The sequence below is a fragment of the Pseudactinotalea sp. Z1739 genome, assembly GCF_049725055.1.
GTDB lineage: Bacteria > Actinomycetota > Actinomycetes > Actinomycetales > Beutenbergiaceae > CALKWS01.
Genome location: NZ_JBMPQA010000005.1, coordinates 57247 through 284551 on the forward strand (window position 1 = coordinate 57247; position 227305 = coordinate 284551).

The window sequence follows — 227305 nt, forward strand, 5'->3', positions numbered from 1 at the left end:
GAGCGCGATCGGGATCACCGCGATGGCGGCGTGGTTCCAGGTGCGTAGTTCCAGGTCGCCGGCCAGCCAGAACACGGCGCCGCGGGCCAGGGCGTCGTCGTGGGCGTTGGCCACCAGGATCGAGATCAGCGCCCCGGCGAAGGCGTTGATGGAGACCCCCACCAGGATCAGGGTGTAGGTGGAGGCGCCGCGGTTGGTGTGCAGCACCGCCTGCAGCAGCAGGGCCACCACCAGGGCCCCGGTGAACGCCGCGATCGGCACACCCCACTGCAGCGACCCGGCCAGCCCGGCTGTGATCCCGGCCACGGCGCCCACGGCGGCGCCGGAGGAGACTCCGGTGACGCCCGGGTCGGCCAACGGGTTCCGGAACACCGCCTGCATCACCACGCCCACCCCGGCCAGGGCCGCACCCACCAGCATCGCCACCACGATCCGGGGCAGCCGGATCGCCCACACCACGGTGGCCACCTGGGAGTCATCGGGGCTGAACACCGCGCGAACAGCGGCCACCGGGTCCAGGCGCAGGGTGCCCAGGCTCACGCTGATCCCGGCGGCAAGGACCAGGGCCAGGGTGGCGCCCACGGCCAACCACAACGCCCGGCGGGCGACCCTGGGCGCAGGTGCGGCGACGTGCTCGGGGGGCTGCGTCGTCGGCCGTGGCGGGCTGGCGAGATCGGTCATCGAGGGTTCAACCTGACACATCCACTTCATCAGATCAAGTAGTTCATCTGATGTTACGGTGGGCCTCGCCACACCGGCTTCGGAGCCGGCGCGCGGCCGGTGTGTTGCGCCGGTTGGCGCGGCCGGATCGGATGCCAGGTCCACACCGGCACCCGCCCCGATTGCCGACACCGCCCCGCCACCGACCACCACCCCAACACCGACACCGCTCCGCCACCGACCACCGCCCCGCCACCGACGGACTACCCGATCACCGGCTACCGCCCCGCCACCGACGACCACCTCGACAAGGACCGCGACACCCATGACCCACGCCGCCGCTCCCTATGACGCCCTGCTGCTGTGCTCCTTCGGGGGGCCCAACGCCGAGCAGGATGTGCTGCCGTTCCTGCGCAACGTGGTGCGCGGCAAGGGGGTGCCGGAGGAGCGGTTGGCCGAGGTGGGCGAGCACTACTTCGCCTTCGGGGGCAAGAGCCCGATCAACGAGCAGAACCTGGCCCTGCGGGCGGAGCTGGCGGCCGAGTTGCGGGCCCGCGGCGTGGACCTGCCGGTGCTGTGGGGCAACCGGAACTGGCACCCCTACACCACCGACACCCTGCGCGATGCGGTGGCCTTCGGTGCCAGGCGGATCCTGGTGCTGGTGACCAGCGCGTATGCCTCCTACTCCGGGTCGCGCCAGTACCGCGAGCACCTGGCCGCGGCGGTGGCGGACCTGGGCGTCGAGGGGGAGGGGTTGGTCATCGACGTGCTGCGGCCCTTCTTCAACGACCCCGGCTTCATCGCCGCCAACGTCCACGCGATCACCGACGCCGTGGGCCAGGTGCCCGAGGCCGATGCCGGCGTGCACATCGCCTACGTCACCCACTCGATCCCCACCACCATGCAGCAGGCCTCGGAGGTCACCGGCCCGGGTTACCGCCAGCAGCATGAGGACGTGCGGGCGGTGATCGATGCGGACCTGCGCGCAGCGGGGATGGAGGTGTCGTCGTCGCTGTCGTACTGCTCGCGGTCTGGCAGCCCGCACACGCCGTGGTTGGAACCGGACATCAACGACCACCTGGCCGAGTTGGCCGGCGCGGGCACGCAGCGGGTGGTGATCGCCCCGATCGGGTTCATCTCAGACCACATGGAGGTGGCCTGGGACCTGCAGACCGAGGCGCTGGAGACCGCTGCCGAACTGGACCTGCAGGCTGCCTGCGCCACCACCGCGGGTATCCACCCGGCGTTCGTGTCCGGGCTCGTGGACCTGGTCCTGGAGCGCGCCGGGCGCGAGCGCGGGGAGGACACCGATGTGGTGGTGCGCGGCGAACTGGCCGCCTTCCCCGACGAGGCCCCACCCGGCAGTTGCCGGATGCGCCACGGCGAGGTCACCGGTATCCCGGTAGTGGCGGGCACCGCCGACTGAGTGGCACCGTCGTGGCAGCAGCCCGGCACCACCAAGGCCGAGTTGTACCGCCGCCGCGGCACCCCGACCGAGCGCCCCCGGAAGAGCCCCGGCTGAGCGCCACCGTCCCGGCAGCACTATCCGATCTCGTACTGAAGGAGCATCATGAGCACCACCCCAGAGGCGATCAACGCCGCCACCTCCTACGCGATGTACTCGGTCTTCCGCGTCACCGAAGCGGTCCCGGCCGACGACGAGGCCCGCGCCCTGGTGGTGCGCAACGCCCTGGCCGCGCTGGACCTCATCGACGGGCTGCAGGTGCGGGGCTGGTACGACGTGGCCGGGTACCGGGCCGATGCCGACCTAATGGTGTGGTGGTGGGCCGAGGACGTCGAGGTCGTCCAGGAGGCCTACCAACGGCTCCGTGCGAGCGCGCTCGGAGCCATGCTGGAGCCGGTGTGGTCCCAGATCGGCACGCACCGGCCGGCAGAGTTCAACCGCGCCCACGTGCCGGCGTTCCTCTCCGGGGAGGCGCCGCGCGGGTACCTGTGCGTGTACCCGTTCGTGCGCAGTTACGACTGGTACCTGCTGCCCGAGGCCGAGCGCAGCACCATGCTGCGTGACCACGGCATGGCCGCCCGCGATTACGGCGACGTACGGGCCAACACCATCTCCGCCTTCGCCCTGGGGGACTACGAGTGGTTGCTCGGGTTCGAGGCCGACGACCTGGGCCGGATCGTGGACCTGATGCGTGAGTTGCGGGCCACCGAGGCCCGCCGGCACGTGCGCGAGGAAGTGCCCTTCTTCACCGGCCCGCGCCGGGAACTGGCCGAGATCGTCGACCGGTTGCCGCGCGCCTGACCAGTCGGGCGGAGCCCCGCTCCAGGGGCGCCGTGCGGTCTCTGCCGGAGCGGGCTGCGCGGTCGGTGACCGCCCGTGGGCGCTGCGTGCGCCGGGATGGGCTGCGCCTTCGGCGATCGCCTGCACCCTGGGCGGGCTGCGTCGTCGGGGATGGCTTGCGCCGGGCCGGGCTGCGTCGTCGTCCATGCTCTCCGGCCGTCGGCCGGATGAGTCCCGCAGGCGTCCGGGCACCACCGGAAACCCAGTCGCTCTTCATGGTTTCCGTACTGGCACCTAAAGGGCGTGTTTACTTCGCAAAACTAAGGTCAAGGCCTTTACTTAGCGTAACTAACGATGTAGTATCTCCGCAGTGAGCATCTCTCCCGCCCCCAAGCACCCCGGCCCGAGGGTCGCCGACGTCGGGTTCCCGACACGGCTGCGCATGACGCTGCTGAAACTCACCCGCAGTCTGCGGGCCCAGCGGTCCATGTCGATCCCCGAGGGTCAGCACGCCGTGCTGGCCACGGTGGTGGCGCTGGGAGCGATGACCCCGGGAGAGCTCGCTGAACGTGAGCACGTGCGACCACCCTCGATGACGCGCACCGTGCAGTGTCTGGTCGATGCCGGCCTGGTGGAGCGCACCACGCATCCCGAGGACCGCCGCCAAGTGCTCATCACGCCCACCGACGCCGGTACCGAACTGGTCAAAGAGACCAGGCGCCGCCGCGATCAGTGGCTGTCCAAACGACTCGCAACCTTGACCCCCGCCGAGCGCGCAACGCTCACCGAGGCAGAGAAGATCCTCAGGAGGCTCTACAACCAGTGAGCTCGATATTCGCCTCACTCCGCCTGTACAACTACCGAATCTGGTTCATCGGCGCCCTGGTCGCCAACGTGGGCACCTGGATGCAGCGGGTGGCCCAGGACTGGCTGGTCCTTGCCGTGCTGCCCGAAGGCTCGGCGATCCACGTCGGAATCGTCACCGGCCTGCAGTTCCTCCCGATTGTGTTCATCAGCCCCTTCGCCGGGCTGATCGCCGACCGGGTGGACCGGCGCAAGATGCTGATGATGACCCAGGCCGCGATGGGCGTGCTCGCCCTGGCCCTGGGCGCCCTGGTGCTGCTGGGTACCGCCCAGGTGTGGCACGTGTACTTCTTCGCACTGGCCCTGGGTGTGCTCAGCGCCTTCGACGCCCCTGCCCGGCAGGTGTTCGTCTCCGACATCGTGCCCACGTCCTCCCTGGCCAACGCGGTGGCGCTGAACTCCGCCTCCTTCAACGCCGCCCGCCTGGTGGGCCCCGGCGTCGCCGGCCTGCTGATCGCGGTGGTGGGCACCGGCTGGGTGTTCATGCTCAACGCGCTCACCTTCGCCGCCACCATCGGGGCGATGCTGGCGATGAAGTCCGAGCTGCTGCAGCGCCGCGACCGCCCCGTGCGAGCCAAGGGGCAACTGCGCGAGGGCCTGCGCTACGTGCGCGGGCGCAGCGACATCATCACGATCATGATCGTGGTGTTCGTGATCGGTGGTCTGGGCCTGAAGTTCCAGATGACCTCGGCGGTGATGGCCCACGACGAGTTCGGCATGGGGGCGGGGGAGTACGGGGTGCTCGGGTCGATCCTGGCGATCGGATCCCTGGCCGGTGCGTTGATGGCCGCCCGACGCCAGCGCCCGCGGCTGCGCCTGGTGCTGGGCGCGGCCTTCGGGTTCGGGATCAGTTCCGGGGCCATGGCCCTGATGCCCACCTACGAACTCTTCGCCCTCAGCGCGATCCCGGTGGGCTACTTCTCCCTGACCATGCTCACCTCGGCCAACGCCGCCATCCAGATCACCACCGACCCCAACGTGCGCGGCCGGGTGATGAGCCTGTACCTGGTGGTCTTCTTCGCCGGGAACCCGATCGGCGGGCCGGTGGTGGGTTGGATCGCGGAGAACTGGGGCGCCCGCTGGGCGATCGGCATCGGTGCGATCGCCGCAATCCTGGTGGCGGGGATCGCCGCTCTGTGGACCGTGAAGCGGGAGGACGTGCGGGTGCGTTACCGCCTCCGGCAGCGTCCGCACCTGTTGGTGCAGAACCGTCACGAGCAACTCGACGCTGCGCGTGCCCGCGAGGAACTCAGGACCCAAGAGGGCGTGAACGCCGGCAGCGCCGCCTGACCGGCCGGCTGCCCGGCGCCGCCTGCCCGGCCGGCTGACCAGCACCGCCCCCAGCCTCCCGGCGCTCCCGCGGGAGCGCCGGGTCAGCGGACCTGGGCCACTTTGCCGAGCGCGCGGCCGGCGCCCACGTACGTCAGCGAAGGTGCGGACTGGAGCGGAGCGACTAGAGACGCTCGACGACGTAATCCAGGCAGGCGGTCAGCGCTGCGGCATCGTCGGGGGTCACCGAAGGGTAGGTGCCGATCCGCAACTGGTTGCGCCCGAGTTTGCGGTAGGGCTCGGTGTCGACGATGCCGTTGTTGCGGAGCACCCTCGCCAGCACCGCGGCATCGACGCTCTCCTCGAAGTCGATCGTGACCACCACCGGCGACCGGTGTGCCGGCTCGGCCACGAAGGGGGTGGCGAAGTCACGCTCGGCCGCCCACCGGTACAGCAACTGGGAGGACTGCGCGGTGCGCGCCGCGGCGAAGTCCAGGCCGCCCTGGTCGTTCAACCAGTCGACCTGCTCGGCCAACAGCACCAGGGTGGCGATCCCCGGGGTGTTCACGGTCTGGTCCTGCCGGGAGTTGGCCAGCGCCGCGGGAAGGGACAACGACACCGGCGCCCAGCGCTGACCAAGTTCCTCGATCCGCTCGATCGCGGCCGGGGACAACAGGGCCAGCCACAGGCCGCCGTCGGAGCCCAGGGCCTTCTGCGGGGCGAAGTAGTAGGCGTCGGTCTGGCTCACGTCCACCTCCACCCCACCCGCGGCCGAGGTGCCGTCGACGAGCATCAGGGCACCGTCGTCGTCGACCCTTCTGACCGGGGTGAGTGTGCCGGTGGAGGTCTCGTTGTGGACCCAGCAGTAGGCATCGATCCCCGCGACGGCCTCGGGGGAGCGGGTGCTGCCGGGTTCGGCGGTGAGGATCTGCGGGTCGGCCAGGAACGGTGCGCCGCTCGCGGCGGCGGCGAACTTGGCGCCGAACTCCCCGGCCCGGACGTGCTGGGAGCGGGTGCGGATCAGCCCGAAGGTGGCCGCGTCCCAGAACATCGAGGCACCCCCGTTGCCCAGGGCCACCTCGTACCCCTCGGGCAGGGCGAACAGGGCCGCGAGACCCTCCCGGACGCGGCCGACCAGGGAGCGCACCGGGGGCTGACGGTGGGAGGTGCCCAGCAGCGTGGTGCCCAGGGCGGCCAGCGCCTGGCTCTGCTCCGGCCTGATGCGCGCGGGACCGGAGCCGAACCGGCCGTCCGCGGGACGGATCGAGGCCGGGATGGCGATCGCGGGATCGTTCATGGGCACGATCATCGCAGGTCCGCCGGCCTCGCCAGGAGCGCTGCGGCGCGCGGCCGGCCGGTCCGGGGCCGGGAGAGTCGTGGCAGGGCGCGCAGGACGTGCGGCGCACCCGGTCCGGAGCCGGACGCCGGGCACTAGGCTGACAGGAGGAATGCGGCGACCACCAAGGGGCAGGCACGTGAGCGACCTGATCGACACCACGGAGATGTATCTCAAGACCGTGTTCGAACTGATCGAGGACGGCGTGGTGCCCCTGCGCGCCCGGATCGCGGAGCGTCTGGGTCACTCCGGGCCCACCGTGTCCCAGACGGTGGCGCGCATGGAACGGGACGGCCTGATGGTGGTCTCCGGTGACCGGCACCTGGAACTGACCGATGAGGGCCTGCGGCGGGCCACCCAGGTGATGCGCAAGCACCGCCTGGCCGAACGGCTGCTGACCGACGTGATCAAACTCGACTGGCCCTACGTGCACGAAGAGGCCTGCCGGTGGGAGCACGTGATGAGCGAGCGGGTGGAGCAGCAGTTGCTCGAACTGCTCGAGCGCCCGCGGGAGGATCCCTACGGCAACACCATCCCCGGCCCCGCCGAGATCGGGCAGCCCGTCGCCGGTGTCGCCGAACTGCCCGGTACGTCCCTGAGCACCGCTGTCACCGCCGATCCGGCCCACTACACGCTGGTGCGGATCGGGGAGCCGCTGCAGGTGGATGTGGAGCTGCTGACCGAGTTCGAGCGCGTCGGGTTGGTGCCCGGGGTGGGCTTCCGCGCCCAGACCGACGGCGCAGCGGTAGACCTGACCGTGAACGGGCAGAGCCTGGAACTCACCGAGGACACCGTGGGGCACCTGTTCGTCAGCGCCGCCGAGCCGGGGTGATCCGGTGCCCGTAGCGGGTGTCCGTGTGACGCCCGCGTGCGTTCGGGACGGGCGCCGGAGGGCCCGCCGGCAGGTGCTCGGTGCCGTGGATCTAGCACAGCCGCAGCCCGCGCGCTCGCCGGGCGGGTCACGAGAGCGGAGCCCAGCATGTGGCGCAGTCCACATTGTGGCGATGACACAGCGTCTCGTCGATCGCGCCGTTGCCGCGGAATTCCGCCATTTTCTGGGGACGTAGGCGCCAGGGATAGATCCTGTGAACCATTTCACAGAACCAATTGTGACCGGAATGTGACTTTTGCCGGGTGCGTCGGGTAACGTCAGCCGTGCTCGTCGTCCCCTCCATCGATGAGTACCCGCAGGCGGCGCCGAACCCTGTCACCGCCAGCAGGTCCCGACAGACGCAATTGACAGGGACGGGGGACCCAACCTTTGGTGCGCGAGCACCTCGGGGTGAAGTCCCACCTGGTTCGCCAGGTAAGACCGGGTGAATCTCCAACCCGAACCCGACAGCTCACCCCGTAGGCGCGTGGAGAAGATTTTGACTCAACGCACAACCGGAGCCCGCCACCGCGCAGCGTGCCGGCCCTCCACCCCCCTGACCGCTTTTGGCACCACAGTGGCCGGCACCACCGGTCGTCGTGCACTGGCCGTAGTTGCTTCCTCCGGACTGGCGCTGACCATGGGCGCATCCACCGCGGCCGCTGCCCCCCAGGTGTCCAACTCCGCTTCCGGCCTCGGTTCGCTGGCCAACGTGGTGCTCGATGGTGACCGCGACTCCGTCAGCACCTCGCCGACCATCTCGGTCGACGCCGACACCGACTGGTCCTTCACCGCGGCCGTGGTGAGTTCCGAGGCCCCGCCACCACCCCCGCCCCCACCGCCCCCGCCGGCGGCGACCACTCAGCGGCCCACCGCGGCCACCGCCCCGGCGGCCCGCACCGGCAACCGCACCGCCGCTCCTGCTCAGGAGGAGACGCAGCAGGCGGAGGAGCCGCAGACGCAGCAGGCCGAGGAGCCGGCGAGCGAATCCACTCAGAGCGCCGCCCCCGCGTCCGGTTCCGGCTCTGCCGTGGTGAACCTGGCCCGCCGGTACACGGGCACCCCGTACGTGTACGGCGGTAGCACTCCGGCCGGGTTCGACTGCTCCGGCTTCACCGCCTACGTGTACGCCCAGTTCGGTGTCTCCCTGCCCCGGTCGTCCTCGGCCCAGCGCAACGCCGGCCGTGTGGTCTCGGCTTCTGAGGCGCGGCCCGGTGACCTGGTCTGGTGGCCCGGACACATAGGCATCTACACCGGCAACGGCCAGCACATCGCGGCCCGCAACCCCAGTTCACCGCTGCACGAGGGCCCGATCTGGAACTCGAGCCCCACGTTCATCCGTGTGATGGGCTGACCGGCACACGCACCACTCACAACGGCTCGTCCCGCATCGGGGCGGGCCGTTGTGCTGTGCGCACCGGTGCGTCGTGTACCTGCGTGCCCGTGCGGAGAGGTGCTGGCACAGGCACCGATGAACAACTCCGATGAGACAGGTATAAGATTTTCCGGCGACATGCCCCGCAACCGTCAGGCTTGTAGCACAATGGTCAAGATCAGCCCAAAAAAGGGGGGTAGACCGGTATGGAACGCGAACCCACGATCCTCGTCGGAGTCGACGGATCGGCCGCCAGCCTGAACGCACTGGACTGGGCGTTGGCCCACGCCGGAAAGTCGGGTTGGAACCTTCACCTGGTGTGTGCCTACGCGCTGCCCACCTTCGCCGCCGGAACCATCGACGGCGGGTATGCCACCCTGGACGACACCGCCATCCGCGACGGCGCGCAAGCGGTCCTGGACGAGGCCCTCACCCGCTGTGAGGGCGTGGGTGTGCAGGTGACCAGCGCCCTGGAGACCGGCGACGCGGCCGGAGTGTTGGTGGACCTGTCCGCCCAGGTGCGCCTCGCCGTCGTCGGCACCCGGGGCCGGTCCGGATTCGCCGAACGGATCCTGGGCACCGTCTCCTCGGCGCTACCGGCCCACTCCCACTGCCCCACCGTGGTGGTGCCGCACCGGGAGGGCGAGGACGACGACGACGCCGGTCTGCCGTTGCCGGTGCGCCGGATCGTGGTGGGCGTGGACGGGTCGGACTCGGCCAAACTCGCCCTGAACGTGGCCATCGACGAGGCCGAACGGTGGGAGGCGGAACTGACCGCCGTGGTCGGTGTGCCGATGGGCGCCGGCGCCGGGCTGCTGGGCTGGCTGCCCTCCGGGGTGGACCGGGAGACCCTGCTGGCCGACGTCAAGACCGGCCTGGACGTGACGGTGGACCGGGCCAGTCAGGGTCGTTCGGTGCAGGTGCGTCGGCACGCCCTGGATGGCACCGGGGCGGCGCTGCTGTCGGAGTTCTCCACCGCGGTGGACCTGGTGGTGGTCGGCTCGCGCGGCCGCGGCGGCTTCACCGGGATGCTGCTGGGCTCCACGTCCCAGACGGTGCTGCATCACTCCCGTTGCCCGGTCATGGTGGTGCCCACCAGCAGCACCGACGATCCCGAGGACCACGCCTTCAACTGGAAGCGGCGCCGGCACTAAGCCACCAACCCGCCATCCCCACGGCGCCCACCCGGCCCCCCAGCGGCCCCCCACGGTGCCCAGGTGGCCACCGTTGCGCCCCCACCCCCACCCCACCCCCAACCCGCCCCGCGGCGGCGAGGGCGAGCGTGAGCGGCGAGGGCGAGCCTTGGGAGACTCGCCTTCGGCTGGGAGGCTCGCCCTCGGTGGCGGCGGCGCCCAGGTGGCCACCGTTGCGCCCCCGCCCCACCCCCCGCGGCGTCCCCAGGTGGCCCCCGCAGCGCCCCCAGGTGGTCCCCGCGGCGGCGAGGGCGAGCGCCCATACGTCCATCCCACCCCAACCCGCCCCGCGGCGGCGAGGGCGAGCGTGAGCGGCGAGGGCGAGCCTTGGGAGACTCGCCTTCGGCTGGGAGGCTCGCCCTCGGCGGTGGGGGTGGCGGCGGGGCGGCTACCGGGCGCTGCGCAGCACCCGGCCCAGGGTGTCCATGAGGCGGTCCAGGTCCGACTCGGTCACCGTCAGCGGCGGGGCGAAGCGGATGGTGTTGTCGTGGGTCTCCTTGGCCAGGATGCCCTCGGCGGCCAGCCGCTCACTGACCTCACGCCCGGACAGAGACACCACGTCCAGGCCCATCCACAAGCCGATCACCCGGGCGTCGGTGGCCAGCCCGTCGGCAACCAGATCCTTGGCCGGGCCCTCCAGCCTCGGACCGAGGTCGCGTGCCCGGGCCTCGAACTCACCCGTGGCCAGCAGTTCCGTCACCGCGATCCCCACCGCACACGCCAACGGGTTGCCGCCGAAGGTGGACCCGTGCGTACCGGCGGTCATCACACCGAGCACATCGGCCCGGCCCACCACCGCAGAGACCGGCACGATTCCACCACCGAGGGCCTTGCCCAGCGTGGTCAGGTCCGCGCGCACGCCGAACAGCTCCTGGGTGAGGGTGGCCCCGGTGCGGCCGAGGCCGGACTGGATCTCATCGAGCACCAGCAGTGTGTTCGTCTCATCGCACGCCGCGCGCACCTGCTCCAGGTAGCCCTCCGGTGGGATGATCACCCCGTTCTCGCCTTGGACCGGCTCCAGCAGCACGGCCACGGTGTCCGGCGTGATCGCCGCGCGCACCGAGGCGGCGTCACCGTAGGGCACGACGACGAAGCCCGGGGTGTAGGGACCGAATCCTTCCCGGGCAGCCGGGTCGGTGGAGGCGGAGATGATCGTGGTGGTGCGGCCGTGGAAGGCGCCGTCGGCCACGATGATCTCGGCCCGGTCGGCCGGCACGCCCTTGGCCTCATACCCCCACTTGCGGGCGGTCTTGATCGCGGTCTCCACCGCCTCGGCGCCGGTGTTCATCGGGAGCAGCATCTCGGTGCCGGTCAACTCCGTGACCGCGCCGGCGAACCGCTCCAGATGCTCATGGCTCACCGCCCTGGAGGTCAGGGTGAGCCGGTCCAACTGGTCCTTGGCGGCCCGGACCAGGTGCGGGTGGCGGTGACCGAAGTTCAGCGCCGAGTACCCGGCCAGGCAGTCCAGGTACTCCCGGCCGCTGGTGTCGGTGACCATCGCGCCCTCGGCGGTGGCCAGCTCCACCTCCAGCGGGTGATAGTTCGGCGCCAGCGGTCCGGGTGCGTTCGTGGTGCGGGGGTTGTTCGTCATCGTGCGACCTCCTCGTCGGTGACTCGCGGGAATCACTGGGCTGCGCCGTCGTCGGCCTCACCCGGGCGCAGGGCGCCCAGGGCGGGTAGTGCGCTCGCGGCTGCGTCGTCGTCGGCCTTGGTTGAACTCCGCAGGATCAGGGTGCAGCACTTGGCGCCGCCACCGCCCTTGAGTAGTTCGGAGGTGTCCACCGCGATCGGTTCCAATCCGCGCTCGCGGGCCTGCGCGGCCAGGTTGGTCGCTCCCGGTGCGTGCACCACGTGGGTACCGTCGCTGACGGCGTTCAGGCCCAGGGCCTGGGCGTCGGCGTCGCCGGCCACGATCGCCTCGGGGAACATGCGCTGCAGCACCCGCTGGGAGCCGGGGGAGAACGCGGGCGGGTAGTAGGCGATCAGGTCATCGCGCAGGATGGTCAGTGCGGTGTCGAGGTGATAGAAGCGCGGGTCCACCAGTTGCAGCGAGATCACCGGGCGGCCGAAGACCTCCTGGGCCTCGGAGTGCGCGGCGGCGGAGGTGCGAAAACCGGTCCCGGCCAGGATGTACCCGTTGGTGCACAGCAGGTCCCCCTCGCCCTCGTTGGTCTCGGCCGCCTCGACGGGGGTGAAACCGGCACGGGCCAACCAGTCCAGGTACGCCGGGGCCTCGCCGGCGCGCTCGTTGTGCCGGAACCTGGCGGAGTAGGCGATGCCGCCGATCACGGTGGCACCGTTGGCGGCGTAGACCATGTCCGGGTACTGCGGCAGCGGGTCGATCACGTCGACGGTGTGCCCCAGGTCCGCATAGGTGCGGCGCAGCGTGTCCCACTGGCTCATCGCGCGGTCGACGTCGGTGGAGACCTTGGCGTTCATCCAGGGGTTGATCTCGTAGGAGACCGTGAAGTGCGTGGGTGGGCACATCAGATAGTGAGCGGGCATCGATGCTCCTTCGGTTCGTGGTCCAAGCCCTGGCCTGGTGGGCCGGTGCCGGATCGCGGGTGCGGCCCCTGGGTGGTGGGCCACACATGTGATTGTCACAGAAACGCATGCGTTCTGTGGGGGCTCCCGGATTACCGGCGGGGCCGGGGTGTGCCCTACGATCGGTGCGCGAGATGCGTCGGCCGGGTTCGCTCCGGCCCGGTGCCGCTCGCCCCCGCCCCCGTAGCTCAGGGGATAGAGCAACCGCCTCCTAAGCGGTAGGTCGCGCGTTCGAATCGCGCCGGGGGCGCCGGTGCCGTTGCCCGTAGGGCGATCGGCTTACGGTGTGGTGACTGTGCAGCGCAGGCCGGGTGCGCGGCCGATCCGGCGGTCGAGGGTGACGATCGTGGTGCCAAGAAGTTCGGCGAGGGCGACGTAACTGGCATCGTAGGTCGTCAGGTTCTTGCGAAGCTGCCAGGCCCTGGGCGTCAGGAGGTCATACGGCCACTGCTCGATGGCCAGGTCGAGAAGGTCGGAATGTGCCTGAGCAGCCTGGTCAGCGGTGATGAGCGCGGCGAGTTCGTGACGGCGGATGATGTTGGCCGCCTCGAACGGGAGCAGGCTGGGAGCGGCGAGGTCTGCTCCGGTGAGAGTGTCGGTGGCCCAGCGCCCATCAGGACCTGCATCCAACAGAACCGCGACCACCGCGGAGGCGTCGCAAACGACGCGGGGACTCATCGCCGGTCGGCGTCGCGAGCGGCGAGGATCGATTCCGCGTCGACTCGGACGCCGGTGGCCTCAACGCGGGAGCGAGCACGAGCGAGAACGTCGTCGACCGCGGGCCGAGTGGCACTCTGGACGAGCATGCCGCGCAGGTACTCCTGCAGGGACATCCCGGCCCGGGCTGCACGCGCCGCCAACTCATCCCGAACCTTGTCCGGCACGTCACGTACCGTAATAGCAACACCCATGCAGCCATTTTAGCATCATCAGCAGCATTCTACAGGCTCCCGTATTCCCGGTTGGGGCCGGGCAGACCGCGTCCGCAGTGCGGACCGTGTCTGGCGTCGTGGTCTCCACGGGTGGCCCAGCGGTGGAACTACACGCCCACTGGCTGCTCACTAGTACCGAGGGAACTCAGATGATCGCCGTCCAGGCGACGCCACCGGTCTCAATCGACGACACACCTGATCCAGGATTAGTGCGACTGCTGAGGTCGGCAAGCTGTGAATCTCGTCAGCAAAGGATGTCGAGTTGATCCGGTGCGGCCAAGACCGACCGCTTTCGCGGTGTAGGCGGCCGCGGCCGGGAGCATGCGCGCCCATCTATTGAGCGACACCGGTAGCCTGGCGGGCAGGGCGGGCGTCGACAGCAGCCCCGCACAAATCGATGGAATCGCCCCGGGGGTGCGGTTGTAGCGTGTCGCCATGGCTGAGCAGCGCGTGGAGTTCTCCGTCCAGGCCGAGCCGCAGGACGCCGCCGGTTGGACCGAGTTGGCCAGGCGCACTGAGGGCCTCGGCATGCGGGCACTGCTGGTCGCTGACCATCCCGGCGCCGGTGCCTCGCCGTTCGTGGCCCTGGCCGCTGCCGCGGCGGTGACCAGCACGTTGCGGTTGGGCAGTTACGTCGTCAACGCCGGGGTGCGCGAGCCCATCCACATCGCCGCCGACGTGGCCACCCTGGACGTGGTCTCGGCCGGGCGCGCCGAGGTAGGCCTCGGAGCCGGGCACACACCGGGGGAGTGGGAGATGATCGGGCGCGCCCGGCCCACCGCCTCCGAACGTGTGCGCCACCTCACCACCACCGCCTCGGCGGTGCGCCGGCTCCTGGACGGGCAGGCGGTACCGGCACAGGATGTTGGCGCGCTCAGCGATCTGCGCCTGGACGAACCCCGGCCGGTGCAGGACCACGTGCCGCTGCTGGTCGGCGGGACCAGCGCGACCATGCTGCGCTGGGCGGGTGGCAACGCCGACGCGGTCGGCCTGACCGGGCTGGGAGCCACACGTCCCGACGGGCACCGGCACGAGGTGGCCTGGTCACCGGAGCAGGTGGACCGGCACGTGGCGCGGGTACGCGAGGGCGCCGACCGCGCCGGGCGTCCGATGCCTGGATTGGAGGCGCTGGTGCAGGTGCTGGCGATCGCCGACGAGCGTCAGGACGTCCTCGCCGGCATCGCCGCCGACCTGGAGACCCCGGCCAACCGGTTCGACGACGTGCCCTACATCCTCGTGGGCACCCGGGAGCAGATCCTCGAACAACTCGAAGCCACCCGGCAGCGCTGGGGGATCACCCGGTTCGTGGTGCGCGCCGGTGCGCTCGAGGCCGCCGCGGACCTGCTGGCCGCGCTCGGGCGCTGAGCACACCCTTTCAGCGCTGAGCACGCCAACCGGGCGAGGCCGGCGCAGGCGCAGGATCAGCGCCCGCCGCCACCGCCTCCACCGCCGCCGCCACCGGCGCCGCCCCCACCGCCGAACCCCGAACCCCCGCTGGAACCGGAGGTGGGCGAGGCAGCGCCGACGAAGGAGTTCATCGACGAGGCGATCGAAGCCACGCTGGGCACCGCTCCGGGATGGAAGCCGACGTACCAACCGGTGTTCACGTGCGCGCGGCCCTGAGCCTGGAGCTCCTCGAAGATCTTCGCCCACCGCTCGGCCACCCCGAACACGATCGCGTAGGGCAGGTACCGGGAGAACACGTCGATGCCCTCCTCGAAGCGGATCTGGTTGGCCTCGGCGGCAGACAGGTACATCTTGAACCCGCGCAACTGCTCATACAACGCCCGGCCGGTGGCGCTGCGCCGGAAGGAGGTGACGAACGTGATCGCGCGCAGCAGGAGCCACAGTCCCAACACGATCAGCAGCATGACCGTCAGACGCACCGCTGAGGGCGGCAGCACGTTGGCGCTGGTGCCGACGACGGCAGTTCCGAGCAGCACCACGGCCGCGGCGATCTGCCAGACCAACGACCGGCCCCGGCGGGTCGGACCGCTCTTCCGCCGTGCCGACGCCGACACCGGCCGGGTGAACAGCCCCTGGGCGTCGATCTGCTCGGCCATCCGGGTGCGCAGTGCGGTGGTGAGTTTGGTCAGTCGGGAACGTTCCTTGCTCAACCGCACCGTCGGCTGCGTCGCGAACAGGTCGATCAGGACCCGGTCCTCGAACTCGGCCAACTCGGAGCGCCGCTGCGCCGCATCGGGCGCCAGGGTCACGTCCCAGTCCTTGGCCCGGCCGCGCCGGTCGGTCTTCGCCTCCCGGATGGTCACGAACCCCCGCACCGCCAGATCCACGATGGTGGCAGCCAGCGCGTGCGCGTCGCTGACCTTGTGCTCGAGCCTGCTGGCCACCGCCGGGGCCAGCCCTTCGGGGGGGTGGAACCGGACCGTCTCGGGCGGATTGCGCTGCAACTGCGCCACCGGGTGGGCATCGAGGGCGTGCGGCGGCGGGAAGGTGCCCGGGGGAATCCCCACGAAATGATCATCGCGGCCCTGGCGGTACCGGCGCACCAGGAGCAACGCATAGGCCAGGACGACCGCCCCCACCGGCACCGGCCAGTACCTGGTCAGGGTGTTCACGATCGGGTCGGTCACCTGCGCGATGCGTTCCTGGCCGGCGGTCAAGCCCACCACGTCCCCCTCGGCCGGGACCAGGATCGGCTCGATGTCGTCGAAGGTGCCGGCCGGAAACGCCACCGCGACCGTCTGCTGCTGCCCGGGCCGGAGCGTCCCGGTGGCGAACGTGGCGGTGCTGCCCGCGGCCTCGGCGGCGCACGGCTGGTCGGAACCGGACGGGCCCTCCCAGCAGCGGTGATCGGTGATGTCCACCGGCCCGGTCACCGTGGTGGTGACCTGGTCGAAGCGGACCTCCCACTCATCGCCGGTGACGTTCCAGAAGAACTCGTCCTGGTCGGGTACCTCGTCGTCGTCGCGGATCGCGTTCAGGGCGCCGGCGATGGTGTACCTGAGTTCGTAAGTCTGCACTCCGGTGCGGGTGTCGTCGGAGCCGTCCGGGGCTCCGATGTCCACCCTCAGGTATGCCCCGCGTTCGCTGATCCAGTGCTCCGCCGGGGCCCCGGAAGGGCTGTGGACGTCGAACTGGTCGTAGCGGTACAGGCGCATCAGGTCGGGATCGTGCGGCCAGGCGAACCGTTGGGCGAGTTCCCGCCGCAGCCCCAGACCGTCACGGTCGCCGAAGTCCCACTCATACGTCTCGGTGACGTGGACCAGCCCCCCGGCGTCGATCATGATCTCCACATCCAAGGCCCGGACGACGTCGTCACGGGCGTCGGCCTGCGCCGGTGCGGCCGTAGCGCTCACCCCGGCGACGGTCAGGACGGCGACGGCCACAGCGAGCAGAGCGGATCTCAGCACAGTCATCCGTGCCACCGTATTGGCCGGCAGGCCCGCCCGACCACCATCCCGGGTGGGCAGGAGTGCCCATGGCGAACTACGTCGTCGTCGGTTGTTGCCTGCCCCTCCGTAGGATCGTGGCGTCCGCAGCAATCCTCGGTGGCCCCGGGGTCGACGTCGAAGTGGAGCAAGGAATGAGCCAGCAGCGCCCGAACGCGATCGCGGGGTATGAGGACTGGGCGGACTATGTGCTCGCCGGCGGCGCTGCGGGAGGCGAGGCACCCACCGGCGGGCTCGCCGAGGTGCTCGCGCCCCCGGCCGCACCCACGCAGCTGCAGGTCACCCACGGCGCGGCGACCAGCGCCGACGGGGTGCGTACCCAGCGCCTGTCCTGGCAACTGGGGTACGGACCGGCCACCGTGGCCTACCTGTGCACACCCGAGGGTGCCGGCGGCCCGCTGCCGGCGATCCTGCTGATGCACTGCCACTCGGGCAACAAGTGGGTCGGCGCCGAACGGCTGGTGGACCTGGGGGAGCAGGACACCCCGGAGTCCCTGGCGCTGCGGGCGCAGATGTACGGCGGGCAGGCGGTGGCGAGCCATCTGGCCAGGCAGGGTTTCGCCGTGCTGGCTCACGACGCGTTCGTGTGGGGCAGCCGCGCCTTCACCCTCGACCCGCGACCGGCCCGAGCCGATTTCCACCTGCAGGGACAGATGGCGCTGTGGCGCGAGCAGGGCGAGGAAGCCACCCCGGAGCGGATCTACAACACCCTCGCGGCCGACCACGAGCACACCGTGGCCAAAGTCGCGCTGATGCTGGGCACCACCTTCGCCGGGATGGTGGCCCACGACGACCTGGCCGCACTGACCGTGCTGGCATCCCTGCCGATGGTCGACGTCGATCGGATCGGCACCATGGGGCTGTCCGGGGGCGGTGGCCGGGCGATGCTGCTCGCCTCGCTCAGCCCACGGATCCGGGCGCACCTGGTGGCCGGGATGATGTTCACGTTCGACTCGCTGCTGCCCGCGCATATCGACGCCCACTCCTGGTTGATGTACTCCCCGGGCATCCTGCGTTACTCGGAGTGGCCGCTGATCCCCACGCACGCCCCCACCCGGCAGTCGATGCACGTGCAGTTCGCCTCCCAGGACGCGTTGTTCTCCCTGGCGGGCATGCGCGCGGCCGATGCGATGCTGCGGGCCGCGGACCCAGCCGCCGTCGAGTACTCCAGCGCCTGGTTCGACGAGCCGCACCGGATGACGCCGCAGATGCAGGACGACGCCGCGGCGTTCTTCACCCGCGCGCTGGGGTAGCGGCGCCTGGGTAGCAACCCCTGGGTAGCGGCCGGCGGCGCGGGACGGCGCCATGCGCGAGCGGGCGGGGCGGCCGCGCCGGGTCCGGCTACTGCAGCGTCAGGCCCCAGCGCACGTAGTGGTCATCGCCGGGCTCCAGGCGCACCAGGTCATCCCCGGTGCGGAAGGCGTCGGCCACACAACTCATCGGCTCGGCGGCCAGACCGGTGCGGCGCGCGGGGCCGGGCAGTTCATCCCCGGTGCACATCTGCCAGCAACCCATGGTCCGGTCCATCCACACCGCCGCGGTGTGCCCGTCGGCCCCGCGCAGACGCAACCAGGACAGGTCCTGGGCGTCGTAGGTGGCGCCGACGAAGGCATCATCGAGCACCGTGTCGCCCAGTTTCCGGGGCTCGCGGAAGTCGAACTCCTCCGGCAGGTCCTGGGTGCCGGTGGGCAGCAACCGGTCGTCGGTGGCGATCCACTTGGTGGCGTCCAACTGCAAGGTGGCCTCATCCAGTCCGCCCTCGCCGGGGGAGAGCCATGGGTGGAACCCGATCCCGTAGGGCGCGGCCGCGCTGCCGATATTTCGGGTGCGCACTTCGATCTCCAACCCGCCCGGTCCCAGGGCGTAGCGGATCGTGGTGGCCAGTTGGAAGGGGTAGCCGGGCGTGGCCGGGGGTTCGATCATCAGGGTGACCGAGGCCGCGCTGTGGTCGATGGTGCGCCAGCGCTTCCAGTTCACCAGGCCGTGCAGGGCGGTGTGGCGGCCGGGTTCGCTGATGTCGAGCTGGTAGTCCACCCCGTCCCAGGTGTAGGCGCCGTCGCGGATGCGGTTGGGCCATGGCACCAGTACCGCGCCGTGGTAGGCGGGCGGCAACTCGTCCTCGGCGAAGGGGACGACGACGTCGCGTCCACCGGTCCGGAAGGCGCGCAGGTGCGCGCCCACCTCGGTGATCACGGCGTACTGGTCGCCGCGCTGCAGTTCGAAGGCGGCGCCGGTGGGCAGGGGGGCTTCGTTGGTAGTGATGGTCACGGCCACACGATACTCACGGCGCGCGAACAGGGCCCGATGGGTCACGGTGCCGCCGTACGGGGTCCCCATCGGCTGCGGTGCCGTCGTACGGGGTCCCCATCGGCGGCGGTGCCGTCGTATCGACACGATCCGGGCAGGGCGTTGCCAGCGCCACGATCGACCTGGCATGATGTGTGGAAGCGTTTACGCAGACACCAATGCCGGTGCTCACTGCCGGCCTCCAGGAGGAACTCGATGGCCGACCAGCCCATTGCCCGCCGTTACGCCGTCGTCGGCACCGGACACCGTTCACAGATGTACATCAACGCGATCCTCGGCGACCACGCGCCGGTCTCGGAGTTGGTGGCCTGGTGCGACGTGAACCCCGGCCGGATCGACTACTACGACGAGGTGGTCCAGGCCGCGGGCGGCCAGGCGCTGCCGCGCTACGCACCGGACCGGCTGGAGCAGATGATCACCGAGCAAGCCGTCGACGTGGCGATCGTGACCTCCCCGGATCACACCCATGCCGACCTGGTCTCCCGCTCCCTGCGCGCCGGTGCCGACGTCGTGGTGGAGAAGCCCCTGACCATCGACGCCGACGGCTGTCGCAGCATCACCACCGCCGTGGCCGACAGCGGAAAGTCGGTGGTGATGACGTTCAACTATCGCTACTCACCGCGAAACTCCAGCCTGAAGGAGGTCATCGCCTCCGGCCGCATCGGCCAGGTCACCTCGGTGCACTTCGAGTGGGCCCTGGACACGATGCACGGCGCGGACTACTTCCGCCGCTGGCACCGCTACAAGGACGCCTCCGGCGGCCTGCTGGTGCACAAGTCCTCCCACCACTTCGATCTGGTCAACTGGTGGCTGGCCGACGTACCGGTGCGTGTGTACGCGCGCGGTGGCCTGAAGTTCTACGGCGACCAGGGCGCCGGCATCGCCCGGGCACCGAGCCCGCGGCCCGAGCGCGGCACCCCGGCGCCGGGCAATGACCCGTGGACGCTGGACCTGCGCGATGACGAACGGCTGCGCCGGCTCTACCTGGACGCCGAGCACCACGACGGGTACCTGCGCGACCGGGATGTGTTCGACGCCGGGATCACCATCGAGGACAACGTGGCGGTGCTGGTGGACTATGCCGGCGGTGCGGTGCTGACGTACTCCCTGAACGCCCACGCGCCCTGGGAGGGCTACCGCGTCACCGTCAACGGCACCAAGGGCCGGGCCGAGTTGGAGGTGGTCGAGCGCGGGTCGGTGGCGATGACCGCCGAGGGCGTGCTGGACCCCAGTGCGCGCGAGGCACAGGACAGCGATGCGCTGCGCCCCAAGGGTGAGCGCCTGGTGGTGCAGGAGCACTGGCAGCGTGCCACCGAGTACCCGATCCCGATGGGGCAGGGCTCCCACGGCGGTGGGGACGCGATCCTGCTCTCCGACGTCTTCCGCGGCCCGGGGGACGATCCGCTCGGCCGCCCGGCGGGCTACACCGACGGCATCCACGCGGTCTCGGTGGGCGTCGCCGGTAACGAGTCCCTGCGTACCGGCGCCCCGGTGGACATCGCCGACCTGCGCCTGAACGGCACATCCTGACCACCCGGTCCGGCGCAGGCAAATGTTTCGGTTCTGCATCAATCGCCGCGGCAGCCACCAGGGGCTGTTGCAGTGGGAAGCCTCGTGTTACGCTCTGCGAAAGCGTTTACGCACAGGATCGACGAAGAGTCAGATCATCGGAGTGGATGGCCGTGGGAGCGGTCTCCACCACCCAGAGCGACAAGGAAGCCGCATGATGGAAATGGTCCCGATCGGCACCGGTTGGTGCCGGAGTGTTTCGGGGGGTGGGTAATGGCTGCTTTAGGTGAGTTGTCGAAGTTGCGGTCGAAGGCGGGGCGGCCTACGCGCTCTCCGTCGGAACGTAATGACGGTAAGGCGGCGGTGTTCTTCCTGGCTCCGTGGTTCGTGGGTCTGGGGTTGATTGTTGCGGGGCCGTTGGTGGCGTCGTTGTATTTGTCGTTCACCGATTATGATTTGTTGTCCGATCCGAATGTGATCGGGCTGGACAACTATGTGCGGATGTTCAACGATCCGCGGTTGATCCAGGCGTTGTTCGTGACGTTCTCGTATGTGTTCATCTCGGTGCCGTTGCAGTTGGGTGCGGCGTTGGGGTTGGCGTTGGTCCTGGATAAGGGGTTGCGCGGGCTGTCGTTGTACCGGTCGGTGTACTACCTGCCCTCGCTGCTGGGGTCCTCGGTGGCGATCGCGATCCTGTGGCGCCAGATCTTCGGCACCAACGGGTTGGTGAACCAGGTGCTGGAGTGGTTCAACGGTGTGCAGCCGTTGATCCAGATCGGCACCCAGGGGTGGGTGTCCCACCCCGATTACGCGTTGGGGACGTTGATGATCTTGAACGTGTGGACGTTCGGGTCCCCGATGATCATCTTCCTGGCCGGGCTGCGTCAGATCCCGGAGATGTATTACGAGGCGGCCAGCATCGATGGGGCCTCCAAGATCCGCCAGTTCCGCTCGATCACGATCCCGATGCTGACCCCGATCATCTTCTTCAACCTGGTGCTGCAGGTGATCAACGCCTTCCAGACCTTCACCCAGGCCTACATCGTCTCCAACGGCACCGGCGGCCCGGTGGACTCCACGTTGTTCTACACCCTGTACCTGTACCAGCAGGGCTTTGCGAACTTGAACATGGGTTATGCCAGCGCGATGGCGTGGTTGCTGTTGATCATCGTCGCGGCGATGACCGCGCTGAACTTCTTCGCCTCGAGGTATTGGGTTTTCTACAATGACTGATTCCACCACCCGCCAGCCCGGCGCCGGGGCCGCTCAGGCCGTGATCGGTCCCGCCGAGCCCACCGAGCGGCCGAGGCCGAACGTGCGCAGGATCCCCCCGGCGGTGCGGATCCGTAAGGTCGGCAAGCACCTGTTGCTGATCGCCTTCGGGGCGTTGATGATCTACCCGCTGTTGTGGATGATCTCCTCTTCTTTCAAGCCCGATGCGTTGATCTTCCGCGAGCCGGGCCTGATCCCGGGGGAGTTCACCACCGACAACTACGTCCACGGGTGGAACGCGCTGTTGCACCCCTTCTCCCACTATCTGCTCAACTCCACCATCGTGGTGGCCGGGGCGGTGCTGGGGAACCTGGCCTCCTGCGCGCTGGCCGCCTACGCCTTCGCCAGGTTGAACTTCAAACTCCGGCCCCTGTGGTTCGCGATCATGCTGATGTCGATCATGCTGCCGATCCACGTCATCATCGTGCCCCAGTACGTGTTGTTCTCCGAGCTGGGCTGGATCAACACCTTCCTGCCCCTGATCGTGCCCAAACTCCTGGCCACCGACGCCTTCTTCGTCTTCCTCATGGTCCAGTTCTTCCGCGGCATCCCCAAGGAACTCGACGAAGCAGCCCGCATCGACGGCGCCGGACACCCCCGAATCTTTTTCCAGATCATGCTGCCCCTGTCCACCCCGGCGCTGGCCACCACCGCGATCTTCACCTTCATCTGGACCTGGAACGACTTCTTCTCCCAGTTGATCTTCCTGACCAGCCCCGACCGCTACACGGTACCCATCGCCCTACGCACCTTCCTGGACTCCACCGGACAATCCTCATGGGGGGCGATGTTCGCCATGTCCATCGTCTCCCTCATCCCCCTATTCATCGTCTTCCTCCTGGGCCAGCGATACCTCGTCCGAGGCATCGCCACCACCGGAATCAAATAGGAAGCACGCCGAATGTGCCACCAACCGGATCTAACGAAAGCGAACTCGATGCAGAGAAAACATTCGCACTGACTGGAAGAAAGTCAGGAATATCGCACCGCAGCACACCGAACAGGAAATTTCACGAATACCCCGAATGCACAGTCATGCCCCGACGGGTAACCGTGCACTAACCGAGACCGGCGGAACGGCGTCACCGCCTCATGACCATGACGCACAACGAAGTGAGAAGTCCCAGGAGGAAGAACAATGAAGAGGACACGAATGGCGCAACCGCGCCTTCTCAAGGTCGCCGCACTCGCGGCCGCCGGGGCATTAGTGCTCAGCGCCTGCGGACAGGCTGACAACCTGGACGATGACGAGCCGGCCGCCGATGGCGAGCCGGTCGAGGAAGTCGACGAGGCCGATGGCGAGGGCGACGCCGAGGAGGTCACCATCAGGTTCTCCTGGTGGGGCTCCGACACCCGGCACCAGATGAACCAGGACCTCATCGACGCCTTCCAGGAGGAGTACCCCCACATCCAGGTCCAGCCGGACTACACCGACTGGGGCGGGTACTGGGACAAACTCGCCACCCAGACCGCCGGCGGTGACACCCCGGACGTGCTCATGCAGGAAGAGCGCTACCTGCGCGAATATGCCTCGCGCGGGGTGCTGGCTGACCTGAACGAGTTCGACATCGACACCTCCCAGATCGAGGACTCCCTGGTGGGCTCGGGAGAGTTCGACGGCGGCCTCTGGGGTATCGGCACCGGCGTGAACGTACGCGCGATGATCGTGGACCCGGAGGTGTTCGAAGAGGCCGGAGTGGACTTCCCCGACGACACCACCTGGACGTGGGAGGACTACGCAGAGATCACCGAGCAGATCTCGGCCAACACCGACGCCGGCACGTTCGGCACCCAGGAGTATGGCTTCATTGAGCCCGACCTGGCCATCTGGCTGCGCCAGCACGGACAGAACCTGTGGAACGAGGACGGCGAGATCGGCTTCGACGCCGAGTTGATGGCCGAACGCTGGCAGATGTCGCTGGACCTGATCGAGTCCGGCGCCGCCCCCTCGGCCAGCGAGTCGCTCGAACTCTCCGCCGGCGGCCCGGAGCAGTCCCTGGTGGCCACCAACAACGGTGCGATCTCGATGTTCTGGACCAACCAACTCGGAACCCTGGCCGGAGCGTCCGGGCGGGACCTGCAGTTGCTGCGCTACCCGGGTGAGTCTCAGTTCGAGCGGACCGGCCTGTTCCTGAAGCCGGCCATGGCCCTGTCCATGTCCGCCACCTCGGAGCACCCCGAGGAAGCGGCACTGTTCCTGGACTGGATGCTCAACAGCGAGGTGGCCGGTGAGATCCTGCTCACCGACCGTGGGCTGCCGGCGAACATGCAGGTTCGCGAGGCGATCCTGGAGGAACTGCCCGAGTCCGAGCAGCAGGCCGCGGACTGGATCGCCGAGATCTCCCCGGACATCGTGGACGCCACCCCGTCCCCGCCGACCGGTGCCGGTGAAGTTGCCAGCCTGCTCGAGCGGCTGAACGAGCAGGTGCTCTTCGGACAAATCAGCCCGGAGGAAGCGGCCGAGGAGTTCATCGCCGAGGCCAGCGAGATCACCGGCGACTGATCCGCCCGGCCCACCGCCGCAGGCACAGTACTCTCCTGCGGCGGTGGGGTTCCGTGCCGCCACCCGCACCAAGCGGGAGGCGACCCCGACCACGCGCTGCCGCGGCCGGTCCATCCGGCCGCGGCAGCGTAACTACAGGTGCCCTGGCGCACCCGAGCAGAGAGGCGCGATGGCCACCATCCACGACGTCGCGAAGCGCGCTGGTGTCTCCATCGCGACCGTCTCCCGGTCCCTGAACGGGCACGGCCGGGTTTCCAGTGAGACCCGGGAGCGGGTCCTGGCGATCGCCGAGTCCCTGGACTTCCGGCCCAACCGCACCGCCCGTGGACTGGTCACCGGCCGACTGGGCAACATCGGGGTGCTGCTGCCGGACGTGGCCAACCCCTTCTACGGCCCCATCCTGGTAGCCATCGCCGACATCGCCCAGGACCGCGACCTGGGGGTGTTCCTGGCCGACTCCCGTGAGGACCCGCGGGCCGAGGAACGACTGTGCCGGCGGTTGCTGGAGCAGGTCGACGGCCTGGTGCTGGTGTCCACGAGGATGCCCTCGACGAAGATTTCGGCGGTGGCGGAGCAACGCGACACCGTGCTGGTGAACCGCCTGGTGGACGGGGTCGACGCCGTGGTCGTCGATGCCGCCGAGGGGATGCGCGCGGCGGTGGAGCACCTGGCCGGGCTGGGCCACCGCAAGGTGTTGTACCTGGACGGCCCGACCGCATCCTGGTCCGGTGCCGCCAAACTAGCCGGCGTGCGCGAGGGCGCGCAGACCACTGGTGTGGAACTGATCCTCGACGGGCCACACCCACCCAGCTACCTCGGCGGGCGGGAAGCGGCCGCGGTGGTCCGCGACTCCGGCGTCAGCGCGGTGCTGGCCTATGACGACCTGATCGCCTGGGGCGTGATCACGCGGCTGCAGCAACTCGGCGTGGACGTGCCCGGGGACGTTTCCGTGGTGGGCTTCGACGACGCGATCGCCGAGGGGATGCTCAATCCGGAACTGACGACGGTGCGCTCCGGCGGGGCCTCGATGGGTGCCACCGCCACCGAGATGCTGCTGCGACGCATGGCGGAACCGGACTACCCTGTGGAACATCAACGACTCTCATGCGAACTGGTGGTGCGTCACTCCACGGCACCGCGGTGAGGTGCCATGACCGCCGTCCTGCAGGGCTTCGCCGTCCTGGGCGCCATCATCGCCCTGGGTGCACTGCTGGCCCACGTGCGGTTGCTGGGCGAGGAGAGCCAGCAGATGCTGGCCAAACTCGCGTTCTTCGTGGCCAGCCCGGCCCTGATGATCACGGTGATGGCCGACGCCGACGTCGCCACCCTGTTCTCCCTCAACCTCGCCGTCACCTCCGCTGCGGTGGTGGTCTCCGGTAGCACCTTCCTGCTCATCTCCCGGTTGTGGTTCAAACGAGCCGTACCCGAGACCGTGATCGGGACGTTGAGTTCGATGTACGTCAACGCCGGGAACCTGGGCCTGCCAATAGCGGCCTACGTGCTGGGTGATGCCTCCCTGGTGGCCCCGGTCCTGCTGCTGCAACTGATCGTGCTGCAGCCGCTGGCGCTGGCGGTGCTGGACCGCTCCACCGCGGCCGCCGGCACCTCCCGCCGGGCGCTGACCGTGCGCACCGTGACCAATCCATTGCTGCTGGGCGCCCTGGTGGGCCTGGCGTTGGCCCTGACCGGCTGGGAGATGCCGATGGTGCTGGCCGAGCCGGTGAATCTGATCGCCGGGATGGCGGTGCCTTCGATGCTGCTGGCCTATGGGGTCTCACTGCGGGTGGGCCCGCGGGCCGGGCGCGGGGTAGGGATGATCGAAGTGGGCACCACGGTGTTCCTCAAACTGATCATCCAGCCGGTCAGCGCCTTCCTGATCGGGTGGGCGGTGGGCCTGGACGAGGCGTCCCTGTTCGCGGTGGTGGTGCTGGCCGCGCTACCGGCGGCCCAGAACGTGTTCGTGCACGCCGTGCGCTACAACCGCGGGGTGGTGCTTGCCCGGGACTCGATCTTCCTGTCCACGGTGCTGTGCCCGGTGGCCCTGCTGGTGATCGCGGGGCTGCTCACCTGATCACCGCCGAATATGCCCCCTGGCGCCCCATCGGCAGTGATCTTCTGCGCAAATACCCGACATCCGGCGGGTTAGCCCCGACTTACTGCTCACAGCGTCTAGCGTGGAAAACGTGATCCCCGTACGTCGTTCCCGAATCGCCGGCGGGCGCTCGCGCTCGCGCAGCGAGCCGGAGGCGCCGCCGCGCGCTGAGCCGATCACCCCGCGGGAGCGGGCCGTGGCCGAGGCGGTGGAGCGCTGGCACACCGGCCTGACCGAACTCAGCGGTGGCAGCGGGCTGTGGGATGTGCGCTCCCTCGGTGATGCACTGGTGGACCTGAGTTCGGCCCACCCCTCCGGCATCGCCCAGCTCTTCGCCGGGCGTCCCACCCGGTTGAGCAACCTGATCCGGGAGGGCTCGGCGCTGGCGCAGGCCCGCCGCCGGATCCGGGTGGTCTCGGCGCGTACCGACGAATTGGCGCAGCGCTACGGCGTGGCCCCCACGTACGTGGCGGTGGGCGTGGCCACCTGGCGCACCAGGATGGGCACCGCCGCCGACACCGCCGTGGCACCATCGGCGCCTTCCCCGGCTTCGGGGAGCACTACGGCAGGTTCTGCCGCTGCCGCGGGGGCTGCGTCGTCGTCCGCGCCCGCCCAGGAGGCGGACCTGACCGCGCCCATGCAGCGCTCCGGCCCCCACGACGTGACCCGTGCCTTCCCCACCGAGAAGATCGCGACCCGGGTGGTGCGCGCCCCGGTGCTGCTGCGCCCGGTGCGCCTGGATGTGCACGGCAGCGAATCCGAGATCGACCTGGCACTCGACCCGGCGGTGGAACTCAACCCGGTGCTGGTGCGGGACCTGCAGGAGCACGGGGTCGCGCTGGATCCGGGCGCGATCGCCGCCGCCACCATGACCCCACACGGGTTCAGCCCGCAGAACGCCTTGGATGAGGTCGCGGCCCTGGGTGGGGCGCTGGAGGAGTTCCAGTTGGAGCGACGGATCGTGCTGGGCGCGTTCGTGCACCCCGGTCAGTCGCTCGCGGAGGACCTCGAGGCCCTGCAGGACCGGCTGCCCCGGCACGACCTGATCGCGGCCCTGGCCGGCGAGCCGGGGGCTCGGGAGAAACTTGCCTCCCAGTCGCTGCCCGAGCCGGTAGGCCCGGACCGCCCGCCCGCGCAGGAACCGGGTGTGGGGGACTTGGACCGTAGCCAGCACCACGTACTCGACGCCGTCGCCAGCGGCGGGCACCTGCTGATCGATGCTCCGCCGGGAGTGGACGTGCCCAGCACGGTGGCCGCGGTGCTCGCCCAGGCCGTGACCGCCGGGCAGAAGGTCGCCTATGTGCCCGGGTCCCGCCGCGCCGCGCACGGGCTGATGGACCGGCTGCGCAGCCTCGGCCTGGCGGACCTGACCCTGGACCTGTGCGGGGACCCCACCTGGCGGCGCAGTTCGGTGCTGCGGGTGGTCGATGGGCTCAACCCGTCCGAACCCGAGATCGATGCGGAGCAACTGGCCGCAGACCGTGCCGAACTGGTGCGGGTACGCCGCACACTCGACGGGTTCGTCGAGGCCCTGCACCAGCGCCGCGAGCCGTGGCAGGCGTCGGTGCACGAGGCGTTGCAGGCCCTGGCGGCGCTGACCTCCCAGCGCCCGGGCCCGCGTACCCAGGTTCGCCTGGACGGACCGGTGGTGACCCTCGATGAGGACGGGCGGGTACGGGCCCGCGAAGCGCTGGCCCGCGCCGCAGCCCTGGGTGCCTTCCGGCTCCGGGCCGCCGACACTCCGTGGTTCGGTGCCGAACTGACCAGCGCCGAGCACGCCCTGACCACGCTGGAGCAGGTGCGCTCGCTCTCGGACCTAATGCCCACCCTGCTGGAGCAGGTCGAGGCCACTTCGGCCCAGACCGGCCTGGACCAGGCCACCACGTTCACCCAGTGGGGTGACCAGTTGCGACTCCTGGAGGGCATCCGGGCCTCCCTGGACATCTTCAACTCCCACGTGTTCGAACGCTCCGCCAAGGACATGGCAGCCGCCACCGCCACCCGGGCATGGCGCGCCGAGCGGAACGTGGACCTGGGGTGGGCGGAGCGGCGCAGGCTGCGCCGCCAGGCCAAGGACCTGGTGCGACCCGGGGTGTCCGTACCGAACCTGCACGAGGAGTTGGTGCAGGTGGAACGACGCAGGGATCAGTGGCGCAAGTTCTGTTCCGGGGGTGCCTGGCCGCACCTGCCCCAGGGGCTGCGGGAGATCACCGACACCCACCGGCGGGTCCAGGGCCTGTTGGAGGACCTCGGCGGCGTGCTCGCCCCCACCGTGGGTGGGCAGGACCTGTCCGAGATCCCGCTGCCCGACCTTGCCCGGCGGATGGAGCGCCTGGGTGCCGACGACGACTCGGTGCGTCAGATGCCCGAACGGGCCGCGGCGCTGTCGGTGCTGAACTCGATGGGCCTTGCCCCGCTGGTGCAGGATCTGACCACCCGGCGCATCCCGACCGCAATGGTGGGCGCCGAGTTCGAACTGGCCTGGTGGTCCAGCGTGCTGGAGGAGATGCTGGCCGCGGACCCGGCACTGTCGGATATGGACGCCGACACCCTCGCGCAGATGACCGCGGAGTTGCGCCGGCTGGACTCGGCGCACATCGACTCGCTGACCGCCCCGGTGCTCTCCGCGCTGCGCCGGCGGGTGCGGGCCGCTATCGAGGCCGATCGGCCCCGCGCCCAGGAGTTCTACCGTGCCGCGCACGGCGGTCTGGCCGACCTGAAGGAGATGCTCGCCCGGTTCGGGGAGGTGGCCTGGGAGCCGCGCCCGGTATGGCTGGTGCCGCCGATGGTGGTGCCCACGGTCCTGGGCCCGGCCGAGCAGGTGGATCTGCTGGTGCTCGACGCCGTGCAGCACCTACCCGCCGAGCACGCCATCTCCGCGATCGCCCGGGCCAAACAGGTGGTGGTGGTCGGGGACACCCGGCGGGCCGGCACCGGGCTGGTGCAGCAGGTTTCGTGGCTGCCCAGGCTCACCCTGTCCGGTGACCTGGTGGACCAGGAGCCGGAGATCGCCGCGTTCCTGGCCGGGCATGGTTACGAGGGTTTGGTGCGCCCGATCCCGGCCCCGCCGCGGCAAGCCCCGATCCGCCTGGAGGTGGTGGACGGCTCCGGGATGCCGACCCCGGACTCCCAGGTGGTCGAGAGTGTGCAGGCCGAGGTGGACCGGGCTGTGGACCAGGTGATCGACCATGCGCTGACGCGCCCGGAGGAATCCCTCGCGGTGATCGCCATGAACACCCGGCACGCCGACCGGGTGCGCGAGGCCGTGCTGAACGCCGCGCAGGGCTCGCGCACGCTGGAGCGCTTCTTCGACACTTCCGCCGCCGAGGCGTTCACCGTGGTGGAGATCGAGGCCGCCGCCGGACTGCGCCGGGACGCGGTGATCCTGAGCCTCGGGTTCGGGAAGACCCCGCATGGGCGGGTGTTGCACCGGTTCGGGGCCGTCTCGGGCCCGGACGGTGCGGCCTACCTGATCGATGCACTGGACGCGGCCCGGCACCGGCTCAGCGTGATCAGTTGCTTCCGGGCTGGTGAGTTGGACCCCGAGCGCCTGCGCAACCCCGGCGGTCAGATGCTGCGCGAGGTGCTGCAGTTCGCCGAGGACGGTGCGGCACCGGCCGGGGAGGAGGACGGCGAGCACGTGGCCGATCCGCTGCTCAGTGACCTGACCGACCGGTTGCGCCGCCGGGGGCTCCGCGTCGTGCCCCGGTACGGCCGGGCCGGTGGGGTGCGGATCCCGCTGGCCGTGGGACACCCGGCGTTGCCGGGTGAACTGGTGCTGGCCGTGCTGACCGACGACGACGAGTACGTGGCCGAGCCGAGCCTGCGGTTGCGGGAACGGCACTGGGTGCAACGGCTGCAGAACCGCGGCTGGCATGTGCGGATGGTCTACTCCCCAGCAGTGTTCATGGACCCGCAGACGGTTGCGGACCAGATCGCCGCGCAGGTCAGCGACATCGTCACCGAGCGTCGCGGCGGCAAGGCGCCCGCAGCGCAGGCGGTGCCGCCCCGCACGGTGGTGGATGACGACGACCCGCTGGTGACCACCAACGCCACCCTCTCGGCGCTGCGCGGTGAGCAGATCGCCGGCGCCCGCGAGATGCCGCTGATGGACGCGGTGGCCCCGATCGCGGGGGAGCGCACCACCCGCCCCAACATCGAGCCCGGCCGCCCGCTGGGTGACTACGGGGACAACGAACTCGACGCGCTTCTGGCCTGGATCGGCTCGGACAACCGGCCCCGCACTGCGGCGCAGTTGCGCACCGAACTGGCGCAGGCGCTGGGGCTACGCCGCCGCGGCAAGCACGCGACCGCGGTGCTGGGTCACGCGGTGGCACGCTCCGGTCTGGCCGTGGCCGAGGGCGAGTTCGAACCTGACTCGGCGACCGGGACCGACAGTGGAACCGAGGCAGGGACCGGGCCCGACGTCGGGACCGAGCCCGATGCTGCACCCCAGGAGTCGAGGGACGAGGGCGGCAAGCACAGCGAGGACAGCAAGCACAGCGAGGACAGCAAGCACCGCGAGGGCAGCAAGGACACCGAGCGGGCTCCGGACGCCGGGAACGATGGAGCGGAGGGTCCGGGGCCCGACGACGACGTACCGCCTGGCGGCAGCGGCTCCGGTACGGCGGTCGGCGCCACCTCGGGTACGGCGGCCGGCGACGACTCCCCGCAGGGAACCCTCGACCTGGGCCCGCAACCCACCCGGCGGGCCGACCTGCGGCGCGCCCCTGGCCGGCGGAGGCGCTCAACGCGCCGCAACGGCTCCAGTGAGCCTCAGGCCGAGGCCGGCGCCGACGGTGAGGTGACCGGGAGCGCTCGCTCCGCGCCGGCCAAGCGTCCCGACCGGCCCGTATGGTCGCCGGTGATGCCGGACCGGGCCCGCGAGGACGATCCCCAGTCGTGGGGTGAGCGGAGCGAGGACGACGACGAGCGCATCCTCACCGAACGCCCACCGCACTGGCAGTGAGACCTCGGTAGTGAGACCTCGGTAGTGAGGCATCCGCAGTGAAATCGTAGCCGGAGCCGGAACGTTCCCGGCTCCGGCCGCTGCCGACTTCAGACGGTGGGGCCGGTCGGGCCTCCGGGGTCTCTCGGGCCGGGGGCGCCGGCCCCCGCGGCACCCGGCGTGCTCTGGGCGGCGAGGGAGTCGCGGATCTCGCGCAGCAGCAGAATCTGCTCCTCGACCTCTTCCTCCGCGCCCGCCTGGCGACGCTCGTTGAACTTGTTCATCGGTGTCACCACGACGAAGTACAGCGCCAGTGCCACCAGCAGGAAGTTGATCAGCGCGGTGATCACGGTGCCGGGCATCACCAGCGCGTCGCCGATATGGAAGGACAGGACGGTGTCGAAATTCGGCTCCCCGACCAGCCCGGCGATCAGGGGGTTGAGCACGTTGTCGACGACGTTGGTCACCACGAGGGTGAATGCGGCGCCGACGACCACACCGACGGCAAGGTCGATAGCGTTACCGCGGGCGATGAAGTCTTTGAATCCCTGGAACATCTCTGGTCCTTTCCCGAACCTCCCCGAGCCCGTACCCGACGAGAGGGCGCAGAACGCGTCGAGCCGCTCGCACCTGCAAGCACAATAGCGCGCCGCCGATCCGCGTAGCCCGCAATGTCCTTGTGTGTCGCGACCGGAAATATTACTCTCCAATCACAACCAGTTGTCGTATGCAATCAGAGGAGGTGCGATGGGCGCTCTCATCGCCTGGAACGTGGTGTCCGCGGATGGACTCTTCGAAGGGGTCGACCCGTGGGACTTGAACCACCACCAGTACATCTGGGGTGCGGACCTGCGCCGGCTCAGCCTGGACATCGGGCGGGAGGCCGGCCTCCTGGTGTTCGGCCGGAAGACCTACGAGGGCATGGCCGCACATTGGCCCACCGATACCAGTGAGCCCGAGATCGCCGATTACATGAACTCCATCGCCAAACTCGTGGCTAGCCGCACCCTCACCGAGGCGTCCTGGCAGAACACCGAGGTAACCGCAAACATCGTCGATGAACTGCGGCGCCGCAAGGGCGCGGACGACCGGCCGATCTACGTGTTCGGCAGCGCCATCCTCACCCATTCCCTCCTCGAAGCAGGTCTGGTGGACGAGGTGCTGCTCGGCATCGCTCCGGTGCTCCTTGGCGCCGGGACCCCACTGTTCAAGGGTGCGTCCGGCCCGCGCGGGCTGACGCTCATCGAGTCGCGCGCCGTCGACACCGGTGGGGTGCTCATTCGCTACGGCGTGCCACGTGGACCTGAGGAAGACGAAGCCCCAGCGGGGTAGAACCGGGGCCCCGACGCCGCTGGGGAGCGGGGTGCGCCCTGGTGAGGTGGTGCTACTCGGGCGTGCCGTGCCGGAGCACGGCCCGGAACGGGGCGAACCCGCTGGCGCCGGTCAACGCAATCGCGTCACCGGCACGGACCGCGAGGATCACCACGTCACCAGTGCTCGGCGGGGCAAGCGTCCCGAACGGCCCCGCATCGTCCACAGCCGTCTCGGGCAGACTCAGGATCACCGCGCCCTGGGTGATCAGATCGGCTTCCTCGCGCTGCCCACCGGTGTCCGCCGGGGCGAGGTAGAGGTCCACCAGATCCCCGGGGCGGGCCAGGCTCAGCACCGCGGAGTCGGCCAACCGCACCGGTGCAACCACGGTGCCAGGGGGAGCCCCGTCCGCCAGGCCCGGACCCACCAGCATCGTGGTGGCCAGCGGCATCCCGGCCGGCAATCCCACGGACATCCGCAGGCCGATCAAGTCCTCGGCAGCGGGCTGATGGGCAGGCGGGTCGGGGTCGTGGCGCACACGCAGGTCGTCGGCGCCGAGCACGGTGCCGGTGCTGAGGTCATGAGCGGCCACCACCACCGGTGTGGTGACCGGGCCGGGCGGGCGCACCTGGAGCACCACCACCGTGATCGCCGTGCCCACACACGCCGCCGCGATCAGCCAGCGCATCCGCCACAAGACGGCCCTGGTCCGTACCTTCATCGCCCCCACCCTTCGAACGTGCCGGTGATGGCGCCACGGTAGGCGCGGCACGGGCCGCCGGATCGAGTTCAGGGCAGCCGATGTGGACGGCCGGTCCCGCGGAGGTAGGGCTGTGGAGCCGGTGATGCCGGGACAGACCGGCGTGCCGGTCGGGCCTTGGGTTACCTCAGGTCGAGGCGCCGGCCTTTGCGGGGGTCTTCGTCGCCGTCGTCGACTTGCTCGAGTCGCCGCCCGAACTCGAGGAGGAACCGCCGTCGGCCGCCTTCCCGTTGCTCGTGGACTCCTTGGCCTCGGCGGGCTTGCTGTCGCTCTTGCTGCTGTCCTTGGCCGCGCCGGACTCGGTGGTGGAACTGGAGCCGCGAGCGTCGTTTCGGTAGAAGCCCGAACCCTTGAACACCACGCCGACCGCGGAGAACTTCTTGCGCAGCACCCCCTGGCACTGCGGGCACTCGGTCAGGGCGTCATCGCTGAACGCCTGGTAGATGTCGAAGGCGTGCCCGCACTCGGTGCAGGCATAGGAATAGTTCGGCACGTGCCCTCCGCTGGGATAACCGCGGCCCGGATACAGCAGCCGCCAGGGGGATTGTAAACGTTTCGGAGCGAAGTTGCCGTGACGTGGCCCACCCCGACGTGCAGCAGGGGTGTGACGGCGTCGCGCGGCACCGCCCGCGGGGAGTGTCGGCACCGCCCGTGGTGAGTGTCAGGCACCGCCCGCGGGGAGTGTCAGTTGCGCGCCGGACCATCGGCCCGCGTTACCCTGCCCAGTGTGAGTCCTCTCTCGGTCATGCGTCGCGTCTCCCTGGGGCTGGCTGCGGCCCTGGTGGTGGTGCTGGTGGCCGGGTTGATCACCACCGTGGCGCTGGTGCGACGCCCGCTGCCCTCCCTCAACGGGGAGTTCCGTGTTGACGGGCTGGCCGAGCAGGTGGACGTGATCCGCGATGAGAACGGCATCCCGCGCATCTACGCCCACAACACCGACGACCTGTTCCTCGCCCAGGGCTACGTGCACGCCCAGGACCGCTTCTTCGAGATGGACTACCGCCGGCACCTGACCGCCGGGCGGCTGTCGGAACTGGTCGGTGAGGCCGCGGTGGCGCCGGACACGGTGATCCGCACCATGGGCTGGCGCGCGGTGGCCGAGGAGGAGTGGGAGATGCTCGATCCCACCGTGAAGGAGTACCTGGAGTCCTACACCGAGGGCGTCAACGCCTACCTGCAGGGTCGCCAACCCAGCCAACTGGCGCTGGAGTACACCGTGCTGGGCTTCAGCGTCGAGGTCGAGGACATCGAACCGTGGCACCCGGTGGACTCCCTGGCCTGGTTGAAGGCGATGGCGTGGGACCTGTTGGGCAACTACTCCGACGAACTCCAGCGCGCCGCGGTGTTCGGCCAGACCGATGATCTGGAGATGGTCGAGGCGCTGTTCCCGCCCTACCCGACCGACCGGAACCTGCCGATCCTGCCCACCGACGCCGAGTACGAGGCCCATGCCGCGGCACGAGAGACCAACCCGGACCAAGCGGCCGACGACGGCGAGGACGGCGAGGTCGAGGACGCTGATGCGGGTGCGGACGGCGGCGCCGGTGCGTTGGCCCAACTCGATGCCCAGGAGGCGGTCGAGTTCGCCCTATCGGCGCTGACAGCGGTGCCGCACGCGCTGGGGGAGGGCGATGGCGTGGGCTCGAACTCCTGGGTGATCGGTGGAGAGCACACCGCTTCGGGGATGCCCCTGCTGGCCAACGACCCGCACCTGGGAGTTTCTGCGCCGGGCATCTGGTACCAGGTGGGTCTGCACTGCGTGGAGGTGAGCGAGGCGTGCCCGTTCTCGGTATCGGGGTTCTCCTTCGCCGGTCTACCCGGTGTGGTGATCGGACACAACGACCACCTGGCCTGGGGGCTGACGAACCTGGGTGCCGACGTCTCGGACTTCTTCCTCGAGCGCCTCTACCCCGACGGCACCTACCTGCACGACGACGAGCGGCTTCCCCTCGTGGAGCGGCGTGAGGTGATCGCGGTCAACGGTGGCGAGGACGTGGCGATCAACGTGCGCAGCACCCCGCACGGTCCGATCATCTCCGACGCGATCCATCAGACCCGGGAAGCCGCCGATACTCCCCTGCCGGAGGATGCTCCGCCGATGGGCCTGGCAGGGTTCGGGGTGGCGCTGTCCTGGACGGCGCTGGAACCCGGCCGCACCGCCGAGGCGATCTTCGCGATCAATACCGCCACCGATGCCGAGGACATCGCCGCCGCGGCCGCGCTGTTCGAGGTGCCCAGCCAGAACATCGTGTTCGCCACCACCGACGGCGACATCGGCTACCAGGCGCCCGGGCGCATCCCGATCCGCGCCGATGTGGCCGACTCGCCGGTGCCCTCCGACGGCACCTGGCCGCGACCGGGCTGGGACTCCCGCTTCGACTGGCAAGGTTTCGTCGAACCGGAGGACATGCCCGCACAGACCAACCCCGATGAAGGGTTCATCGTGGCCGCCAACCAGCCGGTGACCGGCCCGGCTACCGGCCCCTTCCTGGGTGTGGACTTCGACTACGGCTACCGCTCGCAACGAATCCGGGATCTGATCACCGCCCAGATCGAGGCCGGTGCACGGTTAACGGCGGCGGATATGAACGCGATCCACCTGGACGATCACAACCCCTACGCCGAAGTGCTGGTGCCGGTGCTGCTGGAGGTGCAGATGGAAGACGCCTTCGTGGCCGAGGCGGTGGAACTGTTCGAGGAGTGGGACTACCGCAACGCCCCGGATTCGGCGGCAGCAGCCTACTTCTCCTCGGTATGGGTGAACCTGCTGAACCAGACCTTCTGGGACCAGATGCCGGTGACGGACCGGCCCACCGGGGGCAGCCGCTGGCTGGAGGTGGTGACCCACCTGCTGGAGGACGAGGACAACGAGTGGTGGGACAACCGGGCCACCCTGACGGTGGTGGAACAGCGCGATGAGATCCTCTCCCTGGCCCTGCGTGATGCGCGCGAACAACTGACGGTGAGTCTGGGCAAGGATCCGCAGTCCTGGCAGTGGGGCCGGTTGCACCAGGCCGCGCCGCTGCACCCTGTCCTCGGTGAACAGGCGCCTGGCCCGATCCGCTCCTTCGTCAACCCGGACCCGCAAGAGGTGGGCGGCGGATCGTCGATCGTCAACGCCACCGGGTGGGACGCCTCGGCATGGGAGGGCGGCTATCCCGACTACTCCGTCACCACCGTCCCCTCGATGCGCGCGGTGGCAGACCTGGCCGACTTCGACGCCTCCACCTGGGTGTCCTTCACCGGCAACTCCGGTCACCCGGCAGCCGATGCCTATGACGACCAGTTCGGCGCCTGGGCTGCGGGGGAGACCTTCACCTGGCACTACTCCCGTGCCGCGGTGGACGAGCACGAGGCCGATACCCTCACGCTGATCCCGGCCCACTGACCCCGCCGGCCCCGTCCGGCCGCCCCGGATCCCGGAGCCACCCGCGTTCGCGACCCGCCGCTCACCGCCGTAACCGTCCAATTGGGCGGTTGTGGCGGGCTTGGGGGTGGTGGGGTCGCTGTAACCGTCCAATTGGGCGGTTCGGGCGGGTGCGCGAGGGGGTGCGCGGGCGCGCGGGCGCGGGGCGCGCGGGGGCGGGTGCGCGGGGGCGGGTGCGCGGGTGCGCGAGGGGGCGCGCGGGCGTGCGCGGGTGCGCGTGCTGGGGAGGGAGCGGGCGGCTCAGGCCAGGGTGCGCACGCCGTTCGGGGTGATGACGCCGTGCACGACATGGTCGTGCTCTGCCCGGGGCAGGGGTTCGTCACTGATCTCATCGTCATACGTCAGGGCGTAGATCGGTGCGCCCGGGGTGGCGTGGCGCAGCACCCGGTCATACCAGCCGCCGCCCTGCCCGATCCGGAAACCACCGGTGTCCACGCTGAGCGCGGGCACGATGATCAGGTCCGCCGCGCGGATCGCATCCTCACCCAGGCCCGGCCCGGCCGGCTCCGGAGGGCGCCCGGGCGCACGAACCTCCAGCGGCTCCCCGGGCCGGTACTGCGCCCAATCACGGCTCAGCCCGGCCCCCAGCATCGGCATCAGGATCCGGATATCGCGCTCGTGCATGCGTGCGATGAGCGCTTCGGTCCCCGGCTCGAACCGGCGCGAGGCGTAGATCGCCGAACACCCGACACCCTCCAGGAGGGCTTCGGCGTGTTCGGCGATCTGCTGGGCGGCCTTCGCGCACTCGCGCTCGGACCGTTCCCTGCGGTGTGCCCGGATGGCTTCACGGAGCAGGATCTTGGCGTCCTCGACCTCCAGGTCTGTCCCGGGAGGGAGGGTGCTCGACACTGACCACATACGCCAACTCTCTCATTAGTCCGATGAGGTTGTGCACCGATAACCTGCACCCATGTCATGTGCTTGGATCCGGACCGAAGAGATGCAGCGCCGATGAAGTCGGTCTCCGCCCATCTGCGGGCCATCCTCGACCTGCTGCAACCGCTGCCCGCGCTGGCCGTGGTGCTGCACGACGCCGTGGGTTGCGTGCTCGCCGAGGACATCCTCGCCCCTGCGGACCTGCCCCCTCGTGACGTGGCCACCCAGGACGGTTATGCGGTGCGTTCGGTGGACGTGGCCGGAGCCAACCCCGACCGCGCGGTGAGCCTGCGGGTGCTCGATGAGGTGCGCGCCGGCGCCCGGGACACCGAGCGCCTGGTCGCGCTGTCCTCGGTGCGGATCGCCTCCGGCGCACCGATTCCGGCCGGGGCGGACGCCGTCGTCCCCTTGGAACGGACCGACCGGGGCATGGCCACCGTCGAGGTCCGCACCGAAGTGGGCCCCGGGACGAACGTACGCGCCCAGGGTGCGGATCTGCGGGCCGATCAGGTCGCCATGGCTGCCGGGGAACGCGTGGGGGCCCGGCAGGTCGCGCTGCTGGCGGCGCTGGGCCGATCGCGGGTGAGCGTGCATCCGCGGCCGCGGGTGGTGCTGGTGTCGGTGGGCGATGAACTGGTGGAGCCGGGCCGGCGGATCAGCACCGGTGAGGTCTATGACGCCAATGGTCATGCCCTGGCCACGGCCGTGCAGGACGCCGGTGGGTCCACCTTCCGGGTCGCGGCGGTGCCGGATGAGCGCACCAGCCTGCGCGAGGTGCTCGAGGACCAGTTGGTGCGGGCGGATCTGATCATCACCACCGGTGGCCTGTCGGCCGGGGCCAACGACACGGTCAAGGAGGTCCTGTCCCCGCTGGGCACGGTCCGGTTCGACAACGTCGCGATCGCGCCGGGCCGTCAGTTCGGAGTGGGGGAAGTGGGCGAGGGCACCCCGATCGTGTGCCTGCCGGGCAACCCGGTGGCGGCGCAGATCGGGTACGAGGTGTTCGTGCGCCCGGCGTTGCTGTCCATGGCCGGGCACGCCGATCTGTACCGGCCGACCGTGACTGCCGCGGTCACCCAGGGGTGGTCCTCCCCGCTGGAACGGCGTGAGTTCGTCCCGGTGCACCTGACCGGGACCCCCGATGAGGGCTACCGCGCCGCTCCGACCGGGGACCCGCTGCTCCTGACGTCGATGTCCAGGGCCAACGCGCTGGTGGTGGTGCCCCAGGACGTGGGCCACGTGGCCACCGGCGACCGACTCGCCGCGATGGTGCTGGAGAGCTGACCATGCCTCCGGGTCGGGCGGGGCACGGCGCACCGCGCCAGGGGCCGGGTGGGGGAGCGATGCCCCGACCACCCCGGGTGGGTCGCGGCTCCCTGCGGCATGCGGACCTGCGCCACGGCCTGCGCGCCGGCGACCTGGTGCTGCGCCGGATGAATCGGAGCGACCGGGCGGCCTGGCAGCGCCTGCGAGAGTCCAACCTCGACTGGCTCACGCCGTGGGAGGCCACCAACCCGGGCCCGCCAGCGCCCTCGATGACGTTCGCGGAGTACGTGCGCCAGCAGCGCGCCCAGGCCCGCCAGGACATCGGGTACGCCTACGTGCTGGAGTGGCGCGGGCAGGTGGTGGGCCAACTGACGATCGCCGGGGTGGCCCGGGGTTCCCTGCACTCGGCGCACATCGGTTACTGGATCTCCGAGCACGTGGCCGGCCGGGGGCTGATGACCAGGGCGGTCGCGTTGGCGATCGATCACTCCTTCGGCGCCCTGGGGCTGCACCGGGTGGAGATCAACGTGCGCCCGGAGAACGCGGCCAGCCTTCGGGTGCCGCAGAAGCTGGGTCTGCGTGAGGAGGGGCTGCGCCGGCGCTACCTGCACATCCAGGGGCAATGGCGCGATCACCGCAGTTTCGCCATCACCGCCGAGGAAGCCCCTGGCTCCATGCTGGATCGGCTCCCGGCCCCGGAGTGACGGCGGGAGCCGGTCGAACCCGGCCCTGCGGGCTTTGCCACACCGGTCTTGGCCATGTCGGCACCGACACGCCGCACCGGCTGATCGATTCGCCCGCCCGGCGGTTCTACCGTCAGGAGGGTGAGCACGGGACAGGTCGAGAGCGTCGCAGGGTTCGTCCTGCTGGCCATCGTGCTGATGTCTCTGGGCTACCTGCTTCCCGCGCTGATCCGCTCCCGGCAAGTGGTGAGCGATGCGCGGGTCGATGACCGTTTCTCCACCAACCTGCGGGTGCTGGCCCGCGCCGGTGGAACCCCACCCCGATACTCCAGCACCGCTCGGGTGTACCTGCACACGCCCAGCGCCCGTGAACCGGAGGCCCCGATGGACCGCCAGCCCGCCCCACCCGCCTCGCGCAGCGCCGCCGAAGCCCGCCGGGTCGCGGCGATGCGCGCCGCCCGCGCTGCAGCGGCGAGCCGACGTGCCGCGGCCGCACGCCGTCGTCGGGCCTTGCTGCTCGGCCTGGTGTTCCTCACCGCCGCGTTGTGGACCCTGTTCGTCACCATCACGCTGCCCATCGCCGCCCCGATCGCGGCTTCGGTGCTGTTGGTGGCCGCCGGGGTGGCCGGGCGTCGCGCCGCGGTCCGGGCCGCGTTCGCCGAGACCCGCGAGGCCGAACGCACCGACCGCACCACCCATACCGACCGCACGGCCCGCACCGGCCGTAACCCGCGTCGGCGCGGCGGCACCGCCGGCGCCGAGCGAGCCGAGCAGGAGAGTCCGACGACGGCGACCGGTCCGCTCGCGGTGCGCCACGCCCGCCGTAGTTCCCAGGGCGAGGCCGCCCCCGTTCCCGCCGAGACGCAGGAGCGCGGCGAGGCCACGAAGGCCGGGGTGGCCGACGACGGAACCGGTCAGGACGCACCGGTCGCCCCGCCCACGCGCACTCCGGTCAGTGAACGCACGGGAAGCCTGCGGATCTCGGTGGATCCGGCCACGATCGACAATCCGGTCGCCATGGACACAGCCGATGGTTGGACGCCCGTCCCGGTGCCACGGCCCACCTACACCCTCAAGGCTCCTGCGCCGCGCCGGGACGTGGCCGCCTATGAGGCCCCGCAGTGGGAGCCCGCCCCCGCACCGGCCGATGCGGAGGTGGAGCGGGAGCTGACGCTGGCCGAGGTGGAGCAGACGGTGCGCGCGCGCACCGATGCCCAGGCGCCCCCGGCCACACCCGAGCAGGTTCTCGCCGAGCAGGAGTCCGCCCGGCTCGACACCCAGGGTGAGGCTGCCTCCGCCGCCGGGGCTGCGTCGTCACCGGCTCCGGTTGCGGCCACCGGCACCGATGAGGCCAAGCGGCCCACGATGGATCTGCAGTCGGTGCTGGAGCGCCGCCGCGCCGTCGGGCAGTAGTCCGCGACCGGCGGTAGTACATGGAGCCGTCCGGGCTCCGTCGCGGAGTGGGCCGCCGCGGGCGCGCCCGGAGTGATGTGGTCCGCGCCACCAGGGGTGGGAATCACGGGGCACCGGGTGATAATCTTGAACCTGCCCTGGGGCTATGGCGCAGTTGGTAGCGCGTCTCGTTCGCAATGAGAAGGTCGGGGGTTCGAATCCCCCTAGCTCCACCAGATGCGATGTCGCAAGACGTCGCCGAAGGCCCGAACCCCGTCTGAGGGTTCGGGCTTCGTCGTGTGTCGGGGCCGGATCCCGTGCTGCTGCTATGAGGTCACAGTGACAGTGCGGGCAGGGGTTGCCGGTCTGAGCCGGATGGCGATGAGGCTGATGGCTATGGCGAGGAGGAAGTAGCGAGCAGGTAGCGGAGCGAGGCAGATGACTCCTCCGACAATGAGCAGGATGGATGAGCCGCTGGCCATGAGGCCGCCTCGGAGCGTGGCGATTCCGTAGAGGAGCCCACCGAGTCCGAGGAGGGCGTAAGAGAAGACGAACCCGGCCATCACCGAGGGTATGCCGGTCTCCAGCACGTGGGGGGCCACCTCAGCGAGACCGGGCACCACGAACACGGCGCTCCACACTCCTCCGGCTGTCATGACGGCCCCGACCGTTGCGAGGATGAAGCCCGTCAGCCCGGGACCGGGGATGTGGTCGGCTTGTCGGGCGTGGAGGGCGATCAGACCGATCAGCAGCGCGATGACGGCGCTCAGCGCGAGTACCGCAGCGATGATGCCGGTGGTGGAGGCGAGCGCCTCGGGTGAGTTTCCTGCACTGAACTCGGCGATGATCGACGCGACGGCCAGCGGTCCGGCGGCCATGGCGATCGGTCGGGCGGTCTTGATGAACCGGTCCATTGGAGTTCCTTTCATTGCTGGCGGCGACCCGGTGGTGGTCGCCTGGTCGCAACGTATAGACAGAGCAGTACGGGTTTCCTCACCTCCAGGGAGGTTTGATGTCCCGCCTCCGGTGGAGTGGGTTCAACCGTCAGGGGGAGGCCGGAGACCGACCGGCGGGATACATTCACCTTGTGGACCAGTTCCGCAGGCTCCTGGATGCGTTGAGGCGGGTCGATCATCTCTGGGTCGACTGGCTCCCGGTGGCCGCCCTCCTTCTTCTCAGTCAAGTTGATCCCAACGTGGCCGAATCGGGAGCGTTCACCGATACGTCCCCGCTCCTCATGGGGGCGTTCACGGTGGCCACAGTGCTCCCGCTCGGCTGGCGTCGTCGCCATCCGCTGACGGGTGATCGGAGTCATCGCCGCATCGGTCACGTTGTGGGGCCTCGCGGTCGGCCCAGTGGTGACCTTCACCAGCTTTCTCGCTCTGATCCTGGCCGTTTACGCGGTCGCCGCCTACGGCAACCTGGTCAGGGCGGTGGCCGGAGCGTTGGTCACCGCGGTGGCGGTGACGGTGCAGGCGCTCACCGACGATCAGCCAGGGGTGGCCAACGACTGGATGTACCCGCTGTTCTACTTCGGCGGTGCCTGGCTGCTGGGGCGCGCGGTTCGCCGCCGGGACGAACGGAACCGGACGCTTCGCGAGTTGAGCCTGCGCCTGGAGCGCGAGCGTGAGCAGGAAGCCCGCCTCGCAGCAGCCGAGGAGCGGACCCGGATCGCTCGCGAACTGCACGACGTGGTCGCTCACGGGGTGGGTGTGATGGTGGTGCAGGCCGAAGCAGCCGAGGAGATCCTGACGACGCGCCCCGACCTGGCGGAGAAGGCTCTCGCACAGATCCAGACCAGCGGCCGAGAGGCGCTCACCGAACTCCGTCATCTGCTGGGTGTTCTTCGCCAGGAAGCCGACGGTCCGACCACCGGTCCCCAGCCTTCGATGGCAGATCTGCCGGCCTTGGTGGCGCAGGTCACCGACACCGGACTCGACGTCACGCTCACCGTCCGAGGCGAGGAGCGCCCGGTAGGTGCCGGCGTCGAACTCTCTGCCTATCGAATCGTCCAGGAGGCTCTCACCAACACCCGCCGGCATGCTCGGGCCACCCAGGCGAAGGTTGATATCAGGTACGGACCGGATCAACTCGAACTCCTGGTCACCGACAACGGCACCGCCACCACCGGAGACGGTGAACTCGGCTCACATGGTCATGGCGTAGTCGGCATGCGTGAACGGGTCGCCTCGTACGGGGGGTCCTTCGAGGCCGGGCCGATCGCAGAAGGTTTCTCAGTACGCGCAGTCCTACCCACGAGTTCAGACGGATGATCCGCGTGCTCCTGGCCGACGACCAGACCCTCGTCCGTGAGGGATTGCGGATGATCCTCGACGCCCAGGAGGACATCGAAGTAGTGGGAGAAGCAGCCACCGGAGCCGAAGCGGTCAGACAGGCACGGCTGCTCGCGCCCGATGTGGTCCTGATGGACATCCGCATGCCCGAGATGGACGGCCTCGAAGCCAGTCGGCGAATCCTCGGCAGCCCCCACCAGGGCACGCCGAAGGTGTTGGTCCTCACCACGTTCGACCTCAACGAATACGTCTATATGGCGATGAAAGCCGGTGCCAGCGGGTTCATCCTCAAAGACGCCCCCCGTCGACAACTCATCGAAGCGGTCCGCATCGTGGCCGAGGGCGACGCCCTGCTCGCGCCGGCCATCACCCGAAGGCTGATCGAGGAGTTCGTGACGAGGCAACCGCCGACCAGCGGCGTCCCGCCCCAGTTCGAGACCCTCACCGAACGGGAGTTGGACGTGTTCCGGCTCATCGCCCGCGGCCACAACAACCAAGAGATCGCCGAGAAGCTCTACCTGGGGCGGGCCACCATCAAGACCCACATCGGTCACCTCCTCACCAAGCTCGACCTACGCGACCGTGCGCAACTCATCGTCCTCGCCTACGAGACCGGGCTCATCCAGCCAGGAGACACCAACTGACGATCTATGGTGTGGCTGTTCGGCCGGATCCGACGGGTCCGCGGCTGATGGTCGGTCATCGGGTCACATTCGTGACGGCCGGTGCGTCATTCCGGTAACGGCTACGGAAGGAAGGGCGATCGGTGTGAATCAGACGGAGGTCTTTGAGCGGGAGCGGCCTCGATTAGTTCGCCTGGCAACCGGTGTGCTGAACGATCACGCCGAGGCCGAGGATGTGGTGCAGCAGGGGTGGCTGCGGTTGGAACGTTCCGACACAGACATCGACTGCCTCCCGGCGTGGTTGACGACGGTGACCACCCGCCTGTGCCTGGACCGGCTTCGCTCCAGGACGCCGGTGCCGGTGGAGGAGATAGAACCAAGCAGCCTCGCGCCCGATGTCGCGGAGGAAGTCTCCCTGGCTGACACGGTCGGCGTCGCCCTGCAGGTGGTACTGGATCGGCTCTCGCCGCAGGAGCGGGTGGCGTTCGTGCTGCATGACAGTTTCGGTTTCGAGTTCTCCACAGTTGCCGCCATGCTCGAGACCACACCGGTGGCGGCCCGCAAACTGGCCTCCCGGGCCCGCGCGAAGGTGCGCCAGCCCTCGTCCCAGGACCAGGCGTCCAACTGGGAGGTCGTTGACGCGTTCATGGCAGCAGCGCGTAACGGGGAGTTCGAGCGGCTGATACGGCTTCTTGCCCCTGAGGCCGTGGTCAGTGCCGATGCCGCCGCGGTCCTCGTCGGCACGCCGGAGCGGATCGAGGGCCGTCACGAGGTGGCGACGTTCTTCAACGGCAGCGCGCACGCTGCGCTGCCGGTCTACATCGATGACCGGCCTGCTGCGGCCTGGTTCCACCGAGGAGAGGCGAAGGTCGTCTTCGATTTCACGCTGCGCAACGGGGTGGTCAGCACGATCACCTTCCGCGCGGAGCCCGACGTGCTGGCCCGGGTGTCGCGCCGCGAGGGCCCAGAACGACGCTCCTGACCTCGGCGGTCACACTCGCCGGTTCCTGCTCGTCACCACGATGTAGGACTCACCATCACCACTACCACCAGAGGGAAACGACCATGAAGACGATGACCTGCCACCAACTGGGAGGGCCCTGCGGCCTCGAACACACTGGCGAAACTGCCGACCACGTGATCAAATCCCACGACCGCCACCTCAGGGAAGCGGTGAAGGCCGGCGATGCCTCCCACCAGCCGGCCCGTGACGCCATGAAAGGCCGCTGGCGCCATCCGAAGAAGTCGCTCGATTGGTATCGCGATGTGCAGCACACCTTCGCCGACCTTCCCAGGAACTGAGAACCCCGCCATGACGTGCGTACGGAGGCGAGAGTCCCATGACCCCGGGTCGAGGACGCCAAGCAAGAGACCACTCGTCAGCGCCGCATCCCGCGTCGCCGTGGACAAGTTGCAGAACGGTGAACGCCGACCATGCTGCTGGCCCGGATGCAAACACCGGGAACCCGGCCGGCTCAGAAGATCACGCCCGTGATCATCAGTACGCCGAGTATGCCCACAACGCCGTTTCCGATCAGCGTTGTCAGGTGTCGAAACCGTGCACCGGTCCGCCGGCGCAGGATGGCTCCAGCGAGCACCAACAGAAGCTGCCAACTCAGTGATGCCAGCGCGACCCCCGCCACGAACAGTCCGGCAGCGACAGTGGAGGTCGAGAGTGTCGATAGGCCGGTCACGATCGCCGCGAAGTAGACCAGGGTCGCAGGGTTGATCGCCGTCAGGCCGAGGAACAGCAGGTAGCGGTGGCTGGACCGCGTGTGGCTGGCGTCATCGCTCGGCCTGGCCTCGAGGATCGAGCGTCTCGTCCGGACCAGGTTCCAGGCGGCGAGCGCGACCAGGGCTGTGCCACCGGTGATTCCCGGCCACGGAGCCCAGGTCGCGATCACCGGCGCGAAAGCTGCACCTGCCGCTACAGCGGTAGTGCAGTAGAGCAGGTCCACGGTTGCGACCGCGAGAGCTGCGGGTGCACCGCCGGCCCACCCCCGGAGAGTTCCCTCGTGGATCAGTAGGACTCCGATGGCTCCGAGAGGGACCGCCAGAGCCAGCCCGGCGACCAGGCCGGCCCCGAACACGGCGATGAACTCCATGCCGACGAGTGTCAGGGCTACCGGACGAGGTAACTGCACGAAGGTGCCCCACCGTGAGATAATTCGCCATGTGGACCGTCTCAACGAGCAGATCATCAGCATTCTTTGCGTGGATGGCCGCGCTTCGTTCAGTGCGATCGGGCGACAGGTCGGCTTGAGTACCAATGCTGTCGCGGTCAGGGTCCGACGCCTGGAGAACAGCGGTGTCATCGTGGGTTATCGAGCGGTGCTGGGCTCCGACGTCCCCGAGAGCGCCACTGGGCTGGAGGCGTTCATCGATGTGCGCCTGCATCCGGACCGTGATTCAGAAGAGTTTCTCGCTTGGGCGGTCGGAGTTCACCAGATCATCGACGCGGTGCACGTCACCGGCCCCTACGACTACCTGCTGCGCGTGCGCGCCAGAGACACCGCAGCGCTCGACCGTCTGCTCAGACTGCTGAAGAAGGACGCCGGAGCTGCCCAGACACAGACCCGGCTCGCTCTCCGAGAGGCAGCTGGGCCGGCCCCGTCGCCGTAGCGCCGCGTGCCTCGAGGCTGCCGGCTGGCACCACTCAGGCGCGCGCCCAGATCCGTAGGCACCGGGCCATGATGTGGAAGGGGAGTGCGTTCGCCTGCGTCTGGTCCACCGTGCCGGCCAGGTGCACCCCGAGTTCGGGGCAGGTGAACAGCCAGGTGCCGGTCGAACCTGAGTGTCCCACGAGGGTGACCGGAGCGCGCGAGGGTGACATGAGCCGGTTCACCGTGAAGATCATCGTGCCCAGCCCGTAGCGAAGGCCCGGTGCGTTGCGCAGCCGGTTGGCGCGTTCGGTGAGCAGGTTCGGGGTGCCGGGATCCCGGAACGGATGACCAGCCACCAGTGCCCGTTCGAACGCGAGCAGGTCGCCGGTGGTGCTGATCAGGTCGTTGCTGGAGGCTATGACGCCGTCAACGGTCACCCGGCGGCGCCGGGCATGCAGCGGCGCCGGGGCCGGCAGGTCCGGTGCCGCGGGCCGACCGGCGGGATGCCAGGTCCGGTCCAGGCCGAGCGGGACGGTGATGCGCTCGGTGAGCAGATCGGGGAAGGAGCGGGCGGTCACCGACTCCAGGATGCGGATCAGTAACTGGAACCCGGTGTCGGAGTACCGGGCCCGCTGTCGGGGCGCACCCAGGTCCTGCGGATCGAAGTGCGGGCGTTGCTGGTTGCGGGTGATGTCGAGGACGTCGTCGAAGTCCCAGGAGGTGTCCTTGCCCGCGCGCAGTTGCTTGAACAGGCTCGGTGCCCCGCGTCGTCGTTCGAAGAAGTCCGGCAGGCCGGAGGTGTGGCTGGCGAGGTGGCGCACGGTGATCTCGCCCGAGCGGTCCCCTCCGCCGCGCACGTGCAGCCCGGTGGTGACCGAATCGGGCAGGTAGGCGGTGATGGGTGCGTCCAGGTCGATTTCGTCGCGTTCGTAGGCCTGCAGCAGTAGCGTGATGATGAACCGCTTGGTGATCGAGGCGATGAAGAACGGTGTGGAGGGGCGGATCTGCAGTTCGTCGTCGGTCGGTAAGGCAGCACCTGACCAGGACCGCCCATCATCGCCGGCGATGGCCAGGTTGACGTGGTGCAGCCCGGACCTGGCGCTGAGGGTGCGCACCAGGTACTTCAGGCCGGCATCGACGTCAGCGCTGACGCGGTTGTCGGGTGCGAGGAAGGTGCGCCGTGGCGTTCGCATCGAGGTCCTTTCGTTGGAACCTGTCTACTAGACATGTCTATGAGGGTCAATAGAATAGACTTGTCCGATGGCACACGTGATCCTTGGGCTCCTGCTCCTGCGTCCGCAGAGCCTGTACGAGTTGATCAAGAACGTCGAGGTGGGCGTCTCCCTCGTCTACAGCGCGAGTTCCGGCAGCATCAAAAGGGCTTTGGACAGCCTCCTGAGCAAGGGCCTGATCGAGGTCGCCAGCGTGGAACCCGGCGGTCGGGGTAAGAAGACCTACCGCACCACCAAGGCGGGCCGGCAGGAGTTCCACGAGTGGATGACAGGGGAGATCACCGGGCCTCAGTTGGAACTGGCGGCGCTGCCCCGGCTGTTCTTTCTGGGTCTGTTGGAACCGGGGGACCGCGTGCCCGTGTTGCGCAGAATGCAGAAGCGAGCCGCCGCAGATCTCGCCGAGTTCACCAAGTTGGAGGAGCGCCTGGACGCCATGGAGGTGCCTGCGGAGCTCAGCGATGTGTTCGCCTACCAGCGCGCCACGCTGGACTACGGGATCACCATGGGTCGCCATGCGGTGGCGTGGTTCGAGGCGTTGGCGCAGCGGGACGGCGCCGCATCCGGCCAGTGAGGCGGATAGTGCGGATGACGGCGTGATGCGCGTGGAGATGGCATTGGCGACGGCGCCGGTCATCGCGGCGACCTGACGGCGTGCCTGCGACTGTGTGATGGCGTCGTCATCGCAGCCAGCGCTCAGGCTCGATGCCCTTCCGGGAGCGGCCCGTCGCTGCTCGGGTCTGTCGTTAACGATTGCCTGGGTTCGTGCGAGTCTTGACCTGGAGTGCACTCCAGGGAGCACAGTGATGACACGAAGTCCGGAAGGAGTGATCCCATGACCACGAACATCACCCGCACACCCCCACGCAGACTCGGCCGCGAAGGTCCCGAGGTCTCCGCGCTCGGCGCCGGGACCTGGGCCATGGGTGGCCCATTCACCGTCGACGGCCGCGATGCGGGTTGGGGACCGGCCGACGACGAGGTGAGCCTGCGCGCCCTGCGCACCGCCTTCGACCACGGAATCACCCTGATCGACACCGCGGCGATCTACGGGACCGGGCACAGCGAACGCGTCCTGGGCCGGGCCCTGGCGGAACTGAACCCGGACGCCCGGGATCACGTCGTCGTCGCCACGAAGTTCGGCCACCTGTTCGACGAGCCCACCCGCACCGACCGCGGACACGACGTCTCCGCGGCCAGCATCCGCACCCAGTGCGAGGCGAGCCTGCGACGGCTGGGCATCGAGCCCATCGGCCTCTATCAACTCCATGGCGGCGCCCGGAGCGTCGCCGAGGCCGAAGACGTCGTCGCCACCTGCGAGGAACTGATCGATGCCGGGAAGATCCGGTGGTTCGGCACCAGCCAGGACGCGCCGGAGATCGTCGAGGCCTTCGCGTCGTCGCGGCATTGCGTAGCCGTGCAGACGCAGGTCAACGTGTTCGGGTGGTCCTCCGCTGTCCTTGACGTCGCCCGCGTCCACGGGCTCGCCATCCTTGCCCGATCACCGCTCGCGATGGGTCTGCTCAGTGGCCGCTACGCGCCGGACCGCCGTCCCGGCCCGGGCGACGTCCGGCTCGATACCCCCTGGTGGTCGTACTTCGATGAGGATGAGATGCAGGCCTGGCTGGAACGCCTGGACCGCGTCCGTGAACTCCTCACCACCGGGGGGCGCAGTCTGGTCCAGGGCGCCCTCGGCTACCTGTGGGCCCTGGATGAGGCGATCATCCCGCTGCCCGGAATCCGCACTCCCGAGCAGGCCCAGGAGAACGCCACCACCCTCGAGCTGGGGCCGCTCCCGGCGCCCGTCGCTGCGCAGATCACCGAGTTGCTCGCCGACTCCCCGGAGCGCCGCTGAAGGTCGCGACAGCCCCAACCTCGTCCCGGGGAGGCAACCATCCCGGGGCGATACTCTGCCCGGACGAAGGGAGTAGACCATGGCACGCGTGATCGGAATCGGAGGGTTCTTCTTCCGCGCTCGGGACCCGGACCGGCTCAGCGCCTGGTACGCCGAGCACCTCGACGTGCTTCGGCCACCGGCCTCTTACGACGCGCCGGCGTGGAACCAGGCAGCCGGACCGACCGTGTTCGCCCCGTTCGGTGGTGACGGGCCGAACGACCACCTGGGCCCGTCCGGGTGGGGGCTGAACCTACGGGTGGACGACCTCGACGGCATGATCGAACGACTCCGTGGCGCCGGGATCGACGTTTCCGTCGACCCCGAGCCCTATCCGAACGGACGGTTCGCCTCGCTGCACGACCCCGAGGGAAACCCCGTCCAACTCTGGCAGGTCGCCGGGCCCGCGACTTCGTGACGACGGACCGAGGAACTGACCACGTCGGGCCCTCGCCGGCGCGGTGTCAGCGATCGCGTCACGGACTCGTCACGAGGGTCAGGTTGTGCTGGAAGCGCAGGCGCTCGCTGCTGCTGGGCCAGTGCTCGGCCAGGAGTTGCCGGTAGATCATCGCCGCCTCCCCCGGACGCCCGTTCTCGTTCAGCCAGGACGCCTTGTGCTCACGGACGAAACTGCGATAGACCCGCTGCTCCAACGCGATGCCCTGGTCGTAGGCCGCTTCGACCTGCCGGGCATCGGCGCCCGATTTCTGCAGCACGGTGGCGAGGTTGACCGCCATCATCGACCGATCGACCTGCGGCAGGGTGGCGCTGCTGATCAGGCGTCGGAGTATCTCGGCAGCCTCCTGCGCCCGGCCCTCCTCGAAGGCTGCGTTGGCTTGCTGCGTGAGGTCCGAGTACTCCTGATGGTCCATGGCCAGCAAGGTAGCGGATCCGGGTGTTGAGCACCCCGCATCCCGCGTCGAGAAGCCTATTTCGAGGTTGAGCGCGCGCAATCGCCCAGGCCCGCGCACACTGATCTCCTCCCTCGAACCATCCGGGCGTCGAGACGGATCAGAACCGGAAGGACCGAATCGATGACTGAGGACATCAACCGCCCACCCCAGGGCCCCACAGTCTCAGGCGGGGGCGTCACCGACCCAGTCGGTGATCCCATGCCCCAGACGTCCGAGCCGATTGCGGCGACCGGGTCGCACGACTCCGGCGGCGCATCCGCTGACAGCAGGGCGGATACAGCCAAGCGCGAGGCATCCAAGACCGCTCAGAACGCTCAAGCACAGGCCGCGCACGTGGCCGAGACCGCCGCGGACGAGGCCAGACAAACCGTCGGGGAGGCCAAGCGCCAGGCGATGGATCTGCTGCGGCAGACGTCGACCGAACTGAACGAACAGGCCGGGACCCAGTTGGAGCGGTTCACGAACGGACTTCAAGGGTTCTCCTCCCAAGCGCGCCAGATGGCCGATGGAGCCGAGCAGGACGGTACCGCCGCGACCCTCGTGCGGTGGGCCTCGGAAACCGCCGGCGACGCCGGGCGCTGGTTGGAAGGTCGCGACCCTTCGGCGGTACTGGAGGAGGTCAAGCGTTACGCCCGTCGTCGTCCGGGCATGTTCGTGCTCGTCGCCGCAGGGTTGGGCCTGGCGGCCGGAAGGATCGCGCGCAGTCTCAAGGATGCCGGGCAGGACGACGGCGGTGATCACGCCGCGGGCAGTGGCGCTTCACCGGCGTACGCACCGGCCGCAGTGACGGGAGGGGGCACGTCCGGCGCGGCAGCGCCGGTGCCGGCAGCGGCCCCGCCGCCAGTACCGGCCGCGACCCCACCCCCGGTGCCGCCCCGACCGCGCACCGCAGACAGGGTCCCGCCCCCCACCATTCCGCCCGCGCCGCCGCGCCCCTCCGGCGGCCAGCACAGCGGGCCGTATGACGAGGGAAGGGCCACCTGATGGCCACCCCGTCGGAACACAGACCCGACCCCGCGGTCGGGCCCAGGTCGCAGACAGGACCAGCGGGGGACGCCGGCACGCCCCACGGCGCCGCAGCCGGTCACCCCGAGGCCTCCTCGACGTCCCGCCCCGAGGACGCCACGGTCGGGGAGTTGCTGGGCAACCTCACCGCTGACTTCTCCACCCTGGTGCGCCAGGAGGTGGAGTTGGCCAAGGCCGAGATCACCGAGAGCGTCAGCAAGGCCGGGAAGGGAGCCGGACTGTTCGGTGGCGCGGCCGTGGCCGGGCACTTCGTGCTGCTTTTCGCTTCGCTCGCCCTGTGGTGGGCGCTCGGCGTGCTGCTCAGCGCGGACGGAGCGGACTGGCCCGCACTGGGCTGGTCCGGCCTGATCGTCGCCGTCCTCTGGGCGATCATCGCCGCAATCTTGGCCGTCACCGGCCGCAAGGAGATCAAGGAGATCGAGGGCATTCCCCAGACCACCCGGACCGTCAAGAAGATCCCGGACGCCGTGAAAGGACAGGAACACCGATGAGTACCAGAGACCCAGATGAGATCCGTCGAGACGTCGAACGCACCCGGGCTGACCTCAGCCGGGACGTCGACGCGCTCACCGACAAGACCAGCCCCCGGAACATCGCCCACCGTCAGGGGGAGAAGGTCCGTGACGCCGTCGCCGGGGCCAAGGACAAGGTCTTCGGGGCCGCCGAGGACGCCTCGGACTCGATCGGTGCCCAGACCTCCCGAGCCGGTGACATGGCACGCGAAGCCCCGCACCGGGTGAAGGAGAGGGCTGAGGGCAACCCCTTGGCTGCCGGCCTGGTCGCCTTCGGCGCAGGATTGCTGGTCGCCGGGCTGATCCCCTCCTCCCGCAAGGAACGTGAACTCGTGGAGCAGGCCAAGTCCAGTGACGCGGTCAGCCACGCGACCGAGGAGGTCAAGTCGATGGCAAGCGAGAGTGCCGAGCACCTGCGCGAGCCCGCCGAGCAGGCGGTGCAGGAGGTCAGGGACACCGCCACCGAAGGCGCGCAGCATGTGCGCGAGGAAGGCACGGACGCCGCTCAGGACGTTCGGTCACAGGCCGAGGACTCGGCCCAGAACGTGCGCGAGAGCAACTGAACCCAGTCGGCCTCTCCCACGGACGAAGGTCCCCGGCACGTACGCCGGGGACCTTCGTCTGTGTGTGGGGCGGCAGCGGTGACCATCTCCTGACGTGAACCCGTGGGGCCGGGCAGGTGCGTCGTCGGGCAGGCGGCGACGCCGTCGGGCGGGCTATTGCGTCGTCCTACCGTGTGCGGCGGGTGCGGCCTCGGCGGGTGCGGCCGCCCCGGCGGCTGCTGCCACCCCGGCCGCCGGCGCGACCCTCGCCACCGCCCTCGCCACGGCCCTCGCCTTTTCTACCCGCGCTACGGCGGATCGTGCCCGCCTCCTCGACCAGGTCCGCCCGCTTGTCCTTCTTCTTCACGATCTGGGTGTCGTCGCGGGGCGGCAGTTGGATGTGTTCCTCGGCCGGCATGTCGCTCTGCAGTTCGCGGCCGCGTTCGAGTTCGGCGTCGAACTCAGCGCCGAAGAGGATGGCCAGATTCATGATCCACAGCCACAGCAGGAAGATGATGACTCCGGCCAGCGCGCCGTAGGTGGCGTTGTAGGAGCCGAAGTTGGCCACATAGAAGCCGAGGCCCGCGGTAGCCACGGCGGCCGCCACGATCGCCAGGAGCGCCCCGGGGCTGACCCAGCGCAGTCTCTTCATCTTCACGTTCGGGGTCATGTAGTACAGCAGCGCGAGCACCAGCATCACGATCAGGACCAGCACCGGCCATTTCGCGATGTTCCACACCAGCACCGCCGTCTCACCCAGGCCCACCAGATCCCCGACCCAGCGGGCAACCGGGCCGCTGACCACCAGGATCAGCGCCGCGATCGCGACCAGGATGATCAGCACTGCGGTCAGCAGGTACATCAGCGGGCGCAGCTTCCAGATCGGACGCCCCTCGGCGACCTCATAGACCGCATTCATCGCCCGGCTGAAGGCGTTGACGTAGTTCGACGCGGTCCACAGCGCGGTGAGGATACCGAGCACCAGACCCAGCCCGGCACCCTGGCTCTCCGTGATCGAACTGATCGGTCCGCGCAGTTGGTCGGCGGTGTCCTCGGGCAGGTACTCGGTCAGCATGTTCAAGATCGCATTCGTGGTGGCCTCCCCCTGGCCGAGCACGCCGAGCAGGGAGACCAGCACCACCAGCGCCGGGAACATCGACAGCACCGCGAAGTAGGTCAGGGCGGCGGCCCGGTCGACGAGCTGGTCGCGGGTGAATTCCGCGGCGGCCCGCTTCAGGGTGTACTTCCACGTAGGCGCCTTCAGGTCCGTGGGACCTTCGGGGTTCCGGTCCCCGGTGCGCGCTGTCTTTTTCGTGCTCATGGCAGAAGCGTCATGCACTTTGGTCGAGTCGGCCACCTGAACGCGGCCCCGGGGCATGCTGACCGCTGCCGGTAACCTCCGGACGGTGAGCACCAACTCCCCGCCACTGCCCCCGTGGCCGGACACCCCGCCCAGGCACGGGCGAGTGCTGCTGCGCGCAGTGACCGAGCAGGACGTGACGATGGCGCGGGAGCTTTCGACCGATCCCTATGTTCCCGCCACCGGCTCCCTGCCCGCCCGTGCCACCCCATCCCAGGCGCGTGCCTGGGTACGTCGCCAGCAATGCCGCCACGCGGAGGGGAGCGGCTTCTCCTTCACGATCGCCGTCGCCGCAACCGGTCGCGCAGTCGGTCATTGCGGCCTGTGGCTGAGGGAGTTCGGAGCAGGGCGCGCCAGCGCCGGGTACGCCCTCGCCCCCTTCGCCCGCGGACAGGGCCTGGCCGTGGACGCGCTCACCGCGCTGACGCACTTCGCCTGGACCGTGCCGGGGCTGTTCCGGATCGCGTTGTACATCGAACCCGACAATCACGCCTCGATCCGCACCGCCGAGGCCGCCGGCTACCTGCGCGAGGGTCTGCTCCGCAGCCACCAGGAGATCGCAGGTCGGCGCCGGGACATGGTGCTCTACGCCGTCGTCAGGCCCAGTGGTACGGCGACGGATGCACCGGTGGCCTAGGAGCTGGCCGTACCACGGCACCGGCAGGCGGAACAGCAGCGAGACATGCTGGACCGACGCGCCCGCCGGCAGGCACACTGGCAGGCGATGACCCAGCGCATTCCAGGCGGCGTGCCGATCCACACCTGGGTGGACCGGCTCATCCACGAGGCCCGGGAGCGGGGCGAGTTCGACAACCTGCCCGGTGCCGGCAAGCCCCTGCCCGGCCTGGACAAACCGGTGCATGAGGACTGGTGGGTGCACCAGAAGATCCGCGAGGAAGAGGTCCCGGCCCACGTCCTCCTGCCCCCCGCTCTGCAGTTGCGCAAGGAGATCGCGGAGTTGCCCGAGGTGGTGCGGGACCTCCCGGATGAGGAGTCGGTCCGCGCGGCGGTTCACGAACTCAATCGGCGGGTAGCGGAATGGGTCCGCGCCCCCAGCGGACCGGTGCTGCCGGTCGGGCGCGCCGACGTCGAGGAGGTCGTGACCGGGTGGCGCACCGCCCGTAGCCGGCCGGCCCCGGTAACGCCCGACGACGACGCAGCCTCGGGTGGGCAGGGCGGTGCACCCGGGGACGAACCAGCCGAGGTGCCACAGCCGCGCCGTGCCTCCTGGTGGCGCCGGAGACTTCGAGGCGAACGCCGTGCCTGAGCGCTCAGTGGGGCACGCCGGGAGTGGCGCCCACCCCGGCGATGACCACCTGGTAGGGAGCCATCACCTTCCCCCGGGTGGCGGTGGTGCCGAGCACCACCGCCAACTCACCCGCGCCGCCCGCGCCTGCGCCGCCCGCGCCGCCCGTACCCGCCCGGCGCAGCAGGGCATCGAGCCGGTCGCCGAGCACCTGGCGGGGGCGCCGGATGGGCCGCCCGGTCAGGTTCACCTCCACCAACCACACCTCACCGTCGGGGCCGGTGCGCAGCCACCCGAAGTAGTGGCGGGACCGGGGAGCGCAGAAGTGCACGTCGCCCTCGGTCAGGGCCGGATGAGCCCGGCGCAACCGGATCAGGTTCCGGTAGAAGTTCAGCACCGAGGCGGGTTCGCCGTCCTGCTCCAGCACGGTGAACCCGCGGGAGTCCTCCACCCCGGGTTGCCACGCATCACCAGTGCTGAACCCGGTGGTCTCTCCCGGTTGCCAGCGCATCGGCACCCGGGAGTGGTCCCGCGCCCCGGGCAGCACCTCGGCCAGAGCCTGGGCCTCGGTGCGCCCCTCCTCCCGCAACTGCGCGAAGCGGTCGCGTGACTCCACGTCCCGCAGGTCGATCACCGAGGTGAAGTCCTGGTTGATCGCCCCGATCTCCTGGCCCTGGAAGATGAACGGGGTGCCGGGCAGCGTCAACTGGATCGTGGCCAGCACCTTGGCCACCGCGGTGCGCAGGTGGGGGATGTGGTCCTTGTCCCCGAGCACCTTGGAGACCATCCGCGGGTTGTCGTGGTTCTCGATGAACAGGGCCAGGTGGTCATCGGGACCGAGCCGGGCCAGGTAGTCCTGGTAGTAGGTCTTCAGGTATCGCAGGTCGTAGCGGTAGTCGTCCCAGCGGATGCGGCCGGGGTTCTCCAGCACGTCGAAGTTGAACACCAGGTCCAGTTCACCGCGTCCGGCCGCACTGAGCAGCCGTCCCATCTCCACCCCCACTCCCGGGGTCTCCCCGACCATCACTCCCACCGGATCAGGGGGCAGCCGGTCGCCGATCAGGCCGTCGCGGTCGCGGGCCCGGGCGGTCGAGGCAGGTGCGGGTTCGTCGGGGGAGCGGGTGAACCCGTGGGCGCGCAGTTCACGCAGGTAGGTGTGCAGGTTGGGGCCGTAGAAGTAGTTCTCGATCCCGGGGAACCCGATCAGGTCCCCGATTCCGTCGTCGCCGTCGGGCAGGCCGGGCCGTTTGGAGATCAAGTTGATGACGTCGAGCCGGAAGCCGTCGATGCCCCGTTCGCGCCACCAGCGCACGATGTCGGCGACCTCGCGGCGCACCGCGGGGTTGTCCCAGTTCAGGTCCATCTGCCCGGGCGCGAACAGGTGCAACGCCCAGCGCTCGGCCTCGGGGATCCACCGCCAGGCCTGGCCCCCGAAGAACGCCCTCCAGTTGTTCGGCGGCGGCCCGGACCCGTCCTCACCCGCGAGGCCCGGACGCAGGTGGTAGTACTCGCCGTAGGGCCCATCCGGGTCCCGTACCGCGGAGTGGAACCACTCGTGCTGATCGGAGGTGTGGTTGACCACCAGATCCAGGATGATCCGCATCCCCCGCTGGTGACAGCCCGCGATCAACTCGTCCAGGTCCTCCAGGGTCCCCATCTCCTCCATCACCGCGCGGTAGTCACGCACGTCATAGCCCATGTCCATGTTGGGGGAGTCGAAGATCGGGGACAGCCACACACAGTCCACCCCCAGGTCCGCCAGGTAGTCCAGGTGGGAGATCACCCCGCGCAGGTCCCCGATGCCATCGCCGTCAGAGTCGGCGAAGGAGCGGGGATAGACCTGATAGAAGACGGCGGAGTGCCACCAGGGGGAAGACGGCGCCGCGCCCGGGGGTACTGCCGCGTCGTGCGGCCCGTCCGGGGTGCCGGACCGCTCGGGATGGTCGGCAAGCACCGCGAGGAAAGCGTCGGCGAAGCCCGGGCCGACGCTGCGGCGGGCCAGGCGCGCCACGGCGGCCAGGGGCAGGTTCGCCACCACCGGGTTGGTCACCCACCGCCGGGAGCGTCCGAGTTGGAGCAGTACCTTGTCGATCGCGTCCCGGCCCACCGGGTGGGCGTAGACGTCCTTGATCCTGGTCTGCCCATCGGGTCGGGCCATCGATACCTCCACGTGGTTCGGTTCGCGCTGATGTTCTCGCACTTCGACCCGCGGCGCCCGGGGAAGGGCAGTGCTAGTCGGCGGGGCCTTTAACAGGTTCTTAACAGCGGTCTCCTAGCGTCGCCGTTGACGCCGGTCAGGAAGTCTCTGACGAGGAGGCACCGGGGGATGAGGGAAGGATCGACGATGAGACGGAACATGCGAATCACGCTGCTGGCGGCGGCTGCCGGTGTGATGCTGATGCTGTCCGGGTGCGGCATGTTGCCCGACGGCCTCGGAGGACCCGGTCAGGACGAGGAGATCGATGACGCCGTCGCCGCCGAGCCGGCCCAGCCCGCCGCGGATGAGGCCGAGGAGACCGTGGATGTCGAGGAGGCCGGCGGGGACCTGGAACCGTTGCCGGTGCAGCCCCAGCAGGTCGGTGCCACGGTGCATGTCGGCGGCATGGAGTACACCATCGAGTCCCTGGACGTCATCGACGTCGACGCCGAGCACAACCAGAGCAACCGGGTCCAGGGGGCGCGCGTGATCCTGACCGGGAGCGTGACCAACCCTGGAGGCAGCAGCGCACCGGCCAACGCCGGGTTCGTCCTGGAATGGGAGGACGCCGAGACGGGGCACTCCTTCGAGTCATCGGGACGGAACATGGGCGATACGGTGCCGAGCGGAGGCACCGGGCCGCTCGAAGTCGAGATCCCGCTCAACCCCGACCAGCTGGAGACCTTCGATCAGGACCGTGCCATCGTGCTGGTCGGCTCCCCCGAGCGAAGCCGGGCTCAGGCTCCGCTGGGCAGCCAGGGTGAGTTGATCACGCGCATCCCGGTGCAACAGCCCGGTCTGGTCGGGGAGGCCTTCGACGTGGGCGGCCAGTTGACGGTGACCGTTCAGGAGGCCGACCTGCGCTGGGACATCGATCAAGGTACCGAGGACGGCACCGCCGTGCTGGAACTGATGGTGGAGGTGCGCAACGACACCGACCGCCAGCAGTGCTGGAGCCGGGGCGCGGGGAACAACTTCGCGTTGCTGACCTCCGATGGCACCGACACCGTGGACCTCGGCATGAGTGACCGCGGCTGTGTCCCCGGTGGTGGATCCACGGTCTCGCTCACCGGGCTACCGGTCCATGAGGCCTACGCCGGTGAGTACACCCTGGTGCTCGACTACGAGCCCATCACATCGGATGACCGGTTCGCCGAGAACCAGGTGCCGATGGAGTTCACGATGGTCGAGGAGCCGGCCGTGCTGCTGTCCGAGCGCTGACCGGCAGGTCCGGTTGCCGGCCCAGGCCGGCGATCCCGGCCACCACCACCGCGACCGATCGCGCGCCACTGACTGCCATTTCCTCGGTGAGGTGTTCGGGTCCGAGCACCTCACCGAGGCGGGTGAGCACATCCGGCAGATCGGGCACGGTGGTGGGGTCGGCCCCGTGCCCGCTGCGTTCGCGGTGCCGGCGGGCCACCCCGAGCAATCCGGCGGCGTGCCCGGGTCGCTCGGGCGCCTCGAGCGCTGCGCTGGTTTCGATCAGGCCGGAAACCCACCAGGCGTCGAGGAGTTCATCGGTGACCACGGCCTGGGCCACCGTCCGCACCAGTTCCCGGGCCTCGGTCTCCTCACCCAGGGCGCGGTGTCGCAGTGCGCGCTGCCAGCCCAGCCGTGCCCGCTGCTCCGGTGAACCGACGTCAGCGTAGATCGCCTGCGCGGAGCGGGTCAGGATCATCGCCGCCCGATGCTGCCCCCGTTCGGCCTCGATCCCCGCGAGACGTTCCAGCGCCATCGCCTCCATGTGCGTGCTGCCCAGGTCGCGGTAGGCGGTCCGGGCGCTCTCCAGATGCGTCGCGGCATCGTCGAGCCGAGCCAGCTTGTGCGCAGCGATGCCGCGATTGAGTTCGGTGGCGGCTGTGCCGACCGCGTGGCCGCTTTCCACGAACAGTCCGTGGGCGCGGCTCCACATCTCATACGCATCCGCGTGGTCGCCCCGGTCCGAGGCCAGCCCGGCCATGTTGTTCAGGGTCAGGGCCTGCCCGGCCTTGTCCCGCAGGCCCTTGCGGATCTGCCACGCCTGGTGCAGCAGGTCCTCCGCAGCGGGCCGGTCGCCGTCGTCCCAGGCCAGGCCACCGGCGGCGTGCAGGGCGGCCCCTCGTACAGCCGGGTCGGCATCGTCGCCCGCCTCGAGGAGCTGGCGCAACCAGCGGCGTCCCTCGGTATGCATGCGCCGCCGCATCCAGAACGGCGACAGCGCCGCCGTCATCGAGAGGCCCCGCTGCGGATCGGTTTCCACCGCGTGGGCCAACCCCGCGCGAAGGTCCGCATCGAGTTCAGCCAGGCCGGCCAGTGCCGGTGCCTCGCCGGGGCCGCCCACGTGCGTCACGGCCTCCCGGACCTGGTGGTGCAGGTACTCCAGATGGCGGGTCTGCAGTTCCGGTGGGGCGTGACCCAGGCGAGAGAGCACCTGTGGCGCAGAACGGCGTACCGGGGGCAGTAACGAGTACCGACCGCGTTCTCCGCTGAGGTCGGCGACCACCACGGCCGCGTGCGTGAGTTCGGCGAGGAGCGCGGGAAGGTCCCCGCCCGGCACCGTCGAGTCGGAGCAGACCGCCTCGATCGCCTTGACCCCCACCGGGCTGCGGAAGATGCGCATGCGGCTCAGCAACTCCCGGGCCGCAGGCCGCAGGTGCTCCAGCGTCCCGGTCAGCGCCACCTCCATGGACTGGTGCCGGGTGGGCCGGTCCCGTTCCGAAGCAGCCGAACCCAGGTTCCGGTGCAACTGGTCGATCACGTCCGAGACGGTGAGCACGCCGCACTGCGCGGCGGCCAGTTCGATGGCCAGCGGAAGGCCGCCGAGCAGGGTGGCCACCTCCCGCAGGCGAGGATCGTCGTCGTCCGGCAGCACGGTGCCGGGGCCCGCTTGGCGGGCCCGCTCCAGGAACAGCCGCACCGCCTCCGGTGCGCCCGTCCCGTCTCCGGAGACCTCCAGCATGGGCGTGACCCACACCGACTCACCGACGACGTTCAATGGGATCCTGCTGGTGGCGAGAACCCGGACGCGGGGGCAGGCGGCGAGCAGACCCGATACGAGGTCCGCCACCGCCTCGGCCACGTGCTCGCAGTTGTCGAGCACGAGCAATTGCTCCCGGGTGTCGAGCGCAGCCGCGACCCCCTCGACGTCGGCAGCGGAGATACCCAGAGCAGCCGCGACGACGGAGGGAACCAGCGCGGGATCCTCCAGGGCCTCGAACGAGGCGAAGACGACGCCGTGGTTGAAGTGAGCCGCCGACGCCTCCGCCGCGGCCACGCTCAGCCGGGTCTTGCCCACCCCGCCCAGGCCGGTGAGGGTAGTGAGCCGGTGCCGGCCGATCAGGGCGGTGAGTGCCTCGATCTCTGCGGATCGCCCGACGAAGGAGGTCGCGAACACCGGCAGGTCGACGTTTGCCGCGGCCGGTGGATCCAAGGCCGGGTCGTGCCGCAGGATCTGCTCCTGGAGCCGGCGCAGCGCCGCAGTCGGCTGCACGCCCAGTTCCTCATCCAGTGCCGCCACGGCGCGGTGGTAGGTCTGCAGGGCATCACCCTGCCGCCCGTTCCAGTACTGGGCGGTGATCAGCAGACTCCAGACGCGTTCATCGAACGGGCGCTCCACGGTGAGTGCGGACAGGTCGCCGGTGTCGGTGTTCGCGCCCTGCGTGCGCATCTGCAGTTCGGCCAGGTCCACGTTGAGTTCACTGCGCTGGGTCAGTATCCGCTCGATCTCGGCGGTGGCGCCGGAGCGGACATCGGCCAGCGGCAGACCCCGCCAGAGGCTCCTCGCCGCCCGTAGATCGTGTCCGGCCCGTTCCAGGTCGCCGGAGCGGAGGGCCTCCCGACCGGATCTGGTGTGCCGGTCGAATTCGGCGATATCGACCTGCTCCCGGGAGATCGCGAGCCGGTACCCGGTGCCGATCCGCTCGAGCAGATCGGGTCGGCCGAACATCCTGCGCAGATGGGACACGTGCACCCGCAACGCGCTCTCCGCTGTCGCCGGCGGAGCGCCGTCCCAGACGAGTTCACACAGCAGGTCCACGCTCAGCACCTCACCCGGATGCTGGGCGAGGACCGCCAGCAGCGCCCGCCGGATCGGCCCGGTGATCGGCCGTTCCTCGCCGTCGATCCAGACCTGGAGCGGTCCGAGCAGCGCGATGTGCACGTCACTGCCGACCTTGCTCATCAATCGATTCAAGCATGTCGGGCTGCTCCGGGGGCAGGGAACGGGTGCTGATCGCGGAGTGGATGTGGTGCGGAGATCTGGCGGATTGCAGGGCATCCAGATCGTACGCACGTTCTATGAATGTCAGTGGTGGGGTCTAGCGTGGTCTTCATGTCCACCACATCAGCGCCGAGTACGGGGGATTCCTTCCCTGGATGGGGGCCCGCGGCACGAGAGGCCGCCGCCCGGTACCTCGGCGCGCCGGTGGCCGGGTGGGAGCGGTTCAAGCGCCTGAAGACCTACCTCGATGCCGCCCCGGATGATCCGGGTGTGCTGATCGAGATGGCCGCCGCGTGCGGGCAGGTGCGGTCCAATATCGACGGGATCGAGTCCGAGATCCTGCAGGCCCTGTTGCGGGTCCCTTCGCGGTCGGGCTGGGGTGAGGAGATCGCCGCACGGATGGCGCTGTCGACCCGGGCGGCCGAGGGACGGTTGGATCGTGCCGCGGCGTTGGATCAGTACTCAGAGGTGCACTTCGCCTTACTCGGTGGCGAGATCGATCTCCCGAAAGTCCGGGTGTTCATCGATGCGGTCAAGACGTTGCCGACGGGACAGGGGCGGGCGATTCACCGCACGATCCTGCCTGATGCGCCGGAATTGACCGTGGGCCAGCTGCGGCACCGGTTGCAGGCGGCGGCATTGGCGGTAGATGCCGAGAACGCCCAGGCGCGCCACGAAGAAGCGGTCAAGGACCGGTATGTGCGCGCCGAGCCGACCGAGGATGGGATGGCGTACCTGACGTTCTACCTACCGGCAGTGGACGCGGCGGCGGCGATGAGTGTGCTCGACGCGCTGGCGGTGAAGGACGGGCCGGAGGATGAGCGTCCGATCGCCGCGCGTCGGGTGGATGCGTTCATGGGGATCATCCGCCAGATTCTCAGTAGCGGGACCACTCCAGAGGGGCAGGACCTTCCCACCCAGCACCGTAAGCGCCCGCAGATGGTCTTCACCGTGGCCCAATCCACCCTCGACGGAGACGATGATGCTCCGGGGTATCTGGCCGGGCACGGGCCGTTGCCCGCCGACATCATCCGTCATCTCGTTGGCACCGCCGATATCACCAGCCGGGTGGTGCACACGGATCCGCTCGATGGCACCGCACACCCGCCGCCGGCGGCAGCACAGCACACCACCGGGGAGCGGGCTGCGCTGCGGCGAACCGCGCCGGAGCAATGCGCACCGGAACGCGTCCAGCCGGAGCACGGCGTACCGGAGGGCGTCCCATCACAGCAGGGTGTACCGGAGCGCGTCCCACCGCAGCCATGCCTACCCGACGATCCGGCGGCAGCGTTAGCCGCGATGGGGGTCCTCGCGTGTGACTCCTACCAGCCCGGGGCGGCGCTACGGGAGTTCATCCTCGCCCGCGATGTCACCTGCAGGTTCCCGACCTGTCGCCAGCCAGGGCGGCGCTGCCAGATCGACCACATCGTTCCGTTCACCTCCGACCGGCCGGCGTGGGCACAGACGCATCAGGACAATCTGCACCTGCTGTGCGCACGCCACCACGGGCTGAAGACCGCCGGAGCCTGGAGCGTCACTCGTGAGCCGGCCACCGGTGACACCCACTGGACCTCCCCGCTCGGCTACACCTACACCCGCGCCGCGCAGGTCGTCGACCCCGCCCATGGCCTACCGGTCCTGCATCGGCAGCTCCAGGCGATGCGTGTCGAGCACGCCGACCAGCCCGAGATGTTCACCGAGTCCGCCCCCCTGTCACCCGGGGTAGTCAGCGAAGTCGAATGGGCACGAGCGATGTGCCGAACCCCTGCCCATGCCCGGCCCGGCGTCTGTGATTGCGCCGAACGCGCCGAGGACATCACCGCCATCCTCGCCCGGCTGCAACCGCCGGATCCGCCCGATCTGCCCGATCAACCAGGCGCGGCCGGCTCGCCCGAGTTACCCCATCCGGCCGTCTCACTCGACCTGCGCGCGGAGCCTCCCGCCACCAGCGACCCGGGCGAGTTCCCGACCAGCACCGACCCGCCGCCATTCTGAGCCCGGGCCCGCCGGGCGGGTTGTCCGCGACTCACAGAAGCGCGAACCCCGCTAGAGCTGCCAGCAGCACCACCGCCCAGGAGGGGGCCTTCCACCATGCCAACGCGGCGAACGCGGCCAGCGCGATCACCAGCCCCCACAGGGTCGTGACGCCCTGGGTGATCACCGGGTTCACCAGGGCCGCCGCCAGCAGCCCGACCACGCCGGCGTTCACCCCGGCCAGCCCCCGGCGCACGCGGACCCGACGGCGCAACCGGTCCCAGTGCGGCAGCAGCGCCAGCACCAGCAGCGCCGAGGGCAGGAAAATCGCCACCAGCGCGATCGCCGCACCGAGGATGCCCGATGGCGGGACCGAGCTGGCCGCGCCCAGGTAGCCGGCGAACGTGAACAGGGGGCCGGGCACCGCTTGCGCGGCACCGTAACCGGCCAGGAACGCTTCGGCATCCACCATTCCGGTGGTCACCACCTGGGTCTGCAACAGCGGGAGCACCACGTGTCCGCCACCGAACACCAGGGCGCCGGTGCGGTAATAGACATCGGCCATCTCCACCACACCGTGGCCGCTCCACCGGGCCAGCAGCGGCAGGGCAGCCAGCAACAGCGCGAACAGGCCCAGGCTCACCGCCGGCAGCGTGCGGCGCCCCCCGACGCTGCGGTGCCCGTCGGTCGCGCCGCGCCCGGCATTGTCCCGGCCGGACTCGGTGGCATTCTCGTCGACCTCGGTGGCCCTCTCGCTGGCCTCGGCGGCCTCCGCGCCGAAATCGCGGGGAAGCACGATCAGCCCCAGTAACCCGGCCGCCACGATGACCCCGACCTGCACCAGCGGGTGCGGCACGGCCAGGACGAGGACGAGGGCCGCCACCGCGATGAGGGCGCGGCGAAGGTCGGGAGTCAGGGTGCGCGCCATGCCCAAGACGGCGTGGGCCACCACGGCTGCGGCAGCGGCCTTCAGCCCGGCCAGCCACCCCTGCCCGAAGGCATCGAGGGCCTGCACACCGAAGGCGAAGGCCACCAACACAACCGCCGAGGGCAGCGTGAAGGCCAACCACGCTGCCACTAGCCCGGCCGCCCCGGCCCGCTGCAGCCCTATCGCCATACCCACCTGGCTGGAGGCCGGTCCGGGCAAAAACTGGCACAACGCCACCAGGTCGGCGTAAGCGGTGTCGGTGAACCACCGTCGGCGCTGGACGAACTCGGTGCGGAAGAAGCCCAGGTGCGCCACCGGTCCGCCGAAACTGGTCAGGCCCAGGCGCAAGAAGATCCAGAACACCTCCAGCACTGAACCGCCCGAACGCGCCGAGGCAGGGGGAGCCACGGGTATCAATCGTCCTCGGCCGGCGCGGGAGCGGGCGCAGGCTTGCGTGCGAGCAGCCAGAACCGACGCCGCTGCACCAGCAGCGGTTCGCCCCGGGCCGGACCGCGCTGGTGCAGGGAGTACAAGGGCTGCGCATAGCGGTCCACGGTGAAGTCGGCCGGGGCCTCCCAGGGGATCAACTGCAGGTAGGCCACCAGGGCGGCGATGTCAGCGAACGCGTAGTGGCCCACCGACTCGGCGCCGTCGACGATCTCCAGATCAGCCCCGAGCAGGCCCTCCCGCAGCCTCCGGTAGGTCACGCCCGGAGCGTGCGGTCCCAGGCCGAAGGCCCCGCGGACCTCATCGAACTCGCGGCCGTCCACCTGCTGGGTGAGGAAGTACCCCCCGGGCCGCAGCACCCGGGCAACCTCCACCGGGTGGTAGGACTCGTGCCGGTTCAGCACCAGGTCGAACCGGGCGTCGGCAAGGGGCATCGGAGCCGGGTCGGGCACATCGTCCGGCTGGGCGAAGGCCACCAACTCGATCCCGTGTCCGGCCAGTGCTGCCCGGGCGATCGGCACGTTCGGCTCCCACCCCTCGGTGGCGATGGTGTCGGGAGGTAGGAGGTCGACGAACCGCAACAGGTGCTCGCCACCACCGGTGCCCAGGTCCAGGACCGACCGGGCGCCGGCGAGGCGCTCGCGGTAGAGATCGTCGAGGTCCCATGGAACCGGGGACTCCTCCACCCGGCCGGCGAGCGCGGAGAAATCCCACCCCTGGGCCGGGCCGGTCTCCTCGGCCCGCCAGGAGGTGAGCAGGGCCTCGGGTATGGCCATGGGCGGCAGGTCCGGGGCCGAGTTGGATCGGGGTGGTGTCATCGCCGCCAGGCTAGCGCGCGGGCAGCACAGCCTGCCGGCGGCCGGAGCAGTACGGATATGTCCGCTCCGGCCCACCCGGCCGCGCCCGCCCGCGGACCACCCCATAGGCTGGTGAACAGTGGCGTGCACCGGCCCCAGCGGCCGCGCCGGCCAACCACCCGGCCCGCCCCAAGCCCCGAGCGACGACTTTCCAAGGAGTTGGCACCGTGTCTGCCCCGAACACCCCCTCTGCCGCCGCGCCCACGGAGGATCTGGCCGAACGTCTCACCACCTTCACCCCGGGTGCCGGTCGCCTCGCACCCCGGGCCACCGCCCGGACCAGCGCCCAGGTGATCGACCTGGACGGCACCTGGAAGTTCCATTACGCACCCAGGGCGGACGCCGCCGTCGCCGGCTTTGCCGAGGAGGCCTTCGAGGACGCCGGCTGGGACGACATCACCGTGCCCAGCGCCTGGCAGGTCGAAGGGCTGCGCGACGCCGACGGCACCCTGCTGCCGCGCGGCCGGGCCCGCTACTCCACCCCCGCCTACACCAACGTCATCTACCCATTCCCGCTGGACGTCCCGCACGTGCCGCACGACAACCCCACCGGGCAGTACCGCACCACCTTCACCGTCGATGACCCGGGCCAGGACCGGTGGGTGGTGCGGTTCGAGGGTGTCGACTCGATCTTCACCGCCTGGGTCAACGGGGTGGAGTTGGGCTGGTCCACCGGCTCGCGCCTGGCCGCCGAGTTCGACGTCACCGAGCACCTGCGCGCCGGGGCGAACACCCTGGCGGTACAGGTGCACCAGTGGTCGGCCGCCAGCTACCTGGAGGACCAGGACATGTGGTGGGTCTCGGGCATCTTCCGCTCGGTCTCGCTGCGCCAACGTCCACTGGGCGGCATCGAGGACGTCCGGGTGCGCGCGGGGTATGACCACGCCACCGGCACCGGAACGCTCCGGATCGATGCCGACCTCGCCGAAGGGGCGACATCGGCACGGGTGGCCATCCCGGAACTGGGCCTCGAGGGCGAGGCCGGTACCGACATCGACGCGGGCCCGGTGCAGCCGTGGAGCGCCGAGTCGCCGCAGCTGTACACCGCGACCGTGACCACCGACGCCGAGACCCTGACCCTGCGCATCGGGTTCCGCTCCATCGAGGTCAAGGACGCGCAGGTTCTCGTCAACGGCCGCCCGATCCGGTTCAAGGGTGTGAACCGGCACGAGTGGCACCCTGACACCGGGCGCACCCAGAGCGAGGAGATGATGCGCACCGACATCGAGTTGATGAAGCGCCACCACATCAACGCCGTGCGCACCGCCCACTACCCGCCCGACCCGCGCTTCCTGGACCTGTGCGATGAGTACGGACTGTGGGTGATCGATGAGTGCGACCTGGAGACCCACGGGTTCGAGCAGGTGGGCTGGGTGGGCAACCCCAGCGACGACCCGCGCTGGACCGAGGCCTACTTGGACCGGATCCGGCGCACCGTGGAACGGGACAAGAACCACCCCAGCATCATCATGTGGTCCCTCGGGAACGAATCGGGGACGGGAGCGAACCTGGCGGCCATGGCTGAGTGGATCCGTTCCCGCGACGATGACCGGATGGTGCACTACGAGGGCGACCGGGAGAGCACCTACGTGGATGTGTACTCCCACATGTACACCCATCCCGATGAGGTGGCCCGGATCGGTGTGCACGCCGAGGACGCCACCCGCGAGGGCGCAGCGGACGCCCGCCGCCGCCAACTGCCCTATCTGTTGTGCGAGTACGGGCACGCGATGGGCAACGGCCCGGGCGGGCTGGTGGACTACGAGCGACTGTTCGATGCCCACCCGCGCCTGATCGGGGGCTTCATCTGGGAGTGGATCGACCAGTGCATCCGGCAGGTGGACGAGCAGGGCCGGGAGTTCTTCGCCTACGGCGGGGACTTCGACGAGCCGGTCCACGACGGCACCTTCATCGCCGACGGCCTGATCTTCCCCGACCGCACCCCCTCCCCGGGGCTGGTGGAGTACGCCGCGGTGATCGCCCCGATCCGGATCACCATCGGCGAGAGCACCGCGGTGATCGAGAACCGCCGCGACATCATCGACACCTCCGACGTCACCTTCACCTGGACCCTGCACCGGGACGGGCACGTCGTCACCGAGGGCGAGTTGGACGTCCCGGCGGTTCCGGCACGCTCGGCGGTGGAGGTGGACCTGCCGCTGGAGGCGCTGAAGGCCGAGGGCGCGGGAGAGTGGTGGCTCGACGTGCGGGCAACTTCTGCCGCTGAGGCCCCCGGGGTGCCGGCGGGCCTCCAACTGGGCCTGGGCCAGCGACGCCTGGCCGAACCGGCTGCGGTTGAACTGGCCGGCGGGGTCGCCCCCGAGGCCGACGACGACGGGTGGCGCCTGGGGCCGGCGCGGTTCAGTGCCGATGGGCTGCTGCAGGCAGTGGGGCAGGTGCGTCTGGACGGTCCCCGCGCCGACCTGTGGCGCGCCCCCACCGACAACGACCTGAGCAAGCGGGGGCAGGCCCGGAACTGGCGCCAACTGGGCCTGGACCGGCTGCTGCACCGCACCGAGTCGGTGGCCGCCGAGGGCGATGAGTTGGTGGTCGTGACCATGTCCATGGCCGCCGGCCGGGACGCCGGGGTGCGCACCACCTACCGCTGGAGCAGCGACGGCACCGCGCTGGGTCTGCGGGTGCAGATCGACCCGGTGGGGCAGTTCCGCACCGACCCCCACGACCGGGGACGCATCCCCGGCCCGGTGATCACCTTGCCCAAGGTGGGTCTGCGCCTCGCGGTGGCCGCCACGGTGCAGCAGGTGTCCTGGTTCGGCCGCGGCCCCGGCGAGGCCTACCCCGACACCTCCGCCGGCACCCGGGTGGGGCGGTTCAGTTCCGACCTGGCCGGGCTGCAGACCCCGTACGTGCACCCGCAGGAGAACGGCAACCTGACCGACGTGCGGGAGCTGGCGCTCGGGTCTGAGGGCGGGGCGGGTCTGCGCATCCGCGCCGCCGGAGGTTCCCCGGGGTTCAACGCCACGGTGCGCCCGTGGACCGCCGAGGCGCTGACCGCCGCCGCCCACACGCAGGAACTGGTACCCGATGAGGTGTCCTGGCTGACACTGGACGCCTCGGTGAACGGCATCGGTACCGCCGCCTGCGGTCCCGACGTGTTCGTGGCCGATCGGTTGGTCCCGCAGCGGGTCGACTACGCCGTCACCATCGAAGCGGTCTGAGCCCCGGCACGGCCGGCCTCAGATCCCGAGCACCAGCCTGGCGGTCACGAAGTAGATCACCAGCCCGGTGGCATCGACCAGGGTGGTCACCATCGGAGCGGACACCACGGCCGGGTCGATCCCGAACCTGCGGGCCAGCAGCGGCATGGTGCCCCCGATCGTGGCGGCCCAGGCGCAGATCAGGATCAGCGAGATGCCCACCACCACCGCGATCGGGAAGTCCACGAACGCTGCACCGATACCCAGGCCCAGCACGGCGAGCATGGTTCCCAGCAGGAAACCGACCCGCGCCTCACGCCAGATCACCCGGCCCAGGTCCGACATCCGAATCTCACCCACCGCGATGGCGCGCACGCACGCGGTGGCGGCCTGGGCGCCGGCGTTGCCCCCTGCGCCGATGAGCATCGGGATGAACAGGGCGAGGGCGGCCACCTGGGCCAGGGTCTCCTCGAACGCCTGCGTGACACCGACCGTGAGCGTGGCCGCGAGGAGCAGCAGGCTCAGCCACACCGCACGGGTGCGGGCCAGGCGCAGCACGCCCACCGCCATGTAGTGCCCCTCCCACGGGGCCGACCCGGCCTGGCGGGCCACGTCCTCGGACTCGGCCTCCTCGAGCACCTCAATCGCGTCATCGAAGGTGAGCATGCCCACCAGACGCTTCTCGGAGTCCACGATCGGCAGGTTCAGCAGGTTCGCCTCGCTCATCAACCGGGCGGCGTCCTCGGCCGGGTCGGTGGCGAACATGTAGGTCGGGGCCGTCGAGACCAGGTCGGAGACCATCGCCGTCGGGTCGGACAGCACCAGTTCGCGCAACTCGGCCACGCCGCGGAGCCGGCGGGAGGAGTTCACCACCGGGAGGGTGTAGACCGTCTCGGCTTCACCGCCCTTGGCGCGCACCACCTCCAGCGCCGCGGCCACCGACAGGTCCTCGGCCAGGGCCACCACCTCCGGCGTCATGTAGTGGCCCACCGAACCGTCCGGGTAACCGAGCAGAGCCGCCGTCATCTGGTGCTCACTCGCGCTCAGGCCGGCGAGCACCCGCTTGGCCACCTTGGCCGGGGCCTCCCGGAGCATCCGGGCGCGGTCGTCCGGGTCCATCCCCTCCACGAGTTCGGAGAACCGGGGCCCCCGCATGCCTTCCAGCAGGGCTTGCTGGTCGGTGGGTTCGAGTTCTTCGAACACCTCCAGGGCGTCGTCCTTGGCGAGCATCCGGAACGCGACCGCTGCGGTGTCCGGGGGAATCCGGGCCAGTTCGTCGGCGATGACGTGTGCGGCGTGTTCGTTCAGCCAGGCGGCCGCCGCGGTGTACTGGTGCTCGGTGAGCAGGTCCTCAAGCGAACCGGTCGCTTCGGTGCGGCGCTCGCCGGGAAGGGTGTGCTGTGGCATGGCGGATCCTCGAGGTCAGCGGGACGAGACGCGGGGCGCCGCGGGCACCGGTGCGTCAGCGGGTGACGACGATGCCGCGCGGCCGGCAACTAGGAGGGTCGGTGCGCATCGCGCTCACCTCCTGCGCTCGGGACTGCCGGGATCTGCCTACCAGTGTGCCCTTGTCGCGGGTCGACGGCAATCGTGAGCGTCACACCAGGACGGATCGCCTGGTGCTCAGCCGCGGTGGTCTCCGGTTCGGAAGTGCTCGGCGGAGCTGTCGATCCAGGTCGTCATCGTCCCGATGAGGAGTTCGGGGCGCCGGGCCCACCGCAGGTGTCCCGGCGGCTCCTGCTCCTTCGCACCCAGGTGCAACCGGGTGATCCGGGCGCGGTCGAACTTGGCCAGCAGGCCCTCGAGGGCCTTCGGTGGGGCGAAGGAGTCCCCTTCGAAGGAGACGGCCAGGATCGGCAGCTCCAACCTCGCCAGCCCCGGGTCGTGGTTGACGCGGGGAGCGCCGAATTCCAACCGCCCGGTCCGGTTGAAGCGGATCCAGTCGCGCATCTGGCCGCGGGCCTCCCGGCCGGCGAAACCCAGCCGGTGGCCGGGGAAGTACCCCAGCAGCGCCGTCAGCAGGCTCATCAGCACCCCGATGGCGTACATCCGCCAGTCCCACAGCCGCCACCACACCGACCCCGTGGCCACCAGCATCAACCCGGCCAGGGTGCCTGGGTGCTGGGCGGCGTAGACCGACCCCACGTGCCCGCCGAGGCTGTGCCCGAGCAGCAGGATCTGCGCCTCGGGCACTCGCACGCGCAGTTCGTCCACCGACCGGCCCACGTCCTCGACCAGGTCGGCGTAGCCGAAGTCGTAGCGGCGCGAGGGCCTGCGCCCCCCGGACGTCTCGTGTCCGCGTAGTTCGGTCACCGCCACCGACACCCCCGCCTCGCGCAGGGCCGGTGCGAGCTTGTTGTAGTACCCGGCCCGCACCCCCATCGCCGGTACCACCAGCACCACGGGTGCACCGGCCGGCCCTGGATACCACCGCAGGGTGAAACAGGTGCCCTCCGGGCGGTGGATCAGGATGTCCTCTGGGCTCGGAGCGCTCACTCCGCCTACGCTAACCCCTACGAGGAAGGTGGGGACATGAACACCACGACCGACGTCGGTGCGGGCCTGGGCCACCCGGTCCCGGTACTGCGCATGTTCGATGAGGGCGCCGCGCGCTTCTACCAGGACTTCCTCGGGTTCACCGTGCTGTGGGACCACCGCTTCGAACCCGGCCTGCCGCTGTACCGGCGGCTGCGCCGGGACCAGATGGTCCTGGACCTGTCCGAGCACCACGGCGACGGCACCCCGGGGACGGTGGTGTGGGTGCCGGTGGCAGACGTGGCCACCCTGCACGCCGACCTGTCCGCCACCAGCTACTCCGCGCAGCTGCCGGCTGTGGAACCGGACGCCCCCGGTGGGCCGACGCTGAGCGTGACCGACCCGTTCGGGAACGTGCTGCGGTTCTGCCAGCCCCAGACCTGACCCGCGGTTCGGACCCTGTGGGTGGGACGACGTAGGCTCAGCGGTGCTATGACCTCACTGTTCGACAACCTGCACCTGGCCTCCGGCGAACCGAGTGCGGCCGCCCACCTGCCCACCACCATGCCCCCGCGCAACGGCCACGACGGTGAGGAGATCCCGGTCGGGCCCGAACCGGTGGGACCGGAGCAGGCCCAGGAGGCCGCCGCCCGGGCCGCCCGGGAGCGTGCCGAGGAACTGCTCGAGGGCCTCAACCCCGCCCAACGGGCCGCCGTGGTGCACGAGGGCGGGCAACTGCTCATCATCGCCGGCGCCGGGTCCGGCAAGACCCGGGTGCTGACCCACCGGATCGCCTATCTGCTGGCCACCGGACGGGCCCGGCCGGGCCAGATCCTGGCGATCACCTTCACCAACAAGGCCGCCGCGGAGATGCGCGAGCGGGTCGCGGACCTGATCGGGCCCAGGGCGCGGTCGATGTGGGTGTCCACGTTCCACTCCGCGTGCGTGCGGATCCTGCGCTCGGAGGCCAAGACGCTGGGTCTGCGTTCCTCCTTCTCCATCTACGACGCCGCGGACTCCCAACGGCTGATGACCCTGGTCTGCCGGGAACTGGACCTGGATCCCAAGCGGTTCCCGCCCAAGGCCTTCAGCAACCGGGTCTCGGACCTGAAGAACGAGTTGATCGACCCCGACGACTACGCCGCCACGGTCAACGACTCCAACCCCTATGAGCAGAACCTGGCCGCCGCCTACCGGGCGTATCAGGAGCGTCTGCGCCAGGCCCACGCCCTGGATTTCGACGACCTGATCATGACCACGGTGAACTTGCTGCAGGCCTTCCCCGCCGTGGCCGAGCACTACCGGCGCCGGTTCCGCCACGTGCTGGTCGATGAGTACCAGGACACCAACCACGCCCAGTACGTCCTGGTGCGCGAACTCGTCGGGGTCTCCCAGAACGACGACGACGCAACCGGCGGCGGCGGGGTGCCTCCCGCAGAACTCACCGTGGTCGGTGATGCCGACCAGTCGATCTACGCCTTCCGCGGCGCCACCATCCGCAACATCGTGGAGTTCGAGGCCGACTACCCCCGGGCCACCACCATCCTGCTGGAGCAGAACTACCGCTCCACCCAGACCATCCTGTCCGCCGCGAACGCCGTGATCTCCCGGAACACGGGCCGCCGCGCGAAGAACCTGTGGACCGACTCCGGCGCCGGACCGCAGGTGGTGGGCTACGTCGCGGACAATGAACACGAGGAGGCCCGCTTCATCGCCTCCGAGATCGATCGTCTCGCTGACTCCGAGGGCATCACCCCGGCGGATGTGGCCATCTTCTACCGGACCAACGCCCAGTCCCGGGCGCTGGAGGAGGTCCTGATCCGGGTGGGCCTGCCCTACCGGGTGGTCGGGGGCACCCGGTTCTACGAGCGCCGCGAGATCAAGGACGCCGTGGCCTACCTGCGCGCGATCGCCAACCCCGACGACGCCGTGAACACCCGCCGTATCCTGAACGTGCCCAAGCGCGGCCTCGGGGACCGTACCGAGGCGATGCTGGCCGCCCACGCCGAGCGGGAGCGGGTCAGTTTCGGCGCCGCCGTCGACGACGCCGAGAACGCGATCGGACTGGGCACCCGGGCGCTGTCCGGGGTGCAGGCGTTCGCGGAGATGATGGCCGGCCTGCGCGCGCTCGCCGACGGTGGGGCCGGGCCGGCCGAGGTGCTCGATGCCGCCCTGGAACGGTCCGGCTACCTGGCCGAACTCCGCGCCAGCGAGGACCCCCAGGACGCCTCCCGGGTGGAGAACCTCGCCGAGTTGCACGCGGTGGCGATGGAGTTCACCGAGGCGGAGCCGGAGGGCGACCTCGGTGACTTCCTCGAGCGGGTGGCCCTGGTGGCCGACGCCGATCAGATCCCCGACGCCGAGGACTCCGGCGTGATCACCCTGATGACGGTGCACACCGCCAAGGGCCTGGAGTTCCCGGTGGTCTTCGTCACGGGGCTGGAGGACGGCACCTTCCCGCACCAGAGGTCCCTGGCCGACGAGGACGAACTCGCCGAGGAGCGGCGCCTGGCCTATGTGGCCCTGACCCGGGCCAAGCAGCGGTTGTACCTGTCCCGGGCGGCGGTGCGTACCTCCTGGGGGATGCCGAACGAGTTCCCGCCCAGCCGTTTCCTGGACGATGTGCCCGTGGAACTGCTGGACTGGAAGCGCGCGGAGTCCTCGATCAGTCTGCTGCGCGGCGGTCCCTACGCCGGCCGCGGCAGCGGCGGGCCCCGGCACGGAGGTTCGCGCGGCCCCTCCGCCCCGCCGAGCGCGGGGGAGGGCACGCCGTCATTCGGTTCGGCCACTCCCCGCACCGACATCCCCTCCCTGGCGATAGGGGACCGGGTCACCCACGACTCCTACGGCATGGGCCGGGTGGTCGGGCTGGAGGGTGCCGGGCACAACGCGGTGGCGAAGGTGGACTTCGGCGGTGAGACCGGCACCAGGCGCCTGCTGCTGCGCTTCTCCCCGGTCGCCAAGCTCTAGCGCGATTTCTCCGTGACGTCCGGCGGCGTTCGTGGGAAGGTGCCGGTGTCAGTCGTGCGTCCGCACAGGGGAGGACCGATGGAGGCCAGCGCGGGGTCGTGCCTGGTGATGATCGCGGCGGGAGCGCTCCTGCTCGCCGGATGCACCGGAGCCGAGGGGGACGAACCGCTGCCCGAGCCCACAGGTGACGGGCCCGGCGCGCCCTCGGAAGCAGAGGAGCCCGAGGAGAAGCCTGAGGAGGAGCTCGAGGAGGAGCCGACCGGTGCGACCACTCTCGGTGAGTGGGCCGAACTTCCGGCGCGGACCTACTTCGTCACCGCCACCGCGGATCTGGCGTTGCTGGCCACCGGGGACCAGTCCTTCGGTGAGGTGATCACCCGGGACGTGATCGCCGTCGACGCAGACGGGCAGCAGGTATGGACCCACGCCGATGTGCGGGAGCGGCACAACCTTCCCGAAGCCGCCTCGGCCGGGGAGTACGTGGCGCTGATCGACGCCGACGGCGACGTCACCACGCTGCGCGGCCTGACCTGGGCCGAGGGGAACCAGGTATGGGAGCAGCCCGTGGCGGCGTTGTTCTCCTGCACCGAGCAGGCCTCGGTGCAACCGGGCGCCCCCGGCTCGGTCCTGGTGGACGCGCTCGGTGGGCCGTGTGCCGGTGCCGAGCCTCGTGCGGCAGCGGCCAGCATCGACGCCGCCACCGGCGAGGTGCTGGGACTGCTGGAGGTCACCGGCGAGGTCACCGGGGTGCCCTCGCCCGATGGCACGCGGGCCTGGTACTGGCAGATGGACGGGAACGAGATGCAGGTGCATAGCCTCGACCTCGACACCGGGCAGGTGGGCACCGACGTGATCGAATTCGACACCGAAACCCGCGCGGCGCTCACCGAGGGTGCGGTCGAGATGATCTCCATGTGGCCGGTCTCCGAGCACCAGGTTGCGCTGCAGGCATGGCACAGTGCCACCACCAGCGTGCTCGCGCTGGCGGACTTCGACACCGGCCGGGCGCGGATGTACCCCGAGGGCCAACCCTGCGGGCACTTCACCGCGAGCCGGGACGTGGCCAGCCGCACGTGCGTGGTTGAGGACGAGGGCGCCGTCGCATATGACTTCGACGGTAACGAGTTGTGGAGCACCGAGGGCTCGATCGGGCTGACTCTGGACACCGGCGTCCCGGTCCGAGCGGTGGAGGTGGACGGGCAGCGTGCCTGGCTGGTGAGCGTGGGCACGGACCTGATCCAGGCCCGCGCAGCCTCGACCGGATCCCAGTTGTGGGCGGCCGGGGCCGGGGAGGGGGCCGGGTCGCCCAGTTCACGACAGGTCTCCGGCACCGACGTGATCGTGCTCGGCATCCAGAGGGGTTCTCCGGCCACCGAACTACTGCGGCTGGACGCCGCGACCGGCGTGGAACTGGACCGGACCGGCCTCACCGACGCCTGGGTGCACGGCAACGACACCGCGATCGCGGTGCACGCCGACGAGGCCACCCTCCTGGCGTTCCCCGCCGCCGCGGAGCACTGACGTACACCGCCTAGGGTGGGGTGGTGACTGTCGATGAGCGGGGCGTGCAGGCGCCGCCGGGTAGCGGTCCGCAATGGGGGGTCTTCCTGCGCAACGCGGCGCTCGTCGTCGTCGTGCTGGTCATGTTGTGGCTGGCATTCAACGTGCGCCTGCCCGCCATCGAGGACTTGCGTGAGGGTCTGGAGCAGTGGGGCTGGGCGGCCCGGATCGTCTTCGCCGTCTCCTACGCCCTGGTTGCCACCACCCCGATCCCGGTGTCGATCATGGCGGTCAGTGCCGGTGTGCTGTTCGGGGTGCTGGAGGGCTCGATCCTGTCGGTGATCGGGGTCCTGGCCGGGTGCTGGGGGGCCTACTGGCTCGCCCGCGGCCTCGGGATGGCCACCGTCGAGCGGATGCTGGGCCGGCACGGACCCACCGTGAAGGAGCGACTCAGCAGCAAGGGCTTCCACGCCGTGTACACCTTGCGCCTGATGCCGGGGGTGCCGTACTGGCCGGTGAACTACGGCAGCGGTGCCTTCGGCGTGGGCCAGCGCGACTTCGTGGTCGCCAGCATGCTGGCCACGGTTCCCGGGCAGGTCTCGCTGGTGGCCGTCGGGGCGTTCGCCGCCGACCCCACCGTGGTCAGTGGGGTGGTCGTGGCGATCGCCTGGGCCGTGGTCCTGGCGATGACGATCTGGGCCTGGCGAAGCTGGCGGGGTACCTCACGGCGGCCGCTGCCGGGTGCCGGGCTGCGGTAGCGGGCAGGTGTGATGCCGGCCTCACGAACGTTCAGGCCCAGGTGAAACCGCGATAGGCTGCGATGCGGTGACCCGTGGCTGTCACGGAGGGAACAACGGAAGGCGCACATGGACCTGTTCGAGTACCAGGCACGTGATCTGTTCGAGAAGCACGGGGTCCCCGTGCTCGGCGGCATCGTCGCCACCACCCCCGAGGCGGCCAGAGCAGCCGCCGAGGAGTTGCTCCCGGCCGACGGCGGGGTCGTCGTGGTCAAGGCCCAGGTGAAGGTCGGTGGCCGCGGCAAGGCCGGTGGGGTCAAGGTGGCCCGCTCCGCCGATGAGGCCCAGACACACGCCGAGGCGATCCTGGGCATGGACATCAAGGGGCACACCGTGCAGCGGGTGATGATCGCCGAGGGCGCCGACATCGCCGAGGAGTACTACTTCTCGGTGCTGCTGGACCGTGCCGAGCGCCGCTACCTGGCCATGGCCAGCGTCGAGGGCGGCGTGGAGATCGAAGTGCTCGCCGAGGAGCGCCCGGAGGCGCTGGCGCGCATCGCGGTGGACCCCAGCGAGGGCATCGACGATGCCAAGGCCGCGGAGATCGTCTCCGCCGCCGGGTTCGCCGACGACGTGGCCGCCGGCGTGACCGAGGCGATCCAGAAGCTGTGGACCGTCTACGCCGAGTCCGACGCCACCCTGGTGGAGGTCAACCCGCTGGTACGCACCGCATCCGGTGACGTCGTGGCACTGGACGGCAAGGTCACCCTGGACGACAACGCCGAGTTCCGCCACCCCGAGTGGGCCGAACTGGCCGAGGTCGCCGAGACCGACCCGCTGGAGGCCAAGGCAGCCGAGTCCGGCCTGAACTACGTCAAACTCGACGGTGAGGTCGGCATCATCGGAAACGGCGCGGGCCTGGTGATGTCCACCCTGGATGTGGTCGCCTACTCCGGCGAACAGCACGGTGGTGTCAAGCCCGCCAACTTCCTCGACATCGGAGGTGGCGCCTCCGCCGCCGTGATGGCCGCCGGCCTGGACGTGATCCTGGGCGACGAGCAGGTCAAGAGCGTGTTCGTGAACGTCTTCGGTGGCATCACCGCGTGCGACGAGGTCGCCAACGGCATCGTGCACGCTCTGGAGATCCTCGGCGACGCGGCCACCAAGCCACTCGTGGTACGCCTGGACGGCAACGCCGTGGAGGAGGGCCGCCGCATCCTCGAAGAAGCCGGCCATCCGCTGGTGACCGTCATGGACACCATGGACGGTGCCGCCGACAAGGCCGCCGAGCTGGCCGCTTCCTGACCGAACCCGCACACGACACAGAACGCAGAGACACACACCATGGCGATCTTCCTCAACTCCGCTTCCAAGGTCATCGTGCAGGGCATGACCGGCGCCGAGGGTCAGAAGCACACCCGGCGCATGCTGGCCTCGGGCACCACCATCGTCGGCGGGGTCAACCCGCGTAAGGCCGGTACTTCGGTCGACTTCGACGTCGACGGCGAAACCACCTCGGTGCCGGTCTACGGCACCGTGGCCGACGCCGTGGAGCAGACCGGTGCCGACGTGTCGGTGCTGTTCGTGCCGCCGCCGTTCACCAAGGCCGCGGTCGTGGAGGCCGTGGACGCCGGGGTGCCGCTGGTGGTCATCATCACCGAGGGTGTGCCGGTGGCGGACACCACGGAGTTCTACAACTACGCCACAGCCAAGGGCGTGCGCCTGATCGGCCCGAACTGCCCCGGCCTGATCAGCCCCGGCAAGTCCAACGTCGGCATCATCCCGGCCAACATCGCCGGCGCCGGCCCGATCGGGCTGGTGTCCAAGTCCGGGACGCTGACCTACCAGATGATGTACGAGCTGCGCGACTTCGGTTTCTCCTCCGCGATCGGGATCGGCGGTGACCCGGTGATCGGGACCACGCACATCGACGCGCTGGCCGCGTTCGAGGAGGACCCGGAGACCTCGGTCATGGTGATGATCGGTGAGATCGGCGGGGACGCCGAGGAGCGTGCCGCCGAGTTCATCAAGGCCAACGTGACCAAGCCCGTGGTGGGCTACGTGGCCGGGTTCACCGCCCCGGAGGGCAAGACGATGGGACACGCCGGCGCCATCGTGTCCGGGTCCTCCGGCACCGCCGAGGCGAAGAAGGACGCCCTGGAGGCCGCCGGGGTCAAGGTCGGCAAGACCCCCTCGGAGACCGCCGCGCTGGTGCGCGAGCTGCTGGTGTCCCGCGCCTCCTGAGGCGCCCACCGCGGAACCGGGGGCGGCCCCGCTGCGCCCAGGCGGCGTCGTGTGGCGCCGCCCCGACGGTGAGCCTAATCTGATCCTGTCGGTATGTTCGGTGACCCGTGAGGGGGCGTTGTGGTGTCAGGCACTTCGGCACGTCTGATCGCTGCCGCCTTCGTCGGGACCGGCCTGCTCGCCGGGTGTGCGAGTGCGGAGGCGGACGAGGAGACCGCCGCCTGCGCCGCGCCCGTGCTCAGTGTCAGCCCGGCCAGCGCCACCGCCGGCGAGGAGGTCCTGGTGATGGGGGAGAACTTCCTGGACGGATGTCCGGGGGCCTCGGCCTCGGACCGGGAGGTACTCCGCCTCGCCGAACCGGCCGTGCCCTACCTCGACGTCGCCATCCAGATGGTCGACTCCGCCGGGTCCGTGACCCTGACGACGGTGGACGCCGGCACCGACGGCACCTTCGAGGTCACCGTGCCGGTTCCGCAGGACCAGCAGCCCGGCGTGGTGGAACTGATCACCGACGTGCCCGGCACCAGACCGGCCGAACTGGTGATCGGCCTCTCCTGAGGCCCACCGCCCGCCGGCGGAGCGGTGCAGACACGCCGTTGCCGCTCGGCCCGTGAGCGCCCCGGGCAGGCGACGATGGGTCTTGTCATGACCACCACCGCCAGACCACCGTCCTATCAGCCGCGGTTGATCGAGCACGTCGGGGACCACGGCCAATCCGGCCGAGCCATCCGACTGCCCGCCCAGTGGCTGCGGGGACTGCTCGCCGGTGCCGAAGCACTGATGCTGGGCTGGTTGGTGCTGGTGGTGCCGGCGATCGCGACCTACATCGCCACCGCGGCCTCCCCGGCACTGGGATCGGCGGGCTGGGTCGAGGCCGCCCAGATGGGCACCGCCGGCTGGTTCCTGGCGCACGGGGCCTCACTGCACGGTGCCGATGCGGTGATCTCGGTGACCCCGCTGGGACTGACGGTGTTGTACACCTTCCTGGTCTCGGCCGCTGTCCGCCGGGCCCGGCTGGTCAACTGGGCGCCGGTACTGGTGGCGATCTGCACCTACGTCGCCCTGGGAGCGCTGCTGCTGGCGCTGGCCACCCCGCCGGGGGCGCCGTTCGGGCTGATCGGGGCGGGTGGGGTCGCCGTCGTCGGTTCGGTGTGGGGGATGCGGGGACGCTACCCACGGGCGCCCGGAGCCCTGGCACGGTGGCGCCTTCCGCAGTGGCTGCGGCTGGCAGGCCGGGCGACCTGGCGGGCCACGGCGGCGCTGCTGGCCGTGGCCACCGCGCTGCTGATCGTGGCGGTGGCGCTCGGGTTCGACCAGATCGTCCAGATCCAGCGCAGCCTGCAGGCGGACCCGGTCAGCACGGTGGTGATCGTGCTCGCCCAGGTGCTGCTGCTCCCGGTGCTGATCGTGTGGGCGCTGGCGTTCCTGCTCGGGCCCGGCTTCACCGTCGGTGCCGGCACGCTGTTCTCCACCTCCGGGATCGAGTCGGGCCCACTGCCGGTGATCCCGGTGCTGGGGGCGCTACCGGAACCGGACAGCCTGGCCGGGAGTCTGCCGCTGACGGCGGGGGCCGGGGTGGTGGTCGGTCTGCTGGTCGGCTGGTGGCTGCTGCGTGGGCAACGCCAGGCGCCGCTGTGGCAGCCGTTGGCCGGTGCGGTGCTCGCCGTGCTCGCAACGGCAGCGCTGGTGGGCGGGCTGGGCTGGTTGACCTCCGGTGGGGTCGGCCCGGGTGCGATGGCCGTCACCGGTCCGGAGCCGTTCCGGATGGCCCTGGCGGTGGCGTGGCAGGTGGGTTCCGGGGCTACCGTGGCCGTGATCGGCCTGCACCCCGGCACGCATCGCGCACTGGTGCGCCTGGTGCGGTGGGTCCGCGCGCAGGTGGGCGCGCAAGCGAGCGCGGAGGCAGGCTCGGTGAAGGACTGAGGCGGTTCCCAGGTTCACCTCCCCACTGCCACGACTGGCAAGAAAATACTCATCCATTACGCTTCCTTTGCGTGCGCGGGTGTCATAGGGTCCTGAGCATCGACACGGGAGGGCTTCATGGTCAACGTTTCATCGACGGTGGATGTGGCAGATCTTGACCTGGGTGGCGGGTACCGCATCCGCGGTAGCGATCTGCGCGGGGAGGTGACCGACCTGGCAGCCTTCCGCGCCGCTGCCGGGGACGACCCGGCTGCGGAGGTCATCATCGCCCTGAGTGAGGAGCGCTTCGACGACGCCCTCCAGGAACTGGACGAACTGCACACCAAGGACCCGGACTCGGTCCGGTACCAGGCGCTGCGGGCCGACGTCCTGCGTGATCAGGGTCAGCTCGACGCGGCCGAGGCGATCTACACCGACCTTCTTGCCCGTGCCGGTGACGATCCCGTGCGCAGCGCCGTCATTCGTCAGCACCGGGCCAAGGTGTGGTTCCACCAGGGCAGGCTGCGAGATGCCGAGGCCGAGTTCGCCGAGGTGCTGGCCCTGCGTCAGGCCGCCGGCGTCGACGAGGGCCAACTGGCCTCCACCCGGCAGAGCCTGCAGCGGTTGGGGATCGCCGTCGCGATGCAGGACGCGGCCGAGTAGGGGCGACCGAACCGGCGACTCACGACGGTGGGGCTACCGCCGGGGCGTCGTCGTCGGGCATCCGGGCGGTGCGGAAGGGCGAGAAGGTGACCACGCACGCCGCCACCACCAGCCCGCCGACGGCCAGGGCGATGGTGGCGCGATTGCCCCACCACACGGCCAGGAACCCGGCCAGCGGGGCCGAGAACGCCAGCATGCCCCAGTTGAAGGTGCGGATGGTGGCGTTCATCCGGCCTCGCAGCCGGGCGGCGGTGACGGCGTTGCGGTAACTGCCCTCCAACGGCCCCTTCAGGCCCATCCCCACCCCGTGCAGGGCGAATGCCGCGCTGAGCACCACCACCGCCGTCGGGCCGGCCGGGGCCAGCAGCACGACCAGGTAGGCCAGCGGGCTGAGCCAGTCGCTGAACACGCACACCCGCCCGATGCCGAAGCGCATCCCGGCCCACGGCGCCAGTCCGGCGCCGACCACTCCCGTGACGCCGGCAAAGCCCAGGGTGAGGCCGACGGCGAAGGAGTCCAGACCCAGTTCCTGGTTGGCGTAGAAGACGTACAGCGTCATGACCAGGGAGTTGAAGAAGAACCACAGGTGCAGCCCGATCGCGTACGGCGCCAGCGTGCGATGCCGGTAGACCCAGGAGGCCCCTTCGCGCAGGTCGGTGATCAGGTGCCGGCGGCCGGCCGCCTCCGGTGCGGTCTCCGGGTGTTGGATGCCGGCCAGCAGCAGTGCCGAGGCGGCGTGCGTGGCCGCGGCCACCACGATCGCCACCGGCGCGGAGGTCAGGCGGATGAGTGCACCGGCCAGGATCGGACCCACCGACTCGGCCGCCGTCATGGTCTGCTCGATGCGGGCCCACGCGCGCGGCAGGACCCGGGTGGGCACCAGGGCCGGCAGGTAACTCTGCTGGGCGGCGCGGAAGAACATCGTCGTGAACCCCAGCACGAACACCAGGGCGGCCAGCAAGGGCACGGTCAGCAGATCGGTGAAGGCCAGGCCGGCGATCGTGCCCAGCACCACCGCGGCCAGGGTGTCGGCGGCCACCAGCACCGGCCGGCGCCGCATCCGGTCCAGCCACACCCCGGCGAGCAACCCGAAGATCAGGGTGGGCAGCCACTGGGCCGACCGTACGATCCCGATGTCGGCCTGGTCGGCACCCAGGTGGTGGATCATCAGGAACTGCATGCCCAGGTTCACCACGAACAGGCCCAGGCTGGATACGGCGTCGGCGATCCACAGCCGCACGAAGGCCGGGTAGGCCAGGATCGGGAACCGGCGACGCGGTTCTGCTGGCACGCCGCAGTCCCCTTCCGGCGCGTCGATGGGATGGCATCGATGGGATGGATCGGTGACGAGGAATCGCCACCGCCCGGCCACCCTATCGCCCAGCGATTGGCGCCTGGCAAACCGCGCTGGCACACTACTGCGCGATGCGTGCCGCGAACCAGCCCGAGGTGCCGTGGTGGGCCCGAACCCCGGAGGTGATAGCCGGGGTCGGCGTGGTGGCCCTGGTGATCAGTGCACTCATGCCCTGGTTCACCGGACCCTACGATCACGCCCGCCCAGGGCCCTGGGTGTCGATCTGGCTGGTCGCGGCGAGCGCGGTAGTGGCCTCGGTGCTGATGTATCGCCGCTCGCGTTGGTCCTGGGCGCCGGGTGTGTTCGTGCTGGCCGCGACGTTGATGATCCTCATCGGACTGCATGCCCAGGTGGTCTGTCCCACCGACGTGGAGATCGAGGGCAACATCGCCCAGGCGTGCTTCACCGAGGAATGGACCGCCGGTTCGACGTTCTTCGCCGTTGGTGGCTTCGCTTCATCCCTGGCGAGTTTCATCGCACCGTGGCTGATGGGCTACGCCGAGGACCGCTCCTGGGACGGTCGCCGCCCCTGACTGCCCGGACCTCACGCCAGCGAACCGATCTGGTCGGGCGTGTCTGTGCGCCGACGCTGCCGGCTCGACTCGTGGCACGGCCGTGAGCCGTTTACGCTGGCGAGCAGGTCGACGTCGCCAACCCGCACGATCTGGAGGTGTCCGTGCCCGACTTCCGGAGCAGCGCCCGCGCCCGACGGCAGAGCTGGTTCGGGCTGAAACGCCACATCAAACGTGCGCTCAGCCTTCCCGGTCTGCACCTGATCATGCGCACGGTGGCCCCTCGGGTGCCGGGGGTGCGGGTGGGCCGGTTGCCGGCGCCGTGGCGGGTGCGGGAGGTGCGCGGACAGGTCGACGGCGGTGAGTACGTCCTCGTGGGCCCGGACCGTTGTGAGATCGCCAAGGAGATGTACTGGGGGCAGGGCCGCCGTCCCGAACCGGCCGATGCCTTCGCGCTCGATGTGATGGTGACCCTGGGCAAGCACGCCCGGACGTTCTTCGACATCGGTGCCTACACCGGGGTGTTCACCATGGCGCTCACCGCGGCCAACCCGGCGTTGCGCGCGCACGCCTTCGAGATCGTCCCGGCGGTGGCCCAGGCCCTGGCCCGCAACGTCGCGCGCAACGATGTGGCCGAACGCACCCAGGTGCACACCGAGGGGGTGGGCGATCCACGGATGGGCATGCTGGTACCGGCCGGTGACCACGGGTCGGCGCTGCCCTCCTTCTACTCCTCCGAGATGGCCTTCGACGACGGGGTGCAGGTGGAGTTCGTGGCATTGGACGACTTCACCGACCAGGTGGCCGGCCCGGTGCTGATCAAGATCGATGTGGAGGGTGGGGAGGAGACGCTGCTGCGGCACGGGCAGCGGTTCCTCGCCGCACACGCTCCCGACATCCTCTGCGAGGTGCTCACCGAGGCCGACGGCCGGGAATTGGAGGCGCTGCTCACCCCGCACGGGCTGGGCTGCTACGCCGTCGGCGCCGAGGCATTGCACCCCCGGGAGCACCTGCGCCCCAGTGCCGAGCACCGGGACTTGCTGTTCAGTGCGCGCAGCCCCGCCGAACTGCGCGCCCTGGGAGTCCCCGTGGCCGATGCCTGAACCGCAACCCGACCCGGCGCGGCGCACCGGCGCGCGGACCTTGGTGCGCGCCGTGCTGGGGTCGGGGGTGGTGGCCCTGGGGTTACTCAGCCTGATCTGGTCCTGGCAGCGTTCACTGATCTACTTTCCCGACGAAGGCACGGTGCCGGCGGCACATCAGGTGCTGCCGGCAGGTCAGGATGTGCGGCACCGCACCGCCGACGGCCTGGACCTGGGCGCCTGGTTCGTGCCCGCACAGCCCGAGGCGGACCGGCAGATGGCGGTGCTGTACCTGCCGGGCAACGGCGGCAACCGCGCCGGGCGCACCCAGATCGGCGAGGAACTGGCCCAGCGTGGCTTCGCGGTGCTGCTGGTGGACTACCGCGGCTTCGGCGCCAACCCGGGCCGTCCCAGCGAGGAGGGCCTGGCCGCCGACGCACGCTCCGCCCAGCAGGCCCTGACGGAGCTGGGGTACGGCCCCGATCGCACGATCTACGTGGGGGAGTCGCTGGGGACCGGGGTGGCCGCACGGTTGGCCGCGGAGGTGCCGCCGGCCGGGTTGGTGCTGCGCTCCCCGCTGACGCACCTGGCCGACGTGGCCCGGGCGCACTATCCGTTCCTGCCGGTGGGAGCGCTGTTGCGGGAGGACTACGACGTCGTGGGTCACCTGGGGCGCGTTCGGGCTCCGGTGGCGGTGATGTACAGCCAGGCCGACGAGGTGGTCCCGGCCGAGCAGAGCGCCCGGGTCGCCGGTGCCGAGCCGGTGGTGGACACCCTGGTCCTGGACGGTGCCGGGCACAATGACCCGGTCATGTTCGGCGCGCCGTTGGCCGATCTGGTCGCGGACCTTGCCGACCGCACCGGCGGTTCGTAGCCTGGCGCCTCCAGCACCTCATCCTCGAGGTGCTCGGCTACGCCGCGAGGAGGCGCAGGCCCTGGGGCGCCCCGGGCGGTGCGAGGTGCGGATCCACCCGGACGGCTCGGTCTCGGTCACCGATGACGGCCGCGGCACGGCGATCCATCGGGACGACGACGGCCGGATCATCCGCAAGCCCGTGATGGCCACCGGGGATCTGCGGTTCTTCGATACCGACGAGCAGGTATTGCCGGACGGTCGACCCCGCCGGGGCATGTCCACCGTGGCGGCCCTCAGCCTGTGGCTGGAGCACACCAACCACCGACTCGAGGGGGCCTGGCGCCAGCGCTACGAGTACGGCGTTCCGGCCGGCTCGCGACCGGATCCGACGGTGCTGGGAGCGTTCGACTCCCTGACGGTGAACCTGCAGGAGTGAGTCGAGCCCGCTCAGCCGCCCGGGATGGTGCCGAACCGGTCCTCGATCGCCTCCTGGTAGATCCGCTCACACCGGTCCTGGGCGGAGACGGTGATCGCCGAGCGCAGGCACTCCTGACGCTCCATCTGCTCGTTCCACACGGCCAGGCTGCTCAGGGTGGTGACCACCAGCATGCCGCTGAGCATCAGGCCGAACACGAGCAGGACCACGATCCCGCCGCGGATCTGCTCCTTGAGCACCCGAACCAGGGCCCTGACCCCGACGACCACGGCGCCGATCGCGAACGCCAACGACATCAGGTGCCAGGGCAGATCCACCTGCATGGTCAGCACCGCCGCCAGCATGAACAACCCGAAGTGCAGCACCGAGCGGGAGACCGAGGCCAACTGCTCCGGCGTGGGCTTGGGGCGTTCGGGCCGCCCGGCCCGACCCTGCCGGCCGGGTGCCTTCCCGGGGCCCGGTCCGCCGTCGGCCGGGCTGGGCTCATCAGGGCCGGTGTGTTCGCGCTGCTCCGGTGGGCGGGATGCCGGATCCGGTGGCGCATACGGGTTCGACACCCATGACCCCTTCCCAGTTCTGTGGATGCGATGGTTTCGACGGCTGCAGGTACGGCGCCGCTATTGTCCCAGATCGCTGCCCTGCCACTAAAGTCGGCTCTCGTGACCACCCCAGCGCGCCTCGTCGTCCTGATCTCCGGCGGGGGATCGAATCTGGCCGCCCTCCTGCGAGCGTGCGACGATCCCGGCTACGGGGCCGAGGTGGTGGCGGTGGGGGCGGACCGGCCCAGCGCCGCGGGCCTGGCACTGGCCGAAGCCGCGGGCGTGCCCACCTTCGTGGAGCGCGTGGGCGGCTATCCCGAGCGTGCCGACTGGGATGCGGCCCTGACCGATCAGGTCGCCGCGCACGAACCGGACCTGGTGATCGCGGCCGGCTTCCTCAAACTGGTGGGCCCGAGGTTCCTGGCCGAATTCTCCGGCCGGTACCTGAACACCCACAACTCCCTGCTGCCGGCGTTCCCGGGCATCCACGGGCCCAAGGAGGCGCTGGAGTACGGGGTGAAACTCGCCGGTGCCACCCTCTTCGTGGTCGACGACGGCATGGACACCGGCGCGATCATCGCCCAGGTGGCCGTGCCGGTGCTCGACGACGACGACCTGGAGGCACTCACCGAACGGATCAAGGTGGCCGAGCGGGAGCAGTTGGTGCACACCCTGGGACGGATGGTCCGGGAAGGGTGGCGCGTGCAGGGGCGCCGCGTCCGCCTCGGCTCGGCCTGAGGTGCCACCGGGCGGGCGGTCCCGCACGCTAGGCTGGGCGGTGGCCGTGACTGGCGCCTGAGGTGGAGCACCACCGGGGAGCGGCCGCCTGGAGAACTCCTCGTGCACCGCTCGCCTGGGTGCCGGGGCGATGAGACACCACCCAACCCAGGAGCCCGCCGAACCATGACCGACCAGATCCGCCTGCGCCGCGCCCTCATCTCCGTCTACGACAAGACCGGGCTGGCCGACCTCGCCCGCGCGCTGCATCATGCCGGCGTGGAACTGGTTTCCACCGGTTCCACCGCCGGGGTGATCGCCGGGGCCGGAGTTCCGGTGACCCCGGTGGAGGAGATCACCGGGTTCCCGGAGTGCCTGGAAGGCCGGGTCAAGACCCTGCACCCGAGGGTGCACGCCGGCATCCTGGCCGACCGGCGCAAGCCCGACCACGTGGACCAGCTCGAGGACCTGGGCGTTGCCCCGTTCGACCTGGTGGTGGTCAACCTCTACCCGTTCACCCAGACGGTGGCCTCCGGCGCCGGCCCCGATGAGGCCGTGGAGCAGATCGACATCGGCGGCCCGGCGATGGTGCGCGCGGCCGCGAAGAACCACCCGAGCGTGGCGGTGGTGGTGGACCCGTCCAGATATGCGGACGTGGTCGCCGCCGCCGAAGGGCAGGGCTTCACCCTCGCGCAACGACGGCACCTGGCCGCCCAGGCGTTCCGGCACACCGCCACCTACGACGTGCACGTGGCCTCCTGGATCGGCAACGTGCTCGCACCCGACGACGACGGATCGGGCTTTCCGGGGTGGGTCGGGGCCACCTGGGAGCGTGCCTCGGTGCTGCGCTACGGAGAGAACCCGCACCAGCGAGCCGCGCTGTACACCGACGGCTTCGGACCGAGCGGGCTTGCCGGCGCGGAGCAGTTGCACGGCAAGGAGATGAGCTACAACAACTACGTCGACGCCGATGCCGCCTGGCGCGCCGCGCACGACCACGGGGACGTGGCCACCGTGGCGATCATCAAGCACGCCAACCCGTGCGGGATCGCGGTGGCCGAGGGCATTGCCGCCGCCCACGCCAAGGCCCACGCCACCGACCCGGTCTCGGCCTTCGGGGGAGTCATCGCCGCGAACCGCGAGGTGGACGCGGCGATGGCGGCCCAGGTCGCGGAGGTGTTCACCGAGGTCATCCTCGCCCCGTCCTTCAGCGCCGAGGCGCGCGAGATCCTGACCCGGAAGAAGAACGTGCGCCTGCTCACCGTCCCGGGCACCGGGGCCGAGGGCGGCACCGAGTTGCGCAAGATCTACGGGGGCATGCTGATGCAGAGCGCCGATGCGATCGACGCCGACGGCGACTCCGCCCCGAACTGGACCCTTGCCGCAGGTGAGCCGGCGGATGAGGACACGCTGGCGGACCTGGAATTCGCCTGGCGGGCGGTGCGGGCGGTGAAGTCCAACGCCATCCTGCTCGCCGATGCAGGGGCCGCGGTCGGGATCGGTATGGGCCAGGTGAACCGCGTGGACTCCTGCCGGTTGGCGGTGGAACGGGCCAACACCGGTGAGCACGAGCGGGCACGTGGGGCGGTGGCTGCCTCCGATGCGTTCTTCCCGTTCGCCGACGGGTTGCAGGTGCTGCTGGACGCGGGCGTGCGCGCCGTCGTCCAGCCCGGCGGGTCGGTGCGCGATGACGAGGTCATCGCCGCCGCCCGGGAGGCCGGTGTCACCCTGTACCTGACCGGCACCCGCCACTTCGCGCACTGATTCGGGTGCCGGTGGATCATCCCAGCACAGCGGCGCGCAGGCGCACCGCGGGGTCCTCGGCAGCAGCCAGGTCCAGGTCGGGAAGGGTGCCGGTGCCGAGGAGTCTGCGCGCGGCGGACACATCCCGGGGCATGTCGGCGATCACCGCCCCGACCAGCTTGGGGCCCTCTGTGACCAACGCCGTCCAGGGTCCGGTCTGCGCCATCGGGAGCTCGCCGTACTCGCGGATGACCAGATCGCCGTGGACCCGCCCGAACACGCTCAGGTGGTGGCCCAGTTGGGTGGAGTAGATGAACGGGGCCGGGCGTTGCTCGGGTACGTCGAGCCCGAGCATCGCCGCACCGAGCCGGTCCGGGTCGTGCAGCGCGGCGGACCAGTGCCCACCGGGGACCTGCCCGAACAACGGGTCCTCCCGCCAGGCACAGTCACCCACCGCCCACACCCCGGGCACCTCGGTGCGGCCGTTCGCGTCGGTCAGCACGTGCCCCCTGCCGCCCAGCGGCACCGCGCCGGTCAGCCACCCGGTGGCCGGCACCACCCCCACGGCTGCCAGCACCACATCGGCACCGATGCGCTCCCCGTCCCCCAGTTCCACGCCGTCGGACCGGACGGTCGCCACCGATGTCCCGGTGCGCAGCTCCACCCCGGCCTCGGCGTACCAGGGGCGGGTGCGTTCGCCGAGTTCGGCGGGCAACTGTCGCGACAGGGGCTGGGCGGCGGCCTCCACCACCGTGACCCGGCCGCCGGCAGCGGCGGCCACACCGGCCACTTCGGCCCCGATCCAGCCGGCGCCGATGATGAGCAGGTGCTGCCCGGTCGCGGCCAGTCTGGCCCGGAGACCGACCGCGTCGGCGGCGGTGTGCAGCGTTGAGGCCCGCGGCCAGGGGTTCAGCGGCACCGAACCGCACGCCAGCACCACCGCATCTGCGTCCAGCTCGGCGCCACTGGCCAGGCTGAGCCGGTGGCGGCGTCCGCCGGGGCGCAACTCCACGGCGTGCTCGCCCAGGTACACCTCCTGGGCCAGGTCGTGCAGGTCCTGGCCCAGTTCCTCGTGCAGCCACGCCGGCTCGGGCCGGCTGAACAGTTCCTTGGACAGCGGTGGCCGGTCGTATGGGCCCACGTCCTCGGCCCCGACCACGCTGATCCGGCCCTGGTAGCCACGTTCTCGGAGCGCCGCGCAGGTGCGCAGGCCGGCGAGGCCGGCGCCGACGACCACGACATGCGCTGGTGGCGTGCTGGTGTTCACGCACACAACGGTAGTCTCGGTGCCGCCATGAGCCGCAATCCCGCGCCGGAGATCCACCGGCCCCCGCCGCCCCGGACGTGGGCGTTGTGGTGGGCCCTCGGCGGGGTCGTGGTGGCGGTGCTGCTGGCGCTGATGGTCGGGGCGCGGGTGGCAGGGGTGGCGTTCGCCGTGCACCTGGGAGTGCTCGGTGCGATCCGTCTGGCGCTCCCGGCGCCGGGCCCGCTCGGGATCAGCGCGCGCTCACGGCTCTTCGATGTGGCCTTCCTGTGGCTGGGCGCCGCCGGTATCGCGCTGATGGCGCTGACAGCGGACAACCTCTAGCCGGGTGCACCCGAGCCGGCTCAGCCCCGTCGGCCCGGATCGGCGCCGGCGTCGCCGAACTCGTCCTCGTCGACGTCCACCTGGGCGACCGGCTCGGCGTCATCGGGGTCGAACTCCATGGTGGTGCGCTCCCCGGCGTCCAGGTCCGGCAGCGCCGCGGCACCGGAGACCTCCTCAGCGTCGGGAACCTCCTCGGCCCCGGCCCAGTCGTCGTCCCCGGCCCAGTCGTCCTCCTCCACCAGTGCCATCTCCGGGGTCGGGGCGAACAGCAGGTAGGCCAGTCCGGCCACCCCGCCGCCGATCATCGGAGCGAGCCAGAACAGCCACAACTGCCCCAGTACGGCCGGCTCGGCGAAGATCGCCGCAGCGGTGGAGCGGGCCGGGTTCAGACCACCCCCGGTCACCGGGTCCAGGGCCAGGATCAGCCCGGTCAGGGTCAGTCCGGCGGCCACCGGGGCCACGTGCGTGCGGCCGCGGTGGGAGGTCGCCAGCACCACCGCGGTCAGCACCGCGGCACCCACCGCCTCCAGCAGCAGCACCTGGACCAGGCCGAAGCTCATCTGCCCGCCGGAGATCTGGGCGAGGTAGGACTGGTCGCCGAAGGTGTTCGCGGCCTGGCTGAACAAGGCCTGGTCACTGGCGCCCACCTGGGTCGCCAAACCGGCCGGCAACGTGGCGAACAGCACCGCCGCGGCGGCGATCGCACCGACGAGCTGGCCCAGCCAGTACGCCGGCAGATCACCCCAGCCCAACTGCCCCTTGACCGCCGCGCCCAGGGAGATCGCCGGGTTGATGTGGCCGCCGGAGACCCTGGCGAACAGCGCGATGGCGGCCGCGAACGCGACCCCGAAGGCCAGTGCGTTGATCAGCGGGTCCACCTCCCGCAGGGTGCCGCTGTACAGCAGCGCCCCCAGTCCGATGAACACCAGGATGAACGTCCCGGCGGCTTCCCCGGCCACCCGCGTCATCAGCGGGTACGCCGCCGGGGCGGCGGCCGGGCCAGTGGTGGGCTGTTCGCTCATGGTTTCCTCTCGAGCGGAATTGAGGTCGCAGTTGATCCTCTCACCCCGACCACGGTGGCCACGCCACCGGGGTCGGCCAGCAGGTGGAAAGGTGGTTGTGAGCGCCCGCGGCGGCTGTCAGGGTTGTCAGGTCACCGGTCAGCCCGGTCTGCGCCGGCCACGCAGCAGACGAACCATCCGACGACGGCGAGGCACCCCTCGCGAGGAGTGAAGGCATGCACGACACCACCGACCGCACCCTGGGGCGCCTGCGGCGATTCGTGGACGAGTGGCTGTTGGCGGCGCAGTACCGCCACCGCGCCGCGCTGGAGGTCACCTCCTGGGAGGTGCCGGACGAACCGGTGCCGTTCAGCCAGGCCATCCAGGGCCGGTACCGGCCGCACCCGACCGGCACCCCGTGGGGCAAGCCGTGGGGCACGGTGTGGTTCCACGTCACCGGCACGGTCCCGCCGGAGTGGTCCGGCGAGATCGGTGCTGGGCAGGTGCGCCCGGAACTGGTGGTGGACCTGGGCTTCTCCGGGGCCAACCCGGGGTTCCAGGCCGAGGCGATCGTCTACTCCGCCGAGGGGGAGATCCTCAAGGCGCTGGAACCGCGCAACCAGTACGTGGTACTGCCGGCGGCCGCGGGGGACCGGATCGAGGTCTACATCGAGGCCGCCGCGAACCCCGACGTCCCCCAGGGCTCCTTCACCAAGCGCACCACGATGGGTGAGAAGTCCACCGCCGACCCCAGCGAGCTCTACACGCTGCGCACCGTGGACGTCGCCCTGCTCGATGTGCCGGTGTGGGAACTGGTCCAGGACGTAACCGCACTGGGCGGGCTGGTCGAAGAACTCAGCGCCCAGGTCCCCCGCCGCGGCCAGATCGTGGCGGCGCTGGAGGACATGCTCGACGCGATCGACCCGGCCGACCTGCCCGGCACCGCACAGGCGGGCCGGGCGGCCCTGGCCAAGGTGCGGGCCGCCCCGGCCCACGCCTCCGCCCACTGCGTCCACGCCGTCGGGCATGCCCACATCGACTCGGCCTGGCTGTGGCCGGTGCGCGAGACGGTGCGCAAGTGCGCGCGCACGTTCGCCAACGTGCTGGCGCTGATGGAGACCGACCCCGACTTCACCTTCGCCTGCTCCTCGGCCCAGCAGTACGCCTGGATCGAGCAGTACTACCCCGAGCTGTTCGCCCGGATCGCCGAGAAGGTGCGCGAGGGCCGGTTCATCCCGGCCGGCGGGATGTGGGTGGAGTCCGACACCAACATGCCCGGCGGGGAGGCAATGGCCCGCCAGTTCCTCGAGGGCAGCGGCTACTTCCTGGACACCTTCGGGGTGGAGACGACCGATGTCTGGCTACCGGACTCCTTCGGCTACACCGGTGCCCTGCCGCAGATCGCAGCCGCCGCGGGCAAGGACGCCTTCTTCACCCAGAAGATGTCCTGGAACGACACCAACGCGATGCCGCACCACACCTTCGACTGGGAGGGTATCGACGGCAGCCGCATCTTCACCCACCTCACTCCGGTGGATACCTACAACTCCGACCTGTCCGCCCGGGAACTGGCCCGTGCCCAGCGCCAGTACACCGAGAAGGGCCGGGCGAACACCTCGCTGGTGCCCTTCGGCCACGGCGACGGCGGGGGCGGACCCACCCGGGAGATGATCGCCGCCGCCCGGCGCACCGCGGACCTGGAGGGTTCACCCACGGTGGTGCTGTCCTCACCGGCGAGGTTCTTCGCCGCCGCCCGGGCCGAGTACACCCACCCGCCGGTGTGGTCCGGGGAGCTCTACCTGGAGTACCACCGCGGAACCTACACCTCCCAGCACCGCACCAAGGCGGGCAACCGGCGCACGGAGCACCTGCTGCGCGAGGCCGAGCTGTGGGCCGCCACCGCCACCGTGCGCACCGGAGCGGCCTACCCCGCCCAGGACCTGCAGCGGCTGTGGCGCCTGGTGCTGCTGCACCAGTTCCACGACATCCTGCCCGGCACCTCCATCGCCTGGGTGCACCGCGAGGCCGAGCAGCGCTACACCGAGACGATCGCCGAACTGGAACAGATCATCGCCACCGCGCTGGCGGCGCTGGCCGGTGCGGGCACCGAGGAGGTGACGTTCAACGCCGGTCCGTTCCCACGTCGGGCAGTGCCCGCCCTCGGCGCGGGCGCGGCTGCCGGAACAGCCGACGACGGCGTGACCGACCTGGTCCGGGACGGTACCGGTGTGGTGCTGGACAACGGGCGGCTGCGGGTCGGTATCGACGGGCGCGGGCTGATCACGTCCGTCCTGGACCTGCGCACCGGCCGCCAGGCACTGCCGCCGGGGCAGGTAGCCGGCCTGCTGCAGGTTCATCGGGACATCCCGAACCAGTGGGACGCGTGGGACATCGATGAGCACTACCGGCGCAACGTCCGCGACCTGACCGAGGCGACCTCGGTGCAGGAGATCACCGAGACGTCCGGCGGCGCGGGGGTGCAGGTGCAGCGGCGGTTCGGCGACTCCCGCATCGTGCAGCGCTACCTGCTGCCCGACGGCGCCCACCGGGTGGAACTGACCACCGAGGTGGACTGGCACGAACGGCACACCCTGCTGAAACTGGCCTTCCCCCTGGATGTGCGCGCCGAACAGGCAGCCAGTGAGATCCAGTTCGGTCACATCCACCGCCCGACCGCGGCGAACACCTCCTGGGACCATGCCCGGTTCGAGACGGTGGCGCACCGCTGGGTGCACGTGGGTGAGCCGGGGTACGGCTTCGCCGTCGGCAACGACTCCACCTACGGCCACGACATCACCCGGACCACCCGCGCCGATGGCGGCACCACCACCACGGTGCGCCAGAGCCTGCTGCGCGCCCCGATGTTCCCCGACCCCGACGCCGACCAGGGCAGGCACACGCTGCGTTCGTCCCTGGTGGTGGGCGCGGAGATCGCCGACGCGGTCACCGAGGGGTACCGGATCAACCTGCCCGAGCGCACGGTGACCGGTTCCGGGGCGGTGGACCCGCTGGTGCAGGTGAGCGATCCGGCGGTCGTCGTCGAGGCGGTCAAGTTGGCCCGCGATGGCAGCGGGGACGTGATCGTGCGGCTGTACGAGTCCCGGGGCGGGCGGGCCAGGGCCACGGTGACGCCCGGGTTCGAGGCCACCGGCGCGCTCGCCACCGACCTGTTGGAGCGGCCCGGCCGGGACCGCGGGGTCGTGGTGAACCCCGACGGGCGGGTCGAGTTGGACCTGCGCCCGTTCCAGGTCGTCACGCTCCGGTTCGCCCGGTCCTGACCGTCTCGCCGGTCCCCGGTGCGACGACCGGTCGATTCTGCCCTCAGCGGTCGTGCACTATATAACTAGGGAGCACCGCACCACATCCCCGGAGCGCACCCGGGCCGACGGCACCGACCCGGGGCCCGCGCAGCGCCCGGCTGCGACCAGGCAGTCCCGGGGCAACCCGACCTCGAAGGAGCACCGATGTCTGAAGCACCCACCACCGCGCCGGTCAACGTCACCGTCACCGGAGCCGCCGGTCAGATCGGGTACGCCCTGCTGTTCCGGATCGCCTCCGGTCAGCTGCTCGGACCCGACGTGCCGGTCCGGCTGCGGTTGCTGGAGATCCCGCAGGCGGTCAAGGCCGCCGAGGGCACCGCGATGGAACTGGAGGACTGCGCCTTCGGCTTGCTGCGCGGGGTCGACATCTTCGACGAGGCCACCGCGGCGTTCGACGGCGTGAACGTGGCACTGCTGGTCGGCGCCCGGCCCCGCGGTGCGGGCATGGAGCGCGGCGACCTGCTGGAGGCCAACGGCGGCATCTTCAAGCCCCAGGGTCAGGCCATCAACGCCGGTGCCGCGGACGACGTGCGCGTGCTGGTGGTAGGCAACCCCGCCAACACCAACGCCCTGATCGCCCAGGCGCACGCCCCGGACGTGCCCGCGGAACGCTTCACCGCGATGACCCGCCTGGACCACAACCGGGCGGTCTCCCAGATCGCCACCCGCACCGGGGCTGCCGTAGCGGAGATCGAGAACCTGACCATCTGGGGCAACCACTCCGCCACCCAGTACCCCGACATCTTCCACGCGCGCATCGGGGGGCGCCCCGCCCCCGAGGTGATCGACGACGAGGACTGGCTCGCGAACACCTTCATCCCCACCGTGGCCAAGCGCGGAGCGGCCATCATCGACGCCCGCGGTGCCTCCAGCGCCGCTTCGGCCGCCAACGCCGCGATCGACCACGTGCACGACTGGGTGAACGGCACCGGAACGGACTCCTGGACCTCGGCGGCGATCCCCTCCGACGGGTCCTACGGGGTGCCGGAGGGGCTGATCTCCTCCTTCCCGGTGCGCAGCACCGATGGTCGATGGGAGATCGTGCAGGGCCTGGAGATCAACGAGTTCTCCCGCACCCGGATCGATGCCTCGGTGGCCGAGCTCACCGGGGAGCGCGACGCGGTGGCCGGCCTCGGACTGATCTGAGCAACGCGCACTAACCTCTCGGCCATGACCAGTCACACCGATCGTCCCCACCCGGATCAGTTCGCTGCCCTCGCCGGACGGCGCCGACGCAACCTGTTCATCACCACGGTGATCCTGGAGGTCATCGGCTTCACCCTGGTGGTGCTGGGCTGGGTGGTGGTCGAGGAGATGACGCTGGTCTGGGTCGGTGCGGGACTGGTGTTGCTGGCTGCGGTCTACCTGCCGGTGGGGCTGGTGACGCTGAGCCGGGTCGGGGCGGATGACCGGCACATCACCCCACCGGGCGGGCGCCCCTGAGTCGAACGGGTCGCCGGTGGGCGGTTCCGCCGGCCTCCTCGCCTTTCGGGCCGGGCCCGGGTGAACTATCGTCGGGTTCATGGCGCGCGTCTTCAACCCCCCACCCGGCTGGCCCAAGCCCGAAGCGGGCTGGACGCCGCCGCCGGGATGGAAACCCGACCCGAGTTGGCCCGAGCCGCCGCAGGGTTGGGACTTCTGGCTGGAGAAGGCAGACGACGTCGGCTCGAGCCTGTTCGGCAGTTCGGCCCTGTCGTCCGGATCCTCCCTGTTCGAGACCAGCGACACCGCTGCCTCCTACGGCAGCGTGTCCCCTTCCGGTGAGGCACACATCCCCGGGGCGCCCAGCGGTCCGGACTTCCACGTCTCCAACCGCGAGCCGCGGTCGGCCGCCGACGGCGTGAGCCAGTCCTCCGCCGGGGCGCCGGCCTCACCCTCGAGCGCCTCGCCGGGTCCGGGCGGATCCGCGGGCGGGTCGCCGTACACCGCCGGTGCCTCCACGCCGAGCGGGGTGCGCGCCGGTGCCACCTACGGTCAGAACGGCCCGACGGTGTCCACCCATTCCGGTTCGTCCACCCCGGGCGGCAACCCCAATGCGGCGCCTCCGGTGGGCCCGCAGGGTGGTGGCAAGACGGTACTGCTGGGTCTGGTGCTGGTGCTCGTCGGCGTCGGGGTGACCGGTTACAGCTACTTCAGTGCCACGCCCGGTGAGGAGTTCCGCCTGCTGTGGGTCCCGGTCGTGTTCGGTCTGATCCTGATGATCCAGGGCGCGGTGCGGATGGCGCGTGCACGTGCGAAGCGACAGCAGTTGGGCACCGTGTCCACCGGGTACAACCCCGGCGGGCACCTCACCCAGCCCGGCGGTGGCGGCGATGCCTCCGGCGGCCTGCAGACCGGTCACTCCTCCACAGTGCCGATGCAGAACCCGACCGACCCCAAGGGCTACAAGAACCGCTGAGCCCGACCCGCGCGCAGGTGTCAGCGGAACACCACGGTGCGGTGACCGTCCAGCAGCACCCGGTGTTCGGCGTGCCAGCGCACCGCCCTGGCCAGCACGCGCCGCTCGACGTCCTGGCCCATCGAGATCAGGTCGGCGACCGTGTCGGCGTGGGTGACGCGCTCGACGTCCTGTTCGATGATCGGACCCTCGTCGAGGGAGGCGGTGGCGTAGTGGGCGGTGGCGCCGATGAGTTTGACGCCCCGGTCATGGGCCTGGGCGTAGGGGCGGGCGCCCTTGAAACTGGGCAGGAACGAGTGGTGGATGTTGATGACCCGCCCGGCCAGCTCCGCGCACAGCCAGGGCGAGAGGATCTGCATGTACCGGGCCAGCACCACCAGTTCCACGTCCAGGTCACGCACCAGGCGCAGCAGCCGGTGCTCGGCGGCGTCCTTGGTCTCCTTGGTGACCGGGATGTGGTGGAAGGGCACCTGGTAGAACTGTGCCAGCGGCGCCAGGGTGGTGTGGTTGGAGACCACCCCGAGGATGTCCACCGGCAGGCGCTGGGAGCGCTGCCGGAACAGCAGGTCGCCCACACAGTGCTCGGTGGTCGAGCCCAGCACCAGGGTGCGCAGCGCCCGTCCGGCCACATCCAGATGCCACGTCATCGAGAACCGCTCGGCTATCTCGCCGATCGCCCGGTGCAACTCTCCCCGGGGTGTGCTCGCCTCCACCTGCACGCGCATGAAGAACAGTCCGGAGTCGGGATCGCCGAACTGCTGGGACTCGGTGATGTTGCCGCCGTGCGCGGCCAGCGCCCCGGCCACCGCGTGCACGATTCCGGAGCGGTCGGGGCAGGACAGCGTCAGCACCCAGTGCACCGGGGAGGAAGTCTCGATCGTCACGCCCACGAGGGTACCGGCAGGGCCCAGCGGCCGGCGCCCGGCGTCATCGGTCCCGGCACCCGGATGCGCCCCACCGGTGCCGTTGGCGCAACGGGCGCGCCCGCGGATGCCAAGATGGGGGTATGGATGACCAGTTGCGGATCGACGTCGTCGACGATGCCCACGCCGGGGAGTTGCTCACGGTGCGCCGGGCCGCGTTCGTGACCGAGGCCCAACTCTACGGCGACGCGCACATTCCTGCGCTGACCCAGACCCTGGAGGAGTTGCGCGCCGACCTGCAACGCCCGGACGTGGTAACCCTGGCCGGTTGGTCGGGCACACGCATGGTCGGTTCGATCCGGGTGGGCCTGGAGGAGGACCGTGCCCTGCTGGGACGCCTGGCGGTGGTGCCGGACCTGCAGGGCCGGGGCATCGGCACCCGGTTGCTGATGGCGGTGCTGGCCTACCTGCCCGAGGGCACCAATGAGGTGTGGGTGTTCACCGGCCAGGACTCCAAGCAGAACCTGTCCCTGTACGCCAAGGCCGGCTATGAGCACCAGTACGACCAGAACGCCGGCGACCTCACCTATGCCTACCTGCGCAAGATCCTCGGTGACGTGGAGGTGGCCGAGGAGGGCGACGACGGTGACCCGGAGGCCGACGACGGCGACCCGGGGCCCGACGACGGCGGCCGGGAGTCCGATGGCGACCCGCAGTCCCACGGCCGTGCCCCGGGCGAAGTGGCGCAGGGCTGACCCAGCCGGGGGACTACCGGTGGCGGCCGGGCCGATCTGCGGTTGTTAGGGTAGTGCCGTCGCGACTGGCGCCGAGGTGGAGTCACCACCGGGGAGCGACGGCAACAGGACTGCAGGTCGCCCGCCTGGGCCGAGGTCCACCACCTACCCTTGTTGATGCGTTGCCGAACCGGAGGAACCGATGAGCCAGTCCCCACATTCCGACGTCCCGATCAACGAGCAGTCACTGGCGGACCTCGATCCGCAGATCGCTGCCGTTCTGGAGGGAGAACTGACCCGCCAGCGGGACACCCTCGAGATGATCGCCAGCGAGAACTTCGTCCCGCGTGCGGTGCTGCAGGCCCAGGGCAGCGTGCTGACGAACAAGTACGCCGAGGGCTACCCGGGCCGGCGCTACTACGGCGGCTGTGAGCAGGTGGACATCGCCGAGTCGTTGGCCATCGAACGTGCGCTGAGCGTCTTCGGAGGCACCTACGCCAACGTTCAACCACACTCCGGGGCCAGCGCCAACGCGGCCGTCCTGCACGCCCTGATCCGCCCCGGGGACACCATCCTGGGCATGGAACTGGCCCACGGCGGGCACCTGACCCACGGCATGAAGCTCAACTTCTCCGGCCGGTTGTACAACGTGGCGGCCTACGGTGTGGACGAAACGACCCACCAGGTCGACTACGACGCGCTGCGCGCCAAGGCCATCGAGGCCCAGCCCAAGGTCATCATCGCCGGATGGTCCGCCTACCCCCGCCACCTGGACTTCGCGGCCTTCCGCGAGATCGCCGATGAGGTCGGTGCCTACCTGTGGACCGACATGGCCCACTTCGCCGGCCTGGTCGCGGCGGGGCTGCATCCCAACCCGGTGCCGCACTCCGACGTGGTCTCCACCACGGTGCACAAGACGCTGGGCGGGCCGCGCTCGGGGATGATCCTGGCCAACGACGCCGAGCGGTTCGGCAAGAAGCTCAACTCCGCCGTCTTCCCCGGCCAGCAGGGCGGGCCCCTGATGCATGTGGTGGCCGCCAAGGCGGTGGCGATGAAGGTGGCCGGCACCGCCGAGTTCGCCGCGCGCCAGCAGCGCACCATCGCCGGTGCGCAGGCCCTGGCCGAGCGGCTGGGCGCCGAGGACGTCACCGACGCCGGGGTCTCGGTGCTCACCGGGGGCACCGACGTGCACCTGGTCCTGGTGGATCTGCGCCACTCCGAACTGGACGGTCAGCAGGCCGAGGACCTGCTGCACGCTGCCGGCATCACCGTCAACCGCAACGCGGTGCCATTCGACCCCCGGCCCCCGATGGTCACCTCCGGGCTCCGCATCGGCACCCCGGCACTGGCTGCACGCGGGTTCGGCGAGGCCGAGTTCACCGAGGTCGCCGACATTATCGCCGGGGTGCTGGCCGCCGGCAAGGGTGCCGACATCGACGCCGCCAAGGCCCGCGTGCAGGCACTGACCGCCGCCTTCCCGCTCTACCCCGGCCTGGAGCAGTGAGCAGCCGATGACTGAGGCAGCACCTGTCGGTGAAACGTCGCCCGCCCGCATGCTCCCGGGCCGCCCCGTGGCCGATGCGGTGATCGCCGAACTGGCCCCACGGATCACCGCCCTCACCGGGGCCGGCCGGCGCCCCGGGCTGGCCACCATCCTGGTGGGAGGTGACCCGGCCTCGGCCGGGTACATCCGGATGAAGCAGGACAAGGCAGCCGAACTCGGCATGACGTCCCCGCACACCCATCTGCCCGAGGACGCCACCCAGGCCGACCTGGAGTCCGCGATCGCCGACTTCAACGCCGCCGAGGAGGTGCACGGCATCCTGGTCCAGCACCCCACCCCGCCGCAGATCGACTTCGACGCGGCGATGCTCACCATGGATCCGGACAAGGATGTGGACGGGCTGCACCCGGTGAACATGGGTCGCCTGGCCCTGGGCATGCCCGGTCCGGTCCCGTGCACCCCGGCGGGCATCGAGACGCTGCTGGCACACTATGAGATTCCCGTTGCCGGCCGTGAGGTGTGCATCCTGGGCCGGGGTACCACGCTGGGGCGGCCGCTCGCGCTGCTGCTGTCCCAGAAGCGGCCCACCGCCAACGCGGCCGTCACCGTGGTGCACACCGGGGTGAGCGACTGGCACCGCTATACCCGACGGGCCGAGGTGGTCATCGCCGCGGCCGGGGTACCGGGGATCCTGCAACCGGAGCACATCAGCCCCGGCGCCACCGTGATCGGCGGCGGGGTGCGCTACTCGGGACGCAAACTGCTACCGGACGTGGACGAACGGTGTGAGCAGGTGGCCGGGGCGATCACCCCGCGGGTCGGGGGAGTGGGCCCCACGACGATCGCGATGCTGCTGCGCAACACCGTCGAGGCCGCGGAACGGGGACTCCCCTCACGCTGAGCCGACGTGGGCCGGGCGGTGACCCCCGCTGAGATGCTCAGGTACCCGGCCGGCGGTCCAGGCGCTCGGCCTCGGCCCGTGCCTGCTCCTGGAGGCGGGCCCGCTCGGTCTCATCCAGGCTGTCCAGTTCTTCTTGGTGTCTGGCCAGGCCCTGCTGCGCGACCCGGGCGAAATCCTCGGACTCGGCCAGGTCCCGGGCCGAACGCCGTCCGGCGAGGATGTCGTCGTAGAACGCGGCGGACTGAGCATCGGGTGCCTGGTCGCGTAGGATCCGCATCGCCTCGGCGAGTTTCTTGTGCGCGGGGCTGCCGACCGGGATCGAGGACAGCATCGGCTGATCGGGTTCGGGGGTCTGATTGCTCATGAGGTCACCAATGCGTGGTTGTAGCCAGCGGGGAGTTCGGTGTCCCTGAATCCGTGGATGGCGCCCAAGTACCCGGGGACCACACCCGCGAAGACGTTGATCACGGCCTGCCCGGCGGAGAGAGCGTCGGCCGCGGTGCTGACGGTTTGGATCGTCTTGGCCACCGCGGCCGCGGTGGCCCCGCCGCCGATGACCGCGCCCACTCCCGTCCAGGAGGACGCGGCCGCGGCGGCGGCGACCGCGGCGGTGTAGATGATCCAGTCGGTCACCGCGGTGAACGCCGAGATCGCCGCTTCGGAGGTGCGGTGCATCCCCACGGCGACGGCGCGGAAGTCCCCGGCGGAGTTGTTCAGCGACGCAGCGAGCTCGGTCAGCGCCGGGATCAAGGTGTCGTTCATGTAGCCGGCGGCGGCCTCGGCGGCCTGACCTTCCCAATCGGCTTGGACCTTGCGGGTGTCGGCACCGATATGGGCGCCGGCCTCGCTGGAGAAACTCGCCAGGTTCTCGTACGCCCGGGCGGCCTGGGCCACGGAGTTCCAGTCGCCACTGAAGGTCTTGGACACCTCCGCCAGCGGGTCCCAGTCGAAGACCCAGTTCACCACGGTGCGGATCCAGCCGCTGGGACTGAGGATCGTGCCCATCGAGCTGATCACCAGTTCGGCCAGATCCGGGATGATCGGCTCGTCACTCGGCGTGACGAGCGCGTCGGCCGGGCCGCTCATCTGGGGTACTTCCCGTCCATCTCGGCGGCGACGTCGTCGTCGGTCTCGGCGTAGTAGTCGGCCGAGGCCTCCAACTCCGCCCCCGAGGACCGCAGGACATCCTGCATGTGGTCCAGGGCGTCATCGACGGCGCTCCGCACCTCCGCGGCGAGGGAGGTGAAGTTCTGGAAGATCCCGTGGCCGCCGGTCAGGGTGCACCAGGTTCCGTGGTAGGTCTTGGCGGTTCCGGCGTCATCGGCATAGCCATCGATCGACCTACCGAACTTCCGGAGCGCCTCCGGGTCGACGTACAACTCAGTCACGCGCGTCTCCTCCTTGTTGGGCTCGGTCCGAGTGGACCATGCTAGGAGGGTGAGACACCAGGGGAGAACTACCCACCGCAGCGCCGTCATCCACCTCCTGGCCGCCGGGGTGATCGGGCTGGTGGTGATCGGCATCCAGTTGGCCGCCGCCGGTGTGACGCCGTGGTTAGTGCCGACGGTGGTGCTGGTGGGCTTCGGGGCCTACGCACGCTACCGCGCGGCGCTGTCCCAGGCCCGGGTGGTCGAGACCCTGGGCTCGGGCCCCCCGGCGCCCTCCGGCGCTGCCCTCGGCTGGGTGCTCGGCGCAGCGGGATCGGTGATCGCGGCGCTCGCGATCACTTTCTGGTTGATGTCATAGCCCCCGCGCCAGCCCATCGCACCGCCGGACCCGAGGTCCGCGGTCACGCTCGGATGCCGCCTTGCCGGCCCTTCTTCCGCGCCCTCGAGTACCGCCTCCGGTGCGGGTCGACGGCGTGCACGGCTTGACAGGGACGGCGGATGCAGTTCATGATTCATGAAACCTGAATCACCTGTCATGTCCGGGCCAGGCGCCCGGCACGGCACTCAACGAAGAGGCGGTCCCCCGTGCGTGTACGAACCAAGACCCTCGTGGCCACGATGGGCCTGGCGGCCCTCCTGGCCGTCGGCGCCTGCGCCCCCAGTGCCGACGGTGGTGGCGGCGGAAGTGATGACGGCGACACCGACGGCGACCAGGGCGAAGCCGATCCCGCCTCGGCCGAGGACGCGGCGGGCGGCGGCGATCCGGTCGAGGTCGCCCTGATCACCTCCACCACCGGCCCCCTGGCCGCCTACGGTGACACCTTCATCGAGGGCTTCCACGCCGGCTTGGACTACGCCACCGACGGCACCGGGGAGATCGACGGCATGGAGATCGTCGTGGAGATCCTCGACGACGGCGGCGACACCGACCGCGCCATCACCGCCGCTCGCGACGTCATCGGCCAGGGCTACACGATCATGACCGGCACCGCCGTCTCCGGTGTGGCGCTGGCGCTCGCCGAGCAGGCCGAGCAGAACGAAGTGCTCTACATCTCCGGTCCGGCCGCCGCGGACGCGGTCACCGGGATCAACGACTACACCTTCCGCTCCGGGCGCCAGTCCCTGCAGGACGTGGCCACCGCCGGCTCCTTCATCGACGTCGAGGGCTCGGAGATCCTCGTCTTCGGCCAGGACAACGCCTTCGGTCAGGGCAACTTCGCCGCCGTCGACGGCATCCTGGGCGCCCAGGGCGCCGAGGTCTCCTCGGTGATGATCCCCGAGGACGTCACCGAGTTCACCCCGTTCGCCGCGCAGGTTCTCGATGCCGGTCCGGACATGGTCTTCGTGGCCTGGGCCGGCGCCACATCCGGTGCGATGTGGCAGTCCCTGAGCCAGCAGGGCGTGCTGGACGACATCACCGTGGTCACCGGACTGGGCGATGCCTCCACGTTCAACGCCTACGGCGAGGCATCGGACCAGATCGACTTCCTGAACCACTACTTCCCCGGCGCCCCGGACAACGCGATCAACGACTTCCTTGTCGCCCACGTCGAGGAGGCCGGTGGCACCCCGGACCTGTTCACCCCGGACGGGTTCACCGCAGCCCAGATGGTCGTGCACGCGATCAGCACCGCCGGCGGCGGCGATGACGTCGACGCGATGATCGCGGCGCTGGAGGGGTGGAGCTTCGAAGGGCCCAAGGGTGACTACACCATCCGGGCCTCCGACCACGCCCTGATCCAGCCGATGTACCAGGCCCGGCTGGCCCAGGACGACGAGGGCAACTGGGTTCCGGAGCTGGTCTCCACCGTCGACGGCGCGGACGTCGAGCCGCCCGAGGCGAACTGACCCTGCGCTGACCCGGGCCGGTCCGCGCCAGGCGCGGACCGGCCCTACCCAGGAAGGCCCCCCATGGCTCCCACCCCAGTTGCGTTGAGCGTGCAGAACCTGAGTTTCGCCGTCGGTGGTATCAGGATTCTCACCGACGTGAACCTCACTGTCCCCGCCGGGGAGATGCTCGGCGTGATCGGCCCCAACGGGGCAGGCAAGACCACGCTGTTCAACATGATCTCGGGCATCCACCGGCCCACCGCCGGCAGGATCGAACTCGCCGGCCGCGACATCACCACCGCAGCGATCCACCTCCGGGCCCGGGCCGGGCTGGGCCGCACCTTCCAGACCTCCAACCTGTTCCCGGGACTGAGCGTGCTGGAGAACGTGCGGCTGGCGGCCCAGCGGGAACTCGGTGGCAACCTGTCGGTGTTGCGCTTCCCGCGCTGGCGCGACGAGGCCACCACCATCGCCCGTGACCACCTGGCCGAGGTCGGCCTGAGCGATCTGGTGGACGTGCAGGCCGGCGGTCTCAGCCACGGGGACAAGCGCAAGCTCGAGATCGCGGTGCTGCTGGCGATGAACCCCCGCGTGATCCTGCTCGACGAGCCGATGGCCGGGGTATCCCGCGCCGATGTGCCCGGACTGTCCGAGGTGATCCGTGGCATGCACCGTGACCACAACTGCACCGTGCTGATGGTCGAGCACCACATCGACGTCGTGATGGACCTGGTCCAGCGGGTGGCCGTGCTGCACCAGGGCGCCATCCTGGCACTGGACTCCCCGGAGGCGATCATGGACGACCCGGCCGTGCAGAGTGCCTACCTGGGGACGGCGGCATGAGCGCGCTGCTGCAGGTCGAGCACCTGTCCGCCGCCGTCGGTGGCCAGCAGGTCGTCGAGGATGTGTCGTTGAGCGTGCCGGAGGCCGGGGTGACCGCGGTGCTCGGCCGGAACGGCGTGGGCAAGACCTCCACGCTGAAGGCGATCATGGGCTTGATCACCCGGTCCGGCCGGGTCACGTTCGCTGGTGAGCGCATCGACTCCGAACACACCCACAAGATCGTCCGCCGCGGCATCGGGTACGTGCCCGAGGACCGGGAGGTGTTCGCCGGGTTGACCGTGGCGGAGAACCTGCGCCTGGCGGTCCGCGACGCCGACCCCCGCCACGATCTGGTCGAGGCCCTCTTCCCCGACCTGGTCCCGCGGGCCGACCAGCGCGCCGGGACGCTGTCCGGGGGGCAGCAGCAGATGCTGTCCCTGTCCCGGGCCCTGATCAACCGCAACCGGCTGCTGCTGGTGGATGAGCCCACCAAGGGTCTGGCGCCACGGATCGTGGACCAGGTGGCGCAGGCGCTGGAGGAAGCCGCCCGCACCGCCCCGATCCTGCTGGTGGAACAGAACCTGCCGGTGATCGAACGCCTCGCCGACGAGGTCGTGGTCATCGACGCAGGCGTGGTGGTGCACACCGGCAAGGCGGCCGACCTGCTGGCCGATGAGGACGCCGTCCAGCGCTTCCTCGGCGTGGCCACCCACCCGACCACGGAGGTGCAGACATGAGCACCGTGGTGCTGCTGCTCGTGACCGGCTTGGGACTGGGCGCGCTGTACTTCCTGATCGCCTCCGGGCTGTCACTGATCTACGGCCTGATGCACGTGCTGAACTTCGCCCACGGGGTGTTCCTGTCGCTGGGTGCGTTCGTCGGCTGGGAGGTCGCCAAACGGTTGGACCCCGGCACCTGGGGCGGCTTCGGCCTGGCCCTGCTGGCCGGGGCGGTCGCCGGCGCCGTGATCGCCGCGCTCACCGAGTTGTTCCTGATCCGCCCGCTGTACAACCGGCACATCGAGCAGGTCCTCATCACCGTGGGCCTGGGTCTGGTGGGGGTGGCCTTGTTCGAAGGTGTCTGGGGCACCGACCCGGTGTTCATCTCCGGGCCCAGCTGGTTCGGCCAGACCACCTCGATCATGGGGGCCAGGGTCCCCAACACCGTGTTCATCACGATCGCCGTCGCCGCGGCGCTGCTGCTGGGCCTGGTGCTGTTCCTGCGACACACCCGGTACGGCCTGATCATCCGCGCGGGCGTGGAGAACAGGTCCATGGTGACCGCGCTGGGGATCGACGTACGCCGCTCCTTCACCCTCGTCTTCGCCATCGGCGGCGCCGCCGCCGGCCTCGGCGGGGTGCTGGCCTCGCAGTACTTCGGGTACGTCTCGGCACACATGGGCCAGACGCTGCTGATCTTCGCCTTCATCGTCACCGTCATCGGTGGGCTCGGCTCACTCGGCGGTGCCGCGATCGCCGCGATCCTGGTGGCGGTGCCGCAGCAGTTCGCCAACTACTACTGGAGCGTGGGTGACCTGATCGCGGTGCTGGCCCTCGCCGTCGTCCTGTTGCTGCGCCCCTCCGGCCTGCTGGGAGTGAAACGAGCATGAGTACCGACACCCGGGACCACACCGAGGCCACCGCTGCCGCCGACCCGGCCGAACCCGGCGCCGACCAGGTACGCCGACCCAGCCGCCGGGCCCCACTGCTCGTGGGCCTGGCGATGGTGGTGGCCGTGGCGTGCCTGCCGCTGCTGGATGTCTCCGTCCCCGGGGTGCTGCCCGGCGCCACCTACACCCCCGGCACCATGCACCTGCTCGCCCTGTGCATGATCTACGGCGCCCTGGCGCTGACCTACCACCTGGTCTACGGGGTCGCCGGGATGCTCAGTTTCGGGCACGCGCTGTACTTCGCCGCCGGCGCCTATGGTCTGGCGATCGTGCTGCAGCGCACCGACATGCCACTGCTGATCGCCGCGGTGCTGGTCCTGGTGGCCGCGATCGCGCTGGCCACCCTGGTGGGGGCGGTGTCGTTGCGGGTCTCGGGGGTCTCCTTCGCGATGGTGACCCTGGCCTTCGCGCAGGCCGGCAACGTGATCGCCCGGCGGAACCTGGGTGGCTACAGCGGCGGGGAGGAAGGCATCGGTCTGGCCACCGCGAACGTGCCGGACGCGCTGGTGGGCGTGGTGAACACCCGCAACATGTACTGGTTGGCGCTGATCCTGCTGGTGGTGGTCTACGTGGTGGTCACCTGGGTGCAGCGCTCCCGTGCCGGGCACGTGGTGGAAGCCACCCGGGAGAACGAGATGCGGGTGCGGGTGCTGGGCCAGGCGCCCTACCTGATCCGGCTGCTGACCTTCGCCATCGCGGGCACCCTGGCCGCCGCGATCGGGGTGACCTACCTGCTGCTGCAGTCCCAGGCGGTCCCGACGATCTCCTCGGCCGAGTTCACCATCCAGGCGCTGATCATGGTGGTGCTGGGCGGCGTGGGGTCCCGCTGGGGCGCGATCGTGGGGGCGGTCACCTTCACCATGCTCAACCAGCGGCTGTCGGTGCTGGCCTCCTCCGAGGCCGTCGAGGGTCTGCCCACGGTGCTGCGGATCCCGATGAGCGAACCGGCCTTCATCCTCGGTACGCTGTTCATCCTGGTGGTGCTCTTCCTGCCGGGTGGCATCGCCGGCGGGCTGCGGCGGGTGGCCACCCGGGTGGTCGGTGGCAAGGGTGCCGCGCAACGGCGCAAGGCACGTGAACGACGCCGGCTGGAGGAGATCGCGTGAACGCACTCGAGCCCGGCGGTCACACCCTGGGTCGTTGGACCGCCGATCACGCCCGGTTGACCCCGGAGAAGGTGGCCATCGACGAGCGCGGCGTGCGCACCACGTACGCCGAACTCGACGCCCGCGCCGCTGCGCTGGCCGACCGGCTGCTGCGGGCCGGTTACCGCAGTGGTGACCGGGTGGCCACGCTGACCCGCAACAGCACCGCACACGTGGTGCTGTTCTTCGCCTGCGCCAAGGCGGGCCTGGTGCTGGTGCCGTTGTCGTGGCGGCTCGGCACCGGTGAACTGACCTATCTGCTCGGGCACGCACGCCCGGCGCTGATCGCTGTGCAACGCCCCTTCGCCGACGATCTCGACGCGACCGGGGCCTCCGGTAGCGCGCCGGTGGTGTTCCTGGAGGACCTGGACGAGGGGGAGGCGCCGGCGCCGGCCCGCACCCAAGCCGGACCGGGCCGTGCACCCCGGGACGACGACCCGCTCCTGATCGTCTATACCTCCGGCAGCACCTCCAGCCCGCGCGGGGTGGTGCTCACCCACGCCAACTGCTTCTGGACCAACCTGTCCCTGTCCGGGGTGGCCGGGATGACCACCGAGGACGTGGTCCTGGCGGTGCTGCCGCAGTACCACGTGGGCGGGTGGAACGTGCAACCGTTGCTGGCCTGGTGGCGGGGGGCCACCGTGGTGCTGGAACCGGACTTCGACCCGGAGCAGGTGCTCGGCGTGCTCACCCAGCACCGGGTGAGCACCATGATGGGCGTGCCCTCCCACTACCGCATGATCTCCGAGGTTCCCGGATTCGCCGAGGCGGACCTGTCCGGCCTGACGCACATGGTGGTGGGCGGTGCCCCCATGCCTGTCGGGCTCCTGCGCACCTGGCACGATCGCGGGGTGCGGGTGATCCAGGGCTACGGCCTCAGCGAAGCCGCCCCGAACGTGCTGCTGGTCCCGCCCGAGGATGCCTTCACCCGCGTCGGCTCGGTCGGCAAGCCCTACCCGCACGTCGAGGTGGCGCTGGCCGAGGTCGGTACCGGGGACCTGATCACCGGCGCAGGTAGCGGGGAGCTGCTGGTCCGCGGCCCGGCCGTGTTCGCCGGCTACCACGACGACCCGGAGGCCACCGCCGCCGCGTTCACCGGCGACTGGTTGCGCACCGGCGACCTGGCCACCAGGGACGAGGCCGGCTACTACCGGGTGGTGGACCGGCTGTCGAACATGTACATCACCGGCGGGGAGAACGTGGCACCGGCGCAGGTTGAGGACGTCCTGCGGAGACATCCGCAGGTGGCCGACGCCGCCGTGATCGGGGTGCCCGACGAGCGCTGGGGTGAGGTGGGCCATGCCGTGGTGGTGCCCACCGACCCGGACCGGCCACCGGCACCGGAGGAACTGCTCGCTCATTGCCGCGCCGAACTGGCGACGTTCAAGGTTCCCCGCTCGGTGCGGTTCGTCACCGAGTTCCCGCGTACCGCGCTGCACAAGATCCGCCGCGGCGCCCTGATGCCTGAGCCGAAGGAGACCCGATGAGTGCCCCACCGCGTACCGAGCGAGGATCGCGGACCCGCACGCGGATCCTGGCCGTGGCCACCGAGGTGTTCGCCGAGTACGGGTACCACGAGGCCTCGATCGTGAAGATCACCACAGCGGCTGACGTCGGGCAGGGCACCTTCTACCTGTACTTCACCTCCAAGCAGCAGGTGTTCGAGGAAGTGGTGCGGGACCTGAACTCCCGGGTGCGCCAGGCGATGCACGAGGCCTCCAGCGCCGAGACCGGCCGCATTGCCGCTGAGCGTGCGGGCTTTCGCGCATTCTTCCGCTTCACCGCCCAGAACCCCGCGCTGTACCGGATCATGCGCCAGGCCGAGTTCGTCGCCCCGGACGTGTTGCACGTGCACTACGAGACCATCGCCCGCGGTTACGTCGCCGGCCTCACGGCCGCCCAGGAACGTGGCGAGGTGGCCGCCGACCTGGACCCGGAAGTCACCGCATGGGCCTTGATGGGCATCGGCGAACTGGTCGGAATGCGCTGGGTGACCTGGACCGAGGGCCAGGCTCCGGAGGAACTTCCCGAGGATGTCTTCGACGGCATCATGACGCTGATCGAGCGGGCGCTGGAGCCCGGAGAGGCAGGGCAGGGCGATGACTGACCTGACCGGGAAGCACGCGGTGGTGACCGGGGGCGCCGCCGGGATCGGGGCGGCCTGTGCCCGCGCACTCGCGCGGGCCGGTGCCCAGGTGCTGGTCGCCGACCGTGACGAGCGTGCCGCCGAGGCGCTGGCCGCCGAGATCGGGGGCCGGGTCTGGGCCGTGGACCTGGACGAGACCACCGTCCTGACCGAAGCCACCCTGCAGGCCGACATCCTGGTCAACAACGCCGGGATCCAGGTGGTGGCCCCGATCCAGGAGTTCGACCCGGCCGACTTCCGCCGGATCCAGCGGATCATGGTCGAAGCCCCGTTCCTGCTCATCCGGGCCGTCCTCCCGCACATGTACGCGCGGGGTTGGGGTCGTATCATCAACGTCTCCTCGGTACACGGGCTGGTGGCCTCGCCGTACAAGAGCGCCTACGTCACCGCCAAACACGCCCTGGAAGGGTTGAGCAAGGTGACCGCCCTGGAGGGTGCCGCCCACGGTGTGAACAGCGTGTGCGTCAACCCGGGGTACGTGCGCACCGCCCTGGTGGAGAAACAGATCGCCGACCAGGCCCGGGTGCACGGCATCGGTGCGGAGGAGGTGCTGGAGAAGGTGCTCCTCACCCAGCAGGCGGTCAAGCAACTGGCCGAGCCAGACGACGTCGCCGACCTGGTGCTCTGGCTCACCGGCCCGCACTCGACCATGGCCACCGGTTCCTCCTTCGGCCTGGACGGGGGGTGGCAGGCCAGATGAGGACGCACACCTACCGCACCGTGAACGTACCGGTGGACGGGGGGTACCTGCGCGCGGGGATCTGGGAGCCCGAGGCGCCCGCACCCCTCACGCAGGAACCCCCGGTGCTGGCCGTCCACGGCATCACCGCCACCCACCAGGGCTGGTTACGGCTGCCCGCGCTGCTGCCCGGCAGGCGCATCATCGCCCCGGACCTACGCGGCCGGGGCCGCTCGAACACGCTGCCCGGCCCGTATGGGATGGTGCGGCACGCGGCGGACCTGACCGCCCTGGTGCGGTACCTGGGCGTGACCGAGGTCACCGCGCTGGGTCATTCGATGGGCGCCTTCGTGGTCGTGGTGCTGCAGGACCGCCAGCCGCACCTGGTGCGGGACATGGTGCTGGTCGATGGCGGTCTCCCGCTGGAGATCCCGGCCGACGCCGACCCGGACCTGCTCATGCGGGCCGTCCTGGGCCCGGCGCTGCAGCGGCTGCGGATGACGTTTCCCGACCAGGAGGCCTACCGGGACTTCTGGAGCGGCCACCCGGCCTTCAGCCCCGGACTGGTGGCCGAACTGGCGCCCTACTTCGACTATGACCTGGAGCCGGACGGCGACGGCTGGCGTCCGACCTCGGCCGTCGAGGCGGTCGCGGCCGACCAGCGCGAACTGGTCACCGGAGACCTGGTGCACCGGGCCCTGGCGCATCTCGCGACCCCCACCACGTTCGTGCACGCCCCCCGCGGCCTGCTCGATGACGCCCCGTTGTACCGTCCCGAGCACGTACGGGCCTGGGCCGAACGTCTGCCCTGCCTTACTATGGAATGGGCCGACGACGTCAACCACTACACCGTCGTGATGTCCGCCGCGGGAGCGCGGCTGGTGGCCGCGCACCTGGCCGGGCGCCCCGCGGCGGATCCGACGATGACGACGGAAGGAGTACGACGATGACGACGACCACAGCAGGGTCGCCGGCGCAGAGCGCCGGCTTGGACAAGGTGGTGGACTCCCCGGCGACCGCGGTGGCCGATATCGCCGAGGGGGCCTCGATCGCGGTGGGCGGGTTCGGGTTGAGCGGTAACCCGGTGGCACTGATCGAGGCGTTGCTGGCCCAGGGGGCGAGTGAGTTGTCGGTGGTGTCGAACAACTGCGGGGTGGAGGACTACGGTCTCGGGCTGCTGCTCGGGGCCGGACGGCTGGCGAAGATGACCGCCTCCTACGTGGGGGAGAACAAGGACTTCGAGCGCCAGTACCTCTCCGGTGAACTGGAGGTGGAGTTGACGCCGCAGGGCACGTTGGCGGAGAAACTGCGAGCGGGAGGATCGGGGATCGCGGCGTTCTACACCAGGGCCGGGGTGGGCACCCAGGTCGCCGAGGGCGGATTGCCGATGCGGTACGCCCCCGATGGGTCGGTGGCCAAGGCCTCCCCGGCCAAGGAGGTGCGCACCTTCGGTGCCGGCGGCACGGAAGCCGAGTACGTCCTGGAGGAGGCGATCAGTTGCGACTTCGCCCTGGTGCACGCGATGAAGGGGGACCGCTACGGCAACCTCGTGTTCAACAAGGCCTCGCGCAACTTCTCCCCCTTGGCGGCGATGGCGGGGCGGGTGTGTGTCGCCCAGGTGGAGGAGCTGGTGGAGCCGGGCGAGATCGATCCGGACGAGGTCCACCTGCCGGGCATCTACGTGCACCGGCTGGTGCATGTGGGCAGCGACTTCGAGAAGCGGATCGAACGGCGCACGGTGCGCCAGGAAGCGGGGCGGTGACCATGGCTCTGACTCGTGAGCAGATGGCGGCCCGGGCGGCCCTGGAACTGCCCGATGGGGCCTACGTGAACCTGGGCATCGGGATGCCGACGCTGGTGCCGAACTACGTGCCGGCCGACAAGGCGTTGGTGTTGCAGTCCGAGAACGGGATCCTGGGGGTGGGTCCCTACCCGCTGGAGGAGGAACTGGATCCGGATCTGATCAATGCCGGCAAGGAGACGGTGACGGTACTGCCCGGGGCGGCGTTCTTCGATTCGGCGATGAGTTTCGGAATGATCCGCGGCGGCAAGATCGATGCGGCGATCCTGGGAGCGATGCAGGTCTCGGCCGCTGGGGACCTGGCGAACTGGATGATCCCGGGCAAGATGGTCAAGGGCCCCGGCGGGGGGATGGACCTGGTGTACGGAGCGCGCAAGGTCATCATCCTGATGACCCACACCGCCAAGGACGGCAGCGCCAAGATCGTCGATGAGTGCTCGTTGCCGCTCACCGGTAAGGGCGTGGTGGACCGGATCATCACCGACCTGGCCGTCATCGACGTCACCGCCGATGGGCTGGTGCTCGTCGAAACCGCACCGGGAGTGAGTGTGGAGGAGGTCAAGGCAGCCACCGAACCCGGGCTGACGGTGGCCAGTGACCTGACCAAGGTGGAGGTACGGGCATGAGTGACATCGTGATCGTGGCCGCGGCGCGCACCCCGCAGGGGCGGATGAACGGTGCGCTGTCGACGCTGCCGGCCACCGAACTGGGTGGCCACGCGATCAAGGCGGCCCTGGAACGTGGCCGGGTGCCGGCCGAGGCCGTGGACGCGGTGTTCATGGGCCAGGTGCTGCAGGCCGGCGCCGGGCAGGCCCCGGCCCGGCAGGCCGCGATCGCCGCCGGTGTGGGGTGGCGAGCCCATGCCACCACGGTGAACAAGGTCTGCCTGTCCGGCTTGAGCGCCATCATCGACGCCACCCGGCTGGTGCGCTCCGGTGAGGCCCAGGTGGTGGTGGCCGGCGGGATGGAGTCGATGAGTCTGGCCCCGCACCTGCTCGCCGGATCACGCAAGGGCTGGGCCTTCGGTCCCACCACCGCGATCGACCACATGGCTTATGACGGGCTGACCGATCCCTGGAGCGGTGAGGCGATGGGGCTGGGCACCGACCGCCGTCGGGACGTCTTCCCCACGACCCCCGGCGAGCAGGACGCGGTAGCCGCCGCCTCCCACCAGCGCGCCCAGGCCGCGTGGCAGGCCGGACGGTTCGACGCCGAGGTAGCCCCGGTCACGATCCGCACCCGCCGGGGGGAGACGGTCGTGGAGCGCGATGAGGGCGTCCGTCCCGACACCACCGAGGAATCGCTGGCGAAGCTGCGGCCGGCGTTCACCCCCGAAGGCCACATCACCGCCGGGAACGCCTCCCAGATCAGCGACGGGGCCGCGGCCGTGGTGGTCACCACGGCGCAACGGGCCGCTGCCGAGGGCTGGGATGTGCTCGCCGCTGTGGGGGCCTGCGGGCAGGTCGCCGGCCCGGACGCGTCATTGCAGGAGCAGCCCGCCGCGGCTCTCGAGGTGGCCCTGGACCGGCAGGGCTGGGCTGTCGGTGAGGTGGACCTGCTGGAGATCAACGAGGCCTTCGCCGCCGTGGTGATCGGCTCGGCCGCCCGCCTCGGCGTGGACGTGTCCGTGATCAACCCCGACGGCGGCGGGATCGCCCTGGGCCACCCCATCGGCGCCTCGGGCACCCGCCTGGCCGTCCACGCCGCCCACCGCATCGCCGCCGGGGAGGCCACCCGCGCCGCCGTCGCCCTGTGCGGCGGTGGCGGGCAGGGCGAGGCACTGCTGCTGCACACCCCCTAGGCGTGCACGCGCCCCGCACGGCCAGACCCGAGGAGAGACCATGACCACCCCGACCAGCACGTCCGTCACCGAAACCGACGTGGACACCGGCCGGCTGCGCACGCACGTCCGGATGGCCGGGGAGGCATCCGCTGAAGGCGGCACGGTGATCCTGGTGCACGGGAACTGTTCCTCCTCGGCGTTCTTCCACCGGTTGCTCACCACCCTGCCCGAGGGCTGGCGCGGCATCGCCCCTGACCTGCGCGGCTACGGCGACACCGAGGTGGCACCACTGGACGCGACCCGCGGCATGGGCGAGCTCTCCGATGACGTGATCGCCGTGATGGACGCACTCGGGGTGGAGCGGGCCGCGTTCGTCGGCCACTCCGCCGGGGCGGGTGTGATCATGCAACTGGCGATCGACCATCCCGGCCGGGTGGCCCGGATGCTCCTGGAGGCGCCCGCATCGCCCTACGGGTTCGGCGGCACCGCCGGCACCGACGGCACACCGGTGTGGCCCGACTTCGCCGGCTCCGGGGGAGGCACCGCCAACCCGGACTTCGCCGCGGCCATCGCGGCAGGGGACCGCAGCACCGACCACCCGCACTCACCGCTGTCGGTGTTCCGGGCGCTGTATGTGGCGCCGGGCACCGAACTGGCCGATGAGGATCTGCTGCTGGACTCGGTGCTGTCTACCACCATCGGTGCCGGAAACTATCCGGGCGATTCGGTGACCAGCGAGAACTGGCCGGGTGTGGCGCCCGGCACCACGGGGATCAACAACGCCCTGTCACCGAAGTACTACGACGTCTCCGCATTCGCGGACGTGCCGCAGGTGGGTCCGGTGCTGTGGGTGCACGGGGACGCGGACGCGATCGTGTCCGACACCTCCTCGCTGGACTTCGGCCAGCTCGGCGCCCTGGGCGTGGTGCCCGGCTGGCCTGGCGCCGACACCTACCCGCCGCAGCCGATGGTCAGTCAGATGCGCGCGGTGTTGGAGACCTACGCCGCGAACGGCGGTACCTACCGCGAGGTGGAACTGCCCGGCATCGGCCACAGCCCCCACATCGAGGCCCCGCAGGTGTTCGGGCACCTGCTCGAAGAGTTGCTGACCGGCTGAGCGCGGCCCGCCCGCGGGCTCGCTGGCCGCCCGCTGAGTGAGTCTGCGGTCGTGGTTGCCGCTGCTGCCGGCGCTGGACACCGGTCGCGCGACCGGTCACCGGTGCCGCGCGCCCGCGGACCGGCACGACGGCGACGGCACGGTGGTCGTTGATGCACCCGGAGCAAGCCCGCCCGGGGTGTGTGGCACATCACACATCCGGAATCTTCGGAGTGGGGCCGACGTTGGAATAGATGACGACGTGTAGTCAGATTTGAAGGAGGACATATTGGCCCGCAGGCGGCGCAAGTACGAGGAATTCGAGGACGACGACGGCACCCTGCTCCGGTATGCCTACCACCCCAACGGAGGTGGCCTGGTCTCGTCCAAGGCCACGGTGCACCCGACCGCATCGGTGGGCCCGGCAGCCTACGTCGACCCGGGCGCACGGGTGGGTGAGCGCGCCCGGTTGGACCAGCGTGCCTGGGTGGACCGCGGAGCGGTCGTGGCCGCCGAGGCCGTCGTCGGTGCGAACACCCACATCGGAGCCGGCGCGGTGATCGGTCGCGGAGCGCGTGTGCGCGATGGCGCGGTGGTCGCGGCCGGGACGAAGGTGCCCGACCACGGGGTGGTCGAGCCGGACACGGTCTTCACGGTCGAGGAGGCCAGCGGCTACGGCACCGCCGCCTGAAGCCGGCCGGGGCACCCGTGCCGGTGGGCGAGGATGGGGGGATGCTGAAAGTCTCCACCGTGAACGTCAACGGCATCCGAGCCGCCTATCGCCGCGGGATGGCCGACTGGCTGGCCACCGCCGATCCGCAGATCCTGCTGCTCCAGGAGGTGCGGGCCAGCGATGAGATCATCACCGAGCACCTCGGGTCCGAGTGGCACCTGATCCACCGGGCCGGTGCCGCCAAGGGTCGCAACGGGGTGGCCGTGGCCTCCCGGTACCCGCTCACCGCCGTGCGCTCGGGGCTGGGTCCACCCGAGACCGAGGACCAGGTGGGCCGCTGGGTCGAAGCCGACCTGGAGGTGCCGGGACCGGGGAGGATCACGGTGGCCTCGGCCTATGTGCACTCCGGCACCGCCGGCACTCCCGCCATGGATGACAAGTACGCGTTCCTGGACAAGGTGACCGCTCGCCTGGGTGAGTTGATCGCCGGCGGCCGCGACGTCGTCGTCGGCGGGGACGTCAACATCGCCCACCGCGAGGTGGACATCAGGAACTGGAAGGGCAACCTGAAGTCGGCCGGCTTCCTGCCCGCCGAACGGGCCTACCTCGACGCCTGGTTGGAGCAGGGGTGGGTGGATCTGGGCCGGCGGCACGGTGGAGACGGGCCCGGCCCCTTCACCTGGTGGTCTTGGCGCGGCCAGGCCTACAACAACGACGCCGGCTGGCGCATCGACTACCAGTACGCCACGCCGGAGCTGGCCGAGAGCGTCACGTCGGTCCGGGTGGACCGAGCCCCGTCCTACGCCGAACGCTTCTCCGACCACGCGCCGCTGACGGTGACCTACGGCCGCTGAGCCATGCCCGGGCGTCAGTGCGCCGGCGCGGCGGCCTCGGCGCTCAGGAACGCCGGATCCCGGTGCCCGGCGGCGCTGAACGCCTCGGCGACGTGTGCGGCGATCCGTTCGGCGCCGCCGCGAGGAATCAGCGCGATCGCCGAGCCACCGAACCCGCCGCCGGTCATCCGCGCACCCAGCGCACCGGCCTCGCGGGCCGCCTGCACCGCGGTGTCCAGTTCGGCTGCGGAGACCTCGTAGTCGGTGGCCAGGGAGGCGTGCGAGGCATCCATCACCGCGCCGGCCCGTGCCCAGGAGCCCGCCCCCAGCAACCCCACGAACTCCTTCACCCGGGCGATCTCGGTGACCACGTGGCGCACCCGGGCCCGGGTGGTCTCATCCGGCAGCGCCGCGAGGGCTCCGGGGAGTTCTGCCGCGCTGACCTCCCGCAGCGTCTGCACCCCCAGCGTCGCCGCCGCCGACTCACAGGAGGCCCGGCGCTGCGCGTACTGACCATCGACCAGGGCGTGCTCGGCGCGGGTGTCGATGACCAGCAGTTCCAGGTCCGCAGCGGCCAGGTCGAAGGGCACCTGTTGCACCTGGCCGGACCGGGTGTCCAACAGCAGCGCGTGCCCGGCGGTGGCCCGCAGCGCCGCCGCCTGGTCCATCCCACCGGTGGGGGCGCCGGCGATCTCGTTCTCGGCACGCACGCACACCCGCGCGGCCCATGCCCTGCCCGCATCGGTCCGTAGGTCCGGTCCGGTCCAGTCGCTCCCGACCAGGCGCGCCAGGGCCATCACGGTGGCGCAACCCAGCGCCGCGGAGGAACTCAGCCCGGCGCCGTAGGGGACGCAGGAGGCCACCGCCAGGTCGAACCCGGGTACCGGGACCCCCTCCTGGGCCAGCGCCCACGCCACCCCGGCCACGTAGGTGCCCCACCCAGAGACCGAACCGGGGCCCACCTGGGACAGGGAGGCCTCCCACAGCCGGTCCTCCTTCTCCGAGACCAGGCGGACCCGGTCATCAGCCCGGGCCCGAGCCGTCACGAAGGTGCGGTGCGGTAGCGCGATCGGCAGGCACAGGCCGCCGTTGTAGTCGGTGTGCTCCCCGATCAGGTTCACCCGGCCGGGTGCCGAGGCGACCACCACCGGGCCCCCGGCTGTGCCGCCGTGGGCCGCCGCGTCGGCTGCTGCCGTCCGCGAACCGGCGCGGGCGCCGAAGGCGGCCGCGAAGACCTCCTCGGCCCTGCTGCGCCCGTGAGCATCGGTCCAGGCCTGGATGAGTGCTGAACTGTTCATGACCTCATCCTCTCAGCTCGAACACGGCGCCGGCAGCCCCGCCGCGGCACAACACGGCAGGATCGGCGTACTCACGCACCGGCGCCGCAGAGTAGCGTGGGAGGAGAACGCGGGCAGATCAGAGGCGGGCGAGGCCCGGGGCCGGACGAGAGGGAGCAGGTGCCGATGTCGATGTGCCGACCCGAGCGTCCGGAGAGGTGCCCGCGGTGACATTGCCCGAACGGGTGGGGGACCAGTTGCGGATCGGGGTGTCGATTCCGATCCCCGAGCCGTACAACTCACGGCTGACGCGTGCCCGCGTCGAGGCCGGTGACCCGCACGCCTACTCGGTCCCGCCCCACGTCACGCTGCTGCCGCCGGTGGTGGTCGAGCCCGACCAGATGGGCGTCGTGGTGGACCACCTGAGCAACGTGGCCGACCGGTCCCGGCCGTTCGTGATGGAACTGAGCGGCACCGAGTCCTTCCGCCCGCTGAGTCAAGTGGTGTTCGTGAGCCTGCGCGCCGGTGCCCAGGAGTGCGCGGCGCTGCACGAGGCGGTCAATGCCGGCCCGTTGCGCCAGGACCTGCGCTTCCCCTACCACCCGCACGTGACCATCGCCCACGACGTGCCGGCGGAGGACCTGGACCGTGCCGAGGCGGACATGGCCGGATTCGACGCCCTGTTCGCGGTGGCCCACTTCTCGCTGTACGAGTTCGGGGACGACGGCGTCTGGCGGGATGTGAGTACGTTCGTGCTGTCCTCCTGACCCGGTCGGCAGCGGCCGCTCAGTCCATCGACAGGAGTGCCCCGGCAGTCCGGACCGGGCATGCTGGAGGTATGGCGAAGATCAAGAAATTCCTCGAGTGGGCCGTGCGCACCCGGGTGGTGCGGGCGCTGGGCCGGTACGGCAGCGCGAACGGGGCGCTGCTGTCCGGTGGGATCGCCTTCTCGGCCCTGTTCTCGATCTTTGCCGCCCTGGTGATCGGGTTCACCGTGTTCATGGCGGTGCTGGGGGGCAACGAGCCGTTGCTTGACTCGGTGCTGGACCAGCTCGACGAGGTACTCCCCGGGATGGTGGACACCGGCGACGGCGGGATGGTCACGCCCGATCAACTGCAGCTCACCACCGCCGGCGGGATCGCCGGGGCGATCGCGGTGGTGGTGCTGCTGAACACGGCGATCGGGGTGATCACGGCGCTGCGCAGCGGTGTGCGGGCGATGTTCGGGATGGTGCGGCCCAAGGAGAACCCGGGGCTGGCGATGCTGCGTGACCTGGGCGGGTTCGCCGTCCTGGCCCTGAGCGTGCTGGTCACGGCCGTTCTGGGAGTGGCAGCCGGGACGATGGCCACCTGGTTGCTGGACCTGATCGGCCTGGGTGATGCTCCCGGCGTCGGATTCCTGTTGCGCGCACTGGGCCTGCTGGTGGCCCTGGCGGTCGACACGTTGATCTTCATCTTCATCTACCGCGGACTGGCCGGGGCGCGCCCGCGCCGCCGGGACCTGATCATCGGAGCCGTCATCGGCGGGATCGGAGCCGGCGTGCTGCGGTACCTGGGCACCTCGGCGGTAGGGGCCGTGGACAACCCGCTGCTGGCAGGTTTCGCCGCCATCATCACGTTGCTGCTGTGGGTCAACCTGCAGGTGCGGATCGTGCTGATGGTCGCGGCCTGGACCGCCAACCCGCCGAAGAAGTTCAAGGTCACCCCGGACATGATCACCCACTACGACGAGGTTCCCAACTACGTCACGGTCTCGGCGCCGCACACGTTCACCTGGGCCCATGACCCGGTCACCGGCCGGGTCCTGCCCATCGTCGAGGATCCGGTCCCGGAGCCGGAGGAACCGTACTGGGGCGGCCTGATCGGTTGGGTGCGGGATTCGACCCGTCGCGCGAAGGGCTCGGAGCCCGAGCCGGCGGGGCCCGACCCGGAGGACCTTGCCGCCGAGCACTCCGCGCCCTTCGACCTCACCGACCCGAATGGGTCGAATCGGAGCGACCGGGGCTCCAGGCGCGGGAACGGACCCGGAACCGGCGGCTCGTGAACTAGCCTGCGCTCCATGCACGCGATCATTCCCGCCGGTGGTGCGGGCACCCGGCTGTGGCCGCTGTCGCGCCGGGACCACCCGAAGTTCCTGCACGACCTCACCGGCACCGGACGCAGCCTGCTGCAGGCCACCATCGACCGGATGACTCCGCTGGCCCGCTCGGTCACGGTGGTCACCGGCGACCGGCACGCCCAGTCGGTACGGGAGCAACTCCCGCAGGTGCCCGCCGAAGCGGTCCTGACCGAACCCGCCCCCCGGGACTCGATGGCCGCGATCGGCCTGGCCGCAGCGGTGCTCGCGCGCCGGCACGGCGGCGAGGACGTGATCGTGGGATCCTTCGCGGCCGATCATGTCATCACCGACGAGGAGGCCTTCGCCGAGGCGGTCGGGGCCGCCGAGGCCGCTGCCGCTGCGGGGTACGTGGCCACCATCGGGGTCGAGGCTTCCAGCCCCTCGACCGCCTTCGGTTACATCGAAGCCGGTGCGGAACTGACGCAGGTGCGGGCGGGGTTGCCCGTGCACCGGGTACAGGCGTTCACCGAGAAGCCCGACGCCGACACCGCGACCGCGTACCTGGCCACCGGCCGGTACCGGTGGAACGCCGGGATGTTCGTGGTGGCGGCGCGGGTGCTGCTTGATCACCTGGCGCGGCACCAGCCGGACCTGGCCGCCGGCCTGGACGCGATCGCGGCCGCCTGGGACGGCCCGGAGCGTGAGCAGGTGCTGGCGAGGCACTGGGCCGGGCTCCCCGCGATCAGCATCGACCACGCGATCGCCGAACCGGTGGCCGCCCGTGGCGGGGTAGCAGTGGTTCCGGCGAGTTTCGGCTGGGACGACGTGGGGGACTGGGCGTCCATCCGGGCGGTTATGGGCCCGGCCGGTGCCGATGCCGCGGTGCGGGTGCTCGGTGACGCCGACCGGGTGCTCGCCCTGGATGCGCCCGGTGGCATGGTGGTGCCCGGCAGCGGACGCACGGTGGTGCTGGTCGGGGTGCCCGATGCGGTGGTGGTCGACACCCCGGATGCGATCCTGGTCACCACGGCCGCGCACGCGCAGCGGGTCAAGGACGCCGTCGCGGCACTGGCGCGGCCCGGTGCGGACCACCTGCTCTGAACGCGCCGGCCCGGGCAGGTACCCTCGACGTCGTGGTTTCCCCTTCCCCGGCGGCTGCGGCCCTGGCCGAGCGCGTGCGCGCGCGTGCGGCTGACCTCAACGACGAACTGGTCGCGTTCCGCCGCGATCTGCACGCCCACCCCGAGCTCTCCCGCGCCGAGCACCGCACCACCGACCGGGTGGCCACCCGGTTGGAGGCGGCCGGGTTGACGGTCCGGCGGTTGGAGGGGACCGGGCTGATCTGTGACATCAGGGCCCGGGCCGAGGGTCCCTCCGGGGGCATGGTGGCCCTGCGCGCCGACCTGGACGCGCTGCCACTGAGAGAGGTCTCCGGGCTCGGGTTCGCCTCCACTGTGCGCGGTGTGGCCCATGCCTGCGGCCACGACATGCACACCACCGTGGTGCTCGGGGCCGGGCTGGTGCTGGCCGACCTCGCCACCCAGGGTGACCTGCACAGCGACGTCCGCCTGATCTTCCAGCCCGCCGAGGAGGTCCAGCCCGGGGGCGCCCTGGATGTGATGCGCGCCGGGGGACTCGAGGGGGTCGAGGCGATCTTCGCCCTGCACTGCGACCCCAAGTTCGACGTCGGCCAGGTGGGGACCCGGATCGGACCGATCACCTCCGCCTCCGACACCGTGACGGTGACCCTGACCTCCACCGGGGGACACACCTCCCGCCCGCACCTGGCCGGTGATCTGGTGGCGGCCCTCGGGCACGTGATCACCGCCGTACCGGCGATGCTCACCCGCCGCATCGACCCGCGCTCGGGAGTCAACCTGACCTGGGGCGCGGTGCGGGCCGGCAACGCCCCCAACGCGATCCCCTCGGTGGGTAGCGTCACCGGGACGCTGCGCTGCCTGGACGCCGGGGCCTGGGCGTACGCCCAGGAGCTCCTGGTCGATGTGGCCAAGCAGGTGGTGGCGCCGACCGGGGTGGAGGTGGACGTCCAGATCGTGCGCGGGGTGCCGCCGGTGGACAACGACGAGAAGTCGGTGCGATTCCTCGACGAGAGCGCCCGCACCGCGCTGGGGCCGGACTCGCTGCAACTGACCGAGCAGTCCCTGGGCGGGGAGGACTTCGCCTGGTACCTGACCGAGATCAAGGGGGCGATGGCCCGCCTCGGCACCCGGACCCCCGGCGGACGCACCTACGATCTGCACCGTCCCGATGTGATCTTCGACGAGGACGCCATCGGGGTGGGGGTGCGGTTCCTGACCCAGGCCGCTGCCCGCGCCGGCCGGGAACGCTGAGAACCGGCCCAGGCCTCGTGGCGGTGCCAGTGCCCGCCGGTGGAGGTACCAGTTGGATAACAACCGCACCCGGTACGACCCGAACCCGCCTGCGCCACCCCGTTTCGGGTCTACCATCAGGCCGGTCGCCGCATCCCTGGCGACGGCACCGACGCCACATGCCGCCCCCGGCCTGTCCACCCCACAGGAGTCCATCGTGAAGAAGTCCATCTACGCCACGGCCGGCCTGGCTGCTGCCGCGCTCGTCCTCGCCGCCTGCGGCGCCGCCCCGGAGAATGAGGACCCCGCCGGTGACACCGGTGCCGAGGGTGTCGACCAGGAATTCATGGCCTGCATGATCTCCGACGAGGGCGGTTGGCACGACGCCTCGTTCAACGAGTCCGGGTACGAGGGCCTGACCCGGGCCGCCGCGGAACTGGGTGTGTCGATCCAGGACGCCGAGTCCACCGACCCGGCCCAGTACGCGGGCAACGTTGACGCGATGGTCCAGGAGGGCTGCGACCTGACCTTCGGTGTCGGCTTCGCCCTGGAGGACGACATCCAGGCCGGCGCAGAGGCCAACGAGGACATCAACTTCGCGCTGATCGACTCCGCGTTCAGCGACGACGAGGGCAACCCGGTGGACCTGCCCAACGCCAAGCCGGTGCTGTTCAACACCCACGAGGCCGCGTACCTGGCCGGCTACCTGGCCGCCGGGATGACCGAGACCGGGACCGTGGGCACCTACGGTGGGCGCCCGTTCCCGTCGGTGACGATCTTCATGGACGGCTTCGTCGACGGCGTCGCCGGCTACAACGACACCCACGGCACCGACGTGGAGGTGCTGGGCTGGGACAAGGAGTCCCAGAACGGCTCCATGACCGGTGACTTCGAGAACCCCGAGAACGGCTACAACACCACCCAGCAGTTCATCGCCGACGGTGCCGACGTCATCCTGCCGGTGGCCGGACCGGTGGGCTCGGGCTCGCTGCGCGCCGCCGACGAGCACGAGGGCATCATGGTGATCTGGGTGGACGCCGACGGATACGAACAACCCGACAACGAGGCCTACGGCCAGTACATCCTGACCTCGGTGCTGAAGATGATCGGCAACTCCGTCTTCGACACCATCGAGGCCGCCGCGGCCGGCGAGTTCGACCCGACCCCCTACGTGGGCACCCTGGAGAACGGTGGGGTGGACATCGCCCCCTACCACGACTTCGAGGACCAGGTCCCCGACGAACTCAAGTCCGAGATCGATGAGTTGCGCGAGCAGATCATCAGCGGCGAACTGCAGGTGGACTCCCCCAGCGCGGTCGAGGTCGGCTGACGTTGACGACCACGGTGACCCGGGCTGCGAAAGGCCCGGGTCGCCGTCGTCCGCCCCGCTACAGTGCGGGCAGGACCGAAGGGAGCACAGGTGCGCCTCGAACTGCGCGGGATCACCAAACGCTTCGGCCCGCTGGTGGCCAATGACGCGATCGATCTGACCTTCGAGGCCGGGCAGATCCACGCCCTGCTGGGCGAGAACGGTGCCGGCAAGTCCACGTTGATGAACGTGTTGTACGGCCTGTACACCCCCGATGCCGGCGAGATCGTCGTCGACGGCGAACCGGTTTCCTTCGCGGGCCCCGGCGAGGCGATGGCCGCGGGCATCGGCATGGTGCACCAGCACTTCATGCTGGTGCCGGTGTTCACGGTGGCCGAGAATGTGGTGCTCGGCCACGAACCCACCGGGCCGCTGGGCGTGATCGACCTGGACCAGGCCCGCCGCATCGTGCAGGAGATCTCCGAACGCTTCGGGTTCGAGGTCAACCCCGACGCGCGCGTGGAGGACCTGAGCGTCGGTGCGCAGCAGCGGGTGGAGATCATCAAGGCGCTGTCCCGCGACGCCCGGGTGCTCATCCTCGATGAACCCACCGCGGTGCTGACCCCGCAAGAGACCGATGAACTGATCGAGATCATGCAGCAGCTCAGTGACTCCGGTACCACGATCGTGTTCATCACCCACAAACTGCGGGAGGTCCGGGCGATCGCGGACCAGATCAGCGTGATCCGGCGGGGCAAGGTGGTCGGGGACGCCTCCCCGGCGGACTCCGAGGCCACCCTGGCCGCCCTGATGGTGGGCCGGGAGGTGAACCTGCGGGTCGATCGCGCACCCGCCCGCCGCACCGAGCACACCCTGACCATCAAGGATCTGACCGTGCGCGACGTGGACGGGAGCCAGGTGGTGGACGCGGTGAACCTGCAGGCCCACGGCGGAGAGGTGCTGGCGATCGCCGGGGTGCAGGGCAACGGCCAGTCCGAGTTGGTCGAGGCGATCCTGGGGCTGCGCGAGGCGACCGGCGGTTCGGTCGACCTGGACGGGCAGGAACTGCTGGGACGCAGCGTGCAGGAGGTGCTGCGCGCCGGTGTGGGGTACGTCCCCGAGGACCGCTCCACCGACGGTCTGGTCGGACCCTTCACGATCGCGGAGAACCTGATCCTGGACCTGCACGACCAGGCCCCGTTCGCGCGCGGGTGGAGCATGGACCAGGACGCGATCACCGACAACGCCCGGCGTCAGGTCGAGGCGTTCGACGTGCGCACCTCCAGCATCCACGCTCCGGTCGCGACCCTGTCCGGTGGCAACCAGCAGAAAGTGGTGCTGGCCCGGGAGATGTCGCGCCCGCTGCGGGTGCTGGTCGCCTCCCAGCCCACCCGCGGCCTGGACGTGGGATCGATCGAGTTCGTGCACGGGCGCATCATCGCCGAACGCGACGCGGGCACCCCGGTGCTCATCGTGTCCACCGAACTGGATGAGGTGATGGCGGTGGCGGACCGGATCGCGGTGATGTACCGCGGCCGTGTGGTCGGGGTGGTCGACGGCGACGCCGATCGTGACGTCCTCGGGCTGATGATGGCCGGGGTGGCACCGCAGGAGGCCGAGGAGCGGGCCGCCGCTGAGCACACCCGGATGCACGTCGCCGACACCGCAGGCCAGGTCGAGGAGGTCACCGGGGATCCGGTGGCGGTGGAGGACCCGCCCATCGGTTCCCGACCCGGTGAGCCCGCCCAGAGCCCGCCCGGCGATGATCCGCGCGACCGGGATCCCGGAGAGGCCGTCATGCATGAGGGCGGCAGTGCTGATCCGACCAGGGGCGACCGCGGCAACGGGGACGGCACCCAGGAGGGGCAGGTGCGCGATGTCTGAGGGACGCACCGAACCCGCGGGGGCCGGCCCGGACCGGGGTGAGCAGGGCAGCGAGATGCGCGGGGTGCTGCGGGAGATCCTCTCGGCCAGCTGGGTCACCGTGCTGCTGGCCATCGTGGCCGCGCTGGTGGTCTCCGCGGTCCTGGTGATGTACGCCGACCCGGACGTTCGTGGTTCCGCGGTGTACTTCTTCGACCGGCCCGGCGACACCTTCTCCGCGGCCTGGGGCGCGATCGTGGATACCTACACGGCCCTGTTCCGTGGCGCCGTCTTCGACTACCGGGCCGACTCGGTCAGCAGGGCGCTGCGGCCGGTCACCGAGACGTTCGTGGCCGCAACGCCGCTCATCTTCGCCGGCCTCGGGCTGGGCATCGCCTTCCGCGCCGGGATGTTCAATATCGGCGCCCAGGGGCAGGTGCTCGCCGGGGCCGCTGCGGCCGCCTATGTCGGCTTCGCCCTGCCGATGCCGCCCGTGGTGCACCTGGTGGCCGCGGTGCTGGCCGCCGCTGTGATCGGTGGGCTGTGGGCCGGGATCGCCGGGTTCCTCAAGGCCCGCACCGGCGCGAACGAAGTGATCACCACGATCATGCTGAACTGGATCAGCCTGTGGCTGGTGCGGTACCTACTCGATCAGGAGTACTTCGCCCCGGGTCCGAACCCGATCGCACCGCCGGTGTCGTCGAACTCGGTATTTCCGCTGTTGCTCGGTTCCGGGTTCAACCTGCACCTGGGTTTCCTGCTTGCCCTGGCCGCGGTGGCGGCGGCGTGGTGGCTGATGGAGCGTTCCACGATCGGCTTCAAGTTCCGGGCGGTGGGAGCGAACATGGACGCCGCCCGGACCGCGGGGATCAACGTCAACCTCACCTTCGTGATGGTCATGGTCAGCGCCGGCCTGCTCGCCGGGCTGGCCGGTGCCAGCCAGATCCTCGGTCCCACCCGGACCCTGCGGGAGACCACCGCGGGGAACATCGGCTTCGATGCGATCACGGTGGCGCTGCTCGGACGATCCCGGCCGGTGGGGGTGCTGCTGGCCTCGCTGCTGTTCGGGGCGATGCGCGCAGGTCTGCCCCTGATGCAGGTCAACTCGCACACGCCGGTGGACCTGATCCTGATCCTGCAGGCCACCATCGTGCTGATGATCGCCGCGCCGCCGCTGGTGCGTTCGATGTTCCGGTTGCCGCAGCCGCACGGTGAGAACCGGCGCCGCGAGGGAGCCCTGGTATGAGCGCCGCGACACACTTCCACGACCCGGCAGTGGCCGCGGCGGACCCCGCGGTCGGGAGGATCTCCTGGCGCACCCCGGTGCTGATGGCCGCCGTGACGATCGCAGGCCTGCTCGCCTTCGGGCTGTTCACCTCGGCCGGGCGTGAGTCGCGATTCAACCTCGGCGGCGGCGGGATCCCGTTCGACCCGCCACCTCTGGTGCTGCCCTCCCGGCTGACGGTCCTGGTGCTGGTGGCCATCGCGCTGACCCTGACCGCGCTGGCCTACTGGTACACCTCGACGCGCCGCACGGTTCCGCTGGCGATCCCGATCTCCTTCGGAGTGGTGATGCTGGCGGCCTTCCTGACCTGGGCGGTGGCCGGTAACGCCCGTGGCCTCACGCTGTCCTTCCTGCTCGCCACCACGATCACGGCCACGCTCCCGTTCGCGTTCGGCGCGATGGCGGGAGTGCTGTGCGAACGCTCCGGCATCATCAACATCGCCATCGAGGGCCAACTGCTGATGGGGGCCTTCATGGCCGCGATCGTGGCGAGCATGGCCGGCAACTTCTACTACGCCCTGATCGCCGCACCGATCGGCGGGGCGCTGGTGGGGTTGCTGCTGGCGGTGTTCTCCATCCGGTACCGGGTGGACCAGATCATCGTCGGTGTGGTGCTGAACGTGCTGGTGCTGGGGGTGACCACCTACCTGCTGCACTCGGTGGTGCGGGACAACTCCAGCACCATGAACGACCCGCCCCGGTTGACCCCGATCCGGATCCCGCTGCTGGCCGACATCCCGGTGGTGGGCCCGGCACTGTTCAACCACAACGTGATCGTCTACGCCATGTTCGCCACCGTGATCGGGTTGCAGTTCATGATCTTCCGCAGCCGTTGGGGCCTGCGGATGCGCTCGGTGGGCGAGCACCCGAAAGCGGCCGACACCGTCGGCATCAACGTGAACCGGACCCGGTACCGCAACGTGGTGTTCGGCTCCGCGGTGGCCGGCTTCGGTGGTGCCGCGCTGGTCTCAGCGGGCCTGGCGTTCCTGGAGAACATCACCGCCGGCCGCGGTTACATCGCCCTGGCCGCGATGATCCTGGGCCGGTGGAAGCCCGCCGGTGCCCTGGCCGCAGCGCTGCTGTTCGGCTTCGCCGACTCCCTGAACCGGATGCTGGTGAACATCAGTTCCCCGGTGCCGACCGAACTGCTGGCGATGTTGCCCTACCTGGCCACCATCTTCGCCGTGGCCGGACTGGTGGGCCGGGTGCGCCCGCCCGCGGCGGAGGGCAAGCCGTACCCGCCCTCATGAGAAGCCCGGGGAGCAGGGTCGAGCGATGAAGGAGGCTGAGCCGAATGAGCACGATCGACTGGCACGAACTGCGGGCGGCGGCCCGGGAGGTGGCGCAGCGCGCCTACGCTCCCTACTCGGGCCTGCGGGTCGGCGCCGCGGCGCGGACCGATGACGGCCGGGTGCTGGTGGGGTGCAACGTGGAGAATGCCGCCTACGGGGTGACCCTGTGCGCGGAGTGCTCGCTGGTCTCCGCGCTGGTCACCGGCGGCGGGGGGCGCCTGGCGGCCTTCACCTGCGCCGGTGCCGAGGGGCAGTTGCTGATGCCCTGCGGGCGCTGTCGGCAACTCCTCTGGGAACACGGCGGAGCCGGGTTGCTGGTGGACACTCCCTCCGGCATCCGGCCGATGAGCCAGGTGCTGCCCGACGCCTTCGGTCCGGACCACCTCCCCTGAGCACCGCCCATCGGCCTTCCGGGCCGGGGCGCGGGGGAGCATTACCATCGGGTCATGAGCAATGAAGCCTTCGACGCCGTCGACATCATCCGCACCAAGCGCGACGGCGAGGCACTCAGCGCGGAGCAGATCCGCTGGGTGATCGAGGCCTACACCCGTGGGGCGGTGGCCGAGGAGCAGATGGCCGCGCTGAACATGGCGATCCTGCTGAACGGGATGGGCCGGGCCGAGGTCGCCACCTGGACCCGGGCGATGATCGACTCCGGAGAGCGGATGGACTTCTCCGTCCTGCCGGTGCCCACCACGGACAAGCACTCCACCGGCGGGGTCGGGGACAAGATCACCCTGCCGCTGGCCCCCCTGGTCGCCTCCTTCGGGGTGGCGGTCCCGCAGCTGTCCGGCCGCGGCCTGGGGCACACCGGTGGCACCCTGGACAAACTCGAGTCGATCCCCGGCTGGCGGGCGGACCTGAGCAACGAGGAGATGCTGGCCCAACTGCGCCACGTGGGCGCGGTGATCTGCCAGGCCGGCTCCGGCCTGGCCCCGGCCGACCGCAAGCTCTATGCGCTGCGCGACGTGACCGGCACCGTGGAGTCGATCCCGCTGATCGCCTCCTCGATCATGAGCAAGAAGATCGCCGAGGGAACCGGCGCCCTGGTGCTGGACGTCAAGGTGGGGTCCGGGGCGTTCATGAAGGACGCCGACGCCGCCCGGGAACTGGCCCGCACCATGGTGGATCTGGGCACCGACGCGGGCGTGACCACCCGGGCCCTGCTCACCGACATGTCGACCCCGCTGGGCCTGACCGCGGGCAACGCCCTGGAGGTCCGCGAGGCGGTGGAGGTACTCGACGGCGGTGGGCCCCCCGACGTCGTCGAACTCACCGTCGCGCTGGCCCGGGAGATGCTCTCCGCGGCGGGCCGGGAGGACGTCGACGTCGCCGCGGCCCTGACGGACGGGCGGGCGATGGACACCTGGCGCGCGATGATCACCGCCCAGGGAGGCGATCCCGACGCCCCGCTGCCCACCGCCACCCACACCGACGTGGTCCTCGCCCCCGCCGACGGGGTGCTGGTGGGACTCGACGCGCTCGCCGTGGGTGTGGCCGCCTGGCGCCTGGGTGCCGGCCGGGCCCGTCGGGAGGATGTGGTCCAGGCCGGCGCCGGGGTGCAGATGCACGTCAAACCAGGCGGGGTCGTTCGTGCCGGCGAGCCACTGATGACTCTGCACAGCGACACCCCCGAACGTTTCGACCGTGCCCGTCAAGCCCTTGAGGATGCTGCCGTCATCGCCCCGGAGGGCTCCCGTCCCCCCGGGCGGCCCCTGATCCTGGACCGGCTCGTCGCCGGGTGAGGAGAGGCTCACGATGACCGCGCACCGGCGGGACTCCGGGCGCCCGGGGCTGTCCCTGAGTACGGTGCTGAGCCCGGTGTTCACCGGCCGGTACCTCGACCTCGCCCAGCGACTGCTCACCGCCCGCGCCGCGCCGCTGGCGCTGCCGCACTGGAACCTCTTCCCCCACGATGAGGGGAACCGCTCCGGGCCTGAGTTGGTGCGCATCGGCGGGCACGTGGCCCGTCAGCACGACGGCGTCACCTGCGGTGCGGCGGCCATCATGCTGCTGAACGCCGCGATCGACCCGCACCTGGCCGCCTGGCTCGAGCACGGCCGTCTGCCCGCCGCAACTCCGCCGGAGATTGCCACACTCGATGCCGCGGGCCTGGCCGCACCCACGGTGGCGGCCCGGATGGCCCTTGCCCAGGGCGCCACCCACCGCATCCTCACCCGCGCCGGGCCGGGCCGCCTGCCGTGGCCCCGGGCGCTGGGTACCCCGCCCTGGGGCGCGGCCCGCGGCGCCCGGGTACCCGGGGTGCGCTACACCCACCGGGCCGTGGACGATCACAACCCGGCGGTGCTGCGCGCCACCACCGACATGCTCGTGGCCGCCACCTCCGCAGGTGTCCCCGTCCCGCTCTACGCCGGCGGCAACACGGCTCGTGGGTGGCGCACCGCGGTGCCGCGGCACGTGCTGCTGGCACTTCCCACAGCCGGGGACCGGCTGCGCATCTTCGACCCGGGGACCGGGTACATCCACCGGGTGCGGCCGGAGGAGCTGGCGGCGCGGCGCACCCCGCACCCGGCGCTGGGGAACTGGACCCACCTGGCCTGGACGCTGATCCCGCTGGTGGACTCCCACCGGTAGAGCCTGCACCGCACTGCCACAATGCCGCCATGACCTTCGTGCCCGGACACCGGTTGAGCGCCCACCTGCTGGACGTCGTCGAACCGGCCCTGACGCAGGAGTTTCCGCACCTGCGGTACGCCGCCGCCCTGATCGGGCGCGGCTCGGACGTGCTCGGCTACGACACCGCTCGTTCCACCGATCACGACTGGGGCCCACGCCTGGTGCTGGTGCTGTCCGAGCAGGACCACCGAACCCACGCCGAGCAGGTCCTGGACGCGGTCGAGGCGGTGCTGCCGGAGATGATCGCGGGGGTCGCGGTGGACCACCTGCCGGCCCAGCAGGTTTTCGGTGGCCCGGCCACCCACCACACCACCGCGGGGCGCCGGCGCCCGCACGGGGTGAGTGTGCGCACGCTGCCGGGCCTGTTGTCGGACCTGCTCGGCATCGACTCATTGGCCGAACTGGACCCCGCTACCTGGATGAGCATTCGCTCCCAGAGCCTGTTGGAGTTCACCGCCGGGCCGGTGCTGCGCGACGACGTGGGCCATGTGAGCCGCACCCGTGCGGCGTTGGCGTTCTACCCCGACCAGATCTGGCTGGCCATCATGGCCGGGTGGTGGCAGCGCATCGCCCAGCTGGAGGCCTTCACCGGTCGGGCCCGCGAGGCCGGCGACGACGTGGGTGCCGGGGTCATCGCCGCCGGCATCGTGCGCTGCGGCATGCACCTGGCGTTGTTGCAACAGCGCACCTACCCGCCCTATGCCAAGTGGTTGGGCACAGCCCTTGCCCGCACCACCGGCGGAGCGGACCTGCTCACCCTGATGCGCGCCGCGCTGGACGCCCGGGGGACCGACCAGGAGCGGGCCGTGGTGGACGTGCTGCTCGCGCTCGCCGCAGCCCATGACCGGCTCGGCGTGACCGACCAGGTACGGGCCACGCCGTCGTCCTTCTTCGACCGGCCCTACCCGGTGATCTGGGCCGACCGGTTCACCGAGGCACTACGAGGTGCCATCACCGATCCGGCCGTGCGAGCACTCCCGCGCGACATCGGGAGCATCGACACCATCACCGACTCCACCCCGGCCGCGGCCGATCACGGACTCCGGCGCCATCTGCGCAGCTGGTGGCGTGAGACCGAATGAGCACGGTGCCGGACGGGTCGGCCCGGTCGGCACCGGCAGGGCTCAGCGCTGCAGTTCCAGCCCGCGGGTGCGGGTGGAGATGCGCCACAGGCTCGAGGTCGCGGTGATGTACAACAGGGTGCCGAAGGGGCCCCCGAAGCACAGGTTCGCGGTGGTTTCGGGAGTGGGGATACGGCCCAGTTCGGTGCCCCCGTCGGGGGTGAGCACGTGCACCCCGTCGGCGGCGGAGGACCAGATCCGTCCCTCGATGTCCAGACGCAGCCCGTCGGTCTTACCCGGGTCCACCCGGAACCACTCGCGTTCGTAGGTGGCATTGCCGTCGGGGTCGATGCGATAGCCGAACGTGGCGGCATCGGAGCCGGTGTCGGCCAGCAACAGCAGGTCCGCGGAGGCGAAGGCCAGGCCGTTCGGCTTGTCCCGGTCCCGGATCGGGGCGGTCAGCGTGCCGTCACGGTCGAGCCGGAACACCCAGCGTCCGGGCAGTTCCTGCTCCCCGCCGTAGCCCTCCTCGGGCTTGTCGATGCCATAGGTGGGATCGGTGAACCACAATGAGCCGTCCAAGGGGTGCAGGGCTACGTCATTGGGGCTGTTCAGTCGCTTGCCATCGAAAGTGCCGGCCAGGGTGGTCCAGGATCCGTCGTGCTCGTGCCGCACCAGAGCCCGCTCCCCGTGGGAGCAGGCGATCAGCAACCCGTCGATATCGGTGCAATGCCCGTTCTGGTGGTGGCTCGGCTCGGTCTCAACCTCCAGTGCCCCGTAGTCGGTCCATGCCCAGGTGCGGTTCTGCCGGACGTCGGAGAAGACCACCCGTTCCCGGTTGGCCACATAGGTGGGGCCCTCGGCCCAGGTGAAATCCCCGGCGAGGTGCTCCAACGCCGCATCCGGGGGGAACAGTTCACTGAAGGACGGGTCGGTAGGCACAGGACCTGATGGCGTAGTCATGCCCGCCACGGTACCGAGCCCAGCGGCCAGCGGCACCCCGGTCCGGGCGCCGAACCTCCGGTGGGCTCAGTGGCCGTCCAGGTTCCACTCCTCGGTATCGACCTGCGGTACGGCTCCTCGGGTTCCGGCTCCGGCGCCGCCACCGGGACCCGGCGCAATCTCGTCGGGCTCGAGATCATCGACCGCCAGTTCCAGGCCGTGGTTACGCCGTTTGCGCTTGCTGCCCTGGCCGTTTCCGGCGAACGCACCTCCGACGCCGCCCCGGCCGGCGCCGCCGGCACCCGCGCCGCCCGCGCGGGAACTGCCAGGGGCGACCGCGGCACCGCCGCGTCCGGGTCCACCGGCACCGCCTCGGCCGGCTGCTCCCGGACCACCCCGGGCGGTCGAACCGGGCACCATGCCGCCGACGCCTCCGCGTGCACCGGGGCCCACACCACCCCGTGCTGCGGCACCGTGGGCCGGTGGGGCCACCCCGATCATGCCGCCGCGCCCGCCGGTCATCCCCGCACGGGGTCCGCCGAGTCTCGGACCGGCTCCGCCGGCACCGATCACCGCGCCGCCCACCGCGGCTCCGGGACCGCCCACGCCGGGGCCGCCCACACCGGGGCCGCCCGCACCGGGACCGATCCCGGCACCGGCGCCGCCGACGAGTGTGCCTCCGCCGGGACCATCCACGGAGGTGTCGGTCATCGGGCCGGTGCCGGCCTCGGGGTTCCAGTGCTCACGACCTGTGCCGGCCCCGGTACCGCCGGGCCCGGCCGGTAGGTCCTGGACCGGCCCGCCGCCGCCGATCCCGGAGCCGGTGCCCACGGATGGACCGCCGCCGCCGATCCCGGGCCCGGTGCCCACGGATGGACCGCCGCCGCCGGGTCCGGGACCGGTTCCCACCGGAGCGCCGCCTCCGGAACCACCGGGTCCGGTGCCGCCCCCGCCACCGGACATCGAGAATCCGGGGGTGGCAGCGGCTCCGGTGCCGCCAGCGCCGCTGGTCCCGCTCGGGCCGGGCGTCGTCGGTCCGGCCGTGTTGCCGCTCATCCGCGCAGTGGCGTCGCGCAGCATGGCGTCCAGCCGGTTCATCTCCCTGCTGGCCTCCGCCTCGCGCTCCCTGGCGTTCTGCTCCCGGAAGTGCGCGCGCATGTCGGCGGCGTCCTCGAACTCCACGTTGCCGCGGGCAGGGTGGCCTACCAGGGACGCCTGTTCCTCCTGGAACGCATCCAGGTCCTCGCTGGGCAGCATCGTGTAGGACACCGAGCCCTCCCGGACCGCCTCCCGCGCGTCGGAGAGGATGGTCACGACCTCATCGAGTTCACCGGCGAGTTCGGCTGCGCCGGAGGCGATCTCCGTGGCCAACTCCCGGGCCGCCTGACCGGCCGCCCCTTCCATGCCGGGATCACCGGCGGCGTTGCGCAGGGCCTCGGCCAGTGCGCTCAGGCTCCCGGCCCCGCCATACAGGTTCGACCGGTCGGTCGAGGTGCCGTCCCGGTTGGTGTCGTTGACGTCCAGGTAGCGCTTCAGTGCGTCGGCGTTGGCGCCCATCAGGCCTCCCCGGTCGGTGTGCCGGCCTCGGGGACGTGGATCTGCTCGGTGTCCCGCCCGGCGTGAGCCATCACGGTCTCGACGTCGTCGTCCACACCCAGCAGGGCCTTCTCGCTCTCGCTCAGACCGGAGGTGAATTGATCGACCTTCGCCGCCAGCGTGTCCATCTTCTCCTGGATCGCCAGCAACCGGTCGCGGTAACTGGCCGCGAAGTTCATCGCCTCGGTGTTGATGGTCCAGCGCGAAGCGTTCTGGGTGTTGGCCAGTTCACTCGCGGTCTTGATCTCGTCCTGAAGATCGTCGTTGGCCTGTTGAGCCAGACCCGCGACGTGATACACGGTGTGCGAATCGATCAATAGTGCCACGGCGCTTCTGTCCCTTCGATTACTCCGAATCCAGGCTAACGGAGGATCGCGCGGGCGCCCATGGAGAGAACTCCCCATCGTCCCGCCCCGATGGCCCTGGTCACGTTGACCGTTACGCTGCTGTGTCATGACGCTGCGCCCGGAACAGATAGCCGCCCTTCCCAAGGTCGTCCTGCACGACCACCTCGATGGCGGGCTGCGCCCGCAGACGCTGCTGGACCTGGCCGCAGCCATCGGTCACGATCTGCCCGCCCGGAACGCTCAGGACCTGGCCCAGTGGTTCGTCGCCTCGGCCAACTCAGGGTCCCTGGAGCGCTACCTGGAGACTTTTGCTCACACCACCGCGGTGATGCAGACCCCCGAAGGGCTGCACCGGGTGGCCAAGGAGGCGGTGCTGGACCTGGCGGCCGACGGTGTGGTCTACGCCGAACAGCGGTACGCACCCGAGCAGCACCAGCATCAGGGCCTGAGCCTGCAGGAGGTGGTCGATGCGGTCCAGTTCGGATTGGACGACGGCGTGGAAGAGGCCGCGCGCGCGGGTCACCGGATCCACGTGGGAACCCTGATCACCGCGATGCGCCAGGAGGACCGGGCCGATGAGATCGCCGAACTCGCCCTGGCCAACCGTGACCGGGGCGCGTTCGGGTTCGACATCGCCGGACCCGAACTGGGCTTCCCCCCGACCCGCCAGGCCCGGGCCTTCCAGACGTTGCGGGAGGCCAACTTCCCCTTCACCATCCACGCCGGAGAGGCCGACGGGGTGGAGAGCATCTGGCAGGCACTCCAGCAGTGCCACACCCTGAGGTTGGGACACGGGGTGCGTGTCATCGAGGACATCGCCGACGCCGACGACCCCGAGCGTGCCCGCCTCGGCCGGGTGGCCCACTGGGTGCGGGACCGTCAGATCCCGCTGGAGGCCTGCCCGGTATCGAACCTGCACACCGGGATCGCCCCGACGGTGGCCGCCCACCCCATCACCGCGCTTCGCGACCTGGGCTTCGCGGTGACCATCAACACCGACAACCGGCTGGTCTCAGGCACCTCGATGAGCCAGGAGATGACGCTGCTGGTGACCGAGGCCGGCTGGGACCTGGCCGACCTGGAGGCGGCGACGCTGACGGCGGCGTGGAACGGGTTCGCCCACCACGACGTGATGCAGCAGATCGTCGCCGAACAGATCCTGCCCGGATTCGCGGCGGCCCGGGACGCCGTGTGACCGACGGCGCAGTTCGCTGCCTGGCCCGACCGCAAGGCCGAGCCGGCCCGGGCCCTGACCCTCGCTCGGGAAGGGCGCTGTCCCGACTCTGACTCTGGCGACGAGGCTGACACGTATCGGTCCCGCGTCCGGACCTGAGGCAGCGACCCCGCCCGGATCGGTCGCCGCGCCACCTGCGAGGCCGGTGGAGATTGTGCCCCGAAACCCCTGATCCGGCAGCCGGGTCCGATAGGCTCACCCACACATGTGCTGAACCAACCGTCGGGGGTTGAGATGGCACCCACCCGGGGCGCTCATCGTCCGCCCGCGCTTCAGGGTCTCGTCGCCCGGGTGCCGGCGGAGCAGTTGTTGCGCCTGCGCGGCCCCAGCCGGCCCCTGATCACGGTGACCGCGGCGCCCGGATGGGGCAAGACCACCGTCGTGGGGCGGTGGGCCAGCGCGCCGGGGACCCGCTGGCTGACCCTTGGGGCACAGCACGGCGACGCAACCCGCCTGGCACGCGAACTGGCCCGGCTCGCCCACCGAGATGAGGACGGCGAGTCATCCGGCGCCGATGGCGGGCACCCCCCGGACACCACCGACGTCGGCGTCCTGGCGCACTGGGTGGCCCGGTCCTGGGCACCGGAGGTCTCCGGACCGATCGTGCTCGATCACGCCCACGTGCTGATCGGCACCCCCGGGCACGACCTGCTGCGCCGCCTGGTGCGTTCCGGACCCACCCGTCCCCAGATCTGCGTGCTGTCCCGGTGTGACCTGGACCTGGTCGATGACCGCGACCGTGGCGCCGGGACCGTGCTGGAACTGAGCGCGGCCCACCTGGCCCTGGACGCCGACGCGGTGGCGTACCTGTTGGATGCCGATCCGGAGCCGGACCGCGCCCTGGCCGCGCGGATCGCCGAGGGGACCGGGGGCTGGCCGGCGATGGTCCGGATCGTGCTGGACGGCCTCGAGTCGGTGCCACCCCGGGAGCGCTCGGCGCGGTTGTCCGACCTCCTCGGCGCCGGGGGTACGGCGGGCAACTACGTGGTCAACGTGGTGCTCCCGGCCTATCCCGAACCGACCCTGTCCACCCTCTCCGCCCTTGCCCTGACCGGCCCGATCGACGCGGCCGGGTACGGCCGTGCCGTCGGCCTGAGTGCGGGCAAGGCCTCCACGGAGGCACTGACGCCCCTGGTGCGTCGTGGGCTGGCCCGGCTGCGGTACAGCGAACCGGCTCCGGAGGTGACCCTGTCCCCGCTGATCGCACGCAGCGTCACCGCCTACCGGTTGATGGCCGACTCCGACCACCACCTGGTCGAGCGGGTGACCACCGGTCTGGTCGAGGCCGGCGACGTGGTCCGTGGGCTGGGTGTCCTGGTCACCGCCCGGCGCGGCGGGGCCATCGCAGAACTCCTTCGCGAGCATGGCCAGGAGTTGTACTTCGCCGGTCATCTGGACCTGCTGTGTGCCGCGGTGGACCTGGTGCCGCCGGCCCTGCGCAGCGCCGACATCCTGCTGGTCGGGGCGCGCGCGCTGGCCTACCGGGGGGACTGGCCGGCCGCGATGAATCTGCATGAGGAGGCCGGCGACGCAGGCCCGGGTGACCCCGCTGTGTTCGGCCTGGTCGGGGGACTGATCCAGCACCAGCGCGGTCAGTCGGCCGATGCCCTGGAATGGTACGACCGATACATCGAGAAGGCCATCGACCCCCGGGTCGAAGCCGAGATTGCGGGGTGGTCCGCCACCTGCCGCTGGGGCCGGGGGGAGTTGGACCGGGCCCGCGAACTCGCCGCACGCTCCTCCGCCGCGGCACGCGCCACCGGTGATGACCGGTCGTTGGCGTTGGCCCACACGGCTCGCGCCCTGATCGCGGCCAGCGACGGCGACAGCGCGGGGAACCGGGCGCACTACGACCTGGGGCTGGCTGCCGCCCGAAGGGCCGGGGACGCGTTACAGGAGGCCCGCATCCTGACCAACCGCGGCTCGCTGCACATGGAACGAGGCGTGTACCCGGCGGCACTGGCCGATACCGAGGCGGCGATCGACCTGGCCGAGGGGCAGTCCTCGGTGTACGTCGCCGGAATCGCCCGGTGCAACCGCGCCGAGATCCAGTTGCACGTGGGAACGTTGGACGAGGCGATCGTCGATGCCGAGATCGCCCGGGACCGGTTCGCCGCGGCCGGCTCCCCGTACGAGTCCTACGCCCTGCAACTGCTCGCCCAGATCCGCGCCGAGCAGGGCGAGTTGACCCTGGCGCGCGGCTCCTACGAGCGCGCAGTGCGCCTGGCGCAGGCCTCCAACGATCAGCAGGGCCAAGTGGCGATCCTGGTGGGGCTCGCCAAGTGCATCGCCGGAAGTGACCCGGAGGCGGCCGCGGCGGCGGCCCGCCGGGCCGCGAACCTCGATGACGGGATGTACCTGGGGCCGGTCCTGCTGGCTCGCGGCTGGGTCGCCCTGGCTGCCGGTGATCTGGAGGTGGCACGTGAATGCGCCACCGAGGCCGAGGCGACCGCCACCGCTCGCGATGAGCGCTCGGTCCTGGCTGAGGCGGCGACCCTGGCCGCCCTGCTCGACCCGGACCCCGCCGAGGGCCTGCAGGGCGCGTTGGCGCTGTGGAACGAACTGAATGCGCGCACCTGGGCGACCCGCATCGAACTGGGCATTGCCCGCCGCCGAGCCGTGCCCGGCTGGCGTGCGCGCGCCGCGGAACTGGAACGCCAACTCGCCGCCTGGGGGTGTGCCGTGCGGCACGGGCCATTCCCGGCGATGGCCGTCCAGGGAGCCTCCGACACCGATGGTTGCGTGATCAGGTTGCTCGGGCAGTTCACCATCGAGGTAGCCGGGCAGCCGGTGCCGATGTCCGCATGGGGTTCACGCAAGGCCCGGGACCTGCTGAAACTGTTGGCGCTGCGCGCCAACCGGGGCGCCACCCGGGAGGAACTGGCCGATGCGCTCTGGCCCGACCAGGCCTATGAGACGGTCGCGAACCGGCTCTCGGTGGCGTTGAGCGTGGTGCGAACCGTGCTGGCCCCGGGAGAGCAGCGACGCGACGACGCGCCGGTCCTGATCGCCGATGCGGGTACGGTGCGGATCGATCCCGAGCAGGTCGACATCGACGTGGCCCAGTTCGAGTTCCTGGCCACGCAGGGCCTGGCGGCGGCCCGCAGCGGGGACCGGACGCGGGCGGTGGAACTGCTCACCGCCGCCGAGGCGCACTATGGCGGGGACCTGCTCGAGCACGACCAGGACAGCCCGTGGCTGATCGATCGCCGCGAGGAGGTGCGCGCGGTCTACCTCTCCGTGGCCCGGACCCTGGCGGATCTGTGCAGGCGTTCCGATCCGGACCAGGCGCTGCGGCTGCTGTTGCGAGTGCTGGACCGGGATCCCTACGACGAAACCGCGCACCTGGCGGTGTGCACGGTCCTGATGGACAGCGGTCAGCACGGGGAGGCCCGGCGCAGGCACCGCCTGTACGCCCGGCGGATGGGCGAACTCGATCTGCCCGCAGTGCCCTTCAGCGACGTCGTCGGCCACTGAGGGCCGGGCGCCGTCGCCGGCGTCGCTCAGGCACCCTTGGGGTGCCAGACGGTCTTGATCTCGGTGAAGACCATGATCTGGGACAGGGACTGCTCGACGGCGAAGTCCGGCTCCTCGTCGGTGATCGGGCGCCGCACCCGCTTGAGGGTCTCGGCGGCGTCGGCCTCCAACTCGCCCCAGGTGATGCCCTCGGCACCCAGCGCCCCGGCCACGTCGATGGCGTTCACGTCGGCGTGCGTAGCCAGATGCGGGGCCACCTCGGCGGTGTGGCCGGTGAGGATGTTGACCACCCCGCCGGGGACGTCGGAGGTGGCCAGCACCTCCGCCAGGGTCACCGCGGGCAGCGGCCGCTCGGCGGAGGAGAGCACGACGGCGGTGTTACCGGTGACGATCACCGGCGCCAGCACCGAGACCAGCCCGAGCAACGAGGAGCGCTGCGGGGCGATCACGGCCACCACCCCGGTGGGTTCCGGGGTGGAGATGTTGAAGAAGGGGCCGGCCACCGGGTTGGCGTTGCCACCCACCTGGGCGATCTTGTCCGACCAGCCGGCGTACCAGACCCACCGGTCGATCGCCGCGGAGACCAGGTCCTCGGCCCGTTTGGTCGCCACGCCCTCACCGGAGCGCACCTGGGCGACGAACTGATCCCGGCGCTCCTCCAGCAGCTCGGCCACCCGGTAGAGCACCTGCCCGCGGTTGTACGCGCTCGCCGCGGCCCAACCGGGTTGCGCGGCCCGAGCGGCCCGGACGGCATCGCGGGCATCCTTGCGGGAGGCCTGTGCCACGTTCGCCTTGAACTTCCCGCGGCGGCTGCTGGCCGAGTAGGTGCGCCCGGACTCCGACCGCGGGAACTTCCCGCCGATGAACAGTTTGTAGGTCTTGCGCACATCCACCCGGCTCACTGGGTGCCTCCCTCGATCAGGTAGGGGAGCAGACCGTGACGCCCGCCCTCACGGCCGTACCCGGACTCCTTGTACCCACCGAAGGGACTGGCGGGGTCGAACTTGTTGAACGTGTTGGCCCAGACCACCCCGGAGCGGATCGCGTCGGCCATCGCCAGGATCCGCGACCCCTTCTCCGTCCACACCCCGGCGGACAGGCCATAGGGGGTGTTATTGGCCTTGGCGATCGCCTCGTCCGGGGTGCGGAAGGTCAGCACCGACAGCACCGGCCCGAAGATCTCCTCGCGAGCGATCCGGTGGGCGGTGGACACCTCGGTGAACACCGTCGGCGGGAACCAGTACCCCTTCTCGGGCAGGTCGCCCGGCGCGCTCCAGCGCACGGCCCCCTCGGCGTCACCGGCGTTGGCCAGTTCGGTGATCCGGCTCAGCTGGGTGGCGGAATTGACCGCGCCGACGTCGGTGTTCTTGTCCATCGGGTCGCCCACCCGCAATGTGCCCAGTCGCGCCTTGAGCCGGTCGATCACCTCATCGGCCACCGACTCGGCGACCAGCAGCCGCGATCCGGCGCAGCACACCTGCCCGGCGTTGAAGTAGATGCCGTTGACGATTCCCTCCACCGCCTGGTCCACCGGGGCGTCGTCGAAGATGATGTTCGCGGCCTTGCCGCCCAGTTCCAGGGTGGCTTGCTTATGGGTGCCGGCCACCTGCCGGGCGATCTGCTTGCCCACCTTGGTCGACCCGGTGAAGGCGACCTTGTCCACGTCCGGGTGGGCGATCAGGTCGGCCCCGGTGCGACCGGCGCCGGTGATGATGTTCACGACGCCGGGGGGCAGGTCGGCCTGTTGCAGCAGATCGGCGAACAGCAGCGCCGTCAACGGGGTGGTCTCGGCCGGTTTGAGCACCACCGTGTTGCCTGCGGCCAGGGCCGGAGCGATCTTCCAGGCCAGCATCAGCAGCGGGAAGTTCCAGGGGATCACCTGCCCGGCCACCCCGTGCGGGCGGGGGTTCGCCCCGCGCCCGGCGTAGTCGAGCTTGTCCGCCCAGCCGGCGTAGTAGAAGAAGTACGCCGAGGCCATCGGGATGTCCATGTCCCGTGCCTCCCGGATCGGCTTGCCGTTGTCCAGGACCTCCAGCACCGCGAACTCGCGGGACCGCTCGGCCAGCAGCCGGGCGATCCGGAACAGGTACTTGGCTCGTTCCGGCCCCGGCATCGGACCCCAGGTGCGCTCGTAGGCGGTGCGGGCGGCCCGCACGGCGCGTTCGACGTCCTCGGTACCCGCCACGGCCACCTCGGCCAGATTCTCCTCGGTGGCGGGGTTGATGGTCTTCAGGGACTCCCCGGACGTGGCGTCGGTGAACTCCCCGTTGATGAACAACCCGTAGGAGGAGGCGATGTCCACCACCGAGGCTGACTCGGGGGCGGGGGCGTAGTCGAAGGCAGTCATGGGGTCCTTCAGTCGATCGTCACGTAGTCGGGGCCGGAGTAGGCGCCGGTGGCGAGTTTCTTGCGCTGCAACAACATGTCGTTGAGGAGGCTGGAGGCGCCGAAGCGGAACAGGTCGGGGGTGAGCCAGTCGTTCCCGGCCACCTCGTTCACGGCCACCAGGTACCTGATCGCATCCTTGGAGGTACGGATCCCGCCGGCGGGTTTGACGCCGACGCGTGTGCCGGTGGCGGCGTGGAAGTCCCGGACCGCCTCCAGCATCACCACGGTGACCGGCAGCGTGGCGGCCGGGGACACCTTCCCGGTGGAGGTCTTGATGAAGTCGGCGCCGGCGAGCATGGCCAGCCAGGAGGCACGCCGGACGTTGTCGTAGGTCGCCAGTTCCCCGGTCTCCAGGATGACCTTCAGGTGCGCCGGGACCTCGGTGTTCTGGCATTCCTGGCGCACCGCGACGATGTCCTGGTACACCTTCAGGTAGTCCCCGGACAGGAAGGCGCCGCGGTCGATCACCATGTCCACCTCCTGCGCACCCGCGCCGACCGCCTCGCGGGTGTCGGCCAGGCGGATCGCCCGACTGGCCCGGCCGGCGGGGAACGCGGTGGCTACCGAGGCCACATTGATCCCGGCGTCCCCGATCGCCTCCAACGCCAGGGGCACCAGGTCGGAGTAGACGCACACCGCGGCCGGGCGGGGGCAGGTGGGATCGTCGGGGTCGGGCAGTTTGGCCTTGGCGACCAGAGAGCGGATCTTGCCGGGGGTGTCGGCGCCTTCCAGGGTGGTCAGGTCGATCATGGAGATGACCGTGTCGATCGCCCAGGCCTTCGCGGTGGTCTTGATGGAGCGGGTACCCAGCATCGCCGCCCGGGAATCGGCCCCCACCTGGTCCACACCCGGCAGGCCGTGCAGGTAGCGGCGCAGCGCCGTGTTGGTCACCGACTCCGCTCCGGTGATCACGCGCGCCTGGGTGGCCACCTCCCCGGCGCTGCGGGCCGAGGAGGAGGTCGCCGTCGTCGCCGTTGAGGTCATGCGCCCATCCTAGGTCCCCGCCGGCGCTTCTGCGGGCGGGCGCTGGGCCAGCAGGCTGTAGGAGTTCGGTAGCCGGCCGTCCCACGCCGCGGCCTCGGTCCCCTCCGGCTGCCAGAACGGTTCGGGGTGCTCGGCCAGGTGGGCGAGGGTGAAACCGGCGCCCAACACCGCCATCACCACCTCCGAGAGCCGGTGCTGGTGCTCCACGGCACCCCGTGCGGGGAAGGTGTCGTTGACGTGACTGCCGGCGAAGTAGGACCGATCCGGCCGGGCCCTGGCCTCGTCGGTGTCCCAGGCCCACAACGGCACCAACGGGTGGGCCTCGAAGACGAAGAGGTGCCCACCGGGGCGCAGCAGCCGGGCCATCTCCCGGGCCCAGCCATGGATGTCGGCCAACCAGATCAGTGCGCCCTTGCCGGTGTAGACCAGGTCCGCGCACCCGCTCAGCAGTGGTACATCCGGGACGCTGCCGGTGACGTAGTGGCACGGCAGGCCCAGCTCGGCGGCGCGCCGGTGCGCCGAGACCGCCACCCGGTGGGTGTAGTCCACTCCGATCACCCTGCTCGCACCCAGGCGCACCAGGGCGGCGTCGTCCACCCCGTGCCCGCTCTGTGGGTGCACCACCAGCTGGTCGGGTCTGCCCAGGATCGGCGCCAGGATCTCGACCTCGGCCGCGGCCAACTCGGTGGTCCGTGCCAGGTCGAGGAACTCGGTGTAGGCGCGGGTGTACTTGCGCGAGGCCAGGTCCCAGGCCCGCCGCGTCTCGTGGCCGCCCGCGTCAGTGTGATCGGTCATCACCGGAACGCTAGCGGGACCGGGACACATCCGGCCACGGTGTACGCCAGTTCTGAGCTGCGCCGGTGCCGCGCCGCTGCGGTCACCGGGCCGTTCAGGCGCGGAGCCGGGAACCGATGTCGGCGGACAGTGCCGCGAGCCGATCGGCGGCCCGGTGTCGCACCCGGTTGATGTCCTGGTCGTCCACCGGCAGGACGACCTCCAGGTAGCACTTGAGCTTCGGCTCGGTTCCGCTGGGACGCACGATCACGCGATCGCCGGCCTCAGTGAGGTACATCAGCGCGTCGGTGGGCGGGAGGTCCCCGCCGGCGTTCAGATCACGGACCTGCACCACCGCGGAACCACCCAGATGGGTCGGGGGCTCGGCGCGCAGGCTCGCCAATATCGCGCTGATCAGGGCCAGGTCCGCCACCCGCACCGACAGCGGCGCGGTGGCGTGCAGACCGTGGCGCCGGGCCAGCTCATCGAGTGAGTCCATGAGCGTGGCACCGGCGTCCTTGGCGCGTGCGGCCAGGGCCGCCAGGTGCAGCGCCGCGGTGATGCCGTCCTTGTCCCGCACCCCCTGGGGGTCCACGCAGTACCCGATCGCCTCCTCGTACCCGAACACCAGGTCCGGCACCCGGGAGATCCACTTGAACCCGGTCAGGGTGGCCCGGTACGGCAGGCCGTGGGAGTGGGCGATCGCGGCCAGCAACCGGGAGGAGACCACCGAGGAGGCCAACACCGCGGTGTCCGCACCCGGCCCGGCTGTGGCGGTGGCGGCGGCCTGCTCCCCGAGCAGGACGCCGGCCTCGTCGCCGCTCAACTGGCGCCAGCCGCCCTCCGCGCCGACGCCCGGCACCGCGACGGAGCAGCGGTCCGCGTCGGGGTCGTTGGCGATGATCAGGTCGGCACCCACGTCCTCGGCGGTCTCGATCGCCAGGTCCAGTGCGCCGGGCTCCTCCGGGTTGGGGAAGTCCACCGTGGGGAAGTCCGGGTCCGGCTGGCCCTGCCGGGCGACGACCGTGACGTCGGTGAAACCGGCCCGCTCGAGTACCTCCAGTGCCAGGGGCGCCCCGACGCCGTGCAAGGGAGTGAGCACGATCCTGAGGTCCCGCGGGCCCGGCGGCACGGTGGTCAGCGCCCGTTCGACGTAGGCCTGGCCCACCTCGGGGCCCAGGTGTTCGATCGACCCCCGGGCGGGCGCGGCCGGGTCGCGGTGCCGCGGCACCTGCGCCACCGACTCCACGGCAGCGATGTGGGCTGCGATCCGGGCGTCGGCGGGGGGAACGATCTGTACCCCGGTGCCGGAGTCATCGGTGAGCCGTCCGCCCAGGTAGACCTTGTACCCGTTGTCCCGGGGTGGGTTGTGCGAGGCGGTCACCATCACGCCGGCGTCGGCACCCAGGTGGCGGACCGCGAAGGCCAGCAACGGGGTGGGCACCGGTCCGGGTAGAACCAGGGCGTGCCCGCCCGCACCGGCGACGACGGCGGCGGTCTCGGAAGCGAAGATCTCGGAACGGTGCCTGGCGTCGTAACCGACCACCACCTTGGGCAGGTGGGGCACGCGCTCGTTCAGATACGTCATCACCCCGGCCGCGGCTCGGATCACCACCGCCCGGTTCATCCGGTTCGGGCCCGCGCCCAGTTCCCCCCGCAACCCGGCCGTGCCGAACTGCAGCGAGCCCGCGAAGGCTTCGCGCAACGTCTGCAGCGCCCGCAGCGCACCGGACCGGTCGGCGCCGGTCACCTGGGTCAGGAGTTCGCGCAGTTCCCTGGCGTCGCCCGGGTCGGGATCATCGGCGATCCATTCCCGGACACGCGCGAGCAGGTCCTCGCTGACCTGCTCGGCCCCGCCGACTGCGCCGACCTGCTCCTCCTCGCCGGCGGTCGCCGCAGCGGGCACCCCGGTGCTGGGCGCGCCCGCGGGTCCGGGGTGGGCGGCGTCGTCGGCGGTCACGACAGGATGGTACGCACGATCGCACTGAGCAGTGCGCTGATCCGGGGGCCGGCCTCCCGGCCGGCCTCGATCACCTCGGCGTGCGAGAGCGGCTCGGGTGAGATCCCGGCGGCCAGGTTCGTCACCAGGGACAGGCCGAGCACGTCCATACCGGCCTCCCGGGCCGCGATCGCCTCCAAGGCGGTGGACATGCCCACCAGATCAGCGCCCATCCGTTTGGCCATCTGCACCTCGGCGGGCGTCTCGTAGTGCGGGCCGCGGAACTGGGCGTAGACCCCCTCGGGCAGCTCCGGGTCCACCGAATGGGCGATCGCACGCAACCTTGGTGAGTACAGATCGGTCAGGTCCACGAACGTGGCGCCCTCCAGGGGAGAGGCAGCGGTCAGGTTCAGGTGGTCGCTGATCAGCACCGCCGTGCCGGGAGCCCACTCCCGGTGCAGCCCGCCACACCCGTTGGTCAGCACCACGGTGGACGCCCCGGCGGCGGCGGCGGTGCGCACCGGGTGGGCCACTGCCCGCACCCCCCTGCCCTCGTAGAAGTGCGTGCGGGCCCCCAGCACCAGTGCGTGCCTGGTGCCGGTCCCGGTATCCATGGCCACCGCCTGCAGCGTCCCGCGGTGCCCCGGCACGCCGGAGGGAGCGAATCCGGGCACGTCGGCTGCCGGGACGGTGGCGACGGTGCGTCCGATCAAGTCGGCTGCCTCGCCCCAACCCGAACCGAGCACCAGGGCGATGTCGAAGGAGTCCACCCCCGCCGCCTCGGTGAGCACCCGGGCGGCCGCGGCCGCGGTCCGGGCGGGGTCGGCGTCGTCGTCATGTGTGTGCACAGCACGAACCTACTGGATCGGTGCCGGCCGCACGGGGTCCGGCGCCACTTGCCCGGGCCCGGTGACAAGGCACAATGGCACGCGTGACCTCCGAGATCCCGCCACCGGCCGAACCCCCCAGCGGCGTCCGACGTTCCACCACCCGGGAGGGGAGCCGGGTGGTGATCATCGGGGGCGGGCCCGGTGGCTACGAGGCAGCGCTGGTGGCCGCCCAGCTCGGGGCGGGTGTGACCCTCATCGAGCGCCAGGGCCTGGGTGGCTCGGCCGTGCTCACCGACGTGGTGCCGTCGAAGACGCTGATCGCCACCGCCGAGTGGATGACGCTGACCGAGAGTTCGCGGGAACTGGGCATCAAACCCACCGGGGGCCACGACGGGTCCCTGGAGGTGGACCTGAACCGGGTGAACCAGCGGGTGCTGCGGCTGGCCGGCGCCCAGAGCCGTGATATCCGGGCCCGTCTGCAACGGGAGGGGATCACCCTGGTCGACGGCACCGGACGACTGGACGGGCCCGGTGCCGTGATCGCCGAGACCGACCAGGGGCGACGCCGTTTCGCGGCCGATGTGATCCTGCTGGCCACCGGGGCCCGCCCGCGAGTGCTTCCCACCGCGGAGCCGGACGGGGAGCGCATCCTGACCTGGACCCAGATGTACGAGGCCGCCGACGACCTGGAGAAGCTCATCGTGGTGGGCTCGGGGGTCACCGGGGCGGAGTTCGCCGGTGCCTACAACGCGCTCGGGGTGCCGGTGGTGCTGGTCTCCAGCCGCGACCGGGTGCTGCCGGGGGAGGACGCCGATGCCGCCGAACTGATCGAGACGGTGTTCCGGCGCCGTGGTATGGACGTGATGTCCCGCTCCCGTGCCGCCGCGGTGCACCGGACGGGCGACGGGGTGGACGTAGAACTGACCGACGGCCAGGTGGTCACCGGATCGCACTGCCTGCTCGCGGTGGGCGGGGTGCCCAACAGCGAGGACCTGGGGCTGGCGCAGGCCGGGGTGGCCACCACCGAGTCCGGGCACATCGAGGTGGACCGGGTCTCCCGCACCACGGTGCGCGGGGTCTACGCCGCCGGTGACGTGACCGGGGTGCTGCCGCTGGCCTCGGTGGCGGCGATGCAGGGCCGGATCGCGATGTGGCACTCCCTGGGCGATGCGGTGTCGCCGCTGGATCTGCAGATGGTCTCGGCGAACATCTTCACCGCCCCGGAGATCGCTACGGTCGGGATCCCCGAGCGCGCGATCACCGAGCGGGAGGTCAACGGCAAGATCACCATGCTGCCCCTGGCCGGGAACCCGCGCGCGAAGATGCTGGGCATCACCGAGGGCTTCATCAAGGTCTTCTCCCACCGTTCCTCGGGCCTGGTGCTCGGCGGCGTGGTGGTGGCTCCGCGGGCCAGTGAACTGATCTTCCCGCTCACGCTGGCGATCAGTAACCGCCTCACCGTGGATGAGGTGTCGGCGGCGTTCACCGTCTATCCCTCGCTGTCCGGGTCCATCGCCGAAGCCGCACGGTTGCTGCACGCAACCGAGACCTGATCCCTCCCGACACCGGGTGGTCCGCCTCCCGACGTCGTGCGGCCGCCTTTCCGGGTACGGCGATTATGCTCGGCGGAATGACTCCGTCGCCCACCCCGCCCATCGACCCGGCAGCACCGGCGGGGCAGGACCAGCCCCAGGAACTCCCGGACCTGGTGACCACCGATGTCGTCGATCTGACCCAGTTGCTCTGCGACATCCCCTCGGTCTCCGGTTCCGAGGCGCCGCTGGCCGACGCCGTCGAGGCGGCCCTGGGCCGGTACGCGCACCTGCACGTGCTGCGCTCGGGGAACACCGTGTTGGCGCGCACCGAGCTGGGCCGGGCCGAACGTGTGGTGGTCGCCGGGCATCTGGACACCGTGCCGATCGCGGCCAACCTGCCCACCCGGCGCGAGCGGGGGTCCGGCGGCGCTGAGGTGCTGCGGGGCCGGGGCACGGTGGATATGAAGGGGGGCGTCGCGGTGGCGCTGCACCTGGCCGCCGCGCTGACCGAGCCCGTGCGCGATGTGACGTGGGTGTTCTACGACAACGAGGAGGTGGCCGCGGACCTCAACGGGTTGAACAGGGTGGTGTCCGAGCACCCGGACTGGTTGGCCGCCGACTTCGCCGTGCTGGGCGAACCCACCGCCGCCGGAATCGAGGCCGGCTGCAACGGTTCGCTGCACGTGCAGGTACGGACCAGGGGGCGCGCGGCCCACTCCGCGAGGGCGTGGATGGGGCACAACGCGATCCACGAGGCCGCGCAGGTGCTGACCCGCCTGGCCTCCTATGAACCCGAGCACGTCGAGGTCGATGGGCTCACCTACGTCGAGGGCCTGAACGCGGTGGCCATCACCGGGGGGATAGCCGGGAACGTGATCCCCGATGAGTGCACCGTCGCGGTGAACTACAGGTTCGCCCCCGCCCGCACCCAGGCGGAGGCGCTTGCCCACGTCCGGGAGGTCTTCGACGGGTTGGAGGTGGACCCCACCGACTCCTCCCCGGGGGCCCGGCCCGGGCTGTCCCAGCCGGTCGCCGCGGAGTTCGTGGCGGCGGTGACCGCCCAGACCGGGGGGAGCGTGCGGGCCAAACAAGGCTGGACCGATGTGGCGCGGTTCACCGCGCTGGGCGTCCCGGCGGTGAATTTCGGGCCCGGCGATCCGCTGTTGGCCCATGCCGATGACGAGGCGGTGCCCACCGAGCAGATCCGAGTGTGCACGCGAGCGCTGCGGTCGTGGTTGAGTTACACCGGAACGACATGAGAGGAGGGCCGGAACAATGACTGCCGAGTCGAAGAAGCGGCGGAATTACCTCAAGGGCCCGATCCGGCTGCGGGGTCGCCACATTCCGGAGAAGACCACCGATGAGCGGCTCCTGGAATGGAGCGGCCGGGACGCCGAATGGGTGCACACCGACCCCTGGCGGGTGATGCGGATCCAGGCCGAGTTCGTCGAGGGGTTCGGGGCACTGGCCAACCTCGGCCCGGCGATCAGCGTGTTCGGGTCTGCCCGTTTCGACGCCGACCATCCGTATTACGAGCTCGGGGTGCAGGTCGCCGAGGAACTGGTCAAGGCCGGATTCGGGGTGATCACCGGAGGCGGGCCGGGGGTGATGGAGGCGGCGAACATGGGCGCTCAGAACGCCGAGGGCACCTCGGTCGGGCTGGGCATCGAACTCCCCTTCGAACAAGGCATGAACGAGTACGTGGACCTGGGCGTGAACTTCCGCTACTTCTTCGCCCGCAAGACCATGTTCGTCAAGTACGCGCAGGGCTTCATCGTGCTGCCCGGTGGGTACGGCACCCTGGATGAGTTGTTCGAGGCACTCACCCTGGTCCAGACCGGCAAGGTCAAGCGATTCCCGTTGGTGCTGATCGGCACGGAGTTCTGGTCCGGGCTGCTGGACTGGTTGCGGGAGGTGCTGGTGAAGGAGGGCACTATCGCCGCTGCGGACGTGGATCTGGTCCAGGTCACCGACGACCCGGCCGAGGCGGTGCACATGGTGATCGAGGCAAACCATCACCGTCGTCGCGCCGAGGCCAAGGCGCAGCGGGAGGCCGGCTCCGAGGCCGCGGGCCGGCCGGAGTAGCGGAGCGCGCGATGGGCTGGGTCACCGGCATGACGGGACTGTTCCTGCTGGTCATCGCGGTAGTCGTGGTGATGGCCTGGGCGGTTTCGGGCGGGCGGGTGTCCGGGGCCTGGCAGGATCCGTATCCGCACCGGGCACCCCGCGAGAGCCTCCGGTGGCATAGAATGGAGGTCACACGATTCCGGACCGGACCGGTGCAGACCGCTTCCGGTTCGACTTCATTCAACCCACATAGGGAGCACGCCCATGGCCGCCATGAAGCCCAGGACCGGTGACGGACCGCTCGAGGTCACCAAGGAGGGTCGCGGGATCATCATGCGGGTACCGCTCGAAGGAGGCGGCCGTTTGGTCGTGGAACTCAAGCCGGACGAGGCTTCGGACCTGTCGAACGCACTGAGCGCGGTCACGAACTGACCGGTGCGTAGGACGTCTGCCCCGCACATCGCGCTGCAGACCGGGCCGCTGGATGCCGCCCGGCTGCGCGAATTCGGAACCGAGGCGCTGCTGGCGGTGCTGATCCGCGCCGACGGCGACGCGGTCGCCCCCGTGGGCTCCACCGGGGACCACGGCATCGACCTGGGCGCCCTCGCGGTGCGCGCGGGCGCCGGCGCGAGCGCCGGTTCGGCGACCACCGTGACCCTGCCCGCCCTGGTCTCGGGTTCAGCGCCCTGGGCGGGAATGCCGGACCGGTTGGTCCTGGCCGGCGTCGGTGACGAGGGGACGACGGCGATGCGCCGGGCAGGTGCGGCCCTGGCCCGGGCAGCGGTGCAGGCCGAGCACCTTTTGGTGGACCTGAGCGGACTGGACGAGCCCACCGCGCCGGCGCTGCGCGCTCTCATCGAGGGGCTCCTGCTGGGCTCCTACCGGGCCCCGTTCACCGGTGCCGGGCCGGGCCCCGAGGCGCCGTGCCCGCTGATCACCCTGACCGGCCCGGTCAGCGCCGACGATCTGGACCGCGCCCGTACCAGCGCGGAGGCCACCGTACTGGCGCGCACCCTGGCCGCCACGCCGTCGAACATCAAGACACCCGCCTGGGTTGCCGAGCAGGCACGGGAGGCAGCCGAGGGGGTGGCCGGGGTCAAGGTGACCGAACACGACGAGAAGTGGCTTGCCGCCCAGGGGTTGGAGGGAATCCTCGCGGTGGGTGCGGCTGCGGCGGGCCCCCCGCGCCTGGTGACGGTGACCTACACCCCGCCCCGGCGAGCCCGGGCCGAGGGCGGTGCCCAGGACCCGATCGTGCTGGTCGGCAAGGGCATCACCTACGACACCGGTGGGCTCTCGATCAAGCCGCGCGAGGCGATGGTGCCGATGAAGACGGACATGTCCGGCGCCGCGGTGGTCCTGGCCGTCGTGCTCGGCGCAGCCCGGGCGCAGGTCCCGGTGCCGGTGGTGGCGGTGCTACCACTTGCGGAGAACGCCGTCGGTGCGCGGTCCTACCGGCCCGGTGACGTGCTCACCATGGTCGATGGCACCACGGTGGAGATCGCCAACACCGACGCGGAGGGCCGCCTGGTGTTGGCCGATGCGATGGCGTGGGCGCGGTCGGAGTACCACCCGCGGGCGCTGGTCGATGTGGCCACGCTGACCGGGGCGGCCACCCTGGGCCTGGGCAAGAAGCACGCGGCGCTGTTCAGCACCGATGCGGACCTGACCAGTGCACTAACCGCTGCCGGTGAGGTGACCGGGGAGGCGCTCTGGGCGATGCCGCTGGTACCCGAGTACCGATCCGCGCTGGACTCGCCGGTGGCGGACCTGTGCCACGTCAACACCGACCCGCACACCTCGGCAGGGGCGATCACGGCGGCGCTCTTCCTGCAGCACTTCGCCGGTGACACCCCGTGGGCGCACCTGGACATCGCCGGCCCGGGCCGGTCACCGAAGAACGAGCACGAGATCGCCGAAGGGCCCACCGGCTACAGCGCCCGGGCACTGCTGCACTGGCTGATCGAACGCGACTGAGTCGCTACCGCGCTGATGCGCTGCGCCACAACGCCAGCAGCGCATCGTTGATCGGGGCTCCGGTGAGCTGGACCTCGTGGCCGGCTCCTTCGATGACCGAACGCGAGGCACCGATCTTCTCGGCGAGGTCGTCGCAGATCTCTTCGAAGCCTGGGTGATGACCGCCTGAGACCACGAGGCTGGGGTACGGGGCGGAGGACAACTCCGCGATCGGCAATTCGGCATCGGTCGGTCGCCTGGCGTTCCGCAGCAAGGGCACCAGGGGTAGTGCGGCGTCGAGGAGCCCGGGCGGCAACTCCTCCGGCCGGCTCCCCACGGACTCCAGGAACCGCACCAGCCAGGTACGGTCCGGGAGGTCCAGGTCGAGGATCTCCACACTCTTCGCCACCAGGTCCCGAGCCGCCGGCCGGTCCTGGCCCAGGGTGAACGCCGGAGGTTCCAGCAGCGCCAGGGAGCGGGTCTGACCGGGCCGCAGCGCGGCCGCGAACATCGCTGCGAGACCTCCGTAGGAGTGACCCACCAGGTGGGCACCGGTGTCCATCAACGCGGCGATGTCCTGCGCGTCGCGCAGGAAGTCCTCCCCTTCGGCGCCGGGACTGCGCCCGTATCCGCGCCGGTCCACCACGAGTAGCCGGAAGCCCTCCTCGGCGAGGGGCTGCTGGGCTTCCCACTCCTCGCGACCGGTGGCCAGGGACCCGTGGACGAAGATGACGTGCTCACCGCTGCCCGCGGCGTCGACGAACAACTCGCTCATGCCGATCCCTCCATCGGGTGCCCGCGCCGTGCACGCCTACGGTAACGCCGAACCTTCGATCTGTGAACGGCTGGGCGTGCACGACGTGCGCGCGCGGATCCCGAAGGTCAGCGGGATGGCCGCCACGGTGCACAGGAGCAGTGCGAATGCCCAGTTGCCGGTGAACCAGCCGGCGAGCAGCGATCCGCCCAGGTAGGCCGCGGCCAGGATGAACTGGGTGCCGGGTCGGGTGCCGGCCGGCACCGGTTCCTTGGCCACCACCCACAACAACAGACCGCAGATCGCCGCCCCCACCATCGCCACCGGGATCACCAGAGCCCACGGCTGCTCCAGCAGGGCCAGGACGATCGCGGCGACCAGGCCGACGGCCCCGCCGATCCCGGCGATGGCGCTGGCGCCCGGCAGCCCGCTCGGGGACGACCGGCCCGATGGGACGGCCGTGATGAACTCGGTGCGGTCGGGGCGGCCTGCGTGGCCTGTGCGAGCCGTGTCGGTCCCGGTCACATCGATCACCCTCCCCTGACCCCCACCGTACACATCGGTGGTGCCGGTCGAGCAGACGTCAGCGCTTGACGGCGGCCAGGAGGCCCTCCCCGCTGGGTAACAGAGCGGGGAGCAACCGTTCGTCATCGCGGACGGACTTGCCCAGCTCCCGCATCGCCACGGTGGCCTCGTCCCGGCGTGCCGGGTCGGCGACCCGGTCGTACCACAGCGCCCCGGTGATGGCCAGCACCCCACCGGAGCGCAGCATCCGGATGGCCTGCTCGGCGTAGTCGGACGCCTCGGAGGGTTCTCCGTCGATGAAGACCAGGTCGTAGGCGCCATCGGCCAACCGGGGCAGCACGTCCAGGCCCCGCCCGGAGATCGCCCGGGTGCGGGTGGCGCCGACCCCGGCCGCGGCGAAGGCCTCCTTCGCGGCGCGCTGATGCTCCATCTCCACGTCGATCGTGGTGAGCACGCCACCAGGCCGCATCCCCTCCAGCAACCACAGGCCGGAAACACCTGTCCCGGTGCCCACCTCGGCCACGGCGTGGGCGTCGGCGGCCGCAGCCAGCAGACGCAGCGCCGCACCCACACCGGGCGGGACGGGCTGGATACCGAACTCCTCCGCGCGGTCCCGGGCCTGGCGCACCGGCTCGGATTCAGTGATGAACTCCTCGGTGTAGGCCCAACTCTGGGCCTTGTCGGCAGCGATGATGAGCCTCCCGGATCGGTGTAGCGGTGCTCGTGATGGTATCGCTGCACCGCCCGGAAGGTCGCGGCGCCCCGGCCCGATCTGATGGGAATCTCACCTGAAGAGGTGCTTCGTAGCCAAGATCGTAGAGAATGGGCCCATGACCCCACAGGACCGCGAGCCGTACCCCAGGTCGGAACCGGGCCGGCGAACCTCCGACGCCGTGCACGGCACAGCCGACCGGGGATCGGATGCCACAAGGGCTGAGGACACGGCTGCCGCACCCGGCCACGGGTGGGCCACGCCGTCCGGGCGGCCCGACAGCAGCGGCACCGCTCGGCCCGATGCCGACGCACCGGAAGCCGGCTCCCAGCAGCGGCTATCGGACTCCCGCGGCCCGGCACCTGAGGCCACGCGGCCGGGAACCAACCCGGAGCAGCGGGTGGGTGGGCCACCGCAGCCAGGAGGCGGCCCGGCCGAGCAGAGCGCCCCCCTGGCGTCCTACCCGGGCCCGCGGGCCACCCACGCCGCCGATCCTGGCCGCAGGCGGCGCGGCGTCGCCGGTGGGATCGTCGCCGTCCTGATGATCATGGCCCTGCTGGTGGGTCTGTTACTGGGCCTGCTGGGAGCGCAGTACCTACCGGCGGGACCCACCGGCTCATCCGCACCGGGTTCCACACCCTCCGATCCCGCAACCGGGCAGGGTACCTCGGCTCCGCCGCTCACCGACGCCTCCGTGGCAGACATCGCGGACGCGGTGCTACCGAGCACGGTGTTCATCCAGGTTCGCGCTAATGGTGAGGGCTTCACCGGCAGCGGCTTCGTCTTCAACGATCAGGGGCACATCGTCACGAACGAGCACGTCATCGCCGCGGCCCAGGAGGATCCCGAGGCCCAGGTCGTGGTGGTCTTCTCCGATGGCGCCGAGGAATCGGCGCAGATCGTGGGGGCCACCTCCGACTATGACCTGGCGGTGCTGTCCGTCGAACGTACCGACCTCCCCGCGGTGCCGATCGGGGACTCCGACGCGCTGCGAGTGGGTGATCCGGTGGTGGCCATCGGCGCACCGCTGGGCCTGGAGGGCACGGTGACCACCGGGATCGTCAGCGCCCAGAACCGTCCGGTGCGGGTGGGTGCCGGTGGCGGTACCTTCATCAATGCCATCCAGACCGACGCGGCGATCAACCCGGGGAACTCCGGTGGGCCGCTGGTGGACGCGACCGGTGCGGTGATCGGGGTGAACACCGCCATCGCTGCGCAGCCCGGCCAGGGCGGCAGTATCGGGCTGGGCTTTGCGATCCCGAGTTCGCAGGTGGCGCGCACAGCGCAGCAGATCATCGAGACCGGGGAGGCAAGTTACCCGGTGATCGGGGCCACGTTGGATCCCACCTATGCCGGTGAGGGGGTGCGGGTGCACACCGAGACCACCGAGGGGCAGGAGCCGATCAGCCCCGGCGGTCCGGCCGAGGCGGCCGGGTTGGCACCGGGGGATGTGATCGTGGCCCTGAACGGGAACCCGGTCACCAGCGCGGAGGAGTTGATCGTGCGGATCCGCGCCCACGCCCCGGGCGAGGTGATCACGTTGACCATCCGCGAGGACGACGTCGAACGCGAACTCGAGGTAACCCTGGGCGAGCAGCGGAGCGACTGACGCCCGCTCTTGTCCGGGATAGGATGAGGCGCATGAATATCAATGGTGAGGAACTGCTCCTCCTCATCATCATTGCCGTGATCGTGATCGGCCCGGAACGGCTGCCCATGTACGCCGAGCAACTCGGCCAGTTGGCGCGGAACTTGAAGAAGATGGCCACCGGCGCCACCGAACGGGTCAAGGAGGAGCTCGGCGAGGAGGCTGCGGACCTGGACCTGTCCCAGTTGGATCCGCGCAAGTACGATCCCCGTCGGATCGTGCGGGAGGCGTTGTCCGATGACATCCTGCCGACCAGCCGCCCGGCCCGCGCCGCCAGGTCCACCACCCGGTCCGCCTCCACCGTGCGTAAGCCGAGTGAGAGCAGTCGGATCGCGCGCGAGAACGCAGCCCGCCGCCGCGCCGAGGTACAGGCGAGGAAGGAAGCCGCCGCTGCCGAGGCGGCCGCGGCCCAGGCCGCCGGCGCCGACTCGGCCACCGCCGATGACGCCACTGGTCCGGACCGGGCCGATGGTGACGACGCGCAGGCACCGGTGACGACGGCGTCGGTAACCGCCGCCGAGACCGTTGCTACCGCCGAGTCGGACGCAGCAGGCGCGCGGAAGGCCGGTCCGGGTGCCGGTACGCCGGCCGTGGCGGGATCTGCTGCCGCCCGGACTGAGCAGGAAACCGTCGCGCGGACTGAGGCGAACGAAGCCGGCGCGCAGGAACTGGTCGCCGTCGGCGCCCCGTTCGACGACGAGGCCACCTAGGCACGATCGAACGCCGCTCAGCCCACCGGCGAGATCGCCAACTTGCGGCCGGCCAGGCCACGGGAGCGCTGGCCCAGGGTGGAGGCCACGTCTCGCAGTACCTGCGCGGCCGGGGACTGGCTGTCGGTGCCCACCAGCGGCGCACCGTTGTCGCTGCCCTCGCGCAGGGCCACCTCGATCGGCACCTGCCCCAGCAGCGGCACATCGGTGCCCAGCACCTCGGTCAGCCGCTGCGCGACCTTGGCCCCACCGCCGGAACCGAACAGGTCCAGGCGGGTACCGTCGGGCTGATCCAGCCAGGACATGTTCTCGATCACGCCGGCGATGCGCTGGTTGGTGGCCTGGGCCATCGACCCGGCGCGCTCGGCCACCTCGGCCGCAGCCAACTGCGGGGTGGTGACCACGAGCAGTTCGGCACCGGGAAGCAACTGGGCCACGGAGATCGCGATGTCACCGGTTCCCGGCGGCAGGTCCAGCAGCAATACGTCCAGGTCTCCCCAGAACACGTCCGCGAGGAATTGCTGCAGCGCCCGGTGCAGCATCGGCCCGCGCCAGACCACCGCCTTGCCCGGCTGGGTGAACATCCCGATCGAGATCACTTTGATCTCCCCGGACAAGGGAGGAAGGATCATATCGTCGACCTTGGTGGGACCGGTCTCCACCCCGAGCATGCGGGGGATGGAGAAGCCGTACACGTCCGCGTCGATCACGCCGACCTTCAGACCCTGGGCGGACATCGCCGCGGCGAGGTTGGCCGTCACCGAGGACTTGCCCACCCCACCCTTACCGGAGGCCACGGCGTAGACCCGGGTCAGGGAGTCCGGTTGGGAGAACGGGATCACCGGTTCGGCCTTGCCGCCACGCAACTTGGTGCGCAGATCGGTGCGCTCCTCGTCGGTCATGACCGTCATCTCCACGGTGCAACTGGGCACCCCGTCCAGTTTCTCCACCGCCGCGCGCACGTCCTTGGTGATCGTCTCGCGCATCGGGCAGCCCGCGATGGTCAGGGCCACCAGCACCGTGACCGCACCGGTCCCGGCGTCCACCTCGATCGAGCGGACCATGTCCAACTCGGTGATCGGACGGCGGATCTCGGGGTCCAGCACGGACCCCAGTGCGGTGCGGACTTCCTGCTCAGTGGCCATACCCCGAGTGTACGTTCGGAATCGGCGCGAATCACATCCCGTGAGCCAGACCACCGCGGCACCCGGGCCGACCCCTCAGCCAGCTCAACGGGCGGTTCCCAGCAGCCTCCTCAACCGGCCACGAGCACCTTCAAACCGGCGTCCAGCAGGGCCCGCCGGTCCTCCTCCCTGATGGTGCGGTCGGTGACCAGCCCGGTGAAGTCCGACAGGGCGTCGACGGTGGCGAACGCCCGCACCCCCACCTTGGAGGAGTCGGCCACCAACCAGGCCTGATCGGCTCTCCGGGCCATCAGGCCGTTCACCTGGGCCTCGGTGTCGTCATGGACCATCGCGCCCAGGCCGGGCTGCAGACCGTTGATTCCCACGAACGCCAGGTCCAGGTTCACCTGGTTGAGCATCAGGTCGGTGTAGGGGCCGATGAGTTCGTAGGAACGCGGCTGCACCACCCCGCCGGTGATGACCACCCGCAGGTGGGGGCGGATCAGCAGTTGGGCAGCGATGTTCACCGCGTTGGTGACCACCGTCAACGCCGGTGCGGTGTCGGTGGCGCTCAGATCGGCGCGCTGGCCCAACTCCGAGGCGATCGCGGTGCAGGTGGAGCCACCGGTCAGGCCCACCCGCGCCCCGACCGGTATCAGGTCCATCACCGCCGCTGCGATCTGCGCCTTCGCGCCGGCGTGCTGTTCGCGCTTGTACCGCAGCGGCAGGTCGTAGGCCACGGTGTGCGCCGTGGCCCCGCCTCGGGTGCGGTTGACCAATTGGCGCTCGGCCAGGGCATCCAGGTCCCGGCGTGCGGTGGCGGGGGAGACCCCGAAGGCCTCCACGATCTCCTCCACCTGCACCCGCTCGGCCTGGCCGAGCAGGTCCAGGATCGCCCCGAGGCGTTCGTCGCGGTTCATACCCGGCCGGCGATGAGCGCGATGACGGCGGCGGCCTCGGTGGTCATCGCCACCCGGCCGGCACCGAGGTAGGCGCGGGAGTCCACCAGCGCCGGATCGGCATCCAGGCACCCGCGGACGGCACCGGTGAAGGCCCGCACCAGTTGGGTGGAGACGTTGATCTTGCGCATTCCTGCTCCGATCGCGGCGGTGATGTCCGCGTCGGGCACTCCGGAGGATCCGTGCAGCACCAGGGGCACCGGCACCGCCTCGGCCAGCGCCGCCACCAGGGCGGTGTCGATGCTGGCTGTCTTGCTGGTCATCGCGTGTGAACTGCCCACTGCCACCGCCAGCGCGTCCACGCCGGTCTCGGCCACGAACCGGCCTGCTTCGTCCGGGTCGGTGCGCACTCCGGGAGCGTGCGCGCCGTCCTTGCCTCCCACCTCACCGAGCTCGGCCTCCACGAGCGCCCCGGCGGCTCCGGCGGCCCGGACCACCTGTGCGGTGGTGGCCACGTTCTGGGCGTAGGGCAGCGCCGCGCCGTCATACATCACCGAGGAGAAGCCCAGGTCCAGCGCCTGGTGGACCAGGTCCACGTCCTCGGCATGGTCCAGATGCAGCGACAGCGGCGCACCGCAGGTCCGGGCCACCGCCCGGGCGGCCGCGGCGATGGAAGCCAACGCACCGTGGTACTTCACGCAGTTCTGGGAGATCTGCAGCACCGCACCGTGACCGGCCCGTTCGGCGGCCGCGGCGATCGCCTCGGCCGATTCCAGGTGGATCACGTTCAGCGCGGGCACGGCGGTGCCCTGCGCGACGGCGTGATCGAGTAGTTCTCTGGTCGAGACCAGGCTCATCTGCTCTCCTCAGAATTCGCAGGCCCGGCGACCCGGTCGATGATGATCTGCTCGGTCAGCGGCGCCGGGTCGGCGATGCTGCCGGCGGTAGGGGTCAGCACGGCGGCCGCGGACCAAGCGGTCGCGGTGCGCAGAGTCTGTGGAAGGGAGGCCCCCTCCAGCGCCGACCCGTGCCGGGCCAGCCCGACGGCGATGGCGGCGACCGCGGCGTCCCCGGCTCCGGTGGGGTTGCCCGACAGGGGCTGTGGCAACCGGGCATGCCAGATCGGGCCCGCTGCGGTGGCCGCGAGCATCCCCCCGGCGCCCAGGGATGCGAACACAGCCGCACCGCTGCGCTCGGCCAGCGACCGTGCCGCGACCGGTGGCTCTGCCGGGCCGGCGATCTCGCGCAGTTCGTCCTGGTTCGGTTTGAGCACGTCGGCGCCGGCCTCGACGGCAGCCAGCAGCGCCGGGCCGGAGGTGTCCACGATCACCGGTACTGCGGCAGCCCGGGCCAGGGCGATCACGCGCGGGATGAGGTCGGCCGGGGCCCCGGCGGGGACCGAGCCGGAGCACACCAGCACCCGCGCCCCCGTCAGGGCCGTGGCGGTGGCCTGCAGGAGTTCATCGAGTTCCGCAGCCGTGGGGCTGTGCCCGGCCTCGTTCAAGGGGGTGGTGTGTTCGGGAGTGACCAGGGTGATGGTGCGCCGGGTTGGTTCCTGCACCGGGAGAAGTTGGTGGTCGATTCCCGCCCGGTCCAGGTCGGCGCGGAACTCTGCGCCGGTGGTCCCGCCGACCGGGGCCATGGCCCGGGTGCGGTAGCCCTGCTCGGTCAGTACCCGGGCCACGTTCACCCCTTTACCGCCGGCCCGTTGCTGGCCTTGGGGTACCCGGTGGCTGGTCCCCAGGGTCAGCGTCGGCAGGGTGTAGGTCAGGTCGATCGCCGGGTTCAGCGTCAGGGTGAGGATCATCGGCGCACCTCGGTCGTCCCCTCGGGCGCCGAGGGACCGACGGCCTGGGGCCGGGGTACGGCCCCGGCGGCGCGGCGGGCCAGGACACCGGCGCCGACCAGGCCCGCGCTGGTGCCCAGGGTGCTCAGGCGCAGGCCGGGGCGGCGTTGCACGGTCAGGATCGCTTCCAGGCGGCGGCGGACCGGGCTCAGCAGTGCGTCACCGGCGCGGGAGAGCCCGCCGCCGATCACCACCACCTGCGGTGCCAGCACCGCCGCCACCTGGGCGACCGCCAGGGCCAGGGCGTCGGTGGCCTCGGACCAGACCGCCCGGGCGGTGGCATCGCCACTGCGGGCTGCGGCAAGGACCTCCCGGGCGCCGGGCACCGCGGTGCCCGAGCGAGCGGTGTAGCGGCGGGCGATCGCTCCGGCCGAGGCGATCGCCTCAAGGCAGCCTCGTCCGCCGCACACACACGCCTCGCCATCGGGCACGACCGGGGAGTGACCGATCTCGCCGGCGAACCCGCCACCACGGATGGCGTGCCCCCCGGAGAACAGCGCTGCGGCGATCCCGGTGCCCACCACGATCACGGCGGCGTCGCGCGCCCCGATCGCGGCTCCGTAGGTGACCTCGGCAAGACCTGCGGTGGCCACGTCGTGGCCCAGGGCGGCGGGCAGGCCGGTGCGCTCGGCCAGCATCGCCGCGAACGGAACCCGGTCCCAACCCATGTTGGAAGCGAGCACCGCCACCTGGGCCTCGTCGTCGACGATCCCGGGCACCACCAGGGCGGACCCGACCAGATCGGGATGGCGGGTGTGCATCCGTTGGACATGCCGGGCGCCCAGATCCAGCACGCCCGCGACGATGTCCGGACGATGCGGGGTAGGGACGGTCTCGGTGTCGGTGAGGGACCCGTCCGGACGCACCAGGCCGGTCTTGGTGTCGGTCCCACCCACATCGATCACGGCAACCGGGCCGATGGGAGCCTCCGCTGTGGTCATGGCGTGCTCGGTCAGTCGTCGAGAATGACCGAACGGGTCAGGCCCCGGGGCTGGTCCGCGTCCAGGTTCAACAGGCGGGCCCGCTCCAGGGCCACCCGTTGCGCCAACACCAGGTCGGCGAGGGGGTCGAGCGACTCATCGGCCAGGAACGTGGCACCGGTTCCCTCAACCTGCTCGCGCAGACCCTGCGGTGCTGCGCCGAAGTTCCAGGTCAGACGGTTCGGTCCGGCGATCGCCACCGGGCCGTGCCGGTAGTCCATCGCCGGGTAGGACTCGGTCCAGGCTTGGGAGGCCTCGCGGTTCTTCAGCGCAGCCTCGTGGGCCAGTCCGATCGTCCAGCCCGATCCCAGGAAGGTGATCTGCTCAGCGCTGAGGCCGGCGTCCGGCAGCGGTGCGTCCAGGGCTTTGCCGCAGTCGGTGATCGAGGATGACAGGTCCACGCCCAGGCTCGCCCGCAGCAGGCTCAGCGCGGTGGTGGCGAAGCGGGTCTGCACCACGGACTGCTCGTCGGCGAAGCCCAGGTCGATGACGTCATCGGTCATCGAGGGCAGCGGGGTGGACGGGTCGGCCACGATGCTCAGCGTGCGGGCGCGGCCGCGCACCGGCTCCAGCGCCTCGATCACCTCGGTGGTGGTGCCGGACCGGGACAGCCCGATCACCACGTCGTAGTCACGGTGCAACGGTGCCTCGGTGGCCTGCCAGGCATCGGTCAACCCGGCGCCGGAGGCTTCCCGGAGCGCGGCGTAGGACTGGGCCATGAACCAGGAGGTACCGCACCCGATGATGGCGACCTTCTCGCCGTGCTCCGGCAGCGGGGCGGCTGCGGCGAGTTCGCCGGCCCGACGCCACATCTGCGGTTGGCTGCGAAGCTCGGCTTCCATCTGCGCGCCGAGTGCCCCCGGGCGGTCGTGACTGGTCATCGGTGCTCCTCCTGAGTGGTCGACGGCACCAGTGTGACACAAGATGCAGGTTAGGTGCCTGCTGCAATCATTATGAGTCACTCCCAGGGGCTTGCCCGTGACCGCACGCAGCACAACCGGGGTTCGCGGCCACGGTAGTGCCACGGTCGGCCTGCAATTCCTCCAGCAGCGTGCGCAGTTCCCCGCGCAGGAAGTCGCGCGTGGCAACCTGACTCATCGCCATCCGGAGCGAGGCCACCTCCCGGGTGAGGTACTCGGTGTCGGCGAGGTTGCGCTCGGCGCGCTGGCGGTCGTGTTCGAAACTGACCCGGTCGCGGTCGGCCTGACGATCCTGGGCGAGCAGGATCAAGGGCGCGGAGTAGGAGGCCTGGATCGACAGCATCAGCGTGAGCAGCGTGAAGTTCAGGGCCCGTGGGTCGAACTGTGCGGCCTCGGGCATCAGGGTGTTCCACAACAGCCAGGCCGCGCAGAACACCGTCAGGTAGAGCAGGAACCGGGGGGTGCCGATGAACTTGGCGATCGCCTCGGCGATGCGCCCGAAGGCGTCCCGGTCGGCGCTCCGGCGCGGCAGCAGCCGCCGTCGGGTGGTACGAGGGGTGTCCAAGCGGTCAACTGTCATATCGGGTCGCCTCCATGGCGGCATCGATCACGGCTTCGTCCACGTCGCGCCAATCCTCCGGGAGGGTCTTGTCGAGGACGTCGTCGACGCTGACAGCGCCCAGCAGGTGACCTTCGTCGTCGGTCACCGGCAGCGCGGTCAGGTTGTAGGTGGCCATCAGGCGCATCACGGTGCCGTGCTTGTCATCGGCTCCCAGCGCCTCGATGTCGGTGTCCAGAATGGTGCCGATCGCCTGGTGCGGCGGTTCGCGCAGCAGCCGCTGCAGGTGCACCACGCCCAGCAGTTTGCCGGTCGGGGTCTCCAACGGCGGGCGCACCACGAAGATCATCGCCGCCAGCGCCGGGGTGACGTCCTGATTGCGGGCGTGCGCCAGGGCGGTGGCGGCACTGGCCTCGGGCGGCAGGATGATCGGTTCGGTCGTCATCAGGCCGCCGGCGGTGTGCTCGTCGTAGGCGAGCAGCCGGCGGATGTCCGCGGCCTCCTCCGGGTCCATCCGACCCAGGAGCAACCCGGCCAGCGCGCCGGGCAACTCGTTGTACAGGTCGGTGGCGTCATCGGGTTGCATGGACTCCAGCACCCGGGCGGCCCGGTCGGTGGGCAGGGCGGTCACGATCGAGACCCGGTCGTCGGTGCCCAGTTCCGCCAACACGTCGGCCAGCCGCTCATCGGGCAACTCGGCGGCTACCTGCAGGCGTCGGGTATCGGGTAGCCCCGAGAGCACATCGGCCAGGTCGGCGGCCTTCAGGTCATCCATGGTGGCCAGCAGTGCCGCCGCGCCCTGGGCGTTGCCGGTGCCGGCCAGACCGGTGACGTCGCCGACGTCCACCAGCAGCGTCTCCCCGCGCCTGAACATCCCGGTAGCGGTCCGGCGCACGAACAACTGGGTGGCCAGCCACTCCCGCTTGCGCTGTGCCAGGGCCACGTCCTGAACGGTGACGGTGCCGGAGCCGTCCCGCAACCGCAGCCGCCGGTCCAGCAGTTCGCCCATCACCAGCGTCTCGGCACTGCGTTGTTCGAACCGGCGCATGTTCACCAGCCCGGTGGTGATCACCGCGCCGGAGTCGATCGCGGTCACCCGGGTGAAGGGCAGGAACACCCGACGGCGGCCACGCACCTCGATCACCATGCCCACCGCCCGCGGTGGTCCCTTCAACCGGATGATGACGACGACGTCGTGTACCCGCCCGACCTTGTCGCCCATCGGGTCGAACACGGAGGTGCCGGCCAGGCGGGCGACGAAGATGCGGCTCGGGGCGCGGCTCACGCCGCAAGAGTAGTTGGTCACGGTGGCGAGGCTGGGGAACAATGGGGGGATGGCCGCCTTCTCGAACGCCCGCACCGCTCCCAACGCGCAACCGCGCGGTGAGCAGATCGCCAGTTATGACACCTACGCCGAGGCACAGCGGGCGGTGGACTTCCTGTCCGACAAGGAGTTCGCGGTCAAGGCCGTGACCATCGTGGGTACCGACCTGAAGATGGTCGAGCGCATCACCGGACGGTTGAACTACCCCCGCGCGGCACTGTCCGGGGCGGCCTCGGGTGCCTGGTTCGGGTTGTTCGTCGGGTTGGTGCTGGCGCTCATCGGGGGTGGGAACCTGCTGAACACGCTGTTGTTCGCGCTGCTCATCGGTGCCGGGTTCGGGATGATGTTCGGTGTGATCGCCTACGCCCTGACCGGCGGTAAGCGTGATTTCACCTCCTCCTCCCAGGTGGTGGCCTCCTCGTTCGCGTTGCTGTGCCTGCCCGAGAGTGCCGGTCAGGCCCGTCGGCTGCTGCGCGAGCTCAACGGCGGCAACGTGAGCCCGGGGCTCACCCCGCATGCCACCCCGGCGGCCCCCGAGGCGGACCGCACCGCCGCGTTCCGCCGGCCCAGTGCGCCTGCGGAGCAGCCGCCCGCCCCTCAGCAGCCCTCCAACCCAGAACAGGCGCCCACAGTTCAGCAGCCTGCCGCGGGTGGGCAGCCGACGCAGCCCGCGGGGGAGGGGCAGGGGGAGGGACCCCCGGGCCAGCGCTGAGGATGAGCCGGAGTCCAGGCGGGACTCAGGGGCGCGCCCGCCGGCTGCGCCGCAGCCCGATGAGCAACGCGAGCCCCCAGAGCACGAACAGCGGACCCCACAGGTAGGCGTGGCCCTGCTGGGCCTCGATGTTCACCACACCCTGCGGGACGACCCACCCGGCCAGGACCGCGCCGGAGACGATGACGTTCAGGAGGCCGTAGACCACCAGGGCGGCACCGCCGGCCCAGGCCAGGAACCGCCACAGACCAAGCCCGGGCAGCACGCCGCGCTGGGCCAGCAGCGGTACCCAGGCCGCGATCAGTTTGACCGCTGCCACCGCCCACAGTCCCAGCGTGACCTGCACGGACGGCTCCGCGGCGGCGTCCACGGCCCACTGGCCCACGCTGGCCAGCATCCACGTACCGCCGAGCGCCCAGTACACACTCCATCCGCCGTGCACGGTGCCCAGCACCGCCGCGATCCAGAACCAGCCCATGGGAGGCCACTATCGCGCCTGTGGCCGGCCGGGCGCCAGCAGATTCTCCCGGCCGTGCCGAGCACGCAGGCCCCGCGGACTTTGCCGCGCGCGCCGCACGCGGCCGGGACGCACGCAGCCGGACCGCACGCAGCCGCGGCGCCTTCAGCCGCGCAGTGCGGCCATCCAGGCCTCGACGTCGTCGGGCTCGCGAGGCAGCGCCGCGGAGAGGTTCTCCACGCCGTCGGCGGTGACCAGGATGTCATCCTCGATCCGCACCCCGATCCCGCGGTACTCCTCCGGGACGGTGAGGTCGTCGGTCTTGAAGTACAGGCCAGGTTCGATGGTGAAGATCATCCCGGGCCTGAGTTCGGCGTCCAGGTACATCTCCCGGCGGGCCTGGGCGCAGTCGTGCACATCCAGGCCCAGGTGGTGGGAGGTGCCATGCGGCATCCACCGGCGGTGCTGCTGGCCCTCGGGGCTCAGGCTGGTGGCGGCGTCCACCGGCAGCAGGCCCCACTCCTGCAGGCGGGTGGCGAGCACCTCCATGGCGGCGGCGTGCACATCGCGGAACCTCAGCCCCGGGCGAGCGCTGGCGAAGGCGTGGTCGGCGGCATCCAGCACCGCGGTGTACACCTTGCGCTGGATGTCGGTGAAGGTCCCGTCCACCGGCAGGGTGCGGGTGATGTCGGCGGTGTACAGGGAGTCGACCTCGACCCCGGCGTCCACCAGCACCAGCTCCCCGGCGCGCACCTGTCCGTCGTTGCGGATCCAATGCAGGGTGGTGGCATGGTTCCCGGCGGCGGAGATGGTGTCATAGCCGATCCCGTTGCCGTGCTCACGGGCGCGGGCGAAGAAGGCGCCCTCGATCACCCGCTCACCGCGGGGATGCCCGACGGCGCGGGGCAGGGACCGTGCCACCTCGCCGAAGGCGTCGATCGAGGCGTCCACGGCCTGGCGCATCTGCTCGATCTCCCAGTCGTCCTTGGTCAGACGCAACTCGCTGAGCACCTCGGCCAGGGCCTCATCGGCCTGCTGGGCCTCCTCGGTGCTCATCTGGGTGCGCAGTTCCTGCACCCGCGCTTGCACCGCGGCGTCCGCACCGGGCACCACCCGGATGGTGATCTGGCCGGCGTCCTTACCGATCGCATCGTCCAGGGAGTCCACGTGCGCACACGCCAGACCGGTGCGAGCCTCGATGTCGGCCAGACCGGGGCGGCGCCCGATCCAGAACTCCCCGTAGCGGGCGTCGGCGTAGAACTCCTCCGAGTCCCGCCCGCCCTGGGGGCGGAAGTACAGCGTGGCCTCGTGGGCGCCCTCGTCCTGCGGTTCGAGCACCAGCACCGCCCCCGGCTCCTCGTCGGTGCCCAGGCCGGTCAGGTGCGCGAAGGCGCTGTGCGGGCGGAACCGGTAGTCGGTGTCATTGGAGCGCACCTTGAGGTCCCCGGCCGGGATCACCAGCCGTTCGCCGGGGAAGGCCGCGCTCAGGGCGGCCCGACGGGCCGGGGTGTAGTCGGCCACCTGCTCGCGGGCCGGGGGCTGTTCCTCGCGCGGGGCCCAGCCGGAGGCGATGAAGTCCCGGAAGGCGGCGGAGGTGGGCCGCTGCGAACGGTTCGAGCCGCGGCTGGACACGTCCTGCTTGCCGGTCTGCTCGGTTTCCGGGGCGTTCTGATCGGTGGTGGAAGAGGTGCTCGTCATGCCTGCCATCGTCTCACGCACGGTGCGGGGGTGGGCGGCAGCATCCGCACCACCGGTAACCTTCCCCTTCCCCGGTGGTGCAACCGGGGCGCGAACCGGATGAGCCGAGTGAGGCGGTGGTGCCGATGGGCACCGTGACACCCGATGGCCGATCCGGTGCGGTCCCACACTCATCCGTTCGCACCGCGGCAGCCTTGCAACGGAGTCTCGCTGCTGCCGGGGTTCGCACCGTCGTCGGGGGTTCTGCCCTGCTGGCCTCCCTCGGGTTGACCGATCGGGTGCGTGACTGGGACCTGATCACCGACATGGCGCCGGAGCCGGCGCAACGGGCGCTGGCGGACCTGGGTCACCGGTACCGCAGGCTCGGCCCGAGCGATGTCTTCAGCAGCGCGGCCGCCTACTGCTTCGAGGTCAACGGTGTGAGCATCGACTTGATCGTGCGGTTCGCGATCAACACCGCCACCGGCCCGGTCCGGATCCCGGCCACGCCCGGGGCCACCTGGCGGGGCCTGACGATGGCCCGGCCGCACGACTGGGCCCTGGCCTATGCGCTGATGGGCAGACCGGAGCAGGCGGCCGCGCTCACCCGTCTCATCGAGAACAGGTGAACGGTCAGGTCCCGCCCGGCCCCCACCTGGCCGGGTGCACTCGCCATGGGCTGAGCTCAGGGTGCCTGCGCGGCTAGCCTGGCCGGGTGCGCATCGACCTTCATACCCACAGCCATCACTCCGATGGCACCGACTCCCCGGCCGTGCTCATGGTTAAAGCCGCAGCCGGAGGACTGGACGTGGTCGCCCTGACCGATCACGACACCACCGCCGGATGGGATGAAGCGGCCGACCAGGTCGCTCGAACCGGGGTTGCGCTGGTACCGGGGGCGGAACTGTCGTGCATGGTCGCCGGTGTCAGCGTGCACCTGCTCAGCCTGTTGCACGCCGACGACGACGCCGCTCTCTCCGGTGAGATGGAGCATGCCCGCACCTCCCGGGACGCCCGCGCCCGGGAGATGGTGCGGCGCATCGCCGAGGACTACCCGCTGACCTGGGCCGATGTGCAGGACCAAGCCGGTCCGGACGCCACGATCGGTCGACCGCACATCGCTGATGCCCTGGTCGCCCGCGGCCACGTGCCGGACCGGTCGGCCGCGTTCGAGAACATCGTAGCCACCGGCGGGCCCTACTACGTGGGCCATTACGCCCAAGAGGCACGGGCCGCCATCGGCCGGGTCCGCGCCGCCGGCGGGGTGCCGATCCTGGCCCACCCCCGCGCCGCCGCCCGGGGCCGCACGATCGGCGATGCCGTGATCGCCGACCTGGCCGATGCCGGAATGGCCGCCCTGGAGGTGGACCACCGCGACCACACCGAGGCCGACCGGGCTCATCTGCGCGGCCTGGCCCGGGAACTGGACCTGCTGGTCACCGGCGCCAGCGACTACCACGGCACCGGCAAGCACAACCGGCTCGGGGAGCACACCACGAGCCCGGAGGTGCTGGAGGCGATCGAGGCCGAGGCGCGCGGCCGCATCATCCGGCCCTCGGACACCTGACTCACCCGCTCGCCCCGGTCCCGGGCTTTCCCAGGAGTCCGCCTCATCACTGGAATACCAGTCCCCACGGTCGAGGTACCCGTTCCGCTCCGGGAACTGCCCGGCCTTGTGGCGGCGTGTGGCTGGACGATGATGCGTCGGGCCCGAGTCGGTGACTCCCCGATGTCACGACGACGGGTGCAGTGTCGCCGGCTACGGCGCGCAGATCGCCGAACCTCTGGAGGACGCGCGTGCGGTCACGGCGAACGAACTCGACCAGGTCATGGAGTCCGAGGGTCTCCAGGCCGACGAAATCCGTGAGGAGGAGTTCATCATCTCCGGTGGGGTGAGCGAGGAGTACGACACTCTTCTGCCGTTCATGGTCGCCGACGGGCACAACGATGACGGTGGCGAGGTGAGGATTGCCTCGCGCGCTGGTTCCCGGGTCCACTACAGCGGTGACGTGACCACAGATCTCCTCCACCTGCGATTGGCCTGCCCCGGGTCGATCCAGGAACGCGTATGGGATGAGGGGCTCGCCGGACTACGTCCAGGCATGTCGACTGACGGAGTCACCCCCGATGACCCGTGGGGGTCCTGACGCGGTCGTCGAGGCCTGCCGCGTCAGGACTGTGCCGACCCCGAACCGGCGGAGCCGGAGGAGTTGTCCCGACGACGACGGCGCCGCCGGCGACGCTGTCCCTCGCCGGTGCCGGGCTGCTCCGAGCGCGTTCCCGCGCCGTTGCTCCGCCCGCCGGACCCTTGGCCGGATGAGCCGCTGCGGCCACCGCCCTCACGCCGTCGTCCGCCCTGACGGGAGCCGTCCCCCCGGCCCCCCTGACGGTCGCGGCCGCCGCCGTCACGCCGTCGTCCGCCACCACCGCCACCACCGGAGGTGGTCCGGGTGCCGGTCTCGCCGATGTCCTCGAGCTGCTCGGCGTCCAGTCCGGCGCGGGTCCGCTCACCTCGAGGGAGTCGGCCCCGGGTGCCTTCGGGGATGTCCAGGTCGGAGTACAGGTGCGGAGAGGAGGAGTACGTCTCGATGGGCTCGCCGCGGTTCAGTTCCAGTCCCTTGTCGATCAGGGACCAGCGCGGCAGGTCGTCCCAGTCGACGAAGGTCACCGCGATGCCGGTGTTGCCGGCCCGCCCGGTGCGGCCGATCCGGTGCAGGTAGATCCGTTCGTCCTCGGGGCACTGGTAGTTGACCACGTGCGTGATGTCGTCCACGTCGATGCCGCGGGCGGCCACGTCGGTGGCGACCAGCACGTCGATCTTGCCGTTCCGGAAGGCCCGGAGCGCCTGCTCCCGGGCTCCCTGGCCCAGGTCGCCGTGGATCGCGCCGGAGGCGAACCCGCGCTCGGCCAGGTCGTCGGCCACTCGGGCGGCGGTGCGTTTGGTGCGGGCGAAGACCAGTGTCAGCCCGCGGCCCCTGGCCTGCAGGATCCGGGCCAGGACCTCCACCTTGTCCATCGCGTGGGCGCGGTAGATGAACTGGCTGATCGCCTTCAGGGTGACGCCGTCGTCGTCGGGGTCCTGGGCGCGGATGTGCGTGGGCCGGTTCATGTACCGGCGGGCCATGGTGACCACGGGCCCGGGCATGGTGGCCGAGAACAGCATCGTGTGGCGGCTGGCCGCCGTGCGCGACAACAGCGTCTCCACATCGGGCAGGAAGCCCAGGTCGAGCATCTCGTCGGCCTCGTCCAGCACCAGCGTGCGCACCCGGGACAGGTCCAGGTGACCCTGCTTGAGCAGGTCGATCATCCGGCCCGGGGTGCCCACGATCACCTCGGTGCCCCTGGTCAGGGCCTCGATCTGGGGCTCGTACGCCCGGCCGCCGTAGACCTGGGTGATGCGCACGGTGCGGCGCCGGGAGGCGGTCACCAGGTCGCCGGCGACCTGCACCGCCAGTTCACGGGTCGGGGCGATCACCACGGCCTGGGGCTTGCCCGGGTCCGCCAGCGCGTCCCAACCCTCCTCGTCGGGGCCCACCACGGCCTCCAGCAGCGGGATACCGAAACCGAGGGTCTTGCCGGTACCGGTCTTGGCCTGGCCGATGATGTCGTGCCCGGCCAGGGCCACCGGCAGGGTGAGGGACTGGATCGGGAAGGGGTGGGTGATGCCCACGTCGGCCAGGGCGCCCACGATCGGTTCGGAGACGCCGAAGTCGGCGAAGGACTTGGCCGCCTCGGCGGGGGTTTCGGGTGCCGCGGGGGCCTCGATGGTCTCATCGACCACCTCGGCCAGGGCGGCGTCATCGACAGCGGGGCTCTGAGCGCCCGCCTCGGTGAGGGTTTCGTTCTGCATCAGGGTTCACCTGTTCGCGTCATGGCGACGTCATGAGCCGTTCACGCGCGCGGCGGTCGTCACCGTAAGGGGCAGCCGATCGCGAAATGAACGTGCCGGCAACGGGGCCGGCGTGCAGGTGCGTGTACCGAACTGTCGTTACGACCGGGCAACCTGGTACATCCACACTGTATCGCGAAGGTGCGGACACCGTCTGCAACGTGACCAATCCCACCGCCGGCAGGCCGGTGGCGTCGCGGGGGTTCGTCCCCGTTCAGCCCGGGAGTTCGTGCGCGGCCAGCCGGTCCAGACCCTCATCGATGCTGACCCCGGGCCGCCAGTTGAGCACCTGCTGGGTGTGGCGTTGGTCGAACCAGTGCGCGGTGGAGAGTTGTTCGGCCAGGAAACGGGTCATCGGCGGCTCATCGGGTCCGGGACGCACCGCCCAGAGGGCCTCGACCACACCCCCGGCCATCCGGGCCAGGGCGGCGGGTACCCGCCACGTCGGCACCGGCGCCCCGGCCGCACGGCAGATACCGGCGAGCAGGTCACCCACCGGTCGTGGTTCGGCGTTGGTCACCACCAACGCCTGCCCGTGGGCGTGTTCGGCGCGCTCCAGCGCCGCCACCAGTGCGTCTGCGGCGTTGTCGACGTACAGGGAGTCGATCAGCGCCGCACCATGGTCCAGCAGGGGTAGCCGCCGGGCCCGGGCCCGCGCCACGATCCGGGCGACCAGTTGGGTGTCACCGGGCCCCCACACCAGATGCGGCCGCAGCGCCACCACGGCGAAGCCCGGCTGGTCCGCCGCGAGCGCCAGCTGTTCGGCGGCCGCCTTCGTGCGCGCGTAGTGACCCCGGGCGCGCTCCGGCTCGGCGGCTCCGGCTGCCACCCCGATGAGCGGATCCCCGGTGTGGGCCACGGACGGCGTGGACACCTGCACGAAGCGGTGCACGCCGGCCTGTCGGGCGGCATGCAGGAGTGCGCGAGTGCCCTCGATGTTCACCTGTTCGTACTCGGCGCGTGGTCCGCTGACCGAGACCTTCGCGGCGAGGTGCACGACGGCGTCGCATCCCTGGACGGCACGGGTGAGCGCGGTATGCGCACCGGAGCCGGTGAGCGAACCCCGGATGTCCGTGGCACCGGCGACCCCGGCCGGTCGCCGCTGGAAGGTGCGCACCTGGTGGCCGGCCGCCACCAGGTGCTCGGCGGTGCGACGACCGAGCATGCCGCTGGCACCGGTGACCAGCACCCGCATACGGGCGGTCACGGCGCCTGCATCCTTCCGCCGGCCAGCGCGCGCTCGGCCCACTGAGCCAGCCGGGCGCGGTCGACCTTGGCGTTGTGCCGCACGTCGGTGGGCAGTTCCGGTACCCGCAGCACAGCGGCCACGGTCAGGCCGCATCGGGCGCGCACCGCCTGGCGCACAACCCGCGTCAGGCCCGGGGTGGCCAGGGCGGGGGCGGCGCCGGCGTGCCGATCGATCTGCGGATCGGTCTCCAGGACGACGACGACGTGCTGGGTGCCCGCGGGACCGACACCGACGGCGGCCGCCCGTTGCACCCCCCGGATCTGCTGCGCGGCGTGCTCGATGGCCACCGGGGTCACCACGCCCCCGGCAGTACGAATGATGTGGGCCAGGCGACCCTCGATCCATAGCCGGCCGCGTGCGTCCAGGTGCCCGACATCCCCGGTGCGGTGCCAGCCGGCATGGTCGGCGCCGGCGGCCTGGGTGGCCCACAACTGGTCGTAGGTGCGCTTCAGGTGGGCTGCGGTGACCAGCACCTCACCGGTGATGCCCGGTGCGGTGGTGGCATCGCCGGTGGCGGCGCCGTCGTCGTCCAAGGGAATGATCCGGGCCAGCGCCCCCGGGACGGGGTGGCCCACACAGCTGCCGCCACCGGCACCGGTGACGCCGGCCGCCTCGTCCTCGGCAGCGGCTTGCAGACCGGTCAGGTCGATGTCGGTGAGGGGGAGCACCTCCGTCATGCCGTAGGGGGTGTGGGCCGAGGCATTGGGCATGATGCGACCGACCTGCGCGAGCAACTCGGGGGCGATCGGCGCACCGGCGGACAAGAACAGTTCCACCCCGGCCAGGGCACTGCGGTGCGTTTCGGTGAGGTCGGCAGCGGTGCGGAGCACGTTCGTCAAGGCGGCCGGGGAGGTGAAGACCGCGGTCGCGTCGCTGGCGGCGACGGCGTCGGCCAGCGCGGCGGCGGTGAGCGTGGCCGGGGCGACCACGTCCATGTCCGGGGTGATCGCCGCGGAACCGAGCGCGGTACCGATCAGGGCGAAGGGGGCGAATCCGACCACGAACGCCGAGCCCGGCCCCAGGTCATAGGTGGTGGCGAGCGCATCGCGCATGGCCGCCAGCCGGCGGTGGGTGTAGGTCACGCCCTTGGCCGGTCCGGTGGATCCGGAGGTGAACAGGATCGCCGCATCATCCTCCGGGTCCGGCTCAGCGGGCAGCGTGCCTCCGTGCTGCTCGATGCCCGCCCCGCGGGCGATCAGGTCGGCCAGGCCGGTGCGGGCACCGAGGGCTCGGTGCCGTGGTGTGGTGTGCCCGGTGGCGACCCGCCGGCCGGGCCACCCCAGCAGCCGTGCGCCGGTCAGGGCGCGGTCGACTCCGATGAGCCACTGCGGGCCGGCGCCGCGCAGGGCGCGGCTGATACCGCGCAGGCCCAGGCCCTGGTCGGCGAGCACGGCGACGGCTCCCAGACGCAGGCACGCGAACAGTGCGGTGGTCAGGTCCACACCCGGAGTGATGAGCAGGCTCACCCGCTGACCGGGGCGCACCCCGAGGTCGGCCAGTCCCAGCGCCAGGTGGCGCACCCTGGTCGCCAACTCCTGCCAGGTCACCGTCTCGGTACCGGCCCGGGACAGGGCCAGGACCGCGGGCTCGGCGTCCTGGCCCCGTTCGTCCAGGACCGCGGTGAGGCGGCGGAGCCGGGGCGGGGCGGCGTCAGCGCTGCCGTCCGCGGCGGCGTTGTTCCCGGCCGCCGTGTGGCGCGTGGGGGCGCCGGTACCGGTCTCGGTGGGGCCGGTGCTGGTGGCGGGTAGGCGTTCGGCGAGCCAGCGAACCACGGTGCCGGCCACATCGGCGTCCTCGGGCAGCAGATGCCCGGCCCCTTCGAACCGGTGCACGTCGGCCTGGGGCAGCCGGGCGCGCAGGTCGCGCAGGTACCGCTCGGCGAAGACCGGATCTCGCGGCCCCCACAGCAGCAGCGCCGGGACGGTGAGCGCTGCGGTTCCGGCGGCGATCGTGGTCAACGCGTCGTGGGAGGGATGGCGGGGGTCCGCCGGGATGTCTGCGACGAAGTCGGCGATCGCGTGCCGGTCCCGGGCGTTGGCGTAGGGCGCGAGGTAGGCACCGGTGACCTCCTCGGGGAGCGTGCGCTGGGCCAGGGCAAGGGTGGCGCGCAGGAAGGTGCGGGTGCCGCGGGTGGCCCAACGATGAATGGCCGGGTGGCCCGCCAGGCGCAGCAGGGCGGGGATCGTGCTCGCCTCGTGGTCGTGATGGATGGCGGTGTTCGTCAGGACGACCCCGGCCAGCAGATCGGGGTGCCGGGTCGCCCAGCCGAGGGAGACCACCCCGCCCCAGTCGTGACCGACCGTCACCACCGGTCCGGCCAGTCCCAGGTGGTCGGTGAGGGCACCGAGTTCACTCACCCGGTCGGCCAGTCGGCGCATGCGCCCATCGCGCTGGGACCAACCCATCCCCAGCTGGTCCACCGCCACCACGCGCCACCCGGCGCCGGCTCCCGAGGTGAGCAGTTCGCGCCACAGGTAGGACCACGTCGGGTTCCCGTGCACGGCCAGCAGCGTGCCGCGCGCGGGTCCGCCCAGGTCGGCGATGTTGTCCAGCACGTGCCAGGTCACCGGCGAGGTTGCTGCGGTGCCGGGCACGGTGATGTGCCTGCTCCACCCCGGGGCGATACCGCGCAGGTCCGAGATGCTCACCACCGCAGCTCGAGCATGGCGGTGTTCAGGCCGGATCCCACACCCATGCACAGCACCCGGTCACCGGGAGCGAGGTCGGCGGCCTGCGCGGCCAGGGTCATCGGTAGCGAGGCCGGTCCGACGTTCCCCCAGTGGTTGAACGTGATCGGCACCCGCTCGGCCGGCAGCTCGATGGCGTCGATGATCGCCTGCGTGTACGGGGTGGAGATCTGGTGGGTGATGTACCGGTCCATCCCGTCCCACTGGAAACCGGCCCCGTTGTTGGCCTCCTCCCAGGCGGCCACCACCAGCGGCAGTCCACCCTCGAGCAGGCCCTTGGTGTCGGTGAACATCCCTTCCAGGTTGCCCACGCACAGGCCATGGTGCTCGGTGGCGGCGCGGCTGACTCCACCGACGATGCGATGGCCGTTCGGATGCAGGTCGGTACGGCCAAGAACCGCCGCCGCCGCTCCGGAGCCCAGGGTGAGGGAGGCGAACTCGCGGCGGTAGTCCTCCCGGGTGGCCTCCGGCCGCCCGAGCCGGGCCAGGGTCCGCTCCTGGGTGGCGCGGGTGTCCTCGCTGTTGACGATGACGGCGTAGTCGATCTGGCCGGCGTCGATCATGGTCGCCGCGAGCATCATGCCGTTGACGAAACCGAGGCAGGCGTTGGCGATGTCGAAGTTCATCGCCGAGGACGGCAGCGACAACTCGTGATGCACCCGTACCGCGACCGAGGGCTCCAACTGCGTGCGGGTCACCGAGGTGTTCACGAGCAATCCCACCCCGGCCGGGTCGACACCGGCTTCAGCGATCGCCTTGGCGCCCGCTTCGATCGCCGGGTCGTCGAATCTGGTTCCCTCCTCCCACCAGCGCCGCTCGGTCACGCCGGAGATCCGCTCCAGCATGTTGTCCGGAAGTCGCAACCGCTTACGGGTGGTCGCCAGGTGTTGCTCGAAGCGGGCGGAGGGTATCCGCACCGGTGCTTCGATATGGGTCACCGACAACACGGAGGTGTTGCGGTATCGGAAGTTCGCGTTCTTGCCTGTCACGACTTGAACCTAACTGCTCAAGCACCGGCGCGCTCGCAGGGATCGGTCAGCGGCACCGTGCGGTCACTGTCGTCGACCGTCTCAGAGGGTGCCGAAGCCCACCTTGCGCTGCTCGTCGCCGCCGAACTCCACGAAACCGAGCGCGGCCACCGGCACGATCACCCGGCGGCCCTTGCTGGTGGTCAGGTCCAGGGCCGCGCCCGGGTCGCTCTCGGCCTTTGTGAGGGCCTTGTGCACGGATTCGGCCACTTCCTCGGCATCCTCCGACACGTCCAGGGTCAACTCTCGTGCCACGTTCCTGACTCCGATCGTGATCTCCACGTGTCCTCCTTCTGTGCGGGTCGGCCTGAACTTCCCCCATCGTAGGCGCCACCGGGCCCGGCGGTGACCGCAGCACGGTGACGGTGGCGACCACGGGAGGGGGTGCGCCGAAGGTGTCCGAGCACACCCCGGGGTCGAGACTTCGACGAAGGTTTGCCAGTATGGAGGTCATGCGTCGAGCGATCATCGTCCTCTGCGCCCTGCTGGGCGCAGTGCTGCTCGGTGCCCAGTCGCAGTCGATCGGGGCCGCACTGGTCGACGAACCCGACCCCTGGCCGACCCCGAGCGGCGATCCGGGGGGACCCGATGGGGTGTACGGGCCCAGGTTGCCCGCCCTCGAGGATCGGCTGCGTCCCGGCGACGCCTCGGCCGGGCTGCTCAGCCGGGTGGTACCCCAGTCCGGATCCGGCGAGTTCGATGCCGCCCGGATCGCCGAGGAGGTTCCGGAGGACGCCGTCGAGGAGTCCGTCGATGTGCTGACGGTCGACATCGAGGTGGAGCGTGACCTGGCCATCGACCTCGAGCGGTTCGCCGACTTCGTGGTGACCACCCTGAACGACGAGCGCGGCTGGTCGGCGCAGATGGACGTCGCCTTCGCCCACGCCGGCGCCGGGACCGAGGCGGACCTACTTGTGCGGCTCGCCACCCCCGACACGGTCGATGACCTGTGCGACCCGTTGCCCACCGGCGGCGAGTACTCCTGCGCAACCCCGGACGGGGCGGTGCTGAACGCGTTGCGCTGGGCCGAGGGTGCCGAGACCTTCAGCGAAGCCGGGGAAAACCGGACCGAGTACCGGCACTACCTGGTCAACCACGAGGTGGGGCACCTACTCGGTCACGGTCACGCGCAGTGCCCCGCGCCGGGCGAGCCGGCGCCGGTGATGGTGCAGCAGTCGATCACCCTGGACGGGTGCGAACCCAACGGGTGGATCGTCCCGGACTGATCTGCCCGCGGCCGGTCCGGCGATGTCGGATCGAGATGATGGGATGGGGCCATGTCCTCCCCGGTGTTCACTCGTGCCGCCGTCGGCTCCGGCGTGCCGAGCCTGGACGTCTCCCAGCGCCGTGTCGCCCGGGCGGTGGCCGACGGCGGGCGGCACGTCGTGCACGGTGCGCCGGGCTCGGGCAAGACGCACCTGGCGGTGGCTCTGACGGTCACCGCAGCGTTGGCGGGGGAGCGACCCATCCTGCTGGTGCCCACCCGCACCGGCGCCGCGGACCTTCGCACCGAGGTCACCCGCCGGATCGGCCGCACGCTCGATGAGGCGGTGGTACGCACTCCGGCGGCCCTGGCGTTCGCGATCCTGCGGCTGCGCGCCAGTCACCTGGGCGAGCCGGCACCCACGCTGATCTCCGGACCGGAACAGGACCAGGTGCTCGCCGAACTGCTCGCCGGGCACGCCCAGGGGGAGGGCCGCCCGGCGACCTGGCCCGAGGGTGTGGGCCCGCAGACCTGGGGACTGCAGGCCTTCCGTAACGAACTGCGCGACGTGCTGATGCGCGCCGCCGAGGCGGGCCTCAGTGGCGCCGAACTGAGTGAGCTGGGCCGCTCCCGCGACCGGCTGGAATGGGTGGGCGCCGGACAGGTCCTCACCGAGTACACCCAGGTGATGGCCCTGGGTCAGATCACCCCGGACCGTGGCGCGCGGTATGACGCGGCCGGGATCGTCGACGAAGCCGTCAGTGCCCTGCTCACCTGGGATCGGGACCTGCCCGGGGTGGACCGGCCGAGGTGGTCCCTGGTGGTCCACGACGACTACCAGGACGCGACCCTGGCCACGGCCCGACTTCTGGGGGCGCTGGGTGACGACGGCGCCGGCCTGGTCGTCCTCGGTGACGCCGATGCCGCGGTGCAGTCCTTCCGCGGTGGCGTGCCGGCGCTCCTGTCCACTGCGGCCGCACCGCCGCCCCGACCCGGCGGCGCGGACTCGGCCGCATTCGCCGCGGACGCGGCCTGGGGTGCGACCGAGCATGTGCTCGACCGGGTGTGGCGCCACGGTCAGTCGGTGCGGGACTCCGTGCGCCGACTCACGCGCGCGCTACCGGTACTAGCGGCCGGCGTCCGCCGGGAGGCTCCGGGGCAGGACGATCACGCAGACCACCCACCGCGCGGGTTGCGCACAGCCGTGTTGGGCAGTCCGGCGCAGGAGGTCGCATTCGTGGCCCGCCAGTTGCGGGTTGCGCGGCTGCATCACCGGGTGCCGTGGTCACAGATGGCGGTGGTGGCACGCTCCAGTGCCCAACTGGGGTCGATCCGGCGGGGTTTGCGTGCCGCAGGAGTGCCGCTGGCGGTGGCGCCCGCGGACCGGCCGCTGCGTGAGGAACCCGCGGTCCGCCCGCTGTTGGCGGTACTCCGCACCGCACTGGCCGGGGAACTGGACCTGCCCACCGCCATCGACTTGCTGAGCAGCCCGATCGGGGGCCTGGACCCGGTGACGCTGCGGGGGTTGCGGCGGTACCTGCGCGCCCGGGAACGCCAGGAGGGGGGAACCCGCAGTTCCGCCGAGGCGCTTCTGGATGTGCTGTCCGATCCTGACTCCGCGGGCGAACTGCCCGCCCGGTATCGTCGCGGTCCCGCCGGGGTGGCCCGGGTGCTGAGCGCTGCCCGGGATGCCGTGACCGATCCCGAGGCAACCGCGGAGACGGTGCTCTGGGCGGCATGGGAGGCCACCGGGCTGGCGGGCATCTGGCAGCAGCAGGCGCTGTCCGGTGGCGTCGGCGCGGACCGGGCTGACGCGGACCTGGACGCGGTGCTGGCACTGTTCCGAGCGGCTGAGCAGTTCATGGACCGCACCGCCTACTCCTCCCCGGGCGCGTTCGTGGAGCATCTGATGGCCCAGGACTTCCCCGCGGACACCCTCGCCGCCCGCGGCCACCAGGCCGAGGCGGTGGCGGTGCACACCGCCGCCGGGGCCGCCGGCGGGCAGTGGGAGGTGGTGGCGGTGGTCGGTGTGCAGGAGGACGTCTGGCCGGATCTGCGGATCCGCGACACCCTGCTCGGCTCGGCGGACTTGGCCGACCTGGCCGCAGCACGTGAAGTGCGCGGGGAGGATGAGGCCACCCGGATGCGCCGGGCCCGCCGCGACGTCGCCGATGGCGAGTTGCGGGCGTTCATCTCGGCCTGTTCGCGCGCCCGGCGGCTGTTGTACGTGACGGCGATCCTGGACGAGGACGAGCGGCCCTCGATGTTCCTGGACCTGCTCACACCGGGCACCGATCACGAGACGACGGCGGTGCCGCCCCCGCTGGACCTGCGCGGGTTGGTGGGGCAACTGCGGGCCGCGCTGCGCCCGGTGCTCGCCGGCACCTCAGGGGTCGGCTCCGAGAAGCCGGCCCCGACACCCGCCGAGGTTGCGCAGGCCTCCGAGGCCGCGGCCGTACTGTCCCATCTGGCCGAGCACGGTGTCACCGAAGCCGACCCGAGCCGGTGGGGAGCCCTGTTCGCCCCCACCACCGAAGCCCCCCTCCTGGCGCAGGACCAGGTGCCCACCATCGGACCTTCGGCAGTGGAGCAGATCACCACCTGCCCGCTGCGGTGGGTGTTGACCCGTAACGGCGGTGAACCCGGAGTCTCCGACGCTCAGCAACTCGGCAACCTCATCCACGAGATCGCGGCCGCCCACCCCGACGGCGATGAGGCCGGCATGCGGCAGATGCTGGAGCGTCGCTGGCCCGACCTCGGCCTGGCGGAGGGTTGGATGGCCACGGCGCAGCGTGCCCGTGCGGATTCGATGATCACCCGGCTGTGCGAGTACATGGCCACCCGGCCCGGCCCGGTGGACGTCGAAGTGGCCTTCACCGCAGAACTCGACCAGGTACGGCTCCGCGGCCGGGTGGACCGCGTGGAGCATGTGGGCCAGGGTCAGGTCAGAATCGTGGACCTGAAGACCGGCGCTACCGCGGAGTCGGTGGCGAAGGCCCGCACGAACCCCCAACTGGGCGCCTACCAGGTCGCCACCGAGGCGGGCGCGTTCGGCGATGTGGGCAGCGCGGGTGCAGCGCTGGTCTATCCCGGGACCAAGGCCAAGGCCGCCACCGTCCGCTACCAGCCCCCACTGGCCGAGGCCGAGGACCCGCGGTGGGCGCATCACCTGCTGGCCGATGCGGGCAGGATCTTGCGTTCGGGCACGTTCGAGGCCCGGCCGAACGAACACTGCCCGCGCTGCCCGGTGCGCTCCTCCTGCCCCGCCTTCCCCTCCGGCGCCCGGGTGGAGCCGGTCCGATGACGACGGCGCAGGTCGCCTCGGCCGGTGCGGTGCCGGTGACGCACAGTGCTGCCCGGATCGCCCGACTGCTCGGCCACCATCCGCCCACCGCCGAGCAGGCCCGCATCATCGAGGCACCCCTGGAACCCCTGCTGGTAGTCGCCGGAGCCGGCTCCGGCAAGACCGAGACCATGGCTGCTCGGGTGGTCTACCTGGTCGCCAACCGGCTGGTGCCACCGGGCTCGGTGCTCGGGCTGACGTTCACCCGCAAGGCCGCCGCGGAACTATCGCAGCGGATCCGCAGCCGGCTGCACGAACTATCAGAAGCCGGTGTGGGCCCGGGCGTGAGCCTGGAGGATCAGCCACGGATCGCCACGTACAACTCCTACGCGGCCAGCCTGCTCACCGACCACGCCCTGCGCATGGGACTGGACCCCGACGTCCGGCTGATCAGCGACGCGGGACGGTTCCAACTGGCCGAACAGATCGTGCGTACCTGGCCGCGGGACCTGGAGACCGGCTACGCGGGCAGCACGGTGGTGGACGCCGTCACCTCCCTGGCTGCCGAGCTGGCCGAGCACGGGCTGGAGCCGGCGGAGACGGCGAAGGAACTGCGGGCCCAGGCCCAGGACCTGCTCGCGGTCTCGGGCAAGATGGTCAGGGAGGTCAGCGACATCGCCGCATCGCTGGACCTGCGCGCCCGACTGATGGAACTGGTGGCCGAGTTCGGCGCACGCAAGGAGCGTGAGGGCGTCGTGGACTTCGGCGACCAGGTGCGGATGGCGGCGCGGATCGCCCGGGCCGTCCCCAAGGTCGGGGCACTGGAGCGCACTCGGTACCCCGTGGTGCTCCTGGATGAGTACCAGGACACCTCGGTGGCACAGGTGCAGTTGCTCACCGCCCTGTTCGGTGGCGGCCACCCGGTCACCGCGGTGGGGGATCCGAACCAGGCGATCTACGGGTGGCGCGGGGCAGCGGCCGGAACCCTGCTGTCCTTTCCCGAGCACTTCCGGGCCGGCGACGGGCAACCGGCCGCGGTCACCCCGTTGAGCACCGCATGGCGCAACGACACCGCGATCCTGTCGGTGGCCAACCGGATCGCCGAACCACTGCGCAGCGGCGCCGCGGCCACCATGGTACCGCCGTTGCGCCCCTCCCCGGCAGCAGGTCGCGGCACTGTGCTGGCCCACTGCACCGAGACGGTGGAGGAGGAGGCCGCCCGGATCGCGCAGGTCCTCACCCGGCACTGGTCCGATGACCCCGAGGCCCCGGCGACGGCGGCCGTGCTGTGCCGGAAGCGCTCCCAGTTCCCCCTGATCGAGGAGGCGCTGCTGGCCGCCGGGCTGCCCTGCCAGGTGGTGGGCCTGGGAGGGCTGCTGGCCACTGCGGAGGTAGCCGACATCCGTGCGGCCCTCATTGTGGCGCACGACCCGTCCCGCGGCGATGCGATGATGCGCCTGCTCACCGGCCCCAGTGTGCAGTTGGGTGCGGCGGACCTGGCCGTGCTGTGGGAGTGGGCCGCCGCCCAGACCCGGGGCCGGCCCGAGGAGTCCGGGCAGGCGGCGCAGCCGCAGGCCGATCAAGTTCTGGAAGCCGACGAGCGCTCGAGTCTGGTCGAGGCGGTCGACCGGTTGCCCCGGGGCACCTGGACCGATCGCCACGGCCGTACCCTGAGCGGGAAGGCTCGGGAGCGGCTGCGCCGGTTGTCCGGGCAGATCCGGCGGATCCGGGCGCTCACCCACCTGGACATGGCCGAACTGGTCACCACCACCGAGCAGATCCTGGGCCTGGACATCGAGGTGATCGCGCACGTACCCGGTTCCGTCGCACACGCCCGGCGCAACCTCGACGCCTTCACCACCGCGGCGGCCTCCTTCACCGGGGGCACGGAGGAACCCGGCCTGGGCGCCTTCCTGTCCTACCTGGATGCGGTGGAGGAGGAGGAACGGGGACTGGGCCTCATGGTCGCCGAACCCGACCCCACGGCCATCCAGATCATGACCGTGCACGCCTCCAAGGGCTTGGAGTGGGACACCGTGGTGGTGGCGGGCCTGAACACCGGTGACTTCCCCACGCTGGCCCCGAACAAGGACGCTCACTACCTGAACCCCGGGTGGCTGACCAACGTCCGCGCCCTGCCCTACGGCTTGCGCGGGGACCACGACTGGTTGCCGGACCTACCGATCCAGGGCGCCGGCACCATCGAAGAGCTACGGCAGGCGCGCACGCAGTTCTGCCACGAGGAGGGCGAGCGGCTGCTCGACGAGGAGAGGCGGCTGGCCTACGTCGCGATGACCAGGGCCAGACACGTGCTGATCCTGACCTCCTGCTTCTGGGGCACCCGCAAGAGGGTCTCGGTCCCCTCGCCGTTCCTGAAGCCACTGGTCCAGGACGGTCTCGCCGATCCCGGCCCGAACTGGCCCACGGCAAGCGCGCACCCAGAGAACCCGCGCACCGACGCCGACCAGGTCGCGACCTGGCCCCGACCCGCCCACGCGGTGGCCACCGCGTGGGAACAGATCTGGGACGGCGCTGATCAGCGGGAGCAGTCCGTGCCCACCACCTCCCAGGCCGGCCGATGGTGGGCCGACGCCGAACTGCTGCTCGCCGAGCGGGACGCCGTCGACCCGGCCCAGGTCACGATGCCCGAGCACCTGTCGGCCTCGGCGATGGTGGAACTGGCCCGGGACGCGCCGCAGTTCTGGCGCCACCGCCGCCGCCCGGTGCCGCGCCGCCCCAGCGGGTCCGCCCGGCGCGGCACCCAGTTCCACGCCTGGGTGGAGCAGTACTTCGGGGCGCGCACACTGCTGGACTGGGAGTTGCTGCCAGGGGCGGAGGAGGAAGGGCCCGATCAGGAACTGGCAGCACTGCGCCAGGCGTTCCTGGACTCCGACTGGTCCACCCGGACACCGGTGGCGGTAGAGGTCGACATCGAGATCCTGATCCGGGAGGTGGCGGTGCGCTGCCGCATCGACGCCGTCTTCCCCACCACCGACGGGGTGCACGTGGTGGACTGGAAGACGGGCGCCCCACCGCACGATGACGCCGCGCGCCACGCCACCCAGGTGCAGTTGGGCCTGTACCGCCTCGCGTGGGCGCGTCTGCACCAGGTTCCGATCGAGACCGTGCAGGCATCGCTGCACTACGTCGCCCAGAACCGTACCGTCGACGCCGCCGAACTCACCGAGGCCGAACTGGAGGATCTGCTCCAGCCCCCCGCCTGATGGGCGCGGCCGTGCTCAGCCCGAGGGCAGCACAGGGTCCTCAGCGCAAGGGGAACTGGCCCGTGGGGGCGTCGTCGCCGCCGCGGTCGGGATCGGTGCGATCATAGTCCGGCTCGATCGGGTCCGGCGCGGGGACGTCGGCGGTCTCCGGCGCGTCTGCGAGGACCCCGGTGCCGTCGTCGCGCCTGCTGCGGTCGTGGCCGCCGTCGTCGTTCCTGACCGGGATGCCACCTTCGACCGTCGGCTCGTCGATCCCGGCGGTCCCGTAGTCCATGTCCTCCGCGTGCGCATAGGCGGCGAACCGCGGATCGTCGGCACCGGCTTCTGCAGCGGCACCCGCGGCCTCCGCGGTGTCGCGGGTGTCATCGAGGTCGCCACCCGTACCGTCCGTGCCGCCGTCGAGGTCGTCCTCGGCACCGGCGCCGTCGGTGCGCAGCGGCACCGGTCCGGTCACCCAGTCGGTGCTGACCACCGGCACCTGACCGATCGGGTCGGCGTCGGCGACCGCACGGTCCAGATCGGTGAGCATGTCGATGGCGTCGTCGATGACGGAGTTGTCCCGGGTGCGCACCCCGTGCATCAGCCAACGGGGCAGTGCCAGTTCGCTGGCCAGCAGCGTCCGCGCCGCCAGGAACTCATCGGTCCGGTCCCCGCGTGCCTGGGTGTAGGCGGCCAGGATCGCATCGCCGGTCTCCGGCGCCGCGGCCGCGATCAACCAGGCCAGGTCGTCGGCCGGGTCGGCTACCCGGGCGTCGGCCCAGTCCAGGATCGCCGTCACCTCGTCATCGTCTACCAGGATGTGCTCTCCGGCGAGGTCCCCGTGCACCGGTGTGGCGATGAACTTCCACAACCGGACATCCTCCAGCGCGCGCTCCCACCGGCGCAGCAGATCGGTCGGGACGTGCCCGGTGCGCGCGGCCTCATCGAGTTCGGCCAGCCTCCGGGTGCGGTAGGACTCGGCGTCGTAGACCGGCAGACCGGCGTCGGCCACCACAGCAGTGTCCAGGTCGTGGATCCGGGCGAGGGTCTGCCCGAGCCGCCGGGCCAGGGCCGCCGAAACCGCCTGTACCTGCAGCGGGCGGCCGCGCAGTTCCCGGTAGACCATCGCACGGCCCCCCTCCGGCAGGGCCGCGAACCCTGCCGGGCGGGGCATCTCGAAGGGCAGCAACTCGTTGTCCACTGCCTGGGCCAGCACGGCCAGGAGGTCGACCTCGGCCTCCAGCGCGGCACCGGCGACCGTGCTCCGGGGCGCGCGCACCGTCCAGCGCCGGCCCTGGGCGTCCATCAGGGAGGCGACGTCGAAGCCGGCCCCGGTGTGGTGCGGGGGCCGGGTGGCCACCACGTCCAGGCCGGGGATGGCTACGGTGGCCAGGGCCGCCAACGCGAGCGGCGAACGGGGACTGGTCGACACCCTCCCCACGGTATGCCCACCGGCGGGCGCCGGCCCTGTGAGGCGCCCGGTGTGTCCCGCTATGGCGGCGCGAGCCGGCGGGGCCGTCTACCGTGGAGGGGTGCGCTCAGACGACCTGCCCCTCTCTCGCTCCGGAGTGGACCGCGACGGCCTCGGCCGCGTCCGGGAGGGGTTGATCGCCCGCCTGTTGGACCTGCCCTCCACCCGGGTCCTGCACCTCATCGGTGGCGATGTGCTCACCGGATCCGATGACGCGCTGATGTTCACCGCCCCGCTCGGCACCGGTGGCGCTGACGCACCTGAGGCACCCGATGGTGCCGGCGGCGCGGCCGGTGCCGGGGGCCCGGCCGCCCCGGGTGGGGCAACCCCGGTACCCACCACCGGCGTCGGCACCGAGGATGTGCTCCTCTACCTGGGGCGCGACACCGAGCACGCCTACCTGGCCCAGGTCCACCCCGAAGCCACCGGCGTGAGCGACTGGGCCGAGGAGATCTCCCGCCGCACCGATGACCCGCAGGGCGCGCCGGGCGCCCGCCGCTCCCACCTGCGGGACGTGGGTTGGCGACTCCCCGCCCGCGATGCCGGACTCGCCACCGAGGCGGTGGCGCTGGCGAACTGGCACAGCACCCACCGGTACTGCCCTCGTTGCGGCGGGCCCACCGCGGTGGGCGAGGCCGGGTGGGTGCGCCGGTGCAGCGTGGACGGATCCCAGCACTTCCCCCGCACCGACCCCGCGGTGATCATGGCGATCACCGATGACGACGACCGGTTGCTCCTGGCCCACGGTGCCGCGTGGCCGCCCACACGGTTCTCAGTACCGGCCGGGTTCGTCGAGCCGGGGGAGTCCCTGGAAGCCGCCGTGCGCCGCGAGGTCGCTGAGGAGACCGGTGTGCTCGTCGGTGAGGTGACCTATCAGGCTTCGCAACCGTGGCCCTTCCCGGCCTCGCTGATGGTGGGCATGAGCGGGCGGGCCCGGACCACCGAGGTGACGCCCGACGGCGTGGAGGTCACCGAGGCCATGTTCCTCAGCCGAACCGCACTCGCCCGGGCCGTGACCGATGGCGACGTGGTGTTGCCGCGGGCCACCTCCATCGCCCACCACCTCATCGCCCAGTGGTACGGCGGGCCGCTGCCGACGTAGGCGGCTCCGGGCGTCCCTTGCGGATCCGGGGCCGGGCGATACACGCATCGCCCGGTGCCGGTGCGAGCGGGTTCGCGCGCTCGGGTTCGGCCTGGCTGTCGCTGGGCCCTGGGCGATAGAATCGGGCAATGGCTGTCGAGGTGCGAGCCGCCACCCGTTTCGAGGACGTGGCCACGATGGTTGGCCCCAGACGTCCCGGCGCCGAGGTGTGCTGGTGCCTGAGTCATCGCAGACTCACCGCCGCAGAGCGGGCGCTACGGGGCCAGGACCGCGTCGACCTGGTCCGAGACCTCGTCGCCCAGGATCCGCCGCCCGGCGTCCTCGCCTATGACGGCGCGGACGTGGTGGGCTGGGCCGCAGTGGCTCCGCGCCGGAACACGAGTTTCGCCCGCAGCCGCAAGATCCCGCACCTCGATGCGGTCGATGCGGTGGATGTGTGGTCCCTGTGGTGCCTGCGGGTGCGTCCCGGTCACCGTAAGCAGGGGATCGTCCACCACCTGATCGCCGGCGCGGTGGACTTCGCCCGCGCGAACGATGCCCCGGTGATCGAGGCCTACCCGCTGGACAACAAGGGCGCCAAAGTCGACCAGTCCATGGCCTACGCGGGCACCCGGGCCGCGTTCGAGGCCGCCGGGTTCACCAGAACCGCCGGCACCGATTCGGTGCTGAGTGGCTTCCCGCGCGTGCTGATGCGCCTGGACCTACGGCGCTAACGCCCGGCGCAGTCGCCGGTTGTGCCGGGCTCAGGCGATCCGTTCCTTGACCTCGGCCAGGGAGGGGTTGGTGGCCGTGGATCCGTCCGGGAACAGCAACGTGGGTACGGTCTGGTTGCCCTCGTTGGCCGTCATCACGAACGCGGCCGCGTCCTCATCGTTCTCGATGTTGACCTCGGTGTAGGGGATCCCCTCCCGGTCCATCTGCGACTTCAGTCGCCTGCAGTAGCCGCACCAGGTGGTGCTGAACATGGTGGTGCTGCCTGCTTGGGGTGGGGTGGTGCTGCTCACGAGGTACTCCCGTCGACAAACCGGTGACTGGACTGGATTCGATGCTACCCCGCACCCGCGCGGTGCCCCGGTGGGGTAGCACACACCATGAACTGCGCGTCCCGCTTGCCCCAGCGGGGTGTCCCGAGCCGGCGGTCACCGCCCCCACACCTCCTCGATCGACACCAGTCTGATCTCGTCTTCGGCCGGGAGTCGCTGATCGCCTTGCCACTCACGGCCGGCCTGGGCGTCGGTGGGGTAGTGGACGCAGAACGCCTCCACGTCCTCGTCGACGTCGAAGGTGCCACGCACGCCAGCGTGCATGTAGAGCGACTCCCCGACGGTGGCGGTGAGGGCCTCCTCGCCGATTCGCACGGTCAGACTGCCCATGGTCACCACTGCAACCTCGTCGTAGGCCCAGAGGAACTCGAATCTCACCCCTCGCCGGAAGCGGATGTAGGCCAGCCCCAGGTTTGACCCCTCTGGTTCGTCCGCGATGTAGCCGACGTAGGCCCGGTGGTCGCCAACCTGTAGCCACTCCGGCACGTCGTGGACGCTGAATTGCTGGATCGTGCGTGCCTCGAAACTCAACTGCGGGTCTCCTATCTCGCTGTGCTGCGTAGTTCGGCGGTGAAGCCCGTACGCCACGAGGCGAACGCTGGCTGCCACCCGAGGATGCGCCTGGCGCGGTCGTTGGCCGCTCCGCGGAGCGCGGTCATGAAGGCCACACCCCACGGCCCGATGGCCCACCGGGCGAGGAACGTCGGTACTCGCCGGGCTCCGGCGAACAACGGGGCGTCCTCGCTCGCTGGCCCCTCGCCGCCCGGATCGTAGGCGAAGGCCAGGCCCTGGGACAGGAACTGGCGGACGCCGACCTCCGCTGCGGCGGTGATGAGGTTGCTCGTGCCCTGGATGCGCAGACGGTTGGTCAGTTCGAGTTGCTCGGCGAACCGCTTCGGATCCAACTGTCCCGGGATTGCGGTGAGCATGTTGACGATGACGTCGGGCCGGGTCTCGCTGACGACGCGGACGACGGCGTCGAGGTCCAGCGCGTCCGCCTGGACCACGCGCGCCGATGACGGGAAGGCGGCCCTGGCGAGCCCGACGACGTCGTGTCCTTCCTCCTGGAGCATGGGAGTGAGTTGGCGTCCGATGACGCCGCTGGCTCCGGCGATGAGCACTCGCATGTTTCCTCCTCGGTGACGTGGGCAATGCGGGCCGGAAGTGGTCGAGGAATCAGCGTGACCGCCGACCCGCGCGCACATGCCCGCCCAGCCCCGTGCTGCTCACGGCGTCGCGTTCGGCCGGACGGCTTTTCCGATCAGGATGTACGCGAGTCCACCGATCGTGTGCATGCCCGCGAGCAGGAGACCGGTGGTGAGGTCGTGTGCGCCGATGAGGACGAACGGGATGGTGATGAGGACGGCGACGGCGCCGGCGATGATCGCGATGGTCGTCCAGCGACGGGAGCGCCGTGCGAGCAGGGCCAGCACGAGCGCGCCGAGCGCGAGCGGTACGGCTGTCTTCCACGCCACGTCGCCGGGGATGATCAGGTGGTTGGCCTCACCAGCACCGGGATCGATTCGCAGCGCCGCGTCGGTGGCCCGTCCGATGGCATAGAGGCCCAGGTTCGCTGCGGTGGCAATGAGGATGCAGGCGATGGTCACGAGTGCGGGACTCCTGGAGCGGCGGTCGGACTCCGTGGACGTGGATGCGGGAGTGGAACCAGACATTGATCTTCTTCCGAGTTCGGATGGACGGCGGCACGTCTGCAACGAGACGCAGGGGTTTTGGATGTGATGTCAATCCTCCGACGTCCCTCGACCGCGCGGCATCGCCCGAAAGAGCCATTCGGGTACCACTTCTGCCAGGACGGGAGGCGCCGAACCGGCTGGTAGAGGTCGCGGGAGCCGATGACGACCCTCATGCCGGCGTCGGCCGGTCGGGTGGTGGCGTGGGATCGGAGCGATCGCCTCGCACGGTTCACGAGCCGAAGGGCTCGAGGCTGAAGCGCCCCCACGCCACGAAGGCGAAGAGGGACAAGAACACGAGGTCGCCGATCAGGAACTTCCATTCGCTGCGGCGGAACCGGGTCGTGGCGGCGCCGGCCATCACCAGCATCAGTCCGCACGCGGCCACCGGGACCAGCACCGGCGCGACGTTCACCGCGGCCGGCAGGACCAGGCCCACAGCGCCCACGATCTTGATAGTGCCGATGGCCTTGATGTGTCCGGAGGTGAAGTCGTCGACCCAGTGCTGGCTCTCCCCGTATGAGCGGTACTTCTCCTTCGACATCAGCACCTGGCTGGTGCCCCCGGTCAGGTAGGCGGCCGCCAGGAGCCCGCCCACGATCCACAGAGCAATGTGCATATCTCCTCCTCGGTGTTACCTGCCCTTGCGGGCTCGACCTACCCATGACGTATTGCGGCCGCGGAAGGTAACTGTCACGACTCCAGACGCTGGCCCGATGACTTCCTGGGCGCCCCGTGGGTCAGCCGAGTAGTCCGAGGTCACGGCCGCGGGCCACCGCTTCGGTGCGGTTGCCGGCGTCAAGCTTGTCGAGGATGTGAGCGACGTGCCTCTTGATGGTGTGGGGTGAGAGGAAGAGGTCGCCGGCGATCTCCCGGTTCGCACGGCCCTCGACCACGAGTCGAAGGACCTCGAGCTCACGGACGCTCAGCCGGCCGGCGGGTCCGGTGCTCTGCCTGCCTGCGGCGAGACCCTGGCGGCCCTGATGCGCCGTCCGGATCAGGCGGCGCCGGTGCGCGCCGGCCGCGGCTTCCGGTTCCAACCGGGATGGAGCGGTGTCCATATATCCTCCCTCGTGTTACCTCAGCCCCTGCGGGCTCGTCATACCTATGACGGATCTCGACCACGGAAGGTAACCCCGATGAGCCCAGACGCTGCCTGGACCGAGGCGTTCGAGCGCGAGCGCGAGCGCCTCATCGCGATGGCCCACCGGATGCTCGGTTCCCGGGCAGACGCCGAGGACGCCGTGCAGGAGGCCTGGCTGCGCCTGGCGCGCCAGGAGGCCGACGCCATCGAGAACCTCGCCGGGTGGTTGACCACGGTGGTGGGCCGGGTCTGTCTGGACGTGTTGCGCTCGCGCCGGGCCAGGCCGGAGGCGTCCTACGACGCCCGACTCCCGGATTTCGTCGTCACCGAGGACGACGACGACACACCCGAGGACAGTGCGGTCCTGGCGGACTCGGTCGGCTTGGCGCTGCTCGTGGTTCTGGAGACTCTGCGGCCCGAGGAACGTCTGGCCTTCGTGCTGCACGACGTCTTCGACGTCTCGTTCGCCGAGATCGGCGAGATCCTCGGCAAGTCCACCGACGCGGCCAAGATGCTCGCCAGCCGTGCGCGCCGGAAGGTCCGGGGCGCACCTCGGACCACAACGAAGCGCCAGGAGCAGCGGGAGGTGGTCGACGCCTTCGTCGCCGCGGCGCGAGAGGGGGACTTCGAGGGGCTTCTGAAGGTGCTCGACCCCGACGTGACCTGGCGCTCGTGCACGCCGCGGGGCACGATCGTGCATCTCGGCGCCACCGAGGTCATGGCTGCGGCCCGGCGTGGCCGGCGCGCAGCGGTCGTCCCGCGCCGGGTCCTGGTCAACGGGGAGCCGGGCGTCCTCTTCTGGGGACGCAGCGGCAAGCCGCTCAGCGTGATGTCCTGCACCGTGGCCGACGGGCGGATCGTGGACGTCGTGGCGCTGGTCGATCCCGTCCGCCTGGCAGCGATGGACCTGCCGGCACCGCCCCAGGCGTAGTCAGACACCGCCCCTGGCGGGCACCTCAGCGGTATCCGTGCCGCGGCGGCGCAGCGCATAGCCGAGGGTGGCTACCCCGAGCGCCACCCCCCACAACGGCCACAGGACCATGGGGCCGTAGGCCGCCCAGCCGGCGATGAAGTCGATCGGGGCCCCGCCGCCGAACTGGCGGATCATCGAGATGCCGGCCGGCAGGATGATCAGCGCGACGAGGCTCGCGGGCACGACGGCCAGGGCCACCGGGACCGGCCGCCCGGCCAGACCCGGAACCCAACGGGGGACGACCTCACCCCAGCGCTGCACCAGGCCCAGCGTGAGCACCGCACCGAGCGCGGCGAACACGCCGAGCCAGACACCGGACCACAGGTCGCCGGTGGCCCGCGCCGCCTCCCATTGCGCACGGTCGAAGCCGAGCGGGTAGACGATCCAGGCGACGCGCGTGGCCGCGTAGACGAGCGGCGGGATGACGGCGACGACGGTAGCCGCCTGCCCCCACCTGGCAGCGACTTCGGGACGCGCCCAGCCCGGGAGGGCACGGGGCCGGCTGCGCAGGTACTGCCTCGCGGCAGCGCCCCACAGGAACACCCCGACCAGGATCATCAACTGGAGTAACAGGTTGTGGTTGAGCACGTTCAGCAGGTCCACCCGCCAGCCCTCGTCGAACACGGCCATGACCAGGGCGAACGGGAGGTAGCCGGCCAGGGCGAGGAGGTCGGCGCTCATCGTGAGTACGACCAGGAGCGCCGTCGAGACGGCTCCTGCCATCAGCGCGGCCGGCACGGCTGCGGCCCGTGGCGCGGCGGACCGCGCCGCGGCTGCCGTCGTCGCGGTGGTCGCGGCGAGCACCAGGGCCAGGACGGCGACGACGACGAGCAGCACCGACCGGGGCAGCAGCCCGGCGAGGGCGTACTCGGGTACGGGGTGGTGGTCTCCGATGGCGAGTTCGGCGCCGCTGACGACGGCGACCAGGGCGCCGAGGGCGAGCAGAAGCCAGTACAGGGCGGTGGCAGTGATGGTGCGCATGCGCCAACGATCGCTCCGACGACTGCTCGTACGGATCCCCCGTCGGAGTGGACGTGGCCGGACCGCTTCCCTCGCAGGAGGGATCGTTCAGCCGCCCGGTCGGACGAACCCGGACTCGTAGGCGAGGACCACCGCCTGGGTGCGGTCGCGTACCCCGAGCTTGGCGAGCAGGTTGCCGACGTGCGTCTTGACCGTCTCCACCCCGAGGAACAGGTCGGCGCCGATCTCGGCGTTGGACCGGCCCGCCGCCATCAGCCGGAGCACGTCGGACTCCCGTGCGGTGAGCCCGGCCCGCGCCAACCGGTCGCCACCCGTGGCCGGGGACGTGGTGGCGACGAGGCGGCGCAAGGCGTCGGGGAACAGCAGTGCGTCGCCTCGGGCGACGACCCGGATCGCCTCCAGGACCTGGTCGGGGTGCGCCCGTTTGAGGATGAAGCCCGCGGCGCCGGCGCGCAGGGCCTCAAGCACGTAGTCGTCGTTCTCGAAGGTGGTGACCACCAGGACACGGGGCTGGCGGGCGCCCGTCCGGTCGCCGTGCGCCCGCAGCGCACGGGTGGCCGAGATCCCGTCGAGCCCAGGCATCCGCACGTCCATGAGGACGACATCGGGGCCCGACCCGGCGACGGCGGCAGGCACGTCGGCGCCGTCGGCGACCTCGCCGACCACCTCAAGGTCCGGTTCGCCGTCGATGATCACCCGCAGTCCGCTGCGGACGAGGGCCTCGTCGTCGACGAGCAGCACTCGCACGGTCATGGCACCTCCCGGGGGAGCGCCGCGTCGACGTGCCACTCGCGGTCCCGGCGGCCCGAAGTCAGCACGCCACCCAGGGCTTCGGCGCGCTCCTGCATGCCCATCAGGCCCCGGCCCGATCCCCGGGTGAGGTCGCGCAGCCCGTTGCGGATGGTGAGGATGAGGTGGCGCTCGGCGAGTTCGACGTGCACCTCGATGGTTCCGTCGCCGTGGCGCAGCGCGTTGGTGAGCGCCTCGCGCACGACCGCGTAGGCCTCGCGCGAGACGGTGCGAGAGACCGCACCGTCGGCATCCGGCGGAAGGACGAGCGCGACGCGCGCCCCGGTCGCGCGTGCCTCCTCGGCGAGAGCGGGGACCTGGGAAAGCCCGCGGTCGTGAGCGGCGGCCTCATCGGCAGGCGGCGGTGCACCCGTTCTCAGCACGCCGAGGACCCGGTCGAGCTCGGCGACGGCCTCGCGGCCCGTCGCGCCGATGGCCCCGAGCGCCGAGCGGACGAACTCCGGGTCGCGGCCGAGGGCACGCTCGGCCGCGGCCGCCTGCAACGTCGTCACGGTCAACGCGTGGCCGACGCTGTCGTGCAGGTCGCGGGCCAGGGCGTTGCGGGCGGCGAGCTCGCGCTTGTCGGCCTCCAGGCGGGCGATCCGGTCCTGCGCCGATGGTCCGAGCAGCACCGGCGCGGACGTGCGCAGCAGCGCCCGCAGGGTCCAGATGAGGTAGGGCGGCACGAGGAGGAACACGACCGCCAGGACGACGGCGAGCAGCGCGGGGATGTCGGCGAGCGGCCCGAGCGCACCCTGCAGTGCGCTCGAGCCGAGGTGCCAGGCGATCAGACTCACGGCGAACGGGATCGCGGTGAGCAGCGACAGCGCTGCGAGGGCTCCGGTGGCGAGGTGCAGCAGGAACCACACGAACCCGCGCGCCACCGCGCCTCGCCCCCGGCCGGGGGCGTCAGCGATGTCGGTGTCGAGCAGGGTGCGCGCGGCGTTCACCTGGAGGACGCGTACGGGATGGAGGAACGGCGGGACCAGCACGATCACCGCCGTGACCGCGGCGAGCGTGACGATGACCGGACGTCCCAGCGTTGGGTCGCGGAACATCTGCACGAACCCGGCAGCCAGGAGACCGTACGCGGCCGCGACCAGGCCTCCGATGACGAGGTAGACCCCGCAGCGCAGTGTCGCGGCACTGGTCAGCGGGGTCAGAGCCCGGGGCACGGCCATGAGAGGCAGTCTGCCGCACGTGGTCGGCGCGGCGCGAGGGTCGAAGTCGCCGACCCACGTGGGTGTGGCAAGAGGCCGCCGCCGGAGCCCGGCCCCGACCTGCGTCGGCGGATACGGATCCCCGTGTCGGTTGCGCCTGGGACAATCGATGACGATGAGCACCCGTACCGACGTCGAGGCCTTGCTCGACGCCCTCGACCCCGACCAGCGCGCCGTTGCCGAGCAACTGACCGGCCCGGTGTGCGTGCTCGCCGGCGCCGGCACCGGCAAGACCCGCGCGGTGACCTACCGGATCGCACACGGCGTGCTCACCAGCACCTACAACCCGACCGCGGTACTGGCGGTGACCTTCACCGCCCGGGCGGCGGGTGAGATGCGCTCACGGTTGCGTGACCTGGGCGTGGGTGGCGTGCAGGCCCGCACCTTCCACGCCGCGGCGCTGCGGCAACTGTCCTACTTCTGGCCCCGGGCGATCGGTGGGTCGGTGCCCAGGATCGCCGAGCACAAGGCCTCCATGATCGGGGAGGCAGCCGGCCGGCTCGGCCTGGAGGTGGACCGGCTCATGATCCGGGACCTGGCCGGGGAGGTGGAGTGGGCCAAGGTCACCATGATCACGGCGGAGAACTACGCCCGTGTCGCCGCAGCCCAGGGCCGCCAGGACATCGCCGGTCAGGATCCCACCACGATCGCCCGGCTGCTCAGCGTGTACGAGCAGGTCAAGACCGAACGCGGGGTGATCGACTTCGAGGACGTGCTACTGCTGACCGTGGGCATCCTGGCCGAGCAACCCGAGATCGCCGCCACCGTGCGCCGGCAGTACCGGCACTTCGTGGTCGATGAGTACCAGGACGTCTCCCCGCTGCAGCAGCGACTGCTGGAACTCTGGCTCGGTGATCGCGCCGAACTGTGCGTGGTGGGTGATGTCTCCCAGACCATCTACTCCTTCACGGGCGCGACCCCCGCCTACCTGACCGACTTCTCCCGGCGTTACCCCAAGGCCAGGGTGATCACCCTGGCCCGCGACTACAGGTCCACCCCGCAGGTGGTGTCCCTGGCCAACAACGTGCTGGCCCGGGCCGGAAAGGCTCGCTCCAGCGCGGCGGTGGAACTCATCGCACAACGGCCCAGCGGGCCAGCCGTGCGGTTCGAGACCTATCCCGACGACGACGCCGAGGCCGCTGGGGTGGCAGCCCGCACCGCCGAACTCATCCGCACCGGCGTCAAGGCGAGTCAGATCGCGGTGCTGTACCGCACCAACGCCCAGGCACCGGCCTACGAGCAGGCGCTGAGCCAGGCCGGGATCGGGTATCTGGTCCAGGGCGGGGAACGGTTCTTCTCCCGCACCGAGGTCCGCGAGGCGATCGTGCTGCTGCGCGGGGCGGCCCGGGCACCCGGGGAAGCCACGATGCCCGAGACCGTGCGTGATGTGCTGGCCAGTGCCGGCTGGACCCCGGAGCCGCCGGCCGCCCGGGGCGCGGTGCGGGAGAAGTGGGAGTCGCTCAACTCCCTGGTCGCGCTCGCCGACGAACTGGCTCGCACCCGGCAGGCGGACATGGTCGAATATGTGGCCGAACTGGCCGAGCGTGCCAGCGCGCAACACGCTCCCACCGTGGAGGGGGTTACCCTGGCCTCCCTGCACGCCGCGAAGGGCCTGGAGTGGGACGCGGTGTTCCTGGTCGGCATGTGCGAGGGGCTGATGCCGATCTCACTGGCCGAGGGCATCGAGGCGATCAACGAGGAACGCCGTCTGCTCTACGTGGGCATCACCCGTGCCCGGGAGCACCTGCAGTTGTCCTATGCCCTGGCCCGCAACGCCGGGGGTCGGTCGAGCCGCAAGACCTCCCGGTTCCTGGACGGCATCTGGCCGGCGGCCGAACCGGCGCAGCGCGCCCGCGGCAAGCACACCCTGTCCAGGGCGGGACGACGGCGTCAGGTCGCCGAGCAGGTTTCGGCTGCCGAGGCGGATCCGGAGGTCTTCGAACGCCTGCGCACGTGGCGGGCCGAGGTCGCCACCGAGACCGACAAACCCGCCTTCACCATCCTGCACGACGCGGCCCTGGTGGCGATCGCCGCCGCATGCCCCAAGGATCTGCGGCAACTGGCCATTCTGCGCGGGATCGGCCCCACCAAGATCGAGGCCTACGGGGCCACCATCCTGGCCCTGGTCCGTGGTGATCGACCTGCCCGGTCCTGACAGCCGGCAGTAGGCGGAGATGACAACTGTCAGGAAGTTCGGAAAAAGACTGGGCAGGCATCCCGGGCACCCCTACTCTGTAACACGTTCCTGATTCGCCGAACCGCGCCTAGCCAGCACACCCGGTTCCTGAGCACCGAGGAGGTGAGCACCCAGATGAAGACCATGACCACGGCGACCGGCATCTGCCGGACCGTGCACGTTGCACCGGTAAGCGCGTTCGCGCGTCTCCGTGCCGATCTTGCCCCGGGTGCCACGTCCGGCTACGCCGGCTCCGGCCTCGCCACTCCCGGCACCACGGATACCGACCCCAACTTCACCGGCCTCGCGGCCATCGGGTAACTCTCCGAGCAGAGCGCTCTCTCGCCGCGAAGCCCCGATGGGTTCGCGGCCCTTTGTCAGTCGTGACAAGTGCGGTTGCCGACCCGGCTGACCATCACAATCGCTCAGGAGCATCTCGTGCAGTACACATCGATTCTCGACCACCCGTCGGGATCGTCCACCAACTGGCCCCTCGACAGCCTGCCGTTGCCCACCGAGGCTGACCTGACCCTGCCCTGCCAGGACCTGGAGACCGCGGACCTGTGGTTCGCCGAGGGCACGGCGCAGGTCGAGAAGGCCAAGGCCATGTGCCAGACCTGCCCGATCAAGGCCGAGTGCCTGGCGGGGGCGGTGTCCCGCCGGGAGCCGTGGGGCGTCTGGGGCGGAGAGGTCTTCGTCGACGGCGTCATCGTGGCCCGCAAGCGCGGCCGTGGCCGTCCTCGCAAGACCGACCGGCCCGCCACCGCCCGGCACCGGTCCACGCCCGCGGCGTGAGGTAGCCGGGACCCTCAGCCGGCAACGGCTGGGAGCAGCGCGCTTGCCGAACACCCGCACTGCGGGTGCACTCGCCACCGGCGCTGCACCGGTACCGGGTCCCAGGCCGACACCTCCAGGGAGGTGTCGGCCAGGGTGTCGCGGCCGTCCACCAGCGCCAGCAGTTGATGGGCGGCCAGTGCGGCACCCAGCCAGGCCAACGACGTCTCCGCGGCCGGTGCGGCACGGGTGGTGGCTTGGGTGGCCACCGCCGGCCAGCGCGGATCCCGATCGCAACGGTGCAGATCCAGGCACCGCAGGCAGACGCCCTCGCCGGGGCGCACCAGCGGGCCGATCACCACATCCAGTTCCCGCGCCAGGAGGGGCAGGTGGCAGACATCCTGACGCATCAGGTCGCGATAGTCGACCGGATCGGCCACGCCGGCGCGGACCAGCACCACCACATCGGCGTCGGTGCCCGGCCCGCGGCGGGTCCGGACCTTCGGGTCGATGCCGCGCAGCACGGCGGTGGCGCTGTCCTGGCGCATCCGGCCGACGTCGCCGGCGCGGTAGAGCCCGCCGCCGACGTCGTTGTGACGCACCCGTCGTTCGTCATGCAGGAGGACCGCGCCCACACCGGCGTGCGTGAGCGCGCAGGCCAGCCGCAGCCCGAGCGGGTCCAGCCCGTGCACGGCCACCACCGCATCGGAGCGGTCGGACGGCCGGGTGTGACCAGCCATCGCCGCCCGGTGCCAGTAGCCCTGGTCCGGATCGGTGACCAGGCTCGGGTGGAGACCCGGGGCCGGGCCCTCGAGCACGTACCCGGCCGTCCGCAACCGATCGAGCAGGGCCTTCACCTGTCGTGCGGGCACGCCCAGGTCCCGAGCATGAGCCCGCAGCTCCTCGGGGCCGGCGCACTCGGAGAGGCGCTCCAGGAGACGCTGCTCACCGCCGGACAGCCCGTCCAGCAAGAGCGCGCAGCGCGGATCCAACCCGATCTGGCTGGAGCCGGGAGCGCGCCAATACACCTCGAAACCGGGTCTGATCCACATCATGGCCACCTCTCGAACGACTCGTTCGCCGAGGTTCGCACACCCGCCCATCTATTGCCGGGCCACCGGTCGATCTGTGGATGAACCCTGTGGATGAAACCCTCAGGGTCGGGGCTGCTCAGCCGCGCTCGGGGTTCTCATCGTCCTCCGGCTCGGCCTGCTCCGGGCTCCCGGCGCTCTCGGCAGCGGCAGAGCCGGCAGCGCGGGCGGCATCGTGCTCACGCGCACCCTCGGAGTAGCCCAGGTTGCCTTCCAGCATCATGGCCAGGGCCTCGTCGACGTCGGCTCCCTCAGCCCGGGAACTCTCGCGCCGGCTCAGATAGGTACCCGGATCGTCCAGGTCCTCGGCAGTGGGGAACACGTCGGGATGGGACCACAACTCATCGCGCTCGGCGGCGCCCAGTTCCCGTGTCACCGCCGCCCACAGCAGCGCCGCGTCCCGAGCACGGCGCGGCCGCAACTCCAACCCCACCAGGGTGCGGAAGGTGTCCTCGGCCGGTCCACCGGCCGCCCGCCGACGACGCAGCATCTCCCGCAGCGGGACCGCGTGCGGCAGGTGCGGGGCCACCGCGGCGGCCGTGACCTCCTCCACCCAGCCCTCGATCAGGGCCAGGATGGTCTCCAGCCGGCTCAGCGCCCGGTCCTGACTCTCGGTGCGCTCGGGGGAGAAGATCCCGCCGGCCAGGGCCGAGCGCAACTGCTCCATGTCGGTGGGGTCGATGTCGCGCACGGCGTCCTCGAGTTGGCGCAGGTCGATCTCGATCCCGCGCGCGTACTGCTCCACCGCGTTGAGCAGTTGCGAGCGCAACCACGGCACGTGGGTGAACAGACGGGCATGTGCGGCCTCGCGCACAGCCAGGAAGTGCCACACCTCATCGGTGGGCACGTCCAGGTCCTCGGCGAAGGCGTCCAGGTTCGCCGGCACCAGCAGCACCGCCGGGTCGGTCAACAGCGGCAACCCGGTGTCCGTGGCACCGAAGACCTCGCGCGCCAGGGTGCCCGCCCCCTGGCCCACCTGCATCGCGAAGGAGAGCCGGCCGAGTTTGCGGACCATCGCGCCCATGTCCACACCACCGAGCAGTCCGGCGGCCGCCGGATCCAGACCCTCGGGCAGGCCGGGGCCATCGGTGCCCATGGTGGTGGCCAGCGCCTGAGCCACCGAGACACCCACGGGGTCTGCCACCTGACGCCACACCGGCAGGGTGCGCTCGACCCACTCGGCCCTGGAGACCGCCTGTTGCGGCCCACCGGAGGGCGGTAGGTCGGTGGCCACGTCCAGCCACAGGTCCGCCGCCTGCAGCGCCCGGCGGGCACTTTCGGCCTGCGCCGCCGAGACCGCCGGATCCCCGCCCAGGTGGGCGACCTGGCGGGCCACGTCGTGGGCGACCTTCCAGTCCGAACTACCGCCGTCGTCGTCGGCGGACAGGACCTGGCGCATCTGCGCCATGGCGGCGGCGAACTGGCTCGGGTCCGAGGGCATGCCCGGCATCGACTCCAACCGGGACAGGTCCATCCCGCTGGACTCCAGGGCGCGCATCGCCTCCGCGGCGGCGTCCGGTCCGAGCATGGACTCCAGCATGCGTCGCCACTGCTCTGCGCCTGAGGGCTGTTCGCTCATGGTCAACGGTAATCACAGGTACGCCCGATCACCGAATCACCGGGCCACCCTTTCGCTCTGGGCGCAGTCGGTGGCGCGGTGCGATCCAGACTCGAGGGAAGATAGTGGGCATGACGGACCTGAATTTCCGCGCCGAGCACGAGCCCCGGCGGCGCCGCCGACGCCTGAGATGGGTCAGTTTCACCCCGCGGTTCGTCACCATGCTGATCTCCGGCGTGGCCACCTTCGGGCTGCTCGGGACGATGCTGGTGCTGCCGCTGCCCTACGCGGTGCAGGGGGCAGGTCCCACGTTCAACACCCTGGCCGGGCATCGGCCGGCGGACCAGGGTGACTCCGATGAGGTGGGCGACGGCGAGCCGACCCTGATCAGTATCGAGGGCGGCCGGGCGCACCCGGCCGCGGGGGAGTTGCGCCTCACCACGGTGGTCACCTCCGGGGGGCCGGGCTACCCGGTGCGGGCAGCGAACGTGATCGTGGGGTACTGGAGTTCGAACCAGATGGTGCAGCCGTTGGAGGCCGCGATCGATCCCGACCTGACGCAGGAGCAACGGGATCAACTGGCGGCCCAGCAGATGATCACCTCCCAGGAGCATGCCACCGTAGCGGCACTGACGGATGTGGGCTTCGAGGTGCCCGCTGTCCTGGAGGTCGTCGATGCTGCCCCGGGGACCGGCGCCGAGGGTGTGGTGGCCGAGGGCGACCTGATCCTGGGCATCCAGGCCCCCGGGGAGCAGGTGGCGCAGGTGGAGACCTACGCCGATCTGTCCGTGCCGTTGCTGGCCACCCCGCCGGGGGAGGAGATGCGACTGCTGGTGGAACGCGATGGGCAGGAGGTCACGCTACCGATCATCACCACCGACGACGGTCGGGGCCGCAGCCAGCTGGGCATCTTCCTGAACGCCGATTTCGACATGCCAGTCGAGGTGAGCATCGCGATCGACAACGTCGGCGGACCCAGCGCCGGCCTGATGTTCGCCCTGGGCATCATCGACGTGCTCACCCCAGAGGACCTGACCGGCGGGCACTCCATCGCCGGCACCGGCACGATCAGCCTGGACGGGCGGGTCGGCCCGATCGGCGGCGTGGGTCTGAAGATGATCGGGGCCGTGGACGACGGCGCCGACTACTTCCTGACCCCCGCGCTCAACTGCTCCGAGGTGGTGGGTCACATCCCCACCGGCCTGCAGGTGATCGCGGTGGACACGCTGGAGCAGGCTCGCAGCGCCGTGGAGTCGATCGCCGCGGGCAACACCGACGATCTGCCCGGCTGCGCCGACTGGGAGCACCTCGAGCCGACCTGAGCCGGCGCCAGGGCAGGGCCGCGCTCGGGTCGGCTCAGCTGAACGTGGCGGCCAAGGCGTGCACCAACCCCGGCACCGCGTCGGGGGCACCCGCGACGGCGTCGTCGGAGTCGTTGGCGCGTGAGCGCAGGACGCACCAGGACTCGCCCGAGCGCAGCACCCCGGCCGCCACCCGCACGTCCTGACGGTCCGGGTGGCCCATCAGGTAGGCGACCGCTTCCTCGGGGTCGCTGGGCATGCCCTGCTCCGCCTCGGGCGGTACCACGATCCGCTCCACCACGATCGCGGCCCCATGCACCGTCTCCGGCCACGCCAACTGGGCCAGCAGCTCCTCCAGGTTCGCAGACTCCGGGAGCCCGTCCTGCTCGATCGAGGTCAGGTGCTCGGGGTCCGCTTCGGCGGCTGCGACGACCTCGGCGCCGAGTTGGGTGGCGACGGCGGGATTCTCCGCGAGGGCGTCAGCGGTGCGGACCAGGGCGTAGATGCCCACCGGTGCGTCCCAGCCGCCGGCAGCGGCATGGCGTTCCAGTTCGATGACGGCGGCGGCCAGTGCGTGGGAGCGGGATTCGTCGTTCACATAGACATCGTTCCAGCACACCGAATGTATGGGAAACTGGGAGGGCCAGGGGTGCCGTGCCTCTGGATCCATCTGCCCGCTCTGATCGTTCTCGAGGTTGAGCCCTAGTGTCCTTTGCTTCCTCCCGTCCCGCTGCCTCCTCACCGCGACCGGCGCGCGGGCGCCGCGGTCCGCTGCTACCCACGATCGGTGTGCTGGCCGGGGTGGTCATCGCTTTCCTGGTGATGTCCCGGTTCTGGACCGAGTGGCTCTGGTTCGACCAGGTGGGCTACTCCAACGTGTTGCTCACCCAGTGGTCCACTCGGGGTGGGCTGTTCGTCGTCGGTCTGCTGTTGATGGGCGGCGTCGTCTGGTTCAACCTGCGCCTGGCGTACAAGAACCGGCCCATGTATGTCCCGACCACTCCCCAGCAGCGCGACCTGGACCGGTACCGGGAGGCCTTCGAGCCGCTGCGCAGACTGGCCTTCATCGCGGCCCCGATCGTGGTGGGCTTCTTCGCAGGTTCGGCGGCGGCCACGCAGTGGCAACCCATGCTGGAGGCGTTCAACGGACAGCCGTTCGGGCAGGTGGACCCGCAGTTCGGGCTGGACATCGGCTTCTACGTCTTCACGTTGCCGTTCCTGCGGTTCGTGATCTCCTTCCTGCTGTGGACCACGATCTTCGGACTGGCCGCAGCCGCCTTCGTGCACTACCTCTACGGCGGCATCCAGGTGACCGGGCAGCGGCGGGCGGAGAAGCCCGCACGGATCCAGTTGAGCATCCTGGGTGGTCTGGTGGTGCTGCTGGTCGGCGTGAACTACTGGCTGGACCGGTACACGCTGCTGAACTCACCCGGGGAACGGTTCGACGGCGCCACCTACACCGAGGTCAACGCTGTGCTTCCGGCCCGGTGGATCCTGGCCTTCGCCTGCGTCTTCGTGGCGGTGCTCATCTTCGCCTTCGGCGCCCGGGGCCGGTGGCGCCTGCCGGTGGTCGGGCTCGGTCTGGCCGTGGTGACCGGCCTGGTTGCCGGGATGGCGATCCCGGCGATCACCCAGGCCGTGGTGGTGAGCCCGAACGAGCAGGACAACGAGGCCGAGTTCATCCAGCGCAATATCGACGCCACCCTGGCCGCGTACGGCCTGGAGGACGTTGAGACCCAGGTGTACGAGGCCGAACTGGAGGGGGTGGCCGGTGCTCTGGCCGACGATGAGGAGTCGACCGCCCAGATCCGGTTGCTGGACCCCAATATCGTCTCGCCCACATTCCGGCAGGACCAGCAGAACCGGCACTACTACACCTTCCCGGAGACCCTGAATGTGGACCGGTACCAGATCGACGGTGAACTCAACGACACCGTGATCGCCGTCCGCGACATCAACCTGGATGCCGTGGCGCAGCGGAACTGGACCAACGACCACACCGTCTTCACCCACGGGTTCGGCGTGGTGGCCGCCTACGGCAACACCACCACCAACGACGGGCGGCCGCAGTTCTTCGAGGGCGGTATCCCCAGCATTGGTGCGTTGGGCGACTACGAACCGCGGATCTACTTCTCGGAGAACTCCCCGGACTACTCCATCGTCGGGGCGCCCGAGGGCGCAGACCCGTGGGAGTTGGACTACCCCGACGACGACGCCGAGGGCGGTCAGGTCAACAACACCTACGAAGGTGACGGTGGCCCGGGTATCGGGAACGTGTGGCGCCAGTTGCTCTACGCCGCCCGGTTCGGCAGCGAACAGATCATCTTCTCCGACCGGGTGAACTCCGAGTCCCAGATCCTCTACCACCGCGACCCCCGCGAACGGGTGGCCCGGGTGGCACCGTTCCTCACCCTGGACGGTCGGACCTACCCGGCTGTGGCTGACACCGACGGGGACGGCATGAAGGAGGTGGTCTGGGTCGTCGACGCCTACACCACCTCGGACGACTACCCCTACTCCGAACGACAGCAACTCGAGGACGCCACCATCGACGCGTTGACCGGTCCGGACGGCCAGGCGATCCAGGCCCAGTTGCCCGAGTTGGTCAACTACATCCGCAACTCCGTCAAAGCGGTGGTCAGCGCCTACGATGGGTCGGTCACGTTGTACGCGTGGGACATGGAGGATCCCATCCTGCAGACCTGGATGGAGATCTTCCCGGACATGATCCAACCCATGTCGGACATCAGTGGGGACCTGATGAGTCACCTGCGCTACCCCGAGGACCTGTTCAAGGTGCAGCGTGAACTGCTGAACCGGTATCACGTGACCGATGCCCGGAACTTCTTCTCCGGTGGTGACTTCTGGCGCACCCCACCGGACCCGGCTGAGCCGCAGTTCAACCAGCCACCGTTCTACCTGAGCCTGCGGATGCCCGAGCAGGAGGAGGCGACCTTCTCCCTGACCACCTCGTTCATCCTGAACGATGATCAGCGCAACGTGCTGACCGGTTTCATGGCGGTGAACTCCGAGACGGGGGACCAGGACGGTGAGGTCCATGAGGACTACGGCACTATCCGTCTGCTGGAGTTGCCTCGTGACCTGACCGTCCCCGGACCCGGGCAGGTGCAGAACGACTTCAACACCGACACCACCGCGGCCACGGAACTGAACATCCTCAGTTCCGGTGGCTCCCAGGTGCTGTCCGGCAACCTGCTCACGCTGCCGGTCGGCGGCGGGCTGCTGTATGTGCAGCCGGTCTACGTGCAGTCTGAGAGCGGCACCCAGTTCCCCTTGCTGCGACGGGTGCTGGTGGCCTTCGGCGACTCGGTCGGGTTCGCGCACACGCTCGATGAGGCGCTGGACCAGGTCTTCGAGGGCGACGCCGGTGCGGCAGCGGGTGACGCCGACGTGGTGCCGGTGCCCGATGACGAGGTCGACCTGGACGCCGAGGACATCGACACCGACGGTGAGCCGGTCGACCCGGACGCAACGGACCCGGACGATGAGCCCACCGAGACCGAGACCGAGACCGCCGACCCGCCGGCGACCGACCCCGGTGACGGCGATGCCCAGGCGCGGCTGAACCGCGCCCTGGCTGATGCCCGGGAGGCGATGGAAGACTCCAACGAGGCACTCGTGGACAGTGACTGGGCCGCCTACGGCGAGGCCCAGGAGCGGTTGGCCGACGCGTTGGAGCGGGCCCTGGAGGCGGACGAGGAACTCAACGGCTGACCACTGGCCCGGGAGGCAATGGCCGACGTGGCTGACGTCACGCTGATAGTCACGGCTGCGATTTGCTTCCCGGGCCGGTGCCGCCGTAGTCTGGGGTTACCGACGCGGGGTGGAGCAGTTCGGTAGCTCGCCGGGCTCATAACCCGGAGGTCGGAGGTTCAAATCCTCCCCCCGCCACTACAGAACGGCGCGATTCCAACGAGAGTTGGGGTCGCGCCGTTCGGCATTCCGGAGGAATCGGGCTCGCTTCGACCGGGTCGACTACGTGGTCGAGAGACTCAGGACCCGAACCTCCGGACGGGTGCCGACCCCCGTCCGACTGAATCGAGGAGCCGGGCCGGGGCAACGCCCTCCTTCTCTGGTGCACCGAGACAGAAGCAGGACTTCGCCATAGCCCGGAGGCTGGAGACTGGTGTTACCCCGCGGGGGCGATCCCGCGGATATAGGCCGCCTGGCCAAGGTGCTGCAGGCAGTCCCCGATCACACTGACCAGGCGGATCGCGACGGTCACCGGTGGGTCCCAGTCGGAGTTGACCACGCGCTCCAGTTCGTCGCCGTCCAGCCTCCTGACGTACTCCAACGTACGGGCGTGCACCTGAGCGTGGTAGTCACGCAGATCCGCAGCGGAGATGCGGACGGCTGCCACGTCGTCCGGAGAGTGGCCGAACCCGGTGTCGCTGACGTCCAAGGGCAGGTCCAGGCGCTCATGCCACTGCGGCCACACCTGCTCGGTGCCGGCGAGGTCGCTGACGTGATCGTCCTGGACCCGGCTCTGGTGCCAGAGCAGCCAGGCGATCGTGTTGGCGTCCGCGGCGGGACGCCATAGGGATGACTCCGGGCTCAGCCCATCGGTGAGGTCCTCGACCAGTTCGTCGATCCTGCCGAAGTGGTCGGTCAGCATTGCTCTCGCGTGCTCAGTCATTGATCTAGCATCCCCGCCGGCCGTGACGAGCGCCAGCCCGCACGAGCAGGTGATGCGGTCGGTTGTCCACGACGCCCCGAGCGGGACGTGGATCCTGGGACCGCTGGTACACCCGAGACCAGTTCGCAGACGCCCTGCTGGCGCGGGATCGTTGGCCCGCTGGTGCCCTCCTGCCCCGGAGGGCACCCGCACGGGCGCAGGATCAGCGCCTTGGAGACAGTGCCAGCGCGTCGTCGATCATCCGGTGCCCCTGCGCCTCGAACGCCTCGTCGCCCACCGAATAGGCCCACGCTGCCGTTGCGATCGCCTCGGTGAGCAGGATGAAGCGCCAGTCCGGTCCACGTGGGTCGGACCCGTACCCCTCGATGAAAGCGCGTTCCAGGTCCCCACGGGTACGGAACTGCTGCACGGCGAGCCGGGCCAGGTCGGTCTGCGCCGGCCGCCACTCGGCGCGACCGAAGTCGATGACGGCGAGTTTCCCGGCGTGCACCATCCAATTGCGGGGTTGGTAGTCGCCGTGGGTGGGCACGAGCCGCACCGCTTCGGTGGGGTGGTCGGCGAGCAGGGCATGCAACCGCCCGACCGTGGCCGACGGGATGCGATGCTCCCCGGCCAGCCACCGCAGCGCCCGCTGCTTGCGGGCAGTGTTGAATTCGATCCCCAGGTCGGTGTCCATGCGCCGATCCTGACCATGGAACGCCGCCAGGAGTGCGCCGGCCTGCCGGTAGGTCTGCGGTTGCTGCTCGGAGTCGTTGCCTTGCACGAGTTCCCCGGGCAGGAACTCGGCCACGAGGACGCGTGCGTCGTCGTCCACGTGATGCAGTACCGGCGCCGCACCCAGGTGGCGCAGTGGCCCCACCCAGTGCCGGTAGGCATCCAACTCCCGGGAGAAATGGTGGTTGCCCGGACCGCAAGCCTTGACGATGACGTCCTCGGCGATGCCCGGGGTGCGGACCCGCAGCACCGTGGAATCGATCAACCCCCAACTCAGGTCCGCCACGACATGCGCGCCGGGCAGCCACCGTTGCACCAGGAGCCGCTGGTCCGGCCTCAGCCCAGGCAATGCCGTGTCCCGGTCCGGGCTGCCGTCGGGGCCGGTCATGCCTTCGCGGCCGTGGTGACGGTCTCGAGCCGGCGCAGGTCGGTGGCGGAGAGCCGGAGGTCGGCTGCGGCGACGTTCGCGTGCAGGTGGCGCATGCTCGCGGTCCCGGGCAAGGGAACGACTCGGACGCCGTGTTCCTGCTGTCGGTGGTGCACCCAGGCCAGCGCGACCTGACCGATTGTGGCGTCGTGGCCGGTGGCGATCTCACCCAGCGCTGCCCGGAGCCCGGCGGTTACGGGACCGTCGGTGCGGCGCTGCGGCTGTGCGTGCAGGAGGCCCTGGCCGGTCGGGGAGTGCGCCACCACCACCACGCCCAACTCCGCCGCGGTGGGCAGCAATTCATCCTCGATACCGCGCTGGACCAACGACCATTGCTCCTGCAGGGCCGCAACAGGGTGTACCGCATGGGCACGCCGCAGATCCTCAGCGGTGACGTTGGACAGCCCGATGGCGCGGATCTTGCCCTGATCGACCAGTTCCGCCATCGCTCCGACGGTGTCCTCGATCGGTACCGTCTCACTGCGCAGGTGCAGGTAGTACAGATCGATCGCCTCGACTCCCAGCCGCTGAAGACTCGCCTCGCTCGCCGACCGCACGTAGGCAGGGTCGGCCCGGGCCTCGAAGCCTGCTGCCAGATCATCGCGCCGCACCAGGCCGAACTTGCTCGCCAGCACCACGTCATCGCGTCGCGTCCTGATCGCGCGGCCGACCAACTCCTCGTTCTGGTAGGCGTCCGCGGTGTCGATCATCGTGACACCGAGGTCGAGGGCGGCGTTGAGAACAGCCACCGGATCCCGGTCAGCAGTACCGGCGTCGTCCTCGCTCAACCTCATCGAGCCGAAACCCTGACGGCCGTAGGTGTCGCCTTCCGGTACGGACCCCGTCTGCGCTGCTGCCATGAGGAAAGCCTATGACCCCCGCCGCAGGTGAGGTCCGGGACGGTCCGGCGCCTTAGCGCTCCTGCAGTTCCTTGCCCGTCCACTCCGGCAGGAACAGGGCCGCTACCCCGGCCAGCACGAAGAAGAAGGCGAACACCCCGAACGCCAGCGGGGCACCACCGATCGAGATGAACACGGGGGTGGACAGCGGCGCAAGGATCGCTGCGACCCGCCCGAACGCCGCGGCGCTCCCGGACCCGGTGCCCCGCAACCGGGTCGGGTAGATCTCCGGCGTCACCGCATACAGCGCACCCCAGGCACCCAGGTTGAACGCCGACATCGCCATCCCGGCGGCGATGATGGTCGCCACCGTATCCGCTTGGCCGAAGAGCACCGCGGCGACCGCCGACAGACCCAGGAACGAGGCCAGCGTGGCCCGCCGTCCCCACTTCTCGATCAGGATCGCCGCCACCGCGTACCCGGGCAACTGGGCCAGGGTGATGATCAGGGTGTACTCGAAGGACTGGACCAGGTCATAGCCCTGCTGCACCAGCAGTGTGGGTAGCCAGATGAACGCCCCGTAGTAGGAGAAGTTCACCCCGAACCAAGCCAGCCAGATCGCGATGGTGCGCCGGCGCAGGCGCGGGGACCACAACTCCCGCCAACTCGGCGGCGGTGCGGGATCTCCCACCGGAGGGGAGGGCACCGGCGGGACACCAGCGGAGGCCTCGAAGTAGCGCACCGACTCCTCCGCCTCGGCCTCCCGGCCGCCCTGTTCCAGGAAACGCACCGACTCCGGCAGCGCGTAGCGCACCACCAGGGCGTAGGCCGCCGGGACCATCCCGATCACGAACGCCCAACGCCACCCGGTGCCGGGGTTGACCACGAAGTACCCGATCACCGCGGCGGCCAGCCACCCCACCGCCCAGAAGGCCTCCAGGATCACGATCATCCGGCCCCGGATCCGTTTCGGTGCGTACTCACTCACCAACGTCGAGGCCACCGGCAGTTCGGCCCCCAGGCCCAGGCCAATGACGAAGCGCAACACGATGAGCATCACCAGGCCGGTGGACAGCGCCGCCGCCCCGGTGGCCAGCCCGTAGACCAACAACGTCAGCGCGAACACCTGCCGGCGCCCGATCCGGTCCGCGAGCAGCCCGCCCAGGCTGGCGCCCACCGCCATCCCGACGAACCCGATCGAGGCCACCACCGAGAGTTCGGTGCTGGTCAGGTTCCAGGCGATGCCCAGGGCGGCCATGATGAAGGAGATCAGCGCCACGTCCATCGCATCCAGCGCCCAGCCGATCCCCGAACCGACCAGGAGGCGGCCGTGTGCGCGTCCGAAGGGGAGACGGTCCAGGCGCTCGGCGCGGGTCATCGTCCCCGCGGCGCCGGCCGCGGCGCCGGCGTCGGCGGGCGCATCCGGTCCGTCACCACGGACGTCCGGGTCGGGACTGGTGTTCTCGTTGGTCATCCGAACTCTCCTGCGGACACGTGCGGGCGGCCCCGGTACGGGACCCCGTCGAGACTAGCGCCCGGCGCCGGTGCCCCCGAAGACCCAGGTGTCCAGGAACTCATTGCGGAAGCACCCGTCGGGATCGTACCGGGCCGCCAGGTCACGAAAACGCCCCAGCATCGGATAGACGCGTGCCAGGCGCAGCGGATCGGTGTGGAACCACTTGGCCCAGTGCGGGCGGGCATCGAAGGGGGACAGCACCTCATCGATCACCGGCAGCACCGCCGCCACCGCCTCCGGGTCCACGTCCATCGTGAAGTGCACGCTGATGCTCTCGCGCCCGTAGGCCGGGGAGAGCCACAACTCATCGGCGGCGATCGTGCGCACCTCACTGATGTGCAGCAGCGGACCGACCCGCTCGCGCAGGGTGCTCGACCCACGCAAGGCATCCAGCGCCGGGATCGCCAGGTCGCGCGGGAGCGCGTACTCGACCTGGATCTCCGCGCCGGAGGAGGGTGTGAACCCCATCCGGAAGTGCGGCAGCCGCTCGTGCCACGGCCCGGCCACCCCCTGCTGCGGGGTGCACACGCGCGCGTCGGCCGAGCGAACCGGGTGCTGGTCGGCCGGCGCCGCATAGGCGCCCAGCACGCCGGGGGAGGCGCCGCCGTCGGGCCCATCGGTACGGCGCTTCACCCAGACCGAATCGACCGAGTCGGCCCGCCAGGAGGGGAACAGGCTGACCGAGGTGCCCAGCGCGGTGAGGGCGTCGAAGTCCTCCAGCACCAGGTCCCAGGGCACGTCGTTGAAGACCCACTGGCGCACCCGGTACGCCGGCTCGATCCGCATCGTCACGCGCGTGGTCACCCCCAATGCGCCCAGGCTCACCACCGCGCCCTCGAAGTCCGGCTCGCCCCGGGCGATCCGGTGCACCTGCCCCTGGGCGTCGATGAATTCCAGCCCGACGACGGCGGCTGCCAGGCTCCTGACCCCGTCGCCGGAGCCATGGGTGCCGGTGGCGATCGCCCCGGCTACCGAGATGTGTGGCAGCGAGGCCATCGCGTGCAGCGCGAAACCGGCCCGGTCCAGCGCCTCGGCGAGATCGCCGTAGGTGACCGCTGCGCTCACCGTGACAGTCCCTGCTCGCTCGTCGATCTCGATCTGCGGCTCCAGCCCGGCCAGGCTGATCAGGTCACCGGGGGAGTCGGGCAGGGCGTTGAAGGAGTGCCGCGTGCCCAGGGCGCGGATCCTCGGCACTGCGGCGATGATCCGCCGGGCCTGGTCGAGGCTGGTCGGGCGGTGCAGGGTGCGGGCGCCGAACACGTGGCTGCCCGCCCAGTTGATCCCCGGGCCGGTGTGCGCGCTCATGTCAGGCTGCGCAGTGCGTGGACCAGCACCGCAGTAAGACCTACCAGCACCGCCAGGACCACGACGGCGATCCAGACCACCGAGTCCCCGCCCCGCGGCAGCGCCAGGGCCAGGTGCATGAACGTCTGCGCGATGACCTGGAGTACAAGGAACGGCCATCCCACCCGCGCCAACACCCGTAGCTCCACCACCGCGTCCCAGCTCACCCCGCCGACCACACGCGAGAGCACCAGGAACCCGTGCACGCAGAACACCACGACGGTCGATTCGGCCACCGTGGGCTCCCCGACCATCAGCCCCCAGCCGAGGAACGCGGCCACCCCCACCGGCAACCCGTAGCCCGGCCAGAACGCCACGGTCAGCGAGAACAGGATCATCAGCACCATCGTCACGACCGAGCTCGCGACCAGCACGCTCGCGCTCACCGCCAGCAGCAGTGCCACGATCCGCAGCACCCAGGCCGCCACCGCGGGCCCCAGGTGCAGCCGCATCGCCGGCGGCCGCTGCTCGGGCAGGCTCGCCTCGGCCCGGCGCGCCCAGTTCGACACCCGCCCCATCAGCGACCACCCCGCTGCACCGTCGAGGCGACCATGAGGGCCTCCTCGGGGTTCATGGCGGTGCCGTGCCCGTCCGGGTCGCCGACCCAGTGGACCACGTCGATGCCCTGCCGGCGCAGCTCGGCCAGCCGCAACCCGCGCTCCAGCCGGATCAACTGGAAGGAAGTGGCAGCGTAGGGATCCAACCGTGCGGTGTTGAGCGCGGGGAGCACGTCCACGGCGATCACCCGGTGCCCCTGGGAGCGCCACAGCGTGGCCACGGCACTGGCCTCGTCGTCCAGGAAGGTGGAGAAGATCACCGCCAGCGCACCGGAGGGCAGTCTCGGGGAGCGCTGGCGTGGCTGCGGGCTGCCCTCCGGGGCGATCCGGGCCAGGCGCTGGGTGATCCGTTCGAGGTGCTTGCCGCCCGCGGCCGGGGCCACCGGGCGTCGTCGCCTGCCCAGGTCGTCCAGCCCCACCCGGTCCCCGCCCTTCAGGTAGAACTGGGCCACCGACGTCGCGGCCTCCCGGGCCAGGTCCACCGAGGTCGCGTGCGTCATCCTGGCCGGGGTGCCGCCGGACCACGTGTCCACGTCCGGGCCGACGTCGTCGCGGGAGTCCACCACCAGCATCACCGTGGCGTCGGCGCTGGCCAGCGTGCGCCGCACGTACAGCGCGCCCAGCTTCTGGGTGCGCGGGTCCAACGAGCGACGCACGGTGGTGCGCCAGTCGATCCGGCGCAGCCGGTCCCCGGGGGTGAACTCGTGGATGTCGTGCAGTTCCATTCCCTCACCCACGCGGCGTGAGGTGTGCGGGCCCACCAGCCCTTGCAGCCGGAAGGGCAGTGGCATGCGCCGCAGCGGCCGGGCCGGCGGGCGCACCATCATCGGCACCGGGCCGGCCGGCGGGCAGTGCGAGGCGAGCAGTTCGTCGTGGCTGGTGGCGATGTAGTCCACCCGGAAGCACTCCAGGACCCCGGTGCGAGCGGTCTCCAGGGACATGCCGATGGAGCGGTCCGGCGAGGCCACGACCACCGCCTCGGTGGTGCGATAGCCGTGGGTGGCCACCCGCATCCGGACCACCGAGGTGCCCGGCGGGGTGCGCAGGGTCAGGGTGGCGCCCACGGTGCCCGGTTCGGCTGCGCCGGTGGCGCCGGGAGCCGTGCCGGCGCCGGCGGACAGGCCCGGCCGCAACTGCGCCTGCACGTCCTGGCGGGGTTGGGAGAACCACGCCCAGGCCGTCCCGAGCACCATGGGCAGGGCGAGCGCGGCAAGGTCCGGCCGGGACGTAGTGACGCCCAGCACCAGCAGCACCATCCCCAGACCCCCGGTCAGAACCGCCGAGGTGCCCGGCACCCAGACGGTCGCCGCACCGCCCGGCCCGGCTGAGCCAGCCGCCCCGCTCGAGCCGCCCGGGGTGCCCGGCCCATCAGAGCGGGACCGGGCCGGCTCGGCAGAGGTGGGTTGCGCCGTCGTCGGCCCCGCACCCGGTGAGTGCGCGGAACTCACGACGAAGCGCCGACCGGGGCCTCGGCGCGCGCTGTGGCCGGGGTGGGGACCTCCTCGAGCAGACGCGCCACGATCTGGTCGGCCGAGGCCCCCGCAGCCCACGCCGCAGGGGTGAGCACCAACCGATGCGCCAGCGCCGGTACGGCCACGTCCTTGACGTCCTCCGGGGTGACGAACTCGCGTCCGTCCAGGACCGCCCGGGCCCGGGCCAGCAGCACCAGCGCCTGGGAGCCGCGCGGGGAGGCCCCGACCTCCACAGTGCTCAGCTCCCGGGTCGCCCCGGCCAGCCGCACACAGTAGTCCAGGATGTCGGCGTCCACGTCCACCGCCTCCACCCCGGCCTGCATGGCCAGCAGCGTCGTGTCGTCGACGACCTGGTCCACCTCGGCCCACTCGGTGCGCCGGGCGATCCGGCGGGCCAGCACATCGGCCTCCTGGGTCGCATCGGGGTAGCCGACGGACAGTCGGACCATGAACCGGTCCAACTGGGCCTCGGGCAGGGGATAGGTCCCCTCGTACTCCACCGGGTTGGCCGTGGCCAGCACGTGGAAGGGCGCGGGGAGCTTGTGCGAGGTGCCCTCCACACTGACCTGGCGCTCGGCCATCGCCTCCAGCAGTGCCGACTGGGTCTTGGGCGCGGTGCGGTTGATCTCATCGGCCAGGAACAGCCCGGTGAACACCGGCCCGGGACGGAAGGTGAACTCGGTGGCCGCCGGATCGAACACGTAGGAGCCGGTGATATCGGCCGGGAGCAGGTCCGGGGTGCACTGCAACCGCCGGAAGTCCAGACCGAGTGCTCCGGCCAGGGCACGGGCCGCGAGCGTCTTGCCCAGCCCGGGTACGTCCTCGAACAACACGTGCCCACCGGCCAGGATCGCCGCCAGTGCGGTGCGCAGCGGCTGGGTCATACCGACGACGACGCCGGCCACCTGATCCAGGACGTCATTGCCCAGCCGGGATACCTCCGGCACAGGGAGCGGGGTGGGAACGGGTGTGGTCATGCCAGGCCCTTTCTGAGGTCGAGTCGTTCGAAAGCGGTCAGGTAGTGGCGCATCCGGCCGGCGTCCACGGGGGTGGCGCGCGGGTCGTCCAGGAATGCCACGACCTCCTCACCCAGCACCTGGCGGGCCCGCTCGCGCCCCGGTCCGGACTCGAGATCCACACCGGCGTGGCGGCAGGCGCGCACTCCCGCTGAGTGCAGGCGACGCACGGCGGGTTCGCGCAGCGTGGTGCGGTTGCCGTAGATCGCCCAACTCAGGGTGGAGACCTCCCGCCGGGCGCCGTCGCGGCTCTGGTAGGGCAACCGACGGAAGCGCACGACGGCGGGGACCCCGCTGATCGGGATGGCGGCGGAGATCAGGAGCAGGCTCACGCCGAGCAGGACGGAGTGCCGCCCGCTGAGGCCGATCCAGTACAGCAGGACGGACAGTGCCACCGCGATCGATGCGGTGATGATCATCCACCGCCGGGACTGCTGGGTGGGGGTTCGGACCGGTTCGGACGTCGCGATGCTCATAGCCGCACCCGGTCCCAACTGCGGGCCAGCGCCTCGAGGTGGGTGACTGCCTCGTTCTGCTCGGCCGGACTCATCGGCTCGGTGCGGAACCGGGCGCGGTGGTACAGGCTGAGCAGGCCGGTGGTGGCCTCCGGGTCGGCCTCGGTGCGGGTCAGGACCGCCACGGTCAGGTCGGTCGGGGTGTCCGCGGGCCGGCGGCTCATCCCGGACTTGGCGGCCGCGTCCTCCAGGGCCAACCAGGCCCGGATGATCGCATCGGTGGGGTCGGCTGCCCGGCGCACCTCCTCCCGCGCACTGGTGGCCGCCTCGGTCAGGATGGGGATCTGGTCCTCGGGCGCGACCTCGGCGTCCACCTGCAGGTCGCTGCGCCCCACATCGGGCGTGAGCGACCTGCGATAGCGCACGAACAACCAGATGGCGATCGCGGCAGCGGCCACCGCCATGAGGATCACCAGCCCCAGGAGCAGCTGGCCCCAGATCGGGCTGATCTCGATGGGCTCGGCGTCTGTGGGGGGCTCGAACGTCTCGTCCTCGGACTCCTCGTAGGACTGCTCCTCGGGCGGGGGGCCTTCCTGGTCCGGCTCCGGTGCGGAGACCTCGAACTCGCGCGCATCCATCTCCCAGGTTCCGATGGACGGAGCGACCAGGACCGCCAGACCCAGGAGCAGGGCCACCAGGGCAGTGGGCACCAGCGGCGGTACACGGTGTTGCCGTTCGCGCTCGTTCACCATTGACTTCCTCACCGGAGGATTCCTCCCCGGAGCACTCTAACCGTTTGCCGGGGCCACCTCACTCTTCCAGGATCTCGAGCGGCGCGGCTCGGCCGCGACCCCGGTGCGCCCCGCCCTACTCCCCGGGTACAGCCCGCTCGAACCGCAGGATCCGGAACCGGATTCCGGACTCGCTCTCTCGCCACGCGCCGGTCTCGACCACCTGCCAGGGCGGAGTGATCGGTGGGGCGAAGACGTCGCCGTCGACCTCCAGGTCGATCTCGGTGACGACCAGCACGTCAGCCAGGTCCATCCCCTGGGCGTAGACCTGGCCGCCCCCACAGATCCACGCCTCGCTCTCGTGCACCAGCGCCGCCGCTGTGGGAAGGTCCCGGACCACCTCGGCGCCGGGTGCGTGGTAGTCCTCCTGGCGGGTCAGCACGATATTGCGCCGGCCCGGCAGCGGCCGGAACCGCAGGGGGAGCGATTCCCACTGCCGCCGACCCATGATCACCGGGTGTCCGTGCGTGGTTGCCTTGAAGTGCGCCATGTCCTCCGGCAGGTGCCACGGCAGATCGTTGGCGCGCCCGATCACCCGGTCATGGGCCTGCGCCCAGATCATTCCCAGCATGGCAACGTCCCCTCCCAGCGCATCGTCCCCGCGGGTCGACTCAGACCGCGATCGGCGCCTTGATGCCGGGGTGATGCTGGTAGCCGGTCACCTCGACGTCCTCGAAGCGGTAGGAGAAGAGGTCATCGGCCTTGCGCAGTTCCAACTGCGGGAACTCGAACGGCTCGCGCGTCAACTGTTCGCGCACCTGCTCGGTGTGGTTGGCATAGATGTGGCAGTCGCCACCGGTCCAGATGAACTCGCCCGGCTCCAGACCCACCTGTTGGGCCACCATCTGGGTGAGCAGGGCGTAGGAGGCGATGTTGAACGGCACGCCCAGGAACAGGTCGGCGCTGCGCTGGTACAACTGGCACGACAACTTCCCGTCGGCCACATAGAACTGGAAGAACGCGTGGCACGGCGCCAGCGCCATGGCATCCAACTCGGCGACGTTCCAGGCCGAGACGATGATCCGGCGCGAGTCCGGGTCGGAGCGGAGTTGTTCCAGAACGCCGGTGATCTGATCGATATGACCGCCGTCGGGCGTGGGCCACGAACGCCACTGGACGCCGTAGACGGGGCCGAGTTCGCCGTCGTCGTCGGCCCACTCGTCCCAGATCCGCACCCCGTTCTCGCGCAGGTAGGCGATGTTGGAGTCCCCCCGCAGGAACCACAGCAACTCGTGCACGATCGACTTCAGGTGCACTCGCTTCGTGGTGATCAGCGGGAACGCCTGCGCGAGGTCGTAGCGCAACTGGTGCCCGAACCGGGACAACGTCCCGGTGCCGGTGCGGTCGGACTTGACCGTACCTTCTCGCAACACCAGATCCAGCAGGTCCTCGTACTGTCTGTCCGCCATGAGGCTCATCGTAGGCCGGGCTCGTCCGCTCCCGGCCCAGGTGCCCTGGCGGTGCCGAGCGCGCGCGGCGCTGGTTGGGTGATCAGTTTGGGGGTAGCGCCGATCTCGCGAGTGAACTCCATGGGTGGCGGTCCGAACGCGGAGTCGATTCCACGGATCATCGACTTGCCCATCACCCGACCGCCGGTGTACCCCACCACCGCGCCGACACCGAAGGGCAGCAACCGGCCGAGCATGATCGAACCGGCCTTGGCCGTGCTGGTGGCGATCACCCGTTTGCGGAGCGTGCGGTTCACGGCCTTGACCGTGCCCAGCGGAACCCGCGTCATCAGTGCCCTGCCCCAGGTCACACTGGTGACTCCGATCTGCTCCTGGAGCAGTTCCGGACCCTTCGGGCCGAGCAGGGCGGTCAGCAGCACGGCTTTGCGGCGCGGCACGTCCTCGACATCGATCCCGTGCACATCGGCCACGCCCAGCGCGAGCACGCCCGAGGCGCCCAGGAACGCCGCCACCTGCCCGGAGGTGATCAACAGGGCCGCACCGGTACCCAGCGCGGGCACCGCAGCCACCGCACCGACCGCGCCGCCGGACCCGCCGACCGCCAGCAGGTATCGCCTGTGCAGGATGGCCAGGATCTGCTCCGGAGACGCCTGGGGGTTCTTCGTACGGATGTCATCGACGTAGGAGCGCACCCGCGCTGAGGGGATCGTGACCGCGGTGTTGAGGAGATCATCCAGCCGGCTCGGCATCGATCTCACCCCTCGGAGGTGACCCGGAGCGTCTGGGGCATCCCCTTGTCCAGGGTGCGCCCCACCGTGCAGCCGCGGTCGACGGCCTTGTGCACCAGGTCGATCAATGTGGCGCGCTCGTCCTCATCCAGGGCCTCCATGTTCACCACGATCTCCACCTCACCGCGGCTGTACCGGTTCTGGCCCGCCACGGCCGTGGTCTGCACGCCGACGTAGGCGTCGAAATCGTCACCGAGGGCGCGGGCCAGGGCCCGGTCGGCGCTCATCAGGTTGCACGCGGCCAACCCCATCGCGAACAGGTCCGAGGGGGTGAAGGTGCCGTCGGCTCCCCGCGGACCGATCTTCACCTCGGCTCCGGTGGAACTGCGCCCGGTGTAGGTGTTGGTGCCGGTGCGCTCGGCCCATAGCGCGCTCTGCGAAGTGTTCATGTGCCGATGGTGACACGATCCGTGGGACTTGGCCCACCTGGAACCGGCTCGCCCAACTCGGCCAGGATCTGCAGGTATCGCACCCGGTGGGTGTTCACATCCGTCATCTTGGTGGCGATGTCGGAGATGAAGTCCTCCCGGTAGATCGAATCGGTCAGTACCGAGACCGCGTAGTACAGTCCGGTGAACATCGCCATCGCCACCGAGACCCGCAGGTGCGTCTGGGTGATCACGAGCCGCTCGTCGCCGAAGGCGATCTGGTACTGCCAGCCGCCGTCCTCGATCCGCCACAACTCCTGCAGCGTCGGGGTGACGGTCAGCACGCCGAGGGCGAAGAAGAACAGCCCGACGCCCAGGCTGATCACCACTACCTGGAGCAACTGGTTCGAGGCGACCATCACCGCCACGTTCACCAACTGGGCCCGGGACAGTCTGGGCAACCGATCGGCCTGCGGGGTGTTCCGCTTCGCCTGGCGCAGGATCTGTGCGGTCTCGGCGCGCAGCCGGATCCGAAGGATGAGCAGGATCAGCACGGCGAAGAAGACCACGAGCGCCACATCCGAGGCCCCGGGGCTGTGGTGGAAGAGCTGCCAGACCTCCGAGGAGTAGAACAGGGCCATCGAGAAGATCAGCAGCAACGGCAGGAAGCGCACCAGGCGCAGCAGCGAGGATCCGAGTTCGTTGCCCACCCGGCTGGCGCCCCACCACAGGGTTGCGGCCAGCCCGTACCGCACCACCAGTCTGATCAGGCCGAGCAGGAGCAGATTGGACCCGGCGATCATCAATCCCGCTCGCCATTGCCCACCGGAGAGGAGAACCAGCAGCGCCGGAGCCAGCACGAAGAACGCCAACTCGGCCTTGCCCACGCTCTGCGGCAGCGTCGACCAGGGGCGCCCCCGGGCCACGTTCAGCCCGGCATAGCCCAGGAAGAGGCCGAGCAGCACCAGCAGGATCGCGGTGGTGTTGAGCCACCATGGCCAATCGAGCCGTGCTGCGACCGACATCTCGAACAGCAGCACCGCGACCAGCACCGGGGCGGAGCGGCCGAACACGTCACGGCGAGCCGAGTGATCGTGCACCAGCAACGGCAGCCCGTAACGACGGAACGTGCGCTCACACGCGGCACGCTCCTGCTTCAGCGTCATGGCGGCAAGCGTACTCACCGTGCCGTTACGCCAGACTGGGGTCGTGACATGCGTTTTCGTGCTCGGCAAGCCGGCCCAGCGGTCCCCGACGATCGCGGCTGCGATCCAGGACCTTCGCGGGCGCGGGATCGACGTGCGCACGCTCGTGCCCGAGGCGGCGAGCGCCGGTGCGGGGAGCGCCGGTGCGACGGGCTCCGGCGGGGAAGCAGGGCCCGGCGACGGTGCGTGGCGGGTGGACGGCAAGATGCGGCTGGTGCGGCAGGACCTGACGGGGGCGCGGTTGATCGCCCAGCGTGGCCTGGCCCCCGAGGTGCTGGACCTGCTGACGCCCTGGGCCCGGCGGTGCTGTAACGATCCCGTAGCCACGGCGCTGACCCATCGTCGCGCCGTGCTCCTCGACGTGCTGGCCCGGGGCGGGCTGGCCGTGCCCCGCACGAGCCTGGAGCCTGACTACCAGGACGCGCGCGCCGGCGGCGCCGTGATCAAAGCCGCCGATGCCCGAGCCGGCCGTGGGGCGGGGGTGCTCCTGCCCGGCACCGCTCCGGCCGAGCCCCCGTTTCCGGGCCCCTACCTCCTGCAGGAGCACCTGGAGGGCTGGGAGGCCAAGATGTACGTCTTCGGCGCGCAGGTACGGGCCGCCCGCCGGCCCGGCGGCCGGCAGTCCGGCGGTGAGGTCTACACCCCTGCGGCCGACCACGCCGACCTTGCCCGTGCCGCAGCCGGGGCGGTCGGTGTGGAACTGTGCGGGGTGGACCTGATGATCACCGCAGACGGACCCGTGGTGATCGACGTGAACGCCTTCCCCTCGGCCACGAAGATCCCCGGCGCGGCGGGATTGATCGCCGCGCACCTGGTGACCCGGCTCTGAGGCCGGGAGAGTCCGGTCGCCGGGGCCGCGGGTTCGCGTCCCGGACGCCGGCCCTGCCCGTCCCCGATGTTCAGGCCTGTTCCCGAGCGCCGGAGAGGTCGTCGCTGCCGTCCCGCGGGATCGGCTCGGCGCCGCGTCCACGCGCCTCCGCTACCGGCATCAGGTACCGGTTGCCCGGATCCCACGGCCGGGTCCAGCCCAACTGGGTGAAGAGGTGGTCGAGCAGATTCCCGGTGAACCCCCACACCCATCCCACCGGGAGCCGGAACCCCACCGAGGTGAATCTGGTCAACCCGGCTACCTGGACCAAATGGCGCCGCTGCGGGTCCAGCAGACCGGCTACCGGGACGCGCAGCGCATGCAGGACCTCACCGGGTTGGGCCCGCTCGAACCCGGACGCCTCGGTCCAGGCCAGCACCGGATGCACCACGAACGAACTGACCGGTACCAGCGCCGGCGGCAACTCACCGATCACCTCTGCCCGGTCCGGATGCAGACCGATCTCCTCGTGGGTCTCCCGCAGGGCGGCGGTGACGACATCCTCCCCGGGCTCGATCCGCCCACCCGGCAGGGAGATCTGCCCGGGGTGGTCACGCAGTGCGGTGGAGCGCTGGACCAGGAACAGATCGGCCGCGGGCGCCGACTCCTCAGCCCCCGGTGCCTCGTCGGACTCCTGCGCCGGTGCCAGCAGTACCAGCACCGCGGCCCGTCGGAACCCGCGGGCACTCTCGGGATCGAACCGGTGCGGGCCCGGCCAGGGCGGAAACCGGCGTGCCAGGTTCTGGCGGTGCAGGTGCGCCAGACCGTCCCGTGCCGGATGTGGGCTCACAGGTCACGACCTGCCAAGGCGCTCCAGTCCCACCTTGTACTCGGCCTCCAGCACGCGCTGTACGGCCTGCACCACCGCCTTCTCCACCGCCGGACCCACCAGGGGGATCGGCGCGCTGACCTCGCCCTCGTACCGGACCCGGGTCGTCTCGGCGTCCCCGGACAGCCTCGTGCGGGCCGTGCACCGCGCCGGCGCACCGGTGATGTCCATGCTCACGGTGGCGGTGCGCCCGGCCTCGGCATCTGCCGGGCCCCAGGCCTGCACCATCTTCAATTCGATCGTCGAGCCGACCAGTGAGCGCATGGAGTGCGGGATGGTGTCGGTGGGCATCCGGCGCGTAGCCGAGACGATGAAGGCGCCGTCCTCACTGTGGGCCACCTCGTGCCGCGCGGACACCGAACCGGAGGCGCGGGCGCTGTCACGCAGGTACTCCTCGTCACCGAGCATCCGGGCCACACGGGCCGGATCGGCGGGGTAGTCGTGCGTGACCTCGAAGCGCATAGGGCCACGATACCCGCGCCCGTCCGGTCACCAGGTGTGCACGGTCGGTGCCGATGCTGGAAGTAGGGTGGTCCGGTGTCCACGATGAGTGCATTGATCGCCCGCATGAGCGACCTCGGAGCGCAGGACGTCGAGTGGCTGCACCTGTTGGTCGCCGACTGGCAGGTGATCTCCGATCTGGGCTTCGCCGATCTGGTGCTCTGGCTTCCCACCAAGGACGACGACGTGGTCGCGATCGCCCACGCCCGCCCGTCCACCGGGGCTACGGTCCATCACGACGACGTGGTGGGCCAGTCGGCCCCGCCCGGCCTGCGCACCATGCTTCTGGCCGCCGCACAGTCCAAGACGCAGTCCCGGTTGCGCGAAGCGCGCTGGGAGGGTTCGTTCGCGATCCGGGAGGAGGCGATCCCGGTGGTGCGCGGTGGGCGCACTCTGGCCGTCGTCGCCCGGCAGACCTACCTGGGTGGCAACCGCACCCCGTCGCGGCTGGAGTTGAACTACGTCGAGTCCGCCGATGAGTTGTGCGCCATGATCGCCCGTGGCGAGTTCCCGCTCGCCCACGCCGCTACCGGTCCGCGCCGGGGCGCTCCACGGGTGGGTGATGGCCTGGTCCGCCTGAATGCCGAGGGCGAGACGCTGTACGCGAGCCCGAACGCGGTCAGCGCGCTGCACCGGCTCGGCGTGACCGATGAGATCGTGGGCGTGTCGATGGCGGAGGTCATCACCCCGCTGATCGAGGACTCCTCCCCGGTGGATGAGTCGCTGCCGCTGGTGGTGATGGGCCGGGCCGCCTGGCGCACCGAGGTCGAGGCGCGCGGGGTGTCGCTGTCCCTTCGCGCGTTGCCGATCACCGAACACGGGGAACGGACCGGGGCGGTCCTGCTGATCCGGGACGTCTCGGAATTGCGTCGCCAGGAACGCGAACTGCTGACCAAGGACGCCACCATCCGCGAGATTCACCACCGGGTGAAGAACAATCTCCAGACAGTGGCGGCTCTGCTGCGACTCCAGGCACGCCGCACCGGTTCGAGCGAGGCGCGCACCGCGCTGGAGGAGGCCATGCGCCGCGTCGCGACGATCGCGACGGTGCATGAGGCGCTGTCACAGACCATCGATGAGGCGGTCGACTTCGACGCGGTGTTCGGACGCACGTTGCGGATGGCCGCCGATGTGGCCTCCGGTGAGGCCCGGGTGGTCACCGAACGCACCGGGGAGTTCGGCCGGGTGCCGGCCACCGACGCCAGCGCGCTGGCGGTGGTGCTGACCGAACTGGTCACCAACGCCGTCGAGCACGGGCTGGCGGGCCAGCACGGGACGGTTCGGATCGACGCCAGGCGTGCGGGCAACCAGTTGCGGGTGCGGGTCAGCGACGACGGCGTGGGCATGGACGCCGAGCAGGCAGCCGACGGGCTTGGAACGCAGATCGTGCGGACCCTGGTGGCCACCGAACTCGACGGCTCGATCGAGTGGGAACCCCTCGAGGGCGGGGGCACCTCGGTGACGTTGAGGGCCACCTTGGCCGACGTCCGCGATGCCGGCTGACCGCGAAACCCGCGTGCCGGTGAAGAAAAACAACCATGGTTGGAAAAGCCGGTTGGCAGAGACGTAAGAAAAAGCCGGCCGGATCCCTGTCGAGATCCGGCCGGCTCGTTCTGTCAGGTGTGGAGTCGGCTCAACCCGCGCGCCGTGCACGAGCGGTGCGACGCTTCAGCGCCCGGCGCTCGTCCTCGGACATCCCGCCCCAGACACCAGCGTCCTGGCCGGATTCCATCGCCCACTTCAAGCAGGTGTCGATAACGTCGCAGCGCCGGCAGACGCCTTTGGCTTCCTCGATCTGAACGAGAGCGGGCCCGGTGTTCCCGATCGGGAAGAAGAGTTCGGGGTCCTCGTTCAGACAGGCAGCCTGATTACGCCAATCCATCTGTGATGCACTCCTTGGTAGGCATGACGATCAACGCGGTGACAGCCTGAGGCTGTGCTCGACGACCGCTGAGCGGGTGTGCGGGACGCGTTGATCGGCTCGGTAGAAAGTCCTTCTTTAGGTTCACACGACACGTGATGTTTCACAAGGGGTAGCCCGTAGCTTTCCACCGCACCGTCATGAGACATCCCTCACATTCCACGGAATGAGAAGGCGCCGAATCCGGGCGCAGGCCCGGCCCGGGTAGGCCCGCATTAGGGTGGGGCCATGCCCGAGAAGTCACCGTCTACGCGTCCGGTTCTGCTGACGGTGTCCCTGGTTCTGGTCGGGCTGCAGGTGCTCGGCCTGATCGTGCTGGCGGTCGGCGGCCTGGGCGGGGTGCTCGGTGCCGCCAGCCTTGAGCAGGTCACGATCGTCACACTCGCGGTGGTGCTGTTGGGGCTGGCCCTGCTGGTCGGAGCCGCCGGCTGGGGGTTGTGGCAGGGCAAGCGGTGGGGCCGCGGGCCCGTGGTCACCTGGCAGTTGCTGCTGCTGGCGGTGGGTGTCAGTGGTCTGGGGGGCCAGGAGTGGTGGGCCACCGTGATACCGATCGTGATGTCGCTGGTGATCATTGCCGGGGTGCTGGTGCCGTCCTCCCGCGCGGCGACCGATCGCGGGGGCCGTCCCGATGCGGTGCTCTAACCCGCCTCGAACCCCTCGGGGCGGGCCACCTGCACCGGAACCACCCGTGGACCATCCACCAGCACGCCGCGCCCCGGCACCGGGTCGGGGTCCAGCCCGCTCCGGATGTCCACGCCGGTCAGATGTGTGCTGACCGGTCCGAGCGCCACCACGACGTCGGCTTCACGCAGGCGGGCCGCCAGGTCGTGGTAGGTGCTCAGGAGCCGGTCCGGGTGGGCTGCTCCGATGACGACGCGGGTCCGGTCGGCCAGGTGCGTGAGGGTCTGGGCGACCTGGGCGGGCGTGAGCCGGTCGACGTCGTCGATCAGCAGCACGTCGGTGCGCGGAGTTACCTGCGCGCCGATCGTGGTCAGCGTGGTGCTGCGGCCGCTACCGGGCATACCGGCGATCAGCCAGGTGGCCCCGGGCGGCAGGTCGGCACCCACCCAGGCGGCATCGTCACCGCCGATCCCCAGCCAGAGCCGCTCTGGCTGCTCCGGGGTGGCAGGACGATCGGTCAGCGTCACCTCATCCGGCAGCGGGCGCAGGCGCAGGACCGGCACGTCCGGTGAAGGCCACGCCCCGGCGCCGGCATCCTCCGGGAGCGCCACCTGGCACACCACCGCGGTACGGGGGGTCAGGAGTACCCCACGCCCCGGTGGCCAGCCGCTGCCGGTGAGTTGCTTGGGCACCCCGGCCAGCGCTGCGTCGGCCGGATCGCGGGGAGCCAGCACCAGGTGCCGGTCCACCTGGGCGGCCCAGCGGTGCGCCGGTGCCGGGGCGGTGAGCACCGTCGACAGACCCCTGCGGCGTGCCCGGCGCAGTAGCGTGGCGATCAGGTCGGTGCCCGCGCCGGCACCGGCGACCGCATCGAGCGCGCCGGCCCAGGTGTCGACGTCGTCGATCACCAGCATCTCGGCGCCGCGGCGGCCGGCCAGCAGGTTCAGCAGTCGCCCGGCCCGGCGCACATCGGCACCGTCGCACCATGTTCCGGCCGCCGGCGCGGTATCGGGGAGGAGGGGGTCCTCGGCGAGCACATGAACGGGCACGCCCCGGCGCAGCGCGAGGCCGGCCAGCGTCGCCGCGGCGGTGGACCGGCCCGAACCGGGTGGCCCGCTGATCACGATGCTGGCAGGCAGGTCCAGGGTGCCCACGCCCAGACGCTGCTCCTCGGGCAGATCGGTGCGCAGCCAGCCCTGCGCCGGGTCCGCCGGCAACTCGGTGACCGTGAGGGACTCCGGCAGTGGCGGTGCCCAGGGCGGTGGGAGACCCGCCCGCCACGGCTCGGTCCTGATCAGGTCCTCGGCAGCGGACCGGATGGCCTCCACCAGACTCCGCACCGCAGCGGTATCCCCACCCCATGCGGACTGGAAGGTGGTGGTGGTCTCGGTGCGCAGGATCGCTCGTCCCGGTACCGCCGGCAGCCGGGCCGCGGCCGTCATGCCGATGGTGTCGGTGGAGTCGGCCTCCTCCAGGACACGCAGGCACAGCCGGGCGGTCAGGTTCGCGCGCATGTCGGGGCTGATCGCTCCGGCAGGGCGCTGGGTGGCCAGGACCAGATGGATCCCCAGGGACCGCCCCTGAGCAGCCAGGCGGACCAGGTCGTCCAGATGCTCGGGATGGTCATCGGACATCGCGCGGAACTCATCGACGATCACCATCAGCCGTGGCAGCCGCCCGCCGCCGCCCTCGCCGGCGGGACGGCCGCGCTGGTACTCGGCCAGGTTCGTCGCGCCCGCCCGGGCCAGGATCTGTTCGCGCCGGAGCAGTTCGGCGCGCAGACTGGCCAGCGCCCGCGAGGTGGCCGGCCCGTCCAGGTCGGTGAGGACCCCCAGCACCTGTGGCAACGGGGTGATCGGGGCGAACGTGGCGCCGCCCTTGTAGTCCACCAGCAGGAACGCCAGGTCTCCTGGTGGGTACCGCGCTGCCAGCGCCAGCACCCAGGAGAGCAGCAGTTCGGACTTGCCCGACCCGGTGGTGCCGGCCACCACCGCATGCGGACCCTCACGGACCAGGTCGAGGGGCACCGGGCCGTTGCCGTCGTGGCCGATGACGGCGGCCAGACCGGTGTCGGCGCTGCGCCACCGCTGCCCGATGTCGGTGGCGGTGTGCGGGCCGATCAGTCCGGCCAGCGGTGCCACCCGGGGAACGGCCGCCACCGGGGGTGCGCCGGCGGCCAGCACCGAGCACACGGCAGCCGCCCACCGGGAGGAGACCCGGCGGTCGTGACCGGGCCGCACCTGGATGATCCGGGCGCACCACGGCGGCACCTGCCCCAGGTGCCGGGCCAGCACCAGGTGCGCCGCCGCGGCGTCGGCTCCGCCTGCGGCGTCCTCGGCCTCCAGCACCCGGAGCACGCGGGCAGGATCATCACCGCTGTCCGGTAGCGCCGTGGCCCAGGCCCACCCAGCGGGCACCTCGGTCCGCCAGCGGCCGGGTGGGGAGCGCACCACGAGTTGGCAGAGCAGGTAGCGGGCCAGGGACTCGCACTCCGCTCGGCCGCCCACCAGGGCCACGCCGGCGCCATCGGCCGGGACCGGCAGGCAACCAGCCCGGTGGGTTCCTGACCGGCCCCCGTGGGCGGGCACCGCCGGCAGACCCGCGTCCGCGGTGCCGAGGTCCCATCCCGCCTCCTCGGCCGGGCCCTGCGCCGGGGTGGGGACGACGCTCCCGCGCTGGGCGGCCACGATCAGCGCGGCCGGGTCATCAGTACGTGAACCCCCGGTCAACTCGTCCGGCCCGGTTGAGCCCTGCGGGCCGGCCGGGCCGGAACGAGGGGGTGGGCCCGGTTCCTGCTGGTGCCGGTGCCGGCGCCGCCGGTTCAGGGCCGGCCAGGCAAGGGCGAGCCCCATCGGGATCAGGATCAACGGCAGCAGCCGCCAGAGGCCGGCACCACCGGCCAACAGCACCGGCACCATCCCGACGCTCATCAGCAGGGGCAGCACCATCCCCGGCATGGCCGGCTCCACGGAGCCGGCCGGTGCGCGGCCGGGTTCGGCTGCGCGCAACGAGGGGTGCGGACGGATCTGCAGGGTGCTGGTGCCCACGTGCAGCAGGTCCCCGGTCCGCACCCGGCGCCAGCGGCCGGTGACGCGCCGGCTGCGCCGCCGCCATCGCAAGCCCGTGCCGGCACCGCCGGGGGCCGACTGTGCCCGCCGGCGCCCTCGTGCCGGGCGCCACCGTGAGCCGTTGGCGCTGTCCAGGTCCCGGACCTGGATCCGCCCGCTGCGGTGCCGCACGTGCAGGTGGTTGCGGGACAGGTGCGCATCACCCAGTCGCAGCCCCGCATCCGTGCCGCGGCCCACGATGACTCCGCGACTGTCCAGGCCGGCGACCCAGCCGGAATCGGGCCCGGCGATCACGGCGAGGTGCACGTGGGTGCGCATCGCCCCGCGGACCCGGGTTGCGTCGTCCTCAGCCATGTCCCTCAGCCTGCGGGGGTGCCCCGGCCGGTGCACGGGGCCGGCCGGGGCGTTGTGGACACCGGGATCGGTGATCCACAACCCCGTCCCGAGGCTAGGGACCGGCCAGCGCCACCACGGGGGCGTCGCGCACCGCTGACCGGGCCGGCAGCACCGAGGCCGCCAGGCCAGCGACCAACGCACCGGCCAGGACCAGGGCCAGGTCGCGCCAGGGCACCATCAGCGTGACGTCGCCGAGTCCGGCGAGCATCACCGTGGAGCCGGCCCAGCCGTACGCCACACCGGCGACGATCCCGATCACGGCGCCGGCGAGGGAGATCAGTACCGCCTCGGCCGCGAGCATGCCGCGCAGCCGACCCCGGGACAGTCCCAGGGCCCGTAGGGTGGCTGACTCCCGCCGTCGTTCCAGCACGGACAACGACAGTGTGTTGGCCACCCCGACCAGGGCGATCACCACCGACACCCCGAGCAGGGCGACGACGATGGTCAGCAACGTGCTGATCACCTCTTGGTACCCGGCTCGTTCCACGCCGCTGCCGCCCAGCCACGCGGTGGGGTCGCCGGGTGAGGCGGCCTGCAGGTCCGTCAGGGCCGTCTGCACCTCGCGGACCACATCCATTTCATCGGCCCCGTCGGCAAAGCGGGCCCAGGCGGTCGTGATCTGTGCCGACGCGTCGAGTTCGGCCAGGACCTCGGGTGGGACCAGGGCGGTGCCCGGGATACCGGACAGGTGGACACGCAAGGAGACCTCGGTGGCGTCCTGGGCGGTGAGGGTGACCTCGTCCCCGTCCTCCAGTCCGTACCA

Annotated in this window: 207 protein-coding genes, 3 tRNA genes and 3 riboswitches (2 of these 213 running past the window's edge); of the genes, 118 read left to right on the plus strand and 92 right to left on the minus strand. The window is 70.8% G+C overall.

The genetic code is table 11. The annotated features are described in order from the left end of the window. On the minus strand, positions 1–681 hold the 5' portion of the coding sequence (locus tag ACO0LV_RS08020; RefSeq protein WP_424787364.1) for a FecCD family ABC transporter permease. Its footprint begins 387 nt before the window's first position; only the first 681 of its 1068 coding nucleotides appear in the window; the start codon lies at positions 679–681; its stop codon lies off the left edge, out of view. Positions 682–985: 304 nt separating this feature from the next. Between ACO0LV_RS08020 and ACO0LV_RS08025 the strand changes: the two genes are divergently transcribed. The 4 genes from ACO0LV_RS08025 to ACO0LV_RS08040 all read left to right on the plus strand — a co-directional run bounded on the left by ACO0LV_RS08025 (position 986) and on the right by ACO0LV_RS08040 (position 5059). Next, complete coding sequence (locus tag ACO0LV_RS08025; protein WP_424787365.1) at positions 986–2086, plus strand: ferrochelatase; 1101 nt, start codon at positions 986–988, stop codon at positions 2084–2086. A gap of 144 nt (positions 2087–2230) precedes the next feature. Further along, positions 2231–2926 (plus strand): hydrogen peroxide-dependent heme synthase, encoded by a 696-nt coding sequence (gene hemQ / locus ACO0LV_RS08030; protein ID WP_424787366.1) that lies wholly within the window; start codon positions 2231–2233, stop codon positions 2924–2926. Positions 2927–3275: 349 nt separating this feature from the next. Then, entirely contained in the window at positions 3276–3731 is a 456-nt protein-coding gene (locus ACO0LV_RS08035; RefSeq protein ID WP_424787367.1) for a MarR family winged helix-turn-helix transcriptional regulator, read from the plus strand. Next, a complete protein-coding gene (locus tag ACO0LV_RS08040) occupies positions 3728–5059 on the plus strand; it encodes an MFS transporter (protein WP_424787368.1) in 1332 nt (443 codons plus the stop codon). The genes ACO0LV_RS08035 and ACO0LV_RS08040 overlap by 4 nt, the downstream gene beginning before the upstream one ends. Positions 5060–5222: 163 nt before the next feature. Here the strand turns inward: ACO0LV_RS08040 and serC are convergent, their stop codons facing one another. After that, entirely contained in the window at positions 5223–6335 is a 1113-nt protein-coding gene (gene serC, locus ACO0LV_RS08045) for a phosphoserine transaminase (protein WP_424787369.1), read from the minus strand. Between the two features lie 178 nt (positions 6336–6513). Between serC and ACO0LV_RS08050 the strand changes: the two genes are divergently transcribed. The 3 genes from ACO0LV_RS08050 to ACO0LV_RS08060 all read left to right on the plus strand — a co-directional run bounded on the left by ACO0LV_RS08050 (position 6514) and on the right by ACO0LV_RS08060 (position 9774). Then, positions 6514–7206, plus strand: coding sequence for an iron dependent repressor, metal binding and dimerization domain protein (locus tag ACO0LV_RS08050; protein WP_424787370.1), 693 nt, complete (start codon positions 6514–6516; stop codon positions 7204–7206). Between the two features lie 369 nt (positions 7207–7575). Next, positions 7576–7745: riboswitch (cyclic di-AMP (ydaO/yuaA leader) on the plus strand. After that, positions 7745–8599, plus strand: a complete 855-nt coding sequence (locus ACO0LV_RS08055; RefSeq protein ID WP_424787371.1) for a C40 family peptidase — start codon at positions 7745–7747, stop codon at positions 8597–8599. Its footprint overlaps the riboswitch before it by 1 nt. 227 nt (positions 8600–8826) lie before the next feature. Further along, on the plus strand, positions 8827–9774 hold the full coding sequence (locus ACO0LV_RS08060) for a universal stress protein (protein WP_424787372.1): 948 nt from the start codon (positions 8827–8829) through the stop codon (positions 9772–9774). A 427-nt stretch (positions 9775–10201) separates the two neighbouring features. Here ACO0LV_RS08060 and rocD read toward each other — a convergent pair whose 3' ends face one another. Beyond that, positions 10202–11404: an ornithine--oxo-acid transaminase gene (gene rocD, locus ACO0LV_RS08065; protein ID WP_424787373.1), complete on the minus strand. Its 1203-nt coding sequence runs from the start codon at positions 11402–11404 to the stop codon at positions 10202–10204. Positions 11405–11436: 32 nt separating this feature from the next. Further along, complete coding sequence (gene ddaH, locus ACO0LV_RS08070; RefSeq protein ID WP_424787374.1) at positions 11437–12318, minus strand: dimethylargininase; 882 nt, start codon at positions 12316–12318, stop codon at positions 11437–11439. 216 nt (positions 12319–12534) lie between these two features. Between ddaH and ACO0LV_RS08075 the strand changes: the two genes are divergently transcribed. Next, positions 12535–12607 (plus strand) — tRNA-Arg (locus ACO0LV_RS08075). Between the two features lie 29 nt (positions 12608–12636). Here ACO0LV_RS08075 and ACO0LV_RS08080 read toward each other — a convergent pair. Together ACO0LV_RS08080 and ACO0LV_RS08085 are read right to left on the minus strand one after the other, a co-directional pair. Further along, positions 12637–13035 carry a type II toxin-antitoxin system VapC family toxin gene (locus tag ACO0LV_RS08080; RefSeq protein WP_424787375.1) on the minus strand — a complete coding sequence of 133 codons (399 nt, stop codon included), beginning with the start codon at positions 13033–13035 and terminating at the stop codon, positions 12637–12639. Continuing rightward, positions 13032–13268 (minus strand): FitA-like ribbon-helix-helix domain-containing protein, encoded by a 237-nt coding sequence (locus ACO0LV_RS08085; protein ID WP_424787376.1) that lies wholly within the window; start codon positions 13266–13268, stop codon positions 13032–13034. Before ACO0LV_RS08085 ends, ACO0LV_RS08080 begins: the two co-directional genes overlap by 4 nt. Before the next feature lie 456 nt (positions 13269–13724). On the opposite strand from ACO0LV_RS08085, the gene ACO0LV_RS08090 reads away from it, so the two are divergent. Further along, positions 13725–14654 carry an LLM class flavin-dependent oxidoreductase gene (locus tag ACO0LV_RS08090; RefSeq protein ID WP_424787377.1) on the plus strand — a complete coding sequence of 310 codons (930 nt, stop codon included), beginning with the start codon at positions 13725–13727 and terminating at the stop codon, positions 14652–14654. A gap of 56 nt (positions 14655–14710) precedes the next feature. Here ACO0LV_RS08090 and ACO0LV_RS08095 read toward each other — a convergent pair whose 3' ends face one another. Beyond that, on the minus strand, positions 14711–16669 hold the full coding sequence (locus ACO0LV_RS08095) for a DUF2207 domain-containing protein (RefSeq protein ID WP_424787378.1): 1959 nt from the start codon (positions 16667–16669) through the stop codon (positions 14711–14713). A gap of 167 nt (positions 16670–16836) precedes the next feature. Between ACO0LV_RS08095 and ACO0LV_RS08100 the strand changes: the two genes are divergently transcribed. Further along, on the plus strand, positions 16837–17955 hold the full coding sequence (locus ACO0LV_RS08100) for an acetylxylan esterase (protein ID WP_424787379.1): 1119 nt from the start codon (positions 16837–16839) through the stop codon (positions 17953–17955). A gap of 88 nt (positions 17956–18043) precedes the next feature. On the opposite strand, the gene ACO0LV_RS08105 is transcribed toward ACO0LV_RS08100, so the two are convergent. Further along, on the minus strand, positions 18044–18970 hold the full coding sequence (locus ACO0LV_RS08105; protein WP_424787380.1) for an aldose 1-epimerase family protein: 927 nt from the start codon (positions 18968–18970) through the stop codon (positions 18044–18046). 234 nt (positions 18971–19204) lie between these two features. On the opposite strand from ACO0LV_RS08105, the gene ACO0LV_RS08110 reads away from it, so the two are divergent. From ACO0LV_RS08110 to ACO0LV_RS08140, 7 genes are all read left to right on the plus strand, one after another. Beyond that, positions 19205–20539 (plus strand): Gfo/Idh/MocA family protein, encoded by a 1335-nt coding sequence (locus tag ACO0LV_RS08110; protein ID WP_424787381.1) that lies wholly within the window; start codon positions 19205–19207, stop codon positions 20537–20539. Positions 20540–20791: 252 nt separating this feature from the next. Further along, positions 20792–21751 carry a carbohydrate ABC transporter permease gene (locus ACO0LV_RS08115; RefSeq protein ID WP_424787382.1) on the plus strand — a complete coding sequence of 320 codons (960 nt, stop codon included), beginning with the start codon at positions 20792–20794 and terminating at the stop codon, positions 21749–21751. Continuing rightward, positions 21744–22679 (plus strand): carbohydrate ABC transporter permease, encoded by a 936-nt coding sequence (locus tag ACO0LV_RS08120; RefSeq protein WP_424787383.1) that lies wholly within the window; start codon positions 21744–21746, stop codon positions 22677–22679. The genes ACO0LV_RS08115 and ACO0LV_RS08120 overlap by 8 nt, the downstream gene beginning before the upstream one ends. A gap of 264 nt (positions 22680–22943) precedes the next feature. Next, the gene (locus tag ACO0LV_RS08125) at positions 22944–24293 is read left to right on the plus strand and encodes an ABC transporter substrate-binding protein (protein WP_424787384.1); all 1350 of its coding nucleotides are present in this window, start codon (positions 22944–22946) and stop codon (positions 24291–24293) included. A gap of 169 nt (positions 24294–24462) precedes the next feature. Then, the gene (locus tag ACO0LV_RS08130) at positions 24463–25437 is read left to right on the plus strand and encodes a LacI family DNA-binding transcriptional regulator (protein WP_424787385.1); all 975 of its coding nucleotides are present in this window, start codon (positions 24463–24465) and stop codon (positions 25435–25437) included. A 6-nt stretch (positions 25438–25443) separates the two neighbouring features. Then, positions 25444–26364 (plus strand): AEC family transporter, encoded by a 921-nt coding sequence (locus ACO0LV_RS08135; RefSeq protein WP_424787386.1) that lies wholly within the window; start codon positions 25444–25446, stop codon positions 26362–26364. 112 nt (positions 26365–26476) lie between these two features. Continuing rightward, entirely contained in the window at positions 26477–31354 is a 4878-nt protein-coding gene (locus ACO0LV_RS08140; protein WP_424787387.1) for a hypothetical protein, read from the plus strand. Positions 31355–31443: 89 nt separating this feature from the next. On the opposite strand, the gene mscL is transcribed toward ACO0LV_RS08140, so the two are convergent. Beyond that, complete coding sequence (gene mscL / locus ACO0LV_RS08145; protein WP_424787388.1) at positions 31444–31890, minus strand: large conductance mechanosensitive channel protein MscL; 447 nt, start codon at positions 31888–31890, stop codon at positions 31444–31446. A gap of 190 nt (positions 31891–32080) precedes the next feature. Here mscL and ACO0LV_RS08150 point away from each other — a divergent pair, with 190 nt between their 5' ends. After that, the gene (locus tag ACO0LV_RS08150) at positions 32081–32665 is read left to right on the plus strand and encodes a dihydrofolate reductase family protein (RefSeq protein WP_424787389.1); all 585 of its coding nucleotides are present in this window, start codon (positions 32081–32083) and stop codon (positions 32663–32665) included. 52 nt (positions 32666–32717) lie between these two features. On the opposite strand, the gene ACO0LV_RS08155 is transcribed toward ACO0LV_RS08150, so the two are convergent. Both ACO0LV_RS08155 and ACO0LV_RS08160 read right to left on the minus strand, forming a co-directional pair. Next, positions 32718–33365: an SAF domain-containing protein gene (locus ACO0LV_RS08155; RefSeq protein ID WP_424787390.1), complete on the minus strand. Its 648-nt coding sequence runs from the start codon at positions 33363–33365 to the stop codon at positions 32718–32720. A 166-nt stretch (positions 33366–33531) separates the two neighbouring features. After that, positions 33532–33897 carry an FmdB family zinc ribbon protein gene (locus ACO0LV_RS08160; protein WP_424787391.1) on the minus strand — a complete coding sequence of 122 codons (366 nt, stop codon included), beginning with the start codon at positions 33895–33897 and terminating at the stop codon, positions 33532–33534. A 234-nt stretch (positions 33898–34131) separates the two neighbouring features. Here ACO0LV_RS08160 and ACO0LV_RS08165 point away from each other — a divergent pair, with 234 nt between their 5' ends. After that, complete coding sequence (locus ACO0LV_RS08165; RefSeq protein WP_424787392.1) at positions 34132–36792, plus strand: penicillin acylase family protein; 2661 nt, start codon at positions 34132–34134, stop codon at positions 36790–36792. Positions 36793–37071: 279 nt separating this feature from the next. On the opposite strand, the gene ACO0LV_RS08170 is transcribed toward ACO0LV_RS08165, so the two are convergent. Further along, the gene (locus ACO0LV_RS08170) at positions 37072–37689 is read right to left on the minus strand and encodes a 5-formyltetrahydrofolate cyclo-ligase (protein WP_424787393.1); all 618 of its coding nucleotides are present in this window, start codon (positions 37687–37689) and stop codon (positions 37072–37074) included. 93 nt (positions 37690–37782) lie between these two features. Here ACO0LV_RS08170 and glp point away from each other — a divergent pair, with 93 nt between their 5' ends. From glp to ACO0LV_RS08190, 4 genes are all read left to right on the plus strand, one after another. Continuing rightward, positions 37783–38991 (plus strand): gephyrin-like molybdotransferase Glp, encoded by a 1209-nt coding sequence (gene glp, locus ACO0LV_RS08175; RefSeq protein ID WP_424787394.1) that lies wholly within the window; start codon positions 37783–37785, stop codon positions 38989–38991. Between the two features lie 59 nt (positions 38992–39050). Further along, positions 39051–39677, plus strand: coding sequence for a GNAT family N-acetyltransferase (locus ACO0LV_RS08180; RefSeq protein ID WP_424787395.1), 627 nt, complete (start codon positions 39051–39053; stop codon positions 39675–39677). A gap of 120 nt (positions 39678–39797) precedes the next feature. Beyond that, positions 39798–41069, plus strand: coding sequence for a hypothetical protein (locus tag ACO0LV_RS08185; protein WP_424787396.1), 1272 nt, complete (start codon positions 39798–39800; stop codon positions 41067–41069). A gap of 139 nt (positions 41070–41208) precedes the next feature. Continuing rightward, a tRNA-Ala gene (locus ACO0LV_RS08190) sits at positions 41209–41284 on the plus strand. Between the two features lie 90 nt (positions 41285–41374). Here ACO0LV_RS08190 and ACO0LV_RS08195 read toward each other — a convergent pair. Next, positions 41375–41962, minus strand: coding sequence for a hypothetical protein (locus ACO0LV_RS08195; protein WP_424787397.1), 588 nt, complete (start codon positions 41960–41962; stop codon positions 41375–41377). 387 nt (positions 41963–42349) lie between these two features. Between ACO0LV_RS08195 and ACO0LV_RS08200 the strand changes: the two genes are divergently transcribed. The 4 genes from ACO0LV_RS08200 (at position 42350) to ACO0LV_RS08215 (ending at position 45267) form a co-directional block, all read left to right on the plus strand. Further along, the gene (locus tag ACO0LV_RS08200; protein ID WP_424787398.1) at positions 42350–43321 is read left to right on the plus strand and encodes a sensor histidine kinase; all 972 of its coding nucleotides are present in this window, start codon (positions 42350–42352) and stop codon (positions 43319–43321) included. Next, complete coding sequence (locus tag ACO0LV_RS08205) at positions 43318–43986, plus strand: response regulator transcription factor (RefSeq protein ID WP_424787399.1); 669 nt, start codon at positions 43318–43320, stop codon at positions 43984–43986. Before ACO0LV_RS08200 ends, ACO0LV_RS08205 begins: the two co-directional genes overlap by 4 nt. A gap of 124 nt (positions 43987–44110) precedes the next feature. Further along, a complete protein-coding gene (locus tag ACO0LV_RS08210) occupies positions 44111–44947 on the plus strand; it encodes a sigma-70 family RNA polymerase sigma factor (RefSeq protein ID WP_424787400.1) in 837 nt (278 codons plus the stop codon). 83 nt (positions 44948–45030) lie between these two features. Next, positions 45031–45267 carry a hypothetical protein gene (locus ACO0LV_RS08215; protein ID WP_424787401.1) on the plus strand — a complete coding sequence of 79 codons (237 nt, stop codon included), beginning with the start codon at positions 45031–45033 and terminating at the stop codon, positions 45265–45267. A gap of 173 nt (positions 45268–45440) precedes the next feature. On the opposite strand, the gene ACO0LV_RS08220 is transcribed toward ACO0LV_RS08215, so the two are convergent. Continuing rightward, complete coding sequence (locus ACO0LV_RS08220; protein ID WP_424787402.1) at positions 45441–45923, minus strand: hypothetical protein; 483 nt, start codon at positions 45921–45923, stop codon at positions 45441–45443. Positions 45924–46140: 217 nt separating this feature from the next. Here ACO0LV_RS08220 and ACO0LV_RS08225 point away from each other — a divergent pair, with 217 nt between their 5' ends. Beyond that, on the plus strand, positions 46141–46587 hold the full coding sequence (locus ACO0LV_RS08225; RefSeq protein ID WP_424787403.1) for an Lrp/AsnC family transcriptional regulator: 447 nt from the start codon (positions 46141–46143) through the stop codon (positions 46585–46587). Positions 46588–46621: 34 nt separating this feature from the next. On the opposite strand, the gene ACO0LV_RS08230 is transcribed toward ACO0LV_RS08225, so the two are convergent. After that, on the minus strand, positions 46622–47761 hold the full coding sequence (locus tag ACO0LV_RS08230; protein WP_424787404.1) for a serine hydrolase domain-containing protein: 1140 nt from the start codon (positions 47759–47761) through the stop codon (positions 46622–46624). A gap of 67 nt (positions 47762–47828) precedes the next feature. Here ACO0LV_RS08230 and ACO0LV_RS08235 point away from each other — a divergent pair, with 67 nt between their 5' ends. From ACO0LV_RS08235 to ACO0LV_RS08245, 3 genes are all read left to right on the plus strand, one after another. Beyond that, positions 47829–48371 carry a PadR family transcriptional regulator gene (locus ACO0LV_RS08235; RefSeq protein WP_424787405.1) on the plus strand — a complete coding sequence of 181 codons (543 nt, stop codon included), beginning with the start codon at positions 47829–47831 and terminating at the stop codon, positions 48369–48371. 261 nt (positions 48372–48632) lie between these two features. Next, positions 48633–49652 (plus strand): aldo/keto reductase, encoded by a 1020-nt coding sequence (locus ACO0LV_RS08240; protein ID WP_424787406.1) that lies wholly within the window; start codon positions 48633–48635, stop codon positions 49650–49652. A gap of 79 nt (positions 49653–49731) precedes the next feature. Next, positions 49732–50109: a VOC family protein gene (locus tag ACO0LV_RS08245; protein WP_424787407.1), complete on the plus strand. Its 378-nt coding sequence runs from the start codon at positions 49732–49734 to the stop codon at positions 50107–50109. 58 nt (positions 50110–50167) lie between these two features. Here ACO0LV_RS08245 and ACO0LV_RS08250 read toward each other — a convergent pair whose 3' ends face one another. Then, complete coding sequence (locus ACO0LV_RS08250; protein WP_424787408.1) at positions 50168–50563, minus strand: hypothetical protein; 396 nt, start codon at positions 50561–50563, stop codon at positions 50168–50170. 162 nt (positions 50564–50725) lie between these two features. Here ACO0LV_RS08250 and ACO0LV_RS08255 point away from each other — a divergent pair, with 162 nt between their 5' ends. Genes ACO0LV_RS08255 through ACO0LV_RS08265 form a run of 3 tightly spaced genes read left to right on the plus strand, consistent with a single transcriptional unit; the run spans position 50726 to position 52706 of the window. Beyond that, complete coding sequence (locus ACO0LV_RS08255; RefSeq protein ID WP_424787409.1) at positions 50726–51589, plus strand: hypothetical protein; 864 nt, start codon at positions 50726–50728, stop codon at positions 51587–51589. After that, on the plus strand, positions 51589–52122 hold the full coding sequence (locus ACO0LV_RS08260) for a phage holin family protein (RefSeq protein ID WP_424787410.1): 534 nt from the start codon (positions 51589–51591) through the stop codon (positions 52120–52122). Before ACO0LV_RS08255 ends, ACO0LV_RS08260 begins: the two co-directional genes overlap by 1 nt. Further along, positions 52119–52706, plus strand: coding sequence for a DUF3618 domain-containing protein (locus ACO0LV_RS08265; RefSeq protein WP_424787411.1), 588 nt, complete (start codon positions 52119–52121; stop codon positions 52704–52706). Before ACO0LV_RS08260 ends, ACO0LV_RS08265 begins: the two co-directional genes overlap by 4 nt. A gap of 166 nt (positions 52707–52872) precedes the next feature. On the opposite strand, the gene ACO0LV_RS08270 is transcribed toward ACO0LV_RS08265, so the two are convergent. Next, the gene (locus ACO0LV_RS08270; protein ID WP_424787412.1) at positions 52873–54006 is read right to left on the minus strand and encodes a YihY/virulence factor BrkB family protein; all 1134 of its coding nucleotides are present in this window, start codon (positions 54004–54006) and stop codon (positions 52873–52875) included. Positions 54007–54091: 85 nt separating this feature from the next. On the opposite strand from ACO0LV_RS08270, the gene ACO0LV_RS08275 reads away from it, so the two are divergent. Beyond that, positions 54092–54682, plus strand: a complete 591-nt coding sequence (locus ACO0LV_RS08275) for a GNAT family N-acetyltransferase (RefSeq protein WP_424787413.1) — start codon at positions 54092–54094, stop codon at positions 54680–54682. An 87-nt stretch (positions 54683–54769) separates the two neighbouring features. After that, on the plus strand, positions 54770–55312 hold the full coding sequence (locus tag ACO0LV_RS08280; RefSeq protein WP_424787414.1) for a DUF1992 domain-containing protein: 543 nt from the start codon (positions 54770–54772) through the stop codon (positions 55310–55312). A gap of 4 nt (positions 55313–55316) precedes the next feature. Here the strand turns inward: ACO0LV_RS08280 and ACO0LV_RS08285 are convergent, their stop codons facing one another. Further along, the gene (locus ACO0LV_RS08285; RefSeq protein ID WP_424787415.1) at positions 55317–57449 is read right to left on the minus strand and encodes an alpha-glucosidase; all 2133 of its coding nucleotides are present in this window, start codon (positions 57447–57449) and stop codon (positions 55317–55319) included. A 186-nt stretch (positions 57450–57635) separates the two neighbouring features. On the opposite strand from ACO0LV_RS08285, the gene ACO0LV_RS08290 reads away from it, so the two are divergent. Then, positions 57636–58709 (plus strand): hypothetical protein, encoded by a 1074-nt coding sequence (locus tag ACO0LV_RS08290; RefSeq protein WP_424787416.1) that lies wholly within the window; start codon positions 57636–57638, stop codon positions 58707–58709. On the opposite strand, the gene ACO0LV_RS08295 is transcribed toward ACO0LV_RS08290, so the two are convergent. Then, positions 58666–61647, minus strand: a complete 2982-nt coding sequence (locus ACO0LV_RS08295; protein ID WP_424787417.1) for a BTAD domain-containing putative transcriptional regulator — start codon at positions 61645–61647, stop codon at positions 58666–58668. The two genes, ACO0LV_RS08290 and ACO0LV_RS08295, sit on opposite strands and share 44 nt — an antisense overlap. A 150-nt stretch (positions 61648–61797) precedes the next feature. Here ACO0LV_RS08295 and ACO0LV_RS08300 point away from each other — a divergent pair, with 150 nt between their 5' ends. Next, entirely contained in the window at positions 61798–63681 is a 1884-nt protein-coding gene (locus tag ACO0LV_RS08300; protein ID WP_424787418.1) for a DUF222 domain-containing protein, read from the plus strand. 31 nt (positions 63682–63712) lie between these two features. Here ACO0LV_RS08300 and chrA read toward each other — a convergent pair whose 3' ends face one another. Together chrA and ACO0LV_RS08310 are read right to left on the minus strand one after the other, a co-directional pair. Next, positions 63713–65002 (minus strand): chromate efflux transporter, encoded by a 1290-nt coding sequence (gene chrA, locus ACO0LV_RS08305; protein ID WP_424787594.1) that lies wholly within the window; start codon positions 65000–65002, stop codon positions 63713–63715. Next, the gene (locus ACO0LV_RS08310; RefSeq protein WP_424787419.1) at positions 65002–65853 is read right to left on the minus strand and encodes a methyltransferase domain-containing protein; all 852 of its coding nucleotides are present in this window, start codon (positions 65851–65853) and stop codon (positions 65002–65004) included. The genes chrA and ACO0LV_RS08310 overlap by 1 nt, the downstream gene beginning before the upstream one ends. A 206-nt stretch (positions 65854–66059) precedes the next feature. Between ACO0LV_RS08310 and ACO0LV_RS08315 the strand changes: the two genes are divergently transcribed. Further along, the gene (locus ACO0LV_RS08315) at positions 66060–69071 is read left to right on the plus strand and encodes a glycoside hydrolase family 2 TIM barrel-domain containing protein (protein WP_424787420.1); all 3012 of its coding nucleotides are present in this window, start codon (positions 66060–66062) and stop codon (positions 69069–69071) included. A gap of 18 nt (positions 69072–69089) precedes the next feature. Here ACO0LV_RS08315 and mgtE read toward each other — a convergent pair whose 3' ends face one another. Both mgtE and ACO0LV_RS08325 read right to left on the minus strand, forming a co-directional pair. Then, a complete protein-coding gene (gene mgtE, locus ACO0LV_RS08320) occupies positions 69090–70457 on the minus strand; it encodes a magnesium transporter (protein ID WP_424787421.1) in 1368 nt (455 codons plus the stop codon). A gap of 216 nt (positions 70458–70673) precedes the next feature. Continuing rightward, complete coding sequence (locus ACO0LV_RS08325; protein WP_424787422.1) at positions 70674–71546, minus strand: alpha/beta fold hydrolase; 873 nt, start codon at positions 71544–71546, stop codon at positions 70674–70676. Between the two features lie 36 nt (positions 71547–71582). Between ACO0LV_RS08325 and ACO0LV_RS08330 the strand changes: the two genes are divergently transcribed. The 9 genes from ACO0LV_RS08330 (at position 71583) to ACO0LV_RS08370 (ending at position 81541) form a co-directional block, all read left to right on the plus strand. Next, the gene (locus ACO0LV_RS08330; protein WP_424787423.1) at positions 71583–71969 is read left to right on the plus strand and encodes a glyoxalase superfamily protein; all 387 of its coding nucleotides are present in this window, start codon (positions 71583–71585) and stop codon (positions 71967–71969) included. A 48-nt stretch (positions 71970–72017) separates the two neighbouring features. Further along, positions 72018–74495: a DNA helicase PcrA gene (gene pcrA / locus ACO0LV_RS08335; RefSeq protein ID WP_424787424.1), complete on the plus strand. Its 2478-nt coding sequence runs from the start codon at positions 72018–72020 to the stop codon at positions 74493–74495. Positions 74496–74573: 78 nt separating this feature from the next. Beyond that, complete coding sequence (locus tag ACO0LV_RS08340; protein WP_424787425.1) at positions 74574–76016, plus strand: hypothetical protein; 1443 nt, start codon at positions 74574–74576, stop codon at positions 76014–76016. A 23-nt stretch (positions 76017–76039) separates the two neighbouring features. Further along, a complete protein-coding gene (locus tag ACO0LV_RS08345; RefSeq protein ID WP_424787426.1) occupies positions 76040–76753 on the plus strand; it encodes a TVP38/TMEM64 family protein in 714 nt (237 codons plus the stop codon). A gap of 108 nt (positions 76754–76861) precedes the next feature. Next, positions 76862–78037: an ADP-forming succinate--CoA ligase subunit beta gene (sucC, locus tag ACO0LV_RS08350; RefSeq protein WP_424787427.1), complete on the plus strand. Its 1176-nt coding sequence runs from the start codon at positions 76862–76864 to the stop codon at positions 78035–78037. Between the two features lie 39 nt (positions 78038–78076). Further along, on the plus strand, positions 78077–78976 hold the full coding sequence (sucD, locus tag ACO0LV_RS08355; RefSeq protein WP_424787428.1) for a succinate--CoA ligase subunit alpha: 900 nt from the start codon (positions 78077–78079) through the stop codon (positions 78974–78976). Positions 78977–79099: 123 nt separating this feature from the next. Beyond that, entirely contained in the window at positions 79100–79534 is a 435-nt protein-coding gene (locus tag ACO0LV_RS08360; protein ID WP_424787429.1) for a hypothetical protein, read from the plus strand. Positions 79535–79621: 87 nt separating this feature from the next. After that, positions 79622–80899, plus strand: a complete 1278-nt coding sequence (locus ACO0LV_RS08365) for a DUF6350 family protein (RefSeq protein WP_424787430.1) — start codon at positions 79622–79624, stop codon at positions 80897–80899. 117 nt (positions 80900–81016) lie between these two features. Then, positions 81017–81541 (plus strand): tetratricopeptide repeat protein, encoded by a 525-nt coding sequence (locus ACO0LV_RS08370; RefSeq protein WP_424787431.1) that lies wholly within the window; start codon positions 81017–81019, stop codon positions 81539–81541. A 19-nt stretch (positions 81542–81560) separates the two neighbouring features. Here ACO0LV_RS08370 and ACO0LV_RS08375 read toward each other — a convergent pair whose 3' ends face one another. Continuing rightward, entirely contained in the window at positions 81561–82832 is a 1272-nt protein-coding gene (locus ACO0LV_RS08375; protein ID WP_424787432.1) for an MFS transporter, read from the minus strand. Positions 82833–82966: 134 nt separating this feature from the next. Here ACO0LV_RS08375 and ACO0LV_RS08380 point away from each other — a divergent pair, with 134 nt between their 5' ends. The 4 genes from ACO0LV_RS08380 to ACO0LV_RS08395 all read left to right on the plus strand — a co-directional run bounded on the left by ACO0LV_RS08380 (position 82967) and on the right by ACO0LV_RS08395 (position 85781). Then, the gene (locus tag ACO0LV_RS08380; protein WP_424787433.1) at positions 82967–83428 is read left to right on the plus strand and encodes a hypothetical protein; all 462 of its coding nucleotides are present in this window, start codon (positions 82967–82969) and stop codon (positions 83426–83428) included. 137 nt (positions 83429–83565) lie between these two features. Next, positions 83566–84510 (plus strand): FkbM family methyltransferase, encoded by a 945-nt coding sequence (locus ACO0LV_RS08385; protein WP_424787434.1) that lies wholly within the window; start codon positions 83566–83568, stop codon positions 84508–84510. Continuing rightward, positions 84503–85363 (plus strand): alpha/beta hydrolase, encoded by an 861-nt coding sequence (locus ACO0LV_RS08390; protein ID WP_424787435.1) that lies wholly within the window; start codon positions 84503–84505, stop codon positions 85361–85363. Before ACO0LV_RS08385 ends, ACO0LV_RS08390 begins: the two co-directional genes overlap by 8 nt. Positions 85364–85448: 85 nt before the next feature. Then, the gene (locus ACO0LV_RS08395) at positions 85449–85781 is read left to right on the plus strand and encodes a hypothetical protein (RefSeq protein ID WP_424787436.1); all 333 of its coding nucleotides are present in this window, start codon (positions 85449–85451) and stop codon (positions 85779–85781) included. Between the two features lie 11 nt (positions 85782–85792). Here ACO0LV_RS08395 and ACO0LV_RS08400 read toward each other — a convergent pair whose 3' ends face one another. Next, positions 85793–86338: a hypothetical protein gene (locus ACO0LV_RS08400; RefSeq protein ID WP_424787437.1), complete on the minus strand. Its 546-nt coding sequence runs from the start codon at positions 86336–86338 to the stop codon at positions 85793–85795. Positions 86339–86440: 102 nt separating this feature from the next. On the opposite strand from ACO0LV_RS08400, the gene purN reads away from it, so the two are divergent. Next, on the plus strand, positions 86441–87058 hold the full coding sequence (gene purN, locus ACO0LV_RS08405) for a phosphoribosylglycinamide formyltransferase (protein ID WP_424787438.1): 618 nt from the start codon (positions 86441–86443) through the stop codon (positions 87056–87058). 36 nt (positions 87059–87094) lie between these two features. Beyond that, positions 87095–87186: riboswitch (ZMP/ZTP riboswitch) on the plus strand. Between the two features lie 37 nt (positions 87187–87223). Next, positions 87224–88801 carry a bifunctional phosphoribosylaminoimidazolecarboxamide formyltransferase/IMP cyclohydrolase gene (gene purH / locus ACO0LV_RS08410; protein WP_424787439.1) on the plus strand — a complete coding sequence of 526 codons (1578 nt, stop codon included), beginning with the start codon at positions 87224–87226 and terminating at the stop codon, positions 88799–88801. A gap of 16 nt (positions 88802–88817) precedes the next feature. Here purH and ACO0LV_RS08415 read toward each other — a convergent pair whose 3' ends face one another. Beyond that, a complete protein-coding gene (locus ACO0LV_RS08415) occupies positions 88818–90047 on the minus strand; it encodes an NAD(P)/FAD-dependent oxidoreductase (protein ID WP_424787440.1) in 1230 nt (409 codons plus the stop codon). 27 nt (positions 90048–90074) lie between these two features. Here ACO0LV_RS08415 and ACO0LV_RS08420 point away from each other — a divergent pair, with 27 nt between their 5' ends. Then, positions 90075–90368, plus strand: coding sequence for a DUF3017 domain-containing protein (locus ACO0LV_RS08420; protein WP_424787441.1), 294 nt, complete (start codon positions 90075–90077; stop codon positions 90366–90368). Between the two features lie 20 nt (positions 90369–90388). On the opposite strand, the gene ACO0LV_RS08425 is transcribed toward ACO0LV_RS08420, so the two are convergent. Further along, the gene (locus tag ACO0LV_RS08425) at positions 90389–91390 is read right to left on the minus strand and encodes an MIP/aquaporin family protein (protein WP_424787442.1); all 1002 of its coding nucleotides are present in this window, start codon (positions 91388–91390) and stop codon (positions 90389–90391) included. A gap of 215 nt (positions 91391–91605) precedes the next feature. Here ACO0LV_RS08425 and ACO0LV_RS08430 point away from each other — a divergent pair, with 215 nt between their 5' ends. The 4 genes from ACO0LV_RS08430 (at position 91606) to ACO0LV_RS08445 (ending at position 97087) form a co-directional block, all read left to right on the plus strand. Further along, positions 91606–94647 carry an alpha-mannosidase gene (locus ACO0LV_RS08430; protein ID WP_424787443.1) on the plus strand — a complete coding sequence of 1014 codons (3042 nt, stop codon included), beginning with the start codon at positions 91606–91608 and terminating at the stop codon, positions 94645–94647. A gap of 186 nt (positions 94648–94833) precedes the next feature. After that, a complete protein-coding gene (locus tag ACO0LV_RS08435; protein WP_424787444.1) occupies positions 94834–95835 on the plus strand; it encodes a malate dehydrogenase in 1002 nt (333 codons plus the stop codon). A 24-nt stretch (positions 95836–95859) separates the two neighbouring features. After that, positions 95860–96132: a hypothetical protein gene (locus ACO0LV_RS08440; protein ID WP_424787445.1), complete on the plus strand. Its 273-nt coding sequence runs from the start codon at positions 95860–95862 to the stop codon at positions 96130–96132. A gap of 79 nt (positions 96133–96211) precedes the next feature. Beyond that, positions 96212–97087, plus strand: coding sequence for a hypothetical protein (locus tag ACO0LV_RS08445; RefSeq protein ID WP_424787446.1), 876 nt, complete (start codon positions 96212–96214; stop codon positions 97085–97087). Positions 97088–97107: 20 nt separating this feature from the next. Here the strand turns inward: ACO0LV_RS08445 and purU are convergent, their stop codons facing one another. Beyond that, on the minus strand, positions 97108–97977 hold the full coding sequence (purU, locus tag ACO0LV_RS08450; protein WP_424787447.1) for a formyltetrahydrofolate deformylase: 870 nt from the start codon (positions 97975–97977) through the stop codon (positions 97108–97110). A gap of 116 nt (positions 97978–98093) precedes the next feature. Between purU and ACO0LV_RS08455 the strand changes: the two genes are divergently transcribed. The 3 genes from ACO0LV_RS08455 (at position 98094) to ACO0LV_RS08465 (ending at position 101089) form a co-directional block, all read left to right on the plus strand. Beyond that, positions 98094–98705, plus strand: coding sequence for a GNAT family N-acetyltransferase (locus ACO0LV_RS08455; RefSeq protein WP_424787448.1), 612 nt, complete (start codon positions 98094–98096; stop codon positions 98703–98705). A gap of 51 nt (positions 98706–98756) precedes the next feature. After that, a riboswitch (ZMP/ZTP riboswitch) is annotated at positions 98757–98843 on the plus strand. 43 nt (positions 98844–98886) lie between these two features. Further along, entirely contained in the window at positions 98887–100188 is a 1302-nt protein-coding gene (glyA, locus tag ACO0LV_RS08460) for a serine hydroxymethyltransferase (RefSeq protein ID WP_424787449.1), read from the plus strand. A 7-nt stretch (positions 100189–100195) separates the two neighbouring features. Further along, positions 100196–101089, plus strand: a complete 894-nt coding sequence (locus ACO0LV_RS08465) for a bifunctional 5,10-methylenetetrahydrofolate dehydrogenase/5,10-methenyltetrahydrofolate cyclohydrolase (protein WP_424787450.1) — start codon at positions 100196–100198, stop codon at positions 101087–101089. A 37-nt stretch (positions 101090–101126) separates the two neighbouring features. On the opposite strand, the gene ACO0LV_RS08470 is transcribed toward ACO0LV_RS08465, so the two are convergent. Genes ACO0LV_RS08470 through ACO0LV_RS08480 form a run of 3 tightly spaced genes read right to left on the minus strand, consistent with a single transcriptional unit; the run spans position 101127 to position 102477 of the window. After that, on the minus strand, positions 101127–101453 hold the full coding sequence (locus ACO0LV_RS08470) for a hypothetical protein (protein WP_424787451.1): 327 nt from the start codon (positions 101451–101453) through the stop codon (positions 101127–101129). Then, a complete protein-coding gene (locus ACO0LV_RS08475) occupies positions 101450–102175 on the minus strand; it encodes a hypothetical protein (RefSeq protein WP_424787452.1) in 726 nt (241 codons plus the stop codon). The genes ACO0LV_RS08470 and ACO0LV_RS08475 overlap by 4 nt, the downstream gene beginning before the upstream one ends. Beyond that, positions 102172–102477 (minus strand): type VII secretion target, encoded by a 306-nt coding sequence (locus ACO0LV_RS08480; RefSeq protein WP_424787453.1) that lies wholly within the window; start codon positions 102475–102477, stop codon positions 102172–102174. Before ACO0LV_RS08480 ends, ACO0LV_RS08475 begins: the two co-directional genes overlap by 4 nt. A gap of 49 nt (positions 102478–102526) precedes the next feature. Between ACO0LV_RS08480 and ACO0LV_RS08485 the strand changes: the two genes are divergently transcribed. The 16 genes from ACO0LV_RS08485 (at position 102527) to ACO0LV_RS08560 (ending at position 116975) form a co-directional block, all read left to right on the plus strand. After that, positions 102527–102835, plus strand: a complete 309-nt coding sequence (locus tag ACO0LV_RS08485) for a hypothetical protein (RefSeq protein ID WP_424787454.1) — start codon at positions 102527–102529, stop codon at positions 102833–102835. 227 nt (positions 102836–103062) lie between these two features. After that, positions 103063–104325 carry a substrate-binding domain-containing protein gene (locus ACO0LV_RS08490; protein ID WP_424787455.1) on the plus strand — a complete coding sequence of 421 codons (1263 nt, stop codon included), beginning with the start codon at positions 103063–103065 and terminating at the stop codon, positions 104323–104325. Between the two features lie 63 nt (positions 104326–104388). Further along, on the plus strand, positions 104389–105150 hold the full coding sequence (locus tag ACO0LV_RS08495) for an ABC transporter ATP-binding protein (RefSeq protein WP_424787456.1): 762 nt from the start codon (positions 104389–104391) through the stop codon (positions 105148–105150). Then, positions 105147–105866 (plus strand): ABC transporter ATP-binding protein, encoded by a 720-nt coding sequence (locus ACO0LV_RS08500; RefSeq protein ID WP_424787457.1) that lies wholly within the window; start codon positions 105147–105149, stop codon positions 105864–105866. Before ACO0LV_RS08495 ends, ACO0LV_RS08500 begins: the two co-directional genes overlap by 4 nt. Continuing rightward, complete coding sequence (locus ACO0LV_RS08505) at positions 105863–106738, plus strand: branched-chain amino acid ABC transporter permease (RefSeq protein ID WP_424787458.1); 876 nt, start codon at positions 105863–105865, stop codon at positions 106736–106738. The genes ACO0LV_RS08500 and ACO0LV_RS08505 overlap by 4 nt, the downstream gene beginning before the upstream one ends. Continuing rightward, positions 106735–107904, plus strand: a complete 1170-nt coding sequence (locus ACO0LV_RS08510; protein WP_424787459.1) for a branched-chain amino acid ABC transporter permease — start codon at positions 106735–106737, stop codon at positions 107902–107904. The genes ACO0LV_RS08505 and ACO0LV_RS08510 overlap by 4 nt, the downstream gene beginning before the upstream one ends. Next, complete coding sequence (locus tag ACO0LV_RS08515) at positions 107901–109430, plus strand: AMP-binding protein (RefSeq protein WP_424787460.1); 1530 nt, start codon at positions 107901–107903, stop codon at positions 109428–109430. Before ACO0LV_RS08510 ends, ACO0LV_RS08515 begins: the two co-directional genes overlap by 4 nt. Beyond that, positions 109427–110050 (plus strand): TetR/AcrR family transcriptional regulator, encoded by a 624-nt coding sequence (locus tag ACO0LV_RS08520; RefSeq protein WP_424787461.1) that lies wholly within the window; start codon positions 109427–109429, stop codon positions 110048–110050. Before ACO0LV_RS08515 ends, ACO0LV_RS08520 begins: the two co-directional genes overlap by 4 nt. Continuing rightward, positions 110043–110789, plus strand: a complete 747-nt coding sequence (locus tag ACO0LV_RS08525) for a 3-hydroxybutyrate dehydrogenase (RefSeq protein WP_424787462.1) — start codon at positions 110043–110045, stop codon at positions 110787–110789. Before ACO0LV_RS08520 ends, ACO0LV_RS08525 begins: the two co-directional genes overlap by 8 nt. Beyond that, the gene (locus ACO0LV_RS08530; RefSeq protein WP_424787463.1) at positions 110786–111718 is read left to right on the plus strand and encodes an alpha/beta fold hydrolase; all 933 of its coding nucleotides are present in this window, start codon (positions 110786–110788) and stop codon (positions 111716–111718) included. Before ACO0LV_RS08525 ends, ACO0LV_RS08530 begins: the two co-directional genes overlap by 4 nt. Further along, positions 111715–112530, plus strand: a complete 816-nt coding sequence (locus ACO0LV_RS08535; RefSeq protein WP_424787464.1) for a CoA transferase subunit A — start codon at positions 111715–111717, stop codon at positions 112528–112530. The genes ACO0LV_RS08530 and ACO0LV_RS08535 overlap by 4 nt, the downstream gene beginning before the upstream one ends. A gap of 2 nt (positions 112531–112532) precedes the next feature. Next, the gene (locus ACO0LV_RS08540) at positions 112533–113195 is read left to right on the plus strand and encodes a CoA transferase subunit B (protein WP_424787465.1); all 663 of its coding nucleotides are present in this window, start codon (positions 112533–112535) and stop codon (positions 113193–113195) included. Then, on the plus strand, positions 113192–114370 hold the full coding sequence (locus ACO0LV_RS08545; protein WP_424787466.1) for an acetyl-CoA C-acyltransferase: 1179 nt from the start codon (positions 113192–113194) through the stop codon (positions 114368–114370). Before ACO0LV_RS08540 ends, ACO0LV_RS08545 begins: the two co-directional genes overlap by 4 nt. 40 nt (positions 114371–114410) lie before the next feature. Then, complete coding sequence (locus ACO0LV_RS08550; protein ID WP_424787467.1) at positions 114411–115469, plus strand: alpha/beta hydrolase; 1059 nt, start codon at positions 114411–114413, stop codon at positions 115467–115469. Positions 115470–115737: 268 nt separating this feature from the next. Then, positions 115738–116139, plus strand: a complete 402-nt coding sequence (locus ACO0LV_RS08555) for a transferase (RefSeq protein WP_424787468.1) — start codon at positions 115738–115740, stop codon at positions 116137–116139. Between the two features lie 41 nt (positions 116140–116180). Further along, the gene (locus ACO0LV_RS08560; protein ID WP_424787469.1) at positions 116181–116975 is read left to right on the plus strand and encodes an exodeoxyribonuclease III; all 795 of its coding nucleotides are present in this window, start codon (positions 116181–116183) and stop codon (positions 116973–116975) included. 14 nt (positions 116976–116989) lie between these two features. Here ACO0LV_RS08560 and galK read toward each other — a convergent pair whose 3' ends face one another. Then, on the minus strand, positions 116990–118252 hold the full coding sequence (gene galK / locus ACO0LV_RS08565; protein ID WP_424787470.1) for a galactokinase: 1263 nt from the start codon (positions 118250–118252) through the stop codon (positions 116990–116992). Between the two features lie 206 nt (positions 118253–118458). Here galK and ACO0LV_RS08570 point away from each other — a divergent pair, with 206 nt between their 5' ends. The 12 genes from ACO0LV_RS08570 to ACO0LV_RS08625 all read left to right on the plus strand — a co-directional run bounded on the left by ACO0LV_RS08570 (position 118459) and on the right by ACO0LV_RS08625 (position 132088). After that, positions 118459–118998, plus strand: a complete 540-nt coding sequence (locus ACO0LV_RS08570) for a 2'-5' RNA ligase family protein (RefSeq protein WP_424787471.1) — start codon at positions 118459–118461, stop codon at positions 118996–118998. A 71-nt stretch (positions 118999–119069) separates the two neighbouring features. Then, positions 119070–120275: a YihY/virulence factor BrkB family protein gene (locus ACO0LV_RS08575; protein ID WP_424787472.1), complete on the plus strand. Its 1206-nt coding sequence runs from the start codon at positions 119070–119072 to the stop codon at positions 120273–120275. A 15-nt stretch (positions 120276–120290) separates the two neighbouring features. Next, positions 120291–121391, plus strand: coding sequence for a mannose-1-phosphate guanylyltransferase (locus tag ACO0LV_RS08580; protein WP_424787473.1), 1101 nt, complete (start codon positions 120291–120293; stop codon positions 121389–121391). A gap of 32 nt (positions 121392–121423) precedes the next feature. Further along, complete coding sequence (locus tag ACO0LV_RS08585; RefSeq protein ID WP_424787474.1) at positions 121424–122641, plus strand: amidohydrolase; 1218 nt, start codon at positions 121424–121426, stop codon at positions 122639–122641. 196 nt (positions 122642–122837) lie between these two features. Beyond that, a complete protein-coding gene (locus tag ACO0LV_RS08590) occupies positions 122838–123950 on the plus strand; it encodes a BMP family lipoprotein (protein WP_424787475.1) in 1113 nt (370 codons plus the stop codon). Between the two features lie 90 nt (positions 123951–124040). Then, positions 124041–125813: an ABC transporter ATP-binding protein gene (locus ACO0LV_RS08595; protein WP_424787476.1), complete on the plus strand. Its 1773-nt coding sequence runs from the start codon at positions 124041–124043 to the stop codon at positions 125811–125813. After that, complete coding sequence (locus tag ACO0LV_RS08600) at positions 125806–127038, plus strand: ABC transporter permease (protein WP_424787477.1); 1233 nt, start codon at positions 125806–125808, stop codon at positions 127036–127038. The genes ACO0LV_RS08595 and ACO0LV_RS08600 overlap by 8 nt, the downstream gene beginning before the upstream one ends. After that, complete coding sequence (locus tag ACO0LV_RS08605; protein WP_424787478.1) at positions 127035–128327, plus strand: ABC transporter permease; 1293 nt, start codon at positions 127035–127037, stop codon at positions 128325–128327. The genes ACO0LV_RS08600 and ACO0LV_RS08605 overlap by 4 nt, the downstream gene beginning before the upstream one ends. Positions 128328–128371: 44 nt before the next feature. Next, on the plus strand, positions 128372–128761 hold the full coding sequence (locus ACO0LV_RS08610) for a cytidine deaminase (protein WP_424787479.1): 390 nt from the start codon (positions 128372–128374) through the stop codon (positions 128759–128761). A gap of 54 nt (positions 128762–128815) precedes the next feature. Then, complete coding sequence (locus ACO0LV_RS08615) at positions 128816–130114, plus strand: thymidine phosphorylase (protein WP_424787480.1); 1299 nt, start codon at positions 128816–128818, stop codon at positions 130112–130114. A gap of 13 nt (positions 130115–130127) precedes the next feature. Further along, the gene (locus ACO0LV_RS08620; RefSeq protein WP_424787481.1) at positions 130128–130964 is read left to right on the plus strand and encodes a hypothetical protein; all 837 of its coding nucleotides are present in this window, start codon (positions 130128–130130) and stop codon (positions 130962–130964) included. 29 nt (positions 130965–130993) lie between these two features. Next, the gene (locus tag ACO0LV_RS08625) at positions 130994–132088 is read left to right on the plus strand and encodes a DUF4037 domain-containing protein (RefSeq protein ID WP_424787482.1); all 1095 of its coding nucleotides are present in this window, start codon (positions 130994–130996) and stop codon (positions 132086–132088) included. A gap of 42 nt (positions 132089–132130) precedes the next feature. On the opposite strand, the gene ACO0LV_RS08630 is transcribed toward ACO0LV_RS08625, so the two are convergent. From ACO0LV_RS08630 to ACO0LV_RS08640, 3 genes are all read right to left on the minus strand, one after another. Further along, a complete protein-coding gene (locus ACO0LV_RS08630) occupies positions 132131–133030 on the minus strand; it encodes an SMP-30/gluconolactonase/LRE family protein (RefSeq protein ID WP_424787483.1) in 900 nt (299 codons plus the stop codon). A gap of 66 nt (positions 133031–133096) precedes the next feature. Beyond that, positions 133097–134566 (minus strand): hypothetical protein, encoded by a 1470-nt coding sequence (locus ACO0LV_RS08635; RefSeq protein ID WP_424787484.1) that lies wholly within the window; start codon positions 134564–134566, stop codon positions 133097–133099. Continuing rightward, a complete protein-coding gene (locus ACO0LV_RS08640; protein ID WP_424787485.1) occupies positions 134566–134931 on the minus strand; it encodes a hypothetical protein in 366 nt (121 codons plus the stop codon). The genes ACO0LV_RS08635 and ACO0LV_RS08640 overlap by 1 nt, the downstream gene beginning before the upstream one ends. A 127-nt stretch (positions 134932–135058) precedes the next feature. Here ACO0LV_RS08640 and ACO0LV_RS08645 point away from each other — a divergent pair, with 127 nt between their 5' ends. Next, positions 135059–136147: an adenosine deaminase gene (locus ACO0LV_RS08645; RefSeq protein ID WP_424787486.1), complete on the plus strand. Its 1089-nt coding sequence runs from the start codon at positions 135059–135061 to the stop codon at positions 136145–136147. Between the two features lie 273 nt (positions 136148–136420). Further along, positions 136421–139663: a BTAD domain-containing putative transcriptional regulator gene (locus ACO0LV_RS08650; protein ID WP_424787487.1), complete on the plus strand. Its 3243-nt coding sequence runs from the start codon at positions 136421–136423 to the stop codon at positions 139661–139663. A 26-nt stretch (positions 139664–139689) separates the two neighbouring features. Here ACO0LV_RS08650 and ACO0LV_RS08655 read toward each other — a convergent pair whose 3' ends face one another. From ACO0LV_RS08655 to ACO0LV_RS08680, 6 genes are all read right to left on the minus strand, one after another. Continuing rightward, a complete protein-coding gene (locus ACO0LV_RS08655; protein ID WP_424787488.1) occupies positions 139690–140565 on the minus strand; it encodes an aldehyde dehydrogenase family protein in 876 nt (291 codons plus the stop codon). After that, positions 140562–142010 (minus strand): aldehyde dehydrogenase family protein, encoded by a 1449-nt coding sequence (locus tag ACO0LV_RS08660; RefSeq protein WP_424787489.1) that lies wholly within the window; start codon positions 142008–142010, stop codon positions 140562–140564. Before ACO0LV_RS08660 ends, ACO0LV_RS08655 begins: the two co-directional genes overlap by 4 nt. Before the next feature lie 8 nt (positions 142011–142018). Then, the gene (gene deoC, locus ACO0LV_RS08665; protein ID WP_424787490.1) at positions 142019–143035 is read right to left on the minus strand and encodes a deoxyribose-phosphate aldolase; all 1017 of its coding nucleotides are present in this window, start codon (positions 143033–143035) and stop codon (positions 142019–142021) included. 9 nt (positions 143036–143044) lie between these two features. Further along, complete coding sequence (locus ACO0LV_RS08670; RefSeq protein ID WP_424787491.1) at positions 143045–143830, minus strand: class I SAM-dependent methyltransferase; 786 nt, start codon at positions 143828–143830, stop codon at positions 143045–143047. 94 nt (positions 143831–143924) lie between these two features. Then, positions 143925–145640, minus strand: coding sequence for a phospho-sugar mutase (locus tag ACO0LV_RS08675; RefSeq protein WP_424787595.1), 1716 nt, complete (start codon positions 145638–145640; stop codon positions 143925–143927). Positions 145641–145765: 125 nt separating this feature from the next. Further along, on the minus strand, positions 145766–146596 hold the full coding sequence (locus tag ACO0LV_RS08680; RefSeq protein WP_424787492.1) for a purine-nucleoside phosphorylase: 831 nt from the start codon (positions 146594–146596) through the stop codon (positions 145766–145768). A 74-nt stretch (positions 146597–146670) separates the two neighbouring features. On the opposite strand from ACO0LV_RS08680, the gene ACO0LV_RS08685 reads away from it, so the two are divergent. The 5 genes from ACO0LV_RS08685 (at position 146671) to ACO0LV_RS08705 (ending at position 152157) form a co-directional block, all read left to right on the plus strand. After that, complete coding sequence (locus tag ACO0LV_RS08685) at positions 146671–148131, plus strand: NAD(P)H-quinone dehydrogenase (RefSeq protein WP_424787493.1); 1461 nt, start codon at positions 146671–146673, stop codon at positions 148129–148131. Between the two features lie 77 nt (positions 148132–148208). Continuing rightward, a complete protein-coding gene (gene dapE / locus ACO0LV_RS08690; RefSeq protein ID WP_424787494.1) occupies positions 148209–149372 on the plus strand; it encodes a succinyl-diaminopimelate desuccinylase in 1164 nt (387 codons plus the stop codon). 16 nt (positions 149373–149388) lie between these two features. Next, positions 149389–150198 (plus strand): TIGR00730 family Rossman fold protein, encoded by an 810-nt coding sequence (locus ACO0LV_RS08695; protein ID WP_424787495.1) that lies wholly within the window; start codon positions 149389–149391, stop codon positions 150196–150198. Between the two features lie 246 nt (positions 150199–150444). Beyond that, positions 150445–150612, plus strand: coding sequence for a DUF3117 domain-containing protein (locus ACO0LV_RS08700; RefSeq protein WP_424787496.1), 168 nt, complete (start codon positions 150445–150447; stop codon positions 150610–150612). Positions 150613–150615: 3 nt separating this feature from the next. After that, on the plus strand, positions 150616–152157 hold the full coding sequence (locus tag ACO0LV_RS08705) for a M17 family peptidase N-terminal domain-containing protein (RefSeq protein WP_424787497.1): 1542 nt from the start codon (positions 150616–150618) through the stop codon (positions 152155–152157). A gap of 4 nt (positions 152158–152161) precedes the next feature. On the opposite strand, the gene ACO0LV_RS08710 is transcribed toward ACO0LV_RS08705, so the two are convergent. The 3 genes from ACO0LV_RS08710 to ACO0LV_RS08720 are packed head-to-tail and all read right to left on the minus strand — an operon-like array spanning position 152162 to position 154106. Beyond that, positions 152162–152911, minus strand: a complete 750-nt coding sequence (locus tag ACO0LV_RS08710; RefSeq protein ID WP_424787498.1) for an alpha/beta fold hydrolase — start codon at positions 152909–152911, stop codon at positions 152162–152164. 36 nt (positions 152912–152947) lie between these two features. Continuing rightward, positions 152948–153415, minus strand: coding sequence for a hypothetical protein (locus ACO0LV_RS08715; RefSeq protein WP_424787499.1), 468 nt, complete (start codon positions 153413–153415; stop codon positions 152948–152950). A gap of 58 nt (positions 153416–153473) precedes the next feature. Further along, the gene (locus ACO0LV_RS08720; protein ID WP_424787596.1) at positions 153474–154106 is read right to left on the minus strand and encodes an O-methyltransferase; all 633 of its coding nucleotides are present in this window, start codon (positions 154104–154106) and stop codon (positions 153474–153476) included. 139 nt (positions 154107–154245) lie between these two features. Between ACO0LV_RS08720 and ACO0LV_RS08725 the strand changes: the two genes are divergently transcribed. Together ACO0LV_RS08725 and ACO0LV_RS08730 are read left to right on the plus strand one after the other, a co-directional pair. After that, complete coding sequence (locus ACO0LV_RS08725; RefSeq protein ID WP_424787500.1) at positions 154246–155736, plus strand: trypsin-like peptidase domain-containing protein; 1491 nt, start codon at positions 154246–154248, stop codon at positions 155734–155736. A gap of 32 nt (positions 155737–155768) precedes the next feature. Further along, positions 155769–156485: a twin-arginine translocase TatA/TatE family subunit gene (locus ACO0LV_RS08730; protein ID WP_424787501.1), complete on the plus strand. Its 717-nt coding sequence runs from the start codon at positions 155769–155771 to the stop codon at positions 156483–156485. 17 nt (positions 156486–156502) lie between these two features. Here ACO0LV_RS08730 and ACO0LV_RS08735 read toward each other — a convergent pair whose 3' ends face one another. The 8 genes from ACO0LV_RS08735 to ACO0LV_RS08770 all read right to left on the minus strand — a co-directional run bounded on the left by ACO0LV_RS08735 (position 156503) and on the right by ACO0LV_RS08770 (position 164098). Next, positions 156503–157630: an Mrp/NBP35 family ATP-binding protein gene (locus ACO0LV_RS08735; RefSeq protein WP_424787502.1), complete on the minus strand. Its 1128-nt coding sequence runs from the start codon at positions 157628–157630 to the stop codon at positions 156503–156505. 110 nt (positions 157631–157740) lie between these two features. Next, positions 157741–158529: a DeoR/GlpR family DNA-binding transcription regulator gene (locus tag ACO0LV_RS08740; protein ID WP_424787503.1), complete on the minus strand. Its 789-nt coding sequence runs from the start codon at positions 158527–158529 to the stop codon at positions 157741–157743. Then, positions 158526–159365: a class II fructose-bisphosphate aldolase gene (locus ACO0LV_RS08745; RefSeq protein ID WP_424787504.1), complete on the minus strand. Its 840-nt coding sequence runs from the start codon at positions 159363–159365 to the stop codon at positions 158526–158528. Before ACO0LV_RS08745 ends, ACO0LV_RS08740 begins: the two co-directional genes overlap by 4 nt. Further along, positions 159362–160315 (minus strand): 1-phosphofructokinase family hexose kinase, encoded by a 954-nt coding sequence (locus ACO0LV_RS08750; RefSeq protein WP_424787505.1) that lies wholly within the window; start codon positions 160313–160315, stop codon positions 159362–159364. The genes ACO0LV_RS08745 and ACO0LV_RS08750 overlap by 4 nt, the downstream gene beginning before the upstream one ends. Further along, positions 160312–161295 (minus strand): ROK family protein, encoded by a 984-nt coding sequence (locus tag ACO0LV_RS08755; RefSeq protein ID WP_424787506.1) that lies wholly within the window; start codon positions 161293–161295, stop codon positions 160312–160314. The genes ACO0LV_RS08750 and ACO0LV_RS08755 overlap by 4 nt, the downstream gene beginning before the upstream one ends. A gap of 11 nt (positions 161296–161306) precedes the next feature. Further along, a complete protein-coding gene (locus ACO0LV_RS08760; protein WP_424787507.1) occupies positions 161307–162215 on the minus strand; it encodes an SIS domain-containing protein in 909 nt (302 codons plus the stop codon). A gap of 70 nt (positions 162216–162285) precedes the next feature. Next, positions 162286–162834: a DUF1003 domain-containing protein gene (locus ACO0LV_RS08765; RefSeq protein WP_424787508.1), complete on the minus strand. Its 549-nt coding sequence runs from the start codon at positions 162832–162834 to the stop codon at positions 162286–162288. Further along, positions 162824–164098, minus strand: a complete 1275-nt coding sequence (locus ACO0LV_RS08770; RefSeq protein ID WP_424787509.1) for a magnesium transporter MgtE N-terminal domain-containing protein — start codon at positions 164096–164098, stop codon at positions 162824–162826. Before ACO0LV_RS08770 ends, ACO0LV_RS08765 begins: the two co-directional genes overlap by 11 nt. A gap of 49 nt (positions 164099–164147) precedes the next feature. On the opposite strand from ACO0LV_RS08770, the gene ACO0LV_RS08775 reads away from it, so the two are divergent. Next, the gene (locus ACO0LV_RS08775) at positions 164148–164849 is read left to right on the plus strand and encodes a general stress protein (RefSeq protein WP_424787510.1); all 702 of its coding nucleotides are present in this window, start codon (positions 164148–164150) and stop codon (positions 164847–164849) included. 25 nt (positions 164850–164874) lie between these two features. Here the strand turns inward: ACO0LV_RS08775 and ACO0LV_RS08780 are convergent, their stop codons facing one another. After that, on the minus strand, positions 164875–165327 hold the full coding sequence (locus ACO0LV_RS08780; protein ID WP_424787511.1) for a DUF3995 domain-containing protein: 453 nt from the start codon (positions 165325–165327) through the stop codon (positions 164875–164877). 144 nt (positions 165328–165471) lie between these two features. Then, positions 165472–167004, minus strand: coding sequence for an aminopeptidase P family protein (locus ACO0LV_RS08785; RefSeq protein WP_424787512.1), 1533 nt, complete (start codon positions 167002–167004; stop codon positions 165472–165474). Positions 167005–167198: 194 nt separating this feature from the next. Here ACO0LV_RS08785 and ACO0LV_RS08790 point away from each other — a divergent pair, with 194 nt between their 5' ends. The 3 genes from ACO0LV_RS08790 (at position 167199) to ACO0LV_RS08800 (ending at position 169130) form a co-directional block, all read left to right on the plus strand. Then, positions 167199–167612 (plus strand): hypothetical protein, encoded by a 414-nt coding sequence (locus ACO0LV_RS08790; protein WP_424787513.1) that lies wholly within the window; start codon positions 167199–167201, stop codon positions 167610–167612. Between the two features lie 86 nt (positions 167613–167698). Beyond that, positions 167699–168550, plus strand: coding sequence for a PHP domain-containing protein (locus tag ACO0LV_RS08795; protein WP_424787514.1), 852 nt, complete (start codon positions 167699–167701; stop codon positions 168548–168550). Positions 168551–168701: 151 nt separating this feature from the next. Continuing rightward, complete coding sequence (locus tag ACO0LV_RS08800; protein WP_424787515.1) at positions 168702–169130, plus strand: hypothetical protein; 429 nt, start codon at positions 168702–168704, stop codon at positions 169128–169130. 23 nt (positions 169131–169153) lie between these two features. Here the strand turns inward: ACO0LV_RS08800 and ACO0LV_RS08805 are convergent, their stop codons facing one another. The 5 genes from ACO0LV_RS08805 to ACO0LV_RS08825 form a co-directional block, all read right to left on the minus strand. Continuing rightward, positions 169154–170833 (minus strand): DEAD/DEAH box helicase, encoded by a 1680-nt coding sequence (locus ACO0LV_RS08805; protein WP_424787516.1) that lies wholly within the window; start codon positions 170831–170833, stop codon positions 169154–169156. A 253-nt stretch (positions 170834–171086) separates the two neighbouring features. After that, positions 171087–172067 carry an NAD-dependent epimerase/dehydratase family protein gene (locus ACO0LV_RS08810; RefSeq protein ID WP_424787597.1) on the minus strand — a complete coding sequence of 327 codons (981 nt, stop codon included), beginning with the start codon at positions 172065–172067 and terminating at the stop codon, positions 171087–171089. A gap of 8 nt (positions 172068–172075) precedes the next feature. Continuing rightward, a complete protein-coding gene (locus ACO0LV_RS08815) occupies positions 172076–174769 on the minus strand; it encodes an alpha/beta fold hydrolase (RefSeq protein ID WP_424787517.1) in 2694 nt (897 codons plus the stop codon). Beyond that, on the minus strand, positions 174766–175797 hold the full coding sequence (locus tag ACO0LV_RS08820) for a 3-oxoacyl-ACP synthase III (RefSeq protein ID WP_424787518.1): 1032 nt from the start codon (positions 175795–175797) through the stop codon (positions 174766–174768). Before ACO0LV_RS08820 ends, ACO0LV_RS08815 begins: the two co-directional genes overlap by 4 nt. Before the next feature lie 81 nt (positions 175798–175878). Next, the gene (locus ACO0LV_RS08825) at positions 175879–176118 is read right to left on the minus strand and encodes a DUF3107 domain-containing protein (RefSeq protein WP_424787519.1); all 240 of its coding nucleotides are present in this window, start codon (positions 176116–176118) and stop codon (positions 175879–175881) included. A 170-nt stretch (positions 176119–176288) separates the two neighbouring features. Between ACO0LV_RS08825 and ACO0LV_RS08830 the strand changes: the two genes are divergently transcribed. The 3 genes from ACO0LV_RS08830 to ACO0LV_RS08840 are packed head-to-tail and all read left to right on the plus strand — an operon-like array spanning position 176289 to position 183547. Continuing rightward, positions 176289–177062 (plus strand): DUF3152 domain-containing protein, encoded by a 774-nt coding sequence (locus tag ACO0LV_RS08830; RefSeq protein ID WP_424787520.1) that lies wholly within the window; start codon positions 176289–176291, stop codon positions 177060–177062. Positions 177063–177113: 51 nt separating this feature from the next. Then, a complete protein-coding gene (locus tag ACO0LV_RS08835) occupies positions 177114–180344 on the plus strand; it encodes a PD-(D/E)XK nuclease family protein (protein WP_424787521.1) in 3231 nt (1076 codons plus the stop codon). Beyond that, on the plus strand, positions 180341–183547 hold the full coding sequence (locus ACO0LV_RS08840) for a UvrD-helicase domain-containing protein (RefSeq protein WP_424787522.1): 3207 nt from the start codon (positions 180341–180343) through the stop codon (positions 183545–183547). The genes ACO0LV_RS08835 and ACO0LV_RS08840 overlap by 4 nt, the downstream gene beginning before the upstream one ends. A gap of 40 nt (positions 183548–183587) precedes the next feature. Here ACO0LV_RS08840 and ACO0LV_RS08845 read toward each other — a convergent pair whose 3' ends face one another. Beyond that, positions 183588–184958: a phosphotransferase gene (locus ACO0LV_RS08845; protein WP_424787523.1), complete on the minus strand. Its 1371-nt coding sequence runs from the start codon at positions 184956–184958 to the stop codon at positions 183588–183590. 100 nt (positions 184959–185058) lie between these two features. On the opposite strand from ACO0LV_RS08845, the gene nudC reads away from it, so the two are divergent. Together nudC and ACO0LV_RS08855 are read left to right on the plus strand one after the other, a co-directional pair. After that, positions 185059–186099, plus strand: a complete 1041-nt coding sequence (nudC, locus tag ACO0LV_RS08850) for an NAD(+) diphosphatase (protein ID WP_424787524.1) — start codon at positions 185059–185061, stop codon at positions 186097–186099. 128 nt (positions 186100–186227) lie between these two features. After that, a complete protein-coding gene (locus ACO0LV_RS08855) occupies positions 186228–186812 on the plus strand; it encodes a GNAT family N-acetyltransferase (RefSeq protein ID WP_424787525.1) in 585 nt (194 codons plus the stop codon). A gap of 30 nt (positions 186813–186842) precedes the next feature. Here the strand turns inward: ACO0LV_RS08855 and ACO0LV_RS08860 are convergent, their stop codons facing one another. From ACO0LV_RS08860 to ACO0LV_RS08885, 6 genes are all read right to left on the minus strand, one after another. After that, on the minus strand, positions 186843–187064 hold the full coding sequence (locus ACO0LV_RS08860) for a mycoredoxin (RefSeq protein ID WP_424787598.1): 222 nt from the start codon (positions 187062–187064) through the stop codon (positions 186843–186845). Between the two features lie 174 nt (positions 187065–187238). After that, positions 187239–187673, minus strand: a complete 435-nt coding sequence (locus ACO0LV_RS08865) for a hypothetical protein (RefSeq protein ID WP_424787526.1) — start codon at positions 187671–187673, stop codon at positions 187239–187241. Positions 187674–187684: 11 nt separating this feature from the next. Then, the gene (locus ACO0LV_RS08870) at positions 187685–188269 is read right to left on the minus strand and encodes an NAD-dependent epimerase/dehydratase family protein (protein ID WP_424787527.1); all 585 of its coding nucleotides are present in this window, start codon (positions 188267–188269) and stop codon (positions 187685–187687) included. 99 nt (positions 188270–188368) lie between these two features. Continuing rightward, the gene (locus ACO0LV_RS08875) at positions 188369–188815 is read right to left on the minus strand and encodes a DUF6069 family protein (protein ID WP_424787528.1); all 447 of its coding nucleotides are present in this window, start codon (positions 188813–188815) and stop codon (positions 188369–188371) included. A 250-nt stretch (positions 188816–189065) separates the two neighbouring features. Beyond that, positions 189066–189452: a DoxX family protein gene (locus ACO0LV_RS08880; RefSeq protein ID WP_424787529.1), complete on the minus strand. Its 387-nt coding sequence runs from the start codon at positions 189450–189452 to the stop codon at positions 189066–189068. Positions 189453–189573: 121 nt separating this feature from the next. Next, complete coding sequence (locus ACO0LV_RS08885; protein WP_424787530.1) at positions 189574–189894, minus strand: response regulator transcription factor; 321 nt, start codon at positions 189892–189894, stop codon at positions 189574–189576. A gap of 78 nt (positions 189895–189972) precedes the next feature. On the opposite strand from ACO0LV_RS08885, the gene ACO0LV_RS08890 reads away from it, so the two are divergent. Beyond that, positions 189973–190848 (plus strand): sigma-70 family RNA polymerase sigma factor, encoded by an 876-nt coding sequence (locus tag ACO0LV_RS08890; RefSeq protein ID WP_424787531.1) that lies wholly within the window; start codon positions 189973–189975, stop codon positions 190846–190848. On the opposite strand, the gene ACO0LV_RS08895 is transcribed toward ACO0LV_RS08890, so the two are convergent. From ACO0LV_RS08895 to ACO0LV_RS08905, 3 genes are all read right to left on the minus strand, one after another. After that, positions 190849–191871, minus strand: coding sequence for a hypothetical protein (locus ACO0LV_RS08895; RefSeq protein WP_424787532.1), 1023 nt, complete (start codon positions 191869–191871; stop codon positions 190849–190851). 87 nt (positions 191872–191958) lie between these two features. Beyond that, positions 191959–192624 (minus strand): response regulator, encoded by a 666-nt coding sequence (locus ACO0LV_RS08900; protein ID WP_424787533.1) that lies wholly within the window; start codon positions 192622–192624, stop codon positions 191959–191961. Further along, entirely contained in the window at positions 192621–193841 is a 1221-nt protein-coding gene (locus ACO0LV_RS08905) for a sensor histidine kinase (protein WP_424787534.1), read from the minus strand. Before ACO0LV_RS08905 ends, ACO0LV_RS08900 begins: the two co-directional genes overlap by 4 nt. Before the next feature lie 148 nt (positions 193842–193989). Here ACO0LV_RS08905 and ACO0LV_RS08910 point away from each other — a divergent pair, with 148 nt between their 5' ends. The 3 genes from ACO0LV_RS08910 to ACO0LV_RS08920 all read left to right on the plus strand — a co-directional run bounded on the left by ACO0LV_RS08910 (position 193990) and on the right by ACO0LV_RS08920 (position 196851). Continuing rightward, on the plus strand, positions 193990–196035 hold the full coding sequence (locus ACO0LV_RS08910) for an ATP-dependent DNA helicase UvrD2 (protein ID WP_424787535.1): 2046 nt from the start codon (positions 193990–193992) through the stop codon (positions 196033–196035). Positions 196036–196191: 156 nt separating this feature from the next. Continuing rightward, on the plus strand, positions 196192–196377 hold the full coding sequence (locus ACO0LV_RS08915) for a hypothetical protein (RefSeq protein ID WP_424787536.1): 186 nt from the start codon (positions 196192–196194) through the stop codon (positions 196375–196377). A gap of 117 nt (positions 196378–196494) precedes the next feature. Beyond that, positions 196495–196851, plus strand: coding sequence for a WhiB family transcriptional regulator (locus tag ACO0LV_RS08920; RefSeq protein WP_424787537.1), 357 nt, complete (start codon positions 196495–196497; stop codon positions 196849–196851). 14 nt (positions 196852–196865) lie between these two features. Here the strand turns inward: ACO0LV_RS08920 and ACO0LV_RS08925 are convergent, their stop codons facing one another. Both ACO0LV_RS08925 and ACO0LV_RS08930 read right to left on the minus strand, forming a co-directional pair. Further along, positions 196866–197882, minus strand: coding sequence for a hypothetical protein (locus ACO0LV_RS08925; RefSeq protein WP_424787538.1), 1017 nt, complete (start codon positions 197880–197882; stop codon positions 196866–196868). Positions 197883–198000: 118 nt separating this feature from the next. Beyond that, positions 198001–199500, minus strand: coding sequence for a zinc-dependent metalloprotease (locus tag ACO0LV_RS08930; protein ID WP_424787539.1), 1500 nt, complete (start codon positions 199498–199500; stop codon positions 198001–198003). Positions 199501–199610: 110 nt separating this feature from the next. Here ACO0LV_RS08930 and ACO0LV_RS08935 point away from each other — a divergent pair, with 110 nt between their 5' ends. Beyond that, the gene (locus tag ACO0LV_RS08935; RefSeq protein ID WP_424787540.1) at positions 199611–200801 is read left to right on the plus strand and encodes a YlbL family protein; all 1191 of its coding nucleotides are present in this window, start codon (positions 199611–199613) and stop codon (positions 200799–200801) included. 34 nt (positions 200802–200835) lie between these two features. On the opposite strand, the gene ACO0LV_RS08940 is transcribed toward ACO0LV_RS08935, so the two are convergent. Further along, positions 200836–201378 carry a PPA1309 family protein gene (locus ACO0LV_RS08940; protein ID WP_424787541.1) on the minus strand — a complete coding sequence of 181 codons (543 nt, stop codon included), beginning with the start codon at positions 201376–201378 and terminating at the stop codon, positions 200836–200838. Positions 201379–201485: 107 nt separating this feature from the next. On the opposite strand from ACO0LV_RS08940, the gene ACO0LV_RS08945 reads away from it, so the two are divergent. Further along, positions 201486–204515, plus strand: coding sequence for a UPF0182 family protein (locus tag ACO0LV_RS08945; protein WP_424787542.1), 3030 nt, complete (start codon positions 201486–201488; stop codon positions 204513–204515). A gap of 103 nt (positions 204516–204618) precedes the next feature. After that, positions 204619–204692, plus strand: a tRNA-Met gene (locus ACO0LV_RS08950). Between the two features lie 238 nt (positions 204693–204930). Here ACO0LV_RS08950 and ACO0LV_RS08955 read toward each other — a convergent pair. The 15 genes from ACO0LV_RS08955 to ACO0LV_RS09025 form a co-directional block, all read right to left on the minus strand. Further along, positions 204931–205437 (minus strand): mycothiol transferase, encoded by a 507-nt coding sequence (locus ACO0LV_RS08955; protein WP_424787543.1) that lies wholly within the window; start codon positions 205435–205437, stop codon positions 204931–204933. 202 nt (positions 205438–205639) lie between these two features. Beyond that, positions 205640–206539 carry an aminoglycoside phosphotransferase family protein gene (locus tag ACO0LV_RS08960; protein ID WP_424787544.1) on the minus strand — a complete coding sequence of 300 codons (900 nt, stop codon included), beginning with the start codon at positions 206537–206539 and terminating at the stop codon, positions 205640–205642. Beyond that, positions 206536–207438, minus strand: a complete 903-nt coding sequence (locus ACO0LV_RS08965) for an aldo/keto reductase (protein ID WP_424787545.1) — start codon at positions 207436–207438, stop codon at positions 206536–206538. Before ACO0LV_RS08965 ends, ACO0LV_RS08960 begins: the two co-directional genes overlap by 4 nt. Positions 207439–207490: 52 nt before the next feature. Further along, positions 207491–208795, minus strand: a complete 1305-nt coding sequence (locus ACO0LV_RS08970) for an MFS transporter (protein WP_424787599.1) — start codon at positions 208793–208795, stop codon at positions 207491–207493. 150 nt (positions 208796–208945) lie between these two features. Continuing rightward, entirely contained in the window at positions 208946–210238 is a 1293-nt protein-coding gene (locus ACO0LV_RS08975) for a D-arabinono-1,4-lactone oxidase (protein WP_424787546.1), read from the minus strand. Beyond that, positions 210235–210795, minus strand: a complete 561-nt coding sequence (locus tag ACO0LV_RS08980) for a hypothetical protein (RefSeq protein WP_424787547.1) — start codon at positions 210793–210795, stop codon at positions 210235–210237. Before ACO0LV_RS08980 ends, ACO0LV_RS08975 begins: the two co-directional genes overlap by 4 nt. Beyond that, a complete protein-coding gene (locus tag ACO0LV_RS08985; protein WP_424787548.1) occupies positions 210795–212282 on the minus strand; it encodes a DUF58 domain-containing protein in 1488 nt (495 codons plus the stop codon). The genes ACO0LV_RS08980 and ACO0LV_RS08985 overlap by 1 nt, the downstream gene beginning before the upstream one ends. Beyond that, entirely contained in the window at positions 212279–213283 is a 1005-nt protein-coding gene (locus tag ACO0LV_RS08990) for an AAA family ATPase (protein ID WP_424787549.1), read from the minus strand. Before ACO0LV_RS08990 ends, ACO0LV_RS08985 begins: the two co-directional genes overlap by 4 nt. Beyond that, entirely contained in the window at positions 213280–213798 is a 519-nt protein-coding gene (locus ACO0LV_RS08995; RefSeq protein ID WP_424787550.1) for a hypothetical protein, read from the minus strand. Before ACO0LV_RS08995 ends, ACO0LV_RS08990 begins: the two co-directional genes overlap by 4 nt. After that, on the minus strand, positions 213795–214526 hold the full coding sequence (locus tag ACO0LV_RS09000; protein ID WP_424787551.1) for a DUF4129 domain-containing protein: 732 nt from the start codon (positions 214524–214526) through the stop codon (positions 213795–213797). Before ACO0LV_RS09000 ends, ACO0LV_RS08995 begins: the two co-directional genes overlap by 4 nt. 118 nt (positions 214527–214644) lie before the next feature. Continuing rightward, positions 214645–215130, minus strand: a complete 486-nt coding sequence (locus tag ACO0LV_RS09005; RefSeq protein WP_424787552.1) for a dihydrofolate reductase — start codon at positions 215128–215130, stop codon at positions 214645–214647. A 49-nt stretch (positions 215131–215179) separates the two neighbouring features. Continuing rightward, positions 215180–215977: a thymidylate synthase gene (locus ACO0LV_RS09010; RefSeq protein WP_424787553.1), complete on the minus strand. Its 798-nt coding sequence runs from the start codon at positions 215975–215977 to the stop codon at positions 215180–215182. 5 nt (positions 215978–215982) lie between these two features. Further along, positions 215983–216726 carry a hypothetical protein gene (locus tag ACO0LV_RS09015; RefSeq protein ID WP_424787554.1) on the minus strand — a complete coding sequence of 248 codons (744 nt, stop codon included), beginning with the start codon at positions 216724–216726 and terminating at the stop codon, positions 215983–215985. A 5-nt stretch (positions 216727–216731) separates the two neighbouring features. Beyond that, positions 216732–217154 carry an OsmC family protein gene (locus ACO0LV_RS09020; protein WP_424787555.1) on the minus strand — a complete coding sequence of 141 codons (423 nt, stop codon included), beginning with the start codon at positions 217152–217154 and terminating at the stop codon, positions 216732–216734. Continuing rightward, the gene (locus tag ACO0LV_RS09025) at positions 217151–218299 is read right to left on the minus strand and encodes a hypothetical protein (RefSeq protein ID WP_424787556.1); all 1149 of its coding nucleotides are present in this window, start codon (positions 218297–218299) and stop codon (positions 217151–217153) included. The genes ACO0LV_RS09020 and ACO0LV_RS09025 overlap by 4 nt, the downstream gene beginning before the upstream one ends. Before the next feature lie 43 nt (positions 218300–218342). Between ACO0LV_RS09025 and ACO0LV_RS09030 the strand changes: the two genes are divergently transcribed. Further along, positions 218343–219167, plus strand: a complete 825-nt coding sequence (locus tag ACO0LV_RS09030) for a hypothetical protein (RefSeq protein WP_424787557.1) — start codon at positions 218343–218345, stop codon at positions 219165–219167. Between the two features lie 70 nt (positions 219168–219237). On the opposite strand, the gene ACO0LV_RS09035 is transcribed toward ACO0LV_RS09030, so the two are convergent. Together ACO0LV_RS09035 and ACO0LV_RS09040 are read right to left on the minus strand one after the other, a co-directional pair. Then, positions 219238–219996, minus strand: coding sequence for an NUDIX hydrolase (locus ACO0LV_RS09035; protein WP_424787558.1), 759 nt, complete (start codon positions 219994–219996; stop codon positions 219238–219240). Between the two features lie 3 nt (positions 219997–219999). Continuing rightward, positions 220000–220497, minus strand: coding sequence for a DUF2505 domain-containing protein (locus tag ACO0LV_RS09040; protein ID WP_424787559.1), 498 nt, complete (start codon positions 220495–220497; stop codon positions 220000–220002). 84 nt (positions 220498–220581) lie between these two features. Between ACO0LV_RS09040 and ACO0LV_RS09045 the strand changes: the two genes are divergently transcribed. Continuing rightward, entirely contained in the window at positions 220582–222039 is a 1458-nt protein-coding gene (locus ACO0LV_RS09045) for a sensor histidine kinase (RefSeq protein WP_424787600.1), read from the plus strand. 130 nt (positions 222040–222169) lie between these two features. On the opposite strand, the gene ACO0LV_RS09050 is transcribed toward ACO0LV_RS09045, so the two are convergent. After that, complete coding sequence (locus ACO0LV_RS09050; RefSeq protein ID WP_424787560.1) at positions 222170–222418, minus strand: WhiB family transcriptional regulator; 249 nt, start codon at positions 222416–222418, stop codon at positions 222170–222172. Positions 222419–222685: 267 nt separating this feature from the next. On the opposite strand from ACO0LV_RS09050, the gene ACO0LV_RS09055 reads away from it, so the two are divergent. Beyond that, complete coding sequence (locus ACO0LV_RS09055; RefSeq protein WP_424787561.1) at positions 222686–223099, plus strand: hypothetical protein; 414 nt, start codon at positions 222686–222688, stop codon at positions 223097–223099. Here the strand turns inward: ACO0LV_RS09055 and ACO0LV_RS09060 are convergent. Both ACO0LV_RS09060 and ACO0LV_RS09065 read right to left on the minus strand, forming a co-directional pair. Next, complete coding sequence (locus tag ACO0LV_RS09060; protein ID WP_424787562.1) at positions 223096–226500, minus strand: FtsK/SpoIIIE domain-containing protein; 3405 nt, start codon at positions 226498–226500, stop codon at positions 223096–223098. The two genes, ACO0LV_RS09055 and ACO0LV_RS09060, sit on opposite strands and share 4 nt — an antisense overlap. Positions 226501–226594: 94 nt before the next feature. Further along, positions 226595–227305: the final stretch of an FtsX-like permease family protein gene (locus tag ACO0LV_RS09065; RefSeq protein WP_424787563.1), read on the minus strand. It continues 1860 nt past the right edge of the window; 711 of the gene's 2571 nt are visible here — the last part of the coding sequence; its start codon lies beyond the right edge, outside the window — the gene reads right to left on this strand; the stop codon is at positions 226595–226597.

Coding starts and splice junctions, on each gene's coding strand:
- ACO0LV_RS08025 (WP_424787365.1), top strand. CDS start 986: ATGACCCACGCCGCCGCTCCCTATGACGCCCTGCTGCTGTGCTCCTTC.
- hemQ (WP_424787366.1), top strand. CDS start 2,231: ATGAGCACCACCCCAGAGGCGATCAACGCCGCCACCTCCTACGCGATG.
- serC (WP_424787369.1), bottom strand. CDS start 6,335: ATGAACGATCCCGCGATCGCCATCCCGGCCTCGATCCGTCCCGCGGAC.
- ACO0LV_RS08060 (WP_424787372.1), top strand. CDS start 8,827: ATGGAACGCGAACCCACGATCCTCGTCGGAGTCGACGGATCGGCCGCC.
- rocD (WP_424787373.1), bottom strand. CDS start 11,404: ATGACGAACAACCCCCGCACCACGAACGCACCCGGACCGCTGGCGCCG.
- ddaH (WP_424787374.1), bottom strand. CDS start 12,318: ATGCCCGCTCACTATCTGATGTGCCCACCCACGCACTTCACGGTCTCC.
- ACO0LV_RS08080 (WP_424787375.1), bottom strand. CDS start 13,035: ATGAGTCCCCGCGTCGTTTGCGACGCCTCCGCGGTGGTCGCGGTTCTG.
- ACO0LV_RS08085 (WP_424787376.1), bottom strand. CDS start 13,268: ATGGGTGTTGCTATTACGGTACGTGACGTGCCGGACAAGGTTCGGGAT.
- ACO0LV_RS08090 (WP_424787377.1), top strand. CDS start 13,725: ATGGCTGAGCAGCGCGTGGAGTTCTCCGTCCAGGCCGAGCCGCAGGAC.
- ACO0LV_RS08095 (WP_424787378.1), bottom strand. CDS start 16,669: ATGACTGTGCTGAGATCCGCTCTGCTCGCTGTGGCCGTCGCCGTCCTG.
- ACO0LV_RS08100 (WP_424787379.1), top strand. CDS start 16,837: ATGAGCCAGCAGCGCCCGAACGCGATCGCGGGGTATGAGGACTGGGCG.
- ACO0LV_RS08110 (WP_424787381.1), top strand. CDS start 19,205: ATGGCCGACCAGCCCATTGCCCGCCGTTACGCCGTCGTCGGCACCGGA.
- ACO0LV_RS08115 (WP_424787382.1), top strand. CDS start 20,792: ATGGCTGCTTTAGGTGAGTTGTCGAAGTTGCGGTCGAAGGCGGGGCGG.
- ACO0LV_RS08120 (WP_424787383.1), top strand. CDS start 21,744: ATGACTGATTCCACCACCCGCCAGCCCGGCGCCGGGGCCGCTCAGGCC.
- ACO0LV_RS08125 (WP_424787384.1), top strand. CDS start 22,944: ATGGCGCAACCGCGCCTTCTCAAGGTCGCCGCACTCGCGGCCGCCGGG.
- ACO0LV_RS08130 (WP_424787385.1), top strand. CDS start 24,463: ATGGCCACCATCCACGACGTCGCGAAGCGCGCTGGTGTCTCCATCGCG.
- ACO0LV_RS08135 (WP_424787386.1), top strand. CDS start 25,444: ATGACCGCCGTCCTGCAGGGCTTCGCCGTCCTGGGCGCCATCATCGCC.
- mscL (WP_424787388.1), bottom strand. CDS start 31,890: ATGTTCCAGGGATTCAAAGACTTCATCGCCCGCGGTAACGCTATCGAC.
- ACO0LV_RS08150 (WP_424787389.1), top strand. CDS start 32,081: ATGGGCGCTCTCATCGCCTGGAACGTGGTGTCCGCGGATGGACTCTTC.
- ACO0LV_RS08155 (WP_424787390.1), bottom strand. CDS start 33,365: ATGAAGGTACGGACCAGGGCCGTCTTGTGGCGGATGCGCTGGCTGATC.
- ACO0LV_RS08170 (WP_424787393.1), bottom strand. CDS start 37,689: ATGTGGTCAGTGTCGAGCACCCTCCCTCCCGGGACAGACCTGGAGGTC.
- glp (WP_424787394.1), top strand. CDS start 37,783: ATGAAGTCGGTCTCCGCCCATCTGCGGGCCATCCTCGACCTGCTGCAA.
- ACO0LV_RS08180 (WP_424787395.1), top strand. CDS start 39,051: ATGCCCCGACCACCCCGGGTGGGTCGCGGCTCCCTGCGGCATGCGGAC.
- ACO0LV_RS08195 (WP_424787397.1), bottom strand. CDS start 41,962: ATGGACCGGTTCATCAAGACCGCCCGACCGATCGCCATGGCCGCCGGA.
- ACO0LV_RS08205 (WP_424787399.1), top strand. CDS start 43,318: ATGATCCGCGTGCTCCTGGCCGACGACCAGACCCTCGTCCGTGAGGGA.
- ACO0LV_RS08215 (WP_424787401.1), top strand. CDS start 45,031: ATGAAGACGATGACCTGCCACCAACTGGGAGGGCCCTGCGGCCTCGAA.
- ACO0LV_RS08230 (WP_424787404.1), bottom strand. CDS start 47,761: ATGCGAACGCCACGGCGCACCTTCCTCGCACCCGACAACCGCGTCAGC.
- ACO0LV_RS08235 (WP_424787405.1), top strand. CDS start 47,829: ATGGCACACGTGATCCTTGGGCTCCTGCTCCTGCGTCCGCAGAGCCTG.
- ACO0LV_RS08240 (WP_424787406.1), top strand. CDS start 48,633: ATGACCACGAACATCACCCGCACACCCCCACGCAGACTCGGCCGCGAA.
- ACO0LV_RS08245 (WP_424787407.1), top strand. CDS start 49,732: ATGGCACGCGTGATCGGAATCGGAGGGTTCTTCTTCCGCGCTCGGGAC.
- ACO0LV_RS08250 (WP_424787408.1), bottom strand. CDS start 50,563: ATGGACCATCAGGAGTACTCGGACCTCACGCAGCAAGCCAACGCAGCC.
- ACO0LV_RS08255 (WP_424787409.1), top strand. CDS start 50,726: ATGACTGAGGACATCAACCGCCCACCCCAGGGCCCCACAGTCTCAGGC.
- ACO0LV_RS08260 (WP_424787410.1), top strand. CDS start 51,589: ATGGCCACCCCGTCGGAACACAGACCCGACCCCGCGGTCGGGCCCAGG.
- ACO0LV_RS08265 (WP_424787411.1), top strand. CDS start 52,119: ATGAGTACCAGAGACCCAGATGAGATCCGTCGAGACGTCGAACGCACC.
- ACO0LV_RS08270 (WP_424787412.1), bottom strand. CDS start 54,006: ATGAGCACGAAAAAGACAGCGCGCACCGGGGACCGGAACCCCGAAGGT.
- ACO0LV_RS08280 (WP_424787414.1), top strand. CDS start 54,770: ATGACCCAGCGCATTCCAGGCGGCGTGCCGATCCACACCTGGGTGGAC.
- ACO0LV_RS08285 (WP_424787415.1), bottom strand. CDS start 57,449: ATGGCCCGACCCGATGGGCAGACCAGGATCAAGGACGTCTACGCCCAC.
- ACO0LV_RS08290 (WP_424787416.1), top strand. CDS start 57,636: ATGAGACGGAACATGCGAATCACGCTGCTGGCGGCGGCTGCCGGTGTG.
- ACO0LV_RS08295 (WP_424787417.1), bottom strand. CDS start 61,647: ATGAGCAAGGTCGGCAGTGACGTGCACATCGCGCTGCTCGGACCGCTC.
- ACO0LV_RS08300 (WP_424787418.1), top strand. CDS start 61,798: ATGTCCACCACATCAGCGCCGAGTACGGGGGATTCCTTCCCTGGATGG.
- ACO0LV_RS08310 (WP_424787419.1), bottom strand. CDS start 65,853: ATGACACCACCCCGATCCAACTCGGCCCCGGACCTGCCGCCCATGGCC.
- mgtE (WP_424787421.1), bottom strand. CDS start 70,457: ATGCCACAGCACACCCTTCCCGGCGAGCGCCGCACCGAAGCGACCGGT.
- ACO0LV_RS08330 (WP_424787423.1), top strand. CDS start 71,583: ATGAACACCACGACCGACGTCGGTGCGGGCCTGGGCCACCCGGTCCCG.
- pcrA (WP_424787424.1), top strand. CDS start 72,018: ATGACCTCACTGTTCGACAACCTGCACCTGGCCTCCGGCGAACCGAGT.
- ACO0LV_RS08340 (WP_424787425.1), top strand. CDS start 74,574: ATGGAGGCCAGCGCGGGGTCGTGCCTGGTGATGATCGCGGCGGGAGCG.
- sucC (WP_424787427.1), top strand. CDS start 76,862: ATGGACCTGTTCGAGTACCAGGCACGTGATCTGTTCGAGAAGCACGGG.
- sucD (WP_424787428.1), top strand. CDS start 78,077: ATGGCGATCTTCCTCAACTCCGCTTCCAAGGTCATCGTGCAGGGCATG.
- ACO0LV_RS08365 (WP_424787430.1), top strand. CDS start 79,622: ATGACCACCACCGCCAGACCACCGTCCTATCAGCCGCGGTTGATCGAG.
- ACO0LV_RS08370 (WP_424787431.1), top strand. CDS start 81,017: ATGGTCAACGTTTCATCGACGGTGGATGTGGCAGATCTTGACCTGGGT.
- ACO0LV_RS08380 (WP_424787433.1), top strand. CDS start 82,967: ATGCGTGCCGCGAACCAGCCCGAGGTGCCGTGGTGGGCCCGAACCCCG.
- ACO0LV_RS08390 (WP_424787435.1), top strand. CDS start 84,503: ATGCCTGAACCGCAACCCGACCCGGCGCGGCGCACCGGCGCGCGGACC.
- purH (WP_424787439.1), top strand. CDS start 87,224: ATGACCGACCAGATCCGCCTGCGCCGCGCCCTCATCTCCGTCTACGAC.
- ACO0LV_RS08420 (WP_424787441.1), top strand. CDS start 90,075: ATGAGCCGCAATCCCGCGCCGGAGATCCACCGGCCCCCGCCGCCCCGG.
- ACO0LV_RS08425 (WP_424787442.1), bottom strand. CDS start 91,390: ATGAGCGAACAGCCCACCACTGGCCCGGCCGCCGCCCCGGCGGCGTAC.
- ACO0LV_RS08430 (WP_424787443.1), top strand. CDS start 91,606: ATGCACGACACCACCGACCGCACCCTGGGGCGCCTGCGGCGATTCGTG.
- ACO0LV_RS08435 (WP_424787444.1), top strand. CDS start 94,834: ATGTCTGAAGCACCCACCACCGCGCCGGTCAACGTCACCGTCACCGGA.
- ACO0LV_RS08440 (WP_424787445.1), top strand. CDS start 95,860: ATGACCAGTCACACCGATCGTCCCCACCCGGATCAGTTCGCTGCCCTC.
- ACO0LV_RS08445 (WP_424787446.1), top strand. CDS start 96,212: ATGGCGCGCGTCTTCAACCCCCCACCCGGCTGGCCCAAGCCCGAAGCG.
- ACO0LV_RS08455 (WP_424787448.1), top strand. CDS start 98,094: ATGGATGACCAGTTGCGGATCGACGTCGTCGACGATGCCCACGCCGGG.
- glyA (WP_424787449.1), top strand. CDS start 98,887: ATGAGCCAGTCCCCACATTCCGACGTCCCGATCAACGAGCAGTCACTG.
- ACO0LV_RS08465 (WP_424787450.1), top strand. CDS start 100,196: ATGACTGAGGCAGCACCTGTCGGTGAAACGTCGCCCGCCCGCATGCTC.
- ACO0LV_RS08470 (WP_424787451.1), bottom strand. CDS start 101,453: ATGAGCAATCAGACCCCCGAACCCGATCAGCCGATGCTGTCCTCGATC.
- ACO0LV_RS08475 (WP_424787452.1), bottom strand. CDS start 102,175: ATGAGCGGCCCGGCCGACGCGCTCGTCACGCCGAGTGACGAGCCGATC.
- ACO0LV_RS08495 (WP_424787456.1), top strand. CDS start 104,389: ATGGCTCCCACCCCAGTTGCGTTGAGCGTGCAGAACCTGAGTTTCGCC.
- ACO0LV_RS08500 (WP_424787457.1), top strand. CDS start 105,147: ATGAGCGCGCTGCTGCAGGTCGAGCACCTGTCCGCCGCCGTCGGTGGC.
- ACO0LV_RS08505 (WP_424787458.1), top strand. CDS start 105,863: ATGAGCACCGTGGTGCTGCTGCTCGTGACCGGCTTGGGACTGGGCGCG.
- ACO0LV_RS08510 (WP_424787459.1), top strand. CDS start 106,735: ATGAGTACCGACACCCGGGACCACACCGAGGCCACCGCTGCCGCCGAC.
- ACO0LV_RS08520 (WP_424787461.1), top strand. CDS start 109,427: ATGAGTGCCCCACCGCGTACCGAGCGAGGATCGCGGACCCGCACGCGG.
- ACO0LV_RS08525 (WP_424787462.1), top strand. CDS start 110,043: ATGACTGACCTGACCGGGAAGCACGCGGTGGTGACCGGGGGCGCCGCC.
- ACO0LV_RS08530 (WP_424787463.1), top strand. CDS start 110,786: ATGAGGACGCACACCTACCGCACCGTGAACGTACCGGTGGACGGGGGG.
- ACO0LV_RS08535 (WP_424787464.1), top strand. CDS start 111,715: ATGACGACGACCACAGCAGGGTCGCCGGCGCAGAGCGCCGGCTTGGAC.
- ACO0LV_RS08540 (WP_424787465.1), top strand. CDS start 112,533: ATGGCTCTGACTCGTGAGCAGATGGCGGCCCGGGCGGCCCTGGAACTG.
- ACO0LV_RS08545 (WP_424787466.1), top strand. CDS start 113,192: ATGAGTGACATCGTGATCGTGGCCGCGGCGCGCACCCCGCAGGGGCGG.
- ACO0LV_RS08550 (WP_424787467.1), top strand. CDS start 114,411: ATGACCACCCCGACCAGCACGTCCGTCACCGAAACCGACGTGGACACC.
- ACO0LV_RS08560 (WP_424787469.1), top strand. CDS start 116,181: ATGCTGAAAGTCTCCACCGTGAACGTCAACGGCATCCGAGCCGCCTAT.
- galK (WP_424787470.1), bottom strand. CDS start 118,252: ATGAACAGTTCAGCACTCATCCAGGCCTGGACCGATGCTCACGGGCGC.
- ACO0LV_RS08575 (WP_424787472.1), top strand. CDS start 119,070: ATGGCGAAGATCAAGAAATTCCTCGAGTGGGCCGTGCGCACCCGGGTG.
- ACO0LV_RS08580 (WP_424787473.1), top strand. CDS start 120,291: ATGCACGCGATCATTCCCGCCGGTGGTGCGGGCACCCGGCTGTGGCCG.
- ACO0LV_RS08600 (WP_424787477.1), top strand. CDS start 125,806: ATGTCTGAGGGACGCACCGAACCCGCGGGGGCCGGCCCGGACCGGGGT.
- ACO0LV_RS08605 (WP_424787478.1), top strand. CDS start 127,035: ATGAGCGCCGCGACACACTTCCACGACCCGGCAGTGGCCGCGGCGGAC.
- ACO0LV_RS08610 (WP_424787479.1), top strand. CDS start 128,372: ATGAGCACGATCGACTGGCACGAACTGCGGGCGGCGGCCCGGGAGGTG.
- ACO0LV_RS08615 (WP_424787480.1), top strand. CDS start 128,816: ATGAGCAATGAAGCCTTCGACGCCGTCGACATCATCCGCACCAAGCGC.
- ACO0LV_RS08620 (WP_424787481.1), top strand. CDS start 130,128: ATGACCGCGCACCGGCGGGACTCCGGGCGCCCGGGGCTGTCCCTGAGT.
- ACO0LV_RS08625 (WP_424787482.1), top strand. CDS start 130,994: ATGACCTTCGTGCCCGGACACCGGTTGAGCGCCCACCTGCTGGACGTC.
- ACO0LV_RS08630 (WP_424787483.1), bottom strand. CDS start 133,030: ATGACTACGCCATCAGGTCCTGTGCCTACCGACCCGTCCTTCAGTGAA.
- ACO0LV_RS08635 (WP_424787484.1), bottom strand. CDS start 134,566: ATGGGCGCCAACGCCGACGCACTGAAGCGCTACCTGGACGTCAACGAC.
- ACO0LV_RS08645 (WP_424787486.1), top strand. CDS start 135,059: ATGACGCTGCGCCCGGAACAGATAGCCGCCCTTCCCAAGGTCGTCCTG.
- ACO0LV_RS08650 (WP_424787487.1), top strand. CDS start 136,421: ATGGCACCCACCCGGGGCGCTCATCGTCCGCCCGCGCTTCAGGGTCTC.
- ACO0LV_RS08660 (WP_424787489.1), bottom strand. CDS start 142,010: ATGACTGCCTTCGACTACGCCCCCGCCCCCGAGTCAGCCTCGGTGGTG.
- deoC (WP_424787490.1), bottom strand. CDS start 143,035: ATGACCTCAACGGCGACGACGGCGACCTCCTCCTCGGCCCGCAGCGCC.
- ACO0LV_RS08670 (WP_424787491.1), bottom strand. CDS start 143,830: ATGACCGATCACACTGACGCGGGCGGCCACGAGACGCGGCGGGCCTGG.
- ACO0LV_RS08685 (WP_424787493.1), top strand. CDS start 146,671: ATGGCACGCGTGACCTCCGAGATCCCGCCACCGGCCGAACCCCCCAGC.
- dapE (WP_424787494.1), top strand. CDS start 148,209: ATGACTCCGTCGCCCACCCCGCCCATCGACCCGGCAGCACCGGCGGGG.
- ACO0LV_RS08695 (WP_424787495.1), top strand. CDS start 149,389: ATGACTGCCGAGTCGAAGAAGCGGCGGAATTACCTCAAGGGCCCGATC.
- ACO0LV_RS08700 (WP_424787496.1), top strand. CDS start 150,445: ATGGCCGCCATGAAGCCCAGGACCGGTGACGGACCGCTCGAGGTCACC.
- ACO0LV_RS08710 (WP_424787498.1), bottom strand. CDS start 152,911: ATGAGCGAGTTGTTCGTCGACGCCGCGGGCAGCGGTGAGCACGTCATC.
- ACO0LV_RS08725 (WP_424787500.1), top strand. CDS start 154,246: ATGACCCCACAGGACCGCGAGCCGTACCCCAGGTCGGAACCGGGCCGG.
- ACO0LV_RS08730 (WP_424787501.1), top strand. CDS start 155,769: ATGAATATCAATGGTGAGGAACTGCTCCTCCTCATCATCATTGCCGTG.
- ACO0LV_RS08735 (WP_424787502.1), bottom strand. CDS start 157,630: ATGGCCACTGAGCAGGAAGTCCGCACCGCACTGGGGTCCGTGCTGGAC.
- ACO0LV_RS08740 (WP_424787503.1), bottom strand. CDS start 158,529: ATGAACCGCGACGAACGCCTCGGGGCGATCCTGGACCTGCTCGGCCAG.
- ACO0LV_RS08745 (WP_424787504.1), bottom strand. CDS start 159,365: ATGAGCCTGGTCTCGACCAGAGAACTACTCGATCACGCCGTCGCGCAG.
- ACO0LV_RS08750 (WP_424787505.1), bottom strand. CDS start 160,315: ATGATCCTCACCCTGACGCTGAACCCGGCGATCGACCTGACCTACACC.
- ACO0LV_RS08755 (WP_424787506.1), bottom strand. CDS start 161,295: ATGACCACAGCGGAGGCTCCCATCGGCCCGGTTGCCGTGATCGATGTG.
- ACO0LV_RS08760 (WP_424787507.1), bottom strand. CDS start 162,215: ATGACCAGTCACGACCGCCCGGGGGCACTCGGCGCGCAGATGGAAGCC.
- ACO0LV_RS08765 (WP_424787508.1), bottom strand. CDS start 162,834: ATGACAGTTGACCGCTTGGACACCCCTCGTACCACCCGACGGCGGCTG.
- ACO0LV_RS08775 (WP_424787510.1), top strand. CDS start 164,148: ATGGCCGCCTTCTCGAACGCCCGCACCGCTCCCAACGCGCAACCGCGC.
- ACO0LV_RS08780 (WP_424787511.1), bottom strand. CDS start 165,327: ATGGGCTGGTTCTGGATCGCGGCGGTGCTGGGCACCGTGCACGGCGGA.
- ACO0LV_RS08785 (WP_424787512.1), bottom strand. CDS start 167,004: ATGACGAGCACCTCTTCCACCACCGATCAGAACGCCCCGGAAACCGAG.
- ACO0LV_RS08805 (WP_424787516.1), bottom strand. CDS start 170,833: ATGCAGAACGAAACCCTCACCGAGGCGGGCGCTCAGAGCCCCGCTGTC.
- ACO0LV_RS08810 (WP_424787597.1), bottom strand. CDS start 172,067: ATGCGGGTGCTGGTCACCGGTGCCAGCGGCATGCTCGGTCGTCGCACC.
- ACO0LV_RS08830 (WP_424787520.1), top strand. CDS start 176,289: ATGCGTCGAGCGATCATCGTCCTCTGCGCCCTGCTGGGCGCAGTGCTG.
- ACO0LV_RS08835 (WP_424787521.1), top strand. CDS start 177,114: ATGTCCTCCCCGGTGTTCACTCGTGCCGCCGTCGGCTCCGGCGTGCCG.
- ACO0LV_RS08840 (WP_424787522.1), top strand. CDS start 180,341: ATGACGACGGCGCAGGTCGCCTCGGCCGGTGCGGTGCCGGTGACGCAC.
- ACO0LV_RS08855 (WP_424787525.1), top strand. CDS start 186,228: ATGGCTGTCGAGGTGCGAGCCGCCACCCGTTTCGAGGACGTGGCCACG.
- ACO0LV_RS08860 (WP_424787598.1), bottom strand. CDS start 187,064: ATGTTCAGCACCACCTGGTGCGGCTACTGCAGGCGACTGAAGTCGCAG.
- ACO0LV_RS08870 (WP_424787527.1), bottom strand. CDS start 188,269: ATGCGAGTGCTCATCGCCGGAGCCAGCGGCGTCATCGGACGCCAACTC.
- ACO0LV_RS08875 (WP_424787528.1), bottom strand. CDS start 188,815: ATGTCTGGTTCCACTCCCGCATCCACGTCCACGGAGTCCGACCGCCGC.
- ACO0LV_RS08880 (WP_424787529.1), bottom strand. CDS start 189,452: ATGCACATTGCTCTGTGGATCGTGGGCGGGCTCCTGGCGGCCGCCTAC.
- ACO0LV_RS08885 (WP_424787530.1), bottom strand. CDS start 189,894: ATGGACACCGCTCCATCCCGGTTGGAACCGGAAGCCGCGGCCGGCGCG.
- ACO0LV_RS08890 (WP_424787531.1), top strand. CDS start 189,973: ATGAGCCCAGACGCTGCCTGGACCGAGGCGTTCGAGCGCGAGCGCGAG.
- ACO0LV_RS08895 (WP_424787532.1), bottom strand. CDS start 191,871: ATGCGCACCATCACTGCCACCGCCCTGTACTGGCTTCTGCTCGCCCTC.
- ACO0LV_RS08900 (WP_424787533.1), bottom strand. CDS start 192,624: ATGACCGTGCGAGTGCTGCTCGTCGACGACGAGGCCCTCGTCCGCAGC.
- ACO0LV_RS08905 (WP_424787534.1), bottom strand. CDS start 193,841: ATGGCCGTGCCCCGGGCTCTGACCCCGCTGACCAGTGCCGCGACACTG.
- ACO0LV_RS08910 (WP_424787535.1), top strand. CDS start 193,990: ATGACGATGAGCACCCGTACCGACGTCGAGGCCTTGCTCGACGCCCTC.
- ACO0LV_RS08915 (WP_424787536.1), top strand. CDS start 196,192: ATGAAGACCATGACCACGGCGACCGGCATCTGCCGGACCGTGCACGTT.
- ACO0LV_RS08925 (WP_424787538.1), bottom strand. CDS start 197,882: ATGTGGATCAGACCCGGTTTCGAGGTGTATTGGCGCGCTCCCGGCTCC.
- ACO0LV_RS08930 (WP_424787539.1), bottom strand. CDS start 199,500: ATGAGCGAACAGCCCTCAGGCGCAGAGCAGTGGCGACGCATGCTGGAG.
- ACO0LV_RS08935 (WP_424787540.1), top strand. CDS start 199,611: ATGACGGACCTGAATTTCCGCGCCGAGCACGAGCCCCGGCGGCGCCGC.
- ACO0LV_RS08955 (WP_424787543.1), bottom strand. CDS start 205,437: ATGACTGAGCACGCGAGAGCAATGCTGACCGACCACTTCGGCAGGATC.
- ACO0LV_RS08960 (WP_424787544.1), bottom strand. CDS start 206,539: ATGACCGGCCCCGACGGCAGCCCGGACCGGGACACGGCATTGCCTGGG.
- ACO0LV_RS08965 (WP_424787545.1), bottom strand. CDS start 207,438: ATGGCAGCAGCGCAGACGGGGTCCGTACCGGAAGGCGACACCTACGGC.
- ACO0LV_RS08970 (WP_424787599.1), bottom strand. CDS start 208,795: ATGACCCGCGCCGAGCGCCTGGACCGTCTCCCCTTCGGACGCGCACAC.
- ACO0LV_RS08975 (WP_424787546.1), bottom strand. CDS start 210,238: ATGAGCGCGCACACCGGCCCGGGGATCAACTGGGCGGGCAGCCACGTG.
- ACO0LV_RS08980 (WP_424787547.1), bottom strand. CDS start 210,795: ATGGGGCGGGTGTCGAACTGGGCGCGCCGGGCCGAGGCGAGCCTGCCC.
- ACO0LV_RS08990 (WP_424787549.1), bottom strand. CDS start 213,283: ATGACCACACCCGTTCCCACCCCGCTCCCTGTGCCGGAGGTATCCCGG.
- ACO0LV_RS08995 (WP_424787550.1), bottom strand. CDS start 213,798: ATGAGCATCGCGACGTCCGAACCGGTCCGAACCCCCACCCAGCAGTCC.
- ACO0LV_RS09005 (WP_424787552.1), bottom strand. CDS start 215,130: ATGATCTGGGCGCAGGCCCATGACCGGGTGATCGGGCGCGCCAACGAT.
- ACO0LV_RS09010 (WP_424787553.1), bottom strand. CDS start 215,977: ATGGCGGACAGACAGTACGAGGACCTGCTGGATCTGGTGTTGCGAGAA.
- ACO0LV_RS09015 (WP_424787554.1), bottom strand. CDS start 216,726: ATGCCGAGCCGGCTGGATGATCTCCTCAACACCGCGGTCACGATCCCC.
- ACO0LV_RS09020 (WP_424787555.1), bottom strand. CDS start 217,154: ATGAACACTTCGCAGAGCGCGCTATGGGCCGAGCGCACCGGCACCAAC.
- ACO0LV_RS09025 (WP_424787556.1), bottom strand. CDS start 218,299: ATGACGCTGAAGCAGGAGCGTGCCGCGTGTGAGCGCACGTTCCGTCGT.
- ACO0LV_RS09040 (WP_424787559.1), bottom strand. CDS start 220,497: ATGCGCTTCGAGGTCACGCACGACTACCCCGCCGATCCGGCCCGTGTG.
- ACO0LV_RS09045 (WP_424787600.1), top strand. CDS start 220,582: ATGAGTGCATTGATCGCCCGCATGAGCGACCTCGGAGCGCAGGACGTC.
- ACO0LV_RS09050 (WP_424787560.1), bottom strand. CDS start 222,418: ATGGATTGGCGTAATCAGGCTGCCTGTCTGAACGAGGACCCCGAACTC.
- ACO0LV_RS09055 (WP_424787561.1), top strand. CDS start 222,686: ATGCCCGAGAAGTCACCGTCTACGCGTCCGGTTCTGCTGACGGTGTCC.
- ACO0LV_RS09060 (WP_424787562.1), bottom strand. CDS start 226,500: ATGGCTGAGGACGACGCAACCCGGGTCCGCGGGGCGATGCGCACCCAC.